Annotated in this window: 217 protein-coding genes and 10 pseudogenes (1 of these 227 cut by a window edge); 131 read left to right on the forward strand and 96 right to left on the reverse strand. The window is 69.6% G+C overall.

The features are described 5' to 3' along the window. Positions 1–407: 407 nt before the first annotated feature. The 6 genes from J5X86_RS11135 (at position 408) to J5X86_RS11160 (ending at position 6,710) form a co-directional block, all read left to right on the forward strand. Positions 408–1,352, forward strand: a complete 945-nt coding sequence (locus J5X86_RS11135; RefSeq protein ID WP_208516589.1) for an SDR family oxidoreductase — start codon at positions 408–410, stop codon at positions 1,350–1,352. A 169-nt stretch (positions 1,353–1,521) separates the two neighbouring features. Then, positions 1,522–3,096: an ABC transporter substrate-binding protein gene (locus tag J5X86_RS11140; protein WP_208516590.1), complete on the forward strand. Its 1,575-nt coding sequence runs from the start codon at positions 1,522–1,524 to the stop codon at positions 3,094–3,096. Beyond that, on the forward strand, positions 3,096–4,088 hold the full coding sequence (locus J5X86_RS11145) for an ABC transporter permease (RefSeq protein WP_208516591.1): 993 nt from the start codon (positions 3,096–3,098) through the stop codon (positions 4,086–4,088). Before J5X86_RS11140 ends, J5X86_RS11145 begins: the two co-directional genes overlap by 1 nt. Beyond that, positions 4,085–4,999 carry an ABC transporter permease gene (locus tag J5X86_RS11150; protein ID WP_208516592.1) on the forward strand — a complete coding sequence of 305 codons (915 nt, stop codon included), beginning with the start codon at positions 4,085–4,087 and terminating at the stop codon, positions 4,997–4,999. Before J5X86_RS11145 ends, J5X86_RS11150 begins: the two co-directional genes overlap by 4 nt. Beyond that, complete coding sequence (locus J5X86_RS11155) at positions 4,996–5,841, forward strand: ABC transporter ATP-binding protein (RefSeq protein WP_119984073.1); 846 nt, start codon at positions 4,996–4,998, stop codon at positions 5,839–5,841. The genes J5X86_RS11150 and J5X86_RS11155 overlap by 4 nt, the downstream gene beginning before the upstream one ends. After that, complete coding sequence (locus J5X86_RS11160) at positions 5,838–6,710, forward strand: ATP-binding cassette domain-containing protein (protein ID WP_208516593.1); 873 nt, start codon at positions 5,838–5,840, stop codon at positions 6,708–6,710. Before J5X86_RS11155 ends, J5X86_RS11160 begins: the two co-directional genes overlap by 4 nt. Before the next feature lie 11 nt (positions 6,711–6,721). Here the strand turns inward: J5X86_RS11160 and J5X86_RS11165 are convergent, their stop codons facing one another. Further along, positions 6,722–7,681, reverse strand: coding sequence for an ROK family protein (locus J5X86_RS11165; protein WP_208516594.1), 960 nt, complete (start codon positions 7,679–7,681; stop codon positions 6,722–6,724). Positions 7,682–7,722: 41 nt separating this feature from the next. Between J5X86_RS11165 and J5X86_RS11170 the strand changes: the two genes are divergently transcribed. From J5X86_RS11170 to J5X86_RS11220, 11 genes and pseudogenes are all read left to right on the forward strand, one after another. Continuing rightward, a complete protein-coding gene (locus J5X86_RS11170) occupies positions 7,723–8,493 on the forward strand; it encodes a creatininase family protein (RefSeq protein ID WP_208516595.1) in 771 nt (256 codons plus the stop codon). Positions 8,494–8,507: 14 nt separating this feature from the next. Then, positions 8,508–9,635 carry a mandelate racemase/muconate lactonizing enzyme family protein gene (locus tag J5X86_RS11175; RefSeq protein WP_208516596.1) on the forward strand — a complete coding sequence of 376 codons (1,128 nt, stop codon included), beginning with the start codon at positions 8,508–8,510 and terminating at the stop codon, positions 9,633–9,635. Next, positions 9,632–10,042, forward strand: a complete 411-nt coding sequence (locus J5X86_RS11180; protein ID WP_208516597.1) for a RidA family protein — start codon at positions 9,632–9,634, stop codon at positions 10,040–10,042. Before J5X86_RS11175 ends, J5X86_RS11180 begins: the two co-directional genes overlap by 4 nt. A 51-nt stretch (positions 10,043–10,093) precedes the next feature. Further along, positions 10,094–10,927, forward strand: coding sequence for an IclR family transcriptional regulator (locus tag J5X86_RS11185; RefSeq protein ID WP_208516598.1), 834 nt, complete (start codon positions 10,094–10,096; stop codon positions 10,925–10,927). Continuing rightward, positions 10,924–12,063, forward strand: a complete 1,140-nt coding sequence (locus J5X86_RS11190; RefSeq protein ID WP_243980116.1) for a serine hydrolase — start codon at positions 10,924–10,926, stop codon at positions 12,061–12,063. The genes J5X86_RS11185 and J5X86_RS11190 overlap by 4 nt, the downstream gene beginning before the upstream one ends. Before the next feature lie 155 nt (positions 12,064–12,218). Further along, positions 12,219–15,146: an alpha-glucuronidase family glycosyl hydrolase gene (locus J5X86_RS11195; RefSeq protein WP_208516599.1), complete on the forward strand. Its 2,928-nt coding sequence runs from the start codon at positions 12,219–12,221 to the stop codon at positions 15,144–15,146. 669 nt (positions 15,147–15,815) lie between these two features. Further along, positions 15,816–16,592 (forward strand): (5-formylfuran-3-yl)methyl phosphate synthase, encoded by a 777-nt coding sequence (locus J5X86_RS11200; RefSeq protein WP_208516600.1) that lies wholly within the window; start codon positions 15,816–15,818, stop codon positions 16,590–16,592. 8 nt (positions 16,593–16,600) lie between these two features. Next, positions 16,601–18,004: an aldehyde dehydrogenase family protein gene (locus J5X86_RS11205; RefSeq protein WP_208516601.1), complete on the forward strand. Its 1,404-nt coding sequence runs from the start codon at positions 16,601–16,603 to the stop codon at positions 18,002–18,004. After that, positions 18,001–19,110, forward strand: coding sequence for an NAD(P)-dependent alcohol dehydrogenase (locus tag J5X86_RS11210; RefSeq protein ID WP_208516602.1), 1,110 nt, complete (start codon positions 18,001–18,003; stop codon positions 19,108–19,110). The genes J5X86_RS11205 and J5X86_RS11210 overlap by 4 nt, the downstream gene beginning before the upstream one ends. A gap of 101 nt (positions 19,111–19,211) precedes the next feature. Further along, positions 19,212–20,120 carry a class I SAM-dependent methyltransferase gene (locus J5X86_RS11215; protein WP_208516996.1) on the forward strand — a complete coding sequence of 303 codons (909 nt, stop codon included), beginning with the start codon at positions 19,212–19,214 and terminating at the stop codon, positions 20,118–20,120. 220 nt (positions 20,121–20,340) lie between these two features. Continuing rightward, positions 20,341–20,976, forward strand: a pseudogene (locus J5X86_RS11220) (hypothetical protein); the annotation flags it as partial. A gap of 214 nt (positions 20,977–21,190) precedes the next feature. Here J5X86_RS11220 and J5X86_RS11225 read toward each other — a convergent pair. Next, positions 21,191–21,334, reverse strand: coding sequence for a hypothetical protein (locus J5X86_RS11225; protein ID WP_279595189.1), 144 nt, complete (start codon positions 21,332–21,334; stop codon positions 21,191–21,193). Positions 21,335–21,529: 195 nt separating this feature from the next. Here J5X86_RS11225 and J5X86_RS11230 point away from each other — a divergent pair, with 195 nt between their 5' ends. The 9 genes and pseudogenes from J5X86_RS11230 to J5X86_RS11270 all read left to right on the forward strand — a co-directional run. Then, a complete protein-coding gene (locus J5X86_RS11230) occupies positions 21,530–22,588 on the forward strand; it encodes a helix-turn-helix transcriptional regulator (protein WP_208516603.1) in 1,059 nt (352 codons plus the stop codon). A gap of 68 nt (positions 22,589–22,656) precedes the next feature. Beyond that, positions 22,657–22,956: a hypothetical protein gene (locus tag J5X86_RS11235; protein ID WP_243980117.1), complete on the forward strand. Its 300-nt coding sequence runs from the start codon at positions 22,657–22,659 to the stop codon at positions 22,954–22,956. 356 nt (positions 22,957–23,312) lie between these two features. Next, complete coding sequence (locus tag J5X86_RS11240; protein WP_208516604.1) at positions 23,313–24,584, forward strand: KamA family radical SAM protein; 1,272 nt, start codon at positions 23,313–23,315, stop codon at positions 24,582–24,584. Further along, positions 24,581–25,435: an N-acyl homoserine lactonase family protein gene (locus J5X86_RS11245; RefSeq protein WP_208516605.1), complete on the forward strand. Its 855-nt coding sequence runs from the start codon at positions 24,581–24,583 to the stop codon at positions 25,433–25,435. Before J5X86_RS11240 ends, J5X86_RS11245 begins: the two co-directional genes overlap by 4 nt. Positions 25,436–25,461: 26 nt before the next feature. After that, a complete protein-coding gene (locus J5X86_RS11250; RefSeq protein ID WP_208516606.1) occupies positions 25,462–27,294 on the forward strand; it encodes an FAD/NAD(P)-binding protein in 1,833 nt (610 codons plus the stop codon). After that, positions 27,257–27,730: a cupin domain-containing protein gene (locus tag J5X86_RS11255; RefSeq protein ID WP_208516607.1), complete on the forward strand. Its 474-nt coding sequence runs from the start codon at positions 27,257–27,259 to the stop codon at positions 27,728–27,730. The genes J5X86_RS11250 and J5X86_RS11255 overlap by 38 nt, the downstream gene beginning before the upstream one ends. Next, positions 27,727–28,995 carry an MFS transporter gene (locus tag J5X86_RS11260; protein ID WP_208516608.1) on the forward strand — a complete coding sequence of 423 codons (1,269 nt, stop codon included), beginning with the start codon at positions 27,727–27,729 and terminating at the stop codon, positions 28,993–28,995. The genes J5X86_RS11255 and J5X86_RS11260 overlap by 4 nt, the downstream gene beginning before the upstream one ends. A gap of 12 nt (positions 28,996–29,007) precedes the next feature. Then, the gene (locus tag J5X86_RS11265) at positions 29,008–29,421 is read left to right on the forward strand and encodes a VOC family protein (RefSeq protein WP_208516609.1); all 414 of its coding nucleotides are present in this window, start codon (positions 29,008–29,010) and stop codon (positions 29,419–29,421) included. 620 nt (positions 29,422–30,041) lie between these two features. Further along, positions 30,042–30,437: pseudogene (locus tag J5X86_RS11270) on the forward strand (SAM-dependent methyltransferase); the annotation flags it as partial. A 63-nt stretch (positions 30,438–30,500) separates the two neighbouring features. Here the strand turns inward: J5X86_RS11270 and J5X86_RS50565 are convergent. From J5X86_RS50565 to J5X86_RS11280, 3 genes are all read right to left on the reverse strand, one after another. After that, on the reverse strand, positions 30,501–30,707 hold the full coding sequence (locus J5X86_RS50565) for a hypothetical protein (protein ID WP_243980120.1): 207 nt from the start codon (positions 30,705–30,707) through the stop codon (positions 30,501–30,503). Positions 30,708–30,790: 83 nt separating this feature from the next. Next, positions 30,791–31,168, reverse strand: coding sequence for a GDSL-type esterase/lipase family protein (locus J5X86_RS50570; RefSeq protein ID WP_243980121.1), 378 nt, complete (start codon positions 31,166–31,168; stop codon positions 30,791–30,793). A gap of 410 nt (positions 31,169–31,578) precedes the next feature. After that, on the reverse strand, positions 31,579–31,914 hold the full coding sequence (locus J5X86_RS11280; RefSeq protein WP_208516610.1) for a hypothetical protein: 336 nt from the start codon (positions 31,912–31,914) through the stop codon (positions 31,579–31,581). A 285-nt stretch (positions 31,915–32,199) separates the two neighbouring features. On the opposite strand from J5X86_RS11280, the pseudogene J5X86_RS11285 reads away from it, so the two are divergent. Continuing rightward, a pseudogene (locus tag J5X86_RS11285) lies at positions 32,200–32,706 on the forward strand (HAD family hydrolase); the annotation flags it as partial. Between the two features lie 141 nt (positions 32,707–32,847). Here the strand turns inward: J5X86_RS11285 and J5X86_RS11290 are convergent. Beyond that, positions 32,848–33,420 (reverse strand): TetR/AcrR family transcriptional regulator, encoded by a 573-nt coding sequence (locus tag J5X86_RS11290; protein WP_208516611.1) that lies wholly within the window; start codon positions 33,418–33,420, stop codon positions 32,848–32,850. Positions 33,421–33,567: 147 nt separating this feature from the next. Between J5X86_RS11290 and J5X86_RS11295 the strand changes: the two genes are divergently transcribed. Beyond that, positions 33,568–34,305 carry an SDR family oxidoreductase gene (locus tag J5X86_RS11295; protein WP_208516612.1) on the forward strand — a complete coding sequence of 246 codons (738 nt, stop codon included), beginning with the start codon at positions 33,568–33,570 and terminating at the stop codon, positions 34,303–34,305. A gap of 48 nt (positions 34,306–34,353) precedes the next feature. On the opposite strand, the gene J5X86_RS11300 is transcribed toward J5X86_RS11295, so the two are convergent. From J5X86_RS11300 to J5X86_RS11310, 3 genes are all read right to left on the reverse strand, one after another. Continuing rightward, positions 34,354–34,728 (reverse strand): hypothetical protein, encoded by a 375-nt coding sequence (locus J5X86_RS11300; RefSeq protein ID WP_208516613.1) that lies wholly within the window; start codon positions 34,726–34,728, stop codon positions 34,354–34,356. Between the two features lie 189 nt (positions 34,729–34,917). Beyond that, complete coding sequence (locus J5X86_RS11305; RefSeq protein WP_243980122.1) at positions 34,918–35,754, reverse strand: hypothetical protein; 837 nt, start codon at positions 35,752–35,754, stop codon at positions 34,918–34,920. Positions 35,755–35,920: 166 nt separating this feature from the next. Next, a complete protein-coding gene (locus tag J5X86_RS11310; protein WP_208516614.1) occupies positions 35,921–36,430 on the reverse strand; it encodes a MarR family winged helix-turn-helix transcriptional regulator in 510 nt (169 codons plus the stop codon). A 402-nt stretch (positions 36,431–36,832) separates the two neighbouring features. Here J5X86_RS11310 and J5X86_RS50575 point away from each other — a divergent pair, with 402 nt between their 5' ends. Both J5X86_RS50575 and J5X86_RS11320 read left to right on the forward strand, forming a co-directional pair. Next, positions 36,833–37,519, forward strand: a complete 687-nt coding sequence (locus tag J5X86_RS50575) for an FUSC family protein (protein WP_208516615.1) — start codon at positions 36,833–36,835, stop codon at positions 37,517–37,519. A 175-nt stretch (positions 37,520–37,694) separates the two neighbouring features. Further along, entirely contained in the window at positions 37,695–39,110 is a 1,416-nt protein-coding gene (locus J5X86_RS11320; protein ID WP_208516616.1) for an amidase, read from the forward strand. A gap of 153 nt (positions 39,111–39,263) precedes the next feature. On the opposite strand, the gene J5X86_RS11325 is transcribed toward J5X86_RS11320, so the two are convergent. The 3 genes from J5X86_RS11325 to J5X86_RS11335 form a co-directional block, all read right to left on the reverse strand. Next, positions 39,264–40,433 (reverse strand): DSD1 family PLP-dependent enzyme, encoded by a 1,170-nt coding sequence (locus tag J5X86_RS11325; protein ID WP_208516617.1) that lies wholly within the window; start codon positions 40,431–40,433, stop codon positions 39,264–39,266. 210 nt (positions 40,434–40,643) lie between these two features. Next, entirely contained in the window at positions 40,644–42,326 is a 1,683-nt protein-coding gene (locus J5X86_RS11330) for an alpha-keto acid decarboxylase family protein (RefSeq protein ID WP_208516618.1), read from the reverse strand. A gap of 168 nt (positions 42,327–42,494) precedes the next feature. Next, complete coding sequence (locus tag J5X86_RS11335; protein WP_208516619.1) at positions 42,495–43,148, reverse strand: MFS transporter; 654 nt, start codon at positions 43,146–43,148, stop codon at positions 42,495–42,497. A 321-nt stretch (positions 43,149–43,469) separates the two neighbouring features. On the opposite strand from J5X86_RS11335, the gene J5X86_RS11340 reads away from it, so the two are divergent. Further along, complete coding sequence (locus J5X86_RS11340; protein WP_208516999.1) at positions 43,470–44,231, forward strand: pirin-like bicupin family protein; 762 nt, start codon at positions 43,470–43,472, stop codon at positions 44,229–44,231. Here the strand turns inward: J5X86_RS11340 and J5X86_RS11345 are convergent. Beyond that, a complete protein-coding gene (locus J5X86_RS11345) occupies positions 44,194–45,129 on the reverse strand; it encodes an ABC transporter permease (protein ID WP_243980123.1) in 936 nt (311 codons plus the stop codon). The genes J5X86_RS11340 and J5X86_RS11345 overlap by 38 nt on opposite strands. Next, complete coding sequence (locus tag J5X86_RS11350) at positions 45,126–45,734, reverse strand: ABC transporter ATP-binding protein (protein ID WP_208516620.1); 609 nt, start codon at positions 45,732–45,734, stop codon at positions 45,126–45,128. Before J5X86_RS11350 ends, J5X86_RS11345 begins: the two co-directional genes overlap by 4 nt. A gap of 153 nt (positions 45,735–45,887) precedes the next feature. On the opposite strand from J5X86_RS11350, the gene J5X86_RS11355 reads away from it, so the two are divergent. Next, a complete protein-coding gene (locus J5X86_RS11355) occupies positions 45,888–48,188 on the forward strand; it encodes a polyprenyl synthetase family protein (protein WP_208516621.1) in 2,301 nt (766 codons plus the stop codon). Positions 48,189–48,219: 31 nt separating this feature from the next. Here J5X86_RS11355 and J5X86_RS11360 read toward each other — a convergent pair whose 3' ends face one another. After that, positions 48,220–48,978, reverse strand: coding sequence for a FadR/GntR family transcriptional regulator (locus J5X86_RS11360; protein WP_208516622.1), 759 nt, complete (start codon positions 48,976–48,978; stop codon positions 48,220–48,222). 206 nt (positions 48,979–49,184) lie between these two features. Between J5X86_RS11360 and J5X86_RS11365 the strand changes: the two genes are divergently transcribed. Together J5X86_RS11365 and J5X86_RS11370 are read left to right on the forward strand one after the other, a co-directional pair. Continuing rightward, positions 49,185–50,165: a formylglycine-generating enzyme family protein gene (locus J5X86_RS11365; protein WP_208516623.1), complete on the forward strand. Its 981-nt coding sequence runs from the start codon at positions 49,185–49,187 to the stop codon at positions 50,163–50,165. Between the two features lie 48 nt (positions 50,166–50,213). After that, positions 50,214–52,481 carry an arylsulfatase gene (locus tag J5X86_RS11370; protein ID WP_208516624.1) on the forward strand — a complete coding sequence of 756 codons (2,268 nt, stop codon included), beginning with the start codon at positions 50,214–50,216 and terminating at the stop codon, positions 52,479–52,481. A 64-nt stretch (positions 52,482–52,545) separates the two neighbouring features. Here the strand turns inward: J5X86_RS11370 and J5X86_RS11375 are convergent, their stop codons facing one another. Genes J5X86_RS11375 through J5X86_RS11410 form a run of 8 tightly spaced genes read right to left on the reverse strand, consistent with a single transcriptional unit; the run spans position 52,546 to position 61,218 of the window. Next, positions 52,546–53,343: an SDR family NAD(P)-dependent oxidoreductase gene (locus J5X86_RS11375; RefSeq protein WP_208516625.1), complete on the reverse strand. Its 798-nt coding sequence runs from the start codon at positions 53,341–53,343 to the stop codon at positions 52,546–52,548. A 5-nt stretch (positions 53,344–53,348) separates the two neighbouring features. After that, positions 53,349–54,839 (reverse strand): aldehyde dehydrogenase family protein, encoded by a 1,491-nt coding sequence (locus J5X86_RS11380; protein WP_208516626.1) that lies wholly within the window; start codon positions 54,837–54,839, stop codon positions 53,349–53,351. After that, the gene (locus J5X86_RS11385; protein ID WP_208516627.1) at positions 54,836–55,717 is read right to left on the reverse strand and encodes an ATP-binding cassette domain-containing protein; all 882 of its coding nucleotides are present in this window, start codon (positions 55,715–55,717) and stop codon (positions 54,836–54,838) included. Before J5X86_RS11385 ends, J5X86_RS11380 begins: the two co-directional genes overlap by 4 nt. Then, the gene (locus J5X86_RS11390) at positions 55,710–56,786 is read right to left on the reverse strand and encodes an ABC transporter ATP-binding protein (protein WP_208516628.1); all 1,077 of its coding nucleotides are present in this window, start codon (positions 56,784–56,786) and stop codon (positions 55,710–55,712) included. The genes J5X86_RS11385 and J5X86_RS11390 overlap by 8 nt, the downstream gene beginning before the upstream one ends. Continuing rightward, positions 56,783–57,661, reverse strand: a complete 879-nt coding sequence (locus J5X86_RS11395) for an ABC transporter permease (protein ID WP_208516629.1) — start codon at positions 57,659–57,661, stop codon at positions 56,783–56,785. The genes J5X86_RS11390 and J5X86_RS11395 overlap by 4 nt, the downstream gene beginning before the upstream one ends. Further along, positions 57,658–58,608, reverse strand: coding sequence for an ABC transporter permease (locus J5X86_RS11400; RefSeq protein WP_208516630.1), 951 nt, complete (start codon positions 58,606–58,608; stop codon positions 57,658–57,660). Before J5X86_RS11400 ends, J5X86_RS11395 begins: the two co-directional genes overlap by 4 nt. 16 nt (positions 58,609–58,624) lie before the next feature. After that, positions 58,625–60,139: an ABC transporter substrate-binding protein gene (locus J5X86_RS11405; protein ID WP_208516631.1), complete on the reverse strand. Its 1,515-nt coding sequence runs from the start codon at positions 60,137–60,139 to the stop codon at positions 58,625–58,627. Between the two features lie 5 nt (positions 60,140–60,144). Continuing rightward, positions 60,145–61,218, reverse strand: coding sequence for an isocitrate/isopropylmalate dehydrogenase family protein (locus tag J5X86_RS11410; RefSeq protein WP_208516632.1), 1,074 nt, complete (start codon positions 61,216–61,218; stop codon positions 60,145–60,147). Positions 61,219–61,369: 151 nt separating this feature from the next. Here J5X86_RS11410 and J5X86_RS11415 point away from each other — a divergent pair, with 151 nt between their 5' ends. Then, positions 61,370–62,830: an amidase gene (locus J5X86_RS11415; RefSeq protein WP_208516633.1), complete on the forward strand. Its 1,461-nt coding sequence runs from the start codon at positions 61,370–61,372 to the stop codon at positions 62,828–62,830. Beyond that, positions 62,827–63,609, forward strand: a complete 783-nt coding sequence (locus J5X86_RS11420; protein WP_308124508.1) for a FadR/GntR family transcriptional regulator — start codon at positions 62,827–62,829, stop codon at positions 63,607–63,609. The genes J5X86_RS11415 and J5X86_RS11420 overlap by 4 nt, the downstream gene beginning before the upstream one ends. A gap of 98 nt (positions 63,610–63,707) precedes the next feature. Here the strand turns inward: J5X86_RS11420 and J5X86_RS11425 are convergent, their stop codons facing one another. Beyond that, a complete protein-coding gene (locus tag J5X86_RS11425) occupies positions 63,708–64,169 on the reverse strand; it encodes an Lrp/AsnC family transcriptional regulator (RefSeq protein WP_093470041.1) in 462 nt (153 codons plus the stop codon). A gap of 130 nt (positions 64,170–64,299) precedes the next feature. Between J5X86_RS11425 and ilvN the strand changes: the two genes are divergently transcribed. From ilvN to J5X86_RS11445, 4 genes are read left to right on the forward strand one after another with little or no spacing between them, the layout of a single operon-like run. After that, positions 64,300–64,893, forward strand: a complete 594-nt coding sequence (ilvN, locus tag J5X86_RS11430) for an acetolactate synthase small subunit (RefSeq protein WP_208516635.1) — start codon at positions 64,300–64,302, stop codon at positions 64,891–64,893. Continuing rightward, positions 64,890–65,987 (forward strand): thiamine pyrophosphate-dependent enzyme, encoded by a 1,098-nt coding sequence (locus J5X86_RS11435; RefSeq protein WP_208516636.1) that lies wholly within the window; start codon positions 64,890–64,892, stop codon positions 65,985–65,987. The genes ilvN and J5X86_RS11435 overlap by 4 nt, the downstream gene beginning before the upstream one ends. After that, the gene (locus J5X86_RS11440) at positions 65,984–67,021 is read left to right on the forward strand and encodes a transketolase C-terminal domain-containing protein (RefSeq protein WP_208516637.1); all 1,038 of its coding nucleotides are present in this window, start codon (positions 65,984–65,986) and stop codon (positions 67,019–67,021) included. Before J5X86_RS11435 ends, J5X86_RS11440 begins: the two co-directional genes overlap by 4 nt. A gap of 31 nt (positions 67,022–67,052) precedes the next feature. Next, entirely contained in the window at positions 67,053–68,357 is a 1,305-nt protein-coding gene (locus J5X86_RS11445) for a dihydrolipoamide acetyltransferase family protein (RefSeq protein WP_208516638.1), read from the forward strand. Positions 68,358–68,361: 4 nt separating this feature from the next. On the opposite strand, the gene J5X86_RS11450 is transcribed toward J5X86_RS11445, so the two are convergent. Then, positions 68,362–69,135, reverse strand: coding sequence for a TioE family transcriptional regulator (locus J5X86_RS11450; protein WP_208516639.1), 774 nt, complete (start codon positions 69,133–69,135; stop codon positions 68,362–68,364). Between the two features lie 58 nt (positions 69,136–69,193). Between J5X86_RS11450 and J5X86_RS11455 the strand changes: the two genes are divergently transcribed. After that, positions 69,194–70,396, forward strand: coding sequence for an erythromycin esterase family protein (locus J5X86_RS11455; RefSeq protein ID WP_208516640.1), 1,203 nt, complete (start codon positions 69,194–69,196; stop codon positions 70,394–70,396). A 6-nt stretch (positions 70,397–70,402) separates the two neighbouring features. Here J5X86_RS11455 and J5X86_RS11460 read toward each other — a convergent pair whose 3' ends face one another. After that, entirely contained in the window at positions 70,403–71,329 is a 927-nt protein-coding gene (locus J5X86_RS11460; protein WP_208516641.1) for an MBL fold metallo-hydrolase, read from the reverse strand. 100 nt (positions 71,330–71,429) lie between these two features. Here J5X86_RS11460 and J5X86_RS11465 point away from each other — a divergent pair, with 100 nt between their 5' ends. The 3 genes from J5X86_RS11465 to J5X86_RS11475 are packed head-to-tail and all read left to right on the forward strand — an operon-like array spanning position 71,430 to position 75,257. Then, positions 71,430–72,386 (forward strand): AraC family transcriptional regulator, encoded by a 957-nt coding sequence (locus tag J5X86_RS11465; protein ID WP_208516642.1) that lies wholly within the window; start codon positions 71,430–71,432, stop codon positions 72,384–72,386. Position 72,387: 1 nt separating this feature from the next. Further along, the gene (locus tag J5X86_RS11470; RefSeq protein WP_208516643.1) at positions 72,388–73,599 is read left to right on the forward strand and encodes an AAA family ATPase; all 1,212 of its coding nucleotides are present in this window, start codon (positions 72,388–72,390) and stop codon (positions 73,597–73,599) included. A gap of 20 nt (positions 73,600–73,619) precedes the next feature. Then, the gene (locus J5X86_RS11475) at positions 73,620–75,257 is read left to right on the forward strand and encodes a VWA domain-containing protein (protein ID WP_208516644.1); all 1,638 of its coding nucleotides are present in this window, start codon (positions 73,620–73,622) and stop codon (positions 75,255–75,257) included. Positions 75,258–75,271: 14 nt separating this feature from the next. Here the strand turns inward: J5X86_RS11475 and J5X86_RS11480 are convergent, their stop codons facing one another. Further along, complete coding sequence (locus tag J5X86_RS11480) at positions 75,272–76,150, reverse strand: alpha/beta hydrolase (protein WP_208517000.1); 879 nt, start codon at positions 76,148–76,150, stop codon at positions 75,272–75,274. Here J5X86_RS11480 and J5X86_RS11485 point away from each other — a divergent pair. Then, complete coding sequence (locus J5X86_RS11485; protein ID WP_308124539.1) at positions 76,085–76,813, forward strand: helix-turn-helix domain-containing protein; 729 nt, start codon at positions 76,085–76,087, stop codon at positions 76,811–76,813. The two genes, J5X86_RS11480 and J5X86_RS11485, sit on opposite strands and share 66 nt — an antisense overlap. A 69-nt stretch (positions 76,814–76,882) precedes the next feature. Here J5X86_RS11485 and J5X86_RS11490 read toward each other — a convergent pair whose 3' ends face one another. Both J5X86_RS11490 and J5X86_RS11495 read right to left on the reverse strand, forming a co-directional pair. Further along, complete coding sequence (locus tag J5X86_RS11490; RefSeq protein ID WP_208516645.1) at positions 76,883–77,713, reverse strand: M23 family metallopeptidase; 831 nt, start codon at positions 77,711–77,713, stop codon at positions 76,883–76,885. Between the two features lie 43 nt (positions 77,714–77,756). After that, a complete protein-coding gene (locus J5X86_RS11495) occupies positions 77,757–78,011 on the reverse strand; it encodes a hypothetical protein (RefSeq protein WP_208516646.1) in 255 nt (84 codons plus the stop codon). A gap of 42 nt (positions 78,012–78,053) precedes the next feature. Here J5X86_RS11495 and J5X86_RS11500 point away from each other — a divergent pair, with 42 nt between their 5' ends. The 9 genes from J5X86_RS11500 to J5X86_RS11540 are packed head-to-tail and all read left to right on the forward strand — an operon-like array spanning position 78,054 to position 86,393. After that, on the forward strand, positions 78,054–78,818 hold the full coding sequence (locus tag J5X86_RS11500; protein ID WP_208516647.1) for a GntR family transcriptional regulator: 765 nt from the start codon (positions 78,054–78,056) through the stop codon (positions 78,816–78,818). Between the two features lie 34 nt (positions 78,819–78,852). Further along, complete coding sequence (locus J5X86_RS11505) at positions 78,853–79,275, forward strand: phosphonate C-P lyase system protein PhnG (RefSeq protein WP_208516648.1); 423 nt, start codon at positions 78,853–78,855, stop codon at positions 79,273–79,275. Further along, positions 79,272–79,967: a phosphonate C-P lyase system protein PhnH gene (gene phnH, locus J5X86_RS11510; protein ID WP_208516649.1), complete on the forward strand. Its 696-nt coding sequence runs from the start codon at positions 79,272–79,274 to the stop codon at positions 79,965–79,967. Before J5X86_RS11505 ends, phnH begins: the two co-directional genes overlap by 4 nt. Further along, the gene (locus J5X86_RS11515) at positions 79,967–81,097 is read left to right on the forward strand and encodes a carbon-phosphorus lyase complex subunit PhnI (RefSeq protein ID WP_208516650.1); all 1,131 of its coding nucleotides are present in this window, start codon (positions 79,967–79,969) and stop codon (positions 81,095–81,097) included. The genes phnH and J5X86_RS11515 overlap by 1 nt, the downstream gene beginning before the upstream one ends. Continuing rightward, complete coding sequence (locus J5X86_RS11520) at positions 81,094–82,959, forward strand: alpha-D-ribose 1-methylphosphonate 5-phosphate C-P-lyase PhnJ (RefSeq protein ID WP_208516651.1); 1,866 nt, start codon at positions 81,094–81,096, stop codon at positions 82,957–82,959. The genes J5X86_RS11515 and J5X86_RS11520 overlap by 4 nt, the downstream gene beginning before the upstream one ends. A gap of 5 nt (positions 82,960–82,964) precedes the next feature. After that, a complete protein-coding gene (locus J5X86_RS11525; protein ID WP_208516652.1) occupies positions 82,965–83,741 on the forward strand; it encodes an ATP-binding cassette domain-containing protein in 777 nt (258 codons plus the stop codon). Continuing rightward, complete coding sequence (locus J5X86_RS11530; RefSeq protein WP_208516653.1) at positions 83,738–85,006, forward strand: alpha-D-ribose 1-methylphosphonate 5-triphosphate diphosphatase; 1,269 nt, start codon at positions 83,738–83,740, stop codon at positions 85,004–85,006. The genes J5X86_RS11525 and J5X86_RS11530 overlap by 4 nt, the downstream gene beginning before the upstream one ends. Next, on the forward strand, positions 85,003–85,833 hold the full coding sequence (locus J5X86_RS11535) for an inositol monophosphatase family protein (protein ID WP_208516654.1): 831 nt from the start codon (positions 85,003–85,005) through the stop codon (positions 85,831–85,833). Before J5X86_RS11530 ends, J5X86_RS11535 begins: the two co-directional genes overlap by 4 nt. Continuing rightward, positions 85,830–86,393 carry an HD domain-containing protein gene (locus J5X86_RS11540; protein WP_208516655.1) on the forward strand — a complete coding sequence of 188 codons (564 nt, stop codon included), beginning with the start codon at positions 85,830–85,832 and terminating at the stop codon, positions 86,391–86,393. The genes J5X86_RS11535 and J5X86_RS11540 overlap by 4 nt, the downstream gene beginning before the upstream one ends. Positions 86,394–86,484: 91 nt before the next feature. Here the strand turns inward: J5X86_RS11540 and J5X86_RS11545 are convergent, their stop codons facing one another. Next, positions 86,485–87,054 (reverse strand): TetR family transcriptional regulator, encoded by a 570-nt coding sequence (locus tag J5X86_RS11545; protein WP_208516656.1) that lies wholly within the window; start codon positions 87,052–87,054, stop codon positions 86,485–86,487. A 123-nt stretch (positions 87,055–87,177) separates the two neighbouring features. Between J5X86_RS11545 and J5X86_RS11550 the strand changes: the two genes are divergently transcribed. Continuing rightward, a complete protein-coding gene (locus J5X86_RS11550) occupies positions 87,178–88,089 on the forward strand; it encodes an SDR family oxidoreductase (RefSeq protein WP_208516657.1) in 912 nt (303 codons plus the stop codon). A 27-nt stretch (positions 88,090–88,116) separates the two neighbouring features. On the opposite strand, the gene J5X86_RS11555 is transcribed toward J5X86_RS11550, so the two are convergent. The 3 genes from J5X86_RS11555 to J5X86_RS11565 form a co-directional block, all read right to left on the reverse strand. Further along, positions 88,117–88,407, reverse strand: a complete 291-nt coding sequence (locus J5X86_RS11555; RefSeq protein ID WP_014057923.1) for a hypothetical protein — start codon at positions 88,405–88,407, stop codon at positions 88,117–88,119. Further along, on the reverse strand, positions 88,404–88,688 hold the full coding sequence (locus tag J5X86_RS11560; RefSeq protein ID WP_208516658.1) for a hypothetical protein: 285 nt from the start codon (positions 88,686–88,688) through the stop codon (positions 88,404–88,406). Before J5X86_RS11560 ends, J5X86_RS11555 begins: the two co-directional genes overlap by 4 nt. 182 nt (positions 88,689–88,870) lie before the next feature. Continuing rightward, the gene (locus J5X86_RS11565) at positions 88,871–89,275 is read right to left on the reverse strand and encodes a nuclear transport factor 2 family protein (RefSeq protein ID WP_208516659.1); all 405 of its coding nucleotides are present in this window, start codon (positions 89,273–89,275) and stop codon (positions 88,871–88,873) included. A gap of 104 nt (positions 89,276–89,379) precedes the next feature. Between J5X86_RS11565 and J5X86_RS11570 the strand changes: the two genes are divergently transcribed. Further along, complete coding sequence (locus tag J5X86_RS11570) at positions 89,380–89,841, forward strand: MarR family winged helix-turn-helix transcriptional regulator (RefSeq protein WP_208516660.1); 462 nt, start codon at positions 89,380–89,382, stop codon at positions 89,839–89,841. A 19-nt stretch (positions 89,842–89,860) separates the two neighbouring features. Here the strand turns inward: J5X86_RS11570 and J5X86_RS11575 are convergent, their stop codons facing one another. Next, complete coding sequence (locus J5X86_RS11575) at positions 89,861–90,244, reverse strand: hypothetical protein (protein ID WP_374229242.1); 384 nt, start codon at positions 90,242–90,244, stop codon at positions 89,861–89,863. A 434-nt stretch (positions 90,245–90,678) separates the two neighbouring features. Between J5X86_RS11575 and J5X86_RS11580 the strand changes: the two genes are divergently transcribed. The 4 genes and pseudogenes from J5X86_RS11580 to J5X86_RS11595 all read left to right on the forward strand — a co-directional run bounded on the left by J5X86_RS11580 (position 90,679) and on the right by J5X86_RS11595 (position 93,479). After that, complete coding sequence (locus tag J5X86_RS11580; protein ID WP_208516662.1) at positions 90,679–91,395, forward strand: DUF998 domain-containing protein; 717 nt, start codon at positions 90,679–90,681, stop codon at positions 91,393–91,395. A 250-nt stretch (positions 91,396–91,645) separates the two neighbouring features. Further along, positions 91,646–91,797, forward strand: a pseudogene (locus J5X86_RS11585) (IS5/IS1182 family transposase); the annotation flags it as partial. A gap of 87 nt (positions 91,798–91,884) precedes the next feature. Next, positions 91,885–92,310, forward strand: a complete 426-nt coding sequence (locus J5X86_RS11590) for a nuclear transport factor 2 family protein (RefSeq protein WP_208517001.1) — start codon at positions 91,885–91,887, stop codon at positions 92,308–92,310. 122 nt (positions 92,311–92,432) lie between these two features. Then, positions 92,433–93,479: an amidohydrolase family protein gene (locus J5X86_RS11595; RefSeq protein ID WP_208516663.1), complete on the forward strand. Its 1,047-nt coding sequence runs from the start codon at positions 92,433–92,435 to the stop codon at positions 93,477–93,479. Between the two features lie 48 nt (positions 93,480–93,527). On the opposite strand, the gene J5X86_RS11600 is transcribed toward J5X86_RS11595, so the two are convergent. Beyond that, the gene (locus tag J5X86_RS11600) at positions 93,528–94,355 is read right to left on the reverse strand and encodes a trans-aconitate 2-methyltransferase (RefSeq protein WP_208516664.1); all 828 of its coding nucleotides are present in this window, start codon (positions 94,353–94,355) and stop codon (positions 93,528–93,530) included. Positions 94,356–94,431: 76 nt separating this feature from the next. Here J5X86_RS11600 and J5X86_RS50580 point away from each other — a divergent pair, with 76 nt between their 5' ends. Next, positions 94,432–94,830, forward strand: a complete 399-nt coding sequence (locus tag J5X86_RS50580) for a signal peptidase I (protein WP_308124510.1) — start codon at positions 94,432–94,434, stop codon at positions 94,828–94,830. Between the two features lies 1 nt (position 94,831). Here J5X86_RS50580 and J5X86_RS50585 read toward each other — a convergent pair. From J5X86_RS50585 to J5X86_RS52445, 3 genes and pseudogenes are all read right to left on the reverse strand, one after another. Continuing rightward, positions 94,832–95,359: pseudogene (locus tag J5X86_RS50585) on the reverse strand (PIG-L family deacetylase); the annotation flags it as partial. A gap of 261 nt (positions 95,360–95,620) precedes the next feature. Next, positions 95,621–95,806: pseudogene (locus tag J5X86_RS52820) on the reverse strand (WD40 repeat domain-containing protein); the annotation flags it as partial. Between the two features lie 61 nt (positions 95,807–95,867). Further along, entirely contained in the window at positions 95,868–96,488 is a 621-nt protein-coding gene (locus tag J5X86_RS52445) for a TetR/AcrR family transcriptional regulator (protein ID WP_208516666.1), read from the reverse strand. Between the two features lie 239 nt (positions 96,489–96,727). On the opposite strand from J5X86_RS52445, the gene J5X86_RS11620 reads away from it, so the two are divergent. From J5X86_RS11620 to J5X86_RS11650, 7 genes are all read left to right on the forward strand, one after another. Then, positions 96,728–97,600: an SDR family NAD(P)-dependent oxidoreductase gene (locus J5X86_RS11620; RefSeq protein WP_208516667.1), complete on the forward strand. Its 873-nt coding sequence runs from the start codon at positions 96,728–96,730 to the stop codon at positions 97,598–97,600. Next, on the forward strand, positions 97,597–99,672 hold the full coding sequence (locus J5X86_RS11625) for an acetate--CoA ligase family protein (RefSeq protein ID WP_208516668.1): 2,076 nt from the start codon (positions 97,597–97,599) through the stop codon (positions 99,670–99,672). The genes J5X86_RS11620 and J5X86_RS11625 overlap by 4 nt, the downstream gene beginning before the upstream one ends. Before the next feature lie 112 nt (positions 99,673–99,784). Next, positions 99,785–100,957 carry an acyl-CoA dehydrogenase family protein gene (locus J5X86_RS11630; RefSeq protein ID WP_208516669.1) on the forward strand — a complete coding sequence of 391 codons (1,173 nt, stop codon included), beginning with the start codon at positions 99,785–99,787 and terminating at the stop codon, positions 100,955–100,957. Positions 100,958–101,091: 134 nt separating this feature from the next. Further along, entirely contained in the window at positions 101,092–101,850 is a 759-nt protein-coding gene (locus J5X86_RS11635; protein ID WP_208516670.1) for an enoyl-CoA hydratase/isomerase family protein, read from the forward strand. A gap of 79 nt (positions 101,851–101,929) precedes the next feature. Beyond that, positions 101,930–103,408 (forward strand): cytosine permease, encoded by a 1,479-nt coding sequence (locus J5X86_RS11640; protein ID WP_208516671.1) that lies wholly within the window; start codon positions 101,930–101,932, stop codon positions 103,406–103,408. Between the two features lie 226 nt (positions 103,409–103,634). Then, positions 103,635–104,801, forward strand: a complete 1,167-nt coding sequence (locus tag J5X86_RS11645; RefSeq protein ID WP_208516672.1) for an acetyl-CoA carboxylase biotin carboxylase subunit family protein — start codon at positions 103,635–103,637, stop codon at positions 104,799–104,801. An 11-nt stretch (positions 104,802–104,812) separates the two neighbouring features. After that, complete coding sequence (locus tag J5X86_RS11650) at positions 104,813–105,670, forward strand: class I SAM-dependent methyltransferase (RefSeq protein ID WP_208516673.1); 858 nt, start codon at positions 104,813–104,815, stop codon at positions 105,668–105,670. A gap of 17 nt (positions 105,671–105,687) precedes the next feature. Here the strand turns inward: J5X86_RS11650 and J5X86_RS11655 are convergent, their stop codons facing one another. After that, positions 105,688–106,209 carry a GNAT family N-acetyltransferase gene (locus J5X86_RS11655; RefSeq protein ID WP_208516674.1) on the reverse strand — a complete coding sequence of 174 codons (522 nt, stop codon included), beginning with the start codon at positions 106,207–106,209 and terminating at the stop codon, positions 105,688–105,690. A 278-nt stretch (positions 106,210–106,487) separates the two neighbouring features. Here J5X86_RS11655 and J5X86_RS11660 point away from each other — a divergent pair, with 278 nt between their 5' ends. Next, positions 106,488–108,269: a carbamoyltransferase C-terminal domain-containing protein gene (locus J5X86_RS11660; RefSeq protein ID WP_208516675.1), complete on the forward strand. Its 1,782-nt coding sequence runs from the start codon at positions 106,488–106,490 to the stop codon at positions 108,267–108,269. Between the two features lie 54 nt (positions 108,270–108,323). Here the strand turns inward: J5X86_RS11660 and J5X86_RS11665 are convergent, their stop codons facing one another. From J5X86_RS11665 to J5X86_RS11700, 8 genes are all read right to left on the reverse strand, one after another. Beyond that, on the reverse strand, positions 108,324–108,752 hold the full coding sequence (locus J5X86_RS11665) for a cupin domain-containing protein (RefSeq protein WP_208516676.1): 429 nt from the start codon (positions 108,750–108,752) through the stop codon (positions 108,324–108,326). Between the two features lie 31 nt (positions 108,753–108,783). Continuing rightward, positions 108,784–110,751, reverse strand: a complete 1,968-nt coding sequence (locus J5X86_RS11670) for an aminotransferase class I/II-fold pyridoxal phosphate-dependent enzyme (protein WP_208516677.1) — start codon at positions 110,749–110,751, stop codon at positions 108,784–108,786. Between the two features lie 22 nt (positions 110,752–110,773). Beyond that, the gene (locus J5X86_RS11675) at positions 110,774–111,730 is read right to left on the reverse strand and encodes an NAD(P)-dependent oxidoreductase (protein ID WP_208516678.1); all 957 of its coding nucleotides are present in this window, start codon (positions 111,728–111,730) and stop codon (positions 110,774–110,776) included. 44 nt (positions 111,731–111,774) lie between these two features. Continuing rightward, positions 111,775–114,513 (reverse strand): non-ribosomal peptide synthetase, encoded by a 2,739-nt coding sequence (locus J5X86_RS11680; RefSeq protein WP_208516679.1) that lies wholly within the window; start codon positions 114,511–114,513, stop codon positions 111,775–111,777. A gap of 254 nt (positions 114,514–114,767) precedes the next feature. Further along, a complete protein-coding gene (locus tag J5X86_RS11685; protein WP_208516680.1) occupies positions 114,768–115,937 on the reverse strand; it encodes an acetyl-CoA carboxylase biotin carboxylase subunit family protein in 1,170 nt (389 codons plus the stop codon). A gap of 382 nt (positions 115,938–116,319) precedes the next feature. Further along, positions 116,320–117,087 (reverse strand): SDR family NAD(P)-dependent oxidoreductase, encoded by a 768-nt coding sequence (locus J5X86_RS11690; protein ID WP_208516681.1) that lies wholly within the window; start codon positions 117,085–117,087, stop codon positions 116,320–116,322. Next, positions 117,062–118,603: an MFS transporter gene (locus J5X86_RS11695; protein ID WP_243980126.1), complete on the reverse strand. Its 1,542-nt coding sequence runs from the start codon at positions 118,601–118,603 to the stop codon at positions 117,062–117,064. The genes J5X86_RS11690 and J5X86_RS11695 overlap by 26 nt, the downstream gene beginning before the upstream one ends. A 71-nt stretch (positions 118,604–118,674) precedes the next feature. Then, on the reverse strand, positions 118,675–118,944 hold the full coding sequence (locus tag J5X86_RS11700) for an Atu4866 domain-containing protein (RefSeq protein ID WP_119984244.1): 270 nt from the start codon (positions 118,942–118,944) through the stop codon (positions 118,675–118,677). 133 nt (positions 118,945–119,077) lie between these two features. On the opposite strand from J5X86_RS11700, the gene J5X86_RS11705 reads away from it, so the two are divergent. Beyond that, positions 119,078–119,929 (forward strand): helix-turn-helix transcriptional regulator, encoded by an 852-nt coding sequence (locus J5X86_RS11705; RefSeq protein ID WP_208516683.1) that lies wholly within the window; start codon positions 119,078–119,080, stop codon positions 119,927–119,929. Between the two features lie 101 nt (positions 119,930–120,030). On the opposite strand, the gene gap is transcribed toward J5X86_RS11705, so the two are convergent. The 3 genes from gap to J5X86_RS11720 all read right to left on the reverse strand — a co-directional run bounded on the left by gap (position 120,031) and on the right by J5X86_RS11720 (position 126,747). Next, the gene (gap, locus tag J5X86_RS11710) at positions 120,031–121,029 is read right to left on the reverse strand and encodes a type I glyceraldehyde-3-phosphate dehydrogenase (RefSeq protein ID WP_119984246.1); all 999 of its coding nucleotides are present in this window, start codon (positions 121,027–121,029) and stop codon (positions 120,031–120,033) included. 122 nt (positions 121,030–121,151) lie between these two features. After that, on the reverse strand, positions 121,152–122,099 hold the full coding sequence (locus J5X86_RS11715; RefSeq protein WP_208516684.1) for a GlxA family transcriptional regulator: 948 nt from the start codon (positions 122,097–122,099) through the stop codon (positions 121,152–121,154). Positions 122,100–122,163: 64 nt separating this feature from the next. After that, positions 122,164–126,747, reverse strand: a complete 4,584-nt coding sequence (locus tag J5X86_RS11720) for a 5'-methylthioadenosine/S-adenosylhomocysteine nucleosidase (protein WP_308124511.1) — start codon at positions 126,745–126,747, stop codon at positions 122,164–122,166. Positions 126,748–126,915: 168 nt separating this feature from the next. Between J5X86_RS11720 and J5X86_RS11725 the strand changes: the two genes are divergently transcribed. The 3 genes from J5X86_RS11725 (at position 126,916) to J5X86_RS11735 (ending at position 129,303) form a co-directional block, all read left to right on the forward strand. After that, positions 126,916–128,022: an alpha/beta hydrolase gene (locus J5X86_RS11725; RefSeq protein WP_374229243.1), complete on the forward strand. Its 1,107-nt coding sequence runs from the start codon at positions 126,916–126,918 to the stop codon at positions 128,020–128,022. An 11-nt stretch (positions 128,023–128,033) separates the two neighbouring features. Beyond that, positions 128,034–128,774 carry a bifunctional 2-polyprenyl-6-hydroxyphenol methylase/3-demethylubiquinol 3-O-methyltransferase UbiG gene (locus tag J5X86_RS11730; RefSeq protein WP_208516685.1) on the forward strand — a complete coding sequence of 247 codons (741 nt, stop codon included), beginning with the start codon at positions 128,034–128,036 and terminating at the stop codon, positions 128,772–128,774. 181 nt (positions 128,775–128,955) lie between these two features. After that, complete coding sequence (locus J5X86_RS11735; protein WP_078638305.1) at positions 128,956–129,303, forward strand: hypothetical protein; 348 nt, start codon at positions 128,956–128,958, stop codon at positions 129,301–129,303. Positions 129,304–129,471: 168 nt separating this feature from the next. On the opposite strand, the gene J5X86_RS11740 is transcribed toward J5X86_RS11735, so the two are convergent. Genes J5X86_RS11740 through J5X86_RS11755 form a run of 4 tightly spaced genes read right to left on the reverse strand, consistent with a single transcriptional unit; the run spans position 129,472 to position 133,110 of the window. Then, on the reverse strand, positions 129,472–130,161 hold the full coding sequence (locus tag J5X86_RS11740; protein WP_208516686.1) for a MarR family winged helix-turn-helix transcriptional regulator: 690 nt from the start codon (positions 130,159–130,161) through the stop codon (positions 129,472–129,474). Continuing rightward, positions 130,158–132,113, reverse strand: a complete 1,956-nt coding sequence (locus J5X86_RS11745; RefSeq protein ID WP_208516687.1) for an MFS transporter — start codon at positions 132,111–132,113, stop codon at positions 130,158–130,160. The genes J5X86_RS11740 and J5X86_RS11745 overlap by 4 nt, the downstream gene beginning before the upstream one ends. A gap of 45 nt (positions 132,114–132,158) precedes the next feature. Beyond that, on the reverse strand, positions 132,159–132,953 hold the full coding sequence (locus J5X86_RS11750; protein WP_243980127.1) for a S9 family peptidase: 795 nt from the start codon (positions 132,951–132,953) through the stop codon (positions 132,159–132,161). Between the two features lie 16 nt (positions 132,954–132,969). Continuing rightward, on the reverse strand, positions 132,970–133,110 hold the full coding sequence (locus J5X86_RS11755) for a CGNR zinc finger domain-containing protein (RefSeq protein WP_208517004.1): 141 nt from the start codon (positions 133,108–133,110) through the stop codon (positions 132,970–132,972). A gap of 258 nt (positions 133,111–133,368) precedes the next feature. Here J5X86_RS11755 and J5X86_RS11760 point away from each other — a divergent pair, with 258 nt between their 5' ends. Beyond that, positions 133,369–133,962: a class I SAM-dependent methyltransferase gene (locus J5X86_RS11760; protein WP_308124513.1), complete on the forward strand. Its 594-nt coding sequence runs from the start codon at positions 133,369–133,371 to the stop codon at positions 133,960–133,962. Positions 133,963–134,035: 73 nt separating this feature from the next. Here J5X86_RS11760 and J5X86_RS11765 read toward each other — a convergent pair whose 3' ends face one another. From J5X86_RS11765 to J5X86_RS11775, 3 genes are all read right to left on the reverse strand, one after another. Beyond that, positions 134,036–134,827: a class I SAM-dependent methyltransferase gene (locus tag J5X86_RS11765; protein ID WP_208516689.1), complete on the reverse strand. Its 792-nt coding sequence runs from the start codon at positions 134,825–134,827 to the stop codon at positions 134,036–134,038. A 13-nt stretch (positions 134,828–134,840) separates the two neighbouring features. Then, complete coding sequence (locus tag J5X86_RS52825) at positions 134,841–135,254, reverse strand: transposase family protein (RefSeq protein WP_374229244.1); 414 nt, start codon at positions 135,252–135,254, stop codon at positions 134,841–134,843. 318 nt (positions 135,255–135,572) lie between these two features. Beyond that, entirely contained in the window at positions 135,573–137,042 is a 1,470-nt protein-coding gene (locus tag J5X86_RS11775) for a site-specific integrase (protein WP_308124514.1), read from the reverse strand. 56 nt (positions 137,043–137,098) lie between these two features. Here J5X86_RS11775 and J5X86_RS52450 point away from each other — a divergent pair, with 56 nt between their 5' ends. Next, positions 137,099–137,617, forward strand: coding sequence for a hypothetical protein (locus J5X86_RS52450; RefSeq protein ID WP_308124515.1), 519 nt, complete (start codon positions 137,099–137,101; stop codon positions 137,615–137,617). Positions 137,618–138,060: 443 nt separating this feature from the next. Here J5X86_RS52450 and J5X86_RS50595 read toward each other — a convergent pair whose 3' ends face one another. Both J5X86_RS50595 and J5X86_RS50600 read right to left on the reverse strand, forming a co-directional pair. Continuing rightward, positions 138,061–138,267 (reverse strand): hypothetical protein, encoded by a 207-nt coding sequence (locus J5X86_RS50595; protein WP_243980132.1) that lies wholly within the window; start codon positions 138,265–138,267, stop codon positions 138,061–138,063. Then, positions 138,258–138,680, reverse strand: a complete 423-nt coding sequence (locus J5X86_RS50600) for a hypothetical protein (protein ID WP_243980134.1) — start codon at positions 138,678–138,680, stop codon at positions 138,258–138,260. Before J5X86_RS50600 ends, J5X86_RS50595 begins: the two co-directional genes overlap by 10 nt. Positions 138,681–139,412: 732 nt before the next feature. Here J5X86_RS50600 and J5X86_RS11785 point away from each other — a divergent pair. After that, on the forward strand, positions 139,413–139,718 hold the full coding sequence (locus J5X86_RS11785; RefSeq protein WP_208516691.1) for a diguanylate cyclase domain-containing protein: 306 nt from the start codon (positions 139,413–139,415) through the stop codon (positions 139,716–139,718). Beyond that, positions 139,715–140,012: pseudogene (locus J5X86_RS50605) on the forward strand (hypothetical protein); the annotation flags it as partial. The gene J5X86_RS11785 and the pseudogene J5X86_RS50605, both read left to right, overlap by 4 nt. 57 nt (positions 140,013–140,069) lie before the next feature. On the opposite strand, the gene J5X86_RS51945 reads toward J5X86_RS50605, so the two are convergent. Next, positions 140,070–140,201 (reverse strand): hypothetical protein, encoded by a 132-nt coding sequence (locus J5X86_RS51945; RefSeq protein ID WP_266588173.1) that lies wholly within the window; start codon positions 140,199–140,201, stop codon positions 140,070–140,072. A 50-nt stretch (positions 140,202–140,251) separates the two neighbouring features. Beyond that, the gene (locus J5X86_RS11795; protein ID WP_208516692.1) at positions 140,252–140,551 is read right to left on the reverse strand and encodes a hypothetical protein; all 300 of its coding nucleotides are present in this window, start codon (positions 140,549–140,551) and stop codon (positions 140,252–140,254) included. Positions 140,552–141,443: 892 nt separating this feature from the next. On the opposite strand from J5X86_RS11795, the gene J5X86_RS11800 reads away from it, so the two are divergent. Further along, the gene (locus J5X86_RS11800) at positions 141,444–142,238 is read left to right on the forward strand and encodes an SDR family oxidoreductase (protein WP_208516693.1); all 795 of its coding nucleotides are present in this window, start codon (positions 141,444–141,446) and stop codon (positions 142,236–142,238) included. Between the two features lie 101 nt (positions 142,239–142,339). Here J5X86_RS11800 and J5X86_RS11805 read toward each other — a convergent pair whose 3' ends face one another. Then, positions 142,340–143,500 (reverse strand): hypothetical protein, encoded by a 1,161-nt coding sequence (locus J5X86_RS11805; RefSeq protein ID WP_208516694.1) that lies wholly within the window; start codon positions 143,498–143,500, stop codon positions 142,340–142,342. Between the two features lie 1,096 nt (positions 143,501–144,596). Beyond that, positions 144,597–144,833, reverse strand: a complete 237-nt coding sequence (locus J5X86_RS11810; protein WP_208516695.1) for a hypothetical protein — start codon at positions 144,831–144,833, stop codon at positions 144,597–144,599. Between the two features lie 166 nt (positions 144,834–144,999). Here J5X86_RS11810 and J5X86_RS11820 point away from each other — a divergent pair, with 166 nt between their 5' ends. Further along, the gene (locus tag J5X86_RS11820) at positions 145,000–145,380 is read left to right on the forward strand and encodes a histone-like nucleoid-structuring protein Lsr2 (protein WP_243980138.1); all 381 of its coding nucleotides are present in this window, start codon (positions 145,000–145,002) and stop codon (positions 145,378–145,380) included. Positions 145,381–145,408: 28 nt separating this feature from the next. Here the strand turns inward: J5X86_RS11820 and J5X86_RS11825 are convergent, their stop codons facing one another. Next, complete coding sequence (locus J5X86_RS11825; RefSeq protein ID WP_208516697.1) at positions 145,409–145,681, reverse strand: hypothetical protein; 273 nt, start codon at positions 145,679–145,681, stop codon at positions 145,409–145,411. Between the two features lie 41 nt (positions 145,682–145,722). Between J5X86_RS11825 and J5X86_RS51950 the strand changes: the two genes are divergently transcribed. Together J5X86_RS51950 and J5X86_RS52830 are read left to right on the forward strand one after the other, a co-directional pair. Beyond that, on the forward strand, positions 145,723–145,848 hold the full coding sequence (locus J5X86_RS51950; protein WP_279595190.1) for a hypothetical protein: 126 nt from the start codon (positions 145,723–145,725) through the stop codon (positions 145,846–145,848). Between the two features lie 438 nt (positions 145,849–146,286). Next, positions 146,287–146,673: pseudogene (locus J5X86_RS52830) on the forward strand (LysR substrate-binding domain-containing protein); the annotation flags it as partial. A 29-nt stretch (positions 146,674–146,702) separates the two neighbouring features. Here J5X86_RS52830 and J5X86_RS11835 read toward each other — a convergent pair. From J5X86_RS11835 to J5X86_RS11850, 4 genes are all read right to left on the reverse strand, one after another. Further along, positions 146,703–147,218 carry a cupin domain-containing protein gene (locus J5X86_RS11835; protein ID WP_208516698.1) on the reverse strand — a complete coding sequence of 172 codons (516 nt, stop codon included), beginning with the start codon at positions 147,216–147,218 and terminating at the stop codon, positions 146,703–146,705. A 17-nt stretch (positions 147,219–147,235) separates the two neighbouring features. Next, a complete protein-coding gene (locus J5X86_RS11840) occupies positions 147,236–147,637 on the reverse strand; it encodes a PPOX class F420-dependent oxidoreductase (protein ID WP_208516699.1) in 402 nt (133 codons plus the stop codon). Between the two features lie 60 nt (positions 147,638–147,697). Next, positions 147,698–148,855, reverse strand: a complete 1,158-nt coding sequence (locus tag J5X86_RS11845; protein ID WP_208516700.1) for an epoxide hydrolase family protein — start codon at positions 148,853–148,855, stop codon at positions 147,698–147,700. Between the two features lie 75 nt (positions 148,856–148,930). Next, entirely contained in the window at positions 148,931–149,506 is a 576-nt protein-coding gene (locus J5X86_RS11850) for a PadR family transcriptional regulator (protein WP_208516701.1), read from the reverse strand. A gap of 242 nt (positions 149,507–149,748) precedes the next feature. Between J5X86_RS11850 and J5X86_RS11855 the strand changes: the two genes are divergently transcribed. Then, complete coding sequence (locus tag J5X86_RS11855) at positions 149,749–150,504, forward strand: transposase family protein (RefSeq protein WP_208516702.1); 756 nt, start codon at positions 149,749–149,751, stop codon at positions 150,502–150,504. Here J5X86_RS11855 and J5X86_RS11860 read toward each other — a convergent pair. Then, positions 150,486–150,893, reverse strand: a complete 408-nt coding sequence (locus tag J5X86_RS11860; protein ID WP_208516703.1) for a hypothetical protein — start codon at positions 150,891–150,893, stop codon at positions 150,486–150,488. The two genes, J5X86_RS11855 and J5X86_RS11860, sit on opposite strands and share 19 nt — an antisense overlap. A gap of 11 nt (positions 150,894–150,904) precedes the next feature. Further along, positions 150,905–151,204: a hypothetical protein gene (locus tag J5X86_RS11865; RefSeq protein ID WP_208516704.1), complete on the reverse strand. Its 300-nt coding sequence runs from the start codon at positions 151,202–151,204 to the stop codon at positions 150,905–150,907. 633 nt (positions 151,205–151,837) lie between these two features. Between J5X86_RS11865 and J5X86_RS11870 the strand changes: the two genes are divergently transcribed. Continuing rightward, positions 151,838–152,032 (forward strand): hypothetical protein, encoded by a 195-nt coding sequence (locus tag J5X86_RS11870; RefSeq protein WP_208516705.1) that lies wholly within the window; start codon positions 151,838–151,840, stop codon positions 152,030–152,032. A 52-nt stretch (positions 152,033–152,084) separates the two neighbouring features. Here the strand turns inward: J5X86_RS11870 and J5X86_RS11875 are convergent, their stop codons facing one another. Further along, positions 152,085–152,729, reverse strand: a complete 645-nt coding sequence (locus tag J5X86_RS11875) for a hypothetical protein (RefSeq protein ID WP_208516706.1) — start codon at positions 152,727–152,729, stop codon at positions 152,085–152,087. 523 nt (positions 152,730–153,252) lie between these two features. Between J5X86_RS11875 and J5X86_RS11880 the strand changes: the two genes are divergently transcribed. Next, complete coding sequence (locus tag J5X86_RS11880) at positions 153,253–153,789, forward strand: hypothetical protein (RefSeq protein ID WP_308124516.1); 537 nt, start codon at positions 153,253–153,255, stop codon at positions 153,787–153,789. A 239-nt stretch (positions 153,790–154,028) separates the two neighbouring features. Here J5X86_RS11880 and J5X86_RS11885 read toward each other — a convergent pair whose 3' ends face one another. Both J5X86_RS11885 and J5X86_RS11890 read right to left on the reverse strand, forming a co-directional pair. Continuing rightward, positions 154,029–155,081: a hypothetical protein gene (locus J5X86_RS11885; protein WP_208516708.1), complete on the reverse strand. Its 1,053-nt coding sequence runs from the start codon at positions 155,079–155,081 to the stop codon at positions 154,029–154,031. Between the two features lie 785 nt (positions 155,082–155,866). After that, positions 155,867–159,685, reverse strand: coding sequence for a CHAT domain-containing protein (locus J5X86_RS11890; RefSeq protein WP_208516709.1), 3,819 nt, complete (start codon positions 159,683–159,685; stop codon positions 155,867–155,869). 714 nt (positions 159,686–160,399) lie between these two features. On the opposite strand from J5X86_RS11890, the gene J5X86_RS11895 reads away from it, so the two are divergent. The 6 genes from J5X86_RS11895 (at position 160,400) to J5X86_RS11920 (ending at position 165,589) form a co-directional block, all read left to right on the forward strand. Then, positions 160,400–161,026 carry a hypothetical protein gene (locus tag J5X86_RS11895; protein WP_208516710.1) on the forward strand — a complete coding sequence of 209 codons (627 nt, stop codon included), beginning with the start codon at positions 160,400–160,402 and terminating at the stop codon, positions 161,024–161,026. Further along, positions 161,014–161,979, forward strand: coding sequence for a hypothetical protein (locus tag J5X86_RS11900; RefSeq protein ID WP_208516711.1), 966 nt, complete (start codon positions 161,014–161,016; stop codon positions 161,977–161,979). Before J5X86_RS11895 ends, J5X86_RS11900 begins: the two co-directional genes overlap by 13 nt. Next, on the forward strand, positions 161,976–163,010 hold the full coding sequence (locus J5X86_RS11905; RefSeq protein ID WP_208516712.1) for a hypothetical protein: 1,035 nt from the start codon (positions 161,976–161,978) through the stop codon (positions 163,008–163,010). Before J5X86_RS11900 ends, J5X86_RS11905 begins: the two co-directional genes overlap by 4 nt. Positions 163,011–163,036: 26 nt before the next feature. Next, positions 163,037–164,122: a hypothetical protein gene (locus J5X86_RS11910; protein WP_208516713.1), complete on the forward strand. Its 1,086-nt coding sequence runs from the start codon at positions 163,037–163,039 to the stop codon at positions 164,120–164,122. Continuing rightward, positions 164,119–164,601, forward strand: coding sequence for a hypothetical protein (locus J5X86_RS11915; protein WP_208516714.1), 483 nt, complete (start codon positions 164,119–164,121; stop codon positions 164,599–164,601). The genes J5X86_RS11910 and J5X86_RS11915 overlap by 4 nt, the downstream gene beginning before the upstream one ends. A gap of 250 nt (positions 164,602–164,851) precedes the next feature. Beyond that, entirely contained in the window at positions 164,852–165,589 is a 738-nt protein-coding gene (locus J5X86_RS11920) for a dienelactone hydrolase family protein (protein ID WP_208516715.1), read from the forward strand. A 136-nt stretch (positions 165,590–165,725) separates the two neighbouring features. Here J5X86_RS11920 and J5X86_RS11925 read toward each other — a convergent pair. Then, positions 165,726–166,109, reverse strand: a pseudogene (locus tag J5X86_RS11925) (transposase); the annotation flags it as partial. Positions 166,110–166,268: 159 nt separating this feature from the next. Here J5X86_RS11925 and J5X86_RS11930 point away from each other — a divergent pair. After that, entirely contained in the window at positions 166,269–166,511 is a 243-nt protein-coding gene (locus tag J5X86_RS11930) for a GNAT family N-acetyltransferase (protein WP_208516717.1), read from the forward strand. A gap of 52 nt (positions 166,512–166,563) precedes the next feature. On the opposite strand, the pseudogene J5X86_RS11935 reads toward J5X86_RS11930, so the two are convergent. Further along, positions 166,564–166,713 (reverse strand): annotated as a pseudogene (locus J5X86_RS11935) (ATP-binding protein); the annotation flags it as partial. A gap of 145 nt (positions 166,714–166,858) precedes the next feature. Between J5X86_RS11935 and J5X86_RS11940 the strand changes: the two are divergent. The 4 genes from J5X86_RS11940 to J5X86_RS11955 all read left to right on the forward strand — a co-directional run bounded on the left by J5X86_RS11940 (position 166,859) and on the right by J5X86_RS11955 (position 169,647). Further along, positions 166,859–167,923 carry a site-specific integrase gene (locus tag J5X86_RS11940; protein ID WP_208516718.1) on the forward strand — a complete coding sequence of 355 codons (1,065 nt, stop codon included), beginning with the start codon at positions 166,859–166,861 and terminating at the stop codon, positions 167,921–167,923. Further along, positions 167,920–168,234, forward strand: a complete 315-nt coding sequence (locus J5X86_RS11945; RefSeq protein WP_208516719.1) for a helix-turn-helix transcriptional regulator — start codon at positions 167,920–167,922, stop codon at positions 168,232–168,234. Before J5X86_RS11940 ends, J5X86_RS11945 begins: the two co-directional genes overlap by 4 nt. A gap of 769 nt (positions 168,235–169,003) precedes the next feature. After that, on the forward strand, positions 169,004–169,255 hold the full coding sequence (locus J5X86_RS11950; RefSeq protein WP_208516720.1) for a hypothetical protein: 252 nt from the start codon (positions 169,004–169,006) through the stop codon (positions 169,253–169,255). A 119-nt stretch (positions 169,256–169,374) separates the two neighbouring features. After that, on the forward strand, positions 169,375–169,647 hold the full coding sequence (locus J5X86_RS11955; protein WP_243980140.1) for a hypothetical protein: 273 nt from the start codon (positions 169,375–169,377) through the stop codon (positions 169,645–169,647). Positions 169,648–169,940: 293 nt separating this feature from the next. Here J5X86_RS11955 and J5X86_RS11960 read toward each other — a convergent pair whose 3' ends face one another. Further along, the gene (locus tag J5X86_RS11960) at positions 169,941–170,291 is read right to left on the reverse strand and encodes a helix-turn-helix domain-containing protein (RefSeq protein ID WP_078638311.1); all 351 of its coding nucleotides are present in this window, start codon (positions 170,289–170,291) and stop codon (positions 169,941–169,943) included. Positions 170,292–170,352: 61 nt separating this feature from the next. On the opposite strand from J5X86_RS11960, the gene J5X86_RS11965 reads away from it, so the two are divergent. Continuing rightward, complete coding sequence (locus tag J5X86_RS11965) at positions 170,353–171,246, forward strand: NAD(P)-dependent oxidoreductase (protein WP_208516721.1); 894 nt, start codon at positions 170,353–170,355, stop codon at positions 171,244–171,246. A 78-nt stretch (positions 171,247–171,324) separates the two neighbouring features. Further along, entirely contained in the window at positions 171,325–171,846 is a 522-nt protein-coding gene (locus J5X86_RS11970) for a YceI family protein (RefSeq protein WP_208516722.1), read from the forward strand. A gap of 36 nt (positions 171,847–171,882) precedes the next feature. On the opposite strand, the gene J5X86_RS11975 is transcribed toward J5X86_RS11970, so the two are convergent. The 3 genes from J5X86_RS11975 to J5X86_RS11985 all read right to left on the reverse strand — a co-directional run bounded on the left by J5X86_RS11975 (position 171,883) and on the right by J5X86_RS11985 (position 175,124). Next, entirely contained in the window at positions 171,883–172,437 is a 555-nt protein-coding gene (locus J5X86_RS11975; RefSeq protein WP_208516723.1) for an XRE family transcriptional regulator, read from the reverse strand. 5 nt (positions 172,438–172,442) lie between these two features. Continuing rightward, entirely contained in the window at positions 172,443–174,662 is a 2,220-nt protein-coding gene (locus tag J5X86_RS11980) for a helix-turn-helix domain-containing protein (RefSeq protein ID WP_208516724.1), read from the reverse strand. Positions 174,663–174,884: 222 nt separating this feature from the next. Then, positions 174,885–175,124: a hypothetical protein gene (locus tag J5X86_RS11985; protein WP_014057972.1), complete on the reverse strand. Its 240-nt coding sequence runs from the start codon at positions 175,122–175,124 to the stop codon at positions 174,885–174,887. Between the two features lie 319 nt (positions 175,125–175,443). On the opposite strand from J5X86_RS11985, the gene J5X86_RS51955 reads away from it, so the two are divergent. Further along, entirely contained in the window at positions 175,444–175,572 is a 129-nt protein-coding gene (locus J5X86_RS51955; RefSeq protein ID WP_279595192.1) for a hypothetical protein, read from the forward strand. A gap of 82 nt (positions 175,573–175,654) precedes the next feature. On the opposite strand, the gene J5X86_RS11990 is transcribed toward J5X86_RS51955, so the two are convergent. After that, positions 175,655–176,146: an FBP domain-containing protein gene (locus J5X86_RS11990; protein ID WP_208516725.1), complete on the reverse strand. Its 492-nt coding sequence runs from the start codon at positions 176,144–176,146 to the stop codon at positions 175,655–175,657. Between the two features lie 71 nt (positions 176,147–176,217). On the opposite strand from J5X86_RS11990, the gene J5X86_RS11995 reads away from it, so the two are divergent. The 4 genes from J5X86_RS11995 (at position 176,218) to J5X86_RS12010 (ending at position 179,545) form a co-directional block, all read left to right on the forward strand. Next, complete coding sequence (locus tag J5X86_RS11995; protein WP_208516726.1) at positions 176,218–176,787, forward strand: TetR/AcrR family transcriptional regulator; 570 nt, start codon at positions 176,218–176,220, stop codon at positions 176,785–176,787. 130 nt (positions 176,788–176,917) lie between these two features. Beyond that, a complete protein-coding gene (locus tag J5X86_RS12000; protein WP_208516727.1) occupies positions 176,918–178,105 on the forward strand; it encodes a GDSL-type esterase/lipase family protein in 1,188 nt (395 codons plus the stop codon). A 97-nt stretch (positions 178,106–178,202) separates the two neighbouring features. Next, on the forward strand, positions 178,203–178,667 hold the full coding sequence (locus J5X86_RS12005; protein WP_208516728.1) for a low molecular weight protein-tyrosine-phosphatase: 465 nt from the start codon (positions 178,203–178,205) through the stop codon (positions 178,665–178,667). Beyond that, on the forward strand, positions 178,664–179,545 hold the full coding sequence (locus tag J5X86_RS12010) for a fructosamine kinase family protein (RefSeq protein WP_208516729.1): 882 nt from the start codon (positions 178,664–178,666) through the stop codon (positions 179,543–179,545). The genes J5X86_RS12005 and J5X86_RS12010 overlap by 4 nt, the downstream gene beginning before the upstream one ends. On the opposite strand, the gene J5X86_RS12015 is transcribed toward J5X86_RS12010, so the two are convergent. Further along, positions 179,514–180,464 carry a phosphotransferase family protein gene (locus J5X86_RS12015; RefSeq protein ID WP_208516730.1) on the reverse strand — a complete coding sequence of 317 codons (951 nt, stop codon included), beginning with the start codon at positions 180,462–180,464 and terminating at the stop codon, positions 179,514–179,516. The genes J5X86_RS12010 and J5X86_RS12015 overlap by 32 nt on opposite strands. A 187-nt stretch (positions 180,465–180,651) precedes the next feature. Between J5X86_RS12015 and J5X86_RS12020 the strand changes: the two genes are divergently transcribed. Both J5X86_RS12020 and J5X86_RS12025 read left to right on the forward strand, forming a co-directional pair. Further along, the gene (locus J5X86_RS12020; protein WP_374229248.1) at positions 180,652–181,602 is read left to right on the forward strand and encodes an endonuclease/exonuclease/phosphatase family protein; all 951 of its coding nucleotides are present in this window, start codon (positions 180,652–180,654) and stop codon (positions 181,600–181,602) included. A gap of 123 nt (positions 181,603–181,725) precedes the next feature. Continuing rightward, positions 181,726–182,100 carry a hypothetical protein gene (locus J5X86_RS12025; protein WP_208516731.1) on the forward strand — a complete coding sequence of 125 codons (375 nt, stop codon included), beginning with the start codon at positions 181,726–181,728 and terminating at the stop codon, positions 182,098–182,100. A 139-nt stretch (positions 182,101–182,239) separates the two neighbouring features. On the opposite strand, the gene J5X86_RS12030 is transcribed toward J5X86_RS12025, so the two are convergent. Next, positions 182,240–183,229, reverse strand: coding sequence for a LacI family DNA-binding transcriptional regulator (locus J5X86_RS12030; protein WP_308124518.1), 990 nt, complete (start codon positions 183,227–183,229; stop codon positions 182,240–182,242). A gap of 519 nt (positions 183,230–183,748) precedes the next feature. Between J5X86_RS12030 and J5X86_RS12035 the strand changes: the two genes are divergently transcribed. From J5X86_RS12035 to J5X86_RS12080, 10 genes are all read left to right on the forward strand, one after another. After that, positions 183,749–184,981 carry a hypothetical protein gene (locus J5X86_RS12035; RefSeq protein ID WP_308124519.1) on the forward strand — a complete coding sequence of 411 codons (1,233 nt, stop codon included), beginning with the start codon at positions 183,749–183,751 and terminating at the stop codon, positions 184,979–184,981. Further along, on the forward strand, positions 184,978–185,955 hold the full coding sequence (locus J5X86_RS12040) for a D-2-hydroxyacid dehydrogenase (RefSeq protein WP_208516733.1): 978 nt from the start codon (positions 184,978–184,980) through the stop codon (positions 185,953–185,955). The genes J5X86_RS12035 and J5X86_RS12040 overlap by 4 nt, the downstream gene beginning before the upstream one ends. Positions 185,956–186,200: 245 nt before the next feature. Next, positions 186,201–187,001, forward strand: coding sequence for a polysaccharide lyase family 7 protein (locus J5X86_RS12045; protein WP_208516734.1), 801 nt, complete (start codon positions 186,201–186,203; stop codon positions 186,999–187,001). Positions 187,002–187,359: 358 nt separating this feature from the next. Then, a complete protein-coding gene (ltnD, locus tag J5X86_RS12050; RefSeq protein WP_208516735.1) occupies positions 187,360–188,277 on the forward strand; it encodes an L-threonate dehydrogenase in 918 nt (305 codons plus the stop codon). A 1-nt stretch (position 188,278) separates the two neighbouring features. Continuing rightward, positions 188,279–189,559, forward strand: a complete 1,281-nt coding sequence (otnK, locus tag J5X86_RS12055; RefSeq protein WP_208516736.1) for a 3-oxo-tetronate kinase — start codon at positions 188,279–188,281, stop codon at positions 189,557–189,559. After that, the gene (locus J5X86_RS12060; protein WP_208516737.1) at positions 189,556–190,230 is read left to right on the forward strand and encodes an aldolase; all 675 of its coding nucleotides are present in this window, start codon (positions 189,556–189,558) and stop codon (positions 190,228–190,230) included. Before otnK ends, J5X86_RS12060 begins: the two co-directional genes overlap by 4 nt. A gap of 69 nt (positions 190,231–190,299) precedes the next feature. Continuing rightward, positions 190,300–191,607, forward strand: a complete 1,308-nt coding sequence (locus J5X86_RS12065; RefSeq protein ID WP_208516738.1) for an MFS transporter — start codon at positions 190,300–190,302, stop codon at positions 191,605–191,607. Positions 191,608–191,641: 34 nt separating this feature from the next. Continuing rightward, positions 191,642–192,436 carry a 2-oxo-tetronate isomerase gene (gene otnI / locus J5X86_RS12070; protein WP_208516739.1) on the forward strand — a complete coding sequence of 265 codons (795 nt, stop codon included), beginning with the start codon at positions 191,642–191,644 and terminating at the stop codon, positions 192,434–192,436. Continuing rightward, positions 192,433–193,467 (forward strand): D-erythronate dehydrogenase, encoded by a 1,035-nt coding sequence (gene denD, locus J5X86_RS12075; RefSeq protein WP_208516740.1) that lies wholly within the window; start codon positions 192,433–192,435, stop codon positions 193,465–193,467. Before otnI ends, denD begins: the two co-directional genes overlap by 4 nt. 22 nt (positions 193,468–193,489) lie before the next feature. Beyond that, complete coding sequence (locus tag J5X86_RS12080; RefSeq protein WP_208516741.1) at positions 193,490–194,245, forward strand: FadR/GntR family transcriptional regulator; 756 nt, start codon at positions 193,490–193,492, stop codon at positions 194,243–194,245. Positions 194,246–194,302: 57 nt separating this feature from the next. Here the strand turns inward: J5X86_RS12080 and J5X86_RS12085 are convergent, their stop codons facing one another. Continuing rightward, a complete protein-coding gene (locus J5X86_RS12085; RefSeq protein WP_208516742.1) occupies positions 194,303–195,334 on the reverse strand; it encodes a YafY family protein in 1,032 nt (343 codons plus the stop codon). Between the two features lie 99 nt (positions 195,335–195,433). On the opposite strand from J5X86_RS12085, the gene J5X86_RS12090 reads away from it, so the two are divergent. The 3 genes from J5X86_RS12090 (at position 195,434) to J5X86_RS12100 (ending at position 198,241) form a co-directional block, all read left to right on the forward strand. After that, the gene (locus J5X86_RS12090; RefSeq protein WP_208516743.1) at positions 195,434–196,012 is read left to right on the forward strand and encodes a DinB family protein; all 579 of its coding nucleotides are present in this window, start codon (positions 195,434–195,436) and stop codon (positions 196,010–196,012) included. A 97-nt stretch (positions 196,013–196,109) separates the two neighbouring features. Next, on the forward strand, positions 196,110–197,150 hold the full coding sequence (locus J5X86_RS12095; RefSeq protein WP_208516744.1) for an aldo/keto reductase: 1,041 nt from the start codon (positions 196,110–196,112) through the stop codon (positions 197,148–197,150). Then, a complete protein-coding gene (locus J5X86_RS12100) occupies positions 197,147–198,241 on the forward strand; it encodes a winged helix DNA-binding domain-containing protein (protein WP_208516745.1) in 1,095 nt (364 codons plus the stop codon). The genes J5X86_RS12095 and J5X86_RS12100 overlap by 4 nt, the downstream gene beginning before the upstream one ends. Positions 198,242–198,302: 61 nt before the next feature. Here J5X86_RS12100 and J5X86_RS12105 read toward each other — a convergent pair whose 3' ends face one another. Next, positions 198,303–199,493 carry an acyltransferase gene (locus J5X86_RS12105; RefSeq protein WP_208516746.1) on the reverse strand — a complete coding sequence of 397 codons (1,191 nt, stop codon included), beginning with the start codon at positions 199,491–199,493 and terminating at the stop codon, positions 198,303–198,305. Between the two features lie 391 nt (positions 199,494–199,884). On the opposite strand from J5X86_RS12105, the gene J5X86_RS12110 reads away from it, so the two are divergent. Then, positions 199,885–200,043 (forward strand): hypothetical protein, encoded by a 159-nt coding sequence (locus tag J5X86_RS12110; protein WP_208516747.1) that lies wholly within the window; start codon positions 199,885–199,887, stop codon positions 200,041–200,043. A gap of 37 nt (positions 200,044–200,080) precedes the next feature. On the opposite strand, the gene J5X86_RS12115 is transcribed toward J5X86_RS12110, so the two are convergent. Beyond that, complete coding sequence (locus J5X86_RS12115) at positions 200,081–201,301, reverse strand: cysteine desulfurase-like protein (RefSeq protein WP_208516748.1); 1,221 nt, start codon at positions 201,299–201,301, stop codon at positions 200,081–200,083. A 305-nt stretch (positions 201,302–201,606) separates the two neighbouring features. On the opposite strand from J5X86_RS12115, the gene J5X86_RS12120 reads away from it, so the two are divergent. The 4 genes from J5X86_RS12120 (at position 201,607) to J5X86_RS12135 (ending at position 205,575) form a co-directional block, all read left to right on the forward strand. Then, a complete protein-coding gene (locus J5X86_RS12120; RefSeq protein WP_208517008.1) occupies positions 201,607–202,719 on the forward strand; it encodes an AI-2E family transporter in 1,113 nt (370 codons plus the stop codon). Positions 202,720–202,812: 93 nt separating this feature from the next. Then, complete coding sequence (locus J5X86_RS12125) at positions 202,813–203,262, forward strand: Rrf2 family transcriptional regulator (protein WP_208516749.1); 450 nt, start codon at positions 202,813–202,815, stop codon at positions 203,260–203,262. 124 nt (positions 203,263–203,386) lie between these two features. Next, positions 203,387–204,598: a globin domain-containing protein gene (locus J5X86_RS12130; RefSeq protein ID WP_208516750.1), complete on the forward strand. Its 1,212-nt coding sequence runs from the start codon at positions 203,387–203,389 to the stop codon at positions 204,596–204,598. 158 nt (positions 204,599–204,756) lie between these two features. Continuing rightward, entirely contained in the window at positions 204,757–205,575 is an 819-nt protein-coding gene (locus tag J5X86_RS12135) for a class I SAM-dependent methyltransferase (protein ID WP_078638341.1), read from the forward strand. A gap of 150 nt (positions 205,576–205,725) precedes the next feature. Here J5X86_RS12135 and J5X86_RS12140 read toward each other — a convergent pair whose 3' ends face one another. Then, complete coding sequence (locus J5X86_RS12140) at positions 205,726–206,736, reverse strand: methyltransferase (RefSeq protein ID WP_208516751.1); 1,011 nt, start codon at positions 206,734–206,736, stop codon at positions 205,726–205,728. Positions 206,737–206,998: 262 nt separating this feature from the next. On the opposite strand from J5X86_RS12140, the gene J5X86_RS12145 reads away from it, so the two are divergent. The 3 genes from J5X86_RS12145 to J5X86_RS12155 are packed head-to-tail and all read left to right on the forward strand — an operon-like array spanning position 206,999 to position 210,243. Continuing rightward, complete coding sequence (locus J5X86_RS12145) at positions 206,999–208,798, forward strand: right-handed parallel beta-helix repeat-containing protein (RefSeq protein ID WP_208516752.1); 1,800 nt, start codon at positions 206,999–207,001, stop codon at positions 208,796–208,798. Positions 208,799–208,831: 33 nt separating this feature from the next. Further along, entirely contained in the window at positions 208,832–209,575 is a 744-nt protein-coding gene (locus J5X86_RS12150; RefSeq protein WP_208516753.1) for a MerR family transcriptional regulator, read from the forward strand. After that, positions 209,572–210,243 (forward strand): hypothetical protein, encoded by a 672-nt coding sequence (locus tag J5X86_RS12155; protein ID WP_208516754.1) that lies wholly within the window; start codon positions 209,572–209,574, stop codon positions 210,241–210,243. Before J5X86_RS12150 ends, J5X86_RS12155 begins: the two co-directional genes overlap by 4 nt. On the opposite strand, the gene J5X86_RS12160 is transcribed toward J5X86_RS12155, so the two are convergent. After that, a complete protein-coding gene (locus J5X86_RS12160; protein WP_208516755.1) occupies positions 210,240–211,115 on the reverse strand; it encodes an LLM class flavin-dependent oxidoreductase in 876 nt (291 codons plus the stop codon). The genes J5X86_RS12155 and J5X86_RS12160 overlap by 4 nt on opposite strands. A 362-nt stretch (positions 211,116–211,477) precedes the next feature. Between J5X86_RS12160 and J5X86_RS12165 the strand changes: the two genes are divergently transcribed. Further along, entirely contained in the window at positions 211,478–211,765 is a 288-nt protein-coding gene (locus J5X86_RS12165; RefSeq protein WP_043236392.1) for a YiaA/YiaB family inner membrane protein, read from the forward strand. 21 nt (positions 211,766–211,786) lie between these two features. Here the strand turns inward: J5X86_RS12165 and J5X86_RS12170 are convergent, their stop codons facing one another. The 7 genes from J5X86_RS12170 to J5X86_RS12200 form a co-directional block, all read right to left on the reverse strand. Further along, entirely contained in the window at positions 211,787–212,461 is a 675-nt protein-coding gene (locus tag J5X86_RS12170; protein ID WP_208516756.1) for a 4-carboxy-4-hydroxy-2-oxoadipate aldolase/oxaloacetate decarboxylase, read from the reverse strand. 35 nt (positions 212,462–212,496) lie between these two features. After that, positions 212,497–213,696 carry an aspartate transaminase gene (locus J5X86_RS12175; protein WP_208516757.1) on the reverse strand — a complete coding sequence of 400 codons (1,200 nt, stop codon included), beginning with the start codon at positions 213,694–213,696 and terminating at the stop codon, positions 212,497–212,499. After that, complete coding sequence (locus J5X86_RS12180; protein WP_208516758.1) at positions 213,697–214,440, reverse strand: SDR family oxidoreductase; 744 nt, start codon at positions 214,438–214,440, stop codon at positions 213,697–213,699. 54 nt (positions 214,441–214,494) lie between these two features. Next, positions 214,495–215,745 carry an MFS transporter gene (locus tag J5X86_RS12185; protein WP_243980144.1) on the reverse strand — a complete coding sequence of 417 codons (1,251 nt, stop codon included), beginning with the start codon at positions 215,743–215,745 and terminating at the stop codon, positions 214,495–214,497. A gap of 143 nt (positions 215,746–215,888) precedes the next feature. Then, a complete protein-coding gene (locus J5X86_RS12190; RefSeq protein WP_208516760.1) occupies positions 215,889–216,875 on the reverse strand; it encodes a biotin-dependent carboxyltransferase family protein in 987 nt (328 codons plus the stop codon). Continuing rightward, positions 216,868–217,578 carry an allophanate hydrolase subunit 1 gene (locus J5X86_RS12195; RefSeq protein WP_208516761.1) on the reverse strand — a complete coding sequence of 237 codons (711 nt, stop codon included), beginning with the start codon at positions 217,576–217,578 and terminating at the stop codon, positions 216,868–216,870. The genes J5X86_RS12190 and J5X86_RS12195 overlap by 8 nt, the downstream gene beginning before the upstream one ends. A gap of 1 nt (position 217,579) precedes the next feature. Then, entirely contained in the window at positions 217,580–218,416 is an 837-nt protein-coding gene (locus J5X86_RS12200) for a LamB/YcsF family protein (protein ID WP_208516762.1), read from the reverse strand. Positions 218,417–218,638: 222 nt separating this feature from the next. Between J5X86_RS12200 and nac the strand changes: the two genes are divergently transcribed. Continuing rightward, on the forward strand, positions 218,639–219,538 hold the full coding sequence (gene nac, locus J5X86_RS12205) for a nitrogen assimilation transcriptional regulator NAC (RefSeq protein ID WP_078638353.1): 900 nt from the start codon (positions 218,639–218,641) through the stop codon (positions 219,536–219,538). A 142-nt stretch (positions 219,539–219,680) separates the two neighbouring features. Here nac and J5X86_RS12210 read toward each other — a convergent pair whose 3' ends face one another. Continuing rightward, on the reverse strand, positions 219,681–220,694 hold the full coding sequence (locus tag J5X86_RS12210) for a LacI family DNA-binding transcriptional regulator (protein WP_208517009.1): 1,014 nt from the start codon (positions 220,692–220,694) through the stop codon (positions 219,681–219,683). Between the two features lie 197 nt (positions 220,695–220,891). Here J5X86_RS12210 and J5X86_RS12215 point away from each other — a divergent pair, with 197 nt between their 5' ends. The 4 genes from J5X86_RS12215 (at position 220,892) to J5X86_RS12230 (ending at position 224,936) form a co-directional block, all read left to right on the forward strand. Then, positions 220,892–222,325 (forward strand): sugar porter family MFS transporter, encoded by a 1,434-nt coding sequence (locus tag J5X86_RS12215; RefSeq protein WP_208516763.1) that lies wholly within the window; start codon positions 220,892–220,894, stop codon positions 222,323–222,325. Positions 222,326–222,360: 35 nt separating this feature from the next. Beyond that, positions 222,361–223,380: a Gfo/Idh/MocA family protein gene (locus J5X86_RS12220; protein WP_208516764.1), complete on the forward strand. Its 1,020-nt coding sequence runs from the start codon at positions 222,361–222,363 to the stop codon at positions 223,378–223,380. After that, the gene (locus J5X86_RS12225) at positions 223,377–224,243 is read left to right on the forward strand and encodes a sugar phosphate isomerase/epimerase family protein (RefSeq protein ID WP_208516765.1); all 867 of its coding nucleotides are present in this window, start codon (positions 223,377–223,379) and stop codon (positions 224,241–224,243) included. Before J5X86_RS12220 ends, J5X86_RS12225 begins: the two co-directional genes overlap by 4 nt. A gap of 168 nt (positions 224,244–224,411) precedes the next feature. Then, positions 224,412–224,936, forward strand: a complete 525-nt coding sequence (locus tag J5X86_RS12230) for a hypothetical protein (RefSeq protein WP_243980146.1) — start codon at positions 224,412–224,414, stop codon at positions 224,934–224,936. Between the two features lie 84 nt (positions 224,937–225,020). On the opposite strand, the gene J5X86_RS12235 is transcribed toward J5X86_RS12230, so the two are convergent. Further along, positions 225,021–225,751 carry the 3' portion of an acyl-CoA dehydrogenase family protein gene (locus J5X86_RS12235; protein WP_208516766.1) on the reverse strand. 322 nt of this gene lie beyond the right edge of the window, so 731 of the gene's 1,053 nt are visible here — the last part of the coding sequence; its start codon lies off the right edge, out of view — the gene reads right to left on this strand; the stop codon is at positions 225,021–225,023.

Consider the following 225,751-nt stretch of genomic DNA (forward strand, 5'->3'; position numbering starts at 1 on the left):
TCGATCAACGGCAACAGCTACCGGCTCAAGAACCGCCTCCAGGCCATCGAGCGGGAGACCGACGTGGCCTGAGCAGTGGTGCACATAACTTCGTACGCAGTGGTGCACTCAGACGAGTACGCGGACATCCGCCAGTCCGGTCCGATCGATCACCATGCGCGCCTCCGTCACCGTGCGTGCCTCCTTCGGGGCTCATTTCTACCGCCCGCGCATCGCGACATCCACGGCTTGTCAATCCCCCCTTCACGAGTTGCCGCCGCTACGGCGCCATCCGACCGCCGACCAAGCACACACCGCCGCGGATCCTGCCGGAGCCTGGACTTCCTGATCAGTGGATCCAGCCGCCCTGAATAGTGCCGCCGTCTTCCACGACGGTGGAGGCAACGACACAACCCAGGAGTGGACACATGCCACGCAAACCCATCGACATCACCGTCCCCGACCTGTCCGGCAGGCGCGCCGTCGTCACCGGAGCAAGCGACGGCATCGGCATCGGAATCGCCACGAGGCTCGCCGCGGCCGGGGCCGAAGTGCTCCTGCCCGTTCGCAACCCACACAAGGGCGAGGCCGCGCTCACCACGATCCGTCGGACGACCCCCCACGCGAACGTGTCGCTCCGCGAGCTCGACCTGTCCTCGCTCGCCTCCGTCGCAGCCCTCGGCAAGACCCTGCGAGAGGAGGGCCGGCCGATCCACATCCTCATCAACAACGCCGGCGTCATGACCCCGCCCGACCGGCAGACGACCGCCGACGGGTTCGAGCTGCAATTCGGCACCAACCACCTCGGTCATTTCGCCCTGGTGGCCCACCTGCTGCCGCTGCTGCGCGCCGGCCACGCACGCGTGACCTCACAGGTCAGCGTCGCGGCGAATCAGGGCGCCCTCAACTGGGACGACCTGAACTGGGAACGCTCCTACGACGGCGTGAAAGCCTACAGCCAGTCGAAGATCGCGTTCGGGCTCTTCGGCCTCGAACTCGACCGGCGCAGTCGGGCCAATGGCTGGGGCGTCACGAGCAACCTCTCCCATCCCGGGGTCGCTCCGACGAACCTGCTCGCCGCCCGCCCCGAGGTCGGACGCGACCAGGACACCCGGAGCGTGCGCATGATCCGGGCTCTGTCCGCCCGCGGCATCCTCGCCGGGACGGTCCACACCGCGCGACTTCCCGCCCTCTACGCCGCCACCTCCCCCGACGCCGAGCGTGGCGGGTTCTATGGGCCGCGCGGACTCGGGCACCTGGGCGGCCCTCCCGGGGAGCAGAAGCTCTACTCGCGCCTTCGCGGCACCGAGGAGGCCCAGCGCGTCTGGCAGGTCTCCGAAGAGCTCACGAAGGTTCCCTTCGCCGACAGCTGAGCGTTCAGGGCCCCGGTTGCCAGGCCCAGCAGCCGGGGCCCGCGCGGTAGCCGCCGCCCTCCGGGCCCTTCACGCGTTCCTGGCCGACCGACCAGGTGTTGACCACCTTCGCCATGTCGCTTAGCTTAACCCAACCGCATTCCATCTGACGGAACGGAGGTGTTGTTCAATGGAACGAATTCGTCAGGGGCGCACGGTGGACCGCGGCCGTCCCACCCGACGCGACGTCCTGCGGACCGGTGGTCTGCTGCTCGGGGCCCTCAGCGCTCCGGCGCTCCTGAGCGCGTGCGGCACGAACGCCGCCGCGGACGGGGCCGGCAACGTCCTGCGGGTTTCCCAGCCCGGGGACCCCAAGACGCTGGACCCGCAGAAACAGGGCGACATGGTGTCCATGAACGTTCTGATCAACATGTTCGACACGCTCACCACCCGGGGCCGCGACAACCAGCTGCACCCCAGGCTCGCCCTCTCCTGGAAGGCCACCGACGCGCGCACCTGGCGCTTCGCGCTCCGCCCCGGGGTGACCTTCCACAACGGTGAGGCGTGCGACGCACGGGCCGTCGCGTTCAGCATCGAGCGGCTGCTCGACCCCGCCACCAAGTCACCGATCGTCGAACTGCGCTACGTCAAGGGCGTCACCGTGGTCGACCGGCTCACCGTGGACGTGCACACCACCGTGCACGACCCGATCCTGCCCGCCAAGCTCTCCCTGTTCGGCGGAGTGGTCCTGCCACCCCGCCACCTCTCGGAGGCGGGCGACGCCGCGTTCGCCGAACACCCCGTCGGCACCGGCCCCTTCACCTTCGTCAGCTGGCGGCGCGATCACGAACTGCGCATGCGAGCCTACGCCGACCACTGGAACGGACGGCCGAGCGTCGACGGCCTCGTCTTCAGCCCCGCGCCCAACGCCTCGTCCTCCCTCGCCGCCCTCCAGAGCGGAGGCGTCGACCTCGTCGCCGGACTCACCCCGGACGCCGCCCAGCAGCTCGACGGCTACTCCGGTGTCACGCTGGACGGCTACACGGGGATCCGCACGTCCTATCTGTCCCTGAACACCCTGGAACGGGGCCCGCTCCAGGACCGTCGCGTGCGCCAGGCGCTCAACCACGCGATCGATGTCCCCCTGCTGATCAAGGCCGTGCTCGGCGGCAAGGCCACCGAGACACCCGCCCTCGTGCCGCGTGGCGCCTTCGGCTTCGACCCCACGGTGAAGCCCTTCGCCCGCTCCCTGGAGACCGCGCGCACCCTCCTCGCCGAGGCCGGCCACCCGCACGGCTTCTCCACGACGCTCACCGCGTCCAACGTCGACTCCAACGTCGCCGAGGCCCTGTCGGGACTGCTCGCCAGAGCAGGGGTACGGGCCCGGGTCAACCTGCTCGACCCCGGCACCTACGCCGCCCGGCTCACCTCCGACAACCGGGGAGCACTCGGCCCGATCTACCTGGCGGCCAGCACCGTCTGGACGATGGACGGCCAGAGCATCGTCCAGTCCAACGTACGCAGCGACCGGCGCCAGAGCCGCTGGCACTCCAAGGAGGCCGACCGCCTCATCGACATCGAAGAGCTTTCCGAAAGCCCCGCGAAGCGCAAACGGGCCTTCTCGGACCTGCAACGGCTGATGCGCCAGGAAGCACCCTTCGTCTTCCTCTACCAGCTCGACAACATCTTCGCTCGCAACGACCGCCCCCGCTGGACGCCGGGATCCGCAGGCGTCCTCGCCATGGAGAGCGCGGAGGTTTCCTGATGAGCGCCCTCACCCTCGACAAGCCACCCACCCCGGCGGACACCCCGTCGCGCCACCGGGACACGCGAAGGCTGCTGCGCACCGTTCTCAGGCGCCTGGGCACGGCACTGTTCGTTCTGCTGTGCACGGCGACCGTCTCGTTCTTCCTCGTACGGCTCTCCGGCGACCCCGTGAAGATCCTGCTGCCGCCCGACGCCACGGCCCACCAGGAGAGCGTGCTCCGCGCGTCCCTCGGACTCGACCGGCCGCTGTTCACGCAATACCTCGACTACCTCTGGGGACTGCCCCGCCTCGACCTCGGCGACTCCCTGGTCTACGGCCAGCCCGTCAGCGAAATCCTCGCCGACCGGCTTCCCGCCACGATCGAACTGGCCGCCGCCGCCCTGGCGGTGACCCTCGTCATCGCCATCCCGGCGGGCATCTTCGCCGCGATGCGCCGCGGCCGCCGCTCCGACCACACCGTGATGACCGGTGTCCTGCTCGGCCAGTCCACCCCGCCGTTCTGGGTCGGCATCCTCCTCATCCTGGTCTTCGCCGTCTGGCTGCACGCCCTGCCCGCCTCCGGATACGGCACCCTGGCCAACCTGGTCCTGCCCGCCGTCACCCTCGCCGTCTACTCCGTGGCCGTCGTCGCGCGGCTGCTGCGCTCCTCGCTGATCGACGTCCTGTCCTCCGACCACATCCGGAGCTCCCGCGCCAAGGGCTTCGGGTCGCTGAAGGTGGTGCTCAGGCACGGGCTGCGCAATGCCTCACTGCCGGTGGTGACCGTCATCGGCCTCGAAGTCGGCAACCTGCTCGGCGGGGCGATCCTCACCGAACGGGTCTTCTCCTGGCCCGGAGTCGGACAGCTGACCGTCGAGGCGATCTCCAATCGCGACTTTCCGCTCGTCCAGGCCACCGTCCTGTTCTTCGCCGCCACCTTCGTCGTGGTGAACCTGCTCGTCGACCTCTCCTACAGCTTCCTCGACCCGAGGGTGAGGACGTCCCGATGACCCTCTTGTCACCTGCCGCGACCGGCCACGCCCCGGCGGCGGCACCGGCCGGCGGCTCCCGGTCCGTCGTCCTGCGCGCGCTGCTGCGCAACAAGCTCGCCGTCCTGGCCCTCGCCGTACTCGCCGTCCTGCTGATCGCCGCCCTGTTCGCACCGCTCGTCGCCCCCTACGACCCCAACGCGCAGAACCTCCTCCTGCGGCTGCGGCCCCCCGCCTGGCAGGACGGCGGCAGCGGCGCCCACCTCCTCGGCACCGACCAGCTGGGCCGCGACATGCTCTCGCGCGTCATCTACGGCGCCCGGGTCTCCCTGCTCGTCGGCGCGGGGGCCGCCCTGCTCGCCGGTGTCATCGGCACCGTCGTCGGACTGGCCTCCGGCTACTTCGGCGGCTGGGCGGACCGGGTGCTCATGCGGCTCGCCGACGTCCAGCTCGCCTTCCCCTCGCTGCTCCTGGCCCTCGCCATCGTCGGCTTCCTCGGCTCGGGTCTGTGGTACGTGATCCTGGTGCTCGGCTTCACCGGCTGGGTCTCCTACGCCCGCGTCGTGCGGTCCGAGGTGATGTCGCTGCGCACGCGCGACTTCATCACCGAGGCCCGGGCGATCGGCGTCACCGACGTCACCATCATGCGCCGCCATCTGCTGCCCAACGTGATGGCACCGCTGGCCACCATCGGAACCCTGCACGTCGCCGCCGCGATCGTCGCCGAGGCTTCCCTGAGCTATCTGGGCCTGGGGGTGCCCAAGGAGACGGTCACCTGGGGCGCCATGCTCTCCGACGGCCAGCTCTATCTGGGCACCTCCTGGTGGGTCGCCGTATTCCCCGGCATCGCGCTGATGCTGACCTCTCTCGCCATCAACATCACCGGCGACGCCCTGCGGGACGTCGCGGACCCGAAGGCCTACCGCCGATGACCATCGACCGACCGACAACCGACCCGTCCCAGCGGCCGGCGGACGAGCAGCCGCTGCTGGAAATCAACGGCCTCAGCGTCGACTTCAGGCTCGAGACCTCCGTCGTGCACGCCGTCCGGGACGTCTCCCTCCACGTCCGGGCCGGTGAGACGCTCGCCGTCGTGGGCGAGTCGGGCAGCGGGAAGACCGCCACCGCACTGTCCGTCCCGCGTCTGAACCCGAGCCCGCCGTGCGTCTACGCGAGCGGCGAGATCCTCTTCGACGGACGTGATCTGCTGGCGCTCTCCGAGAAGGAACTCGGCCGGATCCGGGGCCGCGACATCGCCATGGTCTTCCAGGACCCGATGACCTGCCTCGATCCGCTGCAGCGCGTCGGGGCACAGGTGGCCGAGGTGCTCAGGCACCACACCGGCATGTCCCGCGCCGAGGCCAGGGACGCCGCGCTGGACGCGCTGGACGAGGTCGGCATACCCGACCCGGCCCTGCGCTACCGGCAGTATCCGCACGAACTCTCCGGGGGCCTGCGGCAGCGCGTGATGATCGCGACGGCACTGGTGGGACGGCCCCGCCTGCTCATCGCCGACGAGCCGACCACCGCCCTGGACGTCACGGTGCAGAGCCAGATCCTCGACCTGCTCGTCACCCTCCAGCACAAGCACGGCATGGCGGTTGTGCTGATCACCCATGACCTCGCGGTCGTGGCGGAGACCGCCGACCGCGTCGTGGTCATGAACCAGGGCAAGGTCGTCGAGACCGGCGACGTGCTCGACGTCTTCGACCGTCCGGCCGACGACTACACCCGCAAACTGCTCGCCGCCACCCCGCGATTGGAGGCGGCATGACCACCGAAGTCGCTGCGCCCGCGCCCCCGGCCGGAAAGGTTCTCCTGGAACTCGTGGGCCTGCGCAAGGAGTTCGGCACCAGGACGGTGAACGTGGCCGTCGACGACGTCTCGCTCGAGGTCCACGAAGGGGAGACCCTGGCCCTGGTCGGCGAGTCCGGCTGCGGCAAGACCACCCTCACCCGGCTGCTGCTGAAGCTCGTCGAACCCACCGCCGGAAACGTGCGCTTCGACGGACAGGACCTCGCCGCCCTCTCCCCCGCCGGACTGCGTGCCGTACGCCGCCAGATGCAGGTCGTCCTCCAGGACCCGTACTCCAGCATGAACCCGCGGATGCGCATCACCGACATCGTCGCCGAACCGCTGGTCACCCACGATCCCGAGGCGCGCGGGCGGCGCGCCCGGGCCCGCACCCGGGAACGGGTCGGGGAACTCCTGGAGGCCGTGGGCCTGGACGCCGGCATCCAGGACCGCTACCCGCACGAGTTCTCCGGCGGTCAGCGCCAACGTGTGTCGATCGCACGGGCCCTGGCGCTCCGGCCACGCCTGCTCGTGCTCGACGAGCCCACCAGCGCGCTGGATGTCTCCGTGCAGGCCACCGTCCTCGACCTGCTGGCGGATCTCCAGAGGCGGCTGGGCCTCACCTATGTGTTCGTCTCGCACAACCTCGCCGTCGTACGGCAGGTGGCCGACCGGGTCGCGGTGATGCGCCGAGGGCGGCTGGTCGAGGTGGGCGAGACGGCCGCGGTGCTGCGCACCCCCCAGCACCCCTACACGCGGCAACTGCTCGACGCGGTGCCGGTCCTCGACCCGCGCAGGGGCCGCCGCGCCGCGGACCGCGTGTCCCTGACGAGCGACGAGAGCCGATGACCGGCCACGCGCTACAGGTGCGAGACGACGAGTCCGGCGCCGCCGAGCAGCGCGCCATCGTCGACGGCGGCCGTGCCGACGAGCACCCGCGGCTGCTCGGCGCCCGAGAAGGCGACGGCGTCCCGCAGCCGCTCCTCCACCACGGTGCGAAATCGCTCACCGCCCTCGCGCGCCTCGCCGTGCAGGATGAAGAGGCCGGGTGCGAAGAGCTGCTGCACGTTCACCAGCCCCAGCGCGAGGTTTTGCGCGTACTCCTCCACCACCCGCCCGGCGAGCGCGTCCCCGCGGTGCACCAGTGCCTCCAGGGACGTCTCGCCCCCGAGCCCCGCGGCGCGGGCCCGGGCCCGCAGCCAGCCGGTGGTGGCCACGGTCTTCCAGCAGCCGCGGTTCCCGCAGGTGCACCGCTCGCCGCTGGCCGACACGGTCATATGCGCGCCGCTGCGCCCGCCGGGCGGGGCCATCACCTCGCCGTCGTAGAGGATCCCCACGCCGAGTACCTCACCCGTGGAGACCGAGGCGAAGGTGCGCCGCCCACGACCGGCGCCGAACCAGCGATCGCCGAGCACCTGCAGTCGCGCCCGATGCTCCACCCGCACGCTCGCCCCGGTGAGCGCGCCGAGCCGCTCCGTGACCGGATAGCCGTGCAGTCCGGGGGCGTCGTTCACCTCCATGATCAGGCCCGTGACGGGGTCGACAAGCCCGGCGGCGGCCACCCCGATCCCCTGGAGTTCATGGCCTGCGAAGACCTGGGCCGCCCCGGCCAGCGCGGTGTCGATGTCCGCGGGGGTGGCGGTGGCCGCGTCGTACGACGACTCGGTGCGGTCCAGTATCCGGCCCGCCATGGACAGTACGGCCGCCCTGACCCGACCGGGGACCAGCTCGACGGCCCCCAGCCGCCGAGGCGCCTGGGGAGCGGCCGGTTGCGACGCGGCCTCGGGGACCAGTCGCAACGGAGAACGTTTGTGGGCCATGCGCCGACTCTGCCATGGCCCCGTTTCGGAGAGGTAGCACCGTGAGCCAATCGAGACTGACCGAACTCACCTGGCGCGAGGTGCGCCGGGCCGGCGAGGAGGGCATCGCCCTGCTGCCCATCGGTTCGCAGGAGCAGCACGCCTCGCACCTTCCGATGGGCACCGACACCCTCCTGGTCGAGGAGGTGGTGGACCGCGCGCTGGACATGCTCGTCCGGGAGGCCGGGCCCGGCGTGGTGCGGTTGCCGGTGCTGCCCTTCGGGCACAGTCCGCACCACTTGTTCGCGGCGGCCGTCTCGCTCTCCGCGGCGACCTTGGGCGCGGTCCTGGACGACATCCTCGACTCGCTCGTGACCAGCGGATACCGCCGCATCATGGTCGTGAACGGCCATGGCGGCAACGACGAGATCATGCGGCTCGCCGTGAAGCGGTTCGCGCTGCGTTCCCCGGTGACGGTCGCCGCCTGCTCGTACTGGACCCTCACCGCGGGTGAGGACGGAGCGGGGCGGCCGGATGTCACCCCGGGGCATGCCGGATGGTTCGAGACGTCACTCATGCTGGCGGCCCACCCGGAGCTGGTGCGGACACCCGTGCCCGCCCGCGCTCCGATCGAACCGCCGCCCCTGTTCGACACCCCGCCCTACCCGGGCCTGACGGTGGAACGCCACGGGGAATGGGAGCGGGTCGGCGGCTCCACGGACGACGCCTGCGACGCCGACGCCGCCCGGGGCGACCGGCTGCTGGAGGACCGGGCGCACGGACTGGCCCGGGCGATCCATGCCTTCGACGCGGCGAGCCGGTCACCCCGATGATGCGAGGAGTAGCAATGAAGATCACTGACGTCGACGTATGGGTGGTCAACCTCCCCCTCGTCAACCCCTTCACCAGCTCGTTCGAGACCAAGACGGGCGAGACGCGCACCGTGGTGCGCATTCGCACCGATGAGGGTGTCGAGGGCTGGGGCGAGACGATGTGGGGCGCGCCGGTCGCCGCGATCGTCCGGTCGATGGCCCCGGACCTGATCGGGACCAGCCCATTCGCGCTGGAGAGCTTTCACCGCAAGCAGCACATGGTGCCGTTCTTCTACGGCTACCTCGGCTACGCGGCGATCGCCGCCCTCGATGTCGCCTGCTGGGACGCGATGGGCAAGGCCACCGATCAGTCCGTCACCGATCTGCTGGGCGGTGCCGTCCGCGACGAGGTCCCGATCACCGCGCTCATCACCCGCGCCGACGCGCCGGGCGCGCAGGGCGCGGGCCTGCCCAAGGCGATGGCGGAGCACGCGGTACGCGTCGTGGCGGAGGGCGGCTTCGAGGCCGTCAAGCTCAAGGGCACGAAGGACTGCGCGGGCGATGTCGCCATCCTGCGCGCCGTGCGCGAGGCGCTGCCCGAGGTGAACCTGCGTGTCGACCCGAACGCGGCCTGGTCGGTCCCCGACTCGATACGCGCCGGCATAGCCCTGGAGGAACTCGACCTGGAGTATCTGGAGGACCCCTGCGTCGGCATCGAGGGCATGAGCCAGGTGAAGGCGAAGGTGCGCATCCCGCTGTGCACCAACATGTGCGTCGTGCGCTTCGAGGAGTTCGCCCCCGCGATGCGGCTGAACGCCGTCGATGTCATCCACGGTGACGTCTACAAGTGGGGCGGTATCGCGGCGACCAAAGCGCTGGCCGCGCACTGCGAGACCTTCGGCCTGGGCATGAACCTGCACAGCGGAGGCGAGCTCGGCATCGCCACGGCGGCGCACTTGGCCGTCGTCTCCAGCACACCCGTGCTCTCGCGCGCGATCGACAGCATGTACTACCTGCACGCCGACGACATCATCGAGCCGCTGCACCTGGAGAACGGCCGGCTGAGGGTGCCCACGGGACCGGGGCTGGGCATGAGCGTGGACGAGGAAAAGCTCCGGCACTACGCCGCGGCCAACGAGCGGGACGGGGATCTGACGGGATGAGCGAGCGGACGAGCAAGCGGGCCGTGCACACGTCCGGGGCCCCTCGCCCCGCGGGTGCCTACTCCCAGGGCGTGGTGGCGGGCGGGTTCCTGTACACGGCGGGCTTCGGCCCGCAGGACCCGGTGACGGGCGAGATTCCGGAAGGCGTCGGGGCACAGACCGCACAGGTACTGCGCAATGTCGCCGCCGTGCTCGCCGAACAGGGGCTGACCCTGCGGGACGTGGTGAAGGTGACGACGCATCTGCAGCACTTGAAGCGGGACTTCGCCGGGTACGACGCCGCCTACCGCGAGTTCTTCAGCGAGCCCTGTCCGGTGCGCACCACCGTCGGGTCGGATCTGATGGACATCCTGGTGGAGATCGACGTGGTGGCCGTCGTACCGGGCACGGACGGGTCGTTCCGATGAATCGTCTATCCGTTCCGGATAATGGAACGGCGATGGGTTAGGCTGAGTGACATGCCGAAGCCGGTCATTACCCCCGCGAGCCACCGCGAAGAGCCGCGTGCCGCCGCAAAGGGCCCTGTGGACAAGGCACTCGAGGTGCTGGACGCATTGGTCCAGCCCGATGCCCCGCATCGCCTGGCCGACCTCGCCGCCCGCACGGGGCTGCCGAAGCCGACCGTCCACCGTCTGCTGCAGACCTTCGCCGACGCCGGATACGCGGTCCCGGGCCCCGGCGGCAACTACCAGGCCGGACCGCGTCTGCTCGGGCTCGCCGCCACGACGATGGCTTCCAGCCGCGAGCTGCGGCTGGCCCGCCCGGTCCTGGACGACCTGCGGCAGCGCACCGGCCACCTGGCCCACTTCTCGGTACGGGACGGGGCCGTGGCGGTGCATGTGACGCACTCGGAGCCGTCGTCCGCGTACCACATGGCGCCGGCCGCGGGTGGCGAAGTCCCGCTGTACTGCTCGGCGGTGGGATGGGCGATGCTGTCGGCCCTTCCATCGCAGACGGCGGCGGAGCTCCTGGGCAGCGTGCCCCTCCCGGCCCGTACGCCGCGGACGGCGACGGACCCGGAGGCCGTGCTCGCGGCTCTGCCCGCCGTGCGCGAACAGGGCTACGCGGTCGACGACGAGTACGCGGAGCAGGACGTCCGCGCCATCGCCGCCCCGGTGCTGGGACCAGGCGGCCAGGTCGCCGGCGCGGTCGGCATCGTCGGGCTGACGTTCACGCTGGACGAGGGGAGCGTGGCCATGCTGGGGCCGATGGTGCGCGCCGCCGCCGGGGCGGTGTCGGCGGCGCTGCGCGGCGGCGCGGGGACGCTGGGGATCGTGCGGGGGCAGGAATGAGCGGGGCCGCGGGCGGCCGGACCATCCCGGGCGCGGACCGGACGGGAACAGCCGGACCGCGCCCGGCAGACGAACCGGCGCTGCTCGAAGGGCTCCTGGCAGCAGGCCGCCGGACCGGGATCTACTCCGCGGCCGCCTGGTCGGTCGGCACCGCGGCCGGGCGGACGGTGCACGGGCATCTGGGCACCCGCAGTTGGGGCGGGGCGGAGCTGAACGGCACCGAGCTGTGGGACCTGGCCTCGGTGACGAAGCCGATCGTGGGCCTGGCCGCACTGCGGCTGGCGGAGGCGGGAGCGCTGCGCCTCGACGAGGCGGTCGGCGCGTACCTGCCGGAGTACCGCCGCGTGCCCGGCAAGGCGGACATCACCCTCACGCAGTTGCTCGCCCACACTTCCGGACTGCCCGGCGGTACCCCCCTGTGGCGCGCGCACTCCGACCGGGACGGGCTGCTGGCCGCCCTCCGCGAGCTGCCGCTGCGCGGGGCGCCGGGCACGGTGGTGGAGTACTCGTCCGCGGGGTTCATCCTGCTCGGCCTGATCCTCGAACGGGCCACCGCCACCGGCCTGGACGAGCTGGTCGCACAGCAGGTGTGCGAGCCGCTCGGCATGCGCGAGACGGTGTTCGCGCCCGGCCAGGCGGCCCGCGAGCGCGCGGTCTCCACGGAGCTGTGCACCTGGCGCGGCCGCCTGGTGACCGGCCAGGTGCACGACGAGAACGCGGTGGTGCTCGGCGGAGTCTGTGGCCACGCCGGCCTGTTCGCGTCGCTGTCCGACGTGGACCGGCTGGGCCGGGCCCTCGCGGCGGGCGGCGAGGGTTTGCTGAGCTCGGTCGGCTTCGCCCGGATGACCGCCTGCCATACAGAGGGTCTCCCGCTGCGCCGCTGCCTCGGCTGGCAGGGGCAGGACGCGGTGGGCTCGCCGGTCGGTACGGCGATGGGCCCGTCCTCGTACGGCCACACGGGCTTTACGGGGACGAGCCTGTGGGTGGAACCGGGGGCGGACGGGGCGGGAGGCCGCTACTACGTCCTGCTCACCAACCGCGTCCACCCCAGCCGCGAGCCCCGCCGCTTCCCGGCGGTCCGCCGCGCCTTCCACCACCACGCGGCAGCGCTCGCCCGCACAACGGACGCGCCCTGACTCAGGCTCAGGTTTGTTGGATTTTGATAGGTGACAAGGGCGCCATGTTCCCTTGTGGTTTGTTGTGTTGACACGTGTCGTGATGAGTGTGACGGTTGCGGAGCTTGGTCCTGGCCTGGATGTGCACTGTTCGTTCTTCAACGGAAGTGAGACGCATGAGCTCAGGAATACGGCGCCGCAGCCTTCTGTCCGCGGCCGCTCTGGGAAGCACAGCCGGTCCGCTCGGTCTCTCCGTCCCGGCGTCGGCACAGCCGGTCCACGGCGCCGGACCGTCCGCGGCCACGTTGCCCGCCGAGGACGGGTACGACCTGTGGCTGCGCTACCGGCGGGTGGAGGATCCCGGTCAACTGGGGCGGTACCGGGCCGCGTTGGGGAGCCTGGTCTGGCAAGGAGGCGGCCCGCTCCAGCGGTCGGCGGTGGAGGAGTTGGTCCGCGGGCTCACCGGGCTGCTCGGTACCCGGGTGGCGCCTCGCACCAGCGCCCCCTTACCCGCGGCACTTGTGGTGGGCACCCCGACGAGTTCTCCACTGATCCGAGAGCTCGTGCCCGCGGCCGACCTGGCCGAGCTCGGCGACGAGGGCTACGTCGTCCGCCGGGTCACCCGGCGCGGCAGGGACTTCACCGTGGTGGCGGCCCACGCCGACCGCGGTGTGCTCTACGGTGCGTTCCATCTGCTGCGGCTCGTACAGACCCGGCGGCCGCTGGAGCACGTCGATCTCACCGAGCGCCCGGCCGCCCCGCTGCGCATGGCCGACCACTGGGACAACGACGACGGTTCGATCGAGCGCGGCTATGCGGGCCGGTCCTTCTTCGACTGGGAGAAGCTGCCGCAACTCGACAGCCGGTACACGGACTACGCACGGGTCCTGGCCTCGCTCGGCATCAACGGCGCCGTGATCAATAATGTCAACACGCCGGCGGACTACCTCGCCGAGCCGTTCCTGACCAAGCTGGCCGCGCTGGCCGGGGTGCTGCGCCGCTACGGCGTGGCGCTGTACGTCACGGCGAACTTCGCCGCCCCCATCGACCTGGGCGGACTGGACACCGCCGACCCCTTCGACCCCGGGGTGCGCGGCTGGTGGACGAAGAAGGCCGAGGAGATCTACGGCAAGATCGAGGACTTCGGCGGCTTCCTGGTGAAGGCCAACTCCGAGGGCCGCCCCGGGCCGCTGGACTACGGACGCACCCACGCCGACGGGGCCAACCTGCTGGCGGGCGCGCTGAGACCGTACGGCGGGATCGTGATGTGGCGGGCGTTCGTGCACGACACTGACGAGAAGTGGGACCGGCAGGCGTACCTCGACTTCACACCACTGGACGGGAAGTTCGCGGACAACGCCGTGGTGCAGATCAAGAACGGGCCGATCGACTTCCAGGTCCGCGAGCCCGCCCACCCGCTCTTCGGCTCGCTGCCACATACCAACTCGATGATCGAACTCCAGGTGACGCAGGAGTACACGGGACACGCCACCCATCTGTGCTATCTGGTTCCGCAGTGGAGGGAAGTCCTGGACTTCGACACGCTCAAGGCCGGCGAGGGCAGCACCGTGGCCCGTGTGGTGACCGGCCGGGTGCACTCCTACACGCACTTCGGTTTCGCCGGCGTGATGAACTTCGGCGATGCCAGGAACTGGACCGGCTCACACCTGGCCGCCGCCAACACCCACGGCTACGGACGGCTGGCCTGGAACCCGGACCTGTCCGCGCAGGACCTGGCCGCCGAGTGGACCCGAATGACCTTCGGCAACGACCCGCACGTCATCGAGACGGTCTCCGCACTGCTGCTGGGCTCCTGGCGCACCTACGAGGACTACACCTCGCCGCTGGGCACGGGATATCTCACCCATCCGCCGGACGCCTCGGTGACCGGGCACTTCGACCCCAGCCCGACGACGACCACCCAGTTCCACAAGTCGGACCGCGCGGGCATCGGCTACGACCGCACCGCCGCCACCGGCAACGGCTACACCGAGCTGTACGCGCCGCCGACACGGGACACCTACGAGTCGCTGGAGAACTGCCCCGAGGAACTGGTCCTCTTCCTCCACCATGTCCCGTACACCCACCGGCTGGAGCGCGGCACGACCGTGATCCAGCACATCTACGACACGCACTTCTCCGGCGCGGCGCGGGTGGCGGACATGCGCACGGACTGGGAGGGGCTGCGGCGCCGCGTCGACCACCGCCGGTTCACCGATGTGCACCGCCTGTTCGGGGAGCAGATCACCGAGGCCGCCAAGTGGCGGGACACCCTGGTCGCCTACTGGTTCGACCTGAGCCGGATCCGCGATGAGCGCCGCGCCTGGCTCCAGGCGATCGTCGCCCCGGCCGACACGGTGCTGCTGGGCGGGGTGCGCAACGAGCTTCCGGTGCAGGTCCTCAACGCGACGGGCGCCGGGCTGCGCACGGTGACCACGCTGGACGTACCCGAGGGCTGGCGGTCCGAGGAGGCGACCGCTTACGTGGCCTCGCGGGAGGGCGAGACGGTGAAGATGCCCGTCGTGCCGCCGCCGACGCCCGCCCTCGCCACCCTGCACGCGCGACCGAGGTCGGGCGCGGTGCCGGTGCTCGACTCCTCGCTGCGCAGCCTGGCCAAGGCCGTCGTCGTCCCACCCGCCGCGCGATGCGTACACGCGCTGGACGCCGGGCCCGACTCGGCGCCGCTGCTGAAGGACTACACCCGGCTCTCACCGTCGAGCGGCTGGCACGAGGGCGCCGGCTTCGGCTGGGTCGCCAACACGCCCGACGCCACGGACACCGGACTCTTCGATGTCGTCCGCCGGGACTACGTACGCGACAGCGCCCCGACCGTGCTGCGGCTGAAGCTGCCCGCCGGACGCTGCACCGCCCATCTGCTCACCGGCGACCCCAACACCCTCAACAGGTCGCTGATCGTCCGGGTCGACAGGATCGAGAAGGCCCGGAGCGAGCAGCTCGACGGCCGGGAGTTCACCTGGCTCCGGATCCCGCTGGACGGCGGATCCTCCGGACGCGAGGTGGACCTGGAGCTGTCCGCGAAGGAGGACGAGACCTGGCATCTCAGCGCCTGCGTGGTAGTGGCGGACGGGCAGGAGCGGGCCTAGCGTCGCTGCTCACCAGGGCCCGTCGGCTTGCTGACGGGCCCCTTGGCGAGGGTGGGTGGCCCCTCGGGTCGGCCGGCGGCCAGGCCGTCCTAGCCCGCGGTGGTGGCCACCTTCTTCGCGATGGCCCGCAGCAGGTCATGGCGGATCATGCCGCTGCCCGCCCGCATGGAGGGAGCGCGCCCCCCGGGGGGATATCCGATTTACCCTCATTCCGCCGTACCGCTTCCCGCCGCCAACGCCGGGTCTTGCCCGTGGACGTGACGGTCGGACATCTGTCGTTCCGGTGGCTCACCGGCTTTATCCACTCGGGGAACATCGCGTAAATTCTGAAGATCTTCTCAGGCGAGGCGGCCGCCAGTGCGTCATGTCACAACCGGCCGAGGCGTCACGAGGGCACAACCGTCCCGACCCCGCTCGCGGTTGGCGGACTCTCGTGCATAACGGGCGCGTTACCCGTGCGGACGACGTTGATCGGCGAGGTCACCGGACCACGGGGCATCCGCGCTCGGCTGGTTCGAAGCGGCGTAGACGGTGCGTTGGGGGCGCGAATGCGTCATGGAATGACCCGTTCGGACTCCGCGCGCCCTGCCGGTGGCCACGGGCCGCGGCAATGATGAGCGGACCGCACGTAATCCACGACTCCGCACACCTGCCCTGTGGCGGGTGGACATGCGGTGGAAGGAATGTACGTTGTTGCTTCTCATCTCCCCGGACAGCGTCGACGAGGCCCTCGACTGCGCGAAGGCGGCCGAGCACCTCGACATCGTCGATGTCAAAAAGCCCGACGAGGGCTCGCTCGGTGCGAACTTCCCGTGGGTCATCAGGGAGATCCGGGACGCGGTCCCGGCGGACAAGCCGGTGTCCGCCACCGTGGGAGACGTGCCGTACAAGCCCGGCACGGTGGCCCAGGCGGCGCTCGGTGCGGCTGTCTCCGGAGCCACGTATATCAAGGTCGGCCTCTACGGATGCACGACGCCCGAACAGGCCATCGATGTCATGTGCGGGGTCGTCCGGGCGGTGAAGGACTACCGGCCGGACGCGTTCGTCGTCGCCTCGGGCTATGCCGACGCTCACCGGATCGGCTGTGTCAACCCGCTCGCGCTGCCCGACATCGCCCGCCGCTCCGGTTCCGACGCGGCCATGCTCGACACCGCGATCAAGGACGGAACACGGCTGTTCGACCACGTTCCGCCGGACGTCTGCGCGGAGTTCGTCCGGCTGGCCCACGAGGCGGATCTGCTCGCCGCCCTCGCGGGCAGCGTCAAGGTCGGCGACCTCGGTGAACTGACCCGCATCGGCACGGACATCGTGGGGGTGCGCGGGGCGGTCTGCGAGGGGGGCGACCGCAACGCCGGAAGGATTCAGCCGCGGCTGGTGGCCGCCTTCAAGGCGGAGATGGACCGGCATGCCCAGGAATACGCGGCCACCGTCGCCACCGCGAGCTGACCGCGGGCATGCCGACACCTCAGCCCCGTCGCAGGCCGGGGCCCCGCGGCGAGCCCTTCGCCGTCCTCGATCCGGCGACGGGCGAGGTCTTCGACGAGGCTCCCGACCAGCGGCCGGGCGAGTTGGACGCCATCGTCGACCGGGCCCACGATGCCTGGCGCGACTGGCGGGCCGACCCCGTCGCCCGCACCACCGCGCTGTTCGCGGCGGCCGACGCCGTGGAGGCGGCCGGGGCCGACCTCGCTCCGCTGCTCACCCGTGAGCAGGGCAAGCCCCTGGCCGAGTCGTACGCGGAGATCGCCCGCGCGGCGGCCCGCCTGCGCTACTTCGCCGAACTGGACCCGATGCCCCAGCCGATCACAGACGGTCGGCCGGTACGCACCGAGGTCCGCTGGCGACCGCTCGGGCCCGTCGCCGCGATCGTCCCGTGGAACTTTCCCCTCCAGCTCGCGTCGGCGAAGTTCGCGCCCGCGCTCGCCGCGGGCAACACAATGGTGCTCAAGCCCTCCCCGTTCACGCCCCTCGCCACACGGCTGCTGGGGTCCGTCCTCTCCGCCGCCCTCCCCCCGGACGTCCTGACGATCGTCACCGGTCGCGAGCCCCTCGGTGCCCGCCTCGCGTCCCATCCGGGGATCCGCCATGTGACCTTCACCGGTTCGATTGCCACCGGACGGGCCGTCGCCAAGGGCGCGGCGGCCTCGCTCGCCCGGGTCACCCTGGAGCTGGGCGGCAACGACGCCGCCATCCTGCTGGAGGACGTGGAGGTGGAGCGGATCGCGGACCGGCTGTTCTGGGCGGCGTTCCGCAACTGCGGGCAGGTCTGCATGGCGGTCAAGCGCGTCTACGCCCCGGCCCGGCTCTACTCCCAGGTGGCCGAGGCCCTCGCGGAGCGCGCGAAGACCGTCGTCGTCGGACCCGGTCTCGACCCGGGGTCGCAGCTGGGGCCGGTCAGCAACGCTCCGCAGCTGGCCCGGGTCGAGCGCTGCACGGCCCAGGCGCTGGCGGACGGTGCCAGAGCCGTGGCCGGTGGTCACCGGCTGGAGGGGCCGGGTTACTTCTTCGCCCCGACGATCCTGGCCGATGTCCCCTCCGGCAGCCCGGTGGTGACGGAGGAGCAGTTCGGCCCGGTCCTGCCGGTGCTGCCGTACGGCCGCCTGGACGAAGCCGTCGAGGCGGCCAACGACACCGGCTTCGGGCTGGGCGGCTCGGTATGGGGAACCGACCTCGACCGGGCCGAGGCGGTGGCCGGCCGGCTGGAGTGCGGGACGGCGTGGATCAACCACCACGCCGAACTGTCCCTCGCCCAGCCCTTCGCGGGCATCAAGGACAGCGGTGTCGGCGTCGCGGGCGGGCCGTGGGGGCTCTACGGAAACCTCAGGCCGTTCGTCGTGCACCGTCCGGAGGAGGCGTGACGAAGAGGTTCGGTGCGGCGGTACTGCGCTCGTACGAGAGCCCATTCGCCGTCGAGGAGGTGATCCTGAACGCGGGGCCGGCCGACGGCGAGATCCTGGTCAGGATCTCGGGCTGCGGGATGTGCCGGACCGATCTCGCGGTCCGGGGTTCGGCGGGCCGCTCACCGCTGCCGGCGGTGCTCGGCCACGAGGGGGCCGGGGTCGTGGTGGAGACGGGCGGCTTGGACACCGGGCTCAGCGTCGGCGACCATGTCGTGCTGAGCTTCGACTCCTGCGGACACTGCCCGAGCTGTCTGGGCGCGGCCCCCGCCTACTGTGACTCCTTCGCCTCGCTCAACCTCTTCGGAGAGCGCACGGAGAACGCGGCACGGTTCACCGACGCGGCCGGCATCGCCTTGGCCCCCCGGTGGTTCGGCCAGTCCTCGTTCGCCGAGTACGCGATGGTCCCGGCTCGCAACGCCGTCCGGGTCGATTCCTCGCTGCCCATCGAACTGCTCGGACCGCTCGGCTGCGGCTTCCTCACCGGCGCCGGAGCGGTCTTCAACTCCTTCGGTGCCGGCCCCGGCGACACCATCGCGGTCTTCGGCGCGGGGGCTGTGGGCCTGGCCGCGGTGATGGCGGCCACCGCCGCCGGGGCGGTGACCGTGGCCGCCGACCGGCACCCCGAACGGCTGGCCCTCGCCGAGCGGCTCGGCGCGAGCCCGCTGCACGCCGCATCGGCCGGCCTCCCCGAGCGCATTCGGCAACTCACCGACGGTGGCCCGCAGTACGCGCTGGACACCACGGGCTCCGCCCAACTGATCAACGACGCGCTCCGGGCCCTGCGCCCGACCGGCCACCTCGGCCTGGTGGCACGGCTCCACACCGCGCTGCCGCTCAAACCGGGCACGCTGGACCGGGGCCGGAGGATCTCCCACATCTGCGAGGGGGACGCGGTGCCGGGGCTGCTGATTCCGCGACTGACCGGGCTGTGGCAGGCCGGGCGGTTTCCCTTCGACCAGCTGATCCGTACGTACCCGCTCGCCGAGATCAACGAGGCCGAACGCGACTGCGACGCGGGCCGCGTGGTCAAACCCGTCCTGATTCCGGCGGGGACGGGCCGATGAGCGAGGCGTTCAACGCCACTGCCCATCCGATCGACCGCCACATCATTCGTACTTCGTATTCCTCGCTGTTCGTAGTCTCTGCTCGCACCAAGGGAGGACACATGGTCGGCACAGCGCATCGGAGCGCCGGTGTGGAAGGCGTGGAAGGGGGTGTGGGTCTGACCGCTCTCTTGGTCGCCGCGGCACGGGCGATCGAGACCCACCGCGACGACAGCCTGGCACGGGACGTCTTCGCGGAGCACTTCGTGCTCGCCGCACCGGCGTCCGCGGGCTGGCCCGTCCGCATACAACAGGTTCCGGCCGGAGACGCGGATCCGCTGTGGGGGCGATTCGCGCGCTACTTCGGGCTGCGGACGAGGGTCCTCGACGACTTTCTCCTCCGGTCGGTACAGGCGGGAGGCGCCCGCCAAGTGGTCCTGCTCGGGGCCGGGTTGGATACGCGGGCGTTCCGGCTCGATTGGCCTTCCGGCTGTGTGATCTTCGAGATCGACAGGGAAGGCGTGCTGGCGTTCAAGCACCAGGTGCTCGGCGGACTGTCGGCCACCCCGAAGGCGGCACGCATGCCGATCCCGATCGATCTGCGCGCCGACTGGGTCGGAGCACTGACCGACGCCGGCTTCGACAGGGCCGCACCGAGCGTCTGGCTGGCCGAGGGGCTCCTGTTCTACCTGCCAGGCGCCTCCGAGAGGTATCTCATCGACACGGTGAACCAGTTGAGCACGGGTGGCAGCGCCCTGGCGTTCGAGGTCAAGCTCGAGAAGGACTTGCTGGCATACCGCGACAGCCCGCTCTACACCTCTACAAAACACCAGATCGGCATCGACCTGCTCAACCTGTTCGACAGCGAACCGCGGCCCGACTCCGCGGGTGACCTGGCGGGCAAGGGCTGGTCCACATCGGTCCACACCCCCTTCGACTTCACCCGCCAACACGGGCGCGGCCCGCTGCCCGAGCAGAACGACGCGCTGGCGGGCAACCGATGGGTGTTCGCGAACAAACCCCGGCCGTAACACCGCCGTCAGACGGCCCAGCCATACCCGGCCCTCACGGCAGCCCGGGCTTCGCCATCCACATGCTCTCCCGGCTCCCCCACCACCCCCCTGCGCGTTGCCGTCTCCGCAGGAGGTCTGGAGACGCTCAAGGCCACCGTCCGCGCGGCGCTCGCGACAGCCGCCGCCCTGTCTACTGGGTCCACGGCTTCGACGACGTATCCGGAGTTGTCACAGGAAGGCAGCGGACGTCGATACCTTCTGGCTGGACATCCACGAGGGCATCCTGAACGTCTCGGACCGCGCGGGCGGGCTCACCGTCATCGACCACGAGGACGAGCACCCGTGGGCCCGCCGTAGCCAGGACGAGCACGCCTGGCTGATCCGCGCCGACGACCGGGCCATTTGCCACGGTCACCATCGGGGCGTCACCGCCTACGCGCCCGACGGCGGCGTTCGGCTGGCAAGAGGACGACGCCGGGTACGTGGGCATCGCGCACCGGGTGGTCCAACGGCTGTCGAAGGCGACCGGCGCCATCGAGGCCACCTACGCCTGCGACAGCGCGGTGTACTCGTGCGCCACCTCGCCCAGCGGACGGTTCGTCTTCGCCGGTGACTCGGCGTCCTCCGTCTACTGCTTCGACCGGGACGGCACCCGCCTGTGGAAGCTCCTCCCGCCGGGGCGGTGGTCGTCGAGTGCGTCCAGGAGGGTGGCCGCCTCCGCGTGCACGTGGTGTCCAAGGGCTACGACTCGTCCTGGAACGTCCAATTCCCAAGCGCGATACGGGCGCCCGGTGCGCGCTATGTCGTGGACGCCCTGCACATGGCGGCGGGCGGCTTCTACCGGGTCCGCGGTGATATCCGGCGGCTGCTATGACCGGGGCGGGCGCCCTCTTCTCGCGGCGGACGGTCTCGCATACGTCGTAGCGGGGTGCACGCGGTCCCGACCCCAGAGGTTCGAGCCGGTCACGGTGCTCATCACCCCGCCGAATCAGGCGACCCACATCGAGCTGAAGTGGCCCTTCGGCGACGCCTTGCTGGACCAGTCGGGTGCCACCGACCCCGGGACGACCATCAGTCCGCTCTTGGGCTCATAGATCCTTCCGCAGCGGGGCCGCCGACCGTGAGCCGAAGAGCGCTTCCTCCACTTGGGACCGGCGTTCGTCGAGCGGCTGGACCTCGGCCGATCCGCAATACCGCTCGATTTCCTCGATCAGCTCGGCCGTGGCCCGCATTGCGGGTGCCGAATAATCATCCGCGCAGCGTTGGGCGATGGGTGCGGGTAGCGGGCGACGCGGGCGAACTGACGTGGTGATGGCCGTTCAGGCTTTTTGCAGTGACGGTTTCGCGCTCTTGCGCCGTTAGTACCTGTTGGCGATCTTGTTGGTTTATCGGGATGGTCTTCAATTTCCAGAAAGGGGAACATAGCCATGTCTACGGGCTATACAAACCTGGAAGCCGACAAAACCACCAATGATGACAGTCGTCTGATGGTTGTCCTGTATGCCTACGCGGCAGCCCGGGACAGCGTCTCCCGCAACGAACTCTTGCGACTTGCGGACACCGCGCCCGATGAGGCCGGACAGGCCATCGACAGGCTGCTCCGACTCAAGGTGCTCACCAGCAAGCCCGGAGACCCGGATCGTCTCATACCCGTGGCGCCGGCCACCGCCTACGCCCAACTTCTTTTGCCGGCGATCCGTGAACTGCGCGAACGGCAGATGATGATCAACGAAGTGAGCGCGGAACTAGTGGATCTGCTTCCTGTCTACGAGAAAAGCGTCATGGAAGGCGTAAGGGAACACTTACTGCATCGTCTCGACAATGTGGATGCCGTCCGCCTGACCCTGTCCGAACTCTCGGCTCGCGCCACCAAAGAGATCCTCATTTCCCAACCCGGCGGCCCTCGCCCCGAACCCGTCCTCAAGGAGGCAACGGACCGCGCCGTAGGCGTGCTTGAGAGTGGCGTACGCATGCGTACGCTCTATCAGTACGCGGCGCAGTTCCATCAGCCCACTGTCGACCACGCCTCGCTGCTTGTCGAAAACGGCGCTGAAGTCCGTGTTGTTACGCATGTTTTCATGCAGCTCATCGTCTTCGACCGCGAAGTCGCCCTCGTCGAGCTGGTTGGCAACCCCAAAGGCGCCTTGCTCATACGTGACCTGAGCGTCATCCACTTCCTGGTCGGCGCCTTCGAGCGGGCTTGGGGTAAAGCCCTGCCCTTCCCGCTCGCCTACGAGCGGGACCAGATGCTGTTCAGCTCGGAGGAGATGAAGACGGCGATCGTGGAACTTCTCGTCGAAGGCCATGACGACAAGGTTGTCGCCAAGCGTCTTGGCATCTCCTTGCGCACCTTCCAGCGCCACCTGGCCGAGGTACTGCGCCGTATCGGGGCCCGCAACCGGCTCCACGCCGGCTACCTGCTGCGCGATCTCGGCATACTCCAAGAGAAAAGCACCCGACAGCAAAATCGGCGGGTCGCAAGGTAGTTGTCTGTTAGCTCGACGAGGTCGCAATGCCTTACAGGCCACCCGCAATCGTTCGCACAAAGGACACCATGACAGCGACCGTTCCGCCCTACGTCCGCCCTTCACGCCTGGATGAAGCGCGCCGTGACTGCACCGCTACCCGCATCTTCGGCGAGCAGCTCGATGGCACCGGTCTCGCCACGTGGGCACGGCCGAATGGCGGCTGCTTCATCGCGCTCAGCCTCCTCGACGGCTGCGCCCGCGAAGTGGTGCGCCTGGCCGCTGAGGCCGGCATCGCCACCACGCCGGCCGGGGCCACTCACCCCTACGGCATCACCGTGTGCGTGCGGCGCGCCGACTACGAGAGGCTGATCGCCCAGCAAAACTGACCCCGCGATCACATTCGACAACGAGCGCAACAAGGCCGGGCCATGCCCGGCCTTGTTGTATTTACGTCGACGGCGGCGGTCCGTTTAATGTTGAATTATTCCTTTTGCCCTGTGGCGGGTTTACGTCAGTCGTATGCACGATCCCTTGCGGCCGCGACAGGTGTCTCATTGCTCAGGCAGGATCGCGGTGCGTCGGACGGCATGACGAGTAACCACTCCACTCATTGGTGAGGGGCTCGGATTAACGCTCGTCCACACCGCTCGGTTTCGAAGAGGGAAAGGGACTCGAATTGAATGTCGGCAAGTTCACGCCCTACAATGGAAAAACAATTCAACGCGCCCCGCAGTGGGGGCGGGTGTCCGAGGAACTCCGCGAGGCCGTCACGGTGGTCTCCCAGGTTCTCCCGTTCCGTACCAATCAGTACGTGCTGGATGAGCTCATCAACTGGGACAGCATCCCGGACGACCCCATCTTCCGGCTGAACTTCCCCCACCGGGCAATGCTGGACGACGCCGACTACGCCACCCTGCGGGATGTCATCGCTGCCGGCGACAAAGGGCAGATCGCGCTTCACGTGGGGAGGCTCCGTGAGCAGATGAACCCCCACCCTGCCGGCCAGCAAACCCACAACATACCCGAGTTGGACGGCGGGGAAGTCTCGGGGATCCAGCACAAGTACTCCCAGACAGTGCTGTTCTTCCCCAAAGCCGGGCAGTCCTGCCATGCCTACTGTACGTTCTGCTTCCGCTGGCCGCAGTTCGTCGGCGACGACGAGCTCGCCTTCGCCGCCAAGGATGCCCAGGGTCTGACCGCCTACCTCGCCCGTCACCGGGAGGTCACCGACGTCCTGATCACCGGCGGCGACCCGCTGATCATGCGGACAAACACTCTGGCCCGCTATATCGAACCACTCCTGACGCCGGAGTTCGAGCACATCCAGAACATCCGGATCGGCACCAAATCGGTCGCCTACTGGCCCCAGAGGTTCGTCACCGACCGGGATGCCGACGAACTCATGCGGCTGTTCGAGCGGGTCGTCACCGCTGGTAAGCACCTGGCAATCATGGGGCACTACAACCACCCCGCCGAGCTGCGCCCCGACATCGCACAGACCGCCCTGAAGCGGATCATCGCCACAGGCGCGAACACGCGCCTACAGTCGCCGGTGCTCAGGCACATCAACGACAACGCCGAGGCGTGGCGGGAGCTGTGGACGACCGGGGTGCGGCTGGGCGCCATCCCCTACTACATGTTCGTCGAACGCGATACCGGCGCCCGCTCCTACTTCGAGATTCCCCTGGTGAGGGCGTACGAGATCTTCCGCGACGCATACCAGCGGGTCTCCGGCCTTGCCCGTACCGTGCGCGGCCCCTCGATGAGCGCGTTTCCGGGCAAGGTTCTCATCGACGGCACCCCCACCATCCGTGGCGAGAAGGTGTTCGCCCTTCAGCTCCTTCAGGGGCGCAACGCGGACTGGGCCCGCCGACCGTTCTACGCCGCGTACGATCCGAACGCGACCTGGTTCGACCAGCTCATCCCGGCGTTCGGGGCGGAGAAGTTCTTCTTTGAGGACGAACTTCCGCCCCCGGCGCCCGAGGCTCGTGAACTGACGGTGGTGGGCGCATGAGTCGGCCGCCAACCCACGAACTCCTCGCGCTCAGGTTCGGGACTCAGACGGGGCGACTCGCGCGGGAGAACTTCCTGTTCGCCGACGACCGCTGCGCCACCGACACTCCGGCTGGGTTCGACTTCTACATCTGGGTCATCCGAGGTCAGGATCAGGTGATTGTCGTCGATACCGGGTTTGCCGCCCACACGGGTGCGCGGCGTGGCCGCGAGCAACTTCATCACCCCGTCGAGGCCCTCGCCGGTCTTGGCATCGACCTCACCGACGTGTCGCATCTGCTGATCACGCACATGCACTGGGACCATGCCGGTCACCTCGCCGCCTTCCCCACAGCTCGCGTTCATCTCCAAGAGCGGGAGCTCGCGTTCTGCACCGGCCGCGCCATGCGCCATGCCGCACCCCGCCGCCCCTTCGAGGCGGAGGATGTGAACGCGGTGATTCGGCTGCTGTTCGACGAGCGCCTCACCCTGCACCAGGGCCCAGCGACGATTGTGCCCGGCGTCGAGGTGCACCCGGCCCCTGGGCATACCCCCGGCCTTCAAGTAGTGCGCGTTCACACGAAGCGTGGCTGGGTGGTGTTGGCGAGCGATTCGTCGCACCTGTGGGCCAACATCCGTCGCCGGGCCCCGTTCCCGATCCTCGACCACCTCGCCTCCATGGTCGAGGCGTACGAGACCGTCGAAGCTCTGGCGGACGGCGTCGACCACATCATCCCCGGTCATGATCCTCAGGTCGCCACCCGCTTCCCCCGGGTAGAGGACGCCCCCCGCTGGGTGCAGTTGCACGAGGAGCCCATAGCCCCGTACACCGACCCGGCGGAGCTGAAGCTGAGCGAGCGGGTGATCTCGTGAGGGCTGTTCAGGTCACGATTGTCGGGATGGGGCCGCGCGGCCTCGGCATCCTCCAGCACATCGCCCAGCGAGCCCATCAGCTCCCCGAGGGCGTTGAGCTGGACGTCCACCTTGTCGACCCCGGCGACACCGGGCAAGGGGCACACTCCAACCGGCAGCCCGAGTATCTGCTCACCAACACGCTCGCCAGCCAGCTCACCATGTTCCCCGACGGTAGCGGCCAGTCGTTCACCGATTGGGCCCGGCAGGTTGGCTACCGCCGCTTCGCAGGTGGCTACTACCGCACTGGCGAGGCATGTGGGGAGCCGATCGGGCCACACGACTACCTGCCGCGCAACTTGCTCGGCGAGTATCTCTCCTTCGCGTCCGACCACACCATCAGCTCGCTGCCCGCGAGCGTGCGAGTGGTGCACCACCGGGCCCGCGCCATCGACATGGAGCCGCTCTCCCCGCCCGGCAGGTACGTGGTGCGGACCGAGGACAGCTACGAGATTCCCTCCGATTTCCTGTTCCTCGCCACCGGGCACTGCCAGCGCACTCCCACCGACGAGGATCTTCGGTTCGAGAATTTCGTCCGCGAACACCAGGGCCGCAACGACCGCCTCGCCTACCTGGCGGACTGCTACCCGGTCGACAAGCTCGGGCGCATCGCTCCCGGGGCCACGGTGGCCGTGCAGGGTTTCGGGCTGACCGCCCACGACGTCATCGCTCACCTCACCATCGGTCGGGGCGGACGTTTCGAGGGCGACGGCCACGGCATGCGCTACATACCGTCCGGGCGCGAGCCGAGCATGCTGCTGTTCTCCCGTCAGTGCCTGCCCGCCGCCGCACGCGGCATCAACCAGAAAGGCATCGCCGGCGCCTACCAGCCGCACTTCTTGACCCCCGAGGCCATACGCGGTTTGCGTGAGCACGCGGAGCGGGAGCGCGGCAGCACGCAGGTCGACTTCGAGGCGGAAGCCGTGCCGCTACTACTTCGAGAGATGGGCTACGTTTACCGCTCCACGCTGGAGCAACGTCATATCCGGCCCGACCAGTACGAATTCACGGCGGCCGATCAGGCCGCTGTCGACGCCATCGTCGACCCGCTGGCTGGTAAGAGCTTCAGGGATCTGGACGCCTTCCGCGCCTTCTTCACGGCGTTCGTCACCGAGGACCTGGAGCACGCCGAGGAAGGCAACCGGACGAGCCCTGTCAAAGCTGCCACGGACGCCATCCGGGACGTGCGCGCCAGCCTGCGCGAGGCCGTCGAATTCTCCGGCCTGACACCGGATTCGCATCGGGTGTTCAACACCCGCTGGGTGCCGCTCATGAACAGGATCGCGTTCGGGCCACCGCGCCGCCGTAACTACGAACTTCTTGCCCTGATGAACGCTGGTGTGGTCGATCTGGCTGGAGGACCGGGCTGCCGTATCGTCCCCGACCCTGAGACCTCCCGGTTCACCGTTGAAACCGAGTTCACCAACGGCCCGACCATCCGACACGCCGACGCCTTGGTGGCGGCGCGCCTGGACTTGTTCCACCCCGAGGCGGACAGTTCCCCGCTGACCGCCCGCCTGTTGGCACGCGGCCTGATCCGCCCCTATGGCAACGGCTCCTACGAGCCGGGCGGTGTGGACATCACACCCAGTGGCCGCGTCATCGCCAAGACCGGGACGCCGCTCACAGGTGTATGGGCTCTCGGATACCCCGTCGAAGGGCCGCGGTACTACACGTACTACCTGCCCAGGGACGGGCAGAAGTCGCGGTTCACGGACGAGGCGAACGCCGCCGTGTGCGACATGTGGCAGCAACTCACGACCGTCGAGGAGGATGATTCCCGTGCCGATCGGCAGCGGCAGCCAGTTTCCATACCCTGACTTCAAAAAACGCTACGACATCCCGCTGCCCGAGCCAGTGGTGTGGCGGTGGGCGGACACCTCCGGCCGACTCGGCGACACAGAGCACCCCGAACGCGGCACGCTCGCCCTGTCTCTGCCGAACGGCAGCGCCGAAATCATCCGTGATGTCGCCGTCGCCTACCAGGTCATCTCCGCTGGGAAGAACACCACCCCGCACGCGCATACCTGGTACCACCTGTTCGTCGTGCAAGCCGGCACCGGCACTGTCACCTTCCACGACACGAGCGAGACCACCGATCTGAACCCCGGGGACCTTCTGCTCGTCCCGGCCTGGTCGCTGCACCACTTCAACAACCCCACCAGCCAGAATCTCGTCCTGCTGAACCTGATGAACATCCCGCTGTTGGCCCAGCTGGGGAACCTGGCCTCCAGGCAATCGGAGCCCGGCGCGTGACCGCGCGAGAGGTCGACGAGGCGGCGCCCGCCGAGACGGCTGCCCACTCAGCGGGCCCGTACAAGTGGGTCGTGCTTGCCGTCGCCGTTACCGCGCTGACCTCTGGCTCGATCGTCTACTCCGGCGTCAGCGTCTTGCTGCCGTTCTGGAAGGACACCTACCACCTGTCCGCTGCCACCGCTGCTCTCGCGGCCACGGCGATCCAGGCTGGGCCGATCACCTCGATGCTCATCATCGGGCGGGCCATCGACCGCTACGGAGAGCGCTGGGTCGTCTCTCTTACGATGATCGCCATGGGCATCACGGCGTTCATCGCCGCGGCCGCGGGTCGCAATTACCCTGTGCTGCTGCTGTTCATCCTGGTGATGGGCGCCTTCTACGGATCTATTCTGCCTGGCGGGCAGCGGGCCATCACCCGCTGGTTCGAACCCGGCCTACGAGGTATGGCCACCGGCATACGCCAAGCCGGTCTGCCGATCGGCGCCTCCATCGCCGGCGCAATACTGCCCGCCGTCGCCCTGCACCGCAGCTGGACCGCAGCCATGATCGTCCAGGGAGTGGCCGGCATTCTCGGGGGCGTGGTCTTCGCCACCTTCCACCGCAAGGCGGGTGACGCCACTACGAGTGCGCGAAAGACACCGGTAAACCTGCGCCGCTTGATCCTCGGCCTCGTACGCGACAGAGCCGTCCGCTCGCTTCTCATCGCCGGACTCGCTTTGGCCGCGTTCCAGTACGTGTTCTCCGTGCAGATCTTGATCTTCCTCAACGATCACCTGCGCATCCCGATTGTCACGGCGGGCTTCATGTACTCGGTGGCCCAGGCTGCCGGGATCGCCGGCCGGATCGGTCTCGCCTGGATCAGTGACCGTCTCTGGCCCGGCATGCGGATGCGCTCTTTGAAGTGGCTTCTCGCCTTCTCCGCGATCCCGATCGCTGCGCTCAGTGTGTTGACCCCCGGCTCGCCCCGCGTGCTTGCATACGCGCTCTGCACGCTGCTGGGCCTGCTCAGCGTCGGCTGGTACCCGCTCTACCTCGTACAGGTCACCGACGTCGCCCCCCAGCACGCGGTCGCCTCCACAATCAGCTTCGCGATCACCCTGAACCAGATCATCGCCGCCGCCCTGCCACCGCTGTTCGGCGTGCTCGTCGGCGCCACCGGCTACACGGTCGGCTGGCTCTTCCTGGTGGTCATTCTGGTCCTGACGGCTGCCCAACTGCACCGCACTCAGGCCGCCCCAAACCCCATCGCATCGCAGACCTCCTGAAGGGACACGCTCGTGCTCAAGCGCATTGACCATATCGGTGTCGTCGTCAACGACCTGTTCCGCGCAAAGAAATTCCTCGAAAGCCTCGGTCTCACCCTCGAGTTCGAACGCGAGGTGCCCGAACGGCATGTCAAAGCCGCGTTCTACCGGGTGGGTGACGGGGCCCGTATCGAGCTCATCGAACCCACCACCGGCGAGGCCCGCCAGCGCCGTCTCGGCGACGGCAACCAGGCTCGCATCGAGCACATCGCCGTCGAGGTCGACGACAGCATCACCAAGATCATGCAGACTCTTCGTGGCATCGGCGTCGAATTCGTCGCTCCTCAGCCCGTGGCGATCGACGGCAACCTCAATGCCTTTTCCCGGCCCGACACCTCGGAGGGGATTCAGTTTCAGCTCCTCGAGCGCGCCGCCGCGACGGCCTAACCTGCGCGTTTCACCTGCCGCAGTGTCCAGATCTTGATCCGAAAAGCGAAGGCGCCTTCTGAACTGGGACGACAGGGCTTGGTCGCGGGCGGTATCACCTGGCGCGCGACGCCCGCCGACTTCCCCGCGTGGCACCGCATCTACACCCGGTGCATCCTGGCGATGAAATCCGGATCGGTGGACGCCTTCCAGGTGGTTGTGGCCTGCCAGGAGACCGTGCCGTCGCGCAGAATACGCCGCAGGGTATCCCGGCTGATCGTCGCAACCACGTGCCGCTCGACCAGATGGGCTGCGAGTTAGGCCAGGCTCCAGGTGGAGAAGGCGACGATCTTCCAGTCCACGGGGGACGTCCGGGCGATCAGGCGGATGTGCTCATGTACCCGCTCACTGATCGCCTTCGGGCGTCCCCCGCTCCATTTCAGGTCCAGCGCGGTAAACCCCCGCTCGTTGAAGGCGTGGATGAATCGCGGACGTAGTCCTCGCCGACCTGCATCAGCGAGGTGATGTCCCTGACTGTCTGGCCCTGGGCGGACATCAGCACACGATCGCCCGCCGCGGCCGGACGGGGTCCTTCGCGGTCCTGCTGATCCGCTGCGGCCGACGCCCCTCGTCCATACTGACGGGCGTTCCGACTCGATTGGCCTCCCGGCTGTGTTGATCTTCGAGATCGACAGGGAAGGCGTGCCAGCGTTCAAGTACCAGGTGCTCGGCGGACTGTCGGCCACCCCGAAGGCGGCACGCGTACCGATCCCGATCGATCTGCGCGCCGACTGGGCCGGAGCACTGACCAACGCCGGCTTCGACACGGCCGCACCAAGCGTCTGGCTGGCCGAGGGATTGCTGTTCTACCTCTCCGCGGGTGACCTGGCGGCCAAGGGCTGGTCCACATCGATCCACACCCCCTTCGACTACACCCGCCAACACGGACGCGGCCCGCTGCCCACTGCCCACTGCCCGAACAGAACGACGCGCTGGCGGGCAACCGGTGGGTGTTCGCGAGCAAGACCCGGCCGTAGCGCTGCCGTCAGGCGGCGAAGCTCCTCGCGATCGCCGGTGTCGCGGGTGATCGCGAGGCCCGGTCACACGACCAGGCGCAGCCAGGCCGCCGCGAGTGCGGCGTGACCGGCCGGCGTCGGGTGTACGCCGTCCGCGGCCCAGTACTCCGGCCCGGTGGTCGCGGCGAGCTCGGCGAACATGCCGTCGGCGGCGAGCAGCTGCGCGCCGTACTTGCGGGCGAGGTCGCGCACGACCTGGATCTTCGGGTCCAGGTCGGTGCGCCATTCCATGCGCTCTTTCTCTCCGATGCGCACGACACCGGCACCGGCCTCGACGACGCCGTGGATCGGCAGGAGAAACGGCTCGATGAGGATCAGCTTCGTGCCCGCCTCGGCGAGGGGCGCGAGCAGGCGGTATAGCCCGCTTCGAACTCCTCCACGGGGATCACGTATCCCTTGGGGTCCAGCGTGTGCCAGCCCATGTCGTTGACCCCGACGAGGATCGACACCACGTCCGGGCGCGCGTCGAGTACGTCTATCTGCCAGCGAGCTTCGAGGTCCATTACCTTGTTGCCCCCGTTCCCGGTGTTCAGCCAGGTCACGGGCCGGTCCGGGTGCCGGAGTCCCCACTCGCCCGCGACGCGCAGCGGGTATCCGAACCCCAGACCGTCTTCGCTCTCCAGCCGTTGGCAGTCGGTGATCGAATCGCCGGTGAACATCACGGTGCTTCCCGGTCGGACAGTGATCGTCATGTGCGCTCCTTGAACTCGGGTGAGGAGAGGAAAACGGAGGAGAACGGTGACACTCCGGCGATATGGGTACCCGTCGGAACCTCTCGAAAGGTGCCGGACCCCACCGACATCGGACCGACAGCCCCCCATATGCCGCCGACATCACGGCTCCGCCGCCCGATCACCCCTGGCCAAAGCGCCGATCAGCCAGGAGGAGGCTTTGAGCCCCCTATGGGTCATGCTTGCGACCGCATCCCCGCAGGCCCCGGCAGGGCGTTGCGCCCGCCCGGAGTGCGCCACCGTCGGCCCTGGCCATGAACCTGCAGGGCGACACGTCATTGCTTGTCGACCAGTTCGTAGGGCGGCGTGCGGCCGCCGGGCGGAGCCGGGCGGTGGCATCTGATCCGCGCCACGGCCCCGCCGAATGCCCGTCAGGCGCTGACGACCTTCCGGAGTTTGCGTACGAGCTTGACGACGGCCCAGACGATGATGCCGCCCAGGAGGAGCAGGAACAGGATCGCCTGCCACAGGGGCATCTTCTTCTTTCCGGTGGACGAGTCGCCGTCGTTGCTGCTGGAGGAGTAGCCGCCGCGTTTCGACTTCTTGTTGCCGCCGACCTTGCTGACGCCACCACCGCCGCTGCCACCGCCTCGCTTCGACGACAGCGCGACGTACGAGACGGAGTCACGCGCCGGCGCCGCGTGGGCCGCGGTGGGTGCCACCCCGAGCAGGGCGCCGATCAGGAAGAGTGTGGTTGCCAAACGCATGAGAGATCCCCGTGATGGTGGGTCGGAATGTTATTCGCGCCAGGGCGCAGCGTTGCACCCTAGGGCATGGATCTGTGCTGTCGAAGCTTGGGCTCCGGCACGAGTTGTGTGAAGGGTTCAAGACGGTCTCAGGGACCTCGCTCCAGCGTTCCGAGTGGCGGACATACGCCTCCCGACCGTTGGTGAACTGTCGTAGTTGTCCGGAAGGGTGGATGTTGGGGCGGGCTCCCTGGCCGCACAGGAGGCGGCTATCACGTTCAAGTTGCCGCCGGGCCTGGAAGAACGCGGGTAGCTGCGGACCAGGATCCAACGGAGTGCCTGGCCGCGCTGCACGAACGGGAGGACGAGGACGTCCGGTCCGGTGTCTATGCGGCCTTCGACGGTGCATCGGAGCTGCTGAACACCCTGCCGGCGGCCTCGTGGGCGCTGGTGACGTCGAACTATGAGCACCGGGTACGCGGGCGATTTGCCCGGACGGGCCTGCCACTCCCGCGCGTCATTGTCGACGCGGCCGCAGCAGAGGAGGGCAAACCGTCGCCGGTGCCCTACCTGTTGGCCGCCGAGCAGCTCGGTGCCAAACCCGAGGACTGCCTGGTCATTGAGGACGCCCCCGCCGGAGTCGAGGCAGGGCTGCGGTCTGGCATGACGGTGTGGGGGGTCAACGCCGCGGTTGCGGTGGGCGGCGTGCACCGTCACTTCGGGAGCCTGCGCGAAGGAGTCCCCGACATTCTCGTCCTTCGCCCGCTTGAAGGGATCGGCCGCAGTGGAATGATCACGGTGTGGCTGGTGTGATCACGACGACGATCGCCGACGGTGGCTACCCCGGTTCCGGCCTGGTGACCCAGCGTCCGAGCCGGCCAACTCGTTCGGCTTTCCACGTCGCTGCCGCCGCAGCCGCGCACAGGCCCGGACGGCCCCGCCGCGGAGACGGCATCACGAACGGGCCCTCAGCCCGTCCAGCGTGAGGTCGAGCAGTCGTTCGGCCCGTTCCCGGTGTTCGGGCTTGGCCGAGGTGACGGCGATGCCTTCGAGGGCGGCGCCCATATCGGTCGGGCTGATGTCGGTGCGGATCGCCCCGGCGGCTATGCACGCGTCCATCAGGGCGGTGATGGCAGCCTGGATCATGTCCCGACTGTGGCCGTAAGGGTTGCTTCCCGCGGCGGCGATGGCACGCAAGGCGTCGGCCATGCCGAATTTCGCGGTGACGTAGTCCAGGAAGAGGCGTGTCCAAGCGCGCAAGGCTTCGTAGGGTGGCCTCTCCTCGAGCAGATCGGGGACGGCGTCGCACAGCTGAGCCACCTCGTTGCGGTAGACCGCCTCGATCAGAGCCTCACGGGTGGCGAAGTTTCGGTACAGCGTCGCGCTGCCCACGCCCGCCTCCTTGGCGATGCGCTCCAGGTGCGTGTCCAGCCCCTCCTCGGCGAACACGCGCACCGCAGCCGCGAGAATCTTGTCTCTGTTACGCCGCGCGTCAGCTCGCAACGGGCGTTGTGCACTGTCGGCCATCAGCGGTCGCCATTCTCCTCCGGTCCCCTTCACTTGCTAAACGGAGGGCCGCCCACTTAGCCTCTCGTCACGTAAGTGGGGGCGCCCCCAATTTCACTGTAGGCCATGGTCCGACCTGTACACATCCCCCTTGGAAGGACGTTGACCATGTCAGGTGTCGAAGGCAAGGTCGTAGCGATCACAGGTGCCAGCAGCGGCATCGGAGCGGCGACGGCGATCTATCTCGCCGAGAAGGGCGCCCGGCTCGTGCTCGGGGCCCGACGGGAAGACCGGTTGCAGGCGGTAGTGGACCAGATTACGGCGCAGGGCGGCTCGGCCGTCGGGACGGTCATCGACGTGACGCGCCGCGAGGACCTCGAGCGCCTGACGGACACGGCGGTCGACCGGTTCGGCCGGCTCGATGTCCTGGTCTCCAACGCCGGCACAATGGCGGTGTCACCGTTTGACGAGCTACGCCAGGACGACTGGGACGCGATGGTCGCGACACACATCACCGGCCTGCTGAACGGTATCGGGGCGGCACTTCCCGTCTTCAGGCGGCAGCGCTCCGGCCAGTTCGTCAACATCGCCTCGACGGCGGCCTACGTCGTGAAATCCCCGCAGGCCGTCTACGCGGCCACCAAGACGGCGGTGAAGGTGCTGACCGAGGGACTGCGACAGGAGTCGGGACCCCACCTGCGGGTCACCCTGGTCTCGCCCGGGTTCACCAACACCGAGGGCGTGGGCAAGGGTGCGAGTCCCGAGGCAGCGGCGGCGGCAGCCCGACAGCGCGACGAGATGGCCATCCCACCGTCCGCCATCGCGTCCGCGATCGGTTACGCGATCGAGCAGCCCGCCGGCGTCGACATCAGCGAGGTGGTCGTACGGCCCACCGTGCAAGCCTGACGACCAACGCTTCCGACCGGGCGGGCCGACAGGGAAGACGCTGGAGTTTCACGCAGCAAGCGTCTGTGCCGCCGCCACCGCGGGCAGGGGTGCCACCGGGATGCGTACCGGCGCGACCGGGTCATAGGCGGGCCAGACGCGGTACGTGGTCTTGCCCGGGTCCACGAGGGGATCACCGAGGGCGATCCGCCCCTGGGAGTACAGCCTGTCGCATACGGGGGTGGGCAGAGCGACGTAGCAGCCTCCCCTGTGGGCGACGTGGTCGTACGGCTGCCAGTAGCCGTACCGGCGTCGTCCACGTGCATGCACGGTGAGAAACACCGGAGTACGGGAGTCGGACATGACGCGGAGAACGCCGGCGTCGGCAGCAGCCTCGAACGGGACATCGGAACGGGAGCGGGACTGGTAGAGGACGGGGGACATCAACGCTGCCTTCCGAGGGCCGGGACTCACGATCAGCTACCCCAATTAAAGCAGCTATTCGATCTTGATTACAGAACTTCCGCTGGAGCAAAGGGACTTGAGCGGGGACGGAGAGGGAACTTGAGCACCCCCGCGATGCTCGCTCCCGCCGTGCCCGCGCATCGTCGCCGCCTCACCGGCCGAATGGTGTCAGCTACCAGTGGACCGGACGGTGCCCATGACCTTCTCGATCTCGGCGGCTGTCAGCGCGTTCGGAACCCCTTGGTCCGCGTAGATCACCCAGCCGTGCATGGTGCCGTCGGGGAGCTTCTGCGCGATGCTGTGCACGATCGCCTTCGACGGGACGCATGAGCTCGGCCGGTTGGTGACGGTGACCTGGGCGGTGGCGGTGTAGCCGTCGATATTCCCCTGCTTCCATGGCTTGGCCTCGCTGACCTTGATCTTGGGCTTGTGGTCCGCACCCCCGTACGCGGCGAAGCCCCAGTTTCCTGCCCAGTTACGAGCGTTCTCCTGGAGGGTGCCGTCCTTGCCACCGCCTGTGGTGCCGACGGTGGCAAGCTGCCCCTTGCCCGCCTCACCGATGGCCTTGGGATTGGGACTCGAGGAGCAGCCGCCCTCACGGTAGCTGGCGGCCGCGGTCATGACGACGATCGGCTGGCCGTTCTTGTCCGTGTAGGAGAGGGCCGTGTTCTCATCGAAGACCCTCCACTTCTTGGCCTTGGCCGGCACGTCATAGCGGAAGTGGTGCTTCTGCGCGGTCTGCGTCTGCCATCCGGCGACCGACGGCTGGTCGCCCGAAGGGTTCGACGGGGCAGCGGACTGGGACGACCCCGCCGAGGGCGCCTTCGACTCCGCGGCGCTGGTGTCCTTGTCCGTGGCCTCGCCGGTGTCGTCGTTGCACCCGCTCAAAGCGACGGCCATGCCGATGCCGATGGCCGCGATCAGGGTCTTCTTCATTCGCCGGGACGATATACGGGTGGACTGCGGGTGCTGAGTGATGGGCTCGATGATCTTTGAGTGAGACATGATCGGCACTCTAAGCGAGCCGCGTTGCCGCCCGTCCCCCACGTGGGCGACCCACTGCGAGACGGATACCGGCTCGTGACACATCACATGAAGCTGATACGCGCGGCTCGGCTCGCGAAGTACCGCTCAGGTCATCGCTCGGCAGGCGCACTCGCTCGAGTACCGGTCAGCGGGGGCTGGTCGGGCGGTCGGGCAGCACGGCCGGGGAGCCTGCCAGGCGGTCCATCAGGCGGGCGGCGAGCAGCAGGACCTGGCGCTCGGTCTCATTGAGGTCGGCCAGGGCGATGTCGAGCCATGCGTCGCGCTGTGCCAGGTCGTGGGCGAGGGCCTCGCGGCCCGGCTGCGTGATCTCCAGCACCTGCTGCCGGCCATCGTGGGTGTCACGCGTACGGCTGATCAGGCCGTCGCGTTGGAGCTCGGCGAAGACCCGGGTCAGGGATTGCGGCTGCTGGCGATCGGCGGTGGCGAGGGCACCGGCCGACATGGGGCCGTTGCGCAGCAAGTGGCCGAGGATGCTGCACTTGTTGAGGCTGAGCCCTTCCGCGGGGCGCTCCGCGCTCAGCCTGCGGGCGAATCGGACGGCACCCTGCCGGATCTCGGCGGCCACTCGGCCATCCAGGCTCCCGCGCTCGTCGCTCTGCCCACGGTCCTCGTGTGCTGGTTGCTCTGACAGCATATTGCTAAGGTACCACTTACTAAATATCCAGAGGAGGGCTCAACCGAAGGCCCCGATCGCACGTATTCCATCGGCGATGATGCTACGTAATGCTTACGTTTTCGATGCCGCTGCGCCGGACACTGCACTTCGGCCCGAGGTGGATGCACCTGCGGGCAACCGCCATGACCATGGCGATACAGCGTGTCCTGGACCGGACCGACCGGCTGCTGGCGTGCGCCGTGCTGCCATGCGCGGCGGCCGGTGGAACGGAGCTCACCACGCTGATCCAGCGTCATCCCCAGGTGGGTGACGTGGCATTCGTCCTGGCCATGGCTGGGTCGATCTGGTTGCGGCGGTTCGGGCTCCGCGCCACACGGGTGGGCACTCTCGTCGTATTGGCCGCTGATCGCCGTCCTGGTCGTGCCCGGTGGCACCGAGGCCGTCGGCGGGCACGAGCGAACCGGGTGGGCGGCGGTGACGGCACTGGTCGCGGTCGCCTGGGGGACGCCGCTGATGTGGGTGGCGCAACGTATCGGTTTCGTTCGCAGGCCACCGGCGGCCGATGTGGTCACAGCGGCCGGGCCGGCGCGCGGCGGGATGCCGGCCGGCACTCGGATGGCGTTGCAGATGGCGGCCGCGTCGGCCGCGGCGTTCACCGCGGGCCGGATGCTGTGGCCGGACCACTGGGCCTGGGTGGTCCTCACGGCGTTCCTCGTCTGCAGCGGTGCGCGAAGCCGCGCGGATGCGCTGGTGAAGGGGGTGTGGCGAACGGTCGGCGCGTCGGTCGGGACGGTGGTGGCGGGGGCGGTCGCCGGATCGTTCGGACCCCGGTCGGACGCCGTGGTGGTGCTGATCTTCGCAGTGCTGACGGTGGCCACCTGGCTGCGGGAGTTGAGCTACGCGTACTGGGCGGGCTGCGTCACGGCTGTGCTGTCGCCGACGACCCGAGCCTGGGCCGGCGGCGCGAGGAGGTGGCGGCGCACGCGCTCGCCATACGCCGCGCCATCGGCCGCCGCCCGGCACCACACGGCGCCCCCGGACCGACTCCACTGGCGAAGGCCAGTCCACCGGGACCGGAAGCGGCCGTGGCCGTGGCCGTGGCCGTAGCCGTAGCCGTGCGGACTCTCGCCGCGATCGACGCCCAACTCGGCGTCCTCACAAGGTGTTCGGTCAGCCGCCGATCCCACCCGCGTCGAATCCGGCCGCGCCCACCCCTCGGTTCGAGAAGCGCATGAGCTGACCAGACGCAGTATTGATATCCCAAGTAGCACGTGGAGGTTGGATGAGTATGGACAGGTCCATTTACCGGGACGCGACCGAGCTGGCCGAGCTGATCAGGACACGACAGGTGTCGGCGGCCGAGGTGGTGCGGGCGCATCTGGACCGGATCGAGGAGGTCAACCCAGAGCTCAACGCGATGGTGACAGTGCTCGCCGAGCAGGCGCTCGCCGCGGCACACGCCGCTGATGAGTCGGTCGCGGCCGGTACCCCTCTCGGGCCCTTCCACGGTGTGCCGTTCACGGTCAAGGACGCACTGGACGTCGAGGGCGTCGTTACCACGCGTGGTTCCGTGCTGTTCCGCGACCATGTCGCGGCGGCGGACGCGACCGCGGTGGCGCGGCTTCGGGCAGCCGGTGCCATTCCGCTGGCCAAGACGAACCTGCCCGAGTTCTCCTACTGGACCGAAACCGACAACCTGCTCGTCGGCCGGTGCCGCAACCCCTGGGATGTCGAACGAACACCCGGCGGTTCCAGTGGCGGCGAGTCGGCCGCGATCGCCGCCGGGATGTCACCGCTCGGGCTGGGCAGCGATGTCGCCATCTCGGTGCGTGGCCCGGCGCATGACACGGGGATCGTCGCCCTGAAGGCAACCCGGGGACGAATTCCGATCACCGGACACTGGCCGGACGTTCCCCGTCGCTACTGGCACGTCGGCCCGATGGCACGCAGCGTGCGGGACATCGCGACCGCGCTGCGCCTTCTGTCCGGACCCGACGGCGCGGATGGTGAGGTGCGGCACTCACCGCCCCAGACCGACTCCCCGAAGGAGGTGGCCGGGCTGCGCGTCGGCTGGATGGCCGAGCCCGGATTCGGTCCCGTGGACGGTGAGGTGGCGGCCACGGTCTCGGCCGCGGCCGATGCGCTGCGCGAAGCCGGCTGCACCGTCGAACCCGCTCCCCTGGAAGCCCTGGAGGCGGTGGACGGGACCGAGCTGAGCGCCATCCTGTTCGCCGCGGAGACGGGACCGTACTTTCGGCGAGTGGCCGCCGGCCGCGAGTCCGAACTGCACACCGTCATGCAACACACGATCGACGCTCCGGAGGTGGCGCTGGACAACTACATCGCCGCGCAACAGCGAGTCGAGGCACTCAGTTCGCTGTTCGCCGGATACTTCGAGCGCTACGACGCGCTGCTGTGCCCCGTGTGCCCCGTACCGGCCCCGCCTCATGCGCAGCGGACGTTCCGTGTCGGGGAGCGGACGGTACCGGCGAGCGGCATCATGCGCGCCACCGTGCCGTTCAACCTCACCGGGCTGCCCGCGCTGTCGTTGCCATTCGGGGCCACCGGCGACCGGCTGCCGATCGGTGTCCAGCTCGTCTCCCGCTGGTTCGACGAGACGACCGTCCTGCGGCTGGGCGCGGCCCTCGAGTCGGTCAGCCCCGTCCGCCACCGCTCCCCCGACCTCGCCCGCCGCTGATCCCTCGGTCTCACTCCCGGCCGCTCGAGTCCCGCGAACGGATCGCCACGGCCGTCGGTATCGCGGTCGTCGACGGATCGTGGACGCCTCCGACACGATGAGTGCCAGCGGGTCGGCCCGAGCCATGCGCCCGGCCGACCCGTTGCCGACTGGTCACCAACCGCTGATGCGGTGCCAGACGGCCTGGACGGCGGGTGCGTCCGTCGCCGTCCGGCCACTGTCGATGGCGTGGTAGCCGCGGTGTTGGGCGGCTGTGGCGCAGGCGTGGTTGGGCAGGACGCGCAGACGGGTGCCGACTGGCAGGTCGGGCAGGGTGGCGCCGTCGCGGGCGGTGATGGTGCCGTGTTCCTGGCTCGCGGCGCTCATGACCAGGCCGGGGATCAGATGCCCCTCCAGGTCGGTGACCAGGCCGTACCCCTGGTCCTGCGGCTGGGCCGCGGTGCCGCGGTCGCGGGACATCGCCATCCAGCCACCGTCGGTGACGATCCAGCCGTACTCGGGACGATGCCCGATGACGGTGACGACGACCGACAGCGCGAGGTCGTCGACCTGGCACACTCCGAGACCGGCCATCACCAGGTCGAAGAAGACGTAGTTGCCCGCGCGCAGTTCGGTGACGCCGGTGAGGTCCTCGGCGGCGTGTGCGGTGGGCGTCGAGCCGACGCTGACGGTGGCCACCGGCAGCCCGGCGGCGCGCAGATTCTCGGCGGCGGCGACGGCGGTGTCGCGTTCGTTCTTCGCCGCCAGCCGCTGCTCCTCCGCGGAGTAGGCGAAGTAGGACTCGCCCGCGTGGGTCAGCACACCGTCCAGGCATCCGGCGTCGTGCAGCGTGCGAGCGATGTCGACGAGGGCGGGGGCATCGGTCTTGAGGCCGCCGCGGTGGCCGTCGCAGTCGATCGCGATCTGGGTGGGAATGCTGATGCCCTCCCGACGGGAGGCTTCCGCGACGAAGTCGGCCTGCTCGGTGCTGTCCAGCAGGACGCGGAGGGTGACGCCGCGGCGCAACAGGGCGATCACACGGGGGAGTTTGTGGGGGGCGATGCCGACGGCGTAGGTGATGTCGGTGTAGCCGCCGTCGGCGAACGCCTCGGCTTCGGCGAGCGTGGAGACGGTGACGGGGTGGGGCGCGCCGCCGTGCATAAGGGCGGCGACGTCAAGGCTCTTGGCCGTCTTGACGTGCGGCCGCAAGGCGACGCCGAGGTGGTCGGCCCTGGCCGCGAGGCGGTCGATGTTGCGCAGCGCCTTGTGTACGTCGACGACCGCGAAGGGGGTGTCGGGGTCGGCGAGCGTCCTGGTACTGGTGGACGGGGTGGTGGTGGTCATGGGGTGAGGTCCGTTTTCTCGAAGGTTGTTCGTCGCCCGGATCGCATGCACACCGTCGCCCTGGGGCATGGTCCGCGTCCCGCTCACATCATCGACTAAAATTCCACTTCTAGACAATAGCGCTAGATACTGTGTCCGGGCGGGCCGTACAGCAGAACGGCGGTCCGCCCGGGCACACGGGCACACGGGACGCACCCCTGTGGTGTGCGCTCAGGAGACGGGCGCGTGGTGGTAGTCCGCGGCGGCGAACGCCTTGCCCAGCTTGACGAGAGACTCCGGGGCATCCAGGCGTTCCATGACTGCCTCGATGAAGACGAGCCGGTCGCGGTTGCTCCTGGCCGTGTCGAGCGCGGCCGCGAGGGCGTCTTCGGTGTCCGCCTTGGCGGTGATGGCCAGGTTCCGGGGGTCGAATGCTTCGACCAGCCGGTCGTACCGCCAGGTGGCGATGTTGTTGTAGCTCGCGTCCGCACCGAGGATGCAGCGCTCGACCGTATAGCCGTCGTTGTTGACCAGGATGATGACGGGGGTGAGCCCCTTCCGCAGCACCGTGGACAGCTCCTGCGCCGTCAGTTGGAAGGAGCCGTCGCCGATCAGCAGGATGTGGCGGCGGTCGGGCGCCGCCAGCATGGTTCCCAGCAGCGCCGGAAGCGTGTAGCCGATCGACCCCCACAGCGGCTGGCCCACGAAGGTGCAGCCGTGCGGGAGCGGCAGTTCGGCACATCCGTAGTACGAGGTGCCCTGGTCGGCGATCACCACGTCGCCGGGCTCGAGGAACGCCTGGAGCTGCGGCCAGAAGCGCTCCTGGACCAGCCGGGCCGAGCGCACGGGCTCGTACGCCTGCCCCATGAGGCGGCGTTGAAAGAGCGACGTGATGTCGGCGGGTTTATGGGGGCCCTTACTGATCAGGGCCAGCAGCGCGTCCTTCATGGACACGTGGGCGTGCTGGGTCTCGCCCACGGCGACGGTGCTCGGATGCAGCGCGATGACCCGTGACGGGTCGATGTTCTGGGAGAATCCGCCGGTGACCGAGTCGGTGAACTGAGTGCCGACGGCCAGCAGGCAGTCCGCGTTCTCGATGGACTCCCGGACGTAGGTGTCGCTGAGTTTGCCCGCGTATCCGCCGATGAACTGGTCGTGATCCTCCGGGAAGACACCCTTGGCGTTGCTGAGACAGGCGACCGGGCAGCCGATCTTCTCGACGAGTTCCACCAGTTGGCCGGCGAGGTGGTAACGGTCGGCCTCGGGGCCGACCAGCACGGCCACCGACCGGGCCGCGCGCAGCGCATCCCGCGATTGGCCCGCGAACTTCTCCAGTCTGCGGGGGTCGCTGGAGGGTTCCAGTAGGGCCAGGGGCTCGGTCGGCGCCTCGACCGTCTCGTACGCGACGTCCGACGGCAGCATGATGTATACGGGGCGCTTGAGCAACCAGCAGAAGCGCAGTACCCGGTCGATCTCCGAAGCGGCGTTGTCGCGGGTCAGCATCGCCTGCGCGACCGTGTACTCACCGGCGCACTTCGCGGCACGGGTGAAGTCGCCGTCACCGGCCGTGTGGTGGACCTTCTGCTTGCCCTCCATGACGAACGTGGCGGGCGTCCCCACGATGGACACGACGGGCACCGACTCGGCGTACGCGCCGGCGACACCGTTGAGGGCACTCAGCTCGCCCACGCCGAAGGTGGTGACCAGCGCGGCGATCCCGTTCAACCGGCCGTAGCCGTCCGCGGCATAGGCGGCATTGAGCTCATTGCAATTCCCCACCCAGTCAAGGCCGTCCATCGCCTCGACCTGGTCCAGGAACTCCAGCTGATAGTCGCCGGGCACCCCGAAGACATGCCTGACCCCGACCTCCCGCAGACGACGCAGCAGGTAGTCACCGACCATGCACACGCCCATGACGCGACCTTTCTCGATGCTCTCGATTCCTGCCACGCCGGTCTGCCCGTGACGATGCTGTCACCGGTGGCTCCCCCGAGCCACCGGGCCCCGGGACGTGCCCCGCCGAACGGGTTACGGCCACCCGGGCGCGCAGCCCGCGGCGGGGCGAGCCGGGCGCGGGCCACCTCATGGCGGGGTGACACGAGGGGCTACCGCGGTCACCTGGGCGCCGGACAGCTCGTCGAGGAAGACGGTGCGCCGGCGCCAGCGGGCGGAGAACAGCCGTGGCTGGATGAACGCCTTCAGCCCCTCGGGTGGCGCCTCCCGCCGCGTCCGGTCGGCGTCGGTCACCTGGACCGGGCCACCGACCAGTGCCCGGCCGACCTCGCCCGCTTCCCGCTCCCGCCCGTTCTGCGCCGGCCAGTGAGGGCTCTCCGGAGCCATACGGCGCAGCCAGATGATGACCAGGGCCGGCACCGCCCCGAAACCCAGGATGATCCGCCACGAGTCGGCCTGTGGCCGCACTTCGAGGACCACCACCGCCACCACCGCACCCAGCAGGATGCCCGCCGCCTGGAGGCTGAACGCGGCCATCAGCCATCGGCCGCGGTTCTTGGAGGGCAGGATCTCCGCCATGTAGCTCGCGGCGATCGGGTAGTCCAGGCCCACCGCCACACCCAGCGCGAAGCGGAATGCCATCAGCGACCAGACGTCCCACGCGACCGCGCACAGCAGCCAGAACAGGACATGCAGGCGCGACATGCTCGCCGAGTCGAGCGCTTCGCCCAGCAGGCGGCCCTGGCCGGACAGGCTTGTCGGCGGCGTGGTCTTGGTGGTCATTGTCCTCACCATGCCGGGGGCGCCATAGGCATACGGGCGCCATCCTGCGGCAGACCGGGCGCCTCACGCGGGCGACGGGCGCAACGACGCCCCCGGCCGCCCGCGGACGGCCCAACCTGGGATGCCCGCCGACGCGGCCGGCCCGGAGGTGCCGTACGGGTTGCCGTCGGTGAACTTGGCAGGGGTCGGTGTAGCCGGGGGCGACGATGATGCCGCCGACTGGGAGCGACGGGAATGATTCGGCTCGCGATGTTGTATAACGTTCAACTACATCACCGGGTCGACACCCCCGGCCGCACGGACAGAAAGGACACCACCACCATGGCCTCCCTGCTCGACATCCGGCGCGCCAACGAGCGCTTCCACACCCGCGCCGGCTGGCTCGACTCCCACCACTCCTTCTCCTTCTCGCGCCACTGGGACCCCAAGAACACCCATTTCGGGCTTCTGCTGGTCTCCAACGACGACGTCGTCGCCCCCGGCACCGGCTTCGAGACCCACCCCCACCGGGACATGGAGATCATCACCTGGGTCCTCGACGGCGGCCTCGTCCACCAGGACTCCGAGGGGCACAACGGGGTGATCTACCCCGGCCTCGCCCAGCGGATGAGCGCCGGCACCGGCATCCTTCACAGCGAGAAGAACGACTCCTGGACCCTTACCGGCCGGCCCGAGCACGATGACCCCGTCCACTTCATCCAGATGTGGACCATCCCCGACGAGTCCGGTATCCGGCCCGGCTACGAGCAGCTCGACATCAACGATGAACTCGCTCTCGGCGGCTGGGCCACTCTCGCCTCCGGCATGCCCGAGCACAGCAACCACCGAGCGATCGGCATCCGGCAGAAGCACGCCGCCCTGCACGTGGCCCGCATCCGCCCCGCCGAGACCCTGGAGATCGTCACCGCTCCCTTCGTCCACCTTTTCGTCGCGCGCGGCAGCGCCGAGCTGGAGGGTGCCGGAACACTGGCCACCGGCGACGCGGTCCGTGTCACCGGCGCGGAGGGCCAGCGCGTCACCGGCGGCCCCGACGGCGCCGAGGTGCTCATGTGGGAGATGAACGCCGCCGTCTCCACGGCCTGAGCCCAGCTCCTCGGGCCTGAGCCCAGCTCGTCCCCCGGGTGGGAATCCCCGCGAGTCCCACCCGGGGAGGGCGCGGACTAGACGAGTTCGACGAGTCGCCACGAGCGGGCCGTCCGCTCTTGCCGAGGGTGTTGCGGGTGCGGCAGTGGAAGGCAAGGAGGGCGATGAGTGCGGCGGCGGTGAACCAGCCGGCCTGGATGGCGAGGTACTTCGGAAGCGGAGTGCTGGAGAACCCGGCACCGGTGGCAGCCTGCATCGCACCGTAGGAGGGCAGGTAGCGCACCACGCCGCCGTCGGAGCTGGAGCTGTAGAGGGGATTTTGCAGGGCGAGGTCGATCACGCTGGTCATCACGATGGCGAACATGCCCTCCACTTCACGGCGCAGCAGTGAGCCGAAGGCGACGCCCAGGGCGCCATAGGTGATGCCGGCGCAAAAGAGGGCGGCGGCGAGCAGGGCGGGCTGCTCGGGTGCCCAGAAGGTGCGGGTGAGGACGGTCGCGTAGGCGGCCACGGCGGCGGAGGCCAGCGTCAAGGAGGTGAGCTTGGCCAGGACGAGATGGGTGCGGGGGTAGCCGGCCAGGGCCAGTCGGCGGTCGAAGTGGCCGCCCGCGAAAGAGGCCGCGAACATCATGAAGCCGACGATCAGGGTGACGGCGTTGAGGGCGCCGGTGATCTCGGTGAGCTGGTTGCCGTGCGGGGTGAGCGGGTCACCGGTCGCACGCAGCCGGAAGCGGGTGGGGGTGCTGGGTACGGACCAGAACGCCAGCGCGGTCCACACGGGGATGAACAGGGCGATGAGGACCATGGCGAAGCGATTGCGCAGGTGCTCGATCAGCGCGTAGCGGGCCGCGGTCATGAAAAGGGCGCGGTTGCGGCGTACGGCTCGGGGAGGTGTCATGCGGTGGGCTCCGCGATCTGCCCGTGGAGACGGCCCCCGTCCAGGCGCCACAAGGTGTCGAGGCGTTCGGCGTCGTAGGCCAGGTGGGAGACCACGAGGACCGATCGGCCGTCCTCGCGCAGCCTTGTGGCCAGGTCCCAGAACCGCTGGTAGGTCTCCCAGTCGAAGCCCTGGTAGGGCTCGTCCAGCAGCAGTGTCCGCGGGTTGTGCATGAGGGCCAGGGTGAGGTTCAGTTTCTGCCGGGTTCCGCCGCTGAGGACTCCGGCCCGTTCGTCGGCGTACTCGCTGAACTGGAGTGCCTCCATGACCTCTTCGGCTCGCACCAGGTCACTCAGACCGTAGGCGACCTTGAAGTACTTCAGGTGCTGGCGGACGGTGAGCGCGTCGTTGAGGACGGCGGCCTGCGGGCAGTACCCGAAACCGCCGTAGTGGCGGACCGTGCCGCGGTCGGGAGCCAGTTCGCCTGACAGAATCCTCAGCAGGGTCGTCTTGCCCGCGCCGTTCTCCCCCACGATTCCGGCCAGTACACCGGGGCGCAGTCGCAGGTCGACACCGCCCAGCACCGCCCGCCGGCCATAGGCGTGGTACACGCCGGTCACCTCCATCGAGGGCCTCCTCCCCTTGGCGTTCCGCTATAACGAGCGGGCGGCGTCGAGGGCACGGTGACGACCCGAAATGCGGGCCGCGTTGTCATCCGATGAGGTGGGGCCGTTACGACAGCACCCGGCGAGCGGGGTGCGGACGTCTAGGTTTCCGGCATGACCATCTCCGCGTCCCGTCCCCCGGCGCAGGGCCCTTCGCAGGCCGCACCGCAGCACACCGCCGGCTCAGCGCCCATGGGCCTGCCGCACCCTTCGGCCGGTGCCGAAGGGTGGTATCTCAACGGGCATCTGCGGGATGAGAGCGGCGACGAGTACACGTGGATGGTCAGCATCCTGAAACACCACGACGTACGGGACCGCACGGCCGGTCCCGGGTACGGCGTGGTGTCCACCTGCTCGGGCCCGGCAGGGGTCTCCCACGGCGCCTGGCTCACGCCCACCATGCACCGCGCGGTCCGCGAGGCGCTTCGCGGCGACACCGCGCAGGATCACCGGGTCCGCGAGGCGCTGGCCGAGGCCCTCGCCGAGGGCCCGCTGCTGCCCGACCGGCTGCTGACCGAGCCGGTGGTGGAGTCGGCCGACACACTGGACATGTCCTTCGGGGACGTGGCCGCGCTGCGCCGTGCGGAGGACGGCGGATACCGCCTGGCCTTCCAGGACAGGGAACGCTTCGAGCTTCTCCTGACCCCCGTCAAGGCGGCGGTCCCGCAGTTCGACGCCCGTGGGCGCTATCCGGGGCGGCTTCCGACCGACGCGGACGCGATGACGTCGTACTTCGTGCCCCGGCTGCGCGCCCACGGGACCCTGCGTCGTGCGGACGGCACCCAAAGACGGGTGGAGGGGCATGCCTGGTTCGAGCAGGACTGGGGCAGCACCTACTACGACGTCGAGCGGACCCCGGGAACGCCGGACCACACCTGGGAGTGGGCCGGCATCCAGCTCGGCAACGGCTGGGAGATCAGCTGCATTCACGCGCGCAACACCGATCCCGCCACGGGCGCCGCCACGCTGGAATTCACCCGCGCCACGGTGGTCGCCCCGGACGGCAGTGTCGGCTACCACGACGTGGACTGGCAGCCCGTGCGCCACTGGACCTCACTGGCCACCCTCAACACCTACCCCACCGCGGTGCGCGTGCGCGTCCCCGACCTCGGCCTGGATGTCGAGGTGATCGCTCCGGCGGCGGAGGGCGAAGTCCGTACCCTGATCGTCGGACGCGCCTTCTGGGAGAGCCCCGCCACCGTGCGCGGCGTCATGGGAAACACGTCCGTGGTCGGCACGGCATTCCTGCAGACCCTCCCGACCAACACCATCGGCGATATCGAGCACTACATGCGCCGCACCCACGACATCGCCCGTGCGGAGGCCGCCGCGCTCTATTCCACCGATGCCACCGACGAGACCGCGCTGGGTCTGCTCACCGGAACCAGCGGCGGAACGGACCTGGACGCCGCCGCCCGGATCCGCCTCCACCAGGCGGTCGCCGCTCCCCTTCTGCATCTGCTGGACAACCCCGGACGCTCCTGGCGCCCCTACGTGGCCGCGGCCGTCCTCTGCCTTCTCGGCGCCGACCCCGAGCCCTACCGGCCGCTGACCGCGGTCACCGAGCTGCTCCATGTCTCGGCGCTGGTCATCGATGACATCCAGGACAACTCGTCCACCCGGCGCGGCCGTCCGAGCGTCCACGAGATCTTTGGCACCGCTCCGGCGATCACCGCGGGCACCCTCGGCTACTACACCTTCGACGCCCTCATCCAACGCGTCCCGCAGGCCGACCCCGCCACCATGCTGCGCATCTACCGCCTCTATCTGCGGGACCTGCGCGCCGCCCACGCCGGTCAGGCCCTCGACCTCGCCGGGCACCACACCGCATTCGACCAAGCCGTGGCAACCGGTGACGCCCGCCCCCTCCTCGACCAGATCCGCACCGCCCACCGGCTCAAGACGGGCATGCTCGTCCGCAGCACCGCCGAGGTCTCCGCGATCCTCGGCGGCGCCGACGAGACCCAACTCGACGCGATCTGCGCATACTTCGAAGCCGTCGGAATCGCCTACCAGATCACCGACGACGTCTTCGACCTGTACGGGCAGTGCACCCCCGACGAACACCGCCAGGGCATCACCACCCGCTCCCCCGCCGAAGACCTCCACAACGGCGAGGTCACCTACCCCGTGGCCCACGCCACCCGCCTCCTCGACACCGCCGACCGCCAACGCCTGCGCGACGCCCTCCGGCAGTGCTCCGACACCGGTGCGCTCCAGGCGTCCGACCTGCTGATGCGCAGCGGAGCCCTCGACGCGTGCATGGCCGAGGCCCGCGAACTCGTCGACAAGACCTGGGACACCCTCGCCCCCTTGCTCCCGCCCACCCCGCACAAGGCCATGGTGCGCGCACTGGGCTGGTACGCCGCTCAACGCGAAACCGACCACATCCCCCGGACAACGGCCCTGCGATGAGCGCGGAGCAGGCCGCGAACACGCGGTGCTGCTACTCCTCGATGAGTGCCTGAAGCATGGGCTTGCTCTCCTCGGCCACATACGAGGCGTAGTACTCATAGAGGGTGCAGCGCGCGAGCCGGTCGGCCTGGATGAGGTCCGCGTGGCGCACCGCCTCGAAAACCTCGGCGTGGTGGGCCACGGACTCGCGCATCAGCGCGACGCTGTCGGGTGCCCGCTGCAGCTTGTCCTCGATGAGCGCGAGGACCGCGCCGCGCACCACCTCACCGCAGACCTGGATCAGATTGTTCCCGCCGGCCTGCGCCACCACGTCGTGGAAGGTGACATCCGCGGCGCTGAAGGCCGCATATCCTTCGTCGATCGCCTCCCGCATCCGCTCCAGCGCGGCCTCGATGGCCGCCACCTGCTCGTCGGTGCGCAGCCGGGCCGCAAGCCGGTTGGCCGAGCCCTCCAGGATCATGCGGAACTGGATCAGTTCGCTCAGCGAAATACCGTCCCTTCCGGCGAGCCGTTCAAGGGGCTTGCGCAGGTTCTTCGTGGAGTACGGCAGCACCTCGGCGCCGCGCGGATCGCCCGGTCGTGAGCGGATCAGGCCCGCGCTCTCCAGCACCCGCAGCGCCTCGCGCACGGTGGAACGGCTCACCGAGAACTGGCTCATCAGCTCCCGTTCGCCCGGCAGCCGGTCGCCGGGGCGCAGGGCGCCGCGAGCGAGCGTCTCCTCCACCTGCTCGACGATCGCCTCATAGGCACGGGTCGGACGCACCGGTTGGAAGTACTGCTCTTCTGACACGATCCACCTTTCTGGCCGGTTCGTTCCGCTACGGGTAGCCGAACGTACCGCTCCACGTGCCGTCCCAGCGGCTCGATGACTCCCTTGACAGCGGTATTCGGACCGAAACACACTCTTTCAACTAGCCAGAATATGATGCTGGCCAGACCAGTCACCTCAGTAGACCTTGAGACGGGCGAGAAACAGCGGCCGCGGTTGGAGGAGCGATGTCAGGAGCCTGTTGCGCCCCCACATCAGGGGGCGACCGGGAGATCCCCGAGCCGTCCACCGTGCGGCTCCAGGCCTCGGATCGGGACCGGGCGCAGGGGCTGCGCGCCATGCTGCGCATCCCCGCGGGGACGTATCTGATGGGAGGCGATGACGCCGACGCGTTTCCCGAGGACGGTGAAGGCCCGGTCCGGGCGGTGCGGCTGTCGCCGTTCCTCATCGACGCGACCGCTGTCACCAACAGACAGTTCGCGACGTTCGTGCGCAGCAGCGGCTACCGGACCGATGCCGAGCGCTACGGCTGGTCCTTCGTGTTCTACGCACTCGTCCACCCCGACGCCCGGCATCTGGTGCGCGACGGCACGGTGGCGCAGGCACCCTGGTGGCTCGCGGTGGACGGGGCGTGCTGGCGGGCGCCCTACGGGCCGGGGTCGTCATGGACCGATCTGTCGAACCACCCTGTCGTCCATGTCTCCTGGCGTGACGCGTCCGCCTACGCGACATGGGCGGGCAAGCGCCTGCCCACGGAGGCGGAGTGGGAGATGGCGGCGCGTGGCGGTCTGGAGCGCGCCCGCTACCCGTGGGGGAATGAGCTGCTGCCCCGGGGGCAGCACCGCTGCAACATCTGGCAGGGGGAGTTCCCGCAGGTCAACACGGGCGAGGACGGGTATCTGGGAACCGCGCCGGTCAAGTCCTACCGGGCCAACAACCTCGGCGTGTACAACACCTCGGGCAATGTGTGGGAATGGTGCTCCGACTGGTGGAGCACCACCTGGCACGCGGCCGACCGCCCGGAGACCCGCCAGGACCCGGCCGGACCTCCCGCCGGTGAGGCGAAGGTGATCCGCGGCGGCTCCTACCTGTGCCACGCGTCGTACTGCAACCGCTACCGCGTCGCCGCGCGCACCTCCAACACGCCCGACAGCAGCACCGGGCACATGGGGTTCCGCTGCGCGGCGGACCCGCCCCCGTCGCGCTGACGGACCGCCGGCACAACGCACCCATGTCCATACAAAGGAGCGTCCTGGATGACCAACGCCTCTCCGTATCCGCCGTCCGCGAGCGGCACTTTCCAAGGCAAGATCGGCACGACCTACGAGGAGTCGACGCCGTGGTGGCCCGAGCAGCCGGCGCCGCCCGAGGACACGCCCAATGTCGTGGTCATCGTGCTCGACGATGTCGGCTTCTCCGACCTCGGCTGTTTCGGCTCGGACATCGAGACCCCGGCCATGGACGCCCTCGCCACCGGGGGCCTGCGCTACACCAACTTCCATACCACCACGCTGTGTTCGCCGACCCGGGCCTCCCTGCTGACCGGCCGTAACCACCATTCGGTCGGCATGCGGATGCTGTCCAACTTCGACACCGGCTTCCCCAGCGGCCGCGGACGGGTCACCAAGGCCGCCGCGATGCTGCCCGAGGTGCTGCGCGACAACGGCTTCAACACCATGGCCGTGGGCAAGTGGCACCTGGCGCCGATGGAGCAGACCACCGCGTCCGGGCCGTACACCCAGTGGCCGCTCTCCCGTGGGTTCGAGCGCTACTACGGATTCCTGGAAGCCGAGACGGACAGCTTCTATCCGGAACTGTTCTACGACAACCACGCCGTGGATCCGCCGACGACCCCGGAAGAGGGCTATCACCTCAGTGAGGACCTGGTGGACCGGGCGATCGAATTCGTCACGGACCAGACGTCGGTCACTCCCGAGAAGCCCTTCTTCATGTACATGGCCTTCGGTGCGGCGCACGCCCCGCACCAGGCTCCGCAGGAGTACCTGGAGAAGTACCGGGGCCGGTTCGACCACGGCTGGGACGTCGAGCGCGCGACCCGGCACGCCCGCCAGATCGAACGGGGCATCCTGCCGCCCGGCACCGAACTGGCCCCGCGCAACCCCGGAGTCGAGCCCTTCGACGAGCTGTCGGACGATGAGAAGAAGCTGTCCGTGCGCCTCCAGGAGGCCTACGCGGCGATGCTCGACCACACCGACCACCACATCGGCCGGTTCATGGAATTCCTGGAGCGGATAGGGCAGCTGGAGAACACCATCACCATCCTGCTCTCGGACAACGGGGCCAGCCAGGAAGGCGGGCAGAAGGGGTCCCTCAACCCCACCGCGTTCCAGAACGGCCTCTCCGAGGACTTCGACGAGATGCTCGCGCGGATCGACGAGATCGGCACCACGCGCGCGCACGCCAACTACCCCTGGGGCTGGGCGCAGGCGGGCAACACGCCGTTCAAGCGCTACAAGCAGAACACCCACGAGGGTGGCGTCCGCTGCCCGCTCATCGTGAACTGGACCCGCGGGCTGTCGCGCACCGACGAGAACCGGCAGCAGTTCCACCATGTCAGCGACATCATGCCGACCCTCTTCGAACTGCTCGACCTGCAGGCGCCCGAGGTCTACCACGGCATCCCGCAGATGCCGATCCACGGCACGAGCATGGCCTACACGTTCGACGAGCCGACCGCGCCGACGCGCAAGGAGGCCCAGTACTTCGAGATGTTCGGGCACCGCGCGATCTGGCACGACGGCTGGAAGGCCGTCTCCTTCCATCAGCGGGGGTCGTCGTTCGACGACGACCAGTGGGAGCTCTACCACCACGACACCGACTTCTCGGAGTGCAACGACCTGGCGGAGACGCAGCCCGAGCAACTGCAGAAGATGGTCGCCCGCTTCTGGGTGGAGGCCGGGAAATACGATGTGCTGCCGCTGGACGACAACGGCTTCGCCCTCCGCGCGAAGATCCCGCGCCCCGGGTCGCCGCGCAGGCGCACCACCTTCACGTACTACCCGGGCATGGCGCATTTGCCCGGCGCCGCGGTGCCACCGGTGATGAACCGCGCCCACCGCATCACCGCGTTCGTCGACCGGGCCGCCGCGTCGGACGAGGGCGTTCTGGTGTCCCTGGGCAACATCAGCAGCGGCTACGTCCTGTACGTCAAGGACAACCGGCTCGTCTACGAGTACAACTTCCTCGGCACCCGCTACACGGTGACGTCGCAGGACGAACTCCCGCTCGGCCCGGCCGAGTTGACCTTCGAATTCATCAAGACCGGTGACGTGCAGGGCGTCGGTCATCTGTACGTGTCCGGAATGCCGGCCGGTGAGACGGACATGCCGCAGGTCCTGCCGCACTTCTTCGGATGGCAGGGCCTCGACGTCGGCCGGGACACCCTGTCGCCCTCCTCGCCCAGCTACGACGGTGAGTTCGCGTTCACCGGCAAGCTCGAGAGGGTCGTCTTCGACGTCGCGCCGGACGAAGAGGGCACGGAGCCCTTCGAGCGCGTCGACTGACGCGCTCACGCGCGAGGGCCCGCCACCGGAAGGAACGGTGGCGGGCCCTCGTATCTTTGCCGGGTCAGCTGGGCGGCGTATAACGTCCGTCGATCGCCGTCCAGCCTCCGTCCACGAAGAGCTGGCTGCCCGTCACGAAGGACGACGCGTCCGACGCCAAATAGACCACGGCGCCCGCCAGTTCGTCGGGCCGGGACCAGCGGCCGAGGGCACTCTTGGACGCGTAGGCCTCCGACCACTCCGGCACGGACCGGATCTGCGCGGTCAGCGGTGTGTCGACGACGCCCGGAGCGACGGCGTTGACCCGCACGCCCGACGGGCCCAGCTCGGCCGCCGCGGTGCGCAGCAGCTGCACGAGGCCGGCCTTCGTGGCCGCGTACACGCCCTGGCCCGGCTCGACGGCCACCGAACGGATCGAGCTGAAGCCGATGATGCTCCCGCGGCCGCGTTCGGCCATGCCGCGGCCGAAGGCCCGCACCAGGTCGAAGGAGGCGCGCAGATTGAGCCCCACGACCCGGTCGAACTCGTCCGCCGTGTAGTCGAGCAGATGCTTGCGCACGTTCGTCGCGGCGGTGAAGACGAGGACGTCGACGGCGCCGAGCTCCTCGGCGGCACGCGCGACCGCCTCGCCGTCGAGCACGTCGAGGGCGTATGCCGACATCTCCTGGCCCATCGACGCCGTCTCCTCGGCGGCCTTCAGGTCACGGTCGGCGCACACCACGGTGGCGCCGTGCGCGGCGAGCGCCAGGGCGCTCTCGCGGCCGATGCCGCTGCCGGCACCCACCACGACGGCCTTGCGGCCGTCGAGCCGGAACAGACGGGAGTAGCTGTTCACCGCATCGGTGCGGTCGTTCTCTTGCATGGTCCTCACGGCTTCTTCGTCGTCGGGCGGATGACTGCCATACGGGTCACGGTGAGCTCTTCGATGGCGAACCTCGGGCCCTCCCGTCCGGCCCCGGAGTCCTTCACACCTCCGTACGGCATGACATCGGAACGGAAACCGGGAACCTCATTGACGACCACTCCGCCCACCTCCAGGCGGTCCAGAGCGGCGAACGCGGTGTCGAGGGCGCTGGTGTAGACGCTCGCGTGCAGTCCGTAGCGCGAGTCGTTGACCAGGTCGAAGGCGGTCTCCAGATCGGGGACCGACCGTACGGCGACCACGGGGCCGAACACTTCCTCGTCCCAGACGGCGAGGGCGCGGTCCACATCGAGCAGCAGGGCGGGCTCAATCACACCATCGGTGACCGATCCTCCGGCCACCAGCGACGCCCCCGCCTCCACCGCCTCGGCCAGCCACGCGCGCACCCGCTCGGTCGACCGCTTGTCGATGAGTGCCGAGACACGCGTCTGCGGATCACGGGGATCGCCCACGGTCACCTGGGCCACTCGCTCCGTCAGGCGGGCCACGAACTCCTTTCGCACGGAGTCCACCACGATGACCCGCTGCACGCTGATGCACGCCTGGCCCGACGCGTAGTACCCGCCGCGCACCACCGCGTCGGCGGCGGCGTCGAGGTCGGCGTCGGCGGCCACCACCAGGGCGGCGTTGGAGCCGAGTTCGAGCAGCACCTTGGTGGGTGCCGCGTCCCGGGCGATCTGGTGGCCGACGGCGGCGGAACCGGTGAAGGACACCGCTCCGATCCGGCGGTCGGTGGTCAGCGCGACGCCCACCTCGGGGCCCCCGGTCACCAGCTGCACCGCGGCCTGTGGCGCACCACCGGCGCGCAGGGCCTCACGGAGGAGGTGCACCAGCCACAGCGTGGCCAGCGGGGTCTGCGGGGCGGGCTTGGCGATGATCGGGCAGCCGGCGGCCAGCGCTGGCGCGATCTTATGCGCGGCGAGCAGCAGCGGGTAGTTGAAGCCCGCGATGCCCACCACCACGCCAATCGGCTTGCGGGTCCAGAAACCGAGCAGCCCCTCCCCCGACGGCAGCAGGTCCAGCGGCACCGTCTCCCCGTGCAGCCGGGCCACTTCCTCGGCCGCCGTCAGCAGGGTCAGCAGGGTGCGGTCCACCTCGACGCGACAGTCGACCAGCGGCTTGCCGGTCTCCAGGACGAGGAGCCGCTCGAAGTCCGCGCGCCGGGAGGCGACCGCCTCGTGCGTCGCGAGCAGCGCCGCCCTTCGTACGTGTGAGGGGAGCCGGCCGACGCGCTCGCGGATCGCGAGGGCCGCGTCGACCGCGTGGCGGGCGAGGGCGGTGTCCCCGATCGGCGCCCGTGCGACGAGCGTCCCGTCGTAGGGGAAACGGACGTCCTCGGTGGCGGGTGCCTCCACCCAGGTGTCGCCGATGGGAAGACCCTCGGGAAACTCCCTCGCCACGGGGCTTTCGCCGGCGGGTTCGGCATGGGTCGTCACGGTTGGTACTCCCGGTTGAGGTCGGCCGCCGACACTCCGGACAGTGCCTTGCCCAGAGTCGGAACGGCGGAGATCAGCCTGCGTGTGTAGGAATGTTGCGGGTCCTCGTACACCTGCTCGGTGGCCCCGGTCTCCACGATCTGCCCGTTGTGCATGACCGCGACCCGGTCGCACACATGGCGGACCACGGACAGGTCGTGGGAGACGAAGACCAGCGTGAGGGACAACTCGTCGACGAGGTCGGCGATGAGGTTGAGGACTTGGGCCCGTACGGACACGTCCAGGGCGCTCACCGGCTCATCGGCCACGATGATCTTCGGGCGGGGGGCCAGAGCGCGCGCGATCGAGATGCGCTGCCGCTGACCGCCGGAGAACTGGTGCGGATACCGGTCCACCGCGTCGGCTCGCAGGCCGACGGCCTCGAGCAGCTCGGCCACCCGCTCGCGGCGGTTCCCGTGACCCTGTGCGACGAGCGGTTCGGCCACGATGTCGCCGACGCGCATGCGCGGGTCCAGCGAACTCATCGGGTCCTGGAACACGAGCTGGAGCCGCTCGCGGACAAACCGGAGCTGTCTCTCCCGGAGCCCGGTGATGTCCCGGCCGTCGATCGCGACGCTACCGCTGGTGGGGCGGTCGAGCCCGGCCAGAATCCGCAGCAGGGTCGACTTGCCGCACCCCGACTCGCCCACGATGCCGAACCGTTGCCCCGCGGAGACGTCGAAGCTGACGCCGCGCAGGGCGTGCACCGCCGGGCTGGGGTGGCGCAGCGAGGTACGAGGCCGCCGGTAGTCGCGGGTGACGTCGCGGACGCTGATGGCATCCGCCGGGCCGGTCCGCGGCCCGGGGGCTTGGGGGGCGCTGGTCGGCTGCTCAGCCATGGCCGGCCTCCTGGTTCGTGGGGGTGCCGGTCCCGGGTGCGCCGCTCTCGGACACCGGGTGGAAGCAGGCGTAGCCGGAATCCGGGCCGGTCGCGACCCATTCCGGCCGGGAGGCGCACACCTCGGTCGCCTGGGCGCATCTGTTTCTGAAGACGCATCCGGCGGGGAACTGTCCCGCGGGCGGAACCGACCCGCCGATGGTGACCAGCCGGCCGCGGTCGTCGACCACGGTCAGGTCGGAGGCACCGATCAGGCCCTGGGTGTAGCGGTGCCGGGGGCGGGTGAACACCTCCCGGACCGGGCCGGACTCGACCACCCGCCCGCCGTACATGACCATGACCCGCTCGCAGGCGGTGGCCACCACGGCCAGGTCGTGGGTGATGAAGAGCATGGCCGACCTGCGGTCCTTTACGCCCCGCACGATCAGGTCGAGCACCCGCGCCTGCACCGTGACATCGAGTGCGGTGGTGGGTTCGTCGCAGACCAGCAGCGCGGGGTCGTTCGCGAGGGCGATGGCCAGCACCACCCGTTGCCGCTGGCCGCCGGAGAACTGGTGCGGGTAGGCGTCGGCGGCGACCGCGGGATCGGGAATTCCCACCTGGGCGAGGAGTTCCACGGCGGCGGCGCGAGCGGACGCGCGGTCGGGCCTGGTCCGGTGGATCAGCAGTACCTCGGCGATCTGCCGCCCGACCTTCATCGTGGGGTTCAGAGCGGTCATGGGCTCCTGGAAGACCATGGCGATCTCCTTGCCCCGCACCCGGGACATCCGCGCCTCGTCGGCCCCCACCAGGTCGTGGCCGACTCCGGCGAGCCGCACCGAACCCGTGGCCCGGAGCTCCTCGGGAAGCAGGCCCATGACGCTCAGCGCGGTCAGCGACTTGCCCGACCCCGACTCGCCGATCAGGCCGACCCGTTCGCCCGCCCGGATGGTGAAGTCGACGTCTTCGACGAGCTTGCGGCCGCCCACCGCGACGTCGAGTTTCCGCACGGTCAACACGTCATCGGGCGAGTCGGGAGAGTCGGGTGAGCCCGCTGCGGAGGCCGGTGCCGTGTCAGGTGCCGGGGTCATCGGCGGTCCTCCATCTTGGGGTCGAAGCGGTCGCGCAGGCCGTCACCGAGCAGGTTGAATCCGAGCACCGCCACCGCGATCGCGATGCCCGGAAACACGGCGAGCCGGGGGGCGATCGACAGCATCTCCTGGCTCTCCTGCAGCATCCGGCCCCAGGACGGTGTGGGTGGCGGGGTCCCGAAGCCCAGGAAGGACAGCGCGGCTTCGGCGAGTACGGCGATGGCGAAGCCCACCGACGCCTGCACGATGACGAGACCGCTGACGTTGGGCAGGACATGCCGCAGCGCGATCGCGAACGGCCCGCGGCCCGCCGCGCGCGCGGCGATGACGTATTCGGTCCGCATGACCTGCAGCGTGCCGCCGCGGATCAGCCGGGCGAAATGGGGGATGGACGCGATGCCGATGGCGATCATCGCGACCAGCGTGCCGGCGCCGTACACGGCGGAGAACATGATGGTCAGCAGGAGCGCCGGGAAGGCGAGAATCAGGTCGTTGCCGCGCATGAGCAGCTCGCCGAACCAGCCGGGCGCCATTCCGGCGACGATCCCGAGGGGCACTCCGACCAGGGCGGCGACCCCCACCGCCACGAAGCCGACGAAGAGGGTGGTGCGCGAGCCCATCATGATCTGGCTGAACACGTCGCGGCCGAATTTGTCCGTGCCGAACCAGTACTCCGACGACGGCGTCTCCAGCCGCGCCGCGGGGTTCACCAGGGTCGGATCGTGCGGGGTCCACACGAAGGACAGCAGCGCCATGCCGAGTACGACCACGACGATGAGAGCGCCCACCAGGAGGCTGCCCGGCACCGGGCGGCGCCGCCGACGGCCCTCGGGCGCCGCGGACGCGACAGCGGCTTCCGCGTTCGGAGCACTCATGACGCACCCACCCTCAGTCGCGGGTCGATCAGCAGATAGATGATGTCCACCAGGAAGTTCACGAGCAGCACCGCCGTTGCGATGATCATGACCACGTCCTGCACCAGGATGAGGTCGCGGTTGGAGACGCTGTCCAGCAGCAGGCTCCCGAGCCCGGGGATGACGAAGACCCGTTCGATGACGACGGCGCCCACCAGCAGCGTGGCGAGTTGCAGCGCCAGGACGGTGACCACGGGCACCGCCGCGTTCCGCAGGCCGTGCCGCAGCAGCGCCTGCGTCGGACGGAGTCCCTTGGCGCGAGCGGTGCGCAGATAGTCCTCCCTGAGGACATCGAGCACGGCGCTGCGGACATAGCGGGTGAGCACTGCCCCCTGCACCACGCCGAGGGACAGCGCGGGCAGCACCAGCTGCTTGAGGAACAGGACCGGATCCTCCACCGGGGGTGTCCAGCCGTTCGCCGGCAGCCACCCGAGCCCCACCGCGAACACGGTGATCAGGAGGATGCCCGCGAGGAAGGCCGGGACGGCCACGCCGATCTGCGACAGGGCCGAGAGGATGAGCCCGGACGGCCTGCGGTGCCGCACGGCCATGACCATGCCCATGGGAATCGCCACGATGCAGGCGATCACCATTCCGGTGCCGACGAGCCACAGGGTGACCTGGAGGCGGTCGGAGATCTGCGGGCCGATCGGCGCGTGTGAGATGTAGGAGTTGCCCGGGTCGAAGGTCACCAGTCCGTGGATCCAGCTCAGGTACTGCTCCACGAGCGGCCGGTTGAGCCCGAACTGCTCGCGCAGTTGCGTCACCGCGGTGTCCGAGGCGCTGGTGCCGAGTGCGACGCGCGCCGGATCCCCCGGCAGGACCGCCATGAACGCGAACACCAGCACGGAGCTCACGGCAAGGCTGGCCAGGAGGATCGCGATCCGCTGCGCCAGACGGACGATCATGGGTTGAGGCCGCCTTTCATGACCGGCCCAGGCCGGTGAGATCCAGTGACTCGGAGACGGTGTTCACCGGCAGGCCGGTGATGTCCTTGTTCGCCACCATCAGGTTCGGGAGCAGGAACAGCCAGTCGGCCGCGGCGTCCTTGGACAGCAGCCGGGCAGCCGCCCGCATGGCGGTGACCTGCTCCTTCTGGGTGCCCTGGTCCGCCTCCTTCAGCAGCGCGCGGAATTCAGGGCTGTCGTAGCGGGTGTAGGAGGTCTTGCTCCCGAACACCGCCTGCATGTCGCGGGGTTCCACATGGCTGATGATGGACATGTCGTAGTCGGCGTTCTTGAACACGGTGGTCAGCCAGGCGGCGGGGAACTCCAGTTGGTCGAGCTTGACCTTGAACCCGGCCTGTTCGAGCTGGCTCTTGACCACGGTGCCGCACGCGGTGGCATAGGGCAGCGTCGGAAGCCGCAGCCGCAGCGTACGACCGGCTTGGCCGGACTCCTCGAGGAGCTTCTTGGCCTTGTCACGGTTGTACGGATACTCGTTCGTGAGGTTCTGGTACCACGGGTCGGTGGGCGGGACCATGCTGCCGATGAGCTTGCCGCGGCCCGCCCAGCAGGTGTCCATCAGGGCTTTGTGGTCGATGGCGTAGCGGACTGCCTGGCGGACCCTCGGATTCTTCAGCGGGCCCGAGCCGTTGTTGAGGGAGAGGACCACCTCGCCGTTGGTCGTGCCCTCGATGACCTTGTACTTCGGGTTGTTCGCGAACCGGTACAGGGAATCCGGGGACTGCATCGTGCCGATCACGTTGATGGTGCCCGTGAGCAGCGCGTTGTTCATGGCCGTCGGGTCCTTGAAGTACTTGAGGGTGACCGACGCGAAGTGCGGCTTGCGCCCCCAGTAGTCATGACGACGGCCGAGCGTGATCGAGTCGCCGCGGTTCCACTTCTTCACCACATACGGGCCGGTGCCCACCGGCTCGGTGGCCAGCTTGTCCACGCCGGTCCTGCTGAACATCGCGCCGACGCGGGTGGTCATCCGGTACAGCCAGTCGTTGCTCGGCCGCTTCAGGGTGACCTTCAGTTCGGTGGGCGACACCGCCCGCGCCGTATCGACGACGTCCATCTGGGCCTTCTGCGCGATCGTCCAGTCGGAGCTGACACGCTGGATGGAGAATGCGGCGTCCTTGGCCGTGAAGGGTGCGCCATTGCTGAACCTGGCGTTCTTCACCAGGTGGAACGTGTACGTCTCGCGGTCCTTGGACAGGGTCCATGACGTGGCCAGTTGCGGCCGTATCTTCCCGGACTGGTCCAGCTTCACCAGGTTCTCGTAGACGTTGTAGAGCAGTGCCTGTGAAATGGCGGCACCTTCGGTCTTGGTGAAGTCGAAGTTGGCCGGCTCGGCGGTGAGGCCGATGTTCAGGGCGTTCTTCCCGGTACCGCCGGATGCCGTGGACCCTGCCGAGCAGCCTGCCAGCAGCAGGCATGCGAGCGTGGCCGCGAGGGTCCCGGTCCCCCGCACCAGCCGCCTGGTATGTCTCATATGTACTACCCCTGGCTTTCCATGGTGTGCAGGACGGCGGATGCCACCTCCGCCGTGGTGGCGCTGCCGCCGAGGTCGGCCGTGTGGTACCTGACGTCGCGCAGGGTGACCGCCACCGCGTCGTGGACGCGGCGAGCCGCGCCGTCGTGTCCGAGGTCGTCGAGCAGCATCGCGCCGGAGAGCATGCATGCCACCGGATTCGCCACGCCCTTCCCGGCGATGTCGGGTGCGGAGCCGTGCACGGGTTCGTAGATACCCGGCACGTCCGCGCCCGGAAGGACATTGGCGCTGGGCGCCATGCCCATACCGCCGGCCAGCACCGCGGCGAGATCGGACAGGATGTCGCCGAACAGGTTGCTCGCGAGCAGCACGTCAAGGGATCGCGGAGCCTGGATCATGCGGGCGGCCATGGCGTCGACCAGCACCGTTTCCAGCCGCACCGCCGGGTAGTGCTCGCCGACCTCGCGGACCACCCGGTCCCACAGCGGATAGCCGTATCGCATCGCGTTGGACTTGGTCACCAGACACAGATGTCCCGACCGCCGGCCGGCCAGGGCGAACGCCTGGTGCGCCGCCCGCTCGATGGCGCGACGGGAGTGCACGGCGACCTCGATGCCAAGATCGTGTCCGCTGCCGGCGTGCGCCACCCCGCCGGCGCCGACGTACTCGCCCTCGGTGTTCTCGCGCACGATCACCAGGTCCACCCCATCGGTGTCGCGCACCTTGGTGGGAACGCCGGGGAACGCGCGCACCGGGCGAAGGTTCACGGCGAGGTCGAGTTGCTGCCGCAGGCCGATGATCAGGCCCCAGACCAGCTCGTGCTCCGGCACATCGGGACGTCCGACGGCGCCGAAGAGCACGGCGTCCGCCTTCTTGACCAGATCGGCCGCATCGGCCGGCATCGCCGCGCCCTGCCGGAGGTACCGCTCGCCTCCCCAGTCGTACGAGGTCACATCAAGCCGGTGGCCTTCGGCCTCCAGCGCGGTCCGGAGCATGGGCACGGTCGCCGCGACGACCTCAGGACCGATCCCGTCACCCGGTATGACGGCAAGCCGCACGACCTCGGGGTCCCGCGTCATGGACGACACCTTTCATTGTGACTGGCCTGACCAGTAAGCTCATTTGCCAGGTACCGTGACGACTTAAATTGCTCTTGTCAAGGGTTCGAATCCCCCAGGTATCGCCAGGGGGCACCGCCCAGCGGTAGCTGGGGGAGAAGGGAGACTGCGGGTGCTCACGGAACAGAGCCTGGCCACCATGCCGGCCGTCGAGATGGTGGCCCGATTCGCTGACCGCACGTTGTCACCGGTCCAGGTCCACGACGCCGTCCAGTCGGTCATCGAGGCGCGCGAGAGCGTGCTCAACGCGTTCTGGGTGCGGGATCCGGACGAGTCCCGCAAGGCGGCCCAGGCCAGCGAGTCCCGATGGGCCTTGGGGGAACCGCTCGGGCCCATCGACGGCGTGCCCGTGACGCTGAAGGAGAACGTCGCCCGTAGGGGCGTCCCCATGCCCTCGGGCAACGCGGGGACCGATCCGGTCGTCCCCGAGGCCGACGCGCCCATCACCGCGCGGGTCCTCGAATCCGGCGGGGTGATCCTCGGGTCGACCGTGATGCCGGACTGGGGCATGCTCTCCTCGGGAGTCTCCAGCCGGCACGGCATTTCGCGCAGCCCCTGGAACGCCGCCTGGACCACGGGCGGTTCCAGCTCCGGTGCGGGGGCCGCGGCCGCCGGGGGCTATGGTCCGCTCCACGTGGGCACCGACATCGGGGGATCGATCCGGCTGCCGGGCACCTGGCTGGGGCTGGCCACGCTCAAGCCCAGCTACGGGAGGATCCCGCTGGACGCCCCGTACCTGGGGCGCGCCGCCGGTCCGCTGACCCGTACCGTGGCGGACGCGGCCCTGTTCATGGGTGTCCTGAGTCGGCCGGATCCCCGGGACTGGACAAGCCTGCCGCCGCAGGACATCGACTGGTCGGCGCCGGCCGGCGAGGTACGCGGACTGCGGGTCGGGGTGCACCTGGACGCCGGCTGCGGGGAGCCGTGCGACGCCGAGATCCTCGCCGCGGTGAACCGCGCCGCCGCGGCCTTCGAGGCGGCGGGCGCCGTCGTGGAGCCCGTCGAGCCGTTTATGAGCCAGGACCTCCTGGACGACCTGGATCTGTTCTGGCGGGTGCGGTCCTGGAACGACCTCCGCGCGCTGACGCCCGAGGCCGGGCTGCGCGTCCACCCCCACATCATCAGGTGGTGTCAGGGAGGCGCGGACGTACCGGGCACGAAGGTACTCCAGTGCTACCAGCAGATCATGAGCATCCAGGCGCGGACCGTGGCGGCGACGGGCCCGTACGATCTGGTGCTCTCGCCGGTGGCTCCGGTGGCGGCGTTTCCCGCCGAGCAGCCGATGCCGTTCGCGGGGGACGCGAAGACCATGGCCCACATCGGCTTCACCGCGCCGTACAACATGTCGGGACAGCCCGCGGCGACCGTCAACTGCGGCTTTACGGCGGACCGTCGGCCCATCGGGGTGCAGATCGCGGGGCGCCGCTTCGACGATCTCGGCGTCTTGAGGGCGGCGGCGTGGTACGAACGGAACCGGCCCGCCGAGGCGGTCCCGCACTGGCCGGACAGCGCCCCGGGTGCGCCCACCGGGGAGAAGTCGACATGTACCACGCTCGAAGGGAAGAAGCCGTGAGTGACGGTGCACAGTTCCGGCAGGTCTCACCGGTACGGCTCTACCAGCGCATCGTCGAGCAGATCGAGCAGGCGATCGCGCGAGGCGATCTGAAGCCCGGCCAACGGCTGCCGAGCGAGCGCGAGTTGGTGACGCAGTTCGGGGCGAGCCGGCCCACGGTGCGGGAGGCCCTGCGCGTGCTGGAGAGCAACGGCCTCGTCCGCTCGCGCCCGGGTGATCCGAACGGCCCGGAGATCCTGCCGTTCTCGCCGGCCGGCCTGACCAAGGAGATGACCCGGCTCGTCCAGTTCGACAACGTGTCGATGGCCGAGTTGATCTCGTTCCGCATGATCCTCGACGGGTCGGCGAGCCTGCTGGCGGCTCGGCTGCGGTCCGAGGAGGAGCTGTCCGCCATGGAGCGGACGCTCGCCGTCATGTCGGACGCGATCGAGGCAGGGTACGAGGAGTTCAGCAAGGCAGACGTCGCATTCCATGAGGCGGTGGCCGTGGCCAGCCGCAACTCCCTCATCGAGGTCTGCAATCAGGTGGTCCGGGGCGCCGTCCTCTCGCTGATCTCGGACAAGGTCGCCCACGCACGCAACAGCACGGCGCTCATGCGGAAGTCGCTCCGCCACCACCAGGAAGTGCTCGAGGCGATCCGGGTACGGGACGGCCAGGCGGCAGCACGCATCTCGCGGCGCACACTCTACGACTACTACGCCGGCTACGTCCCCGAGAACGAACAGGGGCCGCTGCTCGCGCTCGTGGACGACGAGGAGACGTCAACCACTCTGCCGTAGACGATCGAGAGGGGATCGGTGTGCTCGCCGGTGGCGAGCACCCGTGACCCGTGTGCGGCGTGCGAGCCGAAGCGATCGGCTCGTCGGCCACCTCGATCTCAGGGCACGGAAGTTCCGCGTTGCCAGGAGGCGATGACGATCAGCGTCTTCGTCTGCAGCACGCCGACACCCTTACGACGCAGTCGATTGACCACTTTCTGCAGGTCATCGACATTGTCGACATGCAACCGGACGAGTGCGTCCACGTCGCCGGTGAGCGTCAACACCTCGTCGACCTCCGGCAGAGTCGACGCGAACTCCACGATGTCATGGATGTCCGTGTCGCCCGTGAAACGCAGCTCAGTGACCGCTTGAAGGCCCTGACCGAGCTTGGCCTGATCCGTCGTGATCGTGTAGCCGGTGATGACTCCCGACTCCTCGAGGCGTGTGATGCGCCGACGGACCGGCGCCGGCGAGAGCTGCACCAGGCGTGCGATGTCGCGAACGGTGCGCCGCCCGTCGGCTCGCAACAACTCCAAGATCTGCAGATCGACCGAGTCGAGATGTACCGGTGCTGACATACCGCAACTGTAAGCAGTACTTCCCTGGGCGGTCACTCCCGACCCGGTTGGACTGCTCACATGCGCCTGCTTCGCATCGCTGTGCGCACTTTTGTTGTGGACGCACCGGGCCCTTGGAACTGTGTCCCTCATGTCAGTCGCGATACAAGCAGCAACACGCGCTGCCCCCTCTGAAGCCATGAAACCGGACACGCGCCATGGTGGTGCCGTGCTGCGACTCGATGTCGTGGCCATGCCCTTGGCGCTCGCTCGCATCGCGTCGATCCTGGCGCATCGCCAGTTCAACGTGCTCACCATGGACGTCGCCGCGCCCGTCGACGGGCTGCGGAGGATCACCATCGAGGTGGACACGGCAGACGAGCTCAAGCTGGAGCGGCTTGTCAAGTTCCTGAACCGGGCACCCGACGTCGTCAAGGTCGTCCGCTTCTCCGACGATACGTCACACCATCGGCGCGGGGCATTCGTGGCGGTCGCCTTCCCCGAAGGCCGTCTCGCCGAAGTCGTCGCCATCGCTCGGGCGTTTTCCGCGGAGGTCGTGGAAGCCGGCCGGACTCGCTGCACCGTCTTCGCCGCGGCCGAGTCCGCCCATGTCGATGCCCTCGTCGAGGCGCTCTCCGGCTTCACCATCCGGGAGCTCGTGATGGCGGCGCCGCTGCGGATGCCGCGCCTCCTGCGGAAGGGCCACACCGCCGTGGACCGCGCGCACACCTGGAGGCGGCCATGAGCACGAACTCCCTTGCGACGTCCGCGGCGGCCCACTCCGACGACGTCCTGCAGTTGGTCGATCCTGCCGGAAGGCTGAACGAGCAGGCGGCCGCGGGCATGCTCGAGGTGACCGGTGAACTGGTCCGTACGCTGTACCGCGACATGGTGCTCGGGCGCCGCTTCGACCAGGAGGCATACTCCCTGCAACGCCAGGGTGAGCTCGGGCTCTGGCTGATGTCCCTCGGGCAGGAAGCGGCACAAGCCGGGTCGATCCGCGCTCTTCGAGCGGACGACCGGGTCTTCCCGGCCTACCGCGAGCACGTGGCAGCCCTCTGCCGTGGCGTCTCACCGGCGGAATTGCTGTCGCAGTGGCGCGGTGCCAGCCATGGCTCGTGGGACCCCGAGCGGTATCACTTCCACATCTACAGTCTTGTGCTGGCGACGCAGACACTGCACGCAGTCGGCTATGCGATGGGCGTCCGGTACGACGCCGTCGACAGCGTCGTGTTCGCCTACTTCGGTGACGGCGCCTCCAGCCAGGGGGACGCCAACGAGGCGCTCAACTGGGCGGCGGTGGCGTCGGCACCCATCGTGTTCTTCTGCCAGAACAACGGATGGGCGATCTCGACACCCGCGAGCAAGCAGTACGCCGCCCCGTTGACGGAACGTGCGAAGGGCTTCGGACTCGACGCGGTGTCCGTGGACGGCAACGACGTCCTGGCCGTCCACGCCGCCACACACCGCATGGTCGAGCGAGTCCGGGCCGGTGGAGCACCTGGGTTCATCGAGGCGCACACCTATCGCATGTCCGGACACAGCACGTCCGACGATCCGGGGCGCTATCGCGACAGCGCCGAGCTCGCCCAGTGGGAGGCCCACGACCCCGTGGAGCGCGTACGCCTTCTGCTCACGGCACGCGGCTGGGCCGACGAGGACTACTTCGCCACAGTCGCGTCCGACGCCGAGGAGCTCGCGGCGCGGACGCGCCGGGAGTGCCGTGCCCTTCCGGAGCCGTCCCTGAGCGACACCTTCCGAAACACCTTGTCCGAGGAGACCGAGGCTCTGCGACGTGAGCGCGAAGGCTTCGAGACTTTCAAGGAGTCCTTCCTGTGACCATCACCGCCGCGGCCACCTCGGCCACCTCGGCCAAGAAGAACGCCCAGGACAAGGCCGCCACGACCACGCTCGGACGCGCACTGAACGAGGGACTGCGGCAAGCCATGCGCGACGACGAGCGGGTGGTTCTGCTCGGCGAGGACATCGCCTCCCTGGGCGGGGTGTTCCGGGTGACCGATGGCTTGGTCGCCGAATTCGGCGACCGCGTGGTGGACACCCCGCTGGCCGAATCGGGGATCGTCGGAACGGCGATCGGCCTGGCCCTGCGGGGGTACCGGCCGGTGTGCGAGATCCAGTTCGACGGTTTCGTCTACCCCGCCTTCGATCAGATCGTCAGCCAGCTGGCGAAGATGCGGGCACGCTCCCGCGGGCTGCTGCGGCTTCCCGTCACCATCCGGATCCCGGTAGGGGGCGGGATCGGCGCGGTCGAGCACCACAGCGAGTCGAATGAGGCGTACTTCTGCCACACGGCCGGGCTGCGCGTCGTAGCGTGCGGCCACCCCCAGGACGCGTACGACATGCTCCGCGCCGCGATCGCGTGCGACGACCCCGTCATCTTCTACGAGCCGAAGCGCCGATACTGGGACCGGGCCGAGGTCTGCCTCGGTCGCCCCGTGGACGGCGACACCTTGCAGCGCGCCCGGGTCCTGCGCGAAGGCGCCGACGTCACCGTGGTCGCCTACGGGCCCACGGTCGCGGTCGCGCTGGGCGCGGCCGAGGTCGCCGCCGCCGAAGGCCGTTCGCTGGAAATCCTGGACCTCCGCTCGCTGTCGCCGCTCGACACCGCCGAGCTGTGCCGCTCGGCGTCGAAGACGGGGCGCGTCGTCGTCGTACACGAGGCGCCCGTCAACGTCGGCCTGGGCGCCGAAATCGCCGCCACGGTCATGGCGCACTGCTTCTACGACCTCGAGGCCCCCGTGGAACGGGTCGGCGGCTACAACGTCCCCTATCCGCCGGCGCGCGCGGAAGACGACTACCTGCCCGATCTCGATCGAGTTCTCGACGCCGTCGACCGGGTGTGTGCCCCGTAAACCGTCCGGCGGAGCTCTCCTGGAGGACACGATGCTCGTAACCAAGCACTTCCATCTCCCCGACGTCGGCGAGGGTCTCACCGAGGCCGGGATCCTCGAGTGGCGCGTGGGACCCGGCGACCCGGTCGGCGTCAACGACACCCTCGTGGAGATCGAGACCGCGAAGGCAGTGGTGGAGCTGCCCAGCCCGTATGCCGGGACCGTCACCGAAATCCTCTGTGCCGCCGGCGAGGCGGTGGCCGTCGGTGCGCCGATCATCACGTTCGAGGTCGAGGACGACAGCGCCCCGCAGGCGGGGCCCGGAGTCGACGCCACACCCCAAGGGCCCGTCGATCCGCCCGCCCAGGACGAGCAGCCGTCCACCCCCGCCCGCGAGCCCGTCCTGGTCGGCTATGGGCCGGCGCACGCGAGGACAGCGCGACGCCCGCGAAAGAGGAAACCCGAGCAACCGGCCGTCACACCTGCCGCCCGGACGTCCCTCGCCACCCCGCCGGTACGCAAGCTCGCCCGCGACCTCGGAGTCGACCTGCGCCTCGTGGCCGCCACAGGCCCGTCGGGACGCATCACGCGCGAGGATGTCCACCGCCTCGCCGAGCAGCGGGCAACCGCGTCGAACGCCCCGGACCTCCCCCATGACGACGTGGTGCGCACGCCGATTCGCGGAGTGCGCAAGCACACCGCGGAGGCCATGGTCACGAGCGCCTTCACCGCTCCGCACGTCACGGAATGGGTCACCGTCGACGTGCAGCGGTCCCTCAAACTGCTGAAGCGGGCACGCGCCGACAAGGCGTTCGGGAATGTGCGCCTGACACCGCTGTGTCTCGTCATCAAGGCAGCGCTCATCGCCATCGCGCGGCATCCCGAGATCAATGCGAAGTGGGACGCGGCGGCCGGTGAGATCGTCCAGTACCCCGACGTCAATCTCGGCATCGCCGCGGCGACACCGAGAGGGCTCATCGTCCCCAATATCGCCGCGGCCCAGCGGCTCTCTCTGCATGAGATCGCCTTGGCGCTCACCGACCTCATCGATCAGGCCCGCGCCGGCAAGACGCCACCCGAGCGGATGAGAAACGGGACGTTCACGATCACCAACATCGGTGTGTTCGGCATCGACGGCGGAACCCCGATCCTCAATCCTGGTGAAGCGGCGATCCTCTGCTTCGGCCAGGTGCGGCGAACACCATGGGAACACAAGGGACGCGTACGGCTGCGCGACACCGCGACCCTCGCCTTGTCGTTCGACCACCGCCTCGTCGACGGCGAGCTCGGTTCACTCGTCCTGCGCGACATCGCCCGGTTCCTCGAGAGGCCAGAGCTGATGGTTCTTCATCAGTGACCTTTCAGTTGTCGGGGATGGCTCTGAGGAGTCCGCTTCCGCGCTCGCGCAGGTACGCCTCCAGCTCCGCGGCCCCGGTCAGCAGCGCCCGCCCGCGGGCGGACAGCCGACCGTGCCAGTCGCACAGGGCGGCCTGCAGCGGCTCCAGCCCGCCGGCCGCCCGCACCTGGGCGATCAGCGGGGCGATCTGCTCCAGCAGGTAGCCGCCGCGCCTGAGCTGGTGGGCCAGCCGGGCGTCCCGTACGGCGGCCTCGTCGTAGACGCGGTAACCGGTCAGCGGGTCGCGGCGCGGGCACACCAGCCCGGCGCGCTCCCATTTGCGCAGCGTCGCGGGCCCGATGCCGAGCTGTTCCGCCAGCGGCCCGATGAACGTGCCGCCGGGCCCGGACACCGCGTCGGACCCCACACCGGGCTCGGACGCCTCGGTGCGCTCCAGGTCGCGGAGGGCGCTCTCCACGGCCTGGAGGGTCCGGCGATCGTCGAGGAGCTGGGCGTGGCTCTCGTCGATGAGGTGGAACGCCTCTTCGGCCGAGCCCTGGTTCACGGCCCGCATGATCGACGTCGCCGTCTGGTGGCCGTGTCCGGGCACCAGGGCGAGGAACGCGCGCAGGGCCGCCGCGTGCAGCGAGGTGTAGGTGCGGTAGCCGTGGGGTGTGCGACCGGCGGCCGGAAGGATGCCGGTCTCCTCGTAGTTCCTGATCGCCTGCGTGGACAGACCGTGTCCGCGCGCCAGATCAACCGGCCTGAGCCGGTCACTGCTTTGAAGGTTTCGTCCCATGGTTCTGCCGATATCGCGGAGAAGTTTCAACCGGAGGTTCAACGATACCGTTGAAGGCATGGCTACCGACATCGAGGACACCGCCCATGCCGTCGAGGCCCCCGCCGTCATGAGGCTGTTTCCGGCCCGGCCCCGGCTGCTCGCCCTGGGCGAGCCCACCCACGGCGAGGACACTCTGCTCGACCTGCGCAACGAGCTCTTCCGACAGCTCGTCGAGCAGGAGGGCTACCGGACGATCGCGATCGAGAGCGACTGCATGATGGGCCTGGTCGTGGACGACTACGTCGCCTCGGGCACAGGCACGCTCGACGAGGTCATGGAGCACGGATTCAGCCATGGCTGGGGCACCTCCGCGGCCAACCGCGAACTCGTGCGCTGGATGCGCGTCTACAACGACGGCAGGCCCGCGTCCGAGCGGCTCCGCTTCGCCGGTTTCGACGGACCGCTGGAGATCACCGGCGCCGCCAGCCCCCGGCAGGCCCTCACCGCACTCCACGGCTACCTCGCGGACCGGGTGGACGCGGACCTGCTCCCCTGCACCGGGGAAACGCTCGACCGCCTGCTCGGCGCCGACGACCGGTGGACCGATCCCGCCGCGATGATGGACCCGGCCCAGTCCGTGGGGCAGTCGGCCGAGGCCGGGGAGTTGCGGCTGCTCGCCGACGATCTGGTGGCCCTGCTCGACACGCAGACGCCGCACCTGCTCGCGGCGACCTCGCGGGACGACTGGGACCGGGCGCGCCTGTACGGGCGCACCGCCACCGGCCTGCTGCGCTACCACTACTGGATGGCCGACACCTCACCGGCCCGCATGACCTGGCTGGTGAGCCTGCGGGACCAGATGATGGCCCACAACCTCCTCACCCTCGCGGAACAGGGCCCGGCATTGGTCCACGCCCACAACGGCCATCTCCAGCGGGAGAAGAGCACGATGCGGATGGGCGGGATGCCGCTGGAGTGGTGGAGCGCCGGTGCCCTGGTGAGTGCCCGGCTAGGCGAGGAGTACGCCTTCGTGGCCACGGCCCTGGGCACGATCCGGCACCAGGGAGTGGACACTCCGCCGCCGGACACCATCGAGGGACTTCTGTACGCGCTCCCGGAGGACCGCTGCGTCATCGACGCCCCGCGGCTGGCCACCGCCCTCGGCGACACGGTGCCCGCGCCCCGCGTATCCCCCTGGTTCGGCTACTCCCCGCTCGACCCGGCCCATCTGGCCGGCACTGACGGCATCGCGTTCGTCAAGGACGTCCCGCAGAGCTGACCCGCTCTACTTCTTCGGGCTGAATGTCGCCCATGGGCCGAGGGCGAACCCGCCACTCTTCCGTCGGACTTCCAGGGCACCCGCACCACCGAAGTGCGCCGGGACGAGCAACTCTCGTTCATCGGCTGCCCGCCCGAGAATCCGACGGCGACTGGCCACCGCTTGTTCCGGGGCCAGGCAGGCGTCGCTGTTGCAACAGGGCTGGAGAATCTGCACCGGGCTGTGCAGCAGATCTCCGACGAAAACCGCCCGGTCGCTCCCGGAGGCGAGTCGCAGCACGGACGAACCGGGAGTATGGCCGGGCGCGGACTCCAGGGTGAGGTGTTCGTCGATGCGGTGGAGGCCATCCCAGAGCACGGCTTGTCCGGCCCGGTGGATGGGCGCGATGCTGTCTTCGTAGATCAGGCGGTCGACCTCCCGCAGACCGTTCCCCTTCGCATTGCCGGGACCGTAGTGGGAGTCGTCGGCGGCCGGAATGAGGTACTGGGCGTTGGGGAACGTCGGTACCCACTCCCCGTCCGCGTCGACGGTGTTCCAGCCGACGTGATCGACGTGGAGGTGGGTGTTGACGACGACGTCGACATCCCGCGGGCGCACACCGGCCCTCGCCAGAAGGCCGAGAAAATCACCCTGACACTGGTGGAAAAACGGCGCCATGCCCGGCCGCTCGCGCCCGTTGCCCGCTCCTGTGTCGACCAGGACGGTCCGCCCACCGCTGCGCAGCACCCAGGTCTGCAGCGCAAGCACCGTCCGGTCGCTGTCCGGCTCCCAGTGGTCCGGTGCCAGCCAGTCCTCGTTGTCCTTCCATATGTCGGCGGTAGCTCCCGGGAACATGCCGGAGGTGGGCAGGAACGGCCTGTGCCACTCAATGACCCGGATGACCTCGACATCCCCCAGCACCATGCTCTGCACACGCTCGTTCTCGTTCGTCATGTGCTCGAACTTAAAGAGGCCGAACGATCCTCTCAATGCGCGTCCAGCTCAAGGAAATACGCATCCGTCTCATGCCTCATACGGGAGATATCCTCGGCACATGGATGTGGTGAGCGACGCGATCTCTGCCGTGCACCTCGGCCACCCCTGGTCCCATCGGGTGCGGACGAGTGGGAGTTGGTGCGCACGGCTGGACCCGTACGACGGTGCGGGCTTCTACGTCGTCCTGAAGGGCAACTGCTGGCTGCTGACCGACAGCGGCACCCTGGTACCTCTCGGCGTGGGGGACGCGGTGCTGCTGCCCCATGGCACAGGCCATGTGATCGCCGACTCCCCGGTCGATGCAGCGGTCGCGAAGGAGAAAGCGGTGCCGTTCGAGCAATGGCTCGTGGAGGAAGGGCCGCGAGCCCGGCCGGATCACAACACGACGGAGCTGCTCTGTGGCAAGTACTGGCTCGACTGCAGCCGCATGCACCCGCTCATGGCGGAGCTGCCCGAGGTCGTCCACCTTCCCAGCCGAGTAGGCAGCCACCTCGAACTCCGTGCCGCGATCGACCTGCTCGCCGGTGAGCTGGACGAGAGCCGGCCCGGCTCCTGCGTCGCGCTGCCGAACCTGCTCGACCTCCTCCTCGTCTATATGATCCGCTCCTGGATGGCCGAGACCACCTGCGGAGCCTGGCCCGGCGCGCTGGGCGACCCGGTGACGGCCGCCGCCCTGCGAGCGATGCACTCCAACCCGGCCGCGCCGTGGAGCAATGACCGTCTGGCGGCTGAGGCGGGCGTCTCCCGTCCCACCCTGGCGCGCCGGTTCACCACCCGGGTCGGCCGCCCTCCGATGACGTACCTCACGTGGTGGCGCGTGATCCTTGCCGCCACCCTGCTCCGAGACAGTCCGGATACCCTGGCCACCATCGCCGGCCGAGTCGGCTACGGCAGCCCGTACGCACTCTCACACGCCTTCGAGAGGGAGTTCGGCACGACACCGGGGCGGTATCGAGCGCAGGTCACGGAAGGGCCGTCTCGTGAGCTCAACCAGGCTTCGCAGGCAGGGAGTTGACTTGGACACCGCACGGGACGCACAGGACGCGCAGGACACGGCCAAGCGGCTGCGGGCGATCGGCGACGAGCTGTCGGACCGTTTCTACGAGCGGGCCGACGTGGTGCGGACGCTGGTGGTGACGCTGCTGGCCGGGCAGCACTCGCTGGTGCTCGGCCCGCCCGGAACGGCGAAGTCCGAGATGGCCCGGGAGCTCACGGGCCGGATCGAGGGGGCGGCCTACTGGGAGATCCTGCTGTCGAAGTTCACCGCGCCGACGAGGATGTTCGGTCCCATCGACGTCGCCGCGCTGGCCCGAGGTGAGTACCGCCAGGTCTACGACGGCCGCGCCACGACCGCGCATGTCGCGTTCATCGACGAGATTTTCAAGTGCTCCACGGCGGCGCTGAACGAGACGCTGGGCTACCTCAACGAGCGGATCTACCACCCCGAGAGCGGCGGCGAGCCAATCCGCTGCCCACTGATCGGGGCCATTACGGCGAGCAACGAACTGCCCAGCGGCGAGGATTCGGCCGCGATCTACGACCGGCTGCTGGTGCGGATCGAGGTCGGGTACCTGGAAGACCCCTCGAACTTCGCCGCACTGGTCCGCTCCGCCGTCAGCCGCCCTGCGGCACCGGCCCGGACCACGGTCGAGCTGGCCGCGTTGCGGCACGCCGTGACCGAAGCCGTCCCGGCCGTGGACGTCCCCGACGCGATCGTGGACGCGGTGTGTACGCTGCGGGCCGCCCTGCGCCGTAAGGAACTCATCGCCTCCGACCGCCGCTGGCGGCAGGCGGTGGGCCTGCTCCAGGCGTCCGCGTACCTCGACGGCCGTCCGGCGGTCGCCGAGACCGATCTGTCGGTGCTGACGCACGTGCTGTGGGACTCCCCCGCCCAGCGTCCGACCGTCGAGCGCGAGGTGCTGCAACTGGTCAACCCCGACGCCAAGGAGGCGCTCGACCTGGCCGACGCCATCGAGGAACTGGAGGCCCAACTCGACGCCATGGCCGGGCAGTCCCGCGAGGCGCTGAGCGAGTGGGTCATCAAAAAGGCCCACAACAAGCTCGCCATGGCGGGGAAGCGGCTGGAGAAGCTGCGCCAGGACGCGGCGAGCGCGGGCCGCTCCACCGCCGCCATCGACCGGGTCAGCGGCCGCCAGCGCGCCGTCCGCGCCCGCGTACTCACCGAGGCCCTCGGCGTGGACGCGAGCACGGTGCAGGCCCAGCTCTGAACACCGGGGGGATCAGGACCATGGGCGAGACACCGGGCCGGACACCGGGCCGGCTCGACGAGCTGGCGAGCCGGGCCGGGAAGTGGCTGGGCCGGTCCGCCGCCGCTCCCGAGCGGCACACGGCGGTCGTGGCCGCGGACCGGTTCGACCGGATCACATGGCGCGACACCTACGAGCAGTCGGCCGGACTGCGCGATGTGGCCGCGGAGCTGAACGAGCGTTACCGCTACACCACCGACCTCCTGACCGACGTGTTCCTGGCGGCCTACAAGGTCGGCCCGCGGTTGCGCGAGCGCGCGGAAATGGACCCCTCCCGGCTGGTCAACCACCAGGTCATCACCTCGCTGGTGGAGTCACTGGAGTTCGCCGAGCTGCGCCGGGAGACGGCCGGAGACCCCTACGCCGCCGCCATGGCCGTGCTCGCCCAGGCCGCCGCGCTGCGCGGGATGCTGGAGCGCTCCCGGTCGGCCCAGGAGCGGGCCGAGCGGGCGAAGCAGGCCCAGCAGGACGCCGAAGGCGCGGCGGACGCCGTGGGCGAGGCGCTCCAGCAGGCCGCCGACGAGGCGGATTGGCCCAACGGGGTCGGCACCGTACCGGCCCCGGCAGCCGACGCCGTACAACAGGCGATCGAGGCCGCCGAGACCGCCGACGCCGCTGCGCGGCAGGGCGCCCAGGACGCCGCGCAGGCCCTCGCGGCGGCTCCCGGCATCCGTGCCGCCGCGCGGAACGCGGCGGCGAAGGCCGCCCGGGCGGTGCGGGAGGAGGCCGCGCTGATGCGGGCATGGGGCGTTGGCCCCGGCGAGCTGGAGCGGATGCCCTTCGACCAGCGCGCCCGGCTCGCCGAGCGGCTGGGCAGTGGCCGTCTCGCACAGTGGGCCGAGCTGATCGGTCGCTTCCGGCAGATGGCCGGCGGTGAGCGCGCCCGCAAGGTGGAGAACGCCACCGGCGAGCTGGTCGGCGTCACGCTCGGCAATGACCTATCCCGCGTCATCCCCTCCGAGCTGGCCAACCTCGGCCTGCCCGAGCTGCGTGCGGTGTTCGCCGCGCGCTACGCCGCCGGGGAGCTGATGCTCTACGACAGCCAGGGAGAGCAGGCCACCGGCCAGGGCGCCATCATCGCGTGCGTGGACACCTCGCACTCCATGTACGAGGCGGGGCCCGGCGGCGTCACTCGGGAGGCGTGGGCCAAGGCGTGCGCCCTGGCGCTGCTGGATCAGGCCCGCCATGCGGGGCGTGACTTCGTCGGCGTCCTGTTCTCCGCCGCCGACAAGATCCAGGTCTTCCGCTTTCCGTCCGGCCGGCGCGCCGGCATCGCCCGGATTCTCGACTTCGCGGAGACCTTCCTCGGCGGCGGCACCAGCTACCAGGCGCCGCTGACAGCGGCCCGCGAGCTGCTGGAGGAGGAGTTCAACGACACCGCCCGCACGCGCGGCGACATCGTGATGATCACCGACGACGAATGCGGCGTCACCGAGGAATGGATGCGCGGCTGGAACGACGCCAAACACCAGTTGGGCTTCCGGGTCTTCGGCGTGGCCATCGGCGCCCCGCGCGCCGCCGAAACCGGCTCGGTCCTGGAGGCCCTGTGCGACAACCTCCGCTCCATCGAGGACCTCACCGACGTCCACGCGGCCGCCGACCTCTTCCGCGTGATCTGACCCGGCCTTGGAACTCAATATTGGCCGAGGTGCTCGCTGAAGAAACCGGCGAGCTTCTCGACGGCGGGGTCCAGGTACTGCTTCTTGTCGTAGAGGTCGACATGGCTTGCGCCGTCGATCCAGTGGATCTCCTTGGGTCCGATGGCCCGCTGGAACGCTTCGACGCTCATCCAGGAGGTGACGGCGCGGGTGCCGACGATCATGAGCAGAGGACGTTGCCCGATCAGCGGGATCGGGGCGAAGGCGTCGAAAGTTGCCATCTTGTCGATGCTGGTCCAGGTGAAGAAACGCGCCGAGCGGGCGTGCCCGGCCCGCGGGGTGCGGTAGTAGCCGAAGCCCTCGGCGCCGTGTTCTCCGCCGAGCGCGCGGGCCTGCTCGGCGGTGTCGGGGAAGAGGGTCAGGACCGGCGGCGCCTCACCACGAGCCTCGGTGGTGCGTGCTAGAGCCGCGGCGTCCAGCATGCCCTGGAACACCGCCGGGTCCTGGGTTCCGTCGGCTCCCAGGCGGAACTGGCGGGCGATGTCGACGGCACTGACCGTGGCGACGGCCTTGATGCGGTGATCGCTCGCGGTGGCGGGCAGTACGTAGCCACCGGAGGCGCAGATACCGAGTGCGCCGACGCGCTCTGCGTCGACGTCGCCGCGGGTGGTGAGGTAGGAGACGGCCGCCTTGAGGTCCTCGACGCGGTGGGCGGGGTCCTCCAGACCGCGCGGCTCGCCGCCGCTCTCGCCCTGGTGCGCCGCGTCGAAGGCGAGCGTGATGAAGCCCCTCTCGGCCAGGCGCCGCGCGTACAGACCGGCGGCCTGCTCTTTCACACCGCTGCCGGGGTGGCCGACGACGATCGCCGGACGCGGACCCGGTGCCGTGGCGTCGGCTACACACGACTGGAACAGGGCCGCGTCCGAGCATCCGTATCGGTGCTCGACGCCCTCGCCCGCGCGCTGCGCCTCGACGACGACCAGCAGAAGTACCTCTACGAACTGGCCGGCAGGTCCGACGCGCGGCCGCGCCGTCGGCGGGGGCCCGCGCAGCGCATGCGGCCCGCCATGCGGCGCCTGCTCGACCAGCTCACGGGGTCTCCCGCCGTCGTTCTCGGCAAGCGGATGGACATCCTGGCCTGGAACGTTGCCGCCTCCGCCCTGTTCACAGACTTCTCGCTGACGCCACCGGGGCGGCGCAACTACGTGCGCCTGCTGTTCACGGACCCGGTCGTCCGCGATATGCATCGGGAGTGGGAACACGACGCCCGCGACGCCGTCGCCGCGCTGCGCATGGAAGCCGCGGCGGACCCTGACGACCCCGAGCTGGCCCAGCTCGTCGGCGAGCTGTCCGTCCAGGACGCCGACTTCCGCACCTGGTGGGCCGAGCACCGCGTCAACAACCTCAGCTACGGCACCAAGCACTACCGGCATCGGCTGGTCGGTGACCTGACACTGGACTGCGACGTCTGGAGCAGCCCCGACGGCTCAGGGCAGCGCCTCATGGTCCTCACCGCCGAGACCGGCAGTCCGTCGCACGATGCCCTGCGCATCCTCACCGCCTGGACGGCCGGGTAATCGGAGAACGCCCCACTCCCCCACCGGGCAATCTCAGTCGTGACCTGTGGAAACCCAGTCGGCGAACTCTCACTGGGACGGAGCGGAGGGTTTCAGCGGGGTGAAGTACGTGGCGTCCCTCGGCACTCCATCATGTTCGGTGCCGTCGTCATCGCGGTAGCGCCATGCGAAGGGCAGACCGTGGGCGGTCTCGGAGTCGGGTCCGCTCATGAGCTGGAAGTGCAGATGTGGCTCGGAGGAGTTGCCGGAGTTGCCGCACTCGGCCAACTGCCGGCCGACCGTGACCCGGTCGCCCGCGGCCACACGGAGAGATCCGCGCCTGAGGTGCCCGAAGCCCGCATACGCGCCCTGGTCCAGCTCGAGCACGAGGTAGTTGCCCCATAGATGGCGGGGCCACCCCAGACTGCGTACGAAGCCCTCCAGGTAGAGGTAGGCGATGCCGGGCAGCGAGGTGCGGGAGAAGTGATCGCGCTGGCGGTCGGTGGCTGCCACGACCACGCCGTCGCCGGGGGCCAGGACGGGACTGCCGAAGGCGGGGTAATGGTGCGGGCGGTGGCCCAGTGGCCAGAACCGGCGGAACGGGGGCGTGGCCTCTGCCGAGGGGTGGTGTGTCAGGTCGATGGCGTAGGTCTGCGCATGGCTGTGCGTGTGGCTGGGCACCTTCGTGCCCGGGCCGTTGAGGGCCTGCCAGCGTCCGGTGACGGGCACCTCGACCGGGACCGGTGTCTGTCCTTGTGGCGGGCGCTGTTTGCGCCACAGGTGCCAGCGCATCAGCCCGCCGAGCACCAGAAGAATGACGCCTGCGAACCAGAGCGGGCCCAGCCCCTGTCTGTTCACCAGGATGCACACCGCCCCGATGGCGAAGACCAGGCCGTGTCGCTTCCACAGGGACGTCAACAAGAGTGCTCCTCGTTCCTTGCCGTGGTTCTTTGCCGTGCGATGTTCACCGCCGATGGGTGAGAGCTTGATGCTTGCGCAGATGTCCGGCGGGCCACCAGACCAGATTGATCACGACTTTCGCGCGCAGTGAGCCGCCGTCCCGGTGAGGTGGCCCGCAGCCTTGGGTGCGAAGGCCCGGGTTGACCGATCCACTGACCGCCGGATGGCTGCACACCTTGGTTTCCAAGGAAGAAGGCCGGTTCGAATCGTGAAACAACTGTCCCGTTTGTTCACGTTCCCGGCCTGACTCGTTGGCCATCGGCAGGTTGTCCGGACGAGCGGGCCGATCACAGTTCCCGGTGTGAGTGCGACCAGGTATCTGGAGATCGCGGAGCAGTTGTCCGCCGAGCTGGCCGAGTGCGCCCGTGGCACACGGGTCGCCAGCGAGGCCGAGATCGCCCGGCGGTTCGGCGTGGGCCGGGCCGCCGCACGGGCGGCCGTTCAGGAATTGGAGCGACGGTTCGTCGTCCGCCGGACCCAGGGTTCGGGCACGTTCGTCAACCGGCGCATCGACTACGTCATCTCGCGCAGCGTCCCGCCGTCGTGGTCCGCCACGATCGCCGCGGCGGGCGCCACACCTCGCGCACTGGTCAAGTCGGTGCGCACGATCCCCCTGCCCGCCGGGCTGACGGACAGGTTCGAGCGGCCCGCCGGGTCGCCGGTGCACGAGGTGGTGCGCGAGTTCTACATCGACGACCTCCTCGCCTCCTGGACCCACGAGTGGATCCCGGTGGACGAGGTGCCGTACCTGGATCTGGCACTGCACGCGGTCGACTCCGTCGATCTCGTACTCCGCCAGACGGTGCGGGCGCGGCCGATGCGGGCCTGGTGCCGGGTCAGCATCGACGTCCCCCCGGCGGAGGTCCTGCACATCCTGCGCATGGAGAGCAGCCAGCCCGCCTGGCTGGTGGAGAGCGTCAGCCGGGACGAGGCGATCGGCAACGTCCTGATGTGCAGCCGTACCTGGACCCGTGCCGACGCCGTCCGTGTCGTGGTCGAACTCGACGAGCGGGCGGCCACCGGTGACGAGGCCGCCACACCGCAGAGAGTTGTCACACCGCAATGAACCAGGAGAACCAGGAGAAGCAGTGACATACGTCATGAGCAGGGAGCATCGCTGTGCCCTGCTGGCCGAGGCCGAGAGGGCCGAACTGATCGAACTGGCCGATGCCTGCATCGCCGACGGCGCGCAGGTACGGGTGCTGGTGGGGCCCGAGGTCGGGTGCGTGACCGCGCAGGTCCGCGAGCCGGTCCTGGAGCAGCGGTTCCTGCTCGGTGACGTCCTGGCCTGCCGGGCCGAGGTGGAGCTCGCGGGCCACCGCGGCTGGGCCATGCGTCTCGGGGACGACCGCGCGGCCGCGCTGGCCGCCGCGGTGCTGGACGCCGAGGCACAGTCCGGCCGCCCCCGGGCCGCCGAGATCGACCTGCTGTGCGAGCGCGTCGCGGAGCGCCGCGAGCGGCGGGAGAGCCAGGAGTGGGCGGAGCTCGCCCCGACCGTCGTCGCATTCGAGGAGCTGACGTGACCGCCGTAGAAACAGAGCCGGCACCCGCCTCGGGCGCCTCCGGAACCGCCGAACTGGTGACCGCGGCCAAGCTGCGCCCCGCCCAGGCTCAGGGCGTCTTCCGCGCCGTGCTCGACGCCCTGGCGCGCCCGGGCACGGTGGCCCGGTTCCCCTCGGACGTCCCCGGCGCGGTGCCGTCCGCGCTGCTGCCGGTCCTCGCGCTCGCGGACCTCGGCACCGGTGTCCGCGTCCTGGAGGAGGATGGCTCGCACCGCTGGTCGGACGTGGTGAGCGTGGCCACCAACGCCCCCGCGGCGCCGCTGGAGAAGGCCCGGCTCGCCGCCGCCGTACGGCCCGTCGCGGCGGAGGAGATCCTGCGGCTGGCCCGCGGCACCGCCGACGCGCCGGAGGACGGCGCCGTTCTGTGTCTGCCGGTGACCGCGCTGGAGGGCGGGCCGTCCACCTGGCGGCTGTCCGGGCCCGGCGTACCGGGTGAACGGGACATCGCCCCGCAGGGTGTGCCGGAGGGGTTCGTGGCGGCGCGCGCCGAGGCCGTCGGCGGCTTCCCCGCGGGGGCCGATCTGCTGCTCGCCACGCCCGACGGCCGCGTCATGGGCCTGCCGCGCAGCACGACCGTCACGATCGTGGCCGATGCGGCGACCAGTGCCGTGGCCGATGCCACGTCCAGTGCCGTGGCCGAGAAGGAGGACTGATGGGGTACTCGGGAGCACGCGGAGGACTCGAGGCGATTCTCGCCGCCGAGGACCTGGTCCGCCGCAAGCGGGACCACGCGCCCGCGCCGTGGTCGTCCACCGAGCAGATCACCGCCCGGTTCCGGCTGGCCGTCGACCGGGTGATGGGCGAGGCCGGCCTGTACGACGAGCCCACCGCGGCCGACGCCTTCCGGCAGGCCGAGGGGGACACCCTGGAGGCATCGCACCTGCTGCGCGCGCAGCGGTCCACCCTGCCGCGGCTGGCGGTCAGCGAACCCGTCGACCCGGGCGAGATGACCGTGATACGCCGCATCGTGCCCGCGTTCCGCGAGCCCGACGGCCCGCAGTTGCTCGGCCGTACGTCCGACTACACCGGCCGCCTGCTGGAGCGGCCCGACGGCCCGCCGGAGCCGGCGCCGGAGGACCCGGCCACCGCGGAGGCCACGGACAGCGCGGAGCGCACCGAGGAGCAGCGCAGCCCCCGCCGGTTCATGGACCTCCTGCGGAAGATGGAACTGCTCGCCGAGGGGCGGACCGCCGACGATCCGGAGCCGCACGACATCACCCGCAAGCCCGCCCGGCCGCCCGCCGACCGGTCCGCCGTCCTGGCCGCCATGGCCCGCGCCGAGTCCGGTGCGCTGGTGGCGCTGTGGTACCGCTCGATCCTCGGGCCGGACGGCGATGTGCACGAGATCACCCTGGGCGAACTGCGGCACGGGCGGCTGCCGCTGCGGGTACGCCACCCGCACACGGGAAACCCCGTCACCGTCGGCGAGTTCCGGGTCACCGAGGCCGAGGCCATCGAGGACCTGGACGGCGCGGACGAGGACCGTACGCGCTTCGACATCGGCTACGGCCTGTGCTTCGGGCACAACGAGCGCAAGGCGATCGCCATGGCCAACCTGGACATCGCCAACCGCCGGTTCGGCCGCAGCGGGCCGCTGGAGCAGTTGCTGCTGCTCACCATCGACGGCCTCGATTCGGGCGGTTTCCTGGAGCACCTGAAGCTCCCCCACTACGTCACCTTCCGCTCGATGGTCGAGCGCAAGCAAGCCATGCGGGCCGCCGCCGAGGCGGGAGAGGACCCGCTCGCACGGGTCGCCGAGCCCGCCGGAAAGGACTGCCGATGAGCACGACGTACGACACACCACGGGTGTCCGGGATCGGCGCGCTCGTCGCCGAGGCGGACGCGGGCAGCCCGCCCGCCGGGATCCTCGACGAGGACGCCAAGCGGGAGATCCGCCGGGCCGCGCTCGCCGCGGTCTGCGTGCCCGGCTACCAAGTCCCGTTCGGCTCCCGGGAGATGCCGGTGGCGCGCGGCTGGGGCTCGGGCGGACTGCAGGTCACCCTGGGGGTGATCGGCGCCGAGGACACGGTGAAGGTGATCGACCAGGGCGATGACGCCGGGGTCAACGCCACCAACCTGCGCCGGATGATCGCCGGGACCACCGGCTGCGGCGAGTCCGCCGACACCCGGGAGGCCACGGTCGTACAGACCCGGCACCGCGTCCCCGAGGAGGCCCTGGGCGCCCAGCATGTGCTGGTCTACCAGGTGCCGGTGCCCGAGCCGCTGCGCGGTGTGCGGAAGTCGGTGGCCGAATGCGCGCGGATGCACGCCGAGGACGACTACTCCGCGATGTGGGTCAGCCTCTACGAGGACATCGTCCGCAACGGCGTGATCACCGCGAGCACCGGCTACCCGGTGCTGGTCGGCGGCCGCTATGTGATGGCGACCAGCCCCATCCCACGGTGGGACGTGCCCCGGCTCCACGAGGCCGAGCACCTCAACCTCTTCGGCGCCGGCCGGGAGAAGCGCATGTACGCGGTGCCCCCGCACACCGAAGTGCGGCCCCTCACCTTCGACGACGTGCCCTTCGAGGTCGAGCACGAGCCGGGCGGGCGCTGCAAGTTCTGCGGCAGCGACGACGTCTACCTCGTCAACGCCGGTACCGAGGGCGCCTTCGCCTGCAGCGACACCGAATGGTGCGCGCGGGTCCAGGCGGGGGACGCCGACACCGGCGCCCACCGGGAGCGCGCGCCGCTGGCCCTGCTGCCCGATCCGGCATCCCGCGCGGGACGCCGGGGCGCGCCCGTGGCCCTTACCGCCGAGGCGGACGACACACCGGCGCCCGCCCGCAGGATCCGGGCCGGCGGCCCCGACTGGGCCCTGCGTGTCGATGGCATCGGCAAGGTGCACGGCGCGGGTGGCGCATCGGCCGTACCCGGCACGGGCCCCGAGCACTCCACCGCGATCAGCCCGTCCACCGGTGCGGTGGTGGCCGCCTGGGACGTCTCCTTCGACGTGGCGCCGGGCGAGGCCCTGGGCCTCATCGGCGAGTCGGGCTCCGGCAAGTCCACCGTGCTGCGCTGTGTCATCGGCGACGAACCGGCCACGGCCGGACAGGTCCACCTGGCCTCGGTGGACAACGGCGCATCCGAGGTGCTCGCGCTGCCCGCGGCCGTACGGCGGCGGCTGCGGATCGACTCGATGGCCGTGGTCTACCAGGACCCGGCCGCCGGGCTCGACCTGCGCGTCTCCGCGGGCGGCAACATCGCCGAGCGGCTGACCGCGGCGGGCTGGCGCGGCTATCACGCCATCCGGCGCCGCGCGGCGGAGCTGCTGGACCGGGTCGAGGTGCCGCTGTCCCGTATGGACGACCCGGTGCACACCTTCTCCGGCGGCATGCGGCAGCGCGTGCAGATCGCCAAGGCCCTGGCCACCGAACCGCCGGTGCTGCTGCTCGACGAGCCCACCACTGGTCTGGACGCCTCCGTCGCCGCCGGTGTGCTCGATCTGCTGCGGAGCCTGCTCGCCGAGCGGGACGTCGCCGCCGTGGTCGTCAGCCACGACTTCTCGGTGATCGAGGCGCTGACCGACCGCACGCTGGTCATGCAGATGAGCCGGGTCGTCGAACAGGGCCTGACCGACCAGCTCTTCCACGATCCCCACCACCCCTACACCCAGCGGCTCGTCGCCGCCGCCCGGAGGTGAGCCCGGTGAACACCACCGCCGACACCACCCACTCCCTGTCCGAGAACCAGGGCACCGTGCTGTCCGTACGCGCCCTGTACAAGTCCTTCACCCTGCACAGCATCGACGGGCGGACGGTGCCGTCGCTGCGCGGTGTCGACCTCGATGTGCACACCGGCGAGCACGTCGCCCTCGCGGGCCCCAGCGGTGCGGGCAAGTCCTCACTGCTGCGCTGTGTGTACCGCACCTACCTGCCGGACTCGGGTTCCGTACGGCTGCGCACACCGGCCGGGACGGTCGAGCTGACCACGCTGCCCGACCGGGAGATGGCCCGGCTGCGCGGCCGGCACTTCGGCTATGTCTCGCAGTTCCTCGCCGCACCGCCGCGCACCGGCCCGCTGGAGGTCGTCGCCGCGACCGCCCGGCGGCGCGGGCTCGACCGGGGCGAGGCGAGGGAGGCCGCTGCCGCCGCGCTGCGCCGGCTGAACCTCGACGAAACGCTGTGGGACGTCGACTGCGGTGTCCTCTCCGGCGGTGAGCGCCAGCGGGTGAACCTCGCCGCGGGCACGGTGCAGCCGCCCCGGCTGCTGCTGCTCGACGAGCCGGTCTCCGCGCTGGACCCGGCCAACCGGGAGGCCGCGCTGGAGTTGGTCGACTCGCTGGCGGGGCAGGGCGTCGCCGTCCTCGCCGTCTTCCACGACATGGACGCCATCCGGCGGCTGGCGTCGCGGGTGGTATTCGTCGGGGACGGACGGATCGCCCGGCAGGGCGCGCCGGAGCAGATGCTGGAGGCTGCGGCATGAACACGGGACTGGTGAGCAGGGGACCGGCCGGGGCGCCGGCCCAGGGCTGGACGCTGGGCGGCCCGCCCCAGGACTATGTGCTGGGGCACGTACGGGCGGTGCTGCCGGACCGGCTCCTGGACGACGCGCTGGTCGCGGTCCGGGACGGCAGGATCGCGGCGGTCGAACCGCACCCGGCCGGTGTGGAGGCCGATGTCGACGGCCAGGGGATGCTGTGTCTGCCCGGTCTGGTGGACGTGCACAGCGACGGTCTGGAGAAGGAGCTGCTGCCGCGGCCGGGGGCCGAACTGCCCATGGAGTTCGCGTTGTTGTCCTTCGAGGGCAAGCTGCGCGCGGCCGGTGTGACGACGGCGTTCCACGGCGCGGCGTTCGAGGAGAGCGGCGGCCGGGGGATGCGCCGCACCCTGGAGAGCGCGCGGCGGATCTGCGCGGCCGTGGAGAGCCGCGGCGACGACGGTCTGGTGGACCACCGGGTCCTGCACCGGCTGGACATCCGCTGCCCGGAGGGTCTGGCCGGGCTGCGGCAGCGGCTCGCGGAGATCGGTGGCGCCGCCCGGGGGCCGGTCCTGGTGTCGCACGAGGACCACACCCCGGGCCAGGGGCAGTACGCGGACCGCGGCTACTACGAGCGGTATCTCGTCGGCACCCGCGGGGTCACCGAGGAGGAGGCCCGCGCCTACGTCGACCGGCTGATCGAGGACCGGGACGGCCGGCTCGACGTCCGCGAGGAGGCGCTGGAGTGGCTCGGCGAGCAGGCCGGGGCGGGCCGGATCCGGCTGCTCGGCCACGACCCCAGTTCGCCGCAGGAGATCGAGGAGCTGTGCGACCGGGGCGGCTCGGTCGCGGAGTTCCCCACCACGACGGCGGCCGCGAAGGCCGCACGCGAGCACGGCATGCCGGTCGTGATGGGCGCTCCCAACGTCCTGCGTGGCCACTCGCACAACGGCAACGCGTCCGGCCGCGAACTGGTCGGCCGCGGCCTGGTCACCGCGCTCGCCTCGGACTATCTGCCGTCGGGGCTGCTCTCGGCGGCACTGCTGCTCGCCGAGGACGGGCCGGCGTCGCTGCCCGAGGCGGTCGGCCTGGTCACCGGAGGCGCCGCGGACGTGGCCGGTCTCCCGGACCGCGGCCGGCTCGCGCCGGGTCTGCGGGCCGACCTGGTGCTGGCCGAACCGGGCCGCCCCTGGCCCGTCGTCGCGGCCGTCCTGCGCCCGGCCTCGGGATCCTCGGGATCCTCGGGATCCTCGGGAGGTGACGCGGCATGAGCGGCCGGATCCCCTGGCCGGTGCCCGAACCGCACCTGCCCTCCGGCGTCCACCCGGCACTGGCCGCGGCGACCCGCGCCGCCACGGACGCGTTCCGCGCCGCACGCGAGGCGTACGACCGGGCCCAGCTGGCCGAGAAGGTGCAGGTCGGCGCGGACGGTACGCCCACGATGCGGCTGGACATCATGGTGGACACCGCGATCGCCGAGGTCGTGAACGCCCACCGGATCAATCTGCTCAGCGAGGAGCTGGGCCACATCGACAACGGCTCAGCCGTCACACTGGTCACCGACCCGGTGGACGGCACGGCGAACGCCGCCTCCGGTGTCCCCCTGTCCGCGTTCGCGGGTGTCGTCGCGGTGGACGGAGTGCCGACGGAGGCGCTGACCAGCTGGCTGGACACCGGGCGCTGCTGGCATACGGTGGCGGGCCGGCCGTCGCCGTACCGCACGAACGGCCGTACGGAGCTGGACGGCGCGGCGGTGAGTCTGCTGCGGCCGCAGGCGCATATCGCCGACGCGTGGTGGCGGGTGGCGACACGGGCGGCCAGGATCCGCATCCTGTCGACGAGTTGTCTGGAAGCGGTGCTGGTGGCCGAGGGGTCGACGGACGCGTTCGCCGACGCCGGCTCCGACACCCACCGGATCGTGGACCTGGCGGCCGCGATGGTGACGGTCCCCGCGGCGGGCGGCGCGGTGATCGATGTGCACGGCCGACCGCTGGAGATCGATCCCGACCTCACCCGCCGCTGGTCGGGTGTGGTGGCGGCGACCCCGCGGCTCGCGGAGGAACTGGCGGAGACCATCCGCGGAACGGAGGACCGATGACCAGCGGTATTCCCGCTGTCCCGCTCACGGGCGAGGAGCTGACCGCACTCGTCGACGGCCTCGCGGGCCTGCCCTACGGCGGGGAGGCCGTCGACCAGCGGACCCACGCGCTGCAGACGGCGTGGCTGGCGAGGGACGCGGGCGCGGACGACGAGCTGGTGGTGGCCGCGGCGCTGCACGACATCGGCCGGGCCCGGCCGGTCCGGGCCGAACACCCGGGCCTGCCGCACGAGGTGGCGGGCGCCGAGTTCGCCCGGCGTCGGGTGAGCGAACGGGCGGCATGGGTCATCGCCCAGCACGTACCGGCCAAGCGCTATCTGATGGCGACCGATCCGGCGTACCACGCCCTGCTCAGCCCGGCGTCGATCGCCTCCCTGAAGGTCCAGGGCGGCCCGATGGACGAGCGCGAGGCGGCGGAGTTCGCGGCGCATCCGCTGTCCGCGGACGCGGTCGCGCTGCGCCGCTGGGACGACGCGGCAAAGGATCCGGACGGCCCGCGGCTCACGATGCCGGACCTCCTGGCGGCCCACGCCCGCTGCGTCGCCGCACGGCGGACCTGACGTCGGTGGCGCCCCGGGGGCAGGCCGCTCGGTCTGCCCCCGGGGGGTTGTGTGCTTGGTCGACGGAGCGATGAGCGTCTGCTCTCCCGGCCTAGCTTCCCGACGTCGCCGAGAGGGCGCGCAGGTCGTCGAAGGCTCGGGAGAGATGCGCCTCCAGGCTCTGTGAGGGGTCGTCGATCCAGGCCCCGGCCGCTTGGTGAAAGGCGGCCCAGCCGGTCTGAGCCGCCAGACCGGCCAGCCGGTCGGCGACACCGCGCTGCCGCAGCGCCTCCGCCACGGCTTCGGTGAGCGACGCGGCCTTGGCCAACTCGCGTTCGCGGAGCGTTGGTGTCTTGGCGATGACTTCCAGCCGCGGTTCGGAGAACGGGCGGTTCTCCTCCAGGATCCGTCCGGCTTCCCGGAAGGCGCGGAGCAGTATCTCGAGGGGCTGCAGACCATCGGGCGCTTCGGCCACCGATCGCATCAGCTCCGCGCGCAGGTCGGCTTCGCCATGGAAGAGCACCTCGCGCTTGTCCGGGAAGTGCCGGAAGAACGTGCGCTCGTTGACGCCGGCCCGGGCGGCGATCTCAGCCGTGGTGGTCTGGTCGAACCCCCGCTCCCGGTACAGCTCCAGCGCCGCCTGCTGAAGACGGCGGCGCGCTTCCAGTCCGCTCCGTGGCACGCCCCCAGCCTATCGCGTTATGTCAGTGACCGACACCACATTGCGCCAGCGACTGGCGGTACGCGTAGAGTCAGTGACTGGCGCTAAGTAGTGCCAGTCACTGACGTTACGTGGGAGAGTGTCATGCATGTCTTCGTTACCGGCGGTTCCGGCCTGACCGGCCCCGCCATCGTCGCCGAGCTCGTCGCGGCCGGCCACACCGTCACCGGTCTGGCGCGCTCGGATGCCGCCGCCGCTCGACTGGAGTCGCTGGGCGCCACACCGCACCCCGGCTCCCTGGACGACCTCGACAGCCTGCGGAGCGGCGCCGAAGCCGCCGACGGCGTCCTGCACATGGCCTTCGGCGGCGACTTCGCCGACCCCGACGACATGATGCGGCGCGACCGGACCGCGATCGAGACGCTCGGCCGAGCCCTGGAAGACTCGGGCAAACCGTTCGTCAGCACCTCCGGCACGCTGGTCATGCCCCTCGGCCGGGAGACCACCGAGAAGGACGAGCCCGACCCGGCCGGGATCGCCGGATTCCGGATCCCGGGCGAGCGAGCGTGTCTGGGCTTCGCCGCCCGGGGAGTACGCACGAGCGTGGTCCGGCTCGCTCCCACCGTCCACGGCCCCAGGGACTACGGCTTCATCGGCATACTCGTCGCCACCGCGCGAAAGACCGGCATGTCGGCCTACGTCGGCGACGGCGGCAACCGGTGGCCCGCGGTGCATCGGCTCGACGCGGCGAGCCTGTTCCGCCTGGCATTGGAGAAGGCTCCCGCGGGCAGCGTGCTGCACGGGGTGGCCGAAAGCGGCGTCACCTTCAAGAGCATCGCGGAGACGATCGCCCGCGCCCTCGATCTGCCCGCGGTTTCACTGACCCCGGCCGAGGCTGCCGGACACTTCGTAAGCCCGTTCATGGCCACCGTCTACGGCATCGACGCGCCCGTCTCCAGCTCTCACACCCAGGAGCTGCTCGGCTGGTCGCCCACCCACCCGACACTGCTCGACGACCTTGAGCACGGCGATTACTTCGCCACGCCGGCCTCCTGACCACCTCGCACCGGGGCGGACAAGACGTCAGCGGAACCAGACCAGTACGGGGACGCGGATCTCACGGAGTTCGGGGAGTACGACGTATTCGAAAACGATCGGCTCCCCGCCGATCTGCAGGCTGTACCGGGCGCCGAGGTCGTCCATCGGGTCGCCCGGCGGCCGCCGGTCGCGGTCGATCGCGCCGCCGACTTCGAGGGCCAACGCGCTCAGGAAGTTCACCACCTTCTTGGAAAGGTCCGGTGGCATGTCGAGCAGCGTCTGTGCGGGGATTTCCTCGGTCCACACCGCCCAGCCGCGGCGCGGCTGGGCGGTCATCGGCTGATTCCCTCGAGCTGGTCGGCGAGGGCCTCTACGGAGACCAGGCGGTTGCCGGCGGCGGCGTTGGAACGGCTCTCCGCGGCGCCGGGGGCGCTGTCGAGCATGGCCGCCTTCCACCACTTGCGCATGATGCCGGGAACGGTCTCCTCTTCAGCCGCAAGGACCTCGGCATAGAAGTGGGCCCGGTTCGCTCCGGTCAGCGCATCGCCGATGCCGTTGATCGTGTTCGGGATCGCCGGGATCCTGCGGTCGGTGGGGTGTTCGGGCTGTGCGCTCATCTCCGATTTCCCTTCCCCGCATCGGGTGTGACGTTCTGCGGCCCCAGTCGAGACACCTTCGCTCGGGCTCGGGTCATTCTCTCGCAGGACGCGTGCCCCATGGGGCGCAGTGGGAGATCAGGGTAGTCGGTGGGGGCGCGCGGGAACGCGGCACCGCTCCCGAGCGCCGGCGCCGCGCGGCGTCAGCGAGCGCTGCCCATGTTCCGGTCGGTCTCGGCGCCCTGCAGCATGAGGGTGGTCTCCTCGATGCGGCGGAAGCGCCCGTCCGGGGCGAACTCGCCGAAGAGGTAGACCTCCGTGCGCACGGTGGAGCCGTCGGTCTTCGCGACGTCGATGACATGACGGTCCGCGTAGAGGTTGCCCTGCACGAGTTCGTCGAGGACCTGGACCGATCCGCCGGCGACGATCGTGCGCAGGTGGGCGATATGGGCCATGAACTCGCCGCGGTCGTCCCAGCGGCCGTCGGTGCGCTGGCGGTAGTCGGGGGTGAAGTGCCGGTCGGCAGCCTCGGCCAGGTCAAAGCCGGGCGTGAAGAGCAGGTCGGTGAGGGCTGCGGCGATGTCGGTGCGAGAGGTGGCGGTGGCCATGACGGTGTCCTTCGGTAGCTGGAAGCATCAAAAACTGCGTGCGCCGAGCACGCATCTACACCGTACCGCATATTGCGTGCGCAGCGCACGCTAATCTGGGAGTCATGCCGAACGATGTGGGACACGAGATCGCCGACGCGCTGGGCACGCTGCTCAGGCGCAGCACCCGTGAGCAGATCTACCGACGCCTGACCGAGGGCCTGGGCGAGGCCGTGGACGAGGTCACCTACCCCGTGCTCAGCGGCCTCGCCCGCACGGGCCCACGCAGCGCCGCGGGCCTCGCCGACGAGATCGGCCTGGACCGCTCCGGCGTCACCCGCCGCGCGACCCGCCTGGAGGAGGCCGGCCTGCTACGCCGTGAACCAGACCCCGCCGACCGGCGTGCCACTCTGCTCGCCCTGACCGAAACAGGGCGACAGGCCATCGAGACCACCCGGCAGCGCCTCGCCGCGCACATCGAGGACTCTCTCGCCTCCTGGCCACCCGGCGAGGCGCGGACCTTCGCCCGCCAACTCCACCACTTCGTCCACTACGGACCCTTCACCGAAGAGCGACGAAGCGGATGAAACTCCCGCTGCCGGAGGCTCAGACCACCACGGGTCCAGCTCCGCGGGTGAGATGGACGGTGAGCTGTGTTTCGGTGTTACTGGTGTTGACGGCGTGGATGAAGCCGTGGGCTGTGCGGTAGCGCCCCGTGCCTCCGGTGATGGCCGGGGTGATGTCACCGGGGCCGGCGCCGGTGACGGCGAACACCCCCTGCACGGTGATCTGCCCCTCGGACAGCGAAAGAGTGATCTGACACTGCAGGTCACTCGCATCCATGGGGCTGGTGCGGGTCACCGTGCATGCCTCGTCGAATCGGCCCACCGTGACGGTGGAACGCAAGAGGTCCCCACTGACGATGAGTTGGCCCCCTTGGCTGTTCCCGGGAGGAGCCACGTCGACGGAGTTGGCCTGAGTGGGCCTCACCGCCAGAAGGAAGACTTCTTCACTATGGCGAGGCGGCAGGGGGCCGGTGGCGCCTGCGGCCGGCGGTCGCCGGGAACGACGGGCAGAGAGACCCGGGCACCAGTTCGCGAGACACAACGTAGGAGGTCAGGGCGGTCGGGACCACCGCACCGGGGCGGCCGGGCGCGTTCCGGTTGTAGATATATGCGACTGTGACGCGCGGAACGCGTGCTTCCGCGCTGCGGCCGTGCCACACTGAGGGTGGCCCTCACCGCATCCCCCGTCGGTGAGGGCCACTTTCGTTTCCCGGCCCCCGGAAGCCGGTGCTGAAGCTTCAATTCCGCTCTGCTCGCAGTTCCGTGAACCCCTTGAGACGCGGACACAGGTAGGGGCTGCCCCACCTTGCCCCGGGGGCTTGTCGGAGTGTTTGAGGCCGACGCCGCATGATCCGCTGTGTGCACGAACATCGTGCGAGAGAAGGCGGACAGGTGAAGGCTCGAATCGGATATTCCGCATGGGTGGCGGGTGTGGTGCAGTTCTTCGCGGTCCACTGGTTCGTCGAGTCAGCCTGGGCACGACCGTACAGTTGGGCATGGAACAACATCAGCGACTTGGGAAACGCTCACTGCGCTCTGCAGCCCGATCCCGAGCCACGCTATGTCTGCTCACCTGAACACGCCGCGATGAACGCATCGTTCATCGCACTGGGAACGCTGCTCGTCGTCGGCACCGCCCTGACCGGCACCCTGTGGCGCCGAGGCTCCGCCTCGACCGTGACCCGACTTCTGTTGGCCGGTGCCGGCGTAGGTTTCGTCCTGGCCGGGCTGGCGCCCGCGGACGTCCGCGAGAACCAGCACGTCCTGGGCGCCCTGCTCATCATGGGAACGGGCAATGTCGGACTTCTTCTGGCGGGAGCCAGGCTGACGGATGACGTTCCGGGTCCCCTGCGCCGGGTGACCAGTTTGCCGGGAATCACCGCGCTCACGGCCTTCGGGCTCTTTCTCTCCCGCCACTATCTCGGCCTCGGCATGGGAGGCATGGAGCGGGTCGCTGCCTTTCCCCTCTTGGCGTGGGCGCTGGTTGTCGGCGGCCGCGGCTTGTTCCGCCAGAAGACCCGTACGCCGGACACCGCGCCGGAATTGCGTATCGCGCGGGCGCCCCACGGACGATGAGACGTCCTGGCCGACTTCTGCCTCGTACGGCATGGCGCCCGGAGGGCTGCCCCGTAAAGCCGCATGTGGACACCCTTGAGGGGTGGTCATACTGCTCAGGTGGCCGAACTCATCCTCATCAGCCTTCCCGGCAAAGGCTCGGGGTTCACCCTCCGTCAGCCGAGCCGCTGGTTGCGGCCGGACTACGTGGAATTCCTCGGTGGTGACGGATAGTCGGATCGCTGGTCCGGTTCTGGGGTGAAGATGACGGCGGGCGGTGATCGCACTGCTGCGCGAGGGAGCCGACGCGGTACGGCGGGGCCGGCCCCGGAGCCTGCCGGTGGCTCGAAGTCTGCGGCGGACCGGATCATCGACCAGCTCGCACCCATGCTCGCTCTCCAGCCCCGCAAGCGGTTCCACAAGAGCCGGGAGCAACAAGCCCCGAGATCCCAGGGGATGGTGTCGGAGAACCGCCAGCCCCTTCGTCCTCGGCCGCCTAGGGTCGCTGGCATGTCACAGCAGAGCCGCGCCATCGTTGAGAACGCCTGGAGAGTGTTCGCCAGTCACGACGCTGACCGGATCTCCGCGGTCTTCACCGAGGACGCCGAGTGGCTGGCGCCCACGGGAAACGCTACTGCTGTCGCGCTGGATACTCCCAGCCATCTGGTCGGCAGGAAGGCGATCGTGCACTTCCTCGCCGAGGACTTTCCCCGCTTCTTCGTGCGCGACGTCACCGTCGCCTTTCACGGGTTCTACGCCGACGGCGAGCGGGTGATCGTGGAGGAGACCATGACGGCGACCCTGGCCAACGGCAACCACTACGCCAACGACTACTGCTTCGTCTTCGAGCTCCGGGACGGGCTGATTCATCGGGTCCGCGAGTACATGGATACAGCCCGCGGACACCGCACGATCTTCGGTGAGGTTCCGAAGTAGTCATCCGAGTCCGGAGCCGCGGCAGCCGTTGGGCCAACGGCCATTCGGGCAGGGTGCGTTGATATGAGTCGGCCAGTAAGATCAACGAATCGGCCCGTGCCGATTCGAGGAGGCGCTCCCCGGTGGTACTCCAGGTGCGCGGCGTCGTGTTGCCGGAGCGGGAAGAGCGGTCCTTCTGGATTGACGGGGACCGGCTACGGACCGAACCCGTCCCCGGCGCGGATCTCGTCGTCGACGGCGGATGGCTGCTGCCTGGCCTGGTGGACGTGCATACGCACCCGGGCACCGAGGACATCGATGTCCCGTTCAGCGACGACACGCTTCGCCGGCACCTGACCGATCATCGCGACTCCGGCGTACTGCTGGTCCGGACACCCGGGTCCGCCGCGCACATACCGAGCTGGGTGGACGAGGAGCCGGGGATGCCGCGGGTGCGCTCAGCCGGACGGTGGCTGGCCACTCCAGGCCGCTTCTTCCCCGGCTTCGGGCGTGATGTGAGTGAAGCGGATCTGGTGCGGGCGGCCGTCGAGGAAGCCAAGGCGTCCTCGGGCTGGTGCAAGGTCATCGTCGACTGGAAGTACGACGAACCGGCGCTGCCCCAGGAAGTTCTCACCTCCGTCGTGCAAGCCGTACACGCGGTCGGCGGCCGTGTAGCCGCCCACTGCCAGACCGCCGATGGCAGTCGCCGTGCCGTTCAAGCAGGCGCCGACAGCCTGGAGCACGGCATGCACCTGGACCCTGCCCTGATCGACCAGATGGCTTCCCAGGGCACCGCGTTCGTTCCGACGCTCAGCGTCTTCGGCGCCGGAGCCGACCGGAGGCGCGCCGAGGAGCCGAGCGCACGTCGCGACTGGTGGCTGGCCGGCTGGGAAGGCATGTTTCCGAACGTCAGGGCCGCATGCGAAGCCGGCGTCACGGTACTGGCAGGCACTGACAGCTTCCCCTGCGGCAGGGTCACGTCAGAGGTCGAATGGCTGGTACGCGCCGGCCTGTCGGCGGAAGCAGCTCTCGGGGCGGCATCGTGGGCGGCCAGAGCCTGGCTGGGGCTGCCCGGACTGGTCGATGGAGGCCCCGCTGACCTCGTCGCCTATGACACCGACCCGACCCTCGACAGCTCGGTTCTGGCCCATCCCCGTCGCATCATTCTGCGCGGCCGAGTCATCACCTGAGGGGCGAGCTGTCAGATGTGTGTGCCGTGGGCACGGCCGGAGCTGCGCCTACCGACGTGCGGGGGCCGTTCGCGACACCCGCAGCTCCGTGAGATACCGCTTGGTGACCCGGCCTCCGTACCGCCTGTCGATCAGCCCGGCGATGCACTCCAGCAGCCCCTCCCTGGCCTCAGGCTGCAGCGCCCGGTGGCCGGAGTAGGTCCGCAGCACCGCCAGGTACTCCGCCGTGGTGTACGTCAGGTCCCGCTCGTAGCGCCGGAAGTCGACAGGTCCGAACCGGCCGCTGCGTGCGACCTCATCCGCGTGATCCGAGGTGTCGACGTCCGCTGCGGCCGGAAGCCGCAGCCCCGGCGGGGTGGCCGGATCGAAGCGCTCGTAGCAGTCCTGGACCTCGACGAAGAACTCTTCGCTACCGCCCGCCACATGCTGCGTGGCGACGACGGCGAGGGCGCCACCGGGGCGCAGCGCGTCGGCGGCCTTTACCATCCGCACCGCCGGATCGATCCAGTGGAACGCCGTCGCCGAGACGACCGCGTCGAACGGCTCCTCCGGCAGCGGCCACGTCTCGAAGTCCGCCGTCACGATCTCCACCGTTTCGAACCCGGCCAGATTGCGCCGGGCGACCGCGGCCATGTCCGCGCCCAGCTCGACGGCCGTGATCCGGCAACCGCGCTCGGCGAGCGGCAAGGTCGCCTTGCCCGTGCCTGCCCCCACCTCGAGGACACGACAGCCGGGGCCGGTGCCGGCCACCTCCGTGAGGTCGTCGAACAGCTCGGGCGGATACCCGGGCCTGGCCCGGTCGTACAGCTCCGCGTCCTCGTCGAAGATCCGGCTCAGGTGGACACGGCGCGTTTCGTCAGGCGTGTCGTCGCGCATGGCAGCACACTAGGGCCTGGTCGGCGCGCATCAGGCGCGGATCGCGTCCACAAGAGCAACTGCTAGCGTCCGGCGTGTGAACGACAGTGTGTACGTGGGCAATGCGGGCAAGGATGCGGCGCTGGACCGGGGGTGGCTCCTCGGGCACTTCAAGGACGTTGGCGATCCGCGCCACAGCGAGGCCGTAGAGATCAAATGGGGCGTCCACCCTCGAGGCGACGAGCGATCGCAGTGGGTGAAGGGCGAGGAACGCACAGCGCTCCTGGTTCTCATCAGCGGCCGTTTCCGCGTTGAACTCCCTGGCCGCAGCGTTCTTCTGGAAGAGCAGGGCGATTACGTCGTGTGGGGGCGCGGAGTCGACCACTCATGGTTCGCGGAGGAAGAGTCGGTGGTGCTGACTGTTCGATGGCCGTCCGTGCCCGGCTACGCAGTGGCGGAGGAGGGCGGGGCGCGACCGGCGCGACCGCAGAGCTGAGCGTGCCTTGCCGGACCAGGTGTGCGCCCAGCGCCTGTGCTGCCGAGTGTGGGTGCGTGGCCAAGTAGAGGGCGCTCGGCTGCCAGGGCGCTCCGGTGTCCGGGTAGAGCCGGTCCAGCCCGGCGGCCTCGACTGCGAGCGTGGTCACCCTGTGGGTGTGGAGATGGTCCGGATGGCCGGTCAGCCCGCCATAGGCGTCATGGGTGACGACGATGTCCGGACGGAACGCACGGATGTGCATGACCAGCCGACGCACCGACTCATCGAGCGGCGCGTCGCAGAACCGGACGCTGCCCGGGGCCGACTGTGGTGCCCGAGCGTCGGCGTAGCCGAGCATCCGTGGCGCGCCGGCGCCGAGGATGTGGAGCGCATCGGCCAGCTCCGCGGCGCGTTGGGTGTCCTCGGCCCAGGTCGCCGTGACGACGGCGGTCCGCGCTCCCGCCGCCGCGTGCTGGGCGAGCACGCCACCCGCCGACAGGGACTCGTCGTCCGGGTGCGCGAAAACCGCGAGGAGGCTCGAAAGGGGCATCGCCGGGTCACCTTCCAGTGGGAGAGCTGAGATCGGTGGGCTCGACAGGTTCAAGCGCCGCTCGCGTCCCGGCGGGGTGGGCCTGCGCCTTGGCAATGGCCTGGGCACGTCGCGGTAGACCTCCGCCAACGGCTCCTCACTGGGCGCTCTGCCTCCTGTCGTTCCCCGGTACACGTTGAGCATGGCCGTGCCGACTCGGTGATGGAACTCGAGTCGGCGGGTGTTCATGTCGCTCAGCGCCTCGCGCTCGTACAGCCGCGCCGTGCCGTCACCGCTCGCGGTGGCGAGGAGAGTGCCGTCAGGAGAGAACGCCACCGACCGGACCCAGTCGGCGTGGCCGGTGAGGGGATCGCCGATCGGCGTGCGGGCATGCGGGTCCCACAACCGCACCGTGCGGTCGCCACCTCCGGTGGCGAGAAGCGCCCCGTCCTGCGCACACTGATCCAGTGATCCCGCCCCGGCCGGTCCCTCCCCCGCCGACGCCGCGCGGCGTCCTGCCGAGTCCGGCTCAGCGTGCGCCGGCCACCAGCTCCTGGTGGACGAAGTCCACCAGGAGTTCGCGCATGGTGCCGATGGTCATGCCGGGCACTCCGGTCAGCACCTGGATCGCCGCGCCGTCGGTGAGTGCGGTCAGCCGCAGCGCGACGACGTGCGGATCGGCGTCCGCGCGGAAGATTCCCTGCCGCTGGCCGCGCTGGACGATCCGGCGGACGGTCTCCTGCCAGCGTGCGTAGTACTCGTTGTGGGCCGGGCGGAACTCGGGGCGGATGGTGGCCTCGGCCCAGTACTGCAGCCAGATGGCCCACTCGTCCCGGACCTGGCCGACCCGTGGCAACTGCATGTCGATCAGCTTCAGCAGCCGCTCGTGTGCGTTGTGAACGGCGCGCAGTTGGGTGGACTGGCGGGCGAATGCCCGGTCGACGCAGTACTTGAGGGCCTCCGCCAGTACGTCGTTCTTCCCCGGGAAGTAGTAGTGCACCGTGCCGGTGCTGGTGCCGCAGACCTTGGCGATGTCGGAGATGCGCACGGCGTGGAAGCCGCGCTCGGCGATCAGCTGCCACGTGGCGTCGAGGATCCTCGCCCTGCGGTCCTCATCGGTCCTGGGCTCCGTCTTCGTGCCGGTGCTCACATCGTCTCTCCATTCCTCGGTCCTGGCTCCCCGTCCGCGCCAGCGCTCAGCCTCTGGTCATGGCACTCAGCGTCCGGTCATTCTGACTGACGCGTCAACTCCTCAGCAACCCCCGTGACCACGGTGAACTCCCTTCCCTCCATAGGAATTTTCTCGCTGCACCCCCTTGACTCCAGTCTCGGACGAAGGGCTAACTGACGCATCAGTCAAACCTTTGGCACACCGATCGAGGAGGCTCTGTGCGGACTGATCAACCCGTGCCGCCGGGCAGCGGGCTACGGCCGGATATCCACACCGGCAAGGTCGCGCTGGTGACCGGCGGAGGCACCGGCATCGGCCGGGCCACCGCACTGGACCTGGCCGCAGGCGGGGCGCGCGTCGTGATCTGCGGGCGCCGCCCGGAGCCCCTGGCGGAGGTGGCCGATGAGGTCGAGGCCCTCGGCGGATCCTGCGTCACGGTGTCCGCGGACATCCGCGAGGAGGGCAGCGTCACCACGGTCGTGGGCCACGCACTCGAGGCGTTCGGCCGTATCGACGTCCTGGTCAACAACGCGGGCGGGCAGTTCTCGGCGCCCGCCGAGGAGATCAGTCCGGGCGGCTGGCGGGCCGTGCACCGGCTCGCCGTCGACGCCACCTGGGCGATGACCTGGGAGGTCGCCCGCCGGGCGATGATTCCGCAGCGCTCCGGCGCCGTGTTCTTCATCGCCTTCTCTCCGCGCCGCGGCATTCCCGGCTTCGCCCATGCCGCCTCCGCGCGGGCCGCGGTGGAGAACCTGGCGGCCGGGCTCAGCCTGGAGTGGAGCCGGTACGGCATCCGCACCGTGTGCGTGGCCCCCGGCACCATCGCCACCGGAGGTCTGGACGACCACTACACCTCAGAGGACCGGGCACGCTGGGAGAGGTCGGTGCCGCTGGGCAGGCTCGGCCGGCCCGAGGACGTCTCCGGCCTCATCTCCTTCCTCGCCTCCCCCCAGGGCTCCTACATCACCGGCACCACCGTTGTGGTCGACGGCGGAGCGGACGCCTGGGGTGCCGGGCACCCCGTACCCGACCTCGCCGCGCCGGAACCCGACCTCACCACGCCGGACTCGTCCCCTAAGGACCACCCATGACCCTCTCCGCCACTGAGCGGCGCGTTCCGGAACGCGACCTCGGACCGCTGTTCTCGCCGAACGCGGTCGCCATCGTCGGAGCCAGCAACGACCAGACCAAGTGGGGCAACTGGATCAGTGTGCAGGCGCTGCGCATGTGGCAGCGGCGCCCGGTGTACCTGATCAACCGCCGTGGTGAACCGGTGCTCGGAGAGCGCGCCTACCGCTCCATGGCCGAACTCCCCCAGCGCGCCGACCTCGCGGTGATCGCCGTCCCGGCGGACGGGTTCGAGTCGGCCGTCGAGGACGCGCTCGCCGCCGGGGCGCGCGCCATCGTCGGCATCACCGCGGGCTTCGCGGAACTCGGCACCGAGGGCGAGGCGCGGCAGACGGCGCTGGCCCGGCGGGTGCGCGAGGCGGGTGCCGTGCTGCTGGGCCCCAACTGCCTGGGTGTCCTGGACAGCGGCAGCGAACTGTATCTGTCCTCCAATCCGCTGCCGCCCGGCCCGGTGGGCCTGATCTCGCAGAGCGGCAACATGGCCCTGGAGCTCAGCCGGATCCTGGCCGAACGGGGGCTCGGCTTCTCCCGCTTCGCCTCCCTCGGCAACCAGGCCGACCTCACCGTCGCCGACCTCATCCGGGCCTACACCGTGCACCCGGAGACCAAGCTGATCGCGGTGTACAGCGAGGACTTCGGCGACGGCCGCGACTTCGTGGCCGCGGCTGCCGAGGCCACCACGATGGGCAAGCCCGTGGTGCTGCTCACCGTCGGCGCCAGCGAGGCATCCGTACGCGGGGCCAAATCGCACACCGGGGCGCTGGTCAGCGACAGCTCGGTGATCGACGCGGCCTGCCGGGCCGCCGGGATCGACCGGGTGGCCAGCCCCCGTCAGATGGCCAGCCTGCTGGAGGCACTGCATCTGTTCGGCGCGGCCCCCGCCCGCAGGGTGGCGGTGCTCGCCGACGGCGGCGGCCATGCCTCGGTCGCCTGTGACCTGGCCGAGCGGTACGGGTTGTCCGTACCCGAGTTCGATGCCGAGCTGTCGCGGCTGCTGCGAGGCCATCTGACGCCGTCGGCGGGGGTGGGCAACCCGGTGGACCTCGCGGGCATGGGTGAGCGGGACGTCACCTCCTTCGCCCGGGTGCTGGGCGATCTGCTCGACGCGCCGGACACCGACTCGGTCCTGATCACCGGCTACTTCGGCGGCTACGGCGAGTACAGCGCCGCCCTGGCCGCCGCCGAGATCGAGACCGCCGCCGAGATGGGCGAGCTGGTGCGCGACCGCTGCAAACCGGTGGCCGTTCACACCATGTATCCCTACAGCGACGCCGCCGAGGAACTGCAGCGACGCGGTGTCCCCGTCTTCCGCGCCATCGAGGAAGCGGCACGCAGCCTCGGGATGCTGGCCCGGCGCACCGCCGCCGACCCCGCGCTGCGGCCCTTGCCCGACCCGCTGCGGCCCGTAGCGGACGACGGCTACTGGAGCGCACGCGAGCTGATCCGCGCCGCGGGTGTGCACTTCCCGGCGGCGCGCCTGGTCACGACCGTGGACGAGGCCGTGGAGGCGGCCCGCGAGATCGGCGGCAGGGTCGTGGTCAAGGCGCTCGGCCTGCTGCACAAGTCCGATTCCGGTGGTGTCGCGCTCGGGCTGGAGGGCGATCCGGCGGTCCGCGGTGCCGTCGCCGACATGGCCGAGCGACTGTCTCCGCCGGGGTACTGCGTCGAGGCCATGGCGGATCTGCGCGACGGTGTCGAATTGATCGTCGGTGTCCGGCGCGACCTCCGGTTCGGGCCCGTCACCATGCTCGGCCTCGGCGGGGTCACCACCGAGGTGCTGCGCGACGTGGCCTTCGCGCTCGCCCCGCTCACCCCCGGGCAGGCCCGTGAACTCCTGGGCCGGCTGCGCTCCGCCGCCCTGCTGCACGGCGTGCGTGGCCGCCCCGCGGTCGATCTCGACGCGCTCGCCCACACCATCGCCGTCATCACCGAAGTAGCCGCGGCCCACCCGGAGATCGCCGAGCTGGAAGTCAACCCGCTGCTCGCCACTCCGCGCGGATGCCAGGGCCTGGACGCCCGCATCGTCCTGGGCTGACACCACACGGTTGACACCCACCGGCTGGCACCCACCGGCTGACACCCACACGTAAGAGCGCTCGCTCGCGCCACATCAACTCGCTCGCGCCACATCAACAGGAGGAATCACCGTGGAATTCGCCCTCAGCCCCCGTCTGGCCGAACTGAAGCAGCGTGCCGTCAGCCTGACCGGCAAGATCATGCAGTTCGAGGACGAGTGCGAGGCCAACAATGGTCTGCCGCCCGAAGCCCACGCCGTCATCCGCGACGAGGTGCTCGCCCATGGCCTGCAGGCCATCAACATGCCCGCCGACTGGGGCGGCGCGGGCCTCACCATCCTGGAACAGGTCGTCGTCCAGGACGAGTTGGGCAAGCTCACCAACGCCCTGTGGGACGCGGTATGGCGTCCCGCCAACTGCCTCAGCGCCTGTACTCCCGAGCAGCGCGAGCGCTACCTCGTCCCGGACATCAAGGGCCGCCGCCGCGACGCGGTGGCCATCACCGAGGAACATGCCGGCTCCGACCCCTCCCGCATCCGCACCACGGCCACCCGGGACGGCGACGGCTATGTCCTCAACGGCGAGAAGTGGTTTGTGACGGTCGGCGACGCGGCGGACTTCCTCATCGTCCTCGCCTATGTGCGGCCGGACAACGAGCCGACGATGTTCCTCGTCGACAAGGACACTCCCGGCGTCTCCGTCAAGCGCACCCCCCGCTACACCCACACCTTCGTCTACGAACACCCCGAGTTCCTCTTCCAGGACGCCCGGGTCGGCCAGGACGCCGTCCTCGGCAGGATCGGCGAGGGGTACGACCTGACCCGCGACTGGTTCACCGAGGAGCGGCTGATGATCGCCGCGCGCACCATCGGCGCCGCCGAGCGTGCGCTGCGGCTGGCCGTGGACTGGGCCAAGGAACGCGAGCAGGGCGGGGATGTGCTGATGAACCGTCAGCTCATCCAGGGCATGATCGCCGACTCGGTGACCGAGATCGCCACCAACCGCGCCTTCACCCACCAGGTGGCCTGGGAGTTCGACCAGGGTGGCGACCGCAAGACCCTGCACGCCAAGGCCGCCACCGCCAAGCTCGCCGCCTCCGAGGCGTCCAACCGGATCGTCGACCGCTGTGTGCAGATCTTCGGCGGCCGCGGCTATATGCGGGACATGCCGGTCGAGCGGCTGTGGCGCGAGCTGCGGGTGGACCGGATCTGGGAGGGCACCTCCGAGATCCAGCGGCTGGTCATCGCCAACGAGGTCGGCAAGCGCGGCCTGGACGACCTGCTGTCCTTCACCGCCGGGAGCTGACCGGCGCCATCCGGCGGCAGGGGCCGTACGGCCACGCCCACGGCCCCTGCCGCCGACCACCCCACTGTCGCGCCGCCCGAACACCCGGCGCGGCAACGACCGTCAAGCAGCCAGGCAGGAGAAGCACCAGCGCCATGACCGTCACCGACACAACGCCCGCCGCCTCCCCGGACGCCGGCACCGTGGAGATCGAGCGCACCGGCGAACACCACGACATCGCCGTGCTCACGCTGCGGCGCGAGCGGAAGCTCAACGCGCTCTCCACTCATCTGGAATCCGTCCTGCTCGACGCCCTGCGCAGCCAGGAGGTGCGCACCAGCCGGGCCGTGGTCGTCACCGGAGTGCCGCGCGCCTTCTCGGCCGGGGCGGACACCGGCGAGCTGCGCGAGATGACCCCCGAGGCGATCGCCGACTACTACCGCTCTTCCGGCGCCGTGTACGAGTCGTTCGCCGCCCTCCCCCAGCCCACGGTGGCGGCCCTGTCGGGCTACTGCCTCGGCGGCGGCCTGGAACTGGCGCTGGCCGCGGACATCCGGGTGGCCGCCCCGGACACGGTCTTCGGCCTGCCCGAAGTGGGCATCGGCATTCTGCCCAGCTCCGGCGGGGTGACCCGGCTGGTGCGGGAGGTCGGACCGGCCCGCACCCGCGATCTGGTGCTGCGCGGCCGCCGCTTCGGGGCGCGGGAGGCGTACGCCTGGGGGCTGATCGGCGAGATCGCCGAAGGGGGCACCGTGCGGGAGAAGGCGGTGGAGATCGCCGCGGAGCTGGCCGGGCAGCCGCGGCTCGCCGTCTCGGTCGCCAAGCAGGTGATCACGGCGGCCGCCGATGCTCCGCGCGAGGCGGCGTTGCTGCTGGAGCAGCTCGCGTACGCCGCGCTCAATCGAAGCGGCTGAACCGGTCCGCCGCGACCACGACCGTCAGGGGGGATCCGCAACCACACGCCCATCCACGCTCGCGCCGAGGAGAAACCGTATGGCAGTCAGCACCACCAAGGAGACCGAGGCACCGGACACACCGGGCGACGCCCGGCACCGGCCGGTCATCGAGAGCCGGTCGATCGACTATGTGCCCCTCGCCGAACGCCACGGCAAAGTCTGGCATCTGTTCCCCGTCTGGTTCGCCGGGGACGCGCATCTCGCCACCATCGCCACCGGCGCGATCGGTGTGACGCTCGGCGGCAACCTGATCTGGACGGCCATCGCCATCGTGCTCGGCAACGCTCTGGGCACCTTCTTCATGGCCTTCCACTCCACCCAGGGCCCGCAGCTGGGGCTGCCCCAAATGGTCCAGTCCCGGCCCCAGTTCGGATTCGTCGGCGCGCTGCTGGTGTGGGTCGTGGCACTGGTGACGTACATCGGCTACACGGCCTTCAACCAGGTGCTGGTCGGCTCGACGATGGACCACCTGGCGGACACTCCCCCGTCGGTCAGCTATATCGCCTACGCCGTGATCGGCATCGTGCTCGCCGTCGTGGGATATGACTTCATCCACAAGGCGTCCCGGTGGCTGACGTATCTGACGGGTGCGGGCCTGGCCGTCTTCTCCGTGGGCATCGTGGTGGTCGCCCCCTTCAGCGCGGACCAGCTCGATCTGAGCGCCTTCACTCTCGCTCCGTTTCTGATCCAGCTGTTTCACGCCGCCGTCTACCAGCTCTCGTGGTCCATCTACGTCTCCGACTACTCCCGCTATCTTCCGCCGACGGTGGGGGTGCGCTCCTCGTTCTGGTGGACGTATCTGGGTGCGGGCTTCGGTGGCGCGTGGATGATGCTGGTGGGGGCGGTGGCCGCGGGGCTGTTCCCGAAGCTGGGCCTGGTGGATGCCGTGATCAAAGCCGGTGACCAGCTGTTTTCCGGCTTCGGTGTCGTGCTGTTGCTGTTGTCGGTGATTCCGCTGTTCACCATCGGCACCCTCAACTTCTACGGCGGCAGCCTCACACTGCTCTCCAGCATCGACTCGGTGAAGCGGATCCCGCTGACCCTGGGCACCCGCATCGCCACACTGGTGGTCATCGGCGTGGTCTCCACCGGGCTCGCCTTCAGTGCCAACGACGACTTCCTGACCACCTTCGGGGACTTCCTGATCGTCCTCGGCTACCTCTTCACACCGTGGACCGCGGTCAACCTGATCGACTTCTATGTGGTGCGGCGTGGCCGCTACTCGATCCGCGAGATCTTCAACCCCCGTGGCATCTACGGCCGGTGGAACTGGCGCGGGCTGACCGCCTATGGCGTCGGCTTCGTCTCGATGCTGCCGTTCGCCGTGATCGGCGATATGGAGGGGCCGCTCGCGCACTGGGTCAAGGGCGCCGACGTCACCATGCTGGTCGGACTCGCCGTGTCGTCCCTGCTCTATCTGGTGCTGTGCCGCTCGCTCGACGTTGACGCCGAGCGTGCCGTCATCGCGTCCGCCGACGCCGGTCTCGACCCGGACCACGCCGGACACCACGCATGAACGGAGCCGATCCAAGGATCTCGTGGCGTATGCCTCGTTTGATTCGCCGGTGAGAAGAAAAGGAATAGACGATCCATGCCCTCCACCACAAGGATTACTTGTGACTTACATCACAGGCAACATCTCCGCACCCCTGTGAAATGATGCCACCCGTATTGGCATCGGATGACGGTATGGCGCATCACTTCTTCAATGTTTTGGCCAGCCGTAACCGGGGGAGACAAAATTGCCGACGATGATTGTCATCGGACATAGGGACGGTCTGGACCAGGCGCTGCGGCACCGAGGCTTGGACCCCTTCTATATCGTACAGGCGCCGGCGAACACACCAGAGGGTCGACGCTTCAGGTGTGTCGCCGACATGGAGAACGCCCAGGAGATATTGCGAGCAGCGCTCTCCGCGCATCTTGATGATGTAGCGGGAGTACTGACCGTCCATGAAATGGGCGTCTTCGGGGCAGCTTATTTGCGGCAGCAGTTGAGCCTTCCCGGAAACATAGACTCGAAGACTACTCTCTATTTCCGGGACAAGCACCTGCAGAAGAGCAAGTTGCCGCCGCAGGTCAAGCGAGCGCGCTGCCGATATGTGCCCATCGGTACGTCCTTCACGGATCTTGCCAACGATCTGGGGGACGTCTTCGTGATCAAGCCGGCGACCGGAGCCGGCGCCCTTCGCACGAGCGTCGTCCGGTCCCCGTACGAGTACGCGCAGGCCGTGAAGCCGTTCTCCGGGCAGTCGGATGTCGAGATCGTCGCCGAGTCCTTCATAGACGCCTCGGAAGTCTATATAGACGGCATCTGGAAGAACAGCGATCTCCAATGGTCGTCCATGAGCCGCAACCACATATCACCGCTGAGTGCCGTACAGGGCGGCGTGCTGGCCGCCCACATATTGGACAGAAAGCGGTATTCACCACTGTTCCAGCAAGCGGAGACGCTCGCCAGGCAGGCACTCACAAACCTCGACGCACCGGATTGCGTGTTTCACCTGGAAGCGTTCACGGAAGACTCGGGACTGACTTTCGGTGAATGCGCCATCCGTCTCCCGGGTGCCCTCTCCCCTCAGGTCAATAAGCTGACATTCGGCGTCGATCTCTTCGACGCCGAAATCAGCCTCGCGCTCGGGGAAGAGGTGACCCAGCCACTGGACAGCGGTGACCCGGATCGATTCTACGGCTACATCCTTCTCCGTCGCCCGAAAAGCGGCAGTCTGACGCAGAGAGATTTCGAACGTCACTTCACTTTCGATGAGATCCAGTATTCTTCGTCACCTGATGCCCCGATCGGGCCGTATGGCCGTGTTGGACAGGCCATCGTATCCGACCAGGATGAGCTGAAGCTGCAGCGGACGATCGAGGAAATCGTGCGATTCAATGAAGCCGGCAGCGGATAAGAGGGAAGATCATGGCAGACGAGCAGGCCAAGGCGCCGGACAGCACCGCCGTGCGGGTCGCCCTCTGGCGGGCGATGCATGTCCAGGTCGACCCACCGCCGCATGTGCTCGACGACGAGATCGGCCTGCGGCTGGCGGCCCCCGACGACGACTGGCGCCGTCGCCCCGACATGGATCCGCACGCCACCAGCGGGTTCCGGGCCGCCATTGTGGCCCGCGCCCGTTTCATCGAGGACCTGGTCGCCGAGCAGGCCGACCGCGGCGTCACCCAGTACGTCACCCTCGGAGCCGGCCTGGACACCTTCGCCCAGCGCAAGCCGGAGATCGCCTCCCGGCTGCAGCTCTTCGAGGTCGACCAGCCCGGCCCCCAGGAGTGGAAGCGCCACCGCCTGGTCGAGCTCGGCTACGGCATCCCCGACTGGCTGCACCTGGTGCCGGTCGACTTCGAAGCGAGCGAGTCCTGGTTGGAGCGGCTGACCACTGCCGGCTTCGACTCCGGCCGGCCGGCGGTCATCGTCTCCACCGGCGTCACCATGTACCTCACCAAGGACGCCACCGCGGCCACCCTCCGTCAGATCGCCGGACTCGCACCCGGCTCGGCACTCGCCATGACCTTCATGCTGCCGGCCGAGCTCCTCGACGACGCCGATCGCCCTGGCCTCAAGGCGAGCAAGGACGGCGCGCAAGCGGCCGGAACGCCGTTCATCAGCTTCTATACCCCGCAGGACATGCTGGCGCTGGCCCGCGCATCCGGCTTCGAGGACGCCCGGCACTTGCCGGGAGCCTCGCTCGCCGAGCGCTACTTCGCGGGTCGCACCGACGGCCTTCGTCCGTCCAGCGGAGAGGACCTGTTGCTGGCCACCACCTGACCCCCCGTCAACGCCACTTACCGTTCCAAGACGACCGCGGGTGGAATCAGCACCCCCGCAACGAGCTTGCGGCGATAGCGCATACCCGCGCGCCCGGCCACGGTGACGTTCCCCACGACGGTGAATCCATTGCGTTCGAGCACGGTCTTCGAGGCCACGTTGTCGAGGGTGGTGACCGCGGTGAGGGTGGAGAGGCGGTACTCCGTGGCGGCCAGGCGGCACACTTCTTGCACCGCGGCGGTTGCCACCCCACGGCCCGCGGCGCGCTCGCCGATCCGGTAGCCGAGTTCGGCGTCGCCTTCCTCGACGTCCACGAGATTGACGCGGCCGACCAACTCCCCCTGGTCGTCCATGACGACATGGAAGTGACACACACCGGCGTCCTGCTCGGCGAGCCGGGCGCGGAGAAGGGAAGCGAACTCCGCAAAGTACGCGTCCCCGCGGTCGGAGATCGACCGAACGAAGTACTCGCGGTTCTCGCGCTCGAAGGCCAGCAGGGCAGGCGCGTGGTCTGCCCGGAGCCGTTCCAACCTCAACATGACCCAAAGCATACGTACCCGTGGCCGCGTTCAGCCACGGCCCGGGCGCGCCCGAGGGGCAAACCACGTGGAAACCGGGCCAGTTCCGCCCCTCAGATCCAAGCGCGCGCTGTGCGGATATCGAGCCGCGGGACATTCGGTGGGGAATTCTCCCCGGGGGTCGGGCCCGGGGAAAGAAATCCACAATCTGCTTGTGCATCACGCCTATCCCTCAAGTATGCGGGCCCAGTAGCCTGTTCTTCCTGACGCTACTGTCGTGCTTGGGAGGCTGAGAGCCAGTGATCGTACTCGGTTACAACGGATTCAGCAGAGGTGCGGAACTTTTCGGGCGTCTCTACGGGGCAACTGGTGTCGGCCGTAATCTCTTGGTGGGTCACGACGCCGCGGCGGCTCTGGTGATCGACGGCGAGTTGGTTGCGGCGGTCGAGGAGGAGCGGCTGAGCCGGGTCAAGAAGACCTCCGATTTTCCGGCGGACGCAATCACCTGGTGTCTGAACTCGGCTGGCGTCGACATCGACCAGGTGGATGTTTTCGCTTTCCCCTGGCGGTTTTCGCCGACCGTGGCCGAGCAGATGATTTCGGAGATATGCGACTCCGACATGCCGGTCACGGCCAAGTTCGACGCTCTGCGCAGCACGGGCGAGCTCTACACCGACATGCTCGGCCGGGACGCGGTGTACAACGACTTCGTCCAGCGCACCGGGCACGAGCTGGATCCCAACAAGCTCACCCTGGTGCCCCATCATCTGGCGCATCTCATGTGCGGCGCCTACCTGGCCGGCGGGGGCGACGCCGCCTTCCTGGTGAGCGACGGCCGGGCGGAGACCCTCTCCGCCGTCATGGGCGAGCTGCGGAACGGTGTGGTCCGCCTGTTCGACGAGAGCGCGGTCCCCATGACCAGTTCGCTCGGGGTGGCGTTCGGGAGGATCACCCGCTACCTGGGGTTCGTACCGAACAACGACGAGTACAAGGTGATGGGCTTGGCCGCGTACGGCCCGCCGCCGCACCACAATCCACTGCTCGAACGCGTGGTGCGGCTGCACGAGAACGGCTCGTACACCATCTCCATCCCCCGGGACATCGGGGCCTACTACGCGCTGTTCGACAGCCTGTTCGGCGGTGACAGCGAGAAGCGCGAGCAGTTCGACTTCCGTGTGAAGGTCGCAGGGCTGGCACAGCACATGGTCGAGGCCATCACCGCTCATCAGCTGCGGACGCTGACCGCGGCCTCCAGCCTGGACACCCTGCTCTTCGAGGGCGGTCTGGCGCTCAACTGCGTGGCCAATACGAAGATGCTGGAGAGGTCGCCGTTCACCGGTATGGAGGTCAGCTTCGGGGCCAGCGACCCGGGGGTCGCCATGGGCGCGGCCGTGTACGCCGCCGGTCTCAGGAACCGGCCCGCCGACGCGGTCACCACCCCCTACCTGGGGCCTTCGTACGACGAGAGGCAGGTCCTGGACACCCTCGCGGAGTACGCGGACCGCGTCGAGTGGCAGGAGGAGCCCGACGCCACGTCGGTCGCCGACAGGACGGCGGAGCTGCTGGCCGGGAAGAACGTCGTGGGCTGGTTCCAGGGCCGGGCGGAGTTCGGGCCGCGGGCCCTGGGCAACCGCAGCATCCTCGCCAATCCGTCCTTCCCCGACATCAAGGACATCATCAATCTCCGGGTGAAACACCGGGAGCCCTTCCGCCCGTTCGCGCCGGTCATCCTCGAATCTGAGGCCCCGCGCGTCTTCGAGATGGGCAAGAAGACCTCATCCCCCTATATGACCTTCGTCTTCCCGGTGCGGAAGGAGTACCAGGAGCGGATCCCCGGTGCCTGTCACGTGGACGGCACGGCACGGGCCCAGACGGTGAACGAGCGGCAGAACCCCGCGCTCGCTCGGCTGTTGCGCGCGTTCACGGCGCGGACGGATGTGCCCTGCCTCCTCAACACCTCGTTCAACGTGGCCGGTGAGCCCATCGTCTGCTCGCCGCGGGACGCGTTGGAGTGCTTCCTCGCCACCGAAATCGACTACCTGGTCATCGACCGGTTCGTGGTCACCAAGAAGGAGAGCTGAGCGGCCGGCCCGCGGGAAATCCCCCTCCCGCGGGCCGACCACCCCTCACGCCTTTCAGAGCTGAATGGGCTCGTTCGGTCCACCCTTTGTCTCAATGGTCAGGAACGACAGAACCTCATCGCCGATATTCTTCAGGTCATGAAGGTGGTATCGCCCACCGGGGCAACAAAAATGCCGAGACTGTCCTCGGACATAGGAGATCTCGTGAGTGGTGCCATCGCTTGAGTGCTGGCGGGCCCGGCCGCTTGTGAGCGCTATCCAGAAGTAGTCCAGCACATGCCGATGGACGGGGATCCGCTCTCCCGGTTGAAGGGAGGTCTCCCAGATGCGCAGCGAATCGGTCTCCTTCACCAGCGACTGGCCGATCCAGCCGTTATGGGCATTGTTGTCGAATTCCTTCCGCAGCTCCGGACTCCAGCGAGCAAACGCTTCGGCGACTACGGTGCTCGACAGAGAGAGACCGGAGCGAGATTCATTACCCACGAATCGGATCCTTTCGGCTGAACGATGTGGCTCACACGGCGGAGGAGAGTGCGTCGAGCAGGGCGGTATTCGCACGCCGATCGCCGATGGTGATGCGGCAGGTGTCCGGGATCGCGCGCCCGGTGTCGGCGACGACTATCCCCGCGTCCCGAAGCTGCTCCATGACGCGCTCGTGCTTGTGCAGTCTGACGAACAGAAAGTTGGTCTCCGAGGGGAACACCCGGTCCACCGCCGGGTGTTCGGCGAGCGCCGAGGCCATCCGGTCACGCTCGGCGCGGATGCGCTGAATGCCGTCGAGCACCGGCCGCGAGTTGGTCAGCCGATCCCGCACGGCGTGCTGGGAGGCATTGGTGAACCCGAAGGGCACCTGCACCCGCCGCAGCGCTTCGACGATCCCGGGCTGGGCCAGGGCGATTCCGCACCGCGCGGCGGCGAGGCCCCATGCCTTGGAGAGTGTCCTGAGCACGATGAGGTTGCCGTGTTCTTCGACCAGCCCGGCGTACGAGGGCTTCTCGCTGAACTCGACATAGGCTTCGTCGATCACCACCAGCCCGCGGCCCCCGACCAGCAGGTCCTGTACCTGTTCCGGATCGAGCCTAGTGCCCACGGGGTTGTTGGGATCGCACAGGATGGTCACCCGTGGATCGGCCGCGAGGATGGCCTCGGTGTCGAGCCGGGACAGGTCGTCACCGCACAGCGGCACTTCGACCACGGGCAGGCGCAGGAGGTGGGCGAAGTGGGCATAGAGCGGAAAGGTGGGCGGCGTGACGCAGACGCGCTCGCCGGGTGACGCCAGCGCCGCCAGGAGCAGCATGACGCCGTCGACCGCGCCGCTGGTGAAGAGCAGGTGATCCGCGCTCAGCGCATCGACCCCGTCGTGGCCGGGCAGCGTCGAGATCGTGGTGAGGTAGGTTTCGGCCAGCTCTGCCGTATCGAGGTGGGGATACTCGGCCGCGGCGCCCAGGAACGGACTGGTGTTGCTGGACAGGTCGATCGTGTCGAAGCGCGGCACATGGCGAAAGCGGGCCGGGCCCGGGACCGGTACGCCCGTGACGGGGAGAGCCGCGAACTCCGACACCGCCTGCTCCGCTCCCTCGGCCGCCGGGGCCGCGAGGCCGGGGGCCCGCAGCCAGTGGTCGAGGGGGACGAACAGATCGGCTCCGAGAGGGCGCATGCGGTGGGCATCCCCCCGGCCGAGGTGGACCCACTCCAGGCCGGAGCGCCGGGCGTGGCGGTACAGCTCGTACAAGGTCGCGACGTGGAGGTTGTGCCGTGCGGCGGGATCGTCGTGGTCAATGGCCTGGGTGAGGTAGTAGAGCCCCCGGCCGTTGTGGGATGTGGTGATGAGTCCGGCCTGGACGACGGTCTTCTCGCTACGGCGCACGAGCATCTCCGTACGGTCCGCCAATGCCCCGTGTGCGAGGGCGTCGAGGGCGTCGGCGTTGTACAGGTTGTCCTGGCCGCCGTGGCGCTCCGTCCGGCGCCGGCGGAGTTCCACGAAGGCGTCTTTCGCCCAGGGGTTCCCGTCGAGCTCGGTCAGCGGGATCCGCTCCCAGGTGACGTCACAGGAGAACGCGTGGTGGTGGCGGCGCAGATCGTGGAGTTGCCCGGCACCGACGCGGGCCCGCAGGACCTCGTCCACCTCGCCGGGCAACCGGACGACACACTCGCTCTCGGTGGCGAGGGGCACGAGACCTGCCGCCCGCAGCGCGCCGGTGTCGTCACTGCGGCGCACATTCGGCACGAGGATCTGGGCCACGTTCAGCTCATCGGCGCGGCGGGCCAGCTCATCGAGGGTGTGGGGGGCTGGGACGGGGCTGGTCGGGTGGTACGGGGACCCGCCGCCCACCAGGGTGGGGCGCTCGAGCACGGCGGGGTCCAGGGCGGCGAACGCCTCGGCGTCCCAGCCTAGTTGGGCCAGGGAGCACACCGGCTCGCGGGACCCGAGGGCAGCGGACAGCACCTGCTGAAGCGCGTCGATATCTGCGGACCTGCGCATGCTCGTTCTCCACTCCTCTTCGTCACTGAGATGTCTCGGCTCCGTGCGCATCGATGTAGTCGTCGATGCGGTCGCGGTACTCTTCGAACAAGTCGGCCACGGTGCGGGCGATACCGGTCTTCCAGCCGACGGAGCAGTCCCCGATCAGGTCGCGGCGGACGCCGTGGTCGAAGGTGGCTGTCTCCCGGCTGTAGTCGCCGCGGTCCAGTTGGACCGGCACTCCGGTGAGCGCGGACATGTACTCCAGCAGATCGGTCATGCCGACCGCCTCGTCACCGCCCCAGTTCACGACCCGCGCGGGCGCCCGCGCCACGTCCCACAACAGCGGTACCTGACGGACGACGTCATCGGTGTGCAGCAGGTCGCAGTAGTTCTGCCCCTCGCGGGGCACCGCGCAGGGCTGCCCCTTGCGCATCTGGTTGAAGAGGATCATGGGCACACCGCCGTGGCCGTACGGGCCGTAGGCGATGTTGAGGCGGGCTATCACGCTCGGCAGAGCGAGTGCTTCGGACAGACCGCGCACCACTCCTTCGGCGGTGATCTTGCCGACGGGGTACGTCGGCAGCCACGGCGCCGCCCCGCCCAGCGGATCGCTCTCCCGGTACCGATGGGTTTGATCGGCTCGGTTGTAGACCACCCCGGACGAGACGTACAGGAACGACTCGGCCGCGGCGCAGTGTGTCATCAACCGTGCGGTGCCGACGGCGTTGATGCGCGCGGTTTCCTCGAAGTCCTTGCCGTCGCCCCGGTGCACTGCCGAGTGGAGCACATGGGTGAAGTCGCGCGGCAGGCCCTCCAGATCATCGGTGGCCATGTCCCAGACGGCGGTGTGGGCGCCCCGTTCCTGGAGAGCCTTGCGGGCGCTTTGGTCGCCGAACCGGCCCAGGCACCACACCTCGTTGTCGGTGGCGAGCGATTCGGCGACGGGCCTCGCGACCTGTCCGGTCCCACCGGTGATGAGAATCTTCTTGCCTTGCATGATCGGCGGCTCCTGGTGGTGTCAGCGGTTGCCTTCTGCCCGTCTCAGCCGAGCGCGCGGGCCAGTTCCTGCCGCAAGGTCGCCTGGAAGGTCTGCACATGCTGCGGGCTCATCAGGGTGTAGTGCTCCCCGTCGACCTCGATGTAGGTGTTGGGGTCACGGGTGAACTCGTCCCAGTGGCTGAGCTGGCCCTCCAGCCATTCCTCTTTGGTGCCGCGCAGCGGGGTGCAGTAGAAGACCTTCACCTGGCCGACCGAACCCGACGGTTCGTAGGTACGGCCCAGGTGCACCATGCTCTGCGCGAGGTGCACCCAGGCGGTGAACCGTTCGACGGAGAGGTCCAGTTCGGTCAGGCGCCGCTTGGGCGCGTGGTCGATCAAATAGGCCAGCTGATCGGCCTCGGGCAGCGGTCGGAGGGTGGCGGTCAGCCGCTCGATGTCGGAGGCGTCGATCAGCTCGAGGAACAGCGCCAGGTTGATCGCGCCGTCCGTGAAGGTGATCTCGTTCATGCGGTCGGAGATCCGCGGCGGCAGGTTGAAGACACCCACGAAGCCGACCTCGTCGCCGTCGGCTTCCAACCGCTTGGCGATCTCGAACGCCACCGCCCCGCCGTAGGAGTACCCCGCGACGGCGTACGGGCCGCTGGGCTGCGCCCGCCGGATGGCCTCGACGTAGGTGGAGACCATGTCGGCGAACGACTCGAAGTGGGTCTCGCCCGCCCCGAAGCCACGGGCCCGCAGGGCGTAGAAGGGCCGCTCGCCGGTGAAGTACTTGGCGAGGTTGACGAACACCAGCACCTCCCCCAGGCCGGGGTGGACGCAGAAGAGTGGCGTCCCGTCTCCGGTGACCTGCAGTGGCACCAGCGGATCGTAGGTGGCGTCTCCGGTGGCACCGTGTCCGGCGGTCAGGCGGCCGGCCAGCGCTCGTACGGCCGGGGCCTGCAGGAGCGTGGACATCGGCACATCCTCGATGCCGAACTCGGTCTGAATCTCCAGCTTGAGCCGCAGCACGTCCAGCGAGGTTCCGCCCAGGTCGAAGAAGCTGGCGGTCGACGACACCGTCCTGGTGTCCAGGACGCGTGCGTAGATGGCGGCCAGTGCGGTCTCGACGTCGCCCTCCGGGGCCACGTGGCCGCCGAGGAATCGGGTGCTCACCTCGTCCGACCGACGGGCCGCCTCGTCCAGGCTCCCGTCCTCGACGGCCGCGCGCAGCCGCGACCGCTGGATCTTGCCGAGGTTGCCGCGGGGGATCTCGTCCTCGGTGACGGGGAGGATCAGCTGTGGCCGGAAGCCCCAGTGCATCACCGTGGAGCTGCGGATCGCCACGATGGCCCGGTACACCGCGGTCTCGTCAGCGGTGCCGCCCGCCGGGACGAACGCGATGGCGAGCTGTTCGGTGTCGGCCCCCTCGGGGCGTATCGGGAACGCGGCGACCTGTCCGCGCTTCACCCCGTCCAGCTCGTCCAGGACCGCTTCCAGGTCGTGGCTGTAGTAGTTGACGCCGCTGACGATGATGGAGTCCTTGGTGCGGCCGACCAGCATCAACCGGCCCTCGGAGTCGAGGTGGCCCAGGTCTCCGGTGCGGAACCAGCCGTCGGGGGTGAACGCCTGTGCGGTGGCCTGGTCGTTGCCGAAGTAACCGTCGGAGACCATCGGGCCGTGCAGCTGCACCTCCCCCGGCTCGGCCGATCCGGGCTGGTCGGTGGCGGCCAGCACCTTGCCGTCGTCGTCGGTGATGCGAATCCGCAGGCCCCGCACCGGACGGCCCAGCGGGGGGAACTCCGTCTCCAGGTCATGGGTGGCGAAGTCACGGTTGAACACGCTGCCCGCACATGTCTCGGTCATCCCGAACGCGGGCACGATCACATCTCCGCGCAACCCGTAGGGGGAGAGCGTGTCCAGGAACGCCCGTACGGTGGCGGTCACGGTGGCCTCACCGCCGGAGATGATGTGCCGCACGTGTGACAGGTCCACCTCCTGCCGCGAGGCGGGCCGCCCGGCGAGGGCCTGGTTGATCTGCCCGAACAGGAAGTTGGGGGTGAACGTCACTCGCACCCGATGAGCCGTGAGCAGCCGGAGGAACTCCACGGGGTCCGCCAGCACCGTGGCCGGCGTCGTCATGACCTGGCCGGCGCCGTTGAACATCGGCAGCAGATGCGCCTCGATGGCGGCGATGTGGTCGACCGAGATCCAGTTCAACGAGGTGTCGTCGGGCCCGAGTTCCAGCGCTCCCGCCTTACCGGCCTGGGCCGCCAGCAGGTTGGCGTGGGTGAGCCTGACCGCCTTGCTCGATCCGGTGGACCCGGAGGTGAGCATCAGCAGGGCGAGATCGTCCGGCGCGGCCACATGGTGCTGATCGGGCTCGGCCACGGCATGACTCAGCTCCTCGACCGTCACGCTCCGCAGCCCGACATGGGGCAGGTCTCCGTGGGCCGTCTTGGACATGACCACCAACGGGTCGCCCAGGAGCGTGCGCAGGTTGGCCAGTTGAGCGTGCCACCGGGAGGGGTCGGCCGGCGGTGCGATCGGACACGGCACGGCACCGGCGAGTACGCACCCCCAGAAGGCGCGGAAGAAGGGCTCCGGATCGTTGGCCGCGATGAGTACCCGGTCACCCGGGGCGGTGTCGCGGTCGCGCAGCCCCTGCGCAATCCGGCAGGCGCACTCCCGCAACTCCGCGTAGGAAAGGAAGGGGCCGCCGATGAATACAACGCCTCGAGTCGTGTCGGATGCCGCGCGCTCGAGCAGCTGCGGGAGTGTCGAGGCATGACGTTGATCCGGCATGGGGGAAGTCCTCCGATCAGAAGGGACGGAAAACCATGGCGAGCGGAGCTTGGGGCGCGCCGCGCCGCAGAAAGGCAACCGGGGTCGGGTTCGCACATTGACGCCGACGGGGTGCGGATCCTGGGCGGGGCACGGTTGAATGCGGCCAGGGGCGGGCGGAGCTTGGCATCCGCGGCACGCGTGATCGAGACGACGCGATTCCGTTGGTGCCGGGGTATCCCCGGCCGGTGGCTCGGTCCGGACTGGCCGGAAGGTCAGATGGAGCCAACCTCGTTGAATCGCACGATGTCCTCGATGGTCTTCTGCAGTTTCAGCTCATCCGGGTCGGATAAGATGGCCTGTCCCACGCGGCCATACGGCCCGATCGGCGCATCGGGCGATGAATCGTAATCGATCTCATCGAAAAGGAAGTTGCGCTCGAAATCCCTTTGGGTCAAATTGCAGCCGTCGGGGCGGCGCAGCAGAATGTAGCCATGGAAGCGCTCCGGCGCGCTGTGGCCCCGCAGGGCTCCAGTCGCCCCCTCCCCCAGCGCGAGACTGATTTCGACGTCAAAGAGATCGACGCCGAAGGTCAACTTATTGACCTGAGGAGACAGCGCCCCCGGGAGGCGGATGGCACACTCGCCGAAGGTCAGCCCCGCTTCTTCCATGAACGCTTCCAGATGGAATACGCAATCAGGTGCGTTCAGGCTGGTGAGTACTTCCCTCGCGAGCGTCTCCGCCTGCTGGAACAAGGGCGAATTCCGCCTTCTGTCCAGTACGTACGCGGACAGGATCCCGCCCTGTGCGGCCGTGAGCGGCGAGGTGTGGTAGCTGCTCATGGACGACCATTGGAGGTCCCCGTTCTCCCAGACGCCGTCGAGGTAGACCTCGGGGGCGCCCACGAAGGACTCGGCGACGATCTCGACATCCGACTGACCGGAGAACAGCGTCAGGGCCTGTGCATACTCCTCCGGCGAACGGATGATGTTCGTACGGAGAGCGCCGGCTCCGGTCGCCGGCTTGACCACGAAGACATCTCCCAGGTCATTGGCGAGGTCGGTGAACGACGTGCCTATGGACACATGCCGGCAGCGCGCCCGCTTCACCCGAGACGGCAGCTTGCTCTTCTGGAGATACTTGTCCCGGAAGTAGAGGGCCGTCTTTGAATCCGCGTTCCCGGGAAGGTTCAGCTGCTGCCGCAGATAGGTTGCCCCGAAGACGCCCATTTCATGGACACTCAGCACCCCTGCCACATCGTCAATGCGCGCGGATAGCACCGCCCGGAATATCTCCTGGGCGTTCTCCATGTCGGCGACCCGAATGGACCTCCGGCCCTTCGGCGGGCTCGCGGGCGCCTGGACGATATAGAAGGGATCCACGTCTCGGCGCCGCAGTGCCTGATCGAGATCGTCTCTATATCCGATAACAATCATCGTTGGCATTGGCGCCTCCCCGTTACGGCTAGCCAAAACTTGAAGAAGTCATTTGCCGTACTGCCACCCGATGTGGATTCGGGTGGTCCCGTGGATCGGTGTTGTCTCGCGATGAGCTACTTCGTCGAGGCCAGCACCGGTGCATCGTTTCACAGAGATACGAAAATGTGATCCATTGCGGATGGGCTTGTGATGCAAATCACAAGTTGCGCAATGGAGTTGAAATGGAATTACTCATTCCATTCGTGTTCGCGGAGCGCATTCACCATGCCGGTCATGCCCCATATAGCACTACATAGAGAAATTGGGACCGGCCGGACGGTCCCCGCAATGGCGGGTGGGCGCTTACGCCGCTGCCGCTGCGTAAGCGCCCACTGTGCGGGTCCGCCGATCAGATCGCGGTGAAGCCGCCGTCCGCCGCGACTACCGCGCCCGTGATGAAGCTGGAGCGGGGCGAGATGAGAAAACAGAGCACTTCGGCGATCTCCTCGGGCTGGGCCACCCGGCCGAGCGGCTGGGCATCGGCGAAGGATGCCAGGTACGCACGGCTGTCGGACCGGAACGTGTCGAGGAAGTCCGTCTCGATGACTCCCGCGGCCACGATGTTCGCCCGGATGCCCAGCGGTCCGCCTTCGACGGCAAGGACCTTGGTCAACTGAGCCAGGGCACCTTTGGAGGCGCTGTACGCGGCGCCCTGGGGCAGTGCGACGGTGCATGTGTAGGAACCCGTGCTCACGATGGCTCCACCACCGCCTTCCCTCATCGCGCGGAACGCCTCACGGGAGACGAGGAAGGACCCCCGGGCGTTGACCGCCATCACGGTGTCCCAGTCCTCTGCCGTCGTCTCCGTGATCGGCTTGTTGAGGGTGCGCCCGGCGTTGTTGACCAGGATGTCCAGGCCGCCGAAGGCATCGACGGCTGCCCGTACCGCGCGGTGGGCGGTCGCCTCCTCCGTGATGTCGCCGACCAAGGGGTGAACACCAGGGAAGTCCTCGGCCAGTTCCCTCACCTCGTGGCGCTGGTCGACGGCGACGATCCGTGCGCCGCGGCTGTGCAGAAGCCGGACGGTCTCCTTGCCGACGCCGCGTGCCGCCCCTGTGACCAGGGCGGTCTTGCCCGTGAACTCCCACGAATCAGCGGGACGAGTGGGTGTCGTCATGGTGCTGTCCTTCTTCGATGCCACCGCGGGAAGCGGCGGTGGTGGGCAGAGTGGTGTGCGCTCGGGCGTTCCGGATGAGCGTGGTGGCGGCCAGACCCGCGAGGACTCCGCCGACGATGACCGCGATGGCCGGGACGTATCCGGCCAGCGGATCCGTGCCGTTCGCCCGCTGACCGGCGTCGGCCACCGCGGTGACGACGGCCAGCACGACGGCACCGCCGATCTGCATGGAGGTGTTGAGCAGCGCCCCGGCGAGGCCCTGGTCCCGGTCGGGTACACCGGTGACCGCGCTCATGTTCAGGGCGGGGAACGTGGCGGCGGTGCCGAGGCCGTTGAGGACCATGACGGGCAGGACCACGGAGACGAAGGAGGAGTCGGGTCCGATCCGGAAGAACATCGCGTACGAGGCGGCCAGCAGCAGCATTCCGGCCGCGATCATGCGGTGGGCGCCGAACCGGGCCGCGAGACGCCCCGCGAAGGGCGCCACCGCGCCGTTGACCAGGCCGAGGGGGACAAAGGCACCGGCCGTCTCCAGAGGTGTCCAGCCCAGCACGTTCTGCAGATAGAGGGTGGCGAGGAACGCGAAGGAGGTGTACGCGCCCCACATCGCGAAGATCGTCAAGTTGGCGCCCACGCTCTGGCGGCGGGTGAGGAAGGACAGGGGCACCAGGGGCGTGCCGGTCCTGGCCTCGATGCGCACGAACAGAGCGAGCAGGATGGCTGTCGCCGCGAACAGGGCGATGGTGCGCACCGAGGTCCAGCCGTGCTCCGGCGCCTGTGCGATGGCGTAGACACACAGGAGAAGCCCGCCGGTGACGGTCAGCGCCCCGGCGACATCGACCCTGCCCCGCCCGGCCGGCGGCGGGTCCGGTGGCAGCAGACGGCTTCCCGCGAAGAGCGCGGCCACGGCGATGGGCACCGGCAGCGCGAACACCAGCCGCCAGGAGACCTCGGTGAGCACACCGCCGAGCACCAGGCCGCCGACGAATCCGCAGGCGCCCGCGGTGGCGTACCAGCCCAGGGCTCTGCCGCGCTCGGGGCCCTCCGGCCAGTTGGTGGTGATCAAGGACAGTGCCGCCGGGGCGAGGAACCCGGCGGCCACGCCCTTGACCAGCCGGGCCGCGATGAGCAGCCCGCCACTGGGAGCGACCGCCCCCGCCACGCTGACCACCGCGAACACACCGACGGCCGCCAGGAAGGTACGCCGGCGGCCGAGTAGGTCGGCCGCCCTGCCGCCCAGCAGCAGGAACCCGCCGTAGCCGAGGGCGTACGCGGACATCACCCACTGCAGGGACGCCGGTGACATGCCCAGGTCGTCCTGGATGGCGGGCAGGGCGACGCCCACGTCGGACAGGTCGATGGCGTCCATGAAGTGGGCTGCGCACAGGGTCAGCAGGGCGAGCGCGCCGGGCGTCGCACCGGCGGGCCCGGCGGGCCGGGCGGGCCGGGGACCGGTCCGGCCCTGACCGGCCGGTGGGTCCTGTGCTGAGAGGGGGCCACTGGCCTCCTGCGTCATGCTCTTGCTCTCTCTTTCGATGGGGGTCGCCCGAGCCGGGCTCGGTGGTTCGGGTTCGTGGTTCGGGTCCATCAGGAGCCGGGCCGCTCGCGGTACAGCACCAGGTGCTCGTGGTAGAGCACGCCGTCGCGTACGTCACCCGTCGCGGTGAAGCCGGTGTCGTCGACGTAGTCGATGTGGCTGCCCGTGACGGAGTAGCGGCCGGTGTACGCACTGGCACGCCTGCCGCGCGCCTCGTCGTAGCGGCCGTCCGCACGCAGCTCCTGACGGATGTGTCCGTCTGCGGTGACCCACATGCCGACGACGTCGATGTCCGGGGCGTCCGCCGAATCCGCGGTCATGGCAAACCTCTCGTTGGTGGGGGTTGTCCTGCGCCACCGAGTCTGGGCAGTGCCCCACAGGTCAACCAGGACGCCTTCTGCCTGGGTGCGGCACACCCAGGCACCTGGTCCAGGCGCCACGTAGCCTGAGGTCATGGCTGACAACGACCTGGGAGATTTCCTGCGAAGCAGCAGGTCGGGGCTACGGCCCGAAGAGGTGGGGATGGCGAGCTACGGCACCCGCCGCGTTCCCGGGCTGCGCCGCGAGGAGGTGGCGGTGCTCGCCGGCATCAACGCCGACTACTACACCCGCCTGGAACAAGGCCGGGAGCGCCACCCCTCCGCGCAGGTGCTCGACGCGCTCAGCCGTGCGCTGCGCCTCGACGGCGACACCCGGGGCCATCTGTACCGGCTGGCCGGCACGGTGCCCGACGACCCCGCCGTCCGCGTGCCCGACCAGGTCAGCCCCGGGTTGCGGCAACTGATGGACGGCTACCCCCACACGCCTGCCCTCGTGCTCAACCGGACTCTGGACATCCTCGCCACCAACGCGCTGGCCGACGCCCTCTACTCGCCGTTCCGTCCGGCGGACAACCTGGCCCGCATGGCCTTCGCGGACCCCGCGGGCCGCACCTTCTACCAGGACTGGGACCGGGCGGCCCAGGCCACCGTGGCGAATCTGCGCCAGGCGGCGGGCTACGAGCCGGACAACCCGCGCCTGCTCGGGCTCGTGGACACTCTCACCGGGAACAGCGCGGACTTCGCCCGGCTGTGGGAAAGCCACACCGTGCGCGGCAAGACCCAGGAGGCCAAGCGGTTCCAGCACCCCGACGTCGGTCCCCTCACCCTCAGCTACCAGGCATTCGACGTGCGAGAGGCCCCGGGCCAGCAACTCGTCATCTACCACGCGGAGCCCGGAAGCAGCAGCGCGGAAGCTCTGCGTCTGCTCGGCTCCATCCACGCGACACGCACCCGGCCCTCCCCGCGCGGCGCGGACCGTACCTGACCCCCGCGGCGCGGACCGTACCTGAACGCGTGGCCGGGCACACGCCTCAAGGGTGAGGGGCCGGTCGATGCCGGCCCCTCACGGTCAGTCAGTCCGCGTGTTCAGTCGCGCGCGAGCAGTTCGAGCGTGTCGATGACGCGGTTCGAGAAGCCCCACTCGTTGTCGTACCAGGCCACCACCTTGATGTGCTTGCCCTCGACACGGGTGAGGGCGGCGTCGAAGATCGACGATGCCGGGCGGCGTGTGATGTCGCTGGAGACGAGCGGCTCGTCGGAGTACTCCAGGATGCCCTTGAGCTTGCCGTCGGCGGCGGCGCGGTAGGCCGCGAGCACCTCGTCGCGACTGACCTCCCGTGAGACCGCGGTGTTCAGCTCCACGATCGAACCCACCGGGACCGGCACCCGGATCGAGTCGCCCGACAGCTTGCCGTCGAGGTTCGGCAGCACCAGGCCGATGGCCTTGGCGGCCCCGGTGGTGGTGGGCACGATGTTCACCCCGGCGGCGCGGGCGCGGCGCAGGTCGCGGTGGGGGCCGTCCTGGAGGTTCTGCTCCTGGGTGTAGGCGTGCACCGTGGTCATGAAGCCGTGCTCGATACCGGCCAGGTCGTCCAGTACGGACGCCAGCGGAGCCAGTGCGTTCGTGGTGCACGAGGCGTTCGAGATGATCACGTGCTCGGCGGGGTCGTAGGCATCGGTGTTCACGCCGTAGGCGAGCGTGACATCGGCGCCGGCGGACGGGGCGCTCACCAGCACTCGTTGGGCACCGGCACGCAGGTGTGCGCGGGCGGCATCCGCCGCGGTGAAGCGGCCGGTGGACTCGAGGACGATGCCCACGCCGAGCTCGGCCCACGGCAAGTTGGCGGGCTCGCGCTCGGCGAGCACCTTGATGCGGCGGCCGTCGACCACGAGGTCGGTCCCGTCGACCTCGACGGAGCGGCCGAGGGGGCCGAGCGCGCTGTCGTACTTGAGCAGGTGCGCGAGGGACTCGGGGGCGGTGAGGTCGTTGATGGCGACCACTTCGAGATCGCTGTCGCGCTCGAGCAGGGCGCGGAGGGTGTTGCGTCCGATGCGGCCGAATCCATTGACGGCGATGCGGGTCATGGAGGTTCCTTTCGTTCCGCCCCCATCGTCGGCATCCGGATACCGGGCCGACAGCGGCCTGAACGCCACCGTGCGCAAGGATCCCGCCAGCCCTCGATGTGCACGCACGCCACTCGGGAAGCTCAGGCCGAGAAGGTGTGGCGGTACTCCGTCGGGGAGGTGCCGAGAATGCGGTGGAAGTGCAGACGCAGGTTCGCGCCGGTGCCGAGGCCGACTCGGTCGGCGATCTGCTCCACGCCCAGATCTGTGCGTTCGAGCAGCTCGCGTGCCAGGTCCACCCGCGCCCTGAGCACCCACTGCATCGGCGTGTAGCCGGTGTCCTCCACGAACCGCCGCGAGAAGGTGCGCGCCGACACCCGCGCGTTGCGGGCGAGCGCTTCGAGGGTCAGCGGTTCGGCGAGGTGCGCCAGGGCCCACTCCCGTGTGCCCGCGAACAGGTCGCCGAGCGGCTCGGGCACACTCCGGGGGACGTACTGCGCCTGCCCACCGCTGCGATACGGCGCCGCCACCAGCCGTCTGGCCACGTGGTTGGAGAGTCCGACTCCGAGGTCGCGCCGCACCAGGTGCAGGCACAGGTCGATGCCGGATGCCGCACCCGCCGAGGTGAGCACATCGCCCTCGTCCACGAACAGCACGTTCTCGTCCACCCGCACCAGCGGATGTCTCTCGGCGAGAGCCTTGGTGTAGTGCCAGTGGGTCGTCGCCCGCTTGCCGTCGAGCAGGCCCGTCGCGGCCAGCGCGAACGCCCCGGTCGAGATGGCCGCGAGCCGGGTTCCGCGCTCGTGGGCGGCCATGAGCGCGCTGACGACCGCTGTCGACGGTTCCGTGGTCGCCGGCTCGCGGTAGCCGGGGATGAAGACGGTGTCGGCGTGCTCGAACGCCTCGAGCCCCTCGGCCACGTGATACGAGAGGCCGTCGCCGCCGGTCACCAGTCCGGGCGTGGCCCCGCACACCCGTACCTCGTAGGGCATGCTCGGCCGGTTGGAGAACACCTGCGCGGGGATGCCGACGTCGAGTGGCTTGGCGCCCTCGAGTACGAGCACGGCGACATGGTGGTTCTTCCGGCTCATCGGGCTCCTTCGGCTCTCCCGTGATCGAACGGGCCTGCGCTCACACCCGTGACCTCGATGACGACTACCGCAAACATCCTGCCACTGGCCGCCAGGGCATCTCGCCATCCAGCACCCAGCTCAGGTCGTGCTCGGTGTGTTCCCGCGACCGGGCGCTGAGCTGATCGCTGATCCACATCTTGGTGGGCCGTGGCACCCGCGGATGGGCGACAAGTGCTTCCAGATCCTCGCGGGTTGCCGCGTACGACCGGCGGACCGCGCAGCTCACCAGCCCCAGCGCGTACCGCTCGGGAAAGACCACGTGGTCGGCGTCGTCCTCCGGGCCACGCTCCTTGAGGTGCTCCCACAGCGTCCGGTACACGGCCGGAGAACCGTGGTCGAAGATGCTGTCCATCGCGCCACGGAGCGCCTTCGCGAGGTGGTTCTCCGCGGCGCGGCCCTGCTGGGCGGCCACGGCCGCGCCGATGACGCGGATCAGCAGCTCGGCGGCGGGTGCCGCGCCGTGTGCGGTGCTGAGCCGGCGCACCAGTTGGCCGAGCCCGCTGATCAGTCCGGCGTCGGTCGGTGGGGCGAAGGCCAGGTGGAGGGCCGTGGTGAGGGCCGGTGGGGTGAGGAGGCCGGACTCGCAGGCGGCGTGGAGCAGGGCCTTGCGGGCGGCGTTCCGGGTACTGGCCGATGCGTCGTCGAAGCGGGGGATGTCTCCCGTGGCGTCGAACACCAGCTCCGAGAGGAAGGTGCATGCCGTGGCGTACTGGGCGGGTTCGCGCGCGGCGATGGTTCCCACCAGCCCGAGGAAGGCCGCCCGGGTCTTCTGGTCGGAGAAGGTGCCGTACCGCGGCAGGAGTTGGGTCAGGTCGGGCACGGGGAGAGTGCCGGCCGACACGGAGCATTCCCAGAGTGTGAGTGCCTGGCGCTGCCGCTTTCCGCTGTGGCCCTCGGCGATTTCGTCCGCGATCAGCCCGGTGAGGGCGGGGGCCGCGGCGCGTAGTGCGCCGAGCACCCGTTCGTGGGCGAGGGGCGGCAGCGGGCCGGTGCCCTTCTTGGCCCGGCCGGTGGTGAGGGCTTCCAGGAGCACGGTATCGGCGTCCATGAGCGACAGGTTCACCAGCAGGCCGATGTGTCGCTCGGTGTGCAGACCGGAGTCCGTGACGGCTCGGTGGAGCGAGCGGCGGACGAGGTTCCGGGCGGCCGCGGGGGCGGTCGTCGCCTTCTCGATCCTGCTCACCGCGGTGGGGTGGCCGCCGAGCGCGGCCGGCAGGAGGAGCGTGGCCAGGCCGTCCCGGGACAGCCACAGGTCGGAGTCGGCGTCCCAGCCGGAGTGTTCCAGGACCTGCCGGACGCGATGCGGGGGAACGTCGCGGTTGGCGAGGATCCGGCGGGCGACCAGCGCTCGCCGCTGCGGGGGCGTGACCGGCTGGTTCTCGGGGCAGGGCAGGGCCTTCAGCATGACCGCGAGCCGGTGTACGAGGCTTTCCGCGGCGGCGCAGTCGGCGCTGAGCAACTGGGGTAAGACCATCCGGTGCTGCAGTGCGTGGAGCGCTCCTTGCCCGGTGATGTCCAGGCAGCGGTCGAGGGTGGCCTCGATGGCCCAGTGGCCGTGCGGCAGCGTGGCCAGGACCGCGGTGGCGGCGATGAGTCCGGCGTTGCCCGCGGTGTCGTGGTCGTCCGCTTCGAGCAGCGCCACGGCATGGTCGAGGCGGTGCGCCCAGGGGTGGGTTCCGGGGGCCGGACCGCCGTCGGCGCCGTGAGCGCCGTCGGCGGGGAGTCCGTGGGGACCGGAAAGTCCGTGGCGGCCGAGGAGTCCTTGGTCACCGGGGAGCCCGTGGTCGTGGGTCCAGGAGGCGGCCAGCACCAGGGCCAGGGCCGATTGGAAGAGCTCGACGTCGTACGACTTCGGCGCGACGCACACACGCTGGAGACGCTCCTGGACGGCGGCGGCCCACTCCGGCGAGCCCAGTGTCCCCCAGTGCCGGGCCCACAGGGTCATGACGCCGGACGCCAGCTCCGCCAGCCCACGGGACAAGGCGGAGTCGAGCATCTCCATGAGGCCCTTACGGGCGGATGCCACATCGACGTGTGACGTCAGCACGAGCAGCCGAGGCAGGACCTCGATGCCCGCGCCGCCCGTACGGCGCCCCGTCAGTTCCCGTACGCAGCCCCAGTCGGCCAGGGCGGCATGGACCGTGAGCGAGTTCTGGGCGGCCAGCCGTTCCAGCGCTTCGAGCACGGCCTCCTGCAGGCTGGGCTCCTTCCTCTCCCACAGCCCGCGGAGCTGCGGCAGGAGGGCGTCGACGTCCGTGTCGCGTACGGTCGGGGCCAGGACCGCGTACCGTCGGGCGACGCCGTGCGGCGCCGTCGCGAGCAGCGGCTCGACGGACACGCCCATGGCCGGATTCCGCGCCGCGACGGCCACGGCGACGGTGTGCAGGATGACGGCGTCCTCGTGCGCCGCCATCCGCATCAGGACGTCCCGTACCGGGCCGCGATACCTTTCGGACCCGGCGGCCAGCATGAGGAGCTGTTCGAGGATCGCCCCGACGAAGAAGTCACGGGGATGGGACCCGACCCACTCGCACAGCGAAAGCAGCGCTCGGGCGCCGGTGCGGTGCAGCAGGCCGCGCGCGGCCGCGTACTCGAACATGGTCTGGTGGAAGAAGTGGATACCGTCCGAGGCACCCCTGGCCAGCACACCCCGGTCGACCAGCAGTTCCAGGGACGACCGGACGCGGGCCGGTTCGTACGGCCGCGAGGGGCGTGGGCCGCCGTGCGCCGAGGTGAGCCGCTCGACCAGCTCCTCGCGTGACAGCTCGGTCCGGCCGGCCGACATCAGCACGACGGCGATCGTGCCGGTGATCGAGGAGAGGTCCTCCGGCGCGGTGGCGCTCTGGTTGCCGTGATGGCGGCGGTCGGTGACGACCCGATGGTCCCAGTAGCGGCGGTAGAGACCAGTGGCGTCGATCTCCGCGCTGGGGAACGCCCCGTCGTCCCGGGCGAGTTCGAACAGCAGCCGCAACTGTAGGGGGCTTCTGCACACCTCGCGCACCGGCAGTCCGCGGGCGACGGGCTCCATCAGTCTCCGTACCCGTGCCTCGTCGTCCCGGGGGACGGCGTCGGGGCAGTAGAGCGCGGCATGTCCACGGATGGCGTGGGGGATCTCGCTGTCGTCGTACGGACCCAGCGACATCCGGATGAACCCGGTGCGCAGCCGGTTCGCCTCCTCCGGCCGTGAGGTCAGCACCAGGCGGATACCGGCGGCGGCGAGGTCCTCGCACAGGTCGAGCAGCGCCATCTCGTGGTAGTCGTCGTGCAGCAGCAGATCGGCGGTGTCGAGGAGCACGACCGGTGTACGCCCCCGTGTCCGGGCGTGTGTCGCTCCGGCCACCACGGTCGCGGGGGTCAGCATGGGCGTCCCGGGGGCACCGCTCAGGGGGCGCAGCAGCCAGGCGGCGTTCACCAGGAAGACCTCGGCGTCCTCCAGGGCGGTCAGATCCCGGGCGAGGCCCCACAACAGGCTGCTCTTGCCGTTCCCGGCGTCCCCGGTGACCAGGACCGCCTTCGGATCACCGTCGTAGAGGGCCTCCACCACCCGGTCCTGGACGGCGCGCCGTACGTAGAGTCCGCCGCTGAGCTGCGGCGGCGAGCCGGTGCCGCCGTCCGGCCGGGGGGAGTCCACAAGGTCCAGGTCGTCCGAGAGCCTCCGTGCCCAGCGGAGGAGTTGGCGGTGTGCGGCGGGGCCGGTGTCGTCCGGTGTGGTTCCGGTATCCGGATGAGGGAACGGGGCAGAGGGCTGAGCAGGGGCCGGGGCCGTCGGCCCGTCCGGGAATCGTTCCGGTGCCGGGTCCATGGGAGTTTCCGGCCCGGGTGGGGCCGGGTCGCCGCCGGGCGGCAGTTCACGCAGCACGGAGAAGGCGAAGGCGGCGGCGTTGCGCGCCGCGCGGGACTGCCAGCCCTCGGCATCGGCATCGTATTTCTCCCCGTCGGCCCGGTCGCTGATTCCGCGGACGATCAGAGCAGGCAGCGCCGCGTTGAGGTGGGCGGCCTGCGCCACGCCCGCGCCCTCCATCTCGATGGCGGCGGCGTCCTGGTAGTTCCGGCGCAGTTGCCGTCTCAGCGGCGAGTCCGCCGAGTTGAGGACGACCTCCCCGGCGGCCACGGGCTTGAGGTGGACGGCCGGACGGGAGGCGCCAGGCGAACGTTCCGGCAGCAGCCCGGTCCAGGAACCGGACCTGCGGACGTAGCGGGCGAGCTGGTCGAGTTCCTGACGCACCGGCCAGACCCTCGGGCGGGAGTGGAACTCGCCGTCCTCGTCCTTCCCGCCGTGGTAGGCGTACACATGCGTGGCCACGACGACGTCCCCGAGCTCGATATCACCCTTGAGCGCCCCGGCCACCCCGACGAAGGCCACGGCGCGCGGACGGAACATGGCGATCGCCCGCTCGGTCAGCACGGCCGCGCCCTGGTTGCCGTCGCCGAGTTCGGCAAGCGCCACCCGCCACGGCGTACCGTCGAGCCGTCCCACTTCGAACAGGGTGCCGCTCGGGTGGAGTTGGGGCCGTGGATCGACCAGGTGTGCCCGAACCGCCTCGTACTCCACGTCCAGTGCGGTCAGCACGACAAGCGAGTCGCTGTGATGCCCGGTGCTCTCCACGTTTCCCCCCGGCCACGGTCGACCCTGGTGCGGCCCGCGGGCGAAATGCTACCGTCCGCCGGACTTCCGGGGCTGCGACCAGCGGGAGTGGTGAACCGCGACGGGAGTACGAGTCGCCGGGCGTGCCTGGGGTCCCGCCGGTACCGCAGGGCAGCGGCGGATGCTTGGATGCGCGGTATGGATCTGTCCCGTACGGGCGCTTCTGCCCCGAGGCCGACGGCTGTGCCTCCCTTCGACCCCGAACTGAGCGCCGTGTTGAAGTCCTTGGGCAATGGGCCCAGGGAGCCGGTCACTCCTGGGAATCTCGCCGCCCGGCAAGAGCGGGACGCCGCGAACCGGCCCAGGCCGACGGCCGAGGACCTGCGGGCCGATGGCCGTTTCGAGGTGGCGGAGCTGACCGTTCCGGGGCTGCGGGACGGCCCCGATGTCACGCTGGTGAGCGTGCGGCCCGCCGGGCGGGAAGGGCCGCTGCCGCTGCTGTACTACATGCACGGCGGCGCGATGATCATGGGCAACGCATGGTCGGTGCTGCCGCGGATCCTTCGCGAGTGGGTCCTCCCGCTGGACATGGCCGTCATCTCGGTCGAGTACCGGCTGGCACCGCGGACGCGGTACCCCGGACCGCTGGAGGACTGCTACGCGGGACTTCTCTGGGCCACCGGGCACGCCGCCGAACTGGGCATCGATGCGGACCGCGTCATTGTCGGGGGGAAGAGCGCCGGCGGGGGCCTCGCCGCGGCCCTCGCCCTGCTGGTCCGTGACCGTGGCGGTCCCGGCATCCTCGGGCAGTTGCTGCTGTGCCCGATGCTCGACGACCGCGGGCGCACGTTCTCCAGCCACCAGATGTCGGGCCTCGGGATGTGGGATCTCATCTCCCATGAGACCGCCTGGAAAGCACTGCTGGGTGACGGCTACGGCGCGGCGGACCTGTCGCCCTACGCGGCCCCTGCCCGCGCCACGGACGTATCCGGTCTCCCCCCGGCGTTCATCGACGTCGGCTCGGCGGAGATGTTCCGCGACGAAGACGTGGCGTACGCGAACGCGATCTGGCGGGCCGGCGGCCAGGCCGAACTGCACGTATGGCCCGGCGCCTATCACGGTTTCGACGGCTTGGCGCCGCGGGCGGCCATCAGCGAAGACGCACGCGACGCCCGGACCCGCTGGCTGAGGCGCCTCCTCACTCACTCAAGGAGCACAACGAGCACAGAGCCGCGGACCGGGGGATCCCCGGGCCTCGGGGGCAAAAGCAGTGGACATCGCGTACCGCTGCGGTGAATGGTGAAGGTATGAACCAGGAGGAGATCTGGGACGTCGACGCCGCTCAGCGCTACGACACGCCCGGCACGGGCATGTTCGCGCCCGAGATCTTGGAGCCGGCCGTGGACCGCCTGGCTGAGCTCGCAGGCGGCGGAGCGGCGCTCGAATTCGCCATCGGCACCGGCCGGGTAGCCGTCCCGCTCGCCGAACGAGGGGTCCCTGTCACCGGGATCGAGCTGTCGCTTCCGATGATCCGTCAACTGCGTACCAGGGCGGACGAGGCGACGATCCCCGTGATCGCGGGCGACATGGCGACTTCCGTGGCTCCCGGGGAGTACGCGCTCGTCTATCTCGTCTACAACACCATCTCCAACCTGCTCACCCAAGCCGAGCAGGTGGAGTGCTTCCGCAACGCCGCCCGCCACCTCAGGCCCGGTGGCAGGTTCGTGATCGAACTCTGGGTGCCCGAGCTGCGCAAGCTCCCGCCGGGCCAGACGGGCACCGTCTGGCAAGCCGAGCCCGGCTACATCGGGTTGGACACCTACGACGTACTGCGCCAGCACGTCGTCTCGCACCACTTCCGGTTCGACGACAGCAAGCAGGCCCGGCTGACCCGCAGTCCGCACCGGTACATCTGGCCGGCCGAACTCGACCTCATGGCTCAGCTGGCCGGATTCGAGTTGGAGACCAGGCATGCGGACTGGACCGGCGCCGAATTCACCGCCGAGTCGCGCTCTCATGTCTCCGTCTACCTCATCCCGCCGAACTGAGCGTGGGGAACGGGTGGGGCCGATCGCTTTCTCGGTACGGGAGTTACGGGAGTAGCGTCGCCTTTGAGTCGACTACCCTTCTCGCCGGTGTCCGGGCCACGGCCAGGCCAGGGTCAGGACCGGGGAACTGGGGTCAGGACCAGGGCAACCTGCGATCAAATCCCGTCATGAGGAGTCAGATGTGACCGCTCCGCACAGCGACGACTTCGAGCGTCGGCAGAACTTGGCTCTGCGGTGGCAGACGGCCACCCCGCGCGAGCGCCGCGCCATGATGCGCGAGGACAGGAAGAGCCCCGAGTCGACGCGGAGCAGTTACGTCTTCGTGGGCGTGTTCTTCATGGTCGCCGCGCTCGTGCAAATGGTCAGGGCGGTGGCTCAGCACCAACCGGCCATGGTCATCGGCATCCTCCTGGCGGCCAGTGTGCTCAGCGGTGCGATGGCAGAGCTGAGCCGTCGCGGCCGTACGCGGCTCGGCTTCTCCCTGCTGGTCGTCGGCATGACCGCCCTCGCTTTCGCCGAGCTCCTCTGAGCCGGGCCTGACCACTCGTCCGGCGTGGCGCCCGCCCGTCCGCCCAAGCCCTGATGTGAGGCTCGCACCATTGATGTAGCTGCTTGCAGGACTGGCGAGGAAGGCGAGCCCTGGCCCCCGAGGCCGACTGCTGAGGCAGCCCAAGACGCCTCGCTGCGTCGTCCAGTGCTACGAGCTCGTGGATGGGCTCCTGGACGGGTTCGTGGAGTCGGCCAGGGACTCCAGGGCGGGCAGCGCGGTGTACAGCGCCCGCTGCTCCTCGGGGCTCAGCGTCTCGATCCGCGCGGCGAGCCGGGCGGCGGTCTCGTGGCGCACGGTGTGGAGGAGTTGACGACCGGGGTCGGTGAGGGCGATCAGGCTGGCGCGGCGGTCCTCGGGGTCGGGGGTGCGCTCGATCCAGCCGGAGGCGTCGAGCAGATCGACCATGCGGGACGTGGTCGGCAGGGCGATGCCCAGCCGGGTCGCGAGGGCGCTGATGCGCATCGGGCCGTGGGTGTCGAGCGCTCCCAGGGCCGCCTGGCGGCTGGGGGTGAGATCGCCGTGTTCGCCCCGGGTGCCCCGCAGGCCGGGGAGCAGATGCTGGAGGGCGGTACGAAGCCGTTCGGCCAGCTCCCCCGATTCCGGAACGGCGGTACTCGGGGCTACGGAGCCCGGGGCCACGGCCCCTTGCGTGGCGGGGCCCGGGGCGGTGGGGCCGGGGGTGTTGGCGCCTGGAGTGGCAGGGCCCGGGGCGGTGGGGCCGGGGGTGTTGGCGCCTGGAGTGGCAGGGCCCGGGGCGGCGGGGCCCGGGGCGGCGGGGCCTGAGGCGGTGGAGCCTGAGGCGGTGCAGCCTGAGGCGGTGGGGTCGAGCGCGGTCATCTCGGCTCCTCGGGTGGTGGTCCCGGTCCTCCGCCGGGTGACGACGGAGGTGGTGACGGAGGCGGGGGCGGGGGCCCGGACTTCGGCGGGGCCGGCTGCCGGGGCGCGGGCGCCGGGTGGCGGGAAGTGTCCTCGACGTCCTCGCTACCCGCGGGGCCCGCCGTGTCCTTGGCGCCCGCGGCGCCGCCCTGGGCGGCGACCACCCCTGCCGGGACAGCCGCCTTCGGCCCGCCCTTGTGCACATACCGCCCGCCGCGCAGCAGCGATGCCACGGCGGCCACCAGACAGGCCGCGATGGCGAAGTCGAACGCGGCGGACAGGCCCTGGGAGAACGGCGGGGAGATCAGCGCCGGGAAGAAGCCGCGCCCGGTGAAATAGGCCGCGTGGTGGGCCGGCAGATGGTCGAGCACCTGCGGTCCGAGCAGGGTTCTGACCGGGTTGTAGCCGAGCAGCGAGGCGAACAGCACCCCGACCGGTGGCAGGGCGGCGACCCGGGCCGCGTCGGAAGCCGGGACCCCTTCCGCGGTCAGGCCGTGGGTGAGGGCGCCGGGGAGCGAACCGGCGAGCCCGGCGATCATCAAGGAGAAGAAGATGCCAATGGACAGGACGGTGGCCGAGTTCTGGAAGGTGGTGCTGATCCCGGCGCCCACCCCACGCTGATCGGGCGGCAGGCTGTTCATGATGGCCGCCCGGTTCGGCGAGCTGAACAGGCCCATGGCGATCCCGTTGACCAGCAGAATCGCGGCGAACACCGGATAGCCGAAGTCCACCGGCAGCTCCTCCAGGGCCACAAAGGTGGCGGCGGCCAGCAGCATCCCGCCGGTGGCGAAGGTACGGGCGCCGAACCGGTCGGAGGCCCAGCCGGAGAAGGGTCCCGCGATCAGGAACCCGATGGTCAGCGGCAGCATATAGATGCCCGCCCACAGCGGGGTCTCCTCGAAACCGTAACCGTGGCGGGGCAGCCAGATGCCCTGCAACCAGATGATCAGGATGAACATCAGGCCACCGCGTCCCAGCGCCGCCAGCAGACTGGCCACGTTCCCGGCGGTGAACGCGCGGATACGGAACAGACCCAGGTGGAACATGGGCTGTGCGACCCGGTTCTCGATCACGCAGAACAGGCCCAGCACCGCCACTCCCCCGGTGATCGCGGCGATCACCCAGGGGTTGCCCCAGCCCATGGTGTGACCGGCGTACGGCTGGATGCCGTAGGTGATGCCGGACAGCACGGCGATCAGGCCGATGGCGAAGGTGACGTTGCCCCACCAGTCCAGCCGGGCCGGAGTGCGCACACCGGTGTCCCGCAGCTTCAGATACGCCCAGACCGTGCCGAACAGTCCGATGGGGACCGAGACCAGGAACACCAGATGCCAGTCGAGCGGGCCGAGCAGCCCGCCCAGGATCAGTCCGATGAAGGACCCGGCTATCCCCGCCACCTGGTTCAGCCCCAGGGCGAGACCGCGCTGATCAGCGGGGAAGGCGTCAGTGAGGATGGCATTGGAGTTGGCCATCAGCATGGCGCCGCCCACGCCCTGCAGCACCCGCATCCCGATCAGCCACAGAGCGCCGGAGGTGCCGTGCAGCCAGGTCACGGAGAGCAGCACGGAGAACACGGTGAAGACCGCGAACCCCAGGTTGTACATCCGCACCCGGCCGTACATGTCCCCCAGCCGCCCGAAGCTCACCACGAGCACGGCGGTGACCACCATGTAGCTCATGATCAGCCACAGCAGCAGGCTGGTGTTCCCGGGGCGCAGGGGATCCACTCCGATGCCACGGAAGATGTCCGGGAGCGCGATCAGCATGATCGAGATGTTGATCGTCGCGATGAGGACGCCGAGCGTGGTGTTGGACAGGGCGATCCACTTGTACCGCGGCCCCGGGCCGCCATCGCCGTAGGACGGAAGGGCCCCCTCAGCTCCGGCCCTGCGCCGCTCGGTCGTCCAACCCACCGAGCATCACTCCCGTCGGGAGTTGGTTGCTTGACATCAACCAAGCTAATCCCGATTTGTCCTTTCGCCAAGTGGGGTCGGGCTGAGCACGTAGCGACCTGCCCAGGCGGCGAGCACGGTGGCTACGTACTGCGTGTCGGCCGGGCTGGTGAGCAGGTGGTTGGCTCCGTCGAGGGCGACGAAGGACTTGGGGTGACGGGCGGTGTCGAAGATGCGCCGCGCGTTGTCGACGCCCACCAGCTCGTCCGACGGCGAGTGGAACACCAGCAGCGCGGCGTCGAGGTGCGCGATGCGGTCGGCCTGCGGCTGGGCGCCGATGTCGTCGAGGAATCGCCGCTGGATGCGAAACATGCGGCCCGCCAAGGAGACCTCGGCCTGGCCCTGCCGCTCTATCTCCGCCCGGTCGCTCCCGAGCAAGTGCAGCACGTGGTCGGGGCTGAAGGGGGCGGCGATCGTGGCCACGGCTCGTATCCGGGGAATGCGGTGCTGTGCGGCGAGGACCGCCGCACCGCCGAGCGAGTGTCCGATGAGGAGGGTGGGGGCCTCGAAGTGGGTTCGCAGGTACTCGTCGGCGAACACCAGATCGTCGACGTTGGAGCTGAAGTGGGTGTTGCCGAAGTCTCCTCCGAAGCCGCCGAGCCCGGTGAAGTCGAAGCGCATCACCGCGATGCCGAACTCGGTCAGCGCCCGTGAGATCCGGGTGGCCGCGACCTGGTCCTTGCCACAGGTGAAGCAGTGCGCGAAGAGGGCGTACGCTCGCGGCTCGCCCTCGGGCAGCTCCAGCCGCGCGGCGAGCGTCGCGCCTTGCGATCCGCTGAACTCGACCTTCTTGCTTCGCATCGTGCGCATCCATCCCTCAGCTCTGTGGACCTGTGTGGTGACGCCGGTAGTGGCGGGCGACGCGCACGCGGTTGCCGCACGCCGGGGAGCACCATTCCCGGCGCGCATGGTGCTTGACGAAGAAGAGCAGGCAGTTGGGAGCCAGGCAGGGGCGCAGACGATCGCGGTCGGGGCCGGCGAAGAGTTCGACAGCCTGGCGGCCGGGGACGCGGTGCTGCGGGCGACCGGCTCACGGCCTGGGCCGGACCCCGCGCCTCGGTCGGCAGGCTGGGCGGTGACGAGTTCTTCTCTGAACTACCGGAGGCAGCACGGCAGCTGCCGGTAAACCAGTGGCATTTTCGTGGACGGACCTCATAGCTTGTGCGTTCGTGACTGGTGATCCGAAGATGCGCCCAAATCGACACGACTCGGACGAGTGTTCAACGAGGTGCCGGAGCTCTACGACCGGGTCCGGCCGGGATACCCCGACGAGTTGTTCGCGGACCTTGGCGCCGTCACCAGCATGGACGAACGGTCGTCGGTGCTGGAGGTGGGCTGCGGTACCGGTCAGGCGACGCGCTCGCTAGCAGCGCTCGGATGCTCAGTGACTGCCGTCGAGCCTGGGGCAGACATGGCCGCACTCGCTCGCCACCGGATCGCTTCCTTCCGCAACGTCGAAGTCGAGACGTCGACGTTTGAGAAGTGGGACAACCGCGGTCGACGCTTCGATGTCCTCGTGGCTGCGTCGTCGTGGCACTGGGTTGACCCGTCGATTGGCTGGCAGCGAGCGCACGACATGCTCCATCCCGGAGGCTGGATGGCGCTGCTCGGCCACGTCGTTGTCCGCCGGCCGGGAGAACCGGAGGTGTATGCCGAGACCGCCGATCTCCACGAGCGGTTCTGCCCAGGGAACCCTGATTGGGGTCATCCGCCACTCGAAGAAGACGTGCGCGGCACCGATGAGGGTTGGGGCCTGGTCGACGATCCCGGAGAATTGTTTGGCCCAACGATCGTGGCTCAGCGAAGTTAGTGGGGTCGGGCTGGCACAGCGCTCCACTTGGCCATTCGGAGACACGGCCGTCTCGGCCGGCCCCACGGCTGGGTCAGCCCGGCTTGACCGCCAGCGTCGCAAAATAGTTCGACATGTATTGAGCGGATGCGTTGGATTGGTGCGGCGCTTCCGCGAAGCCGGTGAGGACGAACCCCGCGGCGAGTTGCCCGCCGATCTGGTCGGTGAGGGTGTGGCTGTATTCAAGAGCGGCATCCGCGCCGAACTTCGTGGCGCGTTCCTCGGCGGAGTACTGCGTGACATCGCTGTAGGGCAGCTTGTGCAGGACGATCAGCTCGCCGCGCTCGTCGAGCGCCTCGTGGTCGAACAAGTACACATCAGGGTTGAGGAAGCCCACGAGCAGAGTTCCGCCCGGTCGCAGGACGCGGAAGCACTCACGCCACACCGGTGCCAAGTCTGGTACGAATAGGTTAGAGACCGGATGGAATACGACGTCGAATGTGGCGTCGCCGAAGGCGCTGAGGTCGCGCATGTCGCCTAGGACGGTGCGCAGCTCGAGTCCGTCGCGCGCCGCCACCATCTGGTCCTGGCCGAGCTGGCGGGGTGAGTTGTCGAATACGGTGACCCGCGCCCCTGCGGCGGCGAGGATCGGACCCTGCTGGCCACCACCGGAGGCCAGGCACAACACGTCCTTGCCGGTCAGGTCTGTCGGCAGCCAGGAGCGGTCGACTGGCTCACGCCCGATGAGAACAATCGACCAGTCGCCCATGCGGGCGCGCTCGACATCCTCAGCACTCACCGGCCTCGACCACTCGTTGCCCTCTTGGACATACTTGTCCCAGGCTGCCCGATTGTGGGCAACGGGGTCGACAACAATGTCCTGCACGTTTAACTCCCTGCTACAGCCAAGCGGACACCTGCGGTACTGACAGTTCGGTGCCGCTAGCCAACACGATTGCAGGGTGCGGGCTCAACGAAATTAGCGGGCATCGAGGTGTCCACGGCGAGCGACGCCGGCACGCCAGCTCGTCGCAGCGCCAGCGGCGCTTGGCCCACACCAGCCGCGGTCGGCGGCCACCGACCGACAGGTCACGCGGCCGGGTCACCCGCCGGCCCTTCGACCGCCGCGCCCGGGTGCCGCAGTCTGGGCAGTGGCGTGCCCGCTCATCAGCGGTGACCAGGTGCACCACCGGCCCGTCAGTGTCGTCGGCGACCCCGACCACGGCCAGGCCGTCAAGGCCCAACAACCGCGTCGTATCGTTTGCCACGTCCATAGCTCTTCTGTTGTGATCATCTTGCTTCGACAACAACATGATCTACGAGAGCTGCGGGCATCTATCAGTCAGGGTCCACAGTGGAACCCCGTCCGGCGCTCAAACCCCCACCAATTTCGAAGAGCCACGATCGTGCGCTGGTATCCAACCGTTCAGTGGTTCACCGGGGACGGCTTTGCCGATCACCTTCGCTCGTTGTCGCTGTACCGGAGACTCGATCGCGACGTCCGTGAGCCTTTGCTCGACGCCGTCGCCGAGCGGATCCGCACGCGGATGGGCGACCGGGCATCACGCCGTTACCTGAGCGTCCTCCGTGTTGGACGGCGCGCCCAGTGAGGCCAGGGACCTGCCCCTGAACTAACTCGAAGGTCTCGTAGCTGTGCTGGTCCGTGTCGCGATCTGGCTGAAGGTAGGCATACCGAGGTCGATCACCTTGCACTGCCGTTCTCGTTCCGAGTCGAGCTGGGTGAGCTTCTCCTCTGCGCTGGCGAGGCTGACTTGTAGTCCTTCGATCTCACCGAGCCATCCCTCCTGTTCTGCTTCGGTGATTCGGACGATCAGGTTGTCGCGGATCTCGACGAGGCGGTGTCTCTGAGCCGGGTCCGGTCGGAGCATGGAGCATCGAATACACGCGTGTTCGTGGATGCAGGGAGTTCCGAATGCGCGAGCGCAGATTCCGATGGACAGTTTGCGTCGCTCGAAGTGTCCGAGGAAGGCATCCCATTCCTCGTTGGTGGGGATTCGGTACTCCTCGCTGGGCCGAAGTGCTCGGCGCCGGGCGATGAACGCGCGATGGGCTTCGATAGCCTCGCCGGGGTAGATGGCGTTGTATCCCATGGTCGTGTTGATGCTCGTGTGCCCGGCGATGACCTGCGCGATGTGCGGGGGAAGGCCGCTTCGGATGGCGTCGGTGATGAAGATTCGCCGGAAGTCATGGGGCGAGAAGTCCAAGGGCTGTCCGGCTGAGTCGGTCAGATTCGTGGAGGCCAGCACCTCTTGGAGTGCTTGGCGCAGGAGCTTCGGGGAGAGGCGGGAGCTCTCGCCGCTGCGACACCACTGGAAGAGCAGTGACATCTGTGGATTCCAGGTCTTCGCGGCCATGTCATAGCTGGAGACGTAGGGGACGGCACCGGTGCGCGGGTCGCGGATGCGGGCGATGATCGCACTGAGCACATCGGCGAGCTCCGGGCTGACCAGGATGACTCGTTCCTCATCGGTTTTGGAGGGCGCGATCTGCAGGAGGGGACAATTTCGCCGGTTGTGGGAAGTCTGTACTGGATCAGGCTGTGATGGCTGGCCTCCAGCATCTCCTCGATGCGGACACCAGTGTGCTGAAGAAACTCGACCATCGCCCAGGCCCAGAACGCGCGGCTCTCGGTGAGGGCCAGGTCGACGCGCCGGCCGGTGGCGATGTTCACCGCCCAGGTCGTTCCGTCCTTCGCTGCCCGCCTGAAGGTGTCGCCCGCGAAAGCGAACTGACCGCCTGGCGGGGTGTCCATCAGCGCCTGTAGTCGGGCTTTGGCCTCGTTCAGGCATGATGAGGCCGCTCGGGCGGCGACAGGCAGAGCCGGGAGTCGTTCCCTCGTCCGGTGGTCCATTCTGGCTTTGCGCCGCTTGTTGTCTTTCACGACAGCGACATCCGCGTCGTTGATCGGACTCGGCACCGCCCAAGGCCCCCAGCGAGCTGGCTCGTCGATGGCCCACTGGGCGATGTCGAGATAGAACGCCCGGACGGAGAGCATGATGCTGGCGACGTTGGCGCGTCCGGTCACTACTTCGCGCACTTTGCCGTCTGGCTGGCGGCGCCGTTCGATGCGGGTCTGGCATCTCTGCTTCCAGGCCGCGCTCACCTCGGGCGCCAGGTGGAGAGAGTCGATCCCTGGATGATGTTGTTCCAGATCACCCCAGAAGTTGCTGGCCAGGTGCCGGGACAAATTGTTCAGGGACGTGTAGTCGAGACCTGGCTGCCGCTCTTTGAGATAGTCCACCAAGAGATCTCGGACAGGGCTGCAGCGGACACCGAACCGATCGACGAGCTGCTCCATCGACACCTGCCCACTGGCGTTGGCCAGGTAGCGCAAGGAACTGGGGGCTTCTGCAGGCAGGGTGCCCAACTCGCGCAGCCAGGCGTAGAAGAGGGTGTTGCCGCGCGCTTTGCCGTTCGCGGCTTTGTTCGCCGCTTTGAGTGCGGCGAGATACTCCACGGCGTCGCCGACGGTGATGTCCGCCAAGGTGCCGCCCTTGGCGGCCACGATCTTGACCAGGGAGTGCAGGGCGTGACGCCCGACGGTGGAGGACCAGGTGGCCGATTCGATCATCTCTTCAAGCTGGGCGAATCCTTCCGGGTCACGGGCAGGGATCAGCGCGATCCGCAGACTCGTCATGTTGGCGGAGGTCCGTGACAGCAGCCAGGGGAGGGTGGGCCTGACAACGTCGGCGCAGATCAGACTCAGTAGCCCTCCCGACAGGGCCTGCCGTTGCGAGGGACCAGCAGCCGTTCCGATCCAACCGGGTGCCAACCGGGCCCAGTCATTGCCAGGACGCGTGCTCGCGGGACTGGTATTCCAGCGCTGCTGCCAGGTGGCCCCCGGGAAGGTCTCCAGCCACTGCAAGGTCTGGCGAGCTCCGCGGATACTGGCTCGGTGCTGTCTCACGTCCGTCGCCGGCAGAGGAGGTTGCTCCAGACGAGCCAGGATGTCGGCTCGCGCGCATGCAGTGGCCGCCCAGTGATCCTCCGCAGGTCTGGGCGGGAAGCGCAAAGCGACGGCTTTCAATGCCTCCCCCGCCAGGCTCAGGGATGCGGGAGGTGCGACATGCGTCGCGATGGACACGGTCTCCGTAGGTGTCACCAGGCAGTCCCGAAGAGGTTGTTGAGGGATTCAGGGTTGTAGCCGGCTGCCGGAGGCGCGGGAGTCCGCTCGGCGGACTTGGCCCGTCGGGCATGGTGTGCCCGAACGTGTTCGATCACCTCGTCCCGGTCGGCCGGAAGATAGAGCTGTGTCGTCGACAGGTGTGCATGGCCGAGCACCCACTGCACGTCGGTCAGCGGCATCTTCGGATCCCTCGCCAGCCGTAGGCGGGGGTGTGCCGAAGATCGTGGAGAGTCCAGTTCGTACCGAGCAAGCTGTTGGCCCGGTTGAACATCGCACGGGCCGCCGGATAGTTCAGGGGACGCCACGGGCGGCGTAACGTCCACCACAGCCCCTCGTTCTGTCCGCGGGGGACCCCAGCCCGCCAGGCGCTCTCCTGATAGAGCCGTAGCCAGACGAAAGCGTCCGCTGCGCAGGGGAGTTGTTGGTAGGCCCGGCTCCCCTTGCGGACCACCCCCAGGACCTGTTGGCCGGGCAGCGCGTCGCGTTGCCGACTGGTGAGCAGTTCCTCGGCGCGAGCCCCGTTGGAAACCCAGAAGGCCAGCAGAGCTCGATCACGGTCGTGCTTCAGCGCGGCGAAGAGCGCGTTGAACATGGCGTCGGGGATCCGCCGAGGGGCTCGCTTGGGGATGGCCAGCCGGTAACGGCCTTGCCGTTCGTGGCGAAACCGCTCGTCAGGGTTGTGGTGAGCGTGTGCTCTGCCATGGCGCCGGGAGCGATCCAGTGGAAACGGGTTCAGGATCGGCCCGGTTCCCTCGGAGAGGTGGAAGTCGTAGAAGACCCGTAGGACGGTCTCGCAGTGCGCTCGCGTTGTCGGCGCGTATCTCAGCCCTGGTGACGACTTTCCTGTGATCGGATTGGGGGCTCCGGGCGGCAGCTTCTCTGGTGCTGGCTTTGGTGCTCTCTCCGTCTTGATATCCCGTCGGTGGCGCCAGTGCAGCGGTGCGGGCTTGTTCGCGATCTTCATCCAGCGGGCGAAGTCCCGAGCGTCCGACCGGACTGCACGATCCCAAGCGATCCCCCAGCCCCACAGGAAGCGCCACTAACGCAGCAGGTCCATTCCGTACGACCGGATCGTGGCTGCTGACTTGTCACAAGCCAGCAGCTCCGCGAAGAAGGCGGCCACGGGTTCGATCTCGACCCCGTCCGCGTCCAGGAGGACAAACGGCCTCCATCGATCTCCCGTCTCTGCCAGCTGTCTGGCCTCGGGCAGCATGAAGCTCGCTAACTCTCTCTCGGGATCACGTCCAAGTATCCACGGAAGCTAGCAGAAAGGCCGTCTGACCTGCGGAAATGATCGAGTTAGTTCAGTCAACGGTTCGCCGTCGTGCTGCCTCTCCCCCGCGGCCGCCGCGACGCACGCCTCGGGCAGCTGGTGCGGATGCTGCACACCCCGGTCACCCTCGAGTACGGCCAGGCCGTCGAAGTCGCCGCCTCGATCGGCGCCGCGATCCCGGAGACGATCGGCACCCGCGACCTGCCCTCGCTGCAGCGCGCCGCCGACGCGGCCCTCTACGACGTCAAGCACTCCGGCCGCGCGCACCTCGCCACCAAGGAGCACGCGATGGCGCCGTCCATCAACGGCCGGAGGGCGGGCCGCCCGGGCACGGCCGTGTGGGGGCGACCCGCATGAGCGCCACCACTGCTGTACTGCCGGAAGGCGACTGGATCCGCGGCATCAGCATCAAGCAGGCAGCCGTGGGCCACCTGCATCCTCACCGGTGCCAAGACGGTCGAGAACCGCTTCGGGCAGCGGAGGCCGGGCTGGAAGCCGGGCTGGGTGCTGCTGCACGCGGGCCAGCGGATCGACCGGCCCGCGCTGCGCATCCCGCTGGTCACCCGCACGATCCACGGCCGCCAGATGCCGACCGGCGCCGTGGTCGGGGTAGCCCGGATCACCGACTGCCACCAGGACGCCGAAGGCTCTGCTGGTAGTTCCGGCTATCAGAAGTTGCGCAATGCCGTGCTGTGCTACCGCCCGATGTCAGTCGTGACGGGCGAGCTTGACCGCGGAGACGAGCAGGATCACGGCCAGCAGCGGAATCAGCACCAGGTTCGGGAACATCCCCAGAAGCAGGCCGCCCAGCACCGCGCCGGCGATGGAGCCTGCGGCCATGATCGTGGTGAAGCGGATGTTGGCGCCGAGGACGGCGAAGCGTCTACTGGTCAGACGGGATCGGTGAACGAGATCGGCTTGCCGGTGGCGTGGGCATATGCGATCTCCCTGCTCGTGGACTCGCCGATATACCCGCCGGGGTTGACGACCAGAACCCGGTCAGCCAGGTCGATCTTGCGCAGGTGGAGGGCGTCCAGCGTGGTCTTCTGCTCGTTGGTGATCAACTCGTCTGCTTCGCCTGGCGCGACGACGATGACACCTGCGAAGGTCAGATCACGGTTCGCCGCACGCATCTCGTCCACGAACCGGGTAGAGCCGCAGATGCAGACAATCTCAGGTCGGTCGGGCACGGCTCAGTCCTTCGGTCGAACGGGAAACCGTCAGTGTGCACGTTGACATCACAGACAGGCACACGATTTCTCGATGACCGCGTTGTTCGGCATGGTCAATGGCATCTACGGCCGGGTGCGACTGACGGAGACGGGAATGCAGTTCCGCGCTTTGGTCAGCAGGCGCTCGATTCCGTGGTGCGAAGTTGCTGGTGTCGAGTCGCGGAAGCGAACGCGAGACCAAACGAACGGTAATCAAGGAAGAGCACGAGACGGAGCGTGCACGAATCGCTGCCGATATTGAGCGTGAGCGGATCCGGCGAGGCGTGACAGGACAAGAGGAATTTCCTGATGCCTCTACTGATGAGGGTGAGGCGCCAGGAGCAGTATGAGCCCTTGGTCCGGATCAGTGATGGCCCTCTTCGTGCGCCCGGGCTTGCCCCTCCATCCGAGCGTTCAGCGGTACCCAGGCAGTCGAGGCCATGACCGCGCGGCCCCGCGGCTCGACAGCACCCAGGGGTGCGGCCGCCGCCCCGCGGGAGCACCCTGCCGATTTCTTACCTGTTCCGCTTGCTTGGAGTGCACGCCAAGGCCATAGCGTTGAGGGCATGCCGGTATCACTAGGGTCTCGCCGGCGTCCCGGAAGGCTGCCCAACTTCTATACCGGCTCCCGGCTAAACACGAAATAAGCGGGAGCCAGACGACCGATACCCCAGGAGCATCTCTAATGCAAAAACGCAAACTAAGACAAAACCTCGAAGTCTCGGCTCTCGGGCTCGGCTGCATCGGCATGAGTTTCTTCTACGGTCAGCCACCACGGCCCCGGCAAAGTCGTGATTAAAACACCGACAGCTGAACCGAACACCCGACGCGTCGACGCATCATCCCGCACGGCCAACGAGAAAGACGGCAAGTGGTAGACAACCAATTCACAACGCACGCAGAACTTTTCGATCTGAGTGGAAAGCGCGCGCTCGTCACCGGTGGCACCAGAGGCATCGGGATGATGATCGCGCGTGGCCTTCTCCAGGCGGGCGTCCGCGTGGTCATCAGCTCACGCAACGCAGAAGCGTGCGCTCAGGCGCAGGAACAGCTGTCCGCATTCGGTGAGGTGCGGGCCATCCCCGCCGACCTGTCCCGCCACGACGAGTGTCGGCGATTGTCCGACCTCGTCACCGCCGACTCTGAGCGTCTCGACATCCTCGTCAACAACGCGGGCGCCCTGTGGGACGAGCCGCTGGCGACGTTCCCAGACGCGGCCTGGGACACGGTCATCGACCTCAACCTGAAGTCGCCGTTCTGGCTAGTCCAGGCGCTGCTGCCCGCACTTCGCAAGGCGGGCACCGCCGACGATCCCGCGCGGATCATCAACATCGGCAGCATCGCCGCCATCCACATCCCCCAGCGGCCCAACTACTCGTACTCCAGCAGCAAGGCCGCACTGCATCAACTCACCAGAGTGCTCGCCAAGGAACTAGGACCGCAGCACGTCACCGTGAACGCCGTGGCGCCGGGACCGTTCCCGTCGACGATGATGGCTGCAACCCTCGATGAGTTCGGCGAGGCGATCGCGGCGTCGGCCCCACTACGCCGGATCGGCCGCGACGACGACATGGCGGGTGTCACCGTGTTCCTCGCCAGCCGGGCAGGCGCATACCTAACGGGCGCCGTGATCCCCGTCGACGGCGGCATCGCCACAACCGCGTAGGCCGCCTAAGGGCATGGCCGCCCCCTCGGGCAAAGGCACAGGCCGTCCGCTCCCGGTTTGTCCGGACCTCCGAGCGCCAGCCCCGAGACCTGAGCCGGTCGTCAGCCGCGTTGAGCGATCTCGGCGGCGTAGGTGTTGTCTTGGCCGCCGATGCGTTTCCAGGTATCGGCGGTGGTCTGATGGACGCCGAGCAGGCGACTGACGACCACGGCAGGCAGTTCGGAGGCCAGCTCGACCAGCGCGGTGCTACGTGCCATCCGGGGCCGGATGCCGAGAGCGTGCAGTCTGCGCATCACCTGGCTGCGGCTGAGGGGCCGGCCTGGGTATCGGCCGGGGAACAACCAGCGCTCGGCCGCGGTGGAGCCCGCCATCGCGTCGGCGTGAAGGGCGAGCAGGAGTTCGTCCAGAGGCGGAGGCATCTGGGCCGGGAAGCTGCCGAGCCGCAGCGCCACCGCATCGGCGGTGACGTGTACGTCGTCGGTAGTCAGTTCTGCGATGCGGTGGGGCTGCTGTGCGAAGAGCAGAGCGAGGAGGCCGGTGGTCTTGTCCACGATCGGAATCTCCTCGTCGTGGATGAGGCGGCTGACCAGGCTCCAGCGGGCGTCTTGGGCAATGAGTTGGCCGGTGAAAGCGGGGGTGCCGAGGGGCACGGCCAGCTGCCGGGTGTGGCCCTTACGGCTGGTCCAGACGAGGAAGCCCTGCACGCGCGGGCCGCGGGCGGGGTTCTCGTCCAGCCAGGCGTCGATGAGGTCCTGGGAGCATGCGCTGAGCGGGATGTTCTGGCTGCTGAGCCAGTTGAGCAGTTGGATCACCTGCGTGACGTAGGCGCGGGCACCGTGGACCTGCCCGTGGGTCAAGCGGCGGCGGCGCGAGACGGTACGCAGTCGGCGCAGCAGGTGCCAGGTGGCGTACGCGTGCAGCACCTTGCGGCTCTCCGGCACATCTACCTGTGCGATCTTGCCCGGCAGCCAGCGCTCGAAGGTGGAGAGCCGCTCGTCGCGTGGCGGCAGGGCTCCGCCGACGACGAGGTGCATCCGGAGGTTCTCGACGACCTTGGTCGGGCGGAGCTGGTCCAGCGTGTCGTGGGTGACAGGTCCCTGTCCGGCGGCAAGAGCGTGCAGGACGGTCACGCGGCCCGGTCGGCGGGTGAGCCAGGCCAGCAGGCTGACGGGCTGCTGCTGCAACAAGGCGCGGAACACGGGCTCAAGGTCGGGACGCATGCGGCCGTCGACGCTGAGCATCTCGTGGAGTCGGTGGCGCACTGCGCATCCGGGGCACAGACCGCGGTGGTGGAGCCGGGTAGTCGTACCGCATTCGCGGCAGGGCTGGCGGTTGGCCGGGTGCTTGTTCCAGCAGGTCCCGCAGAGGCCGTCGCCGTCCGGTGTACGGGCATGGATCCGCATGACTCGTCCGCACACGGCGCACGGCTGAGGCGTGGCACCGCACCCGGTGCACCTCGGGTCTCCATCCGCGGTCCGGTAGCTGACGATGTGTTCACGCTGGCAGACGACACACACCTCGCGCTTGCGTCGCTTCCTCTTGCACGACTCACACAAGGGCGCGTCGGTGGCGGCGTGAAGGCAGGGGCGCTCCTCGCCGCAGTCGGAGCAGACGGTAGTCGGAAGCTGGTGGCAGCGTTCGCACAGCAGCTGGTCGCCATCCCGGGCCTGGATGTACCGACACTCCCCGCACCTCGAACACACCTGGTGGGTGACGGGGTTGTGGTAGCGGCAGGAGTCGCACAGGGGGCGGCCGTCGTGCGTGCCACCCATCGCCGGACGTGTCCGTCCGCAGCGGTGGCATGGCTCCGCGCCCAAGGCCCTGCGGCAGTCGTAGCAGCAGCGGATCCCGTCACGGACGTTGGAGAGGGGGACGCTTCGGCCACATTGCGGGCACGGCGGGATCACCAGGTTCTCGGCGCCGCGCTGTCGGAGGGCTTCGATCAGGGCCAGGGTCTTCGCGGGGCCGTGCGCACCTTGGCCGGTCAACAGGTCGGGAATGTCCTCCAGGGCCCACAGACGTTGCCGCTGTCTGGCACTTACCGGTTCGACGCTGCGGACGGCATCGGTGATGGCCTTGTCGGACATGGCAGGGCACACCTGCTGGATCAGTCGGCACATCAACTCCACCGGATCGGCGCCGCCGTCAGGTGGGTGGAACCGGCATCGCGGGCGACCCTGGCGGTCGCGAGTTCGTACTTCGGGCCGGCCGCAGATGGCGCACGGGTTGGCATAGCGCCATCGGCGGTCGGCGCATCGCCCGCAGATCCGAGCGTCGCTGTCCGGAGCCTTGCCCTTCAGACGCCGGGGCTGGCCGCACATTCCGCACAGTGGTGGCTGGACATGCTGGGCACCGCGCTCACGCAGGGCATGTACACCGTTCCACAACCGAAGATGACTCCGGCCGACCATCCGTCAGCCAGGCGGGGTCCTGCTGGAGCAACAGGGCGAGCTGCCTTCGCTGCGGGCTGTAGCGGAACGTGTCGGTGACCACCTTCTCGACCAGGCCCTGATCAAGATCTGGCTCGATGGCACAGACCGCTTCCGCGATCACGGACTCCGGCTCGACCGCGTGCCGTGGGAGAGACTCGTCCACGGACTACTCCTCCGTGGGAACGATGCGAGCACGCGTGGGCCGGAAGTCACCAAGCCCTGCTGCTGGCCCCGCTGGTGCGCTGTCCGCCCTGCCGGCGGTCGCCGTCTTCCTGCCGGAGGCCCGGGCCGCCACCGGCTCGATGAGGTCTTCCATCGAGCAACCGAGGATGTCGAGCAGAGCCATCAGCATCCGCAACCGGGCGGCCCGCGTCCGCAGCGATCTCACCGAGCTGACCGAGCGCCACGCCACCGACGCTGCCCAGCGGGAAGCGGAAGAACGGGTCGCCAAGGCCAAGGGCGAACTGGAATCTGCACAGGCCCAGCTGCGCGAGGTGAAGGCCGGTGGCCACGCGGCCACACCCCTGTCTCCCACCCCGGCCCAGGCGTCGGTCCCCACCGGCAGGCGCAGCAAGGAGGAGCCGGCCGCGATCCGGATGTGGGCGCGGGCCAACGGCCACCAGGTCGCCGACCGGGGCACCCCGGCCAAGGCCGTCCTGGATGCCTACGACGCCGCCCGCTCCGCCGCCAACCTGGCCGAAGCGAGCTGATAGACACCACACACCTCGCCGTCGACGGCTACCTCGACACCGTCCCCACACCGGGCGACAGCTCGGGCACCGCCCCGTTCCAGCTAACCGTCTCCCCCACCGACAATGCCGCGGACGACGTCGTCTGGGCCTGCGCCACCAGTGACCCCCGCATCGCGCAGGCGTTGCTCACCGAGTCCAGCCCGGCGACCTGCTGCGCGTCACGGGATTCCTCACCCAGCCCGACGACGTCGCCGCACCCGTCCATCTCAGCGTCGATGCCCTGGAGGTCCTGGCCGCCGCGCCGATGGGAGTCCTGCACGGCATGGTCCTCGACCGGTACGGCTCGGCTCCTACCGGTGCGTGTTCGACGCTGACACCGCGACCGTGCCCGTCTTCACGGAGCACGGTGCCCGGGTCGGCGAGGCGCAGAACCCGGATGCCATCGGCGACCTCATCGACGCCTACGAAAACGGCAGCGCCCACTGACGCTCGCTACGCCGCAAGCACAGCGCTCCCAGAGTCAGGACCCCGTCGGGCATGGACGTGCGCACCAACCAGTTCCTGCCGGTCACCGAGACCGCGTGCCAGTGGCACCCGCACATTCCGAGCGCCGGGCCCGCCTCTCAGGCGGGCCCGGCGCAAGAAGCGGAGCCTCGCGCCCCAAAGTCTGGATGCATGGGCCAAGGCAGGCAAAATGACCTGTGGCAGGGCCCTCGGACCGAAGGCCCTGCCGCATGCGGATCGACCAGATCGGTGGGGCTATGCCCACTTGTGCTGGCTCGTGGCTTCTACCAACTGGAGCCGCAGTCCCGCATCTGAGACGATCCCTTGTAGAGGCAGACCATCACTGAGCGTTTTCCAACCTCAGGTTGACGCGTGGTGAAGGACGAGGACGGCCTTCACATGTCGGTGATCCGGACAGGTGTCGAGGTCCGCGTCCGCGAGACCGACCTGACCGATCCGACCTGCGGACTGCGCGCCGGACTGGTCGACGTCGCTCTGACCCGTGGGCCGTTCGACGAGACAGGTCCGACAGTGCACGAGCTGCGCGTCGACCCAGTCGGCGCGGTGCTGCGCGCCGATGATCCACTGGCCCGCCGCGACCGCCTGAAGGTGGCCGACCTGGCAGACAGGGGCTGGTTCCAGTTCCCGGACGGCACGGTCCGGTCGTTCGCTCAGATCGCCACAGTCGCTTACCGGGCTGAGCGTTCCGCGGCCGACGGAGGCATGGCGTGTCCGCGTGCGTACCGTGAGTGGGGGCGACAGCGCTCGGCGGGTACATCAACACCGACTCGTCGTCCTGCACCGTAAGCCAAACATCCCGGGCCTAGGCGGGCGCTCTAAAAGGACGAGTCAGGCGCCCAGGCAGGGTCGTCCCAGGGGGCTGGGGGCCTGGAGGTACGCAATTGCCTCCATAGCGGCACGGCGCTCGTTCCCGGTGGGGGCATCGAGACCTGGGGGGCGGGCTGGCCGTTGGTGATGATGTTCTGCTCGAATCCGGCCGGGGTGAGCATGTTGTAGACACGGCCGACTTCGGATTCGACGCGGAAGCCGTGGCGGACCTTGGGCGGCAGGTAGATGTAGCTGCCGGGTCCGGCCGGGATCTCCTCGTCTCCGACGGTGAACACGAAATCACCTTCGAGGATGAAGAACGCCTCTTCCTCCTTGTCGTGGACGTGCGGTGGGGCGACGAGTCCTTGCGGACACAGTTCCTCGAACGTGCAGGACCGGCCGTCGGTCTGGCTGCCGTCGGCGAGCACTCTCCAGTACGTGCCGACGTTCCAGTAGGCCGGGGACTGGTCCGGCGCCCAGACATAGGGGCGGGCGGTGCCGGCGCTGTGGGGGAAGCTGGTCATGACGGTCCCCTTGGTCTTTAGTGCATGGGGGAATGGATGACGGAGTCGACGGTGATGGTCAGCAGGAGCCGGGTCTGGCCCGGGCCGCCGTACGAGGCGTAGGGGTGGCCTGTGTACTTCTGGGCGAGGTGTTCGATGCTCTCGGTGGCGCCGTCGGTCGTGGCGCTGGTGACGCGTCCCCGTACGGAGAAGTAGCGGGAGGTGTCATCCGGGTCGGCGATGCTGACGGCCACACGGGGGTCGCGTTGAACGTTTTTGGTTTTGCGGTAGCCCTCGACGGTGTTGATGAGGATGTGTTCACCATCGGTGTCGACCCAGGTCTGGGTGAGCTGAGGCGAGCCGTCCGGCATGGTGGTGGCGATGAAGCAGGGGCTGGGCCGGTTCAGCAGTTTGAGGAGTTCGCCGGGCAGGGGTGTCATGAGGTATCGCCCTTCCTGGGGGGAAGCTGTCGGTGGGAGGTGCCGATGCCGGCGGTGCGCTCAGCGCAAGGAACGGAAGGTGGTCCGGACTTCGTCAACGAAGAGTGCCGGTTGTTCCAGGGCCGCGAAGTGCCCGCCCACCTCAAGCTCGTTGAAGTGGACGACGTTGCTGTAGCGGCGTTCCACCCAGCGCTGGGACTTCCGGACGTGCTCCTGCGGGAACATGCTGAATCCGGTAGGCAGTGTGATCGGTGCGGCGGCGTTCGGCGCGGAGGGCTGTGCCGACCGTGCCATTTCCCAGTAGGTCCGCGCAGAGGACGTCCCGGTGTTGGGAAGCCAATAGAGCATGATGTCGTCGAGCAGCTCGTCCAGGGTGAAAGATGCTTCCGCGTCCCCCGGCGTGCCGCAGGTGTCCTGGAACATCGCGTAGATCCAGGCAGCCAGGCCGATGGGGGACTCCGCGAGGGAGTAGCCAATGGTCTGAGGGCGGGTTGCCTGCTCCTTGGCGTAGCCCGAGAGGTTCTCCCAGAAGTAGGCGGCGCTGTCGAGCATTGCCTGCTCATGCTCGGTGGCGTCCCGGATCTCGTCGGGCGTTGGCGGGAACATGGCGAAGTTGAGGTGCAGCCCGACGCATCCGTCGGGGGCCTTGCGGCCGATCTCGTCGGTGACCGCGCATCCGAGGTCGCCGCCCTGGGCGCCCCATCGCCGGTAGCCGAGCCGGTCCATCAGCGTGATCCAGGCATCGGCGACCCGGGGGAATCCCCAGCCGGGTTCCGTAGGCCGGTCGGAGAACCCGAATCCCGGCAGCGACGGCACCACGAGATGGAAGGCGTCCCGCGGGTCACCGCCGTGGGCCGCGGGATCGGTCAGTGGGCCGATGACCTTGTGGAAATCGAGGACGGAGCTGGGCCATCCGTGGGTCATGACCAGCGGGAGGGCGTCCGGCTCAGGCGAGCGCACATGGAGGAAGTGAATGCCCAGACCATCGATGATGGTGCGTGACTGGCCGAAGCAGTTGAGGGTCTTCTCGCACCGCCGCCAGTCGTAGGTGTTGAGCCAGTAGTCGTGCAGCGCGCGGAGCTTCGCCAGCTGGGGTCCCTGGCTGGTGTCCAGAACGGTCTCTGGATCGGGCCACCGGGTGCGGGAGAGCCGCTCACGCAGGTCGGTCAGCTGTTCCTCCGGCACGGACAGGGTGAAGGGTTCGATGAGTTCGGACATGGGGCGTGCTCCTTACCGGGCGATACCGCGCCGACTGCGACGCGGGTGGATTCAAGGGGGGCGGAATCCGGTGATTCAGAGGGGGTCGGGCTGACGGGTCCGTTCATCGGTGACAATCTCGGGCACCGCGTCCAGGACCTCCTGGAGCCAGGCGATCTCGGCGCGCAGCCTGTGCGCACTGTGACTGACCGCCAGTGCCTCGCTCACCGTCAGGTAGCCGCCGTCGATGGCGTTGGCGTTCAGCGCCTCGGTGTCCGAGAGTATGGAGGCGAGTTCATCCAGCCGGGATGCGATCACTGTGTGGAGCTCGTCCAGCTTCTCCGGGTCCAGGCGGGTGAGGGCCAGGTCGAACGGGTCCGGCTTCATCCAGATGTGGCGCAGACTCTCGGACTGGAGTTCCTTGAGACGCAGCCGCCCTTCGCCGGTGATGCCGTACACCTGACGCTCGGGCAGATTGCCCTCCTTCTCGGTCCTGACCTCTTCGAGCAAGCCCTCAGCCAGCAGGCGCTTGATCGCCTGGTACAGGCTGCCCACGGACACGTCCGTCCACAGGTGCAGATGTTCCCGCTCGGCCTGGAGGCGCACCTTGTGCCCGTGCATATCGCCGTTCCTCGCGAACGTGTCGAGGATGAACAACCTGATCGATGACATACGACTACTCTTGCATGAGTACTTGTTCATAGGCAACCGGCCGATGTGCTGAACCTCGGCTCCGGGAGCGACCGCGTCGAGGTCACGAACGGGATTCATCGCCGAGCTCACCGCCGTGACTGAACAGTGAGCGATTTCCAGCATCCCGGTGCTGACCACAAGTTGGACCCCCCTGCGCAACGACAAAACTCCTGGTAGACGGGTTCTCGACCAAGATCACCCGTGCCTGCCAGGAGCTTCGCATGCTTGTCTACTCATCCTCGATCGATCTGTCCAGCCGAACCCTGCGGTTCCTTACCGGTCAACTGGCCGCGCGGCGGGCGAAGATCGGTACACGGTGGCGACGTCTGGCCGTCGGCCGCCAGGCTCTGCTCGCCCTCGCGCACCTGCGGTGCGGTGACACCTACGCCCAGCTCGCTGCCGGATTCGACATCGGGATCGCCACGGTCTACCGCTATATACGCGAAGCTGTCGAGGCCCTGGCCGCCCTCGCGCCTTCACTCGCCGAGGCGATGCGGACGATCCGCGAGAAGGCGTTCGTGATCCTGGACGGCACTCTGCTGCCGATCGACCGGATCGCTGCGGACTCCCCGTACTACTCCGGGAAACACAAGCGCCACGGCATGAACATCCAGGTCCTCGCCGATCCGTTCGGACGCCTGCTCTGGGCCTCGCCCGCCCTGCCCGGATCGGCCCACGACCTCACTGCTGCCCGACACCACGGAATCATCGACGCGCTCACCGAGGCGGGCCTGAAGTGCTGGGCGGACAAGGCGTATCAAGGCGCCGGCGGGCCTGTTCGAGTCCCGTTCCGCGGTCGCCGTCTGAAGGGGTGGAAGCGCCGCCACAACACCAGTCACGCCAAGATCCGATGCGTCGGCGAACGAGCTATGGCCACGCTCAAGGACTGGCGTCTTCTGCGGAAGCTCCGCTGCAGCACCAACCGGATCACCGACATGGTGAAGGCCGCCCTCGTCCTTCACCACGCGTCAACGTGAGGTTGGAAAACGCTCACTGTCGGATGTTTGGCGTTGTACACGGAAGCGGTGGTCAGTGTGGTGCTCTTTCCCTCTCCTCCCACGCTTCCGAGCTTGAAGTATTCTCGCTCGCCCGTGGCGCAGTCGGTGTAGGCGAGCCAAGCGATGGCTCCGCTGCCGTCAGCATCCTCGTCCCAGAGTTTTCCACTGGTGACCCAGAGTCTGGAGCACTTGGAGAAGTCATCGGAACTCGTGTTGAGAGTCCCTTGCCCCCATGCTCCGTAGTACCAGCCACTATCCGTCGAATTCAGGGCGAAAGCGCGGGAGTAAGCCTGCGCCGCCGTGGCTGTGATGAACAGTGTGGCGACAACGACCCCGACCGTTGCGACCACCTGGGCAATTCGTTTCATCGTTGTCCCCCTCAGGTCCTGCAGTCGATCCACTTGCCGCCGCCCGTCGAGGATTTGCACAGCATGAACCGAGGGAGCTTGGCGTTGTAGACAGGGCTGGCGCTGAGCCCGACCGTGCCGCCGTAGTGGGCCTCACCGATCACCTTGTGCTTGAGCTTGCCGGTGGCGCAGTCGGTGTACATGAGGTACCCGACGACCCCGTACCCGTCGTCTGCATCGTTGTCATGCAGTGTTGAGGAATACGTGCTGTTCACCTTCGCATAGGAGCAGCCCGTGTTGGAGGCCGAGCCGTGCGAGATGTAGCCCTCCATTCGCCCCCAGCCAGCATTGATCTCGTTGTTCCACGTACCGGCACTCGCTGAAGACGTCTGCATTATCAGTGCCGTTACGGCAACAGCACACGGCAGGAGCGTTCTCTTCAGCCAGACTGACCGTGCCATTCGTGACACCCCCTTGTTTCCTGTCGACGGCATCTTGAGAAAGAAGCCGCGCTGCGGAGTTAGCGGACCTGAGCCTGCTGGCATGCGCTGAACATCACAATGAGGAACCGTTGTCCCGGACATGTTCCGAGGTGTCTGGGCTGGTCACAGCGTTATCCGAGGGCCTGTCCCGGACAGCGGCAGTTCCGCTAGTGTCCTGCGCGTGTTCGACGCTGACACCGCGACCGTGCCCGTCTTCACCGAGCACGGTCTGTCTGGGTCGGCGAGGTGCAGAACCCGGATGCCATCGGCGATCTGATCGACGCGTACGAAAACGGCAGTCCCACTTACGGCCGCCACGCCGCAGCACAGCTCCCCCAGAGCAAAACGCGCGCGTCGTCATGGACGTGCGCACTGACCAGTCCCTGCTGGTAACCGAGCACCGGCACACCCCGAGCGCCGTGCCCGCCTCATACGCGGGCACGGCGCTCCGCCGTCACATCACCCGCAGACAAAGGAGCCTCGATGGCCCGCATCACCGTCACCGTCGAACCACGCCGCCCCAACAACAGCCCCTGCGAGCAGGCGGTGAAGCCGTCCGGGAAACACCGCGACCCGGCGTCCGGCTGCCCGAGCCGGACCGCATTTGCCGTCGTATGCAGCGAGCACCTGCGCGTCCTCGCCGAACCTGTGGGTTTGGGCGGCACGGATGCGGTTTAGCGGGAGGGGGTCGGCCGGATCGGCATGGGTTTGGGGGCCGGGCGGGTGCGCGTCAGCCGACCGGGTCGGTCGGCTCCGGTGACGGGTCGGGCGAGGGCGGGGGGATCGCGGGCGGCTGCGGCGTTGGGGCCGGGATGACTTGCTGCTGAACCGCCGGTGCCGTGACCGCTGGCGGCTGGACTGCAGACAGCGGAAGCGCTGGCGCCGGGATCGTCGGCGCCTGCTGCTCGGCCAGGACCAGGGCGCTGGATGGGACGGCGACGCGCAGTTCATGCAGGCCCAGGAGGGCGGTGTGCAGATGCTCGGCGCCCTCATAGGCGTCGTAGGCCAGGATGAGACGGGCGCGCGTCTCGAGATTCTGCCACGCGTAGCGTCTGCGGAGGTTCGTCATGTGGCGGGCGTCCGCCCGCAGGAAGGTCGACCCGGCCGAGAACCCGGCGGCCAGGAGGGCCAGGATGGCCGCAGGTACCCGCGCCCCGGCCGAGGCCAGACCCGCCGCGCCCGAGATGCCAGCGAGGACCGCCGCAGGAAAACCCAGGCTGAGATAGGTCGCATGCCACAGCTTGGCGCGGCGCTGCGCCCGCCGCGCACCGATCTGGGCCTCGGTAATGAGCTTCTCGACTTCGGCACGCAGCGCGAGCAGCCGTGGGTCGTCGGCGGCACCCTGCGCGGCTCCGGCGGAGGATCTGTCGGGCACGAATCCCCCCTACTGGCAAGGGAGTTGTGGGTCTCAAACCGGAGTTTAGGGGCTGCGCCCGGATTGGCGACAGGGAGCGCGCTCGCGCCACCCGTACGGGATCAGCCGCTACCGAAGGTCTTGTGGCGTCCCAGAGAGAAGTGCGGGCGGGGCCGTCCGCTGCTGCACTCGTTCAGAACCCGGCCTACGTGATCTATGCCAGGCGCGAGCACGACCAGCCGCTCGCCGAGACAGTGCCCGACGTCATGAAGGGCCGGCCCGGGAAGTGCCCTGGGAAGGACCCAGCGGTCGGCCGCCGCCGGCGGGCAGTCCTCTCGGCGTTAAGGACGCGGGGGCCGGAACCGCCCAGCTCTGCCGTGCTCCAACTATCACGCCGTGATAATGAGCCCTTCTTGGCCAGCGCTGCACTCTGCCTTACAGCACCCGCATCCGTCCGAGCCATGGCAGAGTCATGCGCATGCTGACCTTAACGTCAGGGGCGCGCAGACACTTCGTTGCGACCGCCCTCTTCCTGGGTGCTGCTGTGTCTCTGACCGCCTGCGGTGAGCAGCACGGCACGGACGTGGCCGTCGGCTCCTCGACCACATCCCCGAGTTCCAGTCCCAGTTCCCCCGGCGCTTCTCCTTACGTGGAGCCCGGGATCGTCGACGGTGCCCCGCACCACGGCGACAACAATGCCTACCGTCGCTCCGGTGAGATGTCCCCCGCCAGCGCCAAGGACGCGCAGAAGGAAGCTGACCGCATCGAGCCCGTGCTCAAGCGGCTATGGGAGCAGAAGAAGTGGGATCCCAAGAGCGTGCGCGCGGCGCTACTTGAACTGGGTTACGAAGAGGAGCGGACTGGGCCGAAGGGAGAGCGTCTCGGCGGGACGCTCACCGTACGGGAGATGTATCCGCGCTACGAGGTCGACCACAACGTCACGCCCGAAGGAGCCCTGGTCGGCCTTCGCGTCCACGACGACGCCTGCGTCACGGCGTTCGTGCAGAAGACCAACTACGAGGTCAAGACCAACGGGCCATTCGTGGAGACCGGCTGTTTCGAGCCGCCCTACGGCCACTGAGAGACGGTGCGGGGTACGTTCGGTGAGGCTCTCCTGGACGGGCTCCAGTTGTCTGCAGGAAAGTGTTCGACCTCTCGGTGTCGATTATCACGGCGTAATAATCGACGGCGCGGATGTTTTGGGGCAGGCGGCCAGCCCGCCGACGCCGACCCCCTCCTCCTGGTCCTCATCCATCCCGACCCCGAAGCCGCCCTCACCAGCATCCTGCTCTGCGCCAGGAGCCGGATCCTCGGCTCCTGTTAGAAGGGACGAGCGTACGGGTGGTCTTTCACCCGGTCGTAGATCCTGCGCAGCCACGGTTCCCGGACAGCGGGGATCCGTGCCAGCGTGTGGAGGAACACGCCCCAGTCGGGCCGAAGCGGCTCCCACGGATACCGCGGCAGCGGATCGTCGCGTTGAACACCGTCGGGCAGTCCACCTGTCACGGGGAGCAGGAGCGGTTCGCCAGGAGAGGCCAGTTGTTTCCATGCATCAGCGGGCATGGGCACGGTCTTGGCGGTAGTGGAAGCGAGCCACCTCTCCCCCGTCTGCGGGTGCTGCGGCACGAGCAAGATGCGGCCCGTGAATTCCCGGGTCGGAACGCCAGGCCCCGCCAGCGTCACGGTCTTCGCCGGCGTCCCAGCGGGGAGCAGCGCATCGAGTGCGTGACCGAACGTATCCGTGATCGGGCCGTTGGGAAGAGCCACGGGTGTGCCTTCCGAGGCTGCCAGCAGGTGTGCTAGTCCGGCCCCCACGGCCGCGGCCCATCGCGGGCTCCAGCTGCCATCTGGGGCGACCGGCGGTACAGACTGCCATTTCTGCCATTCCCAACCGGTGGTCCGGCCGGTGGGCTGGTTGTCTGGCAGGGCGCGTACGGCGTTCGGGGCGAACCACACCGCCTGCCACAGCGAACAGTCGTCTATACGGGTGGCCACTGGCTGACCGCACTGCGCGCAGGCGAGGTTCGGGCCGTCGCGGCCGTCCAGCCCGCAGCAACAGCCGCCGCATCGATCGGGGATCAGGATGGTGCCGCGCGCATCACCTGGTGCAATGACGATCGCTCCCGGGGGGCCGAAGGAGAGCGCGCGCTCTGGCGCGAACACGCCGCGAGCTGCTGCTTCGTCCGCGCCGATCTCACTCCACGAGAGCCACGGCGGCCCGGAGGGCTCCAAGTCCACGGCATACGTCCCCGGCTCCATGAGGACGGGTAGCAGTCCGTTGCCCCACTTCTGATGGACATGGACAGGCAGCGCGACCTGCGCGAGCTGGCTACTGAGGACAGCGTCGCATCCCGCACACCCGAATACCGTCATCCACCCTCCCCGCCTCTGACATGCGGATTATCTCGGCCGCACGTTAGACGGCCAACGGCTTTATCTATCGCCACACGGCGCCGACGGGCAGTTGCGCGGGCACACCGGAGCCGTCCTGGCCACCGATGCGCCGCGCATCCCCTACCCTGCCCATCCCCGCCGACGTGCAGCTCGGCTGCCGTCTGCTACGCCCGCAGCCAGGCCGCCGACCTGACCACCGCCGCCCAGCATCAGGACCGGTTCGACGCGTAGGTACTCGACACGCTGCGCGGCGTCGACCTCGACTCCCCCGTCCCGGCCACTGCCTGACGGACCTCTGTGCCGCGCCGACCCTGGTCTGCGTGCGCCACCGGCCGGGGCCGGGGCGGCGCCGCGACCCCTCTCACACCAGGCAAGGAAGGAGATGGGCCGTCATGCCGCACTGCGAGTTCTACGAGGTAGACGTCCCGATACGGGACACCGCCAACCCGGCCTTGCGAGGTGCCCGCCTTCACCGACGAGGCGGACTCCCTCACCGCGGCCCTGCGGCGCGCACATCCGGACCTTTGCCCACGAGGCCTACGAACTGCCTCCGCAGTTCGACCCGGCTACCGAGGCCAAGCGGATCTGGCGTTGCTCTACGACCACTACCGTCTATGGGCGGTCGGTCGACGAGCGACTCGAGTCCGGCGGTGGCAGGGAGCTGCTCGACCTGTGGCTGATGCGGACAGGACTCTGGCTTCACGAGTAAGCCGCGGCGACACGGGTCGGCCACGGCGCTCTCACTGGCCGGACCCGGACTTACGTCAAGCGACTCCGGGGGCCGGGTTGCCCTGGTGGGTGAAGGCGGCCCAGTGGTGGATCCGGTCCAGGTCCGGGCCGGTCGCCTCGTAGAGCAGCTCACCGCGGAGGGTGGGCGGCGGGGTACGGTCGGGGTCCAGCATCCACAGCTGGGTGGCGCGCAGGGCGTCGGGCGGCGCCAGGCCCTCGGCGGTCAGGAAGTGGTGGAAGACGGCCATCATCACGGCCGTCTGGCTGTCGCGCACCGCCCAGCGGGAGCCGACCGCGTCGGCCGCGCCGCGGGCCACCAGAGCGGTGGCAAGGGTGAGCGACTCGTCGTGGTCCCGGGTGCTCAGGTCCGTCTCGCAGGCGCTGAGCACGATCAGTGGCCCGGCCGTGTCCGGCGGCCGGTCGGCGGCGCCGTCCAGGAGGCGGGCCACGGTCAGCAGGCCGGCGTTGGGTTCGGCGTCCGGCCCGGCGGCCAGCCGCAGCGCGGACCGGGTGGGGTGCGGACCGGCCACAGCGTGGCAGGAGATGTGCAGAACGGATGCCGGGATGTTGCCGCCTGGCAGAACGGCGAGCAGGTCATCGGGGGTGCCGGGGGCGTCCTCGGGCTCGTCGGAGGCGAGGAACGCGCCGTAGCGCAGGGCGTCGGGGTAGCAGGCGGTGCGCAGGGCGTCGGTCTCGGCCTCGGCCCACAGCAGGGTGAGGTCCGGGTCGGCGACCAGAACCTGACGCCCGGTGGCAGGCAGCCGCCGACGCCCCGCGGCCCGCAGGAACTGGGCCCCGGAGGGGGCGTAACTGAAGACCGCGTCCTGACAGGCAAACCGATGACCGGGCTCCCCGGCCGCCCGCGGCCGCCGAGCCGCATGCCACACCACGGCCCCGAGCGGCCCACACGGGACGAGCACGATCCGCGGCGGCCGGAGGGCCGGGCCGGGGGCGTTGCTGCCGGACGGGCTCGCGTCCCCCTCGGACAGGCCGGGTGCGTCCCCGCCGAGCGGGCCCAGGGTGTCCCCGCCGGACGGACCCAGGGTGTCCCCGCCGGACGGACCCAGAGCGTCCGCACCGGACCGACCCGAGGCATTCCCACCGGACAGGCGCAGAGCGTCCCCGCCCGACAAACCCAAGGCATCCAGCAGCGGCCCGATGGCCGCTTCCCATGCCCAGTCGCACAGGTCGGCCAGTGCCGTCTGCCAGTGGCGCTCGGTCTGCAGGCTGGGGTATCGGGCAGGGTCGACGGCTGCGCCGGATCGGTCGGCGGCGGCTTTCAGGTAGCGGTCCAGTGGGGCACTGCCGGTGCCCAACAGCTGTGGCAGCGGCAGAACGTGGGGCTGGGCGGAGTCAGACCGGACGATCAGCGCGAAACCTGGGGCGGGGTAGCGGAGGCCCTGCCCGGGCACGAGGTAGACCAGCGCATCAGTCCGCGTCGCGGCCAGGCCGGCCGCGAGCTCGGCCACCTCCGGCACGCCGAGCACCGCCTCCACGCCCGCGCTGTCGCCCTGGGCACCCAGCGCGTTGAGCGCCATCCGGCGCAGCGCCCCCGTCATCCGGGGACCGGCGGCCTCCGGCGATGCCGTGGCGGCGGTCTGGGCGCGCCACCGCCGGGCCAGTTCGAGGTGGCCGTCGGCCGCCAGGAGGTCGGGGATGCCGCGGGAGGCGGCCGCTGCCCGCAACACCATGGCACGGCCGAGTTCCAATGCCCGCACCGCCTCGTCCGGGCGGGCGGACAGCCAGATGGCTCCGAACGCCAGCCGTCGGCTCAGCACCGCCCCGTCGCGGGCCACCGCGAGGCCATGTTCGGCACCGAGTTGAAGCAGGACGTCGGCGGCCAGTTCCGTCAGCGCTTGGTGGGTGATGTCGAGCGTGGCCCGCAGGTCCGCGGCGCGGTGCGGACCGTCGCGCCGACTGCGCCAGAGGTGGGCCTCGGACAGCTTCTCCAGGGTGTCGCCCCGGTGGACCGAGGCGTGTCCCCCGGAGATCAGACGGCGTACCGGGGTCAGCTCGGCGATGGCCCGGTCCAGCAGGGCCGGTTCCCCGAACCGCTGGAAACCCATCAACAGCAGCAGACCGAGCCGCCCCCGCGCCAGATACTCCTGATCGTGGTTGACGCGGGGTTCCTCCAGGGTGCGGCGCAGCTCCGCGTCAGCGTCGGCGAGCGCCCGGTCGAGTGCAGCCCGGCCCTCGATGGGTGAGCCCTTATGGATCGTGAACAGCGTCGGCTCCAGCGACCTCTCGCCCGCCCGCTCCGCCTCGCCGAGGTAGTGGGCGGCGAGGCGCTCTCCGGCCGGGTCCGGCCAGTGCCGGACGCGGATCCGGTAAGCCTCGGCAAGGGTGCTCGCCAGCTTGCCGCGCTCCGCGCTGTCCGGCGGCAGGGCCTCGTACCGGCCGGTCAGCTCCTCGATCAGCTCCGGTAGCCCGGTCGGATCGCCGTTGGTGCGCATCCGGCCGAGTTCGAGACCGGCCCAGGACAGCGTGAGGCCGACCGCGGAGTCCGACGCATCCGACGCGTTCGACCCCTCCGACGCATCCGGCGCGGAGCCGTCCCGCACCGCGGCGGCCCGCAGCTCCCTGGCGATCGCCAAAGCGGCCTCGGCGTCCTGGTGGTTGCCGTCGGCGGCGGACTGGGCCAGGACCTCGGACAGAGTGGCGCGGGCGGTAGTGGCCAGCGGGTGGTCCTCGGGAGCCGACCCGATCGAGTCCCGCAGCAGCGCGGCGGCCCGTTCCAGATGCCCCGGGTCGCCGCTGCGGTAGGCCAGCAGCCGGTCGAGGTTGGCGGCCATCGTCCGTTCGCGGAGCCCCAGTTCAGCGGAGAAGTCCCGGGTCCAGTCGTCGAGATGTGGGACCAGGCCCGGGTCCAGGTCGAGGGCGACGGGCCACTGGGCGCGGTCGGCGCACTCCGGCTCCAGCGCGGCCGGATCCAGCTCGTCGAAGTCCACGCTGCCCGGCGCCAGCAAATCCGTCACCAGCAGCAGATACGCGTGGAGCTTGGCGACGTGGGCCCGCTCCAGGGTGTTCGGCGGCAGCTCGGACAGGGCCTGCTGGGCCAGTTCGCCGGCCCGGCGAACGCCCCGGGCGCGGGCGGCAGGTGTGCCCGCGCCCGGTCCGACCGCGCGGGCGAGGGCGCCCAGCAGCCGGATACCGACCGGATCCAGCTGCATTTCGGTCAGCCCGACCCCGATGTCCTGTTCCGGTTGGGAGCCGTACAGCTCCGCGAACAGCCACACCAGCAGGCGGGTGAACCGCGCAGTGCTGAGGGAGGAGGCCAGGGACACCAGACCATGGACGGCGTCGGCGACCGGATCGGCGGGCGGTCGCGCCAGCGAGCGGTCGATCCGCCGCCGCACCGCCGCAGTGGTCTCGTGGAAGTCCGGGTTCATCGGGGCCCGCGCGAGTCGCTCGACGATCTCTCGGGCCTCTGTCAGATCCGCCCGTGGCGGCTCGGGTGCCACGGCAACGGCCCCGCCCAGCAGCAGGCCGACCAGCACCGTCCGGGACTCCACCGCCGGCAGGTGGTCGACCGGCAGGGCGCGATCGGCCCAGCGCAGGTGGCGCAGCGCCGTCTCCCGTTCCCCGGGGTCCGCGTCGCCGTCGTGGGTGCAGCGCAGCCCGATCAGGGCTCCCAGTTGGGGCACGACGAACGTCCGGGCCGGGTGGTCCGCCGGTAGCAGCCCCTCGATGTCGGTCAGCCGGTCCATCACCCGGCGCAGCGCGGCGGACCGCAACAGGCCGTCGATGTCGTCGCCGTTCAGCAGCTCCCGGGCCTCCCGGACAGCGGCGACGGCCCGCTCCATGAGCGCGTCCGGCGCGCCGTCACCGGTCGAGTGCCCTCCCCCGTCGGTCATCGCGTCCCCCTTCCCCCGCACGCGGCTGATGCCCCGTTTGTTCCTACCCCACTTTCCATCGGGGGACTGGCCTGGGAAGTGCTCTAGGAAGCATCCAGCGGTCGGCCGCCGCCGTGGTGCGCCGCGTCGCTGGCGTCCAGCTACGTGGTGCAGCTCGGCGACGTCGTCCAGGCCGTGCCCGAGGACGAGGTCCGGATGATCCTGCGGGCGCTGGAGGAAGCCGCACTCGGCGACGCCCGCTGACGGCGACACCGAACGCCGATGCGCCCCGGACTTTTGTATGGTGCCCATCGGCGAGTTGCGATCCACCGACGCCCGGCTACTCGAAACAGCTTTCGGCCACACACGAAGCGGCCCCCGCCACCCGGACCCGGGCGGCGGGGGCCGCTGTCTGCGTTCTACAGAGAATCACTCAGCAACAGCTTGCCCAGCCTGCGCAGGTTCTCCTCCGACATCCGTTCACTCGCGATGCGAGCCACAGCCTCCGGATCACCCCACGGCATTGCCTCCGTGGTGACGGGCTCGAGATGCGGTGGCTCCTCCTTCTGCGTCTCTGCACCGCTCGGCTCCCCCTGGTTCTGGTTTACCGCGGTAAACCGAGGATCCGCAGAGGCTCCCGGCTGTATCTGATCCCGCTGAGCTTCAGCCTCCGGCTTTGTCTGCTGCTCCGTGAGCTCCTTCTTCGGGGGCGGAGCCTTCTGGGTGGGGAGAGGCGTGGGCGCAGATCTTTTCCTCGGGTTCGCTGTTGCGGTGATGCCCGAGCACGGCGAGGACATCGACCTGGACGATCTGGACGCCGATCTGGTGGACGCCTATGAGGAGAGGCTGACGGACCACTACGGCCCGAGCAGCGGATCGGCTTCGGCGGCGATGTGCCAGGTCGTGCGGCTGCTGAGGCAGGTCAACCAGGCCCATCCAGGGCGCTTCGATCTGGACCTGCGCTCGCGGATCGCCTACACGATGAGTGAGAGGCGGGCTACCGGGAAGCCACTGGACGCCTACCCCGTGCCGGTCTTCGAGGCGTTCGAGGCCGCTGCACGCGCGGAGGTCGGCAGGATCCGCGATCGCATCCTGGCCGGAGAGCGCCTGGCCGCCGCAGGTAGGAATCCAAAGATCCACGGCTGGGGGCGGCTTGAGAACATCCTGTGGTTCATCAACGAGCACGGCCCCCTGACCGCTGAATATCGGGGCATCCGGGGTGTCGCCGCGAACGGGTACATCCGCGGCGTCAACAGCCACCTCTACTTGTCGAGGCGGGACTTGCTGTCCTTCCATGTGCTGCTGGCCTGCCAGACGGGGATGGAACCCGAGGCGATCAAGGATCTTAGGTGGGCTGCCTGACCAACGCCGCTCGCGGCTTCGTGAGTGTCCAGTACTACAAGCGACGCGCGGGTGGTGATCCGCACAAGAGCATGCGCATCCGCGACGGCGGCAACCTGCGCTCTCCCGGCGGGGTCCTGCGGCTGGCGATGCGGTTGACCAAGCGCGCACGGGAGCTGGGCGGATACGACGACCTGTGGGTGAGCCTCGCCGACGCGACGGGTGCCTTGGGCCCGGCGTCCGGGGCACGGGTGCTGCTGAGTACTTGGAATCGGGGTCTCTTCCTGGCCGAGCACGGCTTCGATGCCATGCAGGACAGGGGTGGGAAGCCGGTCAACCTGGATTTGCGGCGCCTGCGCAAGTCCTTCAAGTCGAAGCGGTACTTGCAGGCCGGGGGTGTGCTGCCGGATTTTGCCACCGGCCATACCCGCGAGGTCGCAGGGCGTCACTACGCCGACATCGGCGCTCACGAGGAGATCCATGACCAGGCGGTCGAGGCCGGGCTGAGCGAGGCCCTCGCCGTCCACCTTCCGCCACCGGTGGTACTGGACGAAGAGGGCGGGCGCCTGGACGACGGCAGCCAGGAAGTGCCCCCAGAGGCAGTTCGCCATGCCCTGTCCGGGGCCACCGACGTGTGGTTGTCGTCCTGCCGGAACTTCTTCGACCCGCCTTACTCCTTCAAGAAGGGGGCCGCGTGTCCGGTTCCGCCCTGGGTCTGCCTGGAGTGCCCGAACGCGGTCTTTACGACGCGTCACCTGCCCGCCGTGCTCTCTGTCCTCGGGACCATCGAGGCTCAGCGCGAGGAGTTCTCCACGGCCGAGTGGACGGCCCGTTTCGCGGTCGCGCACGAGCGGATCGTCAAAGGTGTCCTGGCCCGCTTCAGCGCGCTTCAGATCGCCACTGCCCAGGCCATTGCGGAGGCCGATGGTCCCCGTCTGGCGCTGCCCGCCTCATTTCTGGAGACGCTGCGATGACTCTCCCACTGTCCAAGGCGGCGCCAGCCCCCGCACCGGATGACTACGTCCTGCCCAATCGGCTGACCAGGGATCACGCCTCTCGGGGCCCGCGCTTCGGCGACGACGTGTGGGATCTGGGTGACTTCTTTCCCCGGACCGAGGCGTCTGGCCGCATCGATTTCCTCCGGTTCGAAGCCGGGCTCCATCGGCAGACCGCGAAGGAGTTCCTCTACTCGCGGCTGCGACGCCGCACCGGACGCACCCACCACCCGATGAAGCCCACTTCGGCCCCGACGCAGTGCACTCGGCTCGTCAGCCTCTTCCAGGACCTGCGTGCGGTCGGCGTCCGGCGTCTGCAGGACGTCGAGGCCGGTCATCTGGAGACGCTGGTCACTCGCTGGAAAGCGCAGGGGCCGCATGCGGTCGTCAGCAAGGTCAACCTGCTCAAGCACCTCTCCGGCCACGGACCCTTCCTGACGGGCGACCGGCTGGCCATCGTTCCTTGGCCGCATCGCAGTGCCAAGCAGGTGGCCAAGCTGAAGACGCAACGGGAGAACAGCACTTCGCGCATCCCCGAGGAGATCATGCGACCGCTGTTGTCTGCCGCCCTGTTCTACGTCCAAGTCGCCAGCCGGGACCTCCTGGCTGCACAAGCACTACTGGAGCGTCTACAGGAGAAGCAGTCCAAAAGCGACATCGTCCCCGGCCAGACGCGTGAACGACTGGACGCCTTCATCGCCGAGCGCCGTGCGCTGGGTCGTGGCATGCCGACCCTGCCGATTGAATATCGAGGCGCTTGTTCCGCGAATGTCGTCGACGGGGTGGTGCAGGCCCCCAACCTGAATATGACCGCAATGCTGATCCGGGCTCACCGCGTACGGCACCTGCGACGGGAGATCGAGGCCGCCGGCAGGGAGCTCGGCTGGGAGGAGGGCGGCCTTGCCGTCCCGATGTCGAAATGGCCCGACAACGGCCTGCCATGGCGCTCCGAACTGTCCGCCGCATCCCTGGCCAGCGAGGTGGTCTCAGGACAGCCTGCTGGATCGTGATCGCCTACCTGTCCGGAATGAGGGACATGGAGGTGCGGGAGCTCGGCCGCGAGTGCGCCTTCACCGAGCCTGGGGCCGACGGCCGCACCCGCTACAAGATCAAGGGCCGGGTATTCAAAGGCCGCAAGCTCACGGGCGACGAAGCCGAGTGGGTGGTCCTGGACGTCGTGCACCAGGCGGTCGAGGTCCTCAAGCAGATCAACGACGATCCAACCCACCTCTGCGGAACCTGGATCGGAGAGAAGGCGGGCTACGGCCTGTTCAGCGACGTGACGCTGCGTCTGAAGAACTTCCAGCAGCACCTCAATGACCTCTTCAGCATCCAGGGCGAGCCCTACATTCCGTTGCCCATCGTCGACGAGTACGCCGATGACGAGGCGGCTGACGATCCCGAGCTTGGCCAGGAGGCCGCAGACGAGACCGGGGACGACGCGGGCACGGGGCCGGTTCAGCCCTGGTGGTTCGACACCCGGCAGTTCCGGCGCACGTTGGCCTGGCATATCGCACACCAGCCGTTCGGCGTCGTCGCCGGCACGAGGCAGTACAAGCACAACGCCTTCGCGATCTTCGAAGGTTATGCGGGCACCTCTGCCTCGGGCTTCGCCGACGAGGTCGCGTCGGAGAAGGCGGTCGCGCTGCTGGACTACGTCGAGGACCTCTATCACGACCACAACGAGGGTGGCCGGTCCGCCGGTGGGGCTGCTGGCCGCGTGGCAGCGGACTTCGACCGGATCAGGGCCGAGCTGGGTGACCTGCCCGGCACGGTCGCCAGCCCCGAACGGCTGAGAGCCGCGCTTCGGCACCTCACTCGCACCCTGCATCCAGGCATCCTCAACGACTGCTTCCACCACGCCGGGACCGCCGTCTGCGGCAAGCGCGCCAAGCCCCTCGGCCGGCCGCTTCCTATGCTCAGCGTGTGCTTGGCCTGCCCGAATGCGCGCCACTCGTCCATTCATCTGCCCAGGATGGCCCGGGCCCGTGATCTCGCCGCCGAGGAGTTCGCCCGCACCGACGACGTTCCCACGTTCCAGCGGATCGCCATCGAGGAACACCTGTCGACGCTCACCCAGCTGATCGCCGAGCTCCGTGACGAGGAAGGAGTGTCCGCATGACCACCATCAGCATCACCCAGAGCGTCTTCGCCCGTCTGGTCCGTGAGCACGAGAGGCTGACCGACATCGACCGGCAGATCATGCGGGCCTTCGAACGACTCATGGACGGCCGCCCGGCGATCACCGACGGCTCCGTGACTGCTGTGAACATCGCCGCCGAGGGCGGGGTGTCACGAGCTTCCTACTACCGCTCGCCGGTCGCCGCCGCGATCAAGGAGATCCTCTCTGCCCCCGAGGTCAAGCGTCCCGAGGTCGACGAGCTCAAGGCCGAGGTCGCCCGACTGCGCAAGCAGGAACGCGCGCTCCGCCGGGAGCACGCCGCCGAGGTCAGGGAGTTGAAGGACACCGCGGCGACCTACGCCAACCAGATCCAGATCCTGGCCTTGCGCAATGCAGAACTGGAAAGGGATGCCGGAAAGCTCAGGTCACAGCTCTCCGATGCCGGCGACGGAGTAGTCCGCGCACTGCGCCCGACCTGACAACCCCGCCCCGCCCCGGACCACCCTCCGGGCCGGGGCGTCCTCCTGTAGTCAGAACCCATCTCCAAACCGGTGAGAGGCCTGACCGAGATACGGGTCAAAGGGGCAACGGGATGGATAGCTGCCGTGGCGACGAGGTTTGTGACGGTTCTTGTGAGCCCTCGCCGTATTTCAGGGGGGTGTCCGCGCTGCTCTGCCAGCGGCAGAACAGCGGCCGGACCGGGCTCGACGATCACTACAGTCCAGTCTCATGAAGACGATTACGACGCGTACGGTCGAGTACCCGGCCGACGGTCTGACGATGATCGGGCACCTCGCGCTCCCGGCCGGTGTCGACCGCCGGCCCGCAGTGCTGCTCGGACCAGAGGGCACGGGGCTCAGCGACGTCGAGCGCCGCCGGGCCGATGCTCTCGCCGAACTGGGATACATAGCGCTGGCCTTCGACCTTCACGGCGGGCGCTATTTGAGCGACCCCGAGGAGATGCTGGCCCGTTGCATGCCACTGCTCGCTGATCCCGACCGGATGCGGAGCATCGGCCATGCAGCGCTCGACGTGTTGCGCACCGAACCGCGGACCGACCCCGACCGGATCGCCGCCGTCGGCTACGGCACCGGGGGCGCTGTCGGGCTGGAACTCGGGCGCGACGGCGTCAACCTGCGCGCGATCGGCACAGTCAACGCACTGACCACGGGCCGACTGGGCGAGGCGGCGCGTATTCGCTGCCCGGTGTGGGCCGGGGTCGGGTCGGAAGACCCGATCATGCCGCCCGCGCAACGGAACGCGTTCACCGCTGAGATGCAGGCCGCGGGCGTCGACTGGCGCCTCGCGGTCTACGGCGGCGCCTTGCACGCCTTCCACCATCCGCCGGTCGACCACCCCACGGTCCCCGGCGTCGGCTACCACCCGCAGCACGCACAGCGAGCCTGGCGCGACGTCGTCGACCTGCTCGCCGAGTGCCTGCCCGTGCCGGAGGAGCTGGGGGCATGACCCAGGCGAACATGCTGGCCCCAGGCTTGGATGGCGTCATGCACTGACCCGGCCGAGCGCGAGGCGGTCCTGAACGACGCGATGGACGGCATCGTCGCGTCCATCGCGATGCCGCTCCCGTCGGACCTGTGACGCCTCAAGCAGCGTGGACGGGTTCGGCAGATCGGGGCAGGGATGCGTTGGGCTGGACGGCTGGCCGGGTGAGTCTGCGGGTCATGAGCGTGATCGAGGCAAGGGTGAGCATCGCCTCGGAGTGCTCAGGCCGGGTCTCGTAGTCGCGCACGTTTCGACGCGCATGCGATAACCAGGCCAGTGACCTCTCCACCACCCAACGCCTCGGCAGGATCACGAAGCCCTTGGCGCCCTTGGGCCTGCTCACGGTCTTGATCGTGAGGTGGAGGAAGGACTCGGCCCAGGCCACGAGGGTGCCCGCGTAGGCCAAGTCGGCCCAGACGATGGTGATTTCGGGATGCATCAGCCGGAGCCGGAGGAGGGCTTCACGGGCGGCGACGCTGTCGTGTGGCTTCGTTCGTTTGTTGCGGCAGCAGTTGCCGACGAGTTTGAGCAGCACTTAGTGATCTTCGACGCGCTTGTTGTTCAGCAGTTTTGACGGCAGCTGAGGCTGCGTGAGTCGCGGCCCGTCCTGTAGTCCGGCTCTGATGGTCACTAGGTTCGGACCATGACGATCACGTATGAGTGGCGAGGCGACGTCGACAACTCAGCTCTTAACGAGTTGCATGCCGAAGTGGCTCAGCGCTGTCGTTCGAACGGAGTGGGATCCGCACTGATCAGGGCAGCTGCTGAGGGGTGCCGTGCGGCAGGGTGTGAGTGGCTGCATGTCGACTTCGAAGAGCACTTGCGGACGTTCTACTTCGATGCCTGCGGCTTCAGAGAGACGCCGGCGGGACTGATCGCGTTGTGATCCTTGGTCTCCCGGCCCCTGGTCAGGTACTCAGAGGCCGGGAGGAAGATCTTCAGCTGGCGACGACGTGTTCCTCGGCACGGGCTCTGGTGCTGGCCAGCCGGTAGGAGTCGGTGTCGGTCTCGATGATCGCGCCGTTGAAGGTCAGGCGGTCGACGATGGCCGCGCAGAGCCGCGGGTCGGTGAACGTCTTGATCCAGCCATCTGGGGCTGGCACTTGTTCCCTCACAAGAGTTGCCGCTGCCACCTGGCCGTATCCCGTTCCTGAGGTCTTCGTTGGTTCTCGCGGTGGCAGCCTGGTTTTCGAGGTGCTGCCTTGACCGTTCAGGTGCGAGGAAGGTGTGCCAGTGGCCGAGCCGAGACTCCAGGTCATCGCGGGCGGGGCCGTGCCGCAAGAGCCTCTGGCGACGGACCCGTGGCAGTTCCAAGCCGCTTGTGTCGACGCGTTCGTCGCCTCGTGGCGAGCCCGCGGGTTCAGCCCCGTGACCATCGACAACGACATCGGCCTGCTGGAACGGACGCTGGCCGCCCTGGGCCGACCCGCGTGGGAGGTGACCCCCGAGGACATCGACCGTGTGGTCGGTGACCTCGCGGTCAAGGGCCGCAAGACCTCGACCCGGCGCGAGTATGTCCAGATCTTCAAGGGGTTCCACCGATTCCTGCAGGCCCGCAGGGCCGCCGAGATCGAGGCCGCGTTTGGCGTGAGGCTGGTCTGTCCGGTCGATGAGTTCAACGCCTCCCGGCATGTCGGCGACGACTCCCCGGCCCTGATGCCGCCGCCGACACCGGAACGGGTGGTGGAGTTCTTCGACTTCATAAAGCAGCGGATCGCGACGGCGAGGAAGTACGGACCCGCCGCAAGGGACTATGCGATGTTCCGGACGCTGTATCACGCCGGGCTCCGCTCGGAGGAGGCATCGCTGCTGGAGAAGCAGGACGTGCACTTTTCGCGGGGTCCGTTCGGCAAGCTCCACGTCCGCTTCGGCAAAGGGGCTCACACTTCCGGGCCGCGGCCACGCTGGGTGCCCATGCTCGACGGCCTGGACCTGGTGCTGCGGTGGTTCCTGGACGACGTGCGGTCCAAGTTCCCTGATTCTTCAGTGCTGTTCGCGGACGAGTCCGGCGGCAGCCTGCATCGCGGGACGATCCGCAACCGGCTGCGCTATCTCATGGAGCTCGAAGGGCGCCCGCAGTCCGAGCGGTTCAGCCCGCATGCCCTGCGGAGGGCCTGCGCGACCCACAACTACGAACGCGGCGTCGACCTGGTGGCGATCCAGCAGATGCTCGGGCACTGGACGGTCAGCTCAACGATGCGTTATGTCCCGCCCTCCGCGACGTTCATCGAGGACGCCTATCAGCGGGCCGTCGCCGGCACCCTCGCCGAGCTGACCGGGAAGGACACCCCGGCATGAAGATCCGATGGCGGCTGCGGATGACCGCCGCCCAGCGCGAGGTGTGGACCGGCACCGAGCTGCGACGGCTACTGGCTGAGAAGGCCGGCCTGGAACTGTCGTCCGCCTCGGTGTCTGCGCTGTTCACCAAGGAACCATCGCAGGTAAAGATGACCACACTGGCCGCGTTGTGCACCGCGCTGGAGTGCACCCCGAACGACCTGATCGAGGTCGACACCACCCCGGTCGAGCGGCCCGTCGCGCCGCCCCGGCGGGTGGCCGATCCGCCCAAGGCCGCCTCCGCCCGGGGCCGGTCGATGCCGCCCCTGTGACCAGCGGACAGCGGCATGGGTAAGAAGCAACGCGACTGCGTCACCTGCGGTGCCCCGGTCGGCTATCTCGACCGCCAGCACTGCTGCCGGTGCTGGCGCCGCCTGCAGGAACAGGCCGCGCAGGCGACATGTCCGTCCTGCGGGCGGGACCGCGTACTCCAGCCGGACACCGGCCGGTGCATCAACTGCTCGCGCGTATGTGAGCAGTGCGGCCATCCGGTCCGCGCCGCCTCGAACCGTCTCTGCCGGGCCTGCCGCCGCAGAGCCGACCGCCTCGCCCAACAGCAGCCGTGCTCGCGCTGCGGCAGGCCCGGCTATCTGCGGGAAGACACCGGATGGTGCGGTCACTGCTCGCGCCCCCGGCAGGGCAAGCAGCCGCCGCGGACCTGCCGCGAGTGCGGCCAGGTCCGCAAACATGCCGGGCTGGGGCTGTGTTCGCCCTGCTGGCAAGGGCATCCCGGGCGCCCCTTCATCCGCGGTGAACATCTCCATGATCGGCTCGCCCGGGTCATCGGCGCCTTCGCGGTGCGTATAGCGCCCGGTGCCGCGACCATCCGCCGGGTGCTGGAGCGGGTCTGCCCAGGTGGGCTGGCCGACTTGGCCGGTGGCGATCCGGCCGGGGCCACCACACTCGCGGTGGACGGCAAGAGTGCCCGCGGCTCCCGCAACGGCCACGTCCCGTCCGCACATCTGCTGACCGCGATGACCAGCGACGGGCAGACGATCAGTCAGCTACGGGTGCCGGACAAGACCAACGAGATCACGGGCTTTGCCCGGCTACTCGCCCCCCTTCGACCTGACCGGGATCGTCGTCACCGCCGACGCGCTGCACACCCAGCGCGAGCACGTCCGCTTCCTCACCCAGGACAAGCTGGCGCACTACCTGCTGGTGGTCAAGAACAACCAGCCGTCCCTGTTCACGGTGCCGCGCTCGCTGCCCTGGAGCCGGGTCACCGCCCGCCATGCGGCCCGCAAGCCGCGGGCATGGGCGGCGCGAATTGCGGGTCCGTCAAGGTGCTGACCGTTGACGGGCTGGGGCTGGTCTTTCCCGGCGCGGTCCAGGCCGCCCGGATCAAGCGCTTCCGCGCGAACGCCGCAACCGGCCGACTCACCCGCAAGACGATCTAGGCGATTACCGACTTGCCCTCGACGCAGGCGTCGCCGCAGCAGCTCGGCGAACTGGCACGCTCCCTCTGGGGTATCGAAAACCGGCTGCACTTCGTGCGCGACACGACCTTCGCCGAGAACGCCGGCCGCATCCGTACCGGCCGCGGACCGGAGAACATGGCCACCTTGCGCAACCTCGCCGTCAGCACCCTCCGACGGGCCGGGCACCAGAACATCGCCGCCGCCCTCCGGCACGTCTCCTCCCAGCCCTTCTCCCGTCCGCTGGACCTCCTCGGCATCAGCTGACCAGCACAGCGTCAGATCACACGACTTTGCAACTGCCCTGCACGCCCCAGGAACCGCGTTTCAGCAGGTCGGCGAATTCCGTCGGTTGGCCGCGGAAAGGCAATCGACGTGGCGGTCGTACGGCCCAGCACCTCGGTGCGCGGCCTGCGTATCCGGCCAGCCCCGCCGCTCCCCTGCCGTCCGCCCGCTGTACCCACTTTTTTGTGGGTACTTGGCAGCGACGGACGACGGAGCGAATCTTGTTGCGGGCGGTCGGAGGGCCGCCGGATCGGATGAGACGGAGGGGCGTTGCGTCAGGGGCCCGACTGGGCCTCGGCCAGCTTCTCCAGGCGGCGGTGGCCCCAATCGGACAGGGGAGCCAGCGCCTCGGAGAGGTCGCGGCCGAACGCGGTCAGGGAGTACACGGTCTTCAGCGGCAGCACATCGTGCACCTCCCGGTGCACCAGCCCGTCCGCCTCCATCTCACGGAGCGCCTGAGTCAGAACCTTCTCGCTGAGGCCAGGGAGCCGCCGGCGCAGCTCGCCGGGGCGATGCGGTCCGGACTCCAGTGCCCAGAGCAGGGCGGTCTTCCACTTGCCGTCGATCACGGCGATCGCGGCGGTCACTCCGCAGACATTCGTGTCCTGAGCACGACTGCGTGTCATCTTCGCTCAATTTCCTTTGAGTTATTACTTACGTGTATATCCGTATGGGAGTTGAAGTTTCATGTCTACGCACTCCGAACAGTCTGCCGTCACCGTGCTCGGTCTGGGGCCGATGGGCCGCGCCCTGGCCGGTGCGTTCCTGGACGCCGGGCTGCGGACCACGGTCTGGAACCGGACGCCGGGCAGGGATCGGGAGCTGATCGAGCGCGGGGCGGTCGGCGCGCGATCGGCGGAAGAGGCCGTCGCTACAAGCGAGTTGACCGTGGTCTGCGTGGTGAACTACGACGCGTCGGACGCGATCCTGCGGCGCGACGAGGTCACCGATGCGCTTAAGGAACGCACCGTCGTGAACCTGACCGCGGACACTCCGGACCGGGCTCGGGACACCTCGGACTGGGCGGCCGGGTACGGCATCCGGTACCTCGACGGTGCGATCATGACGCCGATCAACACCATCGGGACGCCTGCCGCGGTGTTCATCCACAGCGGCCCGGCGGAGCTCTACGAGGAGCACCGGCCCGTGCTGGACACGCTGGGCGGTACCCATACCCACCTCGGCGAGGAGATCGGCCGGGCGGCGGCCTACGACATCGCGCTGCTCGACATCTTCTGGACGGCGATGGCGGGCTACGCACACGCCCTGGCCGTGGCGCGAGCGGAGGGGATCAGCGCTCGGGAGTTGGCGCCCTTCGCCCAGGGCATCGGCGCGATTCTCCCGCCGCTCTTCGAGGAGACCGCGGAGGAAGTGGACCGCGGCACCTTTTCCGGTGAAGGCAACCCGATCACCTCGGCGGTCTCGTCCATGGCCCATATCGTCCACACCTCCGAGGGCCACGGCATCGACGCGGGCGTGATGCGCGCGGCCGAGGGCATGGCTCGCCGCGCCATCGGGCTGGGCCATGGCACGGACGGGTTCATCCGCGTCGCCGAGGTGCTGGGCCGCAGCGGTAGTTGAAGGGGGTCTGGTGCAGCCACCGTGTGTACGAGATCCTCATCCACTCAAGAGGGACTTCAGCATACGGAGGCTACGAACATGGCGATTTCCAGCGCTGCGGAGCTGTCCTTACCAGCAGCGGGCACCTACGAAATCGATCCGGCCGCATCGACCGTGCGCTTCGCCACGCGGGCCTTGGGGCTACTCCCGGTCCATGGGACGTTCAGCATCAGGCAGGGCCGGATCACCATTGCCGAGACGCCGGAAGCGTCGTCGGTGGACGTCGAGATGGACGCGGCCAGCTTCGCGTCCGGCATTCAGCGGCGCGACGACCACGTCAGGTCGTCCGACTTCCTGGACGTGGAGCGGCACCCCACGATCCAGTTCCGGGGCCAGAGCCTGGATCAATCCGCCCAAGGAGCCTCACTTCGAGGGGAGTTGACCGTCTGCGGAGTGACCCAGCCGGTAGTCGTCGCGATCGACAGCATGGTCGGCGAGGGCAAACGCATCACCGCCAACGGCGCCGCTTCCATCGACCGGTACGCCTTCGGTGTCAGCAAGGCCAAAGGTATGGCGGCTCGCCGCCTGAAGATCACCTTGGATATCGTCGCCGGCCGCTGAGCACATCGATCCGGCCCTGGCACATCGTTCCGCTCCTTACAGGTCGACCTCGATGTAGTCGATGTCGGTGAACTCCACGAGCAGGCCCTGGGCGCGGCGGCCGCGGTCCTTGAAGTAGATCTCCTGCAGGCCCTCGGCGGCAATGTCGAGCAGTTGCTGTTCGGCGCCGCCCTGTGCCTGGGCGTCGAAGAGGCGGGCGGCGTACTGCGGCGGCAACGCCTGGGTGATGTGGCGCAGCCGGGCGTCGTCGGTGGTGCCGGGGGCGGCGGTGTAGCCGAAGCGGGCGCGGGTGTCGAGGACGATGCCACCAGTGGTGGCGGCCTGTTTCTTGGCCCTGGCGCGGATCTGCGGCTGCCACCGCTTTCTCACCTCGCGGTCTATGCGGGTGGCGAGAGGCGTGCGGGGCCGCTTGAGCTGGCCCTTGACGTACCGCTCGACGGTGCGCTGGGAAATGCCGAGCAGGTCGGCCACCGGCCGGGTGCCCTTGAGCTGCCTGACCAGATAGCGCATCTGCGCACCGGCCGACTTGGGGACGGGGCGGGTGAAGGTGCCTTCCACCGCCTTGTCCAGGCTCTCCGCGAGCTTGCCCATCGTCTCTACTCTCCGTTGTCCGGGGCGGTGACGTGGCCGTCCTTGATGTACCGGGCGAGGTTGAGGTCATCGCCGTGCTCCTCGCGCACGCCCTCGGCCCACAGCGTCGTCTGAGTGCCTTCGTGTTTCACCATCCCCGGACTCACGCCGATCCGGAAGCCGCCCGGCAGCGCTTTGCCGTCCTTGTGGGGCAGGAAGTCCAGCGGGCTGGGCCCGTCGGAGGGGTAGACGGCGCAGTCGGAGAGGACCGCCACCGGGTACTGGCCGGTGGCCGCCGCCGTCTTGAGCATTTTGCGGTGCATGTTGACCCGCGCCTTGGAGATGACCGCGGCACGGATGTCGGGCCGCCAGGTCGGGCGCTGGAGCGCGGGCCAGGGCTGACCCGGGCGCCAGCCACCGCCGCGGGGGCGTTCGCGCAGCTTGCCGATGCCCCCCTTGACGGTCGCCTTGATCGCGGAGAGGACGATCGCCAGCTGCGGATCGGTCCGCCGGTGGCCGTCCATCGCGGTCAGGAACTCCCGCGGTCCCATGCCGGTGGTGACCCCCAGGTCGGCCATCGTGGCGATATAGGCGTCCCGCAGCCGGGTGTACCAGGCGTCCAGGTAGCGGCCGTTGTCCGGGCGGACGTACGCCTCGGTGGGGGCGACGCCGTAGCCGAGTTCGACGGCGTAGGCGACGGTCGGCGTGGCGTACCAGGCGGGTCCCGCCGGCCGCTCCCCGGTCGGGGTGAAGGGGCTCGGCAGGCGCGGATCCAGTTCGACGTGGGAGAGGTCCACCAGCCATGAGCCGGGGATCTTCGGGTCGAACGGCGGCTGCTTGGCGTGCACGGGCTCGCCGAGGCCGAAGACGGTGCCGTTGGCGGCCGCGGCGAAGGCCATGTTGACGTCGATGCCCACCACGAAGCGCTTGGCGCACTCGTCGTCGGTGAGCGGGCGCGCCCAGTCGTATGCCTCCTCCACCAGCGCCTCCTCGGGGGTGCGCTGGTGGAAGCGCGGCAGGTGTGCCAGGAGTGGGTGGCCGTCGGGGGCCTCGGGCGGGGCGCACTGAACCGGCTGGGTGCCCAGCGAGCCGGGGTTGTGCTCACTGGGCCGCCGACCGCCGCTGTCCGGCTCACCCGCGCGCGTGGGCGGGTGCAGAGCGGTCATCAGCTCCAGGCCGGTGACGGCGGTGGAGCCGCAGGGAGTCATGACGCGGTCGGCGTAAGTGCCCAGCAGATGCACCAGATCGGCGGGCGGCAACTGTGCGGCCTCGCCCCACGAGCGCGCATCGAGGGCCTCCCAGCCCAGGACGCACAGCTGGACGCAGGCGCGTCGCGAGCCCTCGGCGGGACGGTAGATCCGTGCCCACGGGCCGAGCCCGCGCCGGGTGAGCCGCCAGTCGGCCCGCTCCAGTTCCTTGAGGACCTTATGGCCCTCGGGCAGCCTCCCGGCCCGCCGCTCCTCGTCGGCCAGCCGGGCCGGGAGGCCGAAGCGCGCCGCGGCCGCGTCCGTGAGCACCAGAACCGGGTCGGCGTCCCTGCCGTTGCGGTTCAGCCGGGGCGCGCCCAGCCGCGCCTCGGTCAGAGTCCACTCCACCAGCGACGGAAGGGACTTGGCCGGGATGTCCAGGACCAGGCCGCCGGGGCAGTACGCCCAGACCTGGCCGTCCACGACATCCACGACCGCCAGCGGGCCGTTGGCGAAGCGCGGGTCCACGGCAGAGGTGGCGGCGGTGGTGGTCCCGGCCGACTCCGTCGCGTCCGGGCGCCGCGAAGTGGACGGCCGGGGCGGACGGGCCCGCTGCGCCGGGGCCGTGGCGGCAGGCTGGAGTCGCTGGGTCGTGTTCTGCGCGACGGTCGCCCCGGGCCGCTGAGGACTCCGCTCGGAGGAAGTGCCCTGGCCTGGGGACGGGGTCTGCGTCGGCGCGGGCTGGGCGGGAGGTGACGGTTCGGGGGCGGCGGGGGCCGCTGTCCCCGGTGCCTCCTCGGCCGGGGCGGGGAAGCGGGCGGCCAGGCCCTGCAGAAGCCGGGCGTAGGCGGCACGCTTCGGCTGCCGCGGCTCGGTTTTGCCGGATTCCCAGTTGCCCACCGCTTCCCGGCGGATGTCCAGCGCCTTGGCGATCCCGGCCTGGCTCAGCCCCGCGGCCTCGCGCAGCCTCTTGCGCTCCGCGGGTGCCGGCAGATCGTCCTGGGCGACCTGCTCCAGCAGCGCGTCGACAGCGCTGAACAACTCGTCCTCAGCGGGCACAGGGCTCACCTCCGGGCAAACCCTATCCCCATCGCTCTCCGCAACGCACACTTCATCGCACGCTCAATCACACCTGTCGCGAACGCTGCGAACGCGGTGGGAGTGCGGAGGCTGGGGCCGTTCCGGGCCGGGGAGTTCCAGGCCAGAGAGTTCCGGGCCGGCGAGATGGCGGGTCGGCCGAAAGGCACGGCCGACCCTGCGATCGAGGCGAAGACGAGCTGATTAATCGTCAACACACTTGGGGTACTTCGACCCTCGGTTGCAGTCGTGATAGTCGTACTTACTGACGCGGAACTTCTTCTCGTCGCCGCCCTTGGCCGGATCGACGACCAAGTAGAACTTCTTTCCGTCCTTGACCTTGTCGGAGACCGTCCCATCAGGGCCCCGGTCGAAATCCTGCGCGCAGCCGGCGAGCGAGGCAAAAGCGGTCATTACCAAAAGGGCGGCGGCAAGGCGACGCATAGGAGTGCTCCGATCAACTTGGGGACCGGCACAGTCTAAGAGAGACGCACCATCGCCAGAACCGCCCGGGACGCCCCCGCCCAGCAACAACAGCCCGCCCGGCAAAAGCGCCGAAGAAGCACCAGAAAACACCCCCATCCCCTCCACCAAAACACCACACCACATGCCCGATCTACTCGCGTCAGCAGCAGGAGGGGCTGCGGGGAGGCGAACGGGCGGCATGCGCGGTACGCCGCTTCAGGGACACAGGTTCCAAAGAGTTCGATATCCCTTCCACTGGTCGCCCGGTGACCGTCAGCTTCTTTTCCGCTCACGTTTCTTGCCCGAGCAGTCCACTCCCGTCCCCGGATTGGCACCGGCGCAGGCCCCTGCCGCCGTTACCTGCGTGGACTGGTGGAGCTGGATCGACGGTGTGCGCTTCGAGAAGGCCGAGACCAACTGCGGCTGACACCCCGCGGCTGACACCCACCGACCCGGTGCCCCGCACGCGATGGCGTGCGGGGCACCGCTCTGCGACCGGGCGGTATGGGCTATGCGGTCACCTTGGCGAGGAACGCCGCGACGTTCGCCGCGGTCCGCTGGATCTTCTCCTCCAGGGTGAGCGACTCCTGGGGCCGTGAGCCGGCACCCGCGTCCTTCTTGCCCCGCACATACAGCGAGCAGGCGAGGTCGCTGCATATGTAGGCGCCGACCGAGTTGCCCTGCTGCCTGGCCTTCCCCGCCTTCGGCGCGACCATCAGGGAGACGCCGCCCGTGTGAGCGGTCAGGCACATCGAGCACATGCTGCGCCGCGCCTGCCAGGAGGCGGGGCCGGGGCAGCGCAGCGCGACGGCGATCGGGCGAGCGTCCAGTTCGGTGACCAGGTAGGCGCGGTCGGGTGCCTGGGGATCTCGCCAGCCGAGGTAGTCCAAGTCGCCCCAGGGCCGGTCGGCCAGGTCGCGCGGGATGGACAGGCGCTTCGCCTCGCCCTTGGTGCAGTTCACGAACGCGGCACGGATCTCTTGCTCAGTCAGCGGCTTCATATAACGCAGGCTAATTTGCCTAAAGATGTTAGGCAAATGCATAATCATTTCTGCCGAAGGAGAGGAAGGGCATGGGACAGGTAGGACTGACCACGGAACGGCTGACCCAAGCGGGAGCGGAGCTGGCCGACGAGCTCGGCTTCGACCAGGTGACCGTCTCTGAGCTGGCCCGACGGTTCGACGTCAAGGTCGCGAGTCTCTACTCGCATCTGAAGAACGGCCAGGACCTCAAGACCAGGATCGCCCTGCTCGCCCTGGAGGAGCTCGCCGACCGAGCCGCCGAGGCCCTGGCCGGGCGGGCCGGAAAGGACGCCCTGACCGCCTTCGCCAACGTCTACCGCGACTACGCCCGCGAGCATCCCGGCCGCTACGCCGCAGCCCAGCTCAGGCTCGACCCGGAGGCGGCGGCCGCCAGCGCCGGTGTCCGGCACGCACAGATGACGCGGGCGATCCTGCGCGGCTACGACCTGACCGAGCCGGACCAGACGCACGCCGTCCGGCTGCTGGGCAGCGTCTTCCACGGCTACGTCAGCCTCGAGATGGGGGGCGGGTTCAGCCACAGCGCCCCCGACAGCGAGGAAAGCTGGTCGCGGACCCTCGACGCCCTCGACGCCCTGCTGCGGAACTGGCCCGCGCCCTGACTCAGGGGCGCGGCAGTGCGCCGGAGGCGGTCAGCCTCGCGGCACATCGGCGCATCCGATCCATCCGTCCGTCCGTCCGTCCGTCCGTCCACACATCCATCCACACATCTGTGATCAACAGGCTGGGACCATGCACACCACCGAGCACGACTGGATCACCACGCCCATCACCGCGGACATCCTGCGGGGTGCCCTCGACCTGGAGCACACCGCGCACGGGGTGCTGCCGCACCGGCTGCCCGCCTGGGCCCGCGCCCAGTACACCGACGGGCAACTCGCCATGGCGGAGGCCCAGCCCTCCGGCGTACGGCTGGTCTTCCGGACCCGGGCCACCGCCGTCGAGCTGGACACACTGCCCACCAAGCGGGTCTACGCGGGCGCCCCGCCCCGCCCGGACGGCGTGTACGACCTGCTCGTCGACGGCCGCCTGGCCGGGCAGTCCTCGGTGACCGGCGGCAACACCCTGGCCATTGACCTGGCCACCGGGACCGCCGAGAGCCACCCCGGCCCGGCCGGCACCCTCCGCTTCACCGATCTGCCGGACGGCGTCAAGACCGTCGCGATCTGGCTGCCGCACAACGAGACCACCGAACTCGTCGCACTGCGCACCGACGCCCCCATCGAGCCCGTACCGGACCAGGGCCGCAAGGTGTGGCTGCACCACGGCAGTTCGATCAGCCACGGCTCCGACGCCGCGAGCCCCACCGCCATCTGGCCCGCGCTCGCCGCCTCCCTCGGCGGCGTGGAGCTGATCAACCTGGGCCTGGGCGGCAGCGCCCTGCTCGACCCGTTCACCGCCCGTGCGATGCGGGACACCCCCGCCGACCTGATCAGCGTCAAGATCGGCATCAATCTGGTCAACGCCGACCTGATGCGGCTGCGCGCCTTCACCCCGGCGGTGCACGGCTTCCTCGACACGATCCGCGAGGGTCATCCCACCACGCCCCTGCTGGTCGTCTCCCCCATCCTGTGCCCCATCCACGAGGACACGCCCGGCCCCGCGGCCTTCGACTTCAGCGCGCTCAGCTCCGGAAAGCTGCGGTTCCTGGCCACCGGCGACCCCGCCGAACGCGCCGCGGGGAAGCTGACGCTGCGCGTCATCCGGGAGGAGCTGTCCCGGATCGTGAAGCAGCGGGCGGCCGACGACCCCCACCTGCACTACCTCGACGGCCGTGACCTCTACGGCGAGGCCGACGCCGACGAGCTGCCGCTGCCGGACGAGCTCCACCCGGACGCCGCCACCCACCGCCGTATCGGGGAACGCTTCGCCGCACTGGCCTTCGCCGACGGTGGTCCGTTCGCGAATCACAGCGCCTGACGCCGGGCTCCGGCCGGTACGACGGGCAGGTCCGGCCGCTCTGGACGGCCAGCCCGCCCCCTGCGCCACCGGGGAGCCAGGCCCTACGCTGGTGGCCGTGCACATCTGCTTTGTCTGCAGCGGGAACATCTGCCGGTCGCCGTCCGCCGCGCTGGTCTTCGCCGAGCATCTGCGCCGGGCCGGACTCGACGGCGCGGTACGGGTCAGCAGCGCCGGCATCGGCCCCTGGCACGCCGGTGAGCCCATTGATGAACGGGCCGGCGAACTGCTGGCACGGCACGGCTACCCGGTCGAGCATGTCGCGGCCCAGATCGGCGCCGAGCACAGGGACGCCGACCTGTTCCTGGCGATGGACCACGGCCACGAGAAGGCGTTGCGCCGGCTGGTCGACGATCCGTCCCGGGTCAGGATGCTGCGGTCCTTCGACCCGGACGCGACCGGTGATCTGGACGTGCCCGACCCGTACTACGGCGGCCCGGAAGGGTTCGACGAGGTGCTGGCCATGATCGAAGCCGCGATGCCCGGCCTGCTGACCTGGGTGCGCGAGCGCCTCGGCTCATGAGCGCCCGCCCAGCGGCCGGGACGGGCGAGGATCCCGGTGCCGCGGCGGCCCGCCTCACCGGCCGCCCGGTGACCGGTCGGCGGCCGCTGTCCGCAACGCTCACCGAAGTCACCCTCGACGGCGGGCAGACGGTGATGGTCAAACGGGGCGACGGTCCGGGCGCGGCACCGGCCGAAGCGGCGGGGCTGCGCTGGCTGACCGACGCGGGCACGGTCCGCGTCCCGGTGGTGCACGGCCACGACCGGCACTGGCTGGTCACCGACCAGGTGCCGGTCGGCCGACCGAGCGTCCGGGCAGCGGCCCGGTTCGGCCGCGACCTGGCCGCCCTGCACGCCGTCGGCGCGCCCGCGTTCGGCGCCCCGCCGCCCGACGGCCCCACGGACGCGTACATCGGGCCGGCCCCGATGCGCAACGTCCCGGGCTCCGAGTGGCCGCGCTGGTACGCCGAACACCGGGTGCTGCCCTATCTGCGCCGCGCCGTCGACGACGGCACGGTGCGCCACGGCGAGGCCGAGATCATCGGGCGCGCATGCGAGCGGCTGCCCGAGCTGGCCGGACCCGCCGAGCCACCCGCCCGGCTGCACGGCGACCTGTGGAACGGCAACGTCCTGTGGGGCGCCGACGGGCAGGCGTGGCTCATCGATCCGGCCGCGCACGGTGGCCACCGGGAGACCGATCTGGCGATGCTCCACCTGTTCGGCTGCCCCCATCTCGACCAGGTGCTGGACGGCTACCAGGATGTGGCGCCGCTCGCCGAGGGCTGGGCCGACCGCATCGGGCTGCACCAGCTCTTCCCCCTGCTGGTGCACACCGTGCTGTTCGGCCGCGGCTACGCCGGGCAGGCACTCACGGTGGCCCGGGCGGCCCTGGCACGGTGACCTGCCGCAATTCCTCGCGCAGCCCTTTCAGAGCGGTGTGGTCGTCGTCCGTGCCGGTGTGCGGGGCGGCGAACCAGCGCGCGTACTCGGCGATCTCGGAGAGGCGCCAGTCGAGGGCGAACAGCTCGGCCATCGCCGGGTCGAGGCGCAGACGGTCGCCCGCGCCGACCGCGATCAGGTCGGCGTAGTCCCGCTCGCGTGGTGCGAGCGCCAGCGACTCCCAGTCGACCAGCTTCAGCCCACACGCGCCGATGACCTGGTTGTCGTTGTGTGGCTCACCGTGGGTCGGCACCCACTGGTCCCGGCGGGAGAGGGCGAGGTCCGCGAGGTCGAGGTAGCGGTCCGTCCAGCGCGTGATCGCGGCATCGTGTGCGGCGATCGCGGTCCGCGCCTCCTCCGCCAGCGGGCCGGATGTCCAGGGCCGGGCGGTGCGGGCCCGCAGCTCACCGGCGAACTGGGGGCCGACCTGGGGAGTCCAATGCCGCAGGCCGGGTGGCGGTGGGGCGCGATGCAGCGCGGCCAGCGCCGCTTCGACCTCGCGGACGTGCCGGGGCCGTCGCGCCTGCGCCTCGGTGGGGCTCCACCCGTCCAGCCACGGCGTCACGCTGAGCGCGCCCGCCTCGACGGCGACGGTGAACCGGCCGGACGACCGGGCGGGCAACGGCGCGCACACCGCGTCCACACCGGCGGCGGCCAGTGCCGCGGCCCCCGCGTAGGCGGCCTCCAGCGTCGCCCCGGTGTGGCGCGGCGCCAGCTGGTCCAACGTCACGAACAAGGCCGTGCCGCCACCGGCCGCCCGCCAGTGGTGTGCGCCGAATCCCCAGGGCAGGTAGCCGACCTCGGCGACATCCGGCAGCCAATGCGCGGCGACGGTCTGCGCGATGGTTTCGTCACTGATGAAGGAGGGGCGGGAGAACACAAGATCCGATCCTAGGAAGCGTGCGGGCCGGCGTCACCGGAATTTCACCCCCGCACCAGAAACCGATGCACTTGGTGAGCCGTCTTGGGGGGCGGGTTCGAACGGATGGAAAGCCATGGTGGAGCAGGTGGACAGCGGTGCGACGTCGCCGGTACGGGCGGCGGCGCCCCGGCGGGCGGGGCGCTGGATGGCGCGGTGGGCTCGTGGCGGGTCGCCCTGGACGCGGGGGCGGGTGCTCGGCGTATTGGCGGTGCTGACGGCCGGGCTGCTGGCGTTCCACCGGGCGGTGCCCAACTCCATTGGGCACTTGGGCAGTTTGCTGGAAGCGTTTCTGCCGTGGCTCGGACTGGTGGTCGTGGTGCTGCTCGGCCTGGCGCTGCTGCGCCGTTCGGCCATCGCGCTGGTGGCCTTGCTTCTGCCGGTGGCGGCCTGGACGTACCTCTTCGGCGGGTTGCTCCTGCCCGGGTCGAAGCCCGGCCCGCATGACCTGGTCGTGGTGCAGCACAACGTCAGCGATGAGAACAGCGATCCGGCGGGTACGGCCCGCGCCCTGGCCGACGCCGGGCCCGATCTCATCGCGCTGGAGGAGCTGGTGCCCGCGGCGCTGCCGGTCTACGAGAAGACCCTCGCCCCGGACTACCCGTACCACGCCGTCCGGGGCACCGTCGGACTCTGGTCGAGGCATCCGCTCACCGACGCCCGGCCGTTGGACATCAAACCTCAGGGGATCACGGAGGCATGGAGTCGCGGACTGCGGACCGTGGTCCATACGCCGCGGGGCGAGATCGCGGCGTACGTCGCGCATCTGCCGTCGGTCCGCATACGGGCGAGTGGCCTCGCGTCCTCCTGGCGTGACGAGAGCGCCGGCCTGTTGGGCAAGGCCATCGCCGCCGAGAAGCGGGATCGGCTGATCCTGCTGGGCGACCTCAATGGCACGGTCGACGACCGTGGGCTGGCCCCGCTGACCTCACGGATGAACGTCGCGGAGCGGGGCTTCGCCTTCAGCTTCCCCGCGGGCTTCCCGCTGGCCCGGATCGACCAGGTCATGGCCCGTTCGGCGGCTGTCGGCCACATCCGCACCCTGCCCGCCACCGGCAGCGACCACCTGCCGATCGCCGCCCGGATCGCGCTGGGCTGAAGCCGCCCGTCGAGCTGTGGCAGCCGAGGGAACGACGGCGGCCGGGCGCCTCCTCGGGAGGGGTCCCAGGGCCCGCGGGTTAGAAATGCCGCACAGGAATCCCCGGAACAGGAGGTCCAACTGATGGGTATCGGTATGCGCTGGACGACCGCGACAGCCGCCGCGACCATGACTCTGGCGGGCACGCTGGGACTCGGCCTGATGACGCCGGTGGCGCAGGCCGCCGCCCACGGGCCCTGCTACGACGGGCGGTGCACGACCACCGTGTCGAGGCCCACGAACATCACGGTCGACAGCCACCGGTTCGGCTTCGGGAAGCTGCGGATCACCCACATCAGCTCCCGGTCCGTGAAGATGTCGGCCACCACTACGGGCGGCGCGCGCCTGAGCGGCAGCACCAGTCCGGGCGGCACCGTCAGGCTCAACAGCCTGAGCATCCGGGTGCAGTCGGTCAGCGGCCACAACAAGGCCAAGCTCGTCCTGACACGGGCGTCCTGACACACGACGGTGCCCTCAACGACGTCGGCACCGGCATGGTCGGCGGGTTTCTGGGCGACAACGGCCCCGGCATCGGGGCCCGCTACCACCGGCCGGCCGCAGGCACCTCCATCGACATCGGCTGACGCCGAGCCCGCCCTCAGCCCGGCGATGCCGCGGGCGGCGCGCTGGTGAGTCGTACGCGAAGCTCCATCGGAAGGGATCGAGGTTCGGTGTCGCCGTCGGCGGCCATCAAGGATTCCAGTCGGCGGGCGGCCTGCCTGCCCAGTTCGTCCCGGGCCATCGAGGCCGTGGTGAGGCGGCGCGAACTGGGCAGGTCGTCAACGGAGATGTCATCGCAGCCGATCACCGAGAGGTCTTCGGGGATCCGCAGGCCCGACTCCTCCAACGCAGCCATCGCACCGAATGCCACCAGGTCGTTGTACGCGACCACAGCGCTGACACCGCGGTCCCGCACCGCGTCGGCCGCGTCGTAGCCATGCCGCGCCGTGTGGCCGCACGGGATGACCGTGACGTCGATGCCGAAGGCCGCCGCGGCCTCGAAGGCCCGGATACGTTCCGCATTGGCCCAGGACGCTTCGGGACCGCTCAGATAGGCCACCCGGCGATGGCCGAGCTGGGTGAGGTGACCGCAGACGAGGGTCATCCCTCCGTAGAAATCGGCCGAGACCGAGGGGATGCTCAGCCCGGGGACGATCCGGTTGATCAGCACCACAGGGTGGCCACGGAGAGTCAGTTCGACGAGCGCGGTGCGGTCCATGCGGGGAGAACACAGCAGTACGCCGTCGCAGCAGCGCATCAGGTCCTCGGCGAGCTCGTACTCGCTCGCCGCGTCCTCGTCCGACTCCATCACCATCACCCGACGCCCGTGCCGGCGGGCGACAGCGGAGACGGATTTCAGAACATCCGGAAAGTACGGGTTGGACAGGTCGGGCACGAGCACGCCGATAGCACCGGCCTCGCCGCGCGCCAGGCCCTGGGCAGCGGCATTGGGGCGATAGCCCAGTTCGGCGACCGCGCTGTGCACCCGGCGCGCCAGCTCGGGGTCGACCCGGGCCGTGCCGTTGAGAACACGGGAGACGGTGGCGGCGGACACCCCTGCCGCCGTGCCCACATCGGTGATCGTCACGCGCCGCTGACGCGCTCCCCTCTTCGCCGCGGAACCGCTCGCCACACCGGACCTCTCGGGTGTATCGGGCAGCCCGGCCGAAGGAGATGGTTCCCGCTCTTCGGACGATCCCGGACTTCCCGTCATCTCCGGCACTTTCGGAGTAGCCAACCCAGCCCCCTGCCCTTGTGTCCCGCCAGGGTAGTTCGTCGTTCGGCGCACCAGCGGCGCGTGCCACCCGCGGTCCAGGGCCGCGCGACCGTCCTGGCCCCCGCGTGAAAGCGCTTCCTCAGCTCTTTCCGTACTTCTGTCGAAGGTCGACAACTCGCACAACGTAGCAGGTCAAGAGCACTACAATAGGCGCCACGCCGAGACCCCCGAGAAGAACGTGTGTGAAAACGCTTGCTCACTCCGTCGATGGGCTCTAACGTCATGCGCACTTCAGTCCCGAGGGCCATCAGGGCCGGGACCTGCGACCACAACTTCGCTCGGCAGCGGTTCGCCACAGGGCAGTCCGGCGCCACCAAGGAGTTGAACCACGTGACAACCGAACCCCTCGGCTCCTGCGAGCTCAACGGCACCTTCGCCTACACCTGGGACCTGGTGGGCGACCCTGCGGCGGCCGAACGCTTAGCCTCACTCGGCATGGGCGCAGTGGTCCTGCAAGCCGCCTACCACTCAGTGCGCGCCATGACGCCCTACCATCCCGCCCACCGCATCGTGCATGCCACGCACGCCGCCGCGTACTTCCCGCTCGACCCACACCACTGGCGCGGCGCCCGCCTGAGGCCCTCCGCGCCGGACTGGGCCGTCGACGCTCCGGACCGGTTCGGCACGGCGGCCTCGGCCCTGCGGAGCCAGGGACTGCGGGTGGAAGCCTGGCTGGTGCTCACGCACAGCACGGCGGTGGGAGAGCGCGCACCCGATCTGACCGTGCGCAACGCGTTCGATGAACGATACGGGTATGCCCTGTGCCCGGCGCAGCCCGAAGTGGCGGCGTACGCAATCCAGTTGGTCCGGGCCTTCTGCGCACGCTACGACGCCGCCGAAGTGCCGTCCCTCATGCTGGAGGCGTGCGGATGGCTGGGCTTCGAGCACGGCAGCCGGCATGAGAAGACAGCGGGCGCCGATCTGAGTACAGGCTGCCGGGATCTGCTGTCGATATGCCTGTGCGCCGCGTGCCGCACAGGGATCGAGGCCGCCGGAGCGGACCCCGCCGGTGTCGCACGGGCGGTGCGCCGCACCGTCGACGCGGAGATGCGCGACGGTGTCCGGGCTCCGAGCGCGTTTGCCGAGTCGCTGGGTGAGCAGGCGGCACAGGCTCTGCTGCGTCACCGCCGTTCCGTCATCGAGGAGTTGACGCTACGGATCGCGGATGCGGCGCCCGGCCGGGAGATCCTCCTGATGGCGGACGGCGACCCGCAGACCACCGGCCCCGACAGCGGGCTCGACCTGGGCGACTTCGACGGCCGGGCCACCGCCTTCGTCGTCAAATGCTGGGACGACGAAGCCCGGTCGGTGGCCCGAATCGAGGAGGCGGTGCGCAGCGGCGCACGGCCGGTCATCGCCAATGTGTCCGTGCTGGAGGAGCACCCCGCCCACCTCGCCGGACGGGTGGCGCGGCTGCGAGCCGCCGGTGCTCAGCGGATTCGCTACTACCACGCGGGCCTGGCCTCGCCTGCCCGGCTCCAGGCGCTGCGCGCGGCCAACGCGCAGGAAGAGGTGATAACCATGACGGGAACCACGGCTCGGACAGCAGAGGGAGCAGCATGACCACAGCCACCTTCACCCTGGTCCTGGTCCCCCCGCTGCCGGACGAGACACGGTCCTGGCCCGACAGGCTCGTGGAGGCCGTTCCCGGAATCGAGGTCCTCTGCCCCCAAGGCCCCGAGGACGTCGGTGCCGCGCTGGGCCGCGCCGACGCCGCGTACGGCACGCTCACTCCCGAACTCCTGGGCATGGCAGGGAACTTGCGATGGTTGCAGGCTCCTCAGGCGGGACCTCCTCCCGGCTTCTACCACCCCGCGCTCGTGCGTCATCCGGTGCAGGTGACGAATATGCGGGACACCTACACCGACCATGTGGCGACGCACACGCTGGCGTTGGTCCTGGCTCTGGCGCGGCAACTCCCCCACTACGTGCGCGAGCAGGCCGCCGCCAACTGGGCACCGGACTGGTCGGACGGCGGGGTCCTTCCGCTCGGTGAGGCGCGCGCGCTCGTCGTCGGTACAGGTGCGGTCGGCGCCGAGACGGGGCGGCTGCTCGCCGCGTTCGGAACCCGTGTGGAGGGCGTCGATGCCCGGATCACCGAGGCGCCGCCGGGTTTCGACCGGGTTGTGCCCGCCGATCTCCTGGATCGCGTCCTTCCCCAGGCGGACATCGTGATCCTGACCGTGCCGCACACTCCGCGGACGGAAGGGTTGATGGACGCCGGCCGTATCGCGTTGATGAAACCGGGAGCCTGCCTCATCAACGTCGGCCGCGGTCCCATCGTCCGGCTCGACGACCTGGTCACGGCCTTGGACACGGGGCGTCTGCGGGGCGCCGCCCTCGACGTCATGGAGCAGGAGCCGCTGCCGGCGGACCACCCCCTGTGGCGTCACCCCAGAGCGCTGCTCACCCCCCATGTCGCGGGGGCCGGACCGCATGCCGCGGAGCGCCGGTTCGAGGTGCTCGCGGACAATGCGCGGCGGTTCGCCACCGGACAGCCGTTGATCAACGTAGTGGACAAGTCGCAATGGTTCTGAACGGCATCGGCTGACAGCCTGCCCGCCTGCCCGCCGTGCGCTGATGAGGTCAGCGCTTGAGCGAGGTCCGACATCGGCCTCGCCGCCTCGCTGTGCCTGTTCGCGGCCGTTCGCTGCCGCTGCCGTTCGCCGCCGTTCGCCGCCCCTACGGCCTCATCGCTCCGCCGACCCCAGCGGTCGGCGGTTTCCTCCGGATCCGTCCCTTGACGGATTTGTCATGCCCCCCACACATGAAGGAGCCGCACATGCAGAAGAACTCCAGCGCGCGCAGGACTCCGCGCCGCGCTCTCGTGTTCATCGCCGCACCGGCACTCGCCGCCGGCGCCCTGGCCTCGGTACAGAGTGCGTCGGCCGCTACGGCACACGCCGCCGCCTGCCCCGCACCGGCCGCGGCCATCGGCCTGAGCACCGGCTGGAAGCTCCAGCTACCCACCCCCAACAGCTCCGGCTCGCCCCAGGAGATCAAGCAACCGGCCCTGTCGACGTACGCCAAGGCACCGTGGTTCACGACCACTTCGGGCTGCGACGCGATCCTGATGCGCGCCGCCGTCAACGGCGCCACCACCAGCAATACCGGATACCCGCGGTCGGAGCTGCGCGAGATGACCGCTGATGGGTCGGCGACGACCAGTTGGTCGTCCACGAAGGGCACCCACACCATGGTCGTCGACGAGGCCATCACACATCTCCCCGCGGACAAGCCGCACGTCATGGCCGGGCAGATCCACGACGAGACGAGCGACGTCACCTCGTTCCGCCTCGAAGGGACCAGCCTCTACGTCACCTCCTACAACACCACCCACTACAAGCTGGTGACCTCCAACTACAAGCTGGGCGACCGCTTCGAGGGCAAGTTTGTGGCCCACGACGGAAAGGTCGACGTCTACTACAACGGCACTCTCCAGGCCACCGTCACCGCCAAGTTCGGCAGCGGCTACTTCAAGGCGGGCGACTACACGCAGGCGAACTGCAACAACTCCAAGCCGTGCGGCAACTCGAACTACGGCGAGGTCGCCCTGTACGGGGTCACGGTGAAGCACAGCTGAGCACCATGCCGTGCGGCCGCGGCCAGTAGGAGGATGCCGGCTTCCTACTGGCCGCGGCCCCCGTTCCGGCCGCGCACCTGATGTGGGACCCGCCGCACAGGCGGGTCCCACACGCATGTTCCCCACCTCGTGCGCCTCCGGTACTCCTCGGGTCGCGAGGGCCCGCCATGCCCCGCCTCGCCACGTCCCACCCGACTTCACCCCATCCTATGTGACGGACGTCACAGTATGCGGGAGCCTTGTCTTCAGGTCATCATATGACCCGATCGCCGCCCAGGCTGGAGGCCGATTACGCCTTCGGCCAGCACAGCAGGGCGGCGGCGCTCCCCCATAGAACACGGCAAGGACGAGGAGGGGCATGAGCGACCAGGACAGGCCGGCACAGCCGCGCGTGGGCGTGGTGGGGCTCGGGGCCATGGGACTCGGCATGGCTCGCAGCCTGCGGAAGGCGGGCTACGAGGTCGGAGTCCACGATCTGCGACCGGAGGTGGCCGAGGGCTTCGCCCGCGACGGCGGGACGGCGTTCGCCTCCCCCGGCGACCTGGCGGCCGCGGTGGACGTCGTGGTCGGTGTCGTGGTCAACGCGGCGCAGGTCGAATCGGTGCTGTTCGGTGCCGACGGGGCCGCCGCCCGGCTCCGCCCGGGGGCCGTCTTCGTGATGTGCTCCACGGTCGACCCGGGCTGGTCCGCGGAGCTCGGTGGACGGCTGGCCGAGCAGGGGGTGCTCTACCTGGACGCCCCCATCTCCGGTGGTGCCGCGCGCGCCGCCGCCGGAGAGCTGACCATGATGACGTCGGGCTCCGCCGCGGCGTACGCGGTCGCCGACCCGGTACTCGAGGCCATGAGCGCCACGGTCTACCGCCTGGGTGAGCAGGCCGGTCTCGGCTCCAAGGTCAAGATCGTGAACCAGTTGCTCGCGGGTGTGCACATCGCCGCGGCGGCCGAGGCGATGGCGCTGGGCCTGAAGGCCGGTGTTCCGGCCGAGGCGCTCTACGAGGTCATCACGCACAGCGCCGGCAACTCGTGGATGTTCGAGAACCGGATGGCGCATGTGCTTGCCGGTGACTACACGGCCCTCTCCGCGGTCGACATCTTCGTCAAGGACCTGGGGCTCGTCCTCGATTCCGCCCGGCCGGAGCGGTTCCCGCTCCCCCTGGCGGCCACGGCTCACCAGATGTTCCTGCAAGCGTCGGCGTCGGGCCTGGGTGCCGAGGACGACAGCGCGGTCATCAAGATCTTCCCCGGGATCGACCTGCCGCAGCCGATGGGGGCCTGAGATGGGAATCCGACTCGGCTGCATCGCCGACGACTTCACCGGGGCCACGGACCTGGCCAACAACCTGGTGCGCGCGGGCATGCGCGTGGTCCAGCTGATCGATGTGCCGCCTGCCGGTGCCGAGGAGCCGGTGGACGCGGACGCCGTGGTCGTCGCGCTCAAGTCGCGGACGGTTCCGGCCGCCGACGCCGTCGAGGCATCGCTGCGGGCCCTCGCCTGGCTGCGGTCCGCGGGCGCCGAGCAGATCTACTTCAAGTACTGCTCCACCTTCGACTCGACGCCTGACGGCAACATCGGGCCGGTCACCGAGGCCCTGATGGACGCACTCGGCACCGACTTCACGATCGCGACGCCCGCGTTCCCCGACAACGGGCGCACGGTCTTCAAGGGTCATCTCTTCGTCGGCGACGTGCTGCTCAGCGAGAGCGGTATGCGCCATCACCCGCTCACCCCGATGACCGACCCCAATCTCGTTTCGGTCCTGGGTGCGCAGACCACCCGGGCGGTCGGCCTGATCGACCACACGGTCGTCGGCCGCGATGCCGATGCGGTCCGGGCCCGGATCGACGATCTGCGCGAGCAGGGCGCCGGGATCGCCATCGCCGACGCCGTCTCCAACGAGGACCTGGTGCGTCTCGGCGCGGCGGTCCAGGGGATGCCCCTGGTGACCGCCGGTTCGGGCCTGGCCATCGGGCTGCCCGCGAACTGGGGGTTCACGCCGTCCCACGCCGCCCCACAGCTACCACCGCCCGGCGGCCACCGGGCCGTCATCTCCGGATCGGTCTCCACCGCCACCAACCGCCAGGTCCTGGAGTTCCTGCGCGCCGGCCGGCCCGCGTTCAGCGTGGATCCGCTGCGTATCGCGGCCGGTGAGGACGTGTCCAGCCAGGCTCTTGCCTTCGCCGGATCCCATCTGGCCGACGGTCCAGTCCTCTTCTACTCCACCGAGACACCCGAAGCGGTCCGCACCGTCCAGAGCAAGCTCGGCGCCGCCGAGGCGGGTGAACTGGTGGAGCGGACCCTCGCCCGGGTGGCCCAGGGCCTCGTGGAACGGGGTGTCCGCCGACTCGTCGTCGCGGGCGGCGAGACCTCGGGAGCGGTCGTCCGGGCGCTCGGCATCACCGGGCTGCGGATCGGGCCGCAGATCGATCCCGGTGTGCCATGGTGCGCGGCGCCGCTTCCCGGCGGCGACACGCTCCACATCACGCTGAAGTCCGGCAACTTCGGTGGCCCCGCGTTCTTCACCGACTCGTTCGCCCTGCTCGACCGGGAGGTCTCATGACCGAGTTCCTCGACGCCACCGTGGACGAGGTGCGCGACGAGGTCGTCCGGGTGGGCACGAGCCTGTTCAACAGGGGCTATGTGCACGCCAGCGCCGGGAACATCAGCGCCAGGGTCGGCGACGGCCATCTGATCACACCCACCGACGCCGCCCTGGGTTTCCTCGAGCGCGACCGCCTCGCGCTGGTCGACGCCCAGGGTGAGCAGATCGCGGGCGACCGCGCGAGCAAGACCCTGACGCTCCATCGACGCATCTACGCGGCCGACCCCACGGCCCGATTCGTCATCCACACCCACTCCACCCACCTGGTCGCGCTCACCTTGGCCGGTGTGTGGAGCCAGGACGACGTGCTCCCGCCCATCACGCCCTACTTCGTGATGAAGGTCGGGCACGTCCCGCTCATCCCCTACCACCGGCCCGGCGACCCGCACGTGGCCGACCTGGTGACCGTCCGGATCGCCGACCGCCAGGCGAGCCACACGCCGATCAGGGCCGTCCTGCTCGACCGGCTCGGCCCCGTGGTCTGGGGCCCGGACGCGGCCGCAGCCCTCGCCGTCCTCGAAGAACTCGAGGAGACGGCACGCCTCTGGCTCCTGACCGACCGTCGACCGGAGCCGCTCACCACCGACGCCATCGACGAACTGAGGGCCACGTTCGGCGCCGCTTGGTGACCTGTTTCTCCCCTCCCCTTTCTCCCCTCCCCGTTCGCAGAATCCCCTGAGCCGCACAAAGGATTCGTCATGCCCATACCCGCAGTGGCGACCGAGACCCCCGCGCTCGCCCGCGAGAACACGGTCTACCGCAAGGTCGTACGCCGCATCGTCCCCTTCCTCATCCTCTGCTACGTGGCCTCCTACCTGGACCGGGTCAACGTCGGCTTCGCGAAGCTGCAGATGTCCGACGACCTCGGGTTCAGCGAGGCGGCGTACGGCCTGGGGGCGGGCCTGTTCTTCATCGGCTACTTCATCCTGGAGGTCCCCTCCAACCTGATGCTGCAACGCGTCGGGGCCCGCACCTGGATCGCCCGCATCATGATCAGCTGGGGCCTGGTCTCGGCGGCGTTCATGTTCGTCACCAACGAGGCGACGTTCTACGTCCTGAGGTTCCTGCTCGGTGCCGCGGAGGCGGGGTTCTATCCGGGAGTGGTCCTCTACTGCACCTACTGGTTCCCCTCGTACCGCCGGGCCCGGGTGATCGCGATGTTCATGTCGGCGATCCCGGTGGCGGGCATCTTCGGCAATCCGCTCTCCGGCTGGATCATGGACCACTTCCAGGGCGTGAACGGCTGGCAGGGCTGGCAGTGGATGTTCCTGCTGGAGGCCATCCCCGCGCTCCTCGTCGGTGTCGTCACCCTCTTCTACCTGGACGACGACGTGCGCGCCGCGAAGTGGCTGACCGATGAGGAGAAGTCCGTCGTCGAGCGGGCGGTCGCCGACGACACCACGCACCGTACGGTGGACGGCCGGGTCTGGGACGCCTTCCGCGAGCCCAGGGTGTGGCTGATGTGCCTCATCTACTTCTGCTTCGTGATGGGCCAGTACGCCCTGACCTTCTGGATGCCCTCGTTCGTCGAGTCCACCGGCATCGAGGGCAACTTCGCGATCGGCGTGCTCAGCGCCGTGCCGTTCCTGGCCGCGCTCGTCGCGATGAACCTGTTCGGCCGCTCGGCGGACAAACGCCGCGAGCGCCGCTGGCACCTGGTCATCCCGAGCCTCATGGGCGCCGTCGGATTCTCGCTGTCCGCCGTCTGGAACGGCTCGACCGCGCTGTCCCTGACCGCGCTGTCCATCGCCGCGGCCGGGGTGCTGACCTGCGCTCCGCTGTTCTGGTCGCTCCCCACCGCGTTCCTGAGCGGCACCGCCGCCGCGGCGGGCCTTGCCATGATCAACTCGGTGGGCAACCTCGCCGGCTTCGTCAGCCCCTACATGATCGGCGCGCTCAAGGACGCCACCGGCTCGGCGTCGATCCCGATGCATGTCCTGGCGCTCAGCCTCGTCGTCGGCGCCGCCGCGGTGCTCACCACCAAGAAGGACATCGTCAACCGCTGACCGGGACGCTCCCGGCCCGAACGCAGGAGCCAGCATGCCGAGGTTCGCCGCGAACCTGTCCATGATGTACACCGAACACGACTTCCTCGACCGCTTCGCCGCGGCGTCGGCGGACGGCTTCGAGGCCGTCGAGTACCTCTTCCCGTACGCGTACGACGCCACCGAGCTCCGCCACCGACTCGACGACCACGGCCTGAGGCAGGTGCTCTTCAACGCACCTCCCGGCGCGTGGGAGTCCGGCGAGCGCGGGCTCGCGGCGCTGCCAGGACGCGAGGCGGAGGTGCGCTCCGGGATCGAGCGGGCTCTGGAGTACGCGGCGGAGCTCGGCTGCCCACGGGTGCACATGATGGCCGGGCTGGTGGGGCCCGCACAGGACCCGGCCGAGCACCGCGACACCTACCTGGCCAACCTCGCCTGGGCCGCGGAGCGGGCCGCCGCGGCGGGCGTCGACATCCTGATCGAACCGATCAACGGCCGTGATATGCCCGGCTACTTCCTGAGCCGGCAGTCCGAAGCGCACGCCGTGGTACGGGAGGTGGGAGCCCCGAACCTCAAAGTGCAGCTCGACCTGTACCACTGCCAGATCGTCGAGGGCGACCTCACCACGACCCTGCGCCGCGACCTGCCCACCGGCCGGGTCGGCCATCTGCAGATCGCGGGCGTGCCCGATCGCCATGAGCCCGATCGGGGCGAACTCGACATCCACCATCTGTTCGGCGTCATCGACGACCTGGGCTTCGACGGGTGGATCGGCTGCGAGTACAACCCCCGCGCCGGTACGAGCGAGGGGCTCGGCTGGCGAGACGACTACCGAGGAGACAACGCATGAGGATCGTCATCACGGGTGGCTTCGGCTTCCTGGGACAGCGGGTCGCCGCCGCATTGCTCACGACACGGACGTTCCGCGGTGCGCCGATCGACCGGCTGGTGCTCGCCGACCGCGTCGTGCCGTCCGGTTCGGCAGTGACGGACCCCCTCGTGGACGTCGTACGGGGCGACCTGGTCGACCGGCTCGACGAGGTGTTCGCGGAGCCGGTGGATGTGCTGATCCACCTCGCCTCCGCGGTCTCGGCCGAGTGCGAGGCCGACTTCGACCTCGGCATGAGCGCCAATGTGGACACGACCCGTGCGCTGCTCGAAGCCGCGCGGGCCCAGTCGGCCGCCGGGGGGCCGACGCCGCAGGTGGTGTTCTCCAGCAGCGTCGCCGTCTACGGCTCCGACCCCGCGCTGCCGCTGCCGCCGGTCGTCAGCGAGTCGACCCTGCCCACACCGCGGTCGAGCTACGGGATCCAGAAACTCGTCTGCGAGCAGCTCATCGCGGACTACACCCGCCGCGGCTTCCTCGACGGGCGCGTCGCCCGCCTGATGACCGTGTCGGTACGGCCGGGCAAGCCCAACGCGGCCGCCTCCGGCTTCCTGTCCGGCATCATCCGCGAACCGCTCGCGGGCCTCCCGGCGACCTGCCCGGTCCGCCCCGAGCTGAAGGTGGCCCTGGCCTCGCCACGGCGCACCGTCGAGGGCATCCTGCGTGTCGCGGAGGCCGAGCGCGGCGCCGGCCCGGGCCTCCTCGACGGCGGGGTTCCGGTCAACCTTCCGGCGCTCACGGTCTCGGTCGCCGACATGCTGAGCACTCTGCGGCAGGTGGCCGGCGACGCCGTCGCCGACCTGGTGACGATCGCGCCCGATCCCGGCGTCGAGGCTCTCGTGGGCTCGTGGCCCCCCGCGTTCGACAACACACGCGCCGCCGCGCTCGGACTGGCACCCGACCCGGACTTCGCCTCGGTGGTGCGCGACTACCTCGAAGACCACGCCGACGCGGTCGTGGACGGTGCGCACCCTTGGCGGCCGGGGCGACCGTGACGGTGCCGATAAACTGAAGACCATGTTCTCCAAGGTGAGCGGTCCCGTGCGGCTCGCGGATCGGGTCGCGGCGATACTCTCGGAAGAGATCGAGTCCGGGCGGCTGGCCGAGGGCGACAAGCTCCCGACCGAGGTGGCGCTGGTCAAGCAGCTGGGCGTCAGCCGCACCGTCGTACGCGAGGCCGTCTCCAGGCTCCGCAACGCGGGCCTGGTCGAACCCCGTCAGGGGCTCGGTGTGTTCGTGATGCCGCGGCGCACCCGGCCGCTCGACCTGGAGGCCGAGACCGCCGAGGACACCAAGTCCAAGGTGCGGCAGATCGTGGAGGTGCGCCGCCCCATCGAGGGCGAGGCGGCGTACCTCGCGGCCACCCGGGCCACTCCGGCCGGCCTCGCCCGGATGCGTCAGGCCCTGGAGGCCATCGACGCGGCGGTGGCGGCCGGGGGCGACGGCGTGGACGAGGATCTCGCCTTCCACCGGTCCATCGCCGAATCGACCGGGAATCCGGTGATGCTCTCGACGCTGCGCTACCTCGGCGAGGTGCTGCGCAGCGGAATCCGTGTCACGCGTGCGAACGAGGCGCGGCGCGGCGACTTTCTCGAAGCGGTCCGGCACGAACACCACGCCATCCTGGCCGCCATCGAGGCCCGCGACGCCGAGGCGGCACGCGACGCGGCACTGCTCCACCTGAGGCACGCGGCGTCCCGGCTGCAGGACGCGGACGAGGGGTTCTGGACCGAGGCGGAGAGCCTCGAGGTGGATCTCGACGCCGCTCCCTGAGGCGCGCCCTTGAGGCCCGTCCCTCATCCCTGAGGCTCGAGGTGCAGTGCGGGTCGCTCATCGGCTCGGTGGTGGCGTGGTGGGCTCGGCGGGTCCGTCGGCCGCGGCTCGTGCGTAGCGGCGGGCCAGGTGGGCGAAGGCGTCCTTGAGCTCCCGCGGCCCGATGACCTCGATGTCGGCGTCGAACCTGCCGATACTGGCGGCCAGTCCGGGCCATGACCACGCGCCCAGGACGAGCCGGCAGCGGTCCGGGCCGAGCTCTTCGACGACTCCGTCCCGGGTGTAGGTGGACACGACGGAGGCGGGGAGGTCGAGGATGACCTCCCCGTGGCAGGGCCAGCCGCCGGTGCCGTCGGAGCCCTTGAATCTGCCGGCGACGAAGGCGGCCACATCCCCTCCGGGCAGTTCGCGCGGGGTGAAGCGGGGCCCCGTGGGGGTGCGCGGGGTGATCCGGTCGACGCGGAAGGTGCGCCAGTCGTCGCGGTCGAGGTCCCAGGCGACGAGATACCAGCGCCCGCCCCGGGTGACGAGGTGGTGCGGCTGCACCCGGCGCGGCGCGGTCGCGGCGGGGTCGGCGTGGGCGGCGGTTCCCGGTGGGGAGACGGGGACGTAGTCGAAGCGCAGCACCTCGCGGGCGCGGACGGCCGCACTGAGGGTCAGGAGAACGTCCGGGGCGACCTGCGGATGCGGCCGGGTCCCCGCGTCGTCGACGGCGGTGACCTGGAGGGCGTCGACGCGATGGCGCAGCCGTGCGGGCATGACCTGCCGGACGGTGCTCAGGGCACGCACCGCCGCCTCCTCGATTCCCGCCCCGGTGACGGCGGCGGTCTGAAGCGCCACGGCCAGGGCCACGGCCTGGTCGTCGTCGAACAGCAGCGGCGGCAGTTCCATGCCGGCGCCGAGCCGGTAGCCCCCGTCGGGGCCCTTGATGGCCGCGATGGGATAGCCGAGCTCGCGCAGGCGGTCGACATCGCGGCGCACGGTGCGCGGGCTGACCTCCAGCCGCTCGGCCAGCAACTGCCCCGGCCAGTCCCGGCGTGCCTGCAGCAGGGAGAGCAGTGACAGCAGTCGCGCTGATGTCTTCGGCATGACATCCATTCTGCCCCGAGAAGCGGCCACAACCTGTCCTCTACCCCTGCGACCGTTGTCTCTGTCAGACAACGAGAACGACAGAAGGACCCCATCACCGTGACCGTCACCACCACACCCCCCACCACGCTCGACGGCGAGCGGGCCGATCTGCTCGCCGAGCTCGCCGCCGCACGATCCGCCCTGACCACCACGGTGCGCGGGCTCGGCGGCGAGCAGGCCGGCGAGCGCCCGACGGCCAGCGCACTGTGCCTGGGCGGGCTGATCAAGCACGTCGCGGCCATCGAGGAAGGATGGCTGCGCTTCGTACTCGAAGGCCCTTCGGCGCTCCGTTACGACCTGCCCGACGGTGTCACCTGGGCCGACCTCGCGGCCGGTACGGCACGTGAGATCCCGCAGTGGGCGATCGACAACCAGAACAACTTCCAGATGCTGCCCGGCGAGACGCTGGCCGGGATTCTCCAGCGCTATGAGCAGGTCGCTGCCCGGAGCGAGGAGATCATCACCGCCGTCCCCGACCTGTCGGCGACACACCCGCTGCCTGAGGCGCCCTGGAACGAGCCGGGAGCGGCGCACAGCGTGCGCCGGGTGCTGATGCATGTCATCGCCGAGACCGCCCAGCACGCCGGGCACGCGGACATCATCCGCGAGTCGCTAGACGGGCAGAAGTCCAGCTGACCGCTGCCGGATCTCCCCCGGAGCCGCGGGGGGGGCGCCCCGCCCCCCCCCGCGCGCCCCCCCCCACACCCCCCGAACCGAAGGGAACGGCGCGACCGTGAAGACGCGTGAGCTGGGGAGGACCGGTATTCAGGTCAGCCCCTACTGTCTGGGCACGATGATGTTCGGCCAGGTGGGCAACCCCGATCCCGACGACTGTGTCCGGATCATCCATCGGGCGCTGGACTCGGGCATCAACTTCGTCGACACCGCCGATGTGTACGGACCCCACGGGGTGTCCGAGGACATCGTGGGCAAGGCCCTGAAGGGCCGACGCGACGACATCGTGCTGGCCACCAAGGTCAACGGCGCGATGGGTGAGGACCCCAACCGTGGCGGCAGCTCCCGACGCTGGATCGTCACCGAGGTCGAGCACTCGCTGCGCCGCCTGCGGACCGACCACATCGACCTCTACCAGATACACCATCCCGACCCGCGCACCGACATCGAGGAGACGCTCTCCGCCCTGACCGACCTGGTGCGCAGCGGCAAGGTGCGCGCGATCGGCTCCTCCAACCTCCCGGCGTCGGAGATCGTCGAGGCACAGTGGGTCGCCGACCGGCGCGGACTGCAGCGCTTCCGCACCGAGCAGCCCACGTACTCCCTCCTCAACCGCGGCATCGAGCGCGAGATCCTGCCCGTCTGCCAGCGGTACGGCATGGGCACGCTGGTGTGGAGCCCGCTGGCGATGGGCCTGCTCACCGGCCGCTACCGCAAGGGCGGGCCCCCGGTGCGGAACGCGCGGATGAACTGGGTGCCCCGGCATCTGACCGACGAGCGCAAACTCGACGCCGTCGAGCGGCTCATCCCACTGGCCGAGGAGGCCGGCCTGTCGCTGACCCACCTGGCGATGGCCTTCGCCATCACCCACCCCGGCGTCACCTCGGCCATCATCGGGCCGCGCACCATGGAGCACCTCGATGATCTCCTGGCCGGGGCCACGGTCACCCTCGACGACGAGGTGCTCAACCGGATCGACCAGATCGTGGCGCCCGGAACCGACATCGGCCCGCTCGATGTGTCCTACACCCCGCCGGCCGTCGAACGCGCGGCACTGCGGCGGCGACCGGCCGACGAGCGCGCCGCGGTGACGCGATGACCGTTCTCGGCAACCGGGCCCTGGGCCGCGCGACGCTCGCCCGCCAGCTGCTGCTCGATCGCGCCGGCGTACCGGTCCTCGGCGCCGTCGCGCACCTGTGCGGCATGCAGGCGCAGGAGCCGCAGGAGCCGTTCATCGGGCTCTGGTCGCGGTTGCGCGCGTTCGACCCGGCGGTCCTCTCGAACCTGCTGAGCGGGCGCAGCCTGGTGCGGAGCCACCTCATGCGCCGCACCGTCCATCTCCTCACCGCCGACGACACCCTGGCCTGGCGGGCCCGCCACGAGACCATGCTGCGCCAGCGGGTGCTCGGGACCTACCGCCGTGAACTCGAGGGGATAGACCTCGACGAACTGGCCGCCGCGGGCCGGGCGGTGATGGCCGACGGCGAGCCCCGCTCGATGGCCGAACTGGTGGGGGCGCTCGCCGCGCGCTGGCCGGGCCCGGCGCCGCGGGCACTGGGCGAAATGCTGATCGCCGCCCTCGTCCCGGTGGCCCAGACGCCACCCCGCGGGCTGTGGCGCACCAAGGCAGGGGTGCGCAACGTCCTGCTCTCCTCCTGGCTGGGCCGACAGCCGGACCCGCCCTCCCCCGATGGCTCCGACCCGGCCGGTCAGGCGCTGGTACGGCGCTATCTGGCCGCCTTCGGCCCCGCGGCCTCAGCCGATCTGCGCGCCTGGTGCGGCCTCGCCGGACTCCCGGCCGCGGTCTCCGCGATACGGGAGGAACTGGTCAGCTTCCGCGATGAACGCGGCCGCGAGGTATTGGACCTCCCCGGCGCGCCACGTCCGGACCCCGACACACCCGCGCCGGTGCGGTTCTTGCCCGCGTTCGACAACGCGATCCTCGGGTACCACGACCGTGGCCGGATCATCGACGATGCCCACCGGGGCCTTTCGGTCGCCGGTGAGCGTGTGGTGCTGGTGGACGGCAGAGTCGCCGCGACCTGGAACGTCGACACCGGCACCGTGGTTGTCACCCCGCTGGGCCGCCTGCCCCAAGCCGACCGCACCGCCGTCGCCGAGGAGGGGCGGGAACTGGCGGCGTTCCTCTCCGACGGCGAAAGCCACCGCGTGCGCGTCTCTCCACCCTGAACGGTTCCCTACGTCTGGTTCCGTACGACCGCCGCGCGCGGGTATGCACCGGGCCGCCCGGTCATGGGGCGGGGTCCTCCTGGGGCATGGGTGCGGTCTGGCCGCCGGGCGCGGGGTGCGCGGTCGGCGCGGAACGGGCGCGGGGGCGGGCGAAACGGCGCATCATCGGCATCTCGACACCGCGCCACAGCAGCAGCGACACCGCCACACACAGTGCCGACACCACAAGGGACAGCGCTGTGGCGGTCACCGTGTCGAAGGTCCGCTGGTCCAGCTGTACCCGGATCGCGTACAGCACCGGGAAGTGGACCATGTACAGCGCGAACGACGCCTCGCCCAGCACCACCAGGCCACGGCGCCCCAGCCAGCTCCCGCGCCCCTGGACATCGCGGGTGGCGACGACCGGGATCAGGGCGGCCACCGGCAGACAGGTGGCCGCTCCCCAGACGTACTCCTCCGGCAACTGCGGCCGTGCCGCGAAGACTCCGGCCAGGGCGAGCAGCGGCCAGCGCAGCCGCAGCGTCGGCCAGCGGTCCAGTTGGACCGCCCGGGCGAGCACCATTCCGAGGATGAACTCCAGCAGCCGTACCGGAGGGAAGAAGTAGATCAGCCACCACCGCTCCGTCGAGAGCGGTGACCAACTCCCCGGGGCGGCCTCGTCGGTGACGGCCATCGCCACCATCGGCATCGTCACCACCAGCCCCGCCACCAGGGCGATCACCGGCCAGAGCAGCCGTGCCGGGAGCGCATGCACCGGCCGGATCAGCAGGGGGAAGAGGAGGTAGAAGAACGCCTCGCACGAGATGGACCAGGTCACCGGATTGACACTGCTGAAATCGGCCATGTCCGGAACCCAGGCGTGCACCAGCAGCAGATTCCGGACCGCCTCCCCCAACCCCGGATCCGGCACCGGAAGCAAGGCGGCGGTGCCCGTCACCATGAGCAGGCCCAGCATCAGGGTCCAGGTCACCGCATGGTTGGGGAAGATCTTCACCAGTCGGCGGCGCCAGAATCGGAGGACGGTGTCGGCCGGAGACGCGTTCCACGCCAGCACAAAGCCACTGAGGAGGAAGAAGGAGGAGACCGCCGCCGCGCTCGCCATGGACGAGGCATCGGCGGCCTCATAGACCCCCTGGTCCTCGAAGAATCTGCCCAGCGTCAGCACATGGCCCGCCAGCACCACCCCGGCCAGCAGAAAGCGAAGACCCGTCAACGACGGCAGCCGATCGCCACGCGGTAACACATCGGCCACAGGAGACCCCTCCCCAAACGACGCAGGCACAGCACCCACGAGCCTGCCCGTCGCACCACCCCGGCCCCAATACCGCCCCCACGGGAACATCCACGCGAACACCACCACCCGCAGGGCAGGACCCTTGCCGGTGCTGCCCGAGGTGACCAGGCAAGTCAAGCCATACTTTCGCGGATTGACGGCTCTAGAGCTCCGGTGATCCACCAATTATCCGAACAGCCACCGGAATTGAGGTTGATTGACGTGCTGGAAGGCAAGGTCTCCGTACCCGGAGGAAAGGTCTGGTACCGCAGAATGGGCAGCGGCGGTGTTCCGCTTCTCCTTGTTCACGGTGGACCGGGCTACCCGAGTGATCCGTTGTTCGAGGCATTCGAGCCGCTTGCCCGGGAGCGTGAGGCATCTCGCGGACATCGCCCGTCGCATCCCTGACTCCGAGCACATCACGCAGCCCGGCGCCGCGCATATGGCATATCTCGAGGAGGAGCCGATCCGCCGCGAATACGTCTCCATCATCCGGGACTACCTGGCCCGGATCGAAGCACGCTCATAGCCACGATCCGTCGACCGGCCTCTGATCGTCGGGCGACTCAGTCGCGTGGGGCCGGCGTGCGCAGGAAGTCCGAGAGCGCCTCCAGCAATCGGTCCACGTCCTCGGCGCTGTTGTAGGGGGCCAGGCCGATGCGCAGGCCGCCGGTGTCGCCCAGGCCCAGCCTGCGGGATGCCTCCACCGCGTAGAAGGAGCCGGAGGGGGCGTCGACGCCCCGGCTCGCGAGGTGGCGGTAGGCGTCGGTGGTGTCGCGGCCGTCGATGGTCAGCAGCACGGTGGGGGTGCGGTCCGCCGCCCGGGAGTGGATGGTGATCGGGTCGAGGGCGGCCAGGCCGTCATCGATGCGCCGGCGAAGGGTGGCCTCGTACTGTTCGAGAGCCGTGAACGACGACGCCAGCCGCTCCCTCCGGCTGCCTTCGGCGCCGGGGGCCAGAGTGGCGAGGAAGTCGACGGCGGCGCGGGTGCCGGCGAGGAATTCATAGGGCAGGGTGCCGAATTCGAAGCGCTCGGGGACGGCGTTCGTCGAGGGGAGCAGCTTGTCCGGGGTCATGGTCTCCAGGAGCTCGGGCCGGCTCGCCAGGACGCCGAGGTGGGGGCCGAAGAACTTGTAGGGGGAGCAGCAGAAGAAGTCCGCTCCGAGCTGCCGGATGTCGACATGGGCGTGGGCGGTGTAGTGCACGCCGTCGACGTAGAGCAGCGCCCCGGCCGCGTGCACCCGCCGGGAGATCTCCGGGATGGCCGGGCGGGTGCCGATCAGGTTCGAGGCGGCGGTGACCGCGACCAGCCGGGTGCGGTCGCCGAGCTGGGCGCTGATGTCGTCGGGGGTCAGTTCGCCGGTCGCGGGGTCGAAGTCGGCCCAGCGGACGGTGGCCCCGGCGGCTTCGGCGGCCTGGATCCAGGGGCGGATGTTGGAGTCGTGGTCCAGCCGGGACACCACGACCTCGTCCCCCGGTGACCAGGTCTTGGCGAGGGTGCGGGAGAAGTCGTAGGTGAGGGCGGTGGCGCTGCGCCCGAAGACGACCCCGGCCGGGTCGGCGCCGAGCAGGTCGGCCATGGCCTGCCGGGCCGACTGGACGAGGGCCTCGGAGTTGCGCTCCCCCGCGGTGAGCCGGCCTCGGTTGGCCAGCGGGTTGGCCAGCGCGTCGGTGATGGCCTCGATGACGGGGAGGGGGGTCTGGGTGCCCCCGGGGCCGTCGAAGTGGGCCGATCCGGCCTTCAGTGCGGGGAACTGTGCGCGGATGGCGCTGATGTCGTATGCCACGAGCGACTCCTTGCCGAGGGGTGACCAGGGCGATCTTATGCAGGCACCGGTGCGGAACGGCAGGGGGCGGGGTGGGGCCGCCGCGCCGGGGAGAGGTGTTCCGGCGCCCGGACAGCCGCCCTGATTGAATCTGTACGTATGGGGATGAATCACCCTCCTCTTCCGCCGCGCAGGACCGGGACCCGGAAGGCGGTGGCGCCGACGTGAGCAGCGACGCTCCTCCCCCGCCCGAGCGACCGAAAGGGCGGGGCAGACGCACTCGGCGTGGTGTGACCGGCGGCCCCGCGGGGCGTGCCTCGCGGGCGGTGGCGCGGGCCCGCCACTCCGGCTCCGCGGCCCTGGCGGCGGCGGTGCGCCGGGCGGGGGACGAGGGCGGGCGGGTCCATCCCGGGCTGCGCCTGGCCACCGCCTACGCATGGCGGCTGATGGTCATCGGGGTGGCCGCCTATCTGGCGTTCTCGGTGCTGGGGCGGTTCGAGCTCGTCGCGGTCGCGGTGTTTCTCGCGCTGGTGGCCACCGCGTTGCTGCGGCCGCTGGCCGATCTGCTGGCCCGCGTTTTCCCGAGGCCGCTGGCAGTGGCGCTGGCGGTGTTCGGCACACTGTTCGTGGTGCTCGGGCTGCTGGCGCTGGTGGGAAACGCGGCGGCCGCGGAGGCGGGCCGGCTCGTGGGTGAGCTGCGCGGCGGGATCGGCCGGATCGAGCGGTGGTTGGAGGGGCCGCCGTTCCATGTCCGGCGCGGCGTGCTGTCGGGGGCCCACGACAAGGTCACCTCCTTTGCGTCGCGGCATCGCGCGACGCTGATCAGCAGGGCGCTCAGCAGCGCGGGGCGGGTCGTGGAGGCGGGCACGGCGCTGTTCCTGGCCCTGTTCTGTTCGGTCTTCTTCATCCATTCCGGGGACCGGATGTGGCGGTGGTTCCGGGGCCAGCTCCCCGAGCGCGCCCGGTCTCCGTGGGACCGGGCGGCGCGGGCGGCGTGGACCACCTTCGCCGGATACACCCGGGGCATCATCGTCGTGGCGGCCTCCAACGCGGCCCTGGTCGGCATCGCCCTGTCCCTGCTGCGGGTGCCGCTGGCCCTGCCGCTGACGCTGCTGGTCTTCTTCGCGACGTTCGTTCCGCTGATCGGTTCGCCGATCGCGCTGGCGGTGGCGACGGTGGTGGCTCTGGCCGGGCGGGGTCCGGCCATCGCGGCCGTGGTGCTGTTGCTGATCGTGGCGGTCGGCCAGTTCGAGGGCCATGTACTGCATCCGCTGGTGATGAGCTGGGCGGTACGGCTCCATCCGGTGGTGGTGGCGATTTCGGTCATCGCCGGAAGCATCGTCGCGGGGGTGATCGGGGCGGTCGTGGCGGTGCCCATGGTGTCCGTCGCCTGGTCGGTGACGCGGGCGTTGCGCCGCCGACCGCCCGACGAAGCCTGATGGGCGCGGGGGCCGGAACACCCCACGCGTCCGTGGCCGGAAACACGCCCATATAAATGGCATCTTAGATTCGTATTCATCTAAGGTGGCGTCATGCGGCTGACGAAGTCAACGGACCTGGCGCTCCGTACGATCATGCGGCTGGCGGTTACCGGAGCCGAGCCCTGCACCGCCCGGCAGGTCGCCGGGGAGATGCAGGTGCCCTACAGCCATCTGGCCAAGGTGGCGGCCCGGCTCCAGCACTTGGGCCTGATCGAGACACGGCGCGGTCGGGGCGGTGGGCTGGCGCTCACCGCGACCGGGCGTACCGCCTCGGTCGGCCAGCTGGTCCGGGAGTTCGAAGGGGTCGGCGATGTCGTCGACTGCGAGGGGGATACGCCGTGTCCGCTGCGGCAGGGGTGCCGGCTGCGCATGGCGCTGCGCCGGGCACAGGAGGTGTTCCTCGCCTCGCTCGATCCCCTGACGGTGGACGATCTGGTGGCGTCCCCGACCGGCCCGGTGCTGCTGGGCCTGGTCGGGCGCACACCCGGTCTTTCCCGGTGAGGCCACCCTGTCCGGGGCGCGAACCCCGGGCCCCGTCCCACTGAGCCGTGATGCCACGGAGGTCGCCATGCCCGCTTCACCCACGCCATTGAATGCGAATCTGAGATACCAGTTAGGCCCGCTCATGCTCTCCCAGAAGTCCGCCGAGACCGTCCGCGCCACGCTTCCCGCCGTCGGTGAGGCCATCGGCACCATCGCCGACCTGTTCTACCGGAAGCTCTTCGCGGCCCACCCCGAACTGCTGCGGAATCTGTTCAACCGGGCCCACCAGGCCGCGGGCACGCAACGGCAGGCTCTCGCGGGCGCGGTCGCCGCGTTCGCCACCGCCCTGGTGGAGCGGCCTGGCGTCCGCCCCGACACCCTGCTGAGCCGGATCGCCCACAAGCACGCCTCGCTCGGGGTGAGCGCCGCGCAGTATCCGGTGGTGCACCGTCATCTGTCGGCCGCCATCGCGGAGGTGCTCGGCGACGCGGCCACCGAGGAGGTGATCGCCGCCTGGGACGAGGTCTACTGGCTGATGGCCAACGCCCTGATCGAGACCGAGCGGCGGCTGTACGCGGAGCAGGGAGCGCTGACCGGCGGGACCTGGCGGCAGTGGGAAGTGGTCGAGCGGACCCGGGAGACCGCGGATGTGGTCACCTTCCGGATACGGCCGGCGGACGGTCGCCCCGCCCCGGCGTTCCGAGCGGGCCAGTACATCTCGGTGCAGGTGGAACTGGCCGACGGGGCACGGCAGATCCGCCAGTACAGCCTGACCAACGCCCCCGACGCCACGGTGCGCACCTTCTCCGTCAAGCGCGTGGACGCCGGCGAGGACCCGGCCGGTGAGGTCTCCGGCCATCTGCACGACCACGTCCACGAGGGCGATGCGCTCACCGTCTCCGCGCCCTACGGCGACATCGTGCTCGACGCCACGGACGCGCCGCTGCTGCTCGCCTCCGCGGGAATCGGCTGCACCCCGATCGTGGCCATGCTGGAGGAGCTGGCGGCCAGAGGTCATCAGGCCCCGGTCATCGCCGTCCACGCCGACCGCTCCCCCGCCGACCACGCCCTGCGCACCGACCAGGAGCGGCTGGTCACCAAGCTGGCGCAGGGCACCGCCCACGTATGGTACGAGCGGCCCGAGGGTGACTGGCCGGCCGAGCGCACCGGCCACGTCGACCTGTCCGGGATCGGGATCCCGGACGGCGTCCAGGCGTATCTGTGCGGGCCGCTGCCCTTCATGCGGTCGGTGCGGACCCAACTGCTGGAACGCGGTGTGCACCCCTCCGCGATCCACTATGAGGTCTTCGGGCCCGATCTGTGGCTGCCGCGGGGCGACGGCGAGGGTCACTGACGCCCGGCCCCCTGATGTTGGCCGGATGAACTCGAATGGCCCAGAGGCCGGTCGCTTTTGCCCGGGGGAACGTGGGACCGTACGGACACGGGTTCTGTCCGTTCCGTACACAACCATGCGGAATGTTCCGTCCGGTACCCCCACATCGACGAGGAACCATGGATCGCGAAAAGATCACTCTCAGCGGCGCTCAGGAAACCTTGCTCGCCACGCTGTACGGCAGGGCGGTCGACAGCCGTTCACCGGACTCCATCCTGCACGACCACGCGGCCCGCGAGGCGGTGGAGCGTGTGGCCTACGACTTCAGCAAAACGGGGATGACGGACACGACGGCGGTCGGCATCGCCCTGAGGGCGAAACAGCTCGACGACTGGGCCATGGAGTTCCTGGCCGGGCATCAGAAGGCGACCGTGCTCCATCTCGCCTGCGGTCTCGACACCCGGGTGCAGCGCCTCGACCCGCCCTCGTCGGTGCGCTGGCTCGACATCGACTACCCCGAGGTGATCGATCTGCGGCGGAGGCTGCTTCCCGAGCCGTCGGGGAACTACGAGATGGTCGGCACCTCCGTGACCGATGAGGCGTGGCTGCGCGAGGTGCCCGACGACCGGCCCACCGTGGTCGTCGCCGAGGGACTGACGATGTATCTGCGCAAGGAGGACGGCAAGCGGCTGATCCAGCGGATCACCGAGCGATTCCCCAGCGGCCAGCTGCTCTTCGATGTCTACGGGCCGCTGGGCATCCGGCTCCAGAAGATGGTCCCCGCGGTGCGCAACGCGGGCGCCACACTCCACTGGGGTCTGGACGACCCCCATGAGGTCGAGACCTGGCACCCGGGGCTGACCTGCCTGGACGCGGTGCGCAGCGTGGACATGCCGGGGGTGGAGAAGATGCCCACCTCCGGCCGGATGAGCATGCGGGTGATGGCGCATCTGCCCGGCTTCCGGGATGTGGGACGGATCCTGCGCTACCGCTTCTAGCGGCTCGGGGCGAGGGAGCGTTTGCCCGGCGCCGGGTGGCTCCGGCGCCGGGCCGGGCGGATGCGTGACGGCTACGGGCAGGGCGGCCGTGTGACCGCTTCCGGGCCGGGCGGCCATGTGGCGCCTACGGGCCAGGCGACCATGTGACCGCTATTTGATGCCCACCAGCATGGAGTAGCCATCCGTCAGCGGTTCGATCCGGCTGCTGCGGAATCCCGCCTCCGTCATCCATGCGCGGCCGTCGGCGGCCGTGTACTCGAAGCCGGACCGGGTCTCGATGAGCATGTTCAGGCTCGCCAGCAGACCGAAGGTGTTCTCCTTGCGGTCGTCGTCGATGATGGCGTCGTAGACGAGGACCGCTCCCCCGTCGGGCAGCGCGTCGTACGCCTTCTTCAGCAGTAGCCGCTTCTCCTCCAGGCCCCACCCGTGCAGGATCTGGCCCAGCACGATGACATCGGCGCCGGGCAGGTCGTCGGTGAAGAAGTCGCCTGCGTGGAAGGCGAGCCGGCCCTCCAGGCCGAAGGACGCCACGTACTTCTCGAAGACCGGCCGCACCCGGGGCAGCTCGAAGACACCGCCGCTCATATGGGGGTGACGCTGGGCCACCGCCACCGGAAGGCAGCCCACCGCGCCCCCGACGTCCAGCACCGTCCGGTAGTCGGCCCAGGGGAACCGCTCGGCTATCACCAGGACCTTGCCCATGCTGAGCCCGGTCATCCCGTGCAGGAATCCCTCGAGGCCCTCCTGGTCTCGGTAGATGCCGTCGAATACGTCGCCGCCGTGCTTGTGCTCGTTCTGCGGTTCGCCTGTTCTCAGCGCCTCGGTGAGCGACCCCCAGAAGGGATACAGCCGGCTGTTGGCCATCTCCAGGATGCCGCCGACATAGGTGGCCTTCTTGCGGTCGAGAAAGGTGTCGGCGGACGGGCTGTTGCGGTACACGCCGCCGGATCGCTCCAGGAACCCGAGGGCGACCAGCGCGTCGAGGAAGTCGGCGGCGCCGCGCGGATGCAGTCCGAGCGCCTCGGCCAGGTCACCGCCCGTGCGGGGGCCCTCCGCGAGCTGGGAGAACAGATCCAGTTCCACCGCGGTGAGCAGTGCCTTCGACGCCATGAAGCCGAGCCCGACCTGAAGTATGGGCTCGGGGCTGATCTCGTGCCGCATTACGCTCCCTCACTGTTTCCCCGGATGTGTGCTCTCACCGCACCTGACCGTATTTCGACCTCCTTACGCTACCGTGCCGTTGCCCCCTACACGGGTCGCCGCCGGACGGCCGGACGAGAGCCACGGCCCCGCCCCGACCGCCGTGCGAGGGCCACCATGGGACCCTGTCAAAGAAAGCGATTTCCCCCTTGTACTGCGTGAACCTCGCGCACTCTCATCCAGGCCCTTGACACTGGCTGCGACAGCGCTTTCTATTCGACGAATGACACCTGGACGACGATCCGTCAGACTCAGCCGGCGGCCGCTCGGCCTTCTCGCGGCCGCCGCCCTCGGCGCGGCCACGCTGGTCGCGCACCCCACCGCAGCACAAGCCGCACAAGCCGCGCAGGCCGCCCCCGCCGCCCCCGCCGCCCCCGCCGCCCCCGCCGCCCCCGCCGCCAAGGGCACCACCTACTACGTCGACTCCCGCTCCGGGGACGACGGAGCGTCGGGCACCAGCGCCGCCAGGGCCTGGCGCAGCCTCGACCGCGTCGGCCGGACCACCTTCCGGGCCGGGGACCGCATCCTGCTGAAGGCCGGTGGCTCCTGGAAGGGCCAGTTGTGGCCAAAGGGCTCGGGCGAGAAGAACCGTCCGATCGTGATCGACAGCTACGGCTCGGGGCCCAAGCCGCAAATCCGCGGGGAGGGCACCGTCGATGACGCGGTGCGGCTGTTCAACCAGGAGTACTGGGAGATCCGCGACCTGGACGTCAGCAACGATGCGCCCGCGACCGGGACTCCGGGCGAGAATCTGCGGGATCTGCGCGGCATCCATGTCTCAGGGGACAGCGCCCGCCGGCTGGACCACTTCCTCGTCGACGGCGTCGATGTCCATGATGTGACCGGTGAGGTCAACTGGATCAGCGGCGATGTCTCCGGCAACGCCCCGGGGGTGCGCTTCAAGACCGGATGGGACCGGTCGAAACGCACCGGGGGGATCGTGTTCGACACGACCGTCCCCGACATCACCGCACCGCCGTCCGCCGCCACCGTGCTCCACGACATCCGGGTGCAGAACTCCACGGTGCGCGACACCTCGTTCGCGGGCATCGTCGTCAAGCAGTACACCGGCGACGCGAAGGACGCGAACGGCGCCCCCGTGGCGGTGCCGACCGGATGGGGCACCCGGACCTCGGCCGCCGACACCGTCTTCACCCCGCATACGGACATCACGATCCGCAACAACTTCATCTCCCAGGGCGGGACGCCCTACGGCTGCAACGCGATGTATCTGACGAATGTGCGCGGCGCCGTGGTCGACCACAATGTGGTCGACCAGGCGGGGACCTCCGGCATCGAGGCGTACTACGCGGACAATGTCGTGATCCAGCGCAATGAGGTGTACCGGACGGAGCAGAAGGCCGGGGGCGCCGACTCCAACGGCATCGACGCCGACAAGGGCACCACGCGGGTCCGGATCCAGTACAACTTCGTGCACGACAACGGCGATGGCATTCTGCTGTGCCAGTTCTCCTTCGGCGATGTCGTGGTGCGGTACAACATCCTGAGCGGGAACTCCCGGTATCCGCTCTATCTGCACTCCGACCGGGCCGCTTCGGCCGAGGTGTACAACAACACGGTGCACAATCCGGCGAGCCGGTACCTCGTCTACGGCTACGGCTCCTCCCTGAACGCGCGCTACGACCTGCACGACAACGCCTTCTCCTCGGCGGTCGCCGACGCGAGCCTGACCACCAGCCCGACCATCCGCTACGCCAACAACTTCTACGGCGGTGCCCCACTGCCCGTTCCCGCCACCGACACCACCGCGCGCACGGGCGACCCGCTGTTGGTGAACCCGGCGGTGTCCGGGCCGTACGGCACGGCCGACAGCGGCCCGCGGCTGCGCACCGCGCTGGGCTTCGCTCCCCGGCCGGGCTCACCGCTGATCGGCAACGGCACCGTCGTCCCGGACAACGGCGGCCGCGACTACGGGGGCGCACCGCTCTACCTCGGCCGCCCCGATATCGGCGCCGTCGAGGGCCCGCCGGGCGAAGCCCGGGCAGGCCACGGCCGCGCTTGACCTTGCCGCAGCGGCAGGGTTTCTACTGGCATCATGCGCATCGGAGAAATCGCCGCGCTGGTCGGAGTCACCTCCCGGACCGTGCGGCATTACCACCACATCGGCCTGCTGCCCGAGCCCCAGCGGCGGGCCAATGGATACCGTGTCTACAGCCTCAGGGACGTCATTCTGCTGGCCCGGATCCGGCGGCTGACCGAGCTCGGGCTCGCCCTGGACGAGGTGCGGGACGTCCTCGCGGACGACGCCGGGCGCGAACTGGCCGAAGTGCTGGGCGAGCTGGACGCCGACCTAGCGCGCCAGGAACACGAGATCCAGCAGCGCCGCAGGGTCCTCAAAGCGCTTCTGGAGGGCCCGCTCACGCCGGACGCGCCGCTCTCCCCCGCGCTCATCGAGCTCCTGAAGGGTGCGCCCGCCACCGCCTCGCCGGCCGCCGCCAAGGACCGCGAGCACCTTATCCTTATGGACGGGATCGTCGGCGGGGACGCGGTGTACGCGGCGCTGCGGCCACTGGCCGAGGACCCCGCCATACTCCCCCTGTACGAGCGGCTGGACGAACTGGACGGGGCCGAGGCGGACGATCCCCGGATCGCGGCACTGGCCGACGACCTCGTCGCCGCCGTACCGGACGAGCTACTGGCGGCCATCCCGGAAGACGGCCCGACGGCGACCGGCTTCGGGCAGGCGCTTCTCGCCGACTACTCGCCCGCCCAGGCCGAGGTGGTGCGCCGGGTGATGGCGCAGATGACCGCCCGGCTGCACGACAGGAGGGCGTCATGAGTCCTCGGATCGCCCGGGCGGCGGCGCGGGTGAGAGGCACGCTGCACACCCTGCTCCCGGTGGTCGTGTACCGGCTCCTCGCACACGAGATCCGGGCCCTGCACAGCCTCGCTCTATGGGTGCTGCGCCGCCGCCACCAGATCCCCGAGGGGGCGCTGACCTTCGCCTACACCGGACCCCAGACGGCCATGATGTACGCGATGGTCTTCGTCTCGGTCATCGAGACGGTCGCACTGGCGATGGTGATCCCATGGCCGGCCGTGCACGCGGTCCTGCTCGTCATCGACGTGTACGGGGTGGTGCTGATCCTCGCCCTGCACGCGGCTTGCGTGGTCCGGCCGCACATCGTGGGGCCGGACGGCTCGCTGCGCATACGGTACGGCGCACTGTTCGACCTGCCGGTTCCGGCCGCCACCATCGCCACCGCCCGGGTCGACCGGCGCTACCCCGACGGACGGCTGGTGCGGGTGAGCGCGGACGGGGTGCTCGACCTCGCGGTGGGCAGCCAGACCACGGTGACGGTGGAGCTGACGGAACCGGTGAAGTACGGGCGACCGCTCGGCGCGGAGGGCTTCGCCCGTACGCTCCGGTTTCACGCGGACGATCCGCGGGAGGCGGTCGCCGCGCTCACCCGGGTCCGGACGGATGCCGGTGTTGAGAACCGCTAGGCCGACGCGCTGATGAGCTCGTCGGTGACCCACCGTGCCACATCGGCGGGGTAGGGCGCCGCCAGGCCGAGGATGATGTGCGAGAAACCGGCGTCGATCGCCTCCGCGATCGCGGCCCGGGTGACGCCGGGCTGGTCGTAGGAGACGGACAGGACGATCGACCGGGTGATCGAGGCGGGGTCGCGGCCGATCTCGTCGCAGTAGCGGTCCAGCAGTGCGCTGCGGTTGACGGCGTCGGCGATCTCGCCGCCGGGCATGTTCCACACGTCCGCGTGCTCGGCCACCACGCGCAGCGTCGCGGACGAGCGTCCGCCGATGACGATCGGAGGGTGGGGACGCTGGACGGGCTTGGGGTTGCCGAACGCTCCGGTGAGCTGGTGATAGGTGCCGTGGAAGTCGAACGGCTTCTCCTCGGTCCATAGCCGCCGGATCACCGTGCAGGCTTCGGCGAGGCTGCCCACGGCGTGCGCGGTGTCGTGGAAGGGCAGGCCGTGTGCCGCGTACTCACGCCGGGCCAGGGGGTGGCCGGGTCGTGAGCCGACGCCGATGCCGAACTCCAGCCGACCGTCGGAGACGATGTCGACGGTCGTGGCGATCTTGGCCAGCATCGCGGGCGGCCGGAACCGGTTGCTGGTCACCAGCAGGCCGAGCCGCAGCCGACGGGTGTGGGCGGCGAGGGCCGTGAGCAGCGTCCAGCCTTCGTAGGCCGGTCCGTCCGGGTCGCCGCCGATCGGCATGAGGTGGTCGAACAGCCATGCGTGCTCGATCTCCGGGATCGTGTCCGCCTCGCGCCAGACCCGCAGGACGTCGTGGTAGTCGACCTGCATGGGGGCGGTCATGATCCCGAAACGGGGCGGGGGTGTGTGTGGCATGGGGCCGTCGGTCCTTTCGGCACCGGCAGCGGCGGCTGGACGCGCTGCCGAGGTTCAAGCGGAACAGCTTCTGGCCGGCCGACTTCCGGAAGGATGCGGAAGCGTGGTGGCCATGCGTGGTGCGGTCGCCGGGTCCCTGCTCTGACAACATGAGCAAGCGGAACCGCGCTCCGGTAACGATACGGAGCGCCGTTCCGCTTGGCAAGCCCGACGGCGGACGGAGCGGCGCCGTGAACGACAGCGGCAAGGGCGCGGGGCCCGCGGCCCGACCCAGGCGGGCGGACGGCGGCGCCCGATTTCTGAGTACCTTCTGAGTATCCGGACGGATGCGGGGACCGCCGCATCCGCCGATTCTTGTCCGCATGAGTGAGACACCGGTCAAGCAGCAGAGCACGGCCGCGTTCTACGGCCAGGCGGTCGCCTCCTTCGCCGTCGCCATGGCCGCCACCGCCGTCGGTATCTTCCAGCTGAGCGCCGACGCCTGGGTGCGCGGCTTCCTGGCCATCTCCGTGCTCTACCTGGTGACGTCCGCGTTCACCCTGGCCAAGGTGATCCGGGACCGGCAGGAGGCCGGGCAGATCGTCAGCCGGGTCGACCAGGCGCGAGTGGACAAGCTGCTCGCCGCACACGACCCCTTCGAAAAGCTCTGAACGCCCTCGGGCCGTCCGCCACTACTCGTCGATGACCAGCCCCTTGGCCTCGAGCACCTCGGCCAGCCGGCTGACCTCGATCACGCTCTTACCGGCGCGGTAATCGGCGATATACGCGTCTTCCGCCTCGACACGCGCCTGAGAGCTGCGGATGACGTCCGCCAGGTCTTCGCGGCGCACCACGACGACGCCATCGGCGTCCGCGCGCACCACGTCTCCCGGGCGGACGATCTCGCCACCGATCAGGACGGGTTCGGCCATCGGGCCGATGGTTTCCTTGACCGTGCCCTTCATGCTGACGCTGTACGAGAACACTGGGAAACCCAGCTCCCGCAGCTCCCGGGTGTCGCGCACCCCGGTGTCGGTGACGAGGCCACCGAGGCCCTTGGCCACACACGCGTTGGCCAGGACGTCGCCGAAGGAGCCCGCCTCCGCGTATTCGCCGGCGGAGACGACGATGACGTCGCCGGGGCTGGCGTGGGCGATGGCGACCTGGAGCATGATGTTGTCGCGGGGCGCGCAGACCACGGTGAAGGCGGGGCCGCACAGGGACATCTGGGGGTCGACCGGCTTGATGGTCGAGTCGAGGGCGCCCAGGCGGCCCTGTGCCTCATGGATGGTGGCGGCGGAGTAGCCGCTCAGCTGCTTCACCAGGTCCGGATCGGGCCGGTCGAAGGCGGTGTTGACGCGGATCATGTGGGGGTGGCTCCTTCGGGCGAGGTCAGGAGAAGTCAGGAGAGGTCGGCGCGGGCGCGGGCGATGCCCTCACAGGCCGCGGTGAGGACGTCGTTCGAGGTGGCGAAGGAGATACGGAAGTGGCCCGGGGAGCCGTACGCGGCGCCGTGGATCACCGCGACCTGCTGCGCCTCCAGCAGATAGGCGGCGAAGTCCTCGTCGGTGCCGATCTCCTGGCCGGACGGGGTGCGGGTGCCGAGGACGCCGGAGCAGTTGACGAAGGCGTAGAAGCCGCCGCTCGGCGGGGTGCAGGACAGCCCGGGGATGTCGTTGATGAGCTTGACCACGGCGTCGCGGCGGCCGCGGTAGACGGCGACGCTGTCGCGGATGAAGCCCTGGTCACCGCTGAGCGCGGCGGCGGCCGCGGCCTGGCTGATGGAGGAGGGGCAGGAGGAGATCTGGGACTGGAGCTTGTTGATGGCCCCGACCAGCTCGGTGTTGCCCGCGCCGTAGCCGATGCGCCAGCCGGTCATGGCGTACGTCTTGGAGACGCCGTTGGTGAGGAACACCCGCTCGGCCAGCCGTGGTTCGACGGCGGCGAGACTGTGCGCCTGGCCCGGCTCGTACCAGATCTCGTCGTAGATCTCGTCGGTGAGCACCTGGACGTGCGGGTGGGCGAGCAGCACTTCGGCCAGGGCGCGCAGTTCGTCGGGCGAGTACGCGGCGCCGGTCGGGTTGCCCGGGGAGTTGAGGACGACCCAGCGGGTGCGGTCGGTGAGGGCGGAGGCCAGCCGTTCGGGCGTCAGCTTGAAGCCCTCGGCCTCGGGGCAGGGGACGACGACCGGGGTGCCGTCGTTCGCGAGCACCATGTCGGGGTACGAGACCCAGTACGGCGCCGGGATGACGACCTCGTCGCCCGCGTCCAGGGTGGCCATCAGCGCGAGGAAGATGATCTGCTTCGCGCCGCCGCCCACCGCGATCCGGTCGCCGGAGTAGTCGAGACCGTGCCGCTCCCGGAGCCGGCCGGCGATGGCGGTGCGCAGTTCCGCGGTGCCGTTGACCGGCGTGTATTTGGTGTCGCCCCGCTGGATCGCCTCGATCGCGGCGGCCTTCACATGGTCGGGGGTGTCGAAGTCGGGCTCGCCCACGGTGAGGTCGAGGATCTGCCGTCCCTGGGCCTTCAGTTCGCGGACCCGCTGGGCGGCCGCGGTGCTCGGCGAGGGCTTGATGCGGTCGACGCGCTGTGCGGTGCTCATTCAGTCGGTCCTCCGTTCGAAGTTGAGCCCGCCCGGGACCTGGAAGGTGGGCAGGATCTCCACATGGCCGATGTTGACGTGGCGCGGCGAGGAGATGGCGAATTCGATGGCGTCGGCGATGTCCTCGGGCTTGAGCGACTCATAGCCGTCGTAGAACTTGCGCTGCGCCTCTTCCATGTCGCCGAGGAGCCGGCCGAAGATCTCCGTCTCCACCCGTCCGGGGCAGATCTCGGTGACGCGGATCCGACGGCCGTATCCGTCCACCCGCAACTGCCGGGAGAGGGTGTGCACGGCCGATTTGGTGGCGTGGTAGATGGTGTTTCCGCCGAAGTTGTAGACGGCGGCGATGGAGCTGATGTTGACGATGTGGCCGAGGTCCCGTTCCACCATTCCGGGCATGACGAGCCGGACCAGGTGCAGTACGGCCTGGATGTTGACGGCGATCTGCTCGTCGACGGCGAACTCGTCGGCGGTGAGGATGTTCCCGGTGCGGGACACCCCGGCGTTGTTGACGAGGATGTCGGTCTGAAGGCCCTGGAGCTCGGCGGTCAGCGCGGCGGTGTCGGTGATGTCGACGGCGTGCGGGACGCAGCCGGTGCGGCGGGCGAGGTCGTCGAGCCGCTCGGCGTTGCGGGCGATGGCGTGGACTTCGAGGCCCTGCTTGGTCAGCCGTTCGACGACCTCGGCGCCGATTCCGGTGGAGGCACCGGTCACCAGTGCGGTCTTGTAGTCGGAAAAGGGCATGTGGCCTTCACTCCTTGGAGGTTGATGGGGTGATGCGGATGGAGCGGCCCGGCGTTACGCGTCTCGCAGCGGCAGATGTGCCTTGTCCGTCACCCGGGAGACCGCGATGAGCGTGCCGAGGGCGGTGATGACCGCGTAGAAGGCAGGCATGTTGACGTTTCCGGTCTGGGCGATGAGATAGGTCATCAGCAGCGGCGCGGTGCCGCCGAAGAGCGCCGAGGAGACGTTGTAGCCAAGGCCGTAGGCGGAGTAGCGGACCCGGGTCGGGAAGAGTTCGACGAGCAGGATGTGGATGACGCCGGTGTGACCCGCGAAGACGACGGCCATGACGCACGCGCCGAGAATCGCGAGCGCCACGTTGCCGGTTCCGATGAGCAGGTAACAGGGAATGCCCAGGATGGCCATGGCGACCGCGGCGCCCGACAGGACCTTCTTCCGCCCGATGCGGTCGGACAGCTTGCCCATGAACGGAATGGCGAGGGAGATGGCCACCAGGCTGGTCGAGGTGACGAGGAGCCCCTGCACCTTGCTGAAGTGCAGCTCGGTGCTCATGAACGTGGGCATGTAGCTGAACAGCACGTAGTAGCCGGAGCCGTTCATCAGCGGGATGAACAGGGCGAGCAGCATCGCGCGACGGTGCTCACGGGAGGTGAACGCCTCCTTGAGCGGGTTCTTCGAGAGGCCGCCCTCTTCCTTCAGCCGGTTGAAGTTCGGCGTGTCGCTGATGCGCTTGCGGATGTAGAGGCCCGCGATACCCAGCGGGACGGCGAGCAGGAACGGGATCCGCCAGCCCCACGACTCCATGGCGTCCGACCCGAGGCCGCTGGTCATGCCGGCGGCGATCAGCGTGCCGGTGAGCAGGGAGAGGAACGAGGCGATCTGGGCGTAGCTGGTGTAGAGCCCGCGCTTGCCCTCGGGGGCGTGCTCGGCGAGGAAGCTCATCGCGCCCGACGCCTCGCCGCCGACCGAGAAGCCCTGGAGTACGCGGAGCAGGATGAGGAGGATGGGGGCCGCGATGCCGATACTCGCGTACGTGGGCAGCATCCCGATCGCCGCGGTCGCGACGCTGATCAGCATGATGACGAAGACGAGCATCCGCTGGCGGCCTATGCGGTCGCCGAGGTGGCCGCAGATGATGCCGCCGAGGGGGCGGAAGAAGAACGAGACGGCGTAGCCGAGGAAGACGAGCTGCACCTGCACCGCGTTGGACGCGTCAGGGAAGAAGACGACTCCCAGGGTGCCCGCCATGAAACCGAAGATGCCGTTGTCATACAGCTCGGCGAAGATGCCAACGCATCCCGCCATGGTCACTTTCCGCGCGGTTCTCGGATCAACGGTGTTGGGTACCGGCTGAGCGGCGACGGCGGCCATAATGTCTCTTTTCTGCTGGCGCGGTGTGGCTGGCGGGGACGGAACACTCACAGCTGGGAAGGGACGGGGAGACGGTCTTACGGCGTGGCGGGGACGGGGATGCGCAGGGCGTCGAAGGCCGTGCGCACGCGGGCCTTGAGCGCGTGGATGGCCTGTCGCTGGACTCGGTAGGCGCTCACGGCGTCGGCGACCGTGCGGCGCCGGAACCGGACGGACTGGCCGGGTCTGGCCTGTCCGAGCGCGGACAGACCCGTCGCCGTCACCACGGCGAGCACCGGGTAGCCGGCGGTGACGCCGCGGCCGCGGTGCAGGACGAGCAGTTCGTCACCGGCGGGCACCTCGACCGCGCCGACGGGCACTCCCCGGGAGAGCAGCTCGCCGCTCGCCACCCGCCGTGGTACGTCGCCGCTCATGCGCAGCCCGATGTGGTTGCTGCGCGGGGTCACGGTGAACGCCGACCGGAACAGCCGCTCGGCGGTGTCGCCGAACTCCTCGAGGTCGGGCCCGTCGGTCACATCGATCGTCCACGCGTCGCCGAAGGGCGGCACGGGCACGTTCAGCCGGAACAGCGGTATCCGGAACACCGGGTGATCGATCGGCGGGCAGGGTGTGCGCACGGCCAGCTCGTCGTCGCCACGCAGGGAGTGTGCGAAGCCCAGGATCGTGTCGGGGGCGCAGCTGCCGAGCAGGTACGGGGTCTCCACCGAGCCGAGAATGGCCAGGTAGACCCGCAGGCCCAGCCGGATGCCGGTGATGGCGATGGTCTCCCCGGCGCGTACCGACACGGGCTCCCACTGGTTCCGCCGGACGCCGCCCACGGTCACCTCGGCGGGCGCGCCGGTCACCGCGATGAGCACATCGGCCGAGGGAGTGCAGCTGAAGTCCAGTGCGGTGACCTCGATCAGCGGCGCTGCCTCATCGTTTCCGGCCAGAACATTGGCGACGCGGGCGGAATGCTGGTCGAGTGCTCCGTTGACCGGCAGTCCGTAGCGGGAGTGGCCGAAGCGGCCGAGGTCCTGCACGGTGGCGAGACCCGCCCGGTGGACGGTCAGGGTGTCAGCCATGGGCAGCCGCCAGGGGGGTGCCGGCGTACTCGTCCCACTGCTCGGGGCCGATCGGCACGAACTGGAATGTGTCGCCGGGCCGGTACGGGGCCAGTGGTTCGGCGTCGAGGTCGAGGACGCGCAGCGGCGTACGCCCCAGCAGCGGCCAGCCGCCGGGTGAGGGCATGGGTGAGATGACGGCCTGCCGTCCGGCCACCGCGATCGAGCCGGGCACGACGCTCGTCCGTGGCGAGGCGAGCCTCGGGACCGGCTTCGGGAAGGCGGGGCCGTCCATCATCGGGGCCGCCGCCGGGGCTCCGAGGCAGCGGACCGTGAGCGGAGCGGCGGAATGCAACGCCACCACCTCGTGCTCGGTCAGCCCCAACTGCTCGGCGACGACGGGCAGATCGGGGCCGTGTTCACCGCCGTACACCACCGGCACCACGAAGCGCCGGGACGGTGTCGTCAGGAGGGTCCCTTCGCCGAGCCGGTCGGCCTCGTACCGCAGGGCACGCCGTACCGTCGTGTGATCGGTGTGGAAACAGTCGAACTCGATCAGCAGTGAGTCATAGGTGGGCACGATGCCGTACACCCCGCCGGGCCGGGCCGCCTCGAACGCGTCGGCCAGAGCGTGCACGGTCTGCCAGGCGCGGGCGGTGCCACCCGTCGCCTTGACCACAACGGCCGAATCACCGCAGTCCGCGATCACGATGTCGCCGCCCATCTCAGACGCTCCTGCCGGCCGTGGTGTTGGCGGCGCTGGTGCCGTCGGCCTCGGCGTTGGCGGCCTTGGCGTCCAGGACGTTTGCCAATGGTGTGATCTGCACGCCGGCGGCGAGGAGTTCGCGGCGTATCCGGTGCGCGAGCGTGATCGCCCCAGGGGTGTCGCCGTGCAGCAGCACGGTGTCGCATTCGACCGGGAGGTCACGGCCACCGACGCCGCGCACCACCCCTTCGGTGACCATCCGCACGGTCCGCTCGGCGATCTCCCCCGGGTCGTGGATCACCGCACCCGGTTCGCTCCTGGGCACCAGCGTGCCGTCGTCGCGGTAGGCCCGGTCGGCGATCCCGACGATGCCGACCCGCAGGCCGCGGGCGCGGGCGGCGTCGGCGAGCGCGCCGTCCTGGGCCAGGACGATCAGCGACCGGTCGAGTGACTCCACGGCCTCGGCCACCGCCTGCGCGTAGTCCGGCCGGGTCGCCACCAGGTTGCCGAGGCGGCCGTGCGGCGCGATATGGCGCACCTGAGTGCCGTGCGCGGCGGCGAACGCCCGCAGCGCGCCGATCTGGTACAGCATGTCGGTCCGGACTTCGTCCGGGGTCAGGTCCATCGCACGGCGGCCGAACCCGACGAGATCGGGAAAGCTGGGGTGTGCGCCCACGGCGACACCGCGCCGGACACAGTGGCGGACGGTCGCGTCCATGATCCGAGGGTCTCCGGCGTGGAATCCGCACGCGATATTCGCCGATGTCAGCACGTCCAGCAGCGCTTCATCGTCACCCATCGTGTAGGCGCCGAACCCCTCGCCCAGATCTGCAACGAGATCGACCATGTACGTCATGACGTCCTCCAGACAAAGGAAAAAAGCGACGTCGTCACTTCTTCGATTTCGGGTCCGGCCCGGAATCCGAGTTTCGGTGAACCTAATCCCGTTGTCGGGTGGCGGCAAATAGGCGTTACGTGTGACGTAATCAGCGCTCGATATGACCTGGCCCACACGCGTCGCCGTCCGCCGGACGCCGTGGGCCTACCATGAGACTCCGCTGAGGCTGGAGGGCCATCCATGGACACCAGGCGTCTTTACTCATTCGTGAAGATCGTTGACGCCGGGAGCATCACGCGCGCTGCCGACATCCTGCACATCGCCCAGCCCGCGCTCAGCCAGCAACTCTCCATGCTGGAAGCCCAGTTCAAACAGCAACTGCTGATCCGCAGCAAGCGCGGAGTGGCGCCGACCGAGGCGGGCCGTGCGCTGTACCGGCACGCGCAGCTCATCCTGCGCCAGGTCGATCTCGCACACGCGGCGGTCGACGTGTCCGGCCGGGCCCCGGCCGGCAGCGTCTCGGTGGGCCTGGCCCCCTACAGCATGGGCGCGGCGCTTGCGCTGCCCCTGCTCAGGAGCGTGCGCGAGCGCTACCCCGACATCCTGCTGCACATCAACGAGAACTTCGGCGGGGTCATCAGCGAAGCGATCATGACCGGCCGGATGGACATGGCCTTCATCTACGGGGCCGGTCCGCTGCGAGGGGTGCAGTTCGAGCCGCTGCGCACCGAGGATCTCTTCCTGATCGCCGCGCCGGGCGCGAACACTCCGGGTGGCGACGATGAGGTGTCGCTGAAGGAGCTGGCCGACGTCGGGCTGCTCCTGCCCAGCCGTATCCACACCATCCGCCAAGTCGTGGATGCCGCGTTCCAGCAGGCGTCGCTGCAGCCCCGGGTGATCGGTGAGCTCGAATCGGTCCTGACCCTGGTCAGCGCCGTCGGCGCCGACCTCGGGGCGACGGTGCTGCCCTGGTCGGCGGCGCGCGCCATCCTCGATGTGCGGAACCTGGAGGTGCGGCGGATCGTCGATCCGGCCATCCAGGTCAAGCTGTCCCTCTGCACCTCCGACCATCAGCCGCTGTCGGAACCCGCCCACGCCGTGCACGACCTGTTTCACGAACTGATCACTGACTTCGGCTAGCCGGGATCGCGTTCACATATTCCGGCCGCCGAAGGCGTCACACGAAACATCTATGTGCTGCCAACGAAACATTTATGTGTCGCTATATCGCGCCCTCACTGGCGTCTTTTCGGGAATCCGCAGCGGCAAATGCGTAAAGCGTTTACCGATTTCCCGGGCCGACGCCCTCCGGGGGCGGTCCGCTGGTGCCCCGTACCGTCAGCTTCGGATCCAGCACCGCCTCCCGCGGCTCCGGCGCCTTGCCCTCCAGCCGCTCCACCGCGAACCGCACCGCGTGCTCGGCCATGAGCACCGCGTCCTGGCGGACCGTGGTCAGGCCGATCGGCATCAGATGGGAGAGGTGGCTGTCGTCGTAGCCCACGACGGACAGATCGCGCGGGACGTCGACGCCCGCCTGGGTCAGGGTCATCAACAGCCCCATCGCACAACGGTCATTGCCCGCGAGGACCGCCGTCGGCAGGGGCCGGCCGTGGTCGCGCTCGTCAAGCAGCAGTCGCCCCGTCTCGATGCCGGACTGCTCGGTGTGGTCGCCGGGGATCACCCGTAGTTCCGGCTCCAGGCCATGACGGCGCATCGCCGCACGGTAGGCGCGGCGGCGTTCGGCCGAGCCCGGTCCGCGGCCGCCGTCGATGTGCACGATCCGGCGGTGGCCCAGTTCGACGAGGTGCTCCATGGCCTGCCGTACGCCCTTGCCCTCGGCCGTGTGCACGCTGTCGACGCTGGCGTGGGGGACTCGGCGGCCGACGGAGACGGTGACCGTGCGGTGTCCCAGGGCGTCGATGTCCGCGGGCTGCGCGTCGGGCCCGAGGAGGATCACCGCCTCGCAGCGGTGGCCGAGCAGCGCCTCGACTGCCTTGGCCTCGCCGCGCCCCTGAGCGGTCGCGGAGAGCAGGACGTCGTAGCCGAGCCGCTCGGCCTCGGGGTAGATGCCCTCGACGAGGTCGGCGTGGAAGGGCTGGCGAACGGTGAACATCACGCCGAGCGTGCGGCTGCGGCCGCGAGCCAGCAGGCGGGCCGCGCTGTCGGGCCGGTAGCCGATCTCGTCGGCGACGCGCAGCACCCGGTCGCGGGTCTGCGGGCTCGCTCCCGGCTGATCGCGGAAGACGATCGAGACGAGCGCCCGGGACACGCCTGCTCTCTCCGCGACATCCGCCATGGTGGGCCGCTGCTTGCCCGATCCATCCACCTGTGACCACCCTCCGACGCCGCCCACCTTACGGGCAGTCGTGAAACCCCGCGGCAACAAACTATTGACATGACATTCGGACAGGGACCATCGTACTCGCCTAGAGCGCGCTAGTAGAGCGCGCTAGTCAACCGTTCCCCCTCCCCTCGAACCGGTAGGAGGCGGCCATGGACGTCAGGGACGACGCGACACAGGCCCCCACACCAGCCACCGCCATCACGGACCCCGCTCCGCGGGCGGTCTCCCGGCGGCTGCGGATCATCACGGTCGTCGCCACCTTCGGCGGTCTCCTCTTCGGCTACGACACCGGCGTCATCAATGGCGCGCTGCCCTATATGACCGACGACCTGGGCCTCACCCCGGTCACCGAGGGCATGGTCACCAGCTCGCTCCTCCTGGGTGCCGCCATCGGCGCGGTCACCGGTGGCCGGCTGTCGGACGCACGCGGACGGCGGCGCACCATCCTCGCCCTGGCCGTGCTGTTCTTCATCGGCGCGCTCGGCTGCACCCTCGCCCCCACCACCGCGATCATGGTCGTGGCACGGTTCGTCCTCGGCCTCGCGGTCGGCGGGGCGTCGGTGACCGTACCGGTCTACCTCGCGGAGATCTCACCCGCCGAACGGCGCGGAGCCCTGGTCACCCGCAATGAACTCATGGTCGTGAGCGGCCAGTTGCTGGCCTTCACCTCCAACGCGATCATCGCCCAGGTGGGCGGCGAGTCGGGCGGCGTCTGGCGCTGGATGCTCGTGCTGGCCACAATTCCGGCCGTCGTGCTGTGGTTCGGCATGCTGGTCATGCCGGAGAGCCCGCGCTGGCTGGCCTCCCAGAGCCGGTTCACCGACGCGCTCGGCGTTCTCGAACAGGTCCGTTCCCAGCAGCGGGCCGAGGCCGAGCTGAGTGAGGTGTCCGCGCTCGCCATCAAGGAGGAGCAGCAGAAACTCGGCGGCTGGCAGGACATGAAGGCCACGCCCTGGGTACGCAAGCTGATGTTCATCGGCTTCGGCATCGCGATCGTGCAGCAGATCACCGGCGTGAACACGATCATGTACTACGGCACGCAGATCCTCACCGACGCCGGCTTCGCCTCGGACAGCGCGCTGACGGCGAACATCGCCAACGGTGTGATCTCGGTGCTGGCCACGTTCGTCGGCATCTGGCTGCTGGGCCGCGTCAACCGCCGCCCGATGCTGATGACCGGCCAGCTCGGCACCACCGCCGCCCTGCTGCTGATCGGCGTCTTCTCCCTGGTGCTGCCCTCGGGCGACGGACGCGCGTACGCCGTGCTCGCCATGACCATCACCTTCCTCGCCTTCCAGCAGGGCGCGATCTCCCCGGTGACCTGGCTGATGCTCTCGGAGATCTTCCCCATGCGGATGCGCGGCTTCGGCATGGGTGTCGCGGCCGTGGTGCTGTGGCTGACCAACTTCGTGATCGGTCTGGTCTTCCCGTCCCTGGTCTCCGGGATCGGGATCTCCAACACCTTCTTCCTTTTCGTCGTGGCGGGCCTGCTCTCCCTCACCTTCGTCAAGCTCTACGTCCCCGAGACCAAGGGCCGCACGCTCGAAGTCCTCGAAGCCGAGCTCCGGACACGTTTCTCCTGACCCCGCTCCTGACCCCGCTCCTGAAGGAATCAACCATGACCGTACATATAGGTGTCATCGGCGCCGGAATGATCGGCCAGGACCACATCCGGCGACTCACCGAAGTCATCACCAGTGCCGCGGTCACCGCCGTGACCGACATCGACCAGGCCCGCGCCACGGAGGTGGCCACCCGCGTCGGCGCCACCGCACTGCCCACCGGCAGCGACCTGATCCACTCCCCCGATGTGGACGCCGTCCTCGTCACCTCCTGGGGCCCCACCCACGCGGAGCACGTACTGAACGCCATCGCGGTGGGCAAGCCGGTGTTCTGCGAGAAGCCGCTCGCCACCACCGCCGAGGACTGTCTGCGCATCGTGGAGGCCGAACGCACCCACGGCCGCCGCCTCGTCCAGGTCGGTTTCATGCGCCGTTTCGACGCCGGCTACCGCCAGATGAAGGACGTGCTCACCTCGGGCGCCATCGGCACTCCGCTCATCGTGCACTGCGCGCATCGCAACCCGACCGTGCCGGACACCTATGTCTCCGCGATGGCGGCCCAGGACACGGCCGTACACGAGATCGACGTACTGCGCTGGCTACTCGACGACGAGATCAGCTCGGTCCAGGTGATCACCCCGCGCGCCACCGGCAAACGGTTCGGCCACCTCAAGGATCCGCAGATCATGCTCTTCGAGACGGCGAACGGTGTCCGCATCGACCTGGAGGTCTTCGTCAACTGCCAGTACGGCTACGACATCCAGTGCGAGACCGTGGGCGAGGACGGCCTGGTCAGGCTGCCGGACCCGGCAGCCGTCGGCATCCGCACCGCCGGGCGGCACGGCACCGCCGTGTTGCAGGACTGGAAGGGCCGGTTCGGCGATGCCTTCGACACCGAGTTCGGCGAGTGGGTCGCCTCCGTCGCGGCGGGCGCCGAGCCCACCGGCCCGTCTTCCTGGGACGGCTACGCCGCCACCGTCATCACCGACGCCGCCGTCCAGTCCCTGGAGTCGGGCGGCCAGGTCGTCACCGTCGATATGAAGCCCCGACCCGCCTTCTACGGAGCCACCTCGTGAAGATCGCACTCGACCCCTACATGCTCCGCGCGCTACCGCTCGACGAGATGGTGCGCACGGTCGCCGAACTCGGCTACAGCTACATCGAGTTGTCCCCGCGCGACGACTTCATGCCGTTCTTCCGCCACCCCCGGGCGGACGACGAGCGCGTCGCGGCGCTGAAGCGCGCCCTGCGCACGCATGGTGTCCAGCTCTCCTCCGTGCTGCCGCTGTACAAGTGGTCCTCACCCGACGAGACCGAGCGGCAGGCCGCCGTCCGCTACTGGAAGCGGATGATCGAGATCACCGCCGACCTCGAATGCCCGCTGATGAACTCGGAGTTCAACGGCCGCCCCGAGCGCGCCGCCGAGAGCGAGGCCGCCTTCTGGCGCTCGTTGGAGGAACTGCTGCCGCTCTTCGAACGCGAGGGCATCGCCCTCAACCTCGAAGCCCACCCGGACGACTTCTGCGAGGAGAACACTCCCGCCGTCGACCTGGTCCGCGCCATCAACAAGCCCTGGGTGAACTACCTCTACTGCGCTCCGCACACCTTCCACCTCTCCGGTGCCGAGCCGACGGCGGACATCGCGGCGATGATGCGCTACGCGGGCGACAAGCTCCAGCATGTGCACATCGCGGACTCCTTCAACCACAAGGGCTCCTCCGGGCTGCGCTACATCCTCAACCCGCCCGGCACCCCCGCCCGCATCCACCAGCACCTGGACATCGGCCAGGGCGAAGTTGACTGGGACACCTTCTTCGGCACCCTCCGCGAGCTGAACTTCGACGGCGTGGCCACCGCCTGTGTCTTCGCCTGGGAGGAGCGGGCCCGGGACTCCTCCGCCTTCATGCTGAACCGCATCCGCAAGGAGTTCACCGCGTGAAACGGGGTGGCCGGACCGGCTGCGTCGGGTCCGGCCACCTTCGCACTGGCGGAGGCACCGGCGGAAGCACCGGCGGAGCGCCAAAGTCTCGTTAAAGGTCATCACGGCGGCGTAAGGGGAGCGTCAGGGTGCGTTCCATCCGCCCTGTGCCCCGCTTAGCGTGCCCGTATGGAACGGCTGATGGGCGGGCCCGCCCGAACGCCCCGTGGCGGCCGTCCGCGTGCGGACGCGCGGTGGGCGGTGTGTCTGGCGCTGGCGTTCGGTGGGGTGACGACGCTGCTCGACTGGGCCTCGGGCGGGCTCACCGTGGGGCGGGCCGATCTGTGGGCGCTGCTCGCGGTGGTGGTGTTCACCGTATTGCGGCCACCGCGGGTGACGGCGGGCGGCGGCTGGCTCACGGTACGGGGGCTCGTACGCGTCCGCCGGGTGCGCACCGACGCCCTGGCCGGGGTGTGGCAGGACGGCCGGATCGCCACGCGCCTGCTCCTGTGGGACGTCTACGGCCACCGGGTGACGCTCGACCTGCGCGTCCTGGTCGCGGATCCCCTGCTGTGGCATGAGCTGGACACCGGTGCCCGGCGCTCACTCGAACGCGGTACGTTGCGGCACGGCACGGAGATCCTGCTGCTACTGGGCCGACACCTCGACGACACGGCCACCCGGGGGATCCTCGGGGCGTCCGGCCTGAAGTAGGCGGCGCGGGCGCGGACCGTACGTGGCCGGGCCGCCGGGCCGCCTCAGGGGCACACCGATCACGTCTGGGGCCGCGGCGGCGGATCAGCCACGCAGTGCCCGCAGGTGGGCGCTGCGAACGTCGGCGGTCTGGCCCTGCACCACCAGGAACAGGCCCTCCCGGGCCAGCCGCTGGGCAGGGCTGCCGAGGCCGAACGCCCGGCCGCCGCCCGCGACGATCGCCGCGGTGGTGGCGGCGCGCAGCACGTCGTAGGCCCGGGTCTTCACCGCGAGCCGGTCCGCCAGTCGCTCGCCCGCCGGAACCTCGTCCACCAGCGCGTACGCCTCCCGGCGCACCTCACGCAGCCGCTCGCCCAGCACCTGCGCCGTCTCCTTCGCCTCCGCGTCCCCGGCGGCCTCCAGCAGTTCCAGGGCCGCCCCGGCCACGCCGAACACGGCCGGGTTGGGGTTGGTGTTCTTCGGCCGGTCCGCGATCGCCCACTCCTCGTAGGGACGGCTCCAGACCACGTCCTCCTCGGGCACCACCAGGCCGTCCAGCTCCAGGCCTACCGTGCGGGTGCCGGTCAGCGCGGCCAGTTGGAGTTGCGGTGTGGGCCGCAGACCAGGCTGCTCACGGGCGTCCGCGAAGGCGAACAGCGCCTCGCCGTCGTCGGTGACCCCGGCGAGCAACATCACGTCGTTCAGGCCCCAGCCGGTGTACCACGGCACCCGGCCGTCGAAGCGCCTGCCGCCCGGGACCCGGGTGACCCGCACCGGCTTGCGAGGGTAGGCCCGCAGATGGGAGAAGGCGATACCGGACAGCAGCGTGCCGTCGC

This window comes from Streptomyces sp. NEAU-YJ-81 (assembly GCF_017592595.1).
Classification (GTDB): Bacteria; Actinomycetota; Actinomycetes; order Streptomycetales; family Streptomycetaceae; genus Streptomyces; species Streptomyces hygroscopicus_B.

Bases quoted from the DNA above. Each gene is read 5' to 3' on its own strand.
- J5X86_RS11135 (WP_208516589.1), top strand. From the start codon at position 408: ATGCCACGCAAACCCATCGACATCACCGTCCCCGACCTGTCCGGCAGG.
- J5X86_RS11140 (WP_208516590.1), top strand. From the start codon at position 1,522: ATGGAACGAATTCGTCAGGGGCGCACGGTGGACCGCGGCCGTCCCACC.
- J5X86_RS11145 (WP_208516591.1), top strand. From the start codon at position 3,096: ATGAGCGCCCTCACCCTCGACAAGCCACCCACCCCGGCGGACACCCCG.
- J5X86_RS11150 (WP_208516592.1), top strand. From the start codon at position 4,085: ATGACCCTCTTGTCACCTGCCGCGACCGGCCACGCCCCGGCGGCGGCA.
- J5X86_RS11155 (WP_119984073.1), top strand. From the start codon at position 4,996: ATGACCATCGACCGACCGACAACCGACCCGTCCCAGCGGCCGGCGGAC.
- J5X86_RS11160 (WP_208516593.1), top strand. From the start codon at position 5,838: ATGACCACCGAAGTCGCTGCGCCCGCGCCCCCGGCCGGAAAGGTTCTC.
- J5X86_RS11165 (WP_208516594.1), bottom strand. From the start codon at position 7,681: ATGGCCCACAAACGTTCTCCGTTGCGACTGGTCCCCGAGGCCGCGTCG.
- J5X86_RS11175 (WP_208516596.1), top strand. From the start codon at position 8,508: ATGAAGATCACTGACGTCGACGTATGGGTGGTCAACCTCCCCCTCGTC.
- J5X86_RS11180 (WP_208516597.1), top strand. From the start codon at position 9,632: ATGAGCGAGCGGACGAGCAAGCGGGCCGTGCACACGTCCGGGGCCCCT.
- J5X86_RS11185 (WP_208516598.1), top strand. From the start codon at position 10,094: ATGCCGAAGCCGGTCATTACCCCCGCGAGCCACCGCGAAGAGCCGCGT.
- J5X86_RS11190 (WP_243980116.1), top strand. From the start codon at position 10,924: ATGAGCGGGGCCGCGGGCGGCCGGACCATCCCGGGCGCGGACCGGACG.
- J5X86_RS11195 (WP_208516599.1), top strand. From the start codon at position 12,219: ATGAGCTCAGGAATACGGCGCCGCAGCCTTCTGTCCGCGGCCGCTCTG.
- J5X86_RS11200 (WP_208516600.1), top strand. From the start codon at position 15,816: ATGCGGTGGAAGGAATGTACGTTGTTGCTTCTCATCTCCCCGGACAGC.
- J5X86_RS11205 (WP_208516601.1), top strand. From the start codon at position 16,601: ATGCCGACACCTCAGCCCCGTCGCAGGCCGGGGCCCCGCGGCGAGCCC.
- J5X86_RS11215 (WP_208516996.1), top strand. From the start codon at position 19,212: ATGGTCGGCACAGCGCATCGGAGCGCCGGTGTGGAAGGCGTGGAAGGG.
- J5X86_RS11225 (WP_279595189.1), bottom strand. From the start codon at position 21,334: ATGCGGGCCACGGCCGAGCTGATCGAGGAAATCGAGCGGTATTGCGGA.
- J5X86_RS11230 (WP_208516603.1), top strand. From the start codon at position 21,530: ATGTCTACGGGCTATACAAACCTGGAAGCCGACAAAACCACCAATGAT.
- J5X86_RS11235 (WP_243980117.1), top strand. From the start codon at position 22,657: ATGACAGCGACCGTTCCGCCCTACGTCCGCCCTTCACGCCTGGATGAA.
- J5X86_RS11245 (WP_208516605.1), top strand. From the start codon at position 24,581: ATGAGTCGGCCGCCAACCCACGAACTCCTCGCGCTCAGGTTCGGGACT.
- J5X86_RS11250 (WP_208516606.1), top strand. From the start codon at position 25,462: ATGGGGCCGCGCGGCCTCGGCATCCTCCAGCACATCGCCCAGCGAGCC.
- J5X86_RS50565 (WP_243980120.1), bottom strand. From the start codon at position 30,707: ATGGAATGGCGCACCGACCTGGACCCGAAGATCCAGGTCGTGCGCGAC.
- J5X86_RS50570 (WP_243980121.1), bottom strand. From the start codon at position 31,168: ATGACGATCACTGTCCGACCGGGAAGCACCGTGATGTTCACCGGCGAT.
- J5X86_RS11280 (WP_208516610.1), bottom strand. From the start codon at position 31,914: ATGCGTTTGGCAACCACACTCTTCCTGATCGGCGCCCTGCTCGGGGTG.
- J5X86_RS11290 (WP_208516611.1), bottom strand. From the start codon at position 33,420: ATGGCCGACAGTGCACAACGCCCGTTGCGAGCTGACGCGCGGCGTAAC.
- J5X86_RS11295 (WP_208516612.1), top strand. From the start codon at position 33,568: ATGTCAGGTGTCGAAGGCAAGGTCGTAGCGATCACAGGTGCCAGCAGC.
- J5X86_RS11300 (WP_208516613.1), bottom strand. From the start codon at position 34,728: ATGTCCCCCGTCCTCTACCAGTCCCGCTCCCGTTCCGATGTCCCGTTC.
- J5X86_RS11305 (WP_243980122.1), bottom strand. From the start codon at position 35,754: ATGTCTCACTCAAAGATCATCGAGCCCATCACTCAGCACCCGCAGTCC.
- J5X86_RS11310 (WP_208516614.1), bottom strand. From the start codon at position 36,430: ATGCTGTCAGAGCAACCAGCACACGAGGACCGTGGGCAGAGCGACGAG.
- J5X86_RS11320 (WP_208516616.1), top strand. From the start codon at position 37,695: ATGAGTATGGACAGGTCCATTTACCGGGACGCGACCGAGCTGGCCGAG.
- J5X86_RS11325 (WP_208516617.1), bottom strand. From the start codon at position 40,433: ATGACCACCACCACCCCGTCCACCAGTACCAGGACGCTCGCCGACCCC.
- J5X86_RS11330 (WP_208516618.1), bottom strand. From the start codon at position 42,326: ATGGGCGTGTGCATGGTCGGTGACTACCTGCTGCGTCGTCTGCGGGAG.
- J5X86_RS11335 (WP_208516619.1), bottom strand. From the start codon at position 43,148: ATGACCACCAAGACCACGCCGCCGACAAGCCTGTCCGGCCAGGGCCGC.
- J5X86_RS11340 (WP_208516999.1), top strand. From the start codon at position 43,470: ATGGCCTCCCTGCTCGACATCCGGCGCGCCAACGAGCGCTTCCACACC.
- J5X86_RS11345 (WP_243980123.1), bottom strand. From the start codon at position 45,129: ATGACACCTCCCCGAGCCGTACGCCGCAACCGCGCCCTTTTCATGACC.
- J5X86_RS11350 (WP_208516620.1), bottom strand. From the start codon at position 45,734: ATGGAGGTGACCGGCGTGTACCACGCCTATGGCCGGCGGGCGGTGCTG.
- J5X86_RS11355 (WP_208516621.1), top strand. From the start codon at position 45,888: ATGACCATCTCCGCGTCCCGTCCCCCGGCGCAGGGCCCTTCGCAGGCC.
- J5X86_RS11365 (WP_208516623.1), top strand. From the start codon at position 49,185: ATGTCAGGAGCCTGTTGCGCCCCCACATCAGGGGGCGACCGGGAGATC.
- J5X86_RS11370 (WP_208516624.1), top strand. From the start codon at position 50,214: ATGACCAACGCCTCTCCGTATCCGCCGTCCGCGAGCGGCACTTTCCAA.
- J5X86_RS11375 (WP_208516625.1), bottom strand. From the start codon at position 53,343: ATGCAAGAGAACGACCGCACCGATGCGGTGAACAGCTACTCCCGTCTG.
- J5X86_RS11385 (WP_208516627.1), bottom strand. From the start codon at position 55,717: ATGGCTGAGCAGCCGACCAGCGCCCCCCAAGCCCCCGGGCCGCGGACC.
- J5X86_RS11390 (WP_208516628.1), bottom strand. From the start codon at position 56,786: ATGACCCCGGCACCTGACACGGCACCGGCCTCCGCAGCGGGCTCACCC.
- J5X86_RS11395 (WP_208516629.1), bottom strand. From the start codon at position 57,661: ATGAGTGCTCCGAACGCGGAAGCCGCTGTCGCGTCCGCGGCGCCCGAG.
- J5X86_RS11400 (WP_208516630.1), bottom strand. From the start codon at position 58,608: ATGATCGTCCGTCTGGCGCAGCGGATCGCGATCCTCCTGGCCAGCCTT.
- J5X86_RS11405 (WP_208516631.1), bottom strand. From the start codon at position 60,139: ATGAGACATACCAGGCGGCTGGTGCGGGGGACCGGGACCCTCGCGGCC.
- J5X86_RS11410 (WP_208516632.1), bottom strand. From the start codon at position 61,218: ATGACGCGGGACCCCGAGGTCGTGCGGCTTGCCGTCATACCGGGTGAC.
- J5X86_RS11425 (WP_093470041.1), bottom strand. From the start codon at position 64,169: ATGTCAGCACCGGTACATCTCGACTCGGTCGATCTGCAGATCTTGGAG.
- ilvN (WP_208516635.1), top strand. From the start codon at position 64,300: ATGTCAGTCGCGATACAAGCAGCAACACGCGCTGCCCCCTCTGAAGCC.
- J5X86_RS11435 (WP_208516636.1), top strand. From the start codon at position 64,890: ATGAGCACGAACTCCCTTGCGACGTCCGCGGCGGCCCACTCCGACGAC.
- J5X86_RS11445 (WP_208516638.1), top strand. From the start codon at position 67,053: ATGCTCGTAACCAAGCACTTCCATCTCCCCGACGTCGGCGAGGGTCTC.
- J5X86_RS11450 (WP_208516639.1), bottom strand. From the start codon at position 69,135: ATGGGACGAAACCTTCAAAGCAGTGACCGGCTCAGGCCGGTTGATCTG.
- J5X86_RS11455 (WP_208516640.1), top strand. From the start codon at position 69,194: ATGGCTACCGACATCGAGGACACCGCCCATGCCGTCGAGGCCCCCGCC.
- J5X86_RS11460 (WP_208516641.1), bottom strand. From the start codon at position 71,329: ATGACGAACGAGAACGAGCGTGTGCAGAGCATGGTGCTGGGGGATGTC.
- J5X86_RS11465 (WP_208516642.1), top strand. From the start codon at position 71,430: ATGGATGTGGTGAGCGACGCGATCTCTGCCGTGCACCTCGGCCACCCC.
- J5X86_RS11475 (WP_208516644.1), top strand. From the start codon at position 73,620: ATGGGCGAGACACCGGGCCGGACACCGGGCCGGCTCGACGAGCTGGCG.
- J5X86_RS11495 (WP_208516646.1), bottom strand. From the start codon at position 78,011: ATGGCCAACGAGTCAGGCCGGGAACGTGAACAAACGGGACAGTTGTTT.
- J5X86_RS11505 (WP_208516648.1), top strand. From the start codon at position 78,853: ATGAGCAGGGAGCATCGCTGTGCCCTGCTGGCCGAGGCCGAGAGGGCC.
- J5X86_RS11515 (WP_208516650.1), top strand. From the start codon at position 79,967: ATGGGGTACTCGGGAGCACGCGGAGGACTCGAGGCGATTCTCGCCGCC.
- J5X86_RS11520 (WP_208516651.1), top strand. From the start codon at position 81,094: ATGAGCACGACGTACGACACACCACGGGTGTCCGGGATCGGCGCGCTC.
- J5X86_RS11530 (WP_208516653.1), top strand. From the start codon at position 83,738: ATGAACACGGGACTGGTGAGCAGGGGACCGGCCGGGGCGCCGGCCCAG.
- J5X86_RS11535 (WP_208516654.1), top strand. From the start codon at position 85,003: ATGAGCGGCCGGATCCCCTGGCCGGTGCCCGAACCGCACCTGCCCTCC.
- J5X86_RS11540 (WP_208516655.1), top strand. From the start codon at position 85,830: ATGACCAGCGGTATTCCCGCTGTCCCGCTCACGGGCGAGGAGCTGACC.
- J5X86_RS11550 (WP_208516657.1), top strand. From the start codon at position 87,178: ATGCATGTCTTCGTTACCGGCGGTTCCGGCCTGACCGGCCCCGCCATC.
- J5X86_RS11555 (WP_014057923.1), bottom strand. From the start codon at position 88,407: ATGACCGCCCAGCCGCGCCGCGGCTGGGCGGTGTGGACCGAGGAAATC.
- J5X86_RS11560 (WP_208516658.1), bottom strand. From the start codon at position 88,688: ATGAGCGCACAGCCCGAACACCCCACCGACCGCAGGATCCCGGCGATC.
- J5X86_RS11565 (WP_208516659.1), bottom strand. From the start codon at position 89,275: ATGGCCACCGCCACCTCTCGCACCGACATCGCCGCAGCCCTCACCGAC.
- J5X86_RS11570 (WP_208516660.1), top strand. From the start codon at position 89,380: ATGCCGAACGATGTGGGACACGAGATCGCCGACGCGCTGGGCACGCTG.
- J5X86_RS11590 (WP_208517001.1), top strand. From the start codon at position 91,885: ATGTCACAGCAGAGCCGCGCCATCGTTGAGAACGCCTGGAGAGTGTTC.
- J5X86_RS11600 (WP_208516664.1), bottom strand. From the start codon at position 94,355: ATGCGCGACGACACGCCTGACGAAACGCGCCGTGTCCACCTGAGCCGG.
- J5X86_RS11625 (WP_208516668.1), top strand. From the start codon at position 97,597: ATGACCCTCTCCGCCACTGAGCGGCGCGTTCCGGAACGCGACCTCGGA.
- J5X86_RS11635 (WP_208516670.1), top strand. From the start codon at position 101,092: ATGACCGTCACCGACACAACGCCCGCCGCCTCCCCGGACGCCGGCACC.
- J5X86_RS11640 (WP_208516671.1), top strand. From the start codon at position 101,930: ATGGCAGTCAGCACCACCAAGGAGACCGAGGCACCGGACACACCGGGC.
- J5X86_RS11650 (WP_208516673.1), top strand. From the start codon at position 104,813: ATGGCAGACGAGCAGGCCAAGGCGCCGGACAGCACCGCCGTGCGGGTC.
- J5X86_RS11655 (WP_208516674.1), bottom strand. From the start codon at position 106,209: ATGTTGAGGTTGGAACGGCTCCGGGCAGACCACGCGCCTGCCCTGCTG.
- J5X86_RS11670 (WP_208516677.1), bottom strand. From the start codon at position 110,751: ATGCGCAGGTCCGCAGATATCGACGCGCTTCAGCAGGTGCTGTCCGCT.
- J5X86_RS11675 (WP_208516678.1), bottom strand. From the start codon at position 111,730: ATGCAAGGCAAGAAGATTCTCATCACCGGTGGGACCGGACAGGTCGCG.
- J5X86_RS11680 (WP_208516679.1), bottom strand. From the start codon at position 114,513: ATGCCGGATCAACGTCATGCCTCGACACTCCCGCAGCTGCTCGAGCGC.
- J5X86_RS11685 (WP_208516680.1), bottom strand. From the start codon at position 115,937: ATGCCAACGATGATTGTTATCGGATATAGAGACGATCTCGATCAGGCA.
- J5X86_RS11690 (WP_208516681.1), bottom strand. From the start codon at position 117,087: ATGACGACACCCACTCGTCCCGCTGATTCGTGGGAGTTCACGGGCAAG.
- J5X86_RS11695 (WP_243980126.1), bottom strand. From the start codon at position 118,603: ATGACGCAGGAGGCCAGTGGCCCCCTCTCAGCACAGGACCCACCGGCC.
- J5X86_RS11700 (WP_119984244.1), bottom strand. From the start codon at position 118,944: ATGACCGCGGATTCGGCGGACGCCCCGGACATCGACGTCGTCGGCATG.
- J5X86_RS11705 (WP_208516683.1), top strand. From the start codon at position 119,078: ATGGCTGACAACGACCTGGGAGATTTCCTGCGAAGCAGCAGGTCGGGG.
- gap (WP_119984246.1), bottom strand. From the start codon at position 121,029: ATGACCCGCATCGCCGTCAATGGATTCGGCCGCATCGGACGCAACACC.
- J5X86_RS11715 (WP_208516684.1), bottom strand. From the start codon at position 122,099: ATGAGCCGGAAGAACCACCATGTCGCCGTGCTCGTACTCGAGGGCGCC.
- J5X86_RS11725 (WP_374229243.1), top strand. From the start codon at position 126,916: ATGCGCGGTATGGATCTGTCCCGTACGGGCGCTTCTGCCCCGAGGCCG.
- J5X86_RS11730 (WP_208516685.1), top strand. From the start codon at position 128,034: ATGAACCAGGAGGAGATCTGGGACGTCGACGCCGCTCAGCGCTACGAC.
- J5X86_RS11740 (WP_208516686.1), bottom strand. From the start codon at position 130,161: ATGACCGCGCTCGACCCCACCGCCTCAGGCTGCACCGCCTCAGGCTCC.
- J5X86_RS11750 (WP_243980127.1), bottom strand. From the start codon at position 132,953: ATGCGAAGCAAGAAGGTCGAGTTCAGCGGATCGCAAGGCGCGACGCTC.
- J5X86_RS52825 (WP_374229244.1), bottom strand. From the start codon at position 135,254: ATGTTGTTGTCGAAGCAAGATGATCACAACAGAAGAGCTATGGACGTG.
- J5X86_RS11775 (WP_308124514.1), bottom strand. From the start codon at position 137,042: ATGCCAGACCCGCATCGAACGGCGCCGCCAGCCAGACGGCAAAGTGCG.
- J5X86_RS52450 (WP_308124515.1), top strand. From the start codon at position 137,099: ATGATGTTGTTCCAGATCACCCCAGAAGTTGCTGGCCAGGTGCCGGGA.
- J5X86_RS50595 (WP_243980132.1), bottom strand. From the start codon at position 138,267: ATGCCGCTGACCGACGTGCAGTGGGTGCTCGGCCATGCACACCTGTCG.
- J5X86_RS50600 (WP_243980134.1), bottom strand. From the start codon at position 138,680: ATGTTCAACGCGCTCTTCGCCGCGCTGAAGCACGACCGTGATCGAGCT.
- J5X86_RS51945 (WP_266588173.1), bottom strand. From the start codon at position 140,201: ATGGCCGCAGGCTCCATCGCCGGCGCGGTGCTGGGCGGCCTGCTTCTG.
- J5X86_RS11820 (WP_243980138.1), top strand. From the start codon at position 145,000: ATGTCGAGCAGAGCCATCAGCATCCGCAACCGGGCGGCCCGCGTCCGC.
- J5X86_RS11835 (WP_208516698.1), bottom strand. From the start codon at position 147,218: ATGACCAGCTTCCCCCACAGCGCCGGCACCGCCCGCCCCTATGTCTGG.
- J5X86_RS11840 (WP_208516699.1), bottom strand. From the start codon at position 147,637: ATGACACCCCTGCCCGGCGAACTCCTCAAACTGCTGAACCGGCCCAGC.
- J5X86_RS11845 (WP_208516700.1), bottom strand. From the start codon at position 148,855: ATGTCCGAACTCATCGAACCCTTCACCCTGTCCGTGCCGGAGGAACAG.
- J5X86_RS11850 (WP_208516701.1), bottom strand. From the start codon at position 149,506: ATGTCATCGATCAGGTTGTTCATCCTCGACACGTTCGCGAGGAACGGC.
- J5X86_RS11855 (WP_208516702.1), top strand. From the start codon at position 149,749: ATGCTTGTCTACTCATCCTCGATCGATCTGTCCAGCCGAACCCTGCGG.
- J5X86_RS11860 (WP_208516703.1), bottom strand. From the start codon at position 150,893: ATGAAACGAATTGCCCAGGTGGTCGCAACGGTCGGGGTCGTTGTCGCC.
- J5X86_RS11865 (WP_208516704.1), bottom strand. From the start codon at position 151,204: ATGGAGGGCTACATCTCGCACGGCTCGGCCTCCAACACGGGCTGCTCC.
- J5X86_RS11870 (WP_208516705.1), top strand. From the start codon at position 151,838: ATGGCCCGCATCACCGTCACCGTCGAACCACGCCGCCCCAACAACAGC.
- J5X86_RS11885 (WP_208516708.1), bottom strand. From the start codon at position 155,081: ATGACGGTATTCGGGTGTGCGGGATGCGACGCTGTCCTCAGTAGCCAG.
- J5X86_RS11890 (WP_208516709.1), bottom strand. From the start codon at position 159,685: ATGACCGACGGGGGAGGGCACTCGACCGGTGACGGCGCGCCGGACGCG.
- J5X86_RS11905 (WP_208516712.1), top strand. From the start codon at position 161,976: ATGACTCTCCCACTGTCCAAGGCGGCGCCAGCCCCCGCACCGGATGAC.
- J5X86_RS11910 (WP_208516713.1), top strand. From the start codon at position 163,037: ATGGAGGTGCGGGAGCTCGGCCGCGAGTGCGCCTTCACCGAGCCTGGG.
- J5X86_RS11915 (WP_208516714.1), top strand. From the start codon at position 164,119: ATGACCACCATCAGCATCACCCAGAGCGTCTTCGCCCGTCTGGTCCGT.
- J5X86_RS11920 (WP_208516715.1), top strand. From the start codon at position 164,852: ATGAAGACGATTACGACGCGTACGGTCGAGTACCCGGCCGACGGTCTG.
- J5X86_RS11930 (WP_208516717.1), top strand. From the start codon at position 166,269: ATGACGATCACGTATGAGTGGCGAGGCGACGTCGACAACTCAGCTCTT.
- J5X86_RS11945 (WP_208516719.1), top strand. From the start codon at position 167,920: ATGAAGATCCGATGGCGGCTGCGGATGACCGCCGCCCAGCGCGAGGTG.
- J5X86_RS11960 (WP_078638311.1), bottom strand. From the start codon at position 170,291: ATGACACGCAGTCGTGCTCAGGACACGAATGTCTGCGGAGTGACCGCC.
- J5X86_RS11965 (WP_208516721.1), top strand. From the start codon at position 170,353: ATGTCTACGCACTCCGAACAGTCTGCCGTCACCGTGCTCGGTCTGGGG.
- J5X86_RS11970 (WP_208516722.1), top strand. From the start codon at position 171,325: ATGGCGATTTCCAGCGCTGCGGAGCTGTCCTTACCAGCAGCGGGCACC.
- J5X86_RS11975 (WP_208516723.1), bottom strand. From the start codon at position 172,437: ATGGGCAAGCTCGCGGAGAGCCTGGACAAGGCGGTGGAAGGCACCTTC.
- J5X86_RS11985 (WP_014057972.1), bottom strand. From the start codon at position 175,124: ATGCGTCGCCTTGCCGCCGCCCTTTTGGTAATGACCGCTTTTGCCTCG.
- J5X86_RS11990 (WP_208516725.1), bottom strand. From the start codon at position 176,146: ATGAAGCCGCTGACTGAGCAAGAGATCCGTGCCGCGTTCGTGAACTGC.
- J5X86_RS11995 (WP_208516726.1), top strand. From the start codon at position 176,218: ATGGGACAGGTAGGACTGACCACGGAACGGCTGACCCAAGCGGGAGCG.
- J5X86_RS12000 (WP_208516727.1), top strand. From the start codon at position 176,918: ATGCACACCACCGAGCACGACTGGATCACCACGCCCATCACCGCGGAC.
- J5X86_RS12010 (WP_208516729.1), top strand. From the start codon at position 178,664: ATGAGCGCCCGCCCAGCGGCCGGGACGGGCGAGGATCCCGGTGCCGCG.
- J5X86_RS12020 (WP_374229248.1), top strand. From the start codon at position 180,652: ATGGCGCGGTGGGCTCGTGGCGGGTCGCCCTGGACGCGGGGGCGGGTG.
- J5X86_RS12025 (WP_208516731.1), top strand. From the start codon at position 181,726: ATGGGTATCGGTATGCGCTGGACGACCGCGACAGCCGCCGCGACCATG.
- J5X86_RS12040 (WP_208516733.1), top strand. From the start codon at position 184,978: ATGACCACAGCCACCTTCACCCTGGTCCTGGTCCCCCCGCTGCCGGAC.
- J5X86_RS12045 (WP_208516734.1), top strand. From the start codon at position 186,201: ATGCAGAAGAACTCCAGCGCGCGCAGGACTCCGCGCCGCGCTCTCGTG.
- ltnD (WP_208516735.1), top strand. From the start codon at position 187,360: ATGAGCGACCAGGACAGGCCGGCACAGCCGCGCGTGGGCGTGGTGGGG.
- otnK (WP_208516736.1), top strand. From the start codon at position 188,279: ATGGGAATCCGACTCGGCTGCATCGCCGACGACTTCACCGGGGCCACG.
- J5X86_RS12060 (WP_208516737.1), top strand. From the start codon at position 189,556: ATGACCGAGTTCCTCGACGCCACCGTGGACGAGGTGCGCGACGAGGTC.
- J5X86_RS12065 (WP_208516738.1), top strand. From the start codon at position 190,300: ATGCCCATACCCGCAGTGGCGACCGAGACCCCCGCGCTCGCCCGCGAG.
- otnI (WP_208516739.1), top strand. From the start codon at position 191,642: ATGCCGAGGTTCGCCGCGAACCTGTCCATGATGTACACCGAACACGAC.
- denD (WP_208516740.1), top strand. From the start codon at position 192,433: ATGAGGATCGTCATCACGGGTGGCTTCGGCTTCCTGGGACAGCGGGTC.
- J5X86_RS12080 (WP_208516741.1), top strand. From the start codon at position 193,490: ATGTTCTCCAAGGTGAGCGGTCCCGTGCGGCTCGCGGATCGGGTCGCG.
- J5X86_RS12085 (WP_208516742.1), bottom strand. From the start codon at position 195,334: ATGCCGAAGACATCAGCGCGACTGCTGTCACTGCTCTCCCTGCTGCAG.
- J5X86_RS12100 (WP_208516745.1), top strand. From the start codon at position 197,147: ATGACCGTTCTCGGCAACCGGGCCCTGGGCCGCGCGACGCTCGCCCGC.
- J5X86_RS12125 (WP_208516749.1), top strand. From the start codon at position 202,813: ATGCGGCTGACGAAGTCAACGGACCTGGCGCTCCGTACGATCATGCGG.
- J5X86_RS12130 (WP_208516750.1), top strand. From the start codon at position 203,387: ATGCTCTCCCAGAAGTCCGCCGAGACCGTCCGCGCCACGCTTCCCGCC.
- J5X86_RS12135 (WP_078638341.1), top strand. From the start codon at position 204,757: ATGGATCGCGAAAAGATCACTCTCAGCGGCGCTCAGGAAACCTTGCTC.
- J5X86_RS12140 (WP_208516751.1), bottom strand. From the start codon at position 206,736: ATGCGGCACGAGATCAGCCCCGAGCCCATACTTCAGGTCGGGCTCGGC.
- J5X86_RS12145 (WP_208516752.1), top strand. From the start codon at position 206,999: ATGACACCTGGACGACGATCCGTCAGACTCAGCCGGCGGCCGCTCGGC.
- J5X86_RS12150 (WP_208516753.1), top strand. From the start codon at position 208,832: ATGCGCATCGGAGAAATCGCCGCGCTGGTCGGAGTCACCTCCCGGACC.
- J5X86_RS12155 (WP_208516754.1), top strand. From the start codon at position 209,572: ATGAGTCCTCGGATCGCCCGGGCGGCGGCGCGGGTGAGAGGCACGCTG.
- J5X86_RS12160 (WP_208516755.1), bottom strand. From the start codon at position 211,115: ATGCCACACACACCCCCGCCCCGTTTCGGGATCATGACCGCCCCCATG.
- J5X86_RS12165 (WP_043236392.1), top strand. From the start codon at position 211,478: ATGAGTGAGACACCGGTCAAGCAGCAGAGCACGGCCGCGTTCTACGGC.
- J5X86_RS12170 (WP_208516756.1), bottom strand. From the start codon at position 212,461: ATGATCCGCGTCAACACCGCCTTCGACCGGCCCGATCCGGACCTGGTG.
- J5X86_RS12175 (WP_208516757.1), bottom strand. From the start codon at position 213,696: ATGAGCACCGCACAGCGCGTCGACCGCATCAAGCCCTCGCCGAGCACC.
- J5X86_RS12180 (WP_208516758.1), bottom strand. From the start codon at position 214,440: ATGCCCTTTTCCGACTACAAGACCGCACTGGTGACCGGTGCCTCCACC.
- J5X86_RS12185 (WP_243980144.1), bottom strand. From the start codon at position 215,745: ATGGCGGGATGCGTTGGCATCTTCGCCGAGCTGTATGACAACGGCATC.
- J5X86_RS12190 (WP_208516760.1), bottom strand. From the start codon at position 216,875: ATGGCTGACACCCTGACCGTCCACCGGGCGGGTCTCGCCACCGTGCAG.
- J5X86_RS12195 (WP_208516761.1), bottom strand. From the start codon at position 217,578: ATGGGCGGCGACATCGTGATCGCGGACTGCGGTGATTCGGCCGTTGTG.
- J5X86_RS12200 (WP_208516762.1), bottom strand. From the start codon at position 218,416: ATGACGTACATGGTCGATCTCGTTGCAGATCTGGGCGAGGGGTTCGGC.
- nac (WP_078638353.1), top strand. From the start codon at position 218,639: ATGGACACCAGGCGTCTTTACTCATTCGTGAAGATCGTTGACGCCGGG.
- J5X86_RS12210 (WP_208517009.1), bottom strand. From the start codon at position 220,694: ATGGCGGATGTCGCGGAGAGAGCAGGCGTGTCCCGGGCGCTCGTCTCG.
- J5X86_RS12215 (WP_208516763.1), top strand. From the start codon at position 220,892: ATGGACGTCAGGGACGACGCGACACAGGCCCCCACACCAGCCACCGCC.
- J5X86_RS12220 (WP_208516764.1), top strand. From the start codon at position 222,361: ATGACCGTACATATAGGTGTCATCGGCGCCGGAATGATCGGCCAGGAC.
- J5X86_RS12230 (WP_243980146.1), top strand. From the start codon at position 224,412: ATGGAACGGCTGATGGGCGGGCCCGCCCGAACGCCCCGTGGCGGCCGT.